Below are 230,686 nucleotides of genomic sequence, written 5' to 3'. Positions count from 1 at the left end.
AGCGTTGTATCAAAAATTTCGACTTTTTCGGAATTCATAATGAAGTTTTTACTTAATTTTGATCCAAAACTAAAAAGATGAAACGTTTATTCAGTTTCGGTTTTTATAAAAAATACAATACTCAAAAGATTGTATTTTAATTTCAATTATTTGATTATCATTATTTTAAATTTTAAAAATTTACAATGGCAGAATTGCATAAAGATTTTTTATTCGTACTCATTAAATCTCTGACAACTTCAGAAAAAAGGCAATTCACCTTGTATGTAAACCGTCTCGGAATTAACGCGGATGCCAAATTTCTTCTTCTTTTTTCAGAACTGGATAAGATGAAGGAATACGATGAGCATATCATCATCAACAAAAAAATTTCGACTAAACAGCAGTTATCGAACCTGAAAGCGCATCTTTACAAGCAGATTCTGGTGAGTTTACGAATGAACCCGAGTCATCAGAATTACAGAATTCAACTGCGCGAACAGCTTGATTTTGCGAATATTCTGTATCAGAAAGGTTTGTATAAACAGGCTTTAAAAATTTTAGATAAAGCAAAACAGACCGCTTTAGAATTGGATGAAAAAAGTATTGCTTCGGAAATTATCGATCTAGAAAAAGTAATTGAATCCCAGTTCATTACCCGGAGTATTGAAGGTAGAGCCCATGAACTGATCAGACAATCCACGGAAATCAGCAAACAGAATCATTATGCGACGGAATTATCCAATCTTTCGCTGAAACTGTACAGTGAAATGCTGACAAAAGGTTATGTAAAAAACGATGAAGACCGTGCCGAAATCATGCAGATATTCAATGCGCAGATTCAGAAAATTAATTTCAAAAAGCTGAATTTCACGGAGAAATTGTGGTATTTTAAAGCGCACGTCTGGAAAAATCAATTGCTTCAGGAATATAAATATACGTTGAAATATGCCTTTCAATGGGTGGATTTATTTCACAAAAATCCTGAAATGATCGTGAGTCATCCCGTTTGGTACATTAAAGGAAATACCTACCTGCTGAAAATCTTATTCCTTTACGGAAATATTGATATTCTTGAGGAAAGTTTCAAGAATTTCAATGAGGTTGTTCATTCTTCAAGTTTTGCTCAAAATGAAAACCTGCAATCGCTTATTTTTCTGACGCATTACAATACTTTAATGAACATTCACTTTGTGAAAGGTGAATTCTTTTCCGGCTCGAAGTTGATTCCTGAAATTGAGCTGAAAATGGAAAAGCTCCGTGATAAAATTGATGAGCATCATTTCATGATTCTTTATTTAAAAATGGCAGCGATGTTTTTTGGAAGCAAAAAATTTGAGGAATCCATCCATTATTCATTAAAAGTGATCGAATCGAAGGGAAATGTTCAGGAAGATTTACTGTTCCACACCCGAATTTTGATTCTGATGGCAAAACATGAATCCGGAAACGATGAAGATTATGATGAATTTATAAAAGCAACTTTAAAATTCACCAAAAAGATGAAAAAGCCAGATGAATTCCATTTTGAAAGCATTCATTTTTTCAAAAACCTGAATAATATAACACCGGACAAACAATTGGAATCTTTCAAAAAATTTGATGAAAAATTAACTCTTTTTTCTGAAAATGAATACTACAGAAGGTCTTTGCTGTACATAGATATTCACGGTTGGGTACAGTCTAAAGTGAGAAATGTGGATGTTATTGAGATTATTAAAGAAAAAGTACGGTACAAAAGAAAGCATCAGTCTTAATTTAACCTATTCAGAATTAGACCGTTGGTTAAACGCTAATTATTTATAACGGTATTCTGAGATTTTTCGTATTAAATCTCGTCTCAAAAATGCGTGAAAGTAGTATTTTAAATAAAAAATCCGTATTTTTGCATCTTAAAATTTCTTAGTAAACAATGATAAAAATTACACTTCCAGACAATAGTGTCAGAGAATTCGAGGCGGGAGTTACTCCGCTAGATGTGGCAAAATCTATAAGCGAGGGATTGGCTAGAAATACCATTTCCGCAGTTGTAAACGACAAACAAGTAGAGACGACCACACCTATAACCACGGATGCTACGGTACAATTGCTAACTTGGAATGATGATCTTGGAAAGAAGGCTTTCTGGCATTCTTCTGCCCACCTTTTGGCGCAGGCAATCCTTGAATTTTATCCTAATGCTAAGTTAACCATTGGTCCTGCCATCGAAAAAGGATTTTATTATGATGTAGATTTCGGGGACGAAAGTTTATCTGATAAAGATTTCGAAAAGATCGAAAAGAAGGTTTTAGAAAATGCTAAAAAAGGGTCTACATTCTCTTTATATCCGGTTTCTAAAGAAGAAGCTTTAAAAGTGTATGCAGACAATCCTTATAAAGTGGAACTGATTTCTAATCTTAATGATGGGGAAATCACTTTCGTAACGCATGATAACTTTACAGATCTTTGTCGTGGAGGACACATTCCGAACACAAGTATTGTAAAGGCAATGAAGATTTTAAATGCTGCCGGAGCATACTGGAGAGGAAATGAAAAAAATCCTCAGTTAACAAGAGTTTATGGTATTTCTTTCCCAAAACAGAAAGATTTAACAGAATATCTTGAACTTTTAGAAGAGGCTAAAAAAAGAGACCACAGAAAACTGGGTAAAGAACTTGGAATTTTCGCTTTCTCTGAAAAAGTAGGTCAGGGATTGCCTTTATGGTTACCAAAAGGAGCTGCTTTAAGAAAAAAATTAGAGAATTTCCTTTCTGAAGCTCAGAAAAAAGCAGGTTATGAATTTGTAATTTCTCCGCATATCGGTGCGAAGGAATTGTATGTAACTTCCGGTCACTGGGATAAATACGGAGCAGACAGCTTCCAGCCGATTAAAACTCCGAATGAAGGAGAAGAATTCATGCTGAAGCCGATGAACTGTCCGCATCACTGTGAAATTTACAAAACTTCACAATGGAGCTACAGAGATTTGCCTAAAAGATATGCAGAATTCGGTACCGTTTACAGATATGAGCAAAGTGGTGAGCTTCACGGTTTAACGAGAGTTCGCGGGTTTACTCAGGATGATGCGCATTTGTTCTGTACTCCGGATCAGTTGATGGATGAATTTAAAAAAACAATTGATTTGGTTCTTTATGTTTTCGGTTCATTAGGTTTTGCTGATTTTACCGCGCAGATTTCTTTAAGAGATCCTGAAAATAAAGAAAAATACATCGGAACCGACGAAAACTGGGAGAAAGCAGAAAATGCAATCGTAACAGCGGCAACGGAAAAAGGATTGAATACAGTAACTGAATATGGCGAAGCCGCTTTCTACGGTCCTAAACTGGATTTCATGGTGAAAGATGCTTTAGGCAGAAAATGGCAGCTTGGAACGATTCAGGTGGATTATAACTTACCGGAAAGATTTGATCTTTGGTATACAGGAAGCGATGGCGAAAAGCACAGACCGGTAATGATTCACAGAGCGCCGTTTGGTTCTATGGAAAGATTCATTGCTATTCTTATTGAGAATACAGCGGGAGATTTCCCATTGTGGCTGGCTCCTGATCAGTTTATCATTCTTCCGATCAGTGAAAAATACGTAGATTATGCTAAAAAAGTTTCTCAATTACTGGAAAATCACGATATTAGCGGATTAATTGACGACAGAAATGAAAAAACGGGTAAAAAGATCCGCGATGCCGAATTAAAGAAGATTCCATTCATGATTGTAGTGGGAGAAAATGAAGAAAAGGATGGCACAATTTCTGTAAGAAGACGTAGCGAAGGCGATTTAGGAGTAATGAAGATCGAAGATTTCGTTGCTTATTTTAAAGAACAGTCAAAAACAGGATTTGAGTTTAACGCTTAAATCTTAAAAATATCATTCTGAATGATTGAAAATTACTTTTTATTCAGAATGATTGATAAAAATAGAAGTTAACCAATAAAATTATAATACAATAGCACAAAGATTTAACAACAGGGGCCCACAGAGACGTCCGGTACAGGAGGACGCACACTTGATCAACGATAAAATTCGTGTGAGAGAGCTTCGTTTGGTGGGCGATAACGTAGAGCCGGGAGTTTATCCTACTGATAAGGCAAGACAGATTGCTCAGGAGCAGGAATTGGATCTTGTAGTAATCTCCGATAAGGCTGAACCGTTTATTGCAAGGATTCTGGACTATAAAAAGTTCTTATACGAGCAAAAGAAAAAGCAGAAGGAATTAAAAGCTAAGCAGGTAAAAGTAGTTGTGAAAGAAATCCGTTTCGGACCTCAGACAGATGAGCACGATTACGAATTCAAAAAGAAACATGCTGAGAAATTCCTTGAAGAAGGTTCAAAATTAAAGACTTACGTATTTTTTAAAGGACGTTCGATTATCTTTAAAGACCAAGGAGAAATCTTACTTTTAAAACTTGCTCAGGAATTGGAGCACGTTGGAAAAGTAGACCAGCTTCCTAAGCTTGAAGGAAAAAGAATGATTATGATGATGAGTCCTAAAAAACCAGCTAAATAATCTACAGCCGGATCTACGGATCTGAAACTAAAATATACAGCCTCAAATTATTTTTGAGGCTTTTTTTATGTATTATGATTATTAAATCCCAGATTAATTACAATTCAGGATTTTATATTAATTATTAAATATTTTTTAATTTTTAACATAGATCAAGATTATCCATTTAATTTACGACTACATTTGCTTTAGAAAAATAAGACAATAATAAGCTTATTTAAAAATTAAAATTGAATAACAAATTAAACAACAAAGCAATGAGTACATTAAAATTAAAAGACGGAACAGAAATTTTTTATAAAGATCAGGGAGAAGGACCGGTATTGATGTTTCACCACGGATGGCCATTATCTTCTGATGACTGGGATGCGCAGGTTATTTTCTTCTTGCAGAGAGGTTACAGAGTAATTGCCCACGACAGAAGAGGTCACGGACGTTCCAGCCAGAATATTTATAATCATACGATTGAACAATATGCTTCTGATGCCGCAGAATTGGTAGAATTTCTGGATCTGAAAGATGTTATCCATATCGGACATTCTACCGGTGGCGGTGAAGTGATCCGTTATGTAAACAAATATGCCAACGGAAGAGCAAAAAAAGCAGTATTGATAAGCGCAGTTCCTCCGGTAATGGTAAAAAGTGAAAACAATCTGGATGGCGTTCCTATGGAGGTTTTTGACAACATCAGAGATCAGACTTTAAATAACAGAAATCAGTTTTTTATGGATTTAACGATTCCTTTCTATGGCTACAACAGAGAAGGTGCCGTAGTGAAGCAAGGTGTACAGACCAATTGGTGGAGACAGGGAATGATGGGAGGAATTGTGGCTCATTATGACGGAATCAAAGCTTTTTCTGAGACAGATTTTACAGAAGACCTGAAAGCTGTTGATATTCCGGTACTGTTGCTGCATGGTGAAGACGACCAGATTGTGCCTATTGAAAATTCCGCTATAAAATCTGCTAAATTATTGAAAAACGGTAAGTTGATTACTTATCCGGGATTCCCTCACGGAATGCCTACTACTGAACATCAGACGATTAATAAGGATCTTCTGGAATTTATTGAGGCTTAATTTTTTCGACATACATATAAGTAAAAGCAGCAATCAGAGTATTTTGGTTGCTGTTTTTTATTTCAAGCGGATTTGCCGGAACTTTTCAGTAATTTATTAAAAAATATTTACAAATTTTGTCATCGTGAAAAGGATTTCGACGATACGTTGGATAGGTTATTTAGATGCTTTCAGCATGAAAAATAGTATGGACATTCGTTTACTATTTATATTGGGAACTGCCACTCTAGCCCTGATTGGAACGACATCCTTTTTGGTTGCGGGCGGAGTGAAGCGGAGTCCGCAACCAAAAAGATACAGTGAAAAGCAGAAAACAGCTTCAAAAAAATTTACATCACAAAAACGGTAATACCTAAAGCTTCATCCACTTCCCTATTCTATTCAAAAAATCTTTTTCAAATCTCGAAATTTTTCCGTAATTTTGCAGACTATTATTCCGGGCAATCGGAAATAGCCAAAACAGATATTGATAACAAAACAATAAAAAGCAAAACAATGCCAAAATTAAAAACGAAATCAGGTGCTAAGAAACGTTTTGCTCTTACCGGATCTGGTAAGATCAAAAGAAAGAACGCTTACAAAAGCCACATCTTAACGAAGAAAGAAACGAAGCAGAAGAGAAATCTTACTACGACTTCTTACGTTGCTGCTGTGGACGAGAAAAGCGTATTGCGTCAATTAGCAATTAAGTAGTTTTTATAAATCTATAGTCGGTTTATAAGAATTCAAACAAATTCAACATTTTAACCCTGAAATGGAGCCACTAAGAGTAATGAAACAATTACCGCACATTTCAAAAAAACAATTTAAATTATGCCAAGATCAGTAAATTCGGTAGCTTCAAGAGCTAGAAGAAAGAAAATTTTTAAGCACGCTAAAGGTTATTTCGGAAGAAGAAAGAACGTTTGGACAGTAGCTAAAAACGCGGTAGAAAAAGCAATGCAATATGCTTACCGTGGTAGAAAAGAGAAGAAAAGAAATTTCAGAGCACTTTGGATTACTCGTATCAACGCGGGAACCAGAGAGCACGGAATGTCTTACTCTCAATTTATGGGAGCTCTTAAAAAGAACAACATTGAGCTTAACAGAAAAGTTTTAGCAGATTTAGCAATGAATCACCCTGAAGCTTTCAAAGCAGTTGTAGATCAAGTAAAATAATGTAAAATTTTTGTTATCAATATAAGTCCCAGGTTTTTTGCTTGGGATTTTTTTATTATTTACATTTGCGTAATATTATTAAATTTATAAAATTTTCCTTTAAAGTGAAAAAAATAACTACTCTACTGCTGTTTTCATTAGGAACATATGCATTTCAGGCTCAAAGTTTTATTCAGGCTTATCAGAACAGAGCCAATTTGGTTACCCAGACCAATATAACTACATTACTTCAGGAATTTGGGAATCTTGGCGTAAAAACAACGGGTTCTGTAGCCAATACCAATGCATTAAACTGGCTTAAAGCAAAATATCAGTCTTACGGTTATACAGCAAGTCAGATGGTAGAAGATCCTTTCACATTTGGCTCTACAAGTTCTAAAAATTTAATCATTACCAAGACAGGAACCGTTTATCCGAATACGTACGTTATTATCTGCGGACATTACGACACCATTACAGGTCCCGGAGTAAGCGATAACGGAAGCGGAACTTCTATTATTCTGGAAGCGGCAAGAATTTTAAAAGATGTTCCGACAGAATATTCTATTAAATTCATTCACTTTTCCGGCGAAGAACAGGGATTACAGGGAAGTGCACATTATGTAAACAGTGTGGTTTTCCAGAACAGTGTCCGTCAGTTAAACATCAAACTGGTCTTTAATTTAGATCAGGTAGGTGGAAAAATAGGCAATTCTAATGTTGCCATCAACTGCGAAAGTGACCAAAGCGGGCAAACAGGAAACAATGCTGCCTCTCTTTCCGTTACGCAGCAGCTTGCAGCGTGTACAACGCTGTATTCACCATTACAGACGGTAATGTCGAACGCCTACTCTTCCGATTATATGCCTTTTGAAGCGAAAGGAGACATTATTACAGGCTTTTACGAAACGGTAAGAAGTTATAATGAACATACCGTAAACGATACTTTTGCCAATGTAGACCCCACTTATGTTTTCAACGTAGGAAAGGCGGCTGTAGGAGCTTTACAGCATTTTGCAACAGCCTCTACAAGTTTACTGGCTACGGACGAAAAAACGGTAAATCATTTAGAATCTGTAAAAGTCTATCCCAACCCGACAAAAGACTTTTTAAATATTGAACTTCCTAAAGACGTTAAAAACTTCAGTCTAGAAATTTCGGATATGAACGGAAGACTTGTTTTAAATAAGGAAAACGAAACTAAGGTAAATGTTTCTGGATTAACAAACGGAACGTATATCGCAACGATTAAAACAAAAGACCAAAAAGCGGTAAGAAAAATAATTATCGGTAAATAATTTTTATTTTTCTGTAAAATTAAAATCCTGAACTTTTGTTTAGGATTTTTTTATTATTACATTTGTATACCAATCAAATTACAAAAATTAATAACAAAATGAAAAAGACATCCACATTTCTGCTTTTTTCTTTATCTGCTTTAAGCTTCAATGCACAATCTTTTATTCAGGCTTATCAGGACAGAGCTAATATGGTAACACAAACCAATATTACAACAAACTTACAGAGTTTTGCCAATTTAGGGATTAAAACCACCGGCTCAACAGCGAATAATAATACTTTCAACTGGCTTAAGAATAAATATCTGGCTTTCGGATATTCTTCAAACCAGATTTCGGAAGATGCCTTCACTTACAACGGCAAAAGTTCAAAAAATTTAATCATCACTAAAACAGGAACCGTTTATCCTAACAAATACGTTATCATTTGCGGACATTTCGACACCATAAACGGTCCCGGAGTAAACGATAACGGCAGCGGAACATCCATCATTCTGGAAGCGGCAAGAATTTTAAAAGACGTTCCTACAGAATATTCGATTAAATTCATCCATTTTTCTGGTGAAGAACAGGGACTTATTGGAAGTTCACATTACGTAAATAACGTTGTTTATCAAAATAATATTAAGAAAGTAGACATTAAATTAGTCTTCAATCTGGATCAGGTTGGCGGAAAAATGGGCAATAATAACAATACAATCTATTGTGATGAAGATCAGGGAGGTCTCTCCAGCAATAATGCAGCTTCAGCAAACGTTACACAGCAATTGCGAAACTGTACCGCTTTATATTCTCCTCTTCTAACGGCGGTAGATCCGGCTGAAGCTACAGATTATATTCCTTTTGAAAGAAAAGGCGAAATTATTACAGGCTTTTTTGAAAGAATAAGAAGTAATTATCCTCATACTTCAAACGATACATTTGCTAATACAGATCCAGTTTATATTTATAATATAGCAAAAGCTTCTTTAGGAGCTTTACAGCACTTTGCGGTTGCAGCAAATTCTTTACAGAAAAAAGAAGCATTACTTTCCGGAAATTCTATAGAATCTATAAAGATCTATCCCAATCCTGCGAAAGATTATTTAAATGTTGAACTTCCGGAAGATGTTAAAGATTTCAGTCTTGAAATTTCAGATATCAATGGCAGGCTTGTTTTAAATAAGGAAAATGAAACGAAAGTAAATGTTTCAGAATTACCAAACGGAACGTATATCGCAACAATTAAAACAAAAGACCAAAAAGCGGTAAGAAAAATAATTATCGGAAAATAATCAATGATCAAGCAAAATCCTGAGTTTCTTTCTCAGGATTTTTTATTTCTATATTTGTAAAATAATAAACTAATTACCAATATGAATTTCAAAAAATTAACAGCCATTTTTCTTTTCTCGGTAACAGCCGGAGTATTTCAGGCACAAAGCTTTATTCAGACTTATCAGGACAGAGTTAACTTATTAAAAAAAGAGGACATCATATCCCATTTAAAGGAATTTGAAAAACTGGGTGTTAAAACCACAGGTTCTATAGAAAATGAAAATGCCCTGAACTGGATCAAAAATAAATATTTATCTTTCGGATATTCCGAAAACCAAATGGAAGAAGATCCTTTTTCTATTGGAAAATTAAAATCTAAAAACCTGATCATTACTAAGAAAGGAACTTTATATCCGGATAAATATATCATTATTTGCGGACATTTCGACAGCATTAACGGTCCCGGAGTCAACGATAACGGAAGCGGAACATCCATCATTCTGGAAGCCGCAAAAATCCTGAAAGATATTCCCACTGAATATTCCATAAAATTCATTCATTTTTCAGGTGAGGAACAGGGATTGTACGGAAGCAGACATTATGTAAATGAGGTCGTTTATCAGAACAAAACCAGGCAGATTGATATAAAAATGGTCTTCAATCTGGATCAGGTCGGTGGTAAAAAAGGAATGTTCAACGATACCGTATTTTGTGATGAAGATCAGGGAGGAAGCTCAAAAAATAATGAAGCTTCTAAACAGATTACCAAAGAACTGATGACCTGCACAACTTTATATTCTCCATTACAGGCAAAAATCGATCCCGCAGAAGATACCGACTACATCTCTTTTGAGAAGAAGGGTGAAGTAATCACCGGATTTTTCGAATATCTGAGAAGCGATCTTCCTCATACTGCGGATGATACTTTTGCCAATACTGATGTACAATATGTTTTTAATATCGGTAAAGCGGCAATCGGCGCATTGCAGCATTTTGCTGTCGCATCGAAAAAATAGAGATAATCGAAATAATTATTAAAAAAAGCCAGCCGAAAATCCGACTGGCTTCTAATTTATCCGGCTCTTGTACCGCCTTTTGCAGCATCAGAATTGGGAGGTTTTACTTCTTTTACTTTTCCCTTTTCAGGGTTAATTTTTCCTTTACTTTCCGGTTCGGTTTTGGATTGCTGATTTTCTTTGTTGTCTTCTTTCATGGGATAATTTTTTAATGAATTGTATTTAAAACACATAAGTGACAAAAATAAGCTGAAATTTCATTTAAAACAGTTTAAAAAATCTTCGATTTTATTCTTCTGATAGTTTTGAATATTCTAATTCTTGCAACATAATGGTCTTTTGCCTCTTTTGCGGTTGATTCTTAATGAGTTTAGAGATAAAAATACAACTTTATCGGTTTCTGGAAAGCAAAATTTCTTCAATATCTTTCAGTGTAAAATTCTTGGCTTTCAGTAAAATCAAAAGGTGATACAGCAGGTCTGCCGCTTCATTTTTAAACAGATTATCATTATTGTCTTTGGCTTCGATCACTACTTCTACGGCTTCCTCTCCCACTTTCTGAGCCATTTTGTTGATGCCTCTCTGAAATAATGAATACGTATAGGAACCTTCGGTTTTTTCATCAATTCTTTGGCTTATTTTTTCTTCCAGTTCATACAGAAAACCTTTAGAATCTTTATCGCCAAAACAACTGAAACTTCCGGTGTGGCAGACAACATTTGTAGGAATTGCCTTAATTAAAATTGTATCCTGATCGCAGTCTATCGCAATATTTTTAACCTTTAAAAAATTTCCGGACTCCTCTCCTTTTGTCCAGAGACGGTTCTTGGAACGGCTGAAAAAAGTTACAATTCCTTCTTTTTTGGTTTTTTCAAAAGCTTCTTCGTTCATGTAGCCCAACATTAAAACCTGTAACGTTCTGTCATCCTGAATAATCACCGGAACCAAGCCTTCACTTTTATTAAAATCGATATTCATCGTACTGCAATTTTTTTAATTTTCAAATTATTTTTAAGATCCTGAATCTGCACTTCTCTAAAATGGAAAATACTTGCCGCCAAAGCTCCTGTTGCTTTTGTCTGATTAAAAACGGCTTCAAAATCTTCCATTTTTCCGGCGCCTCCGGAAGCAATGACGGGAATATTTACACTTTCGGAAATTAACTTTGTTATTCTGAGATCAAACCCGTTTTTTGTACCGTCGCCATCCATTGAAGTAAGAAGAATTTCTCCCGCTCCCAGTTCTTCTGCTTTCTTTGCCCAGTCCAAAGTCTTCAGATCCGTTATTTCCCTTCCTCCTTTCACATGAACCCAGTCAGATCCGTTTACTAATTTCGTATCAATAGCAACCACAATACACTGACTACCAAATTCTTTTGATAAATCCGAAATTAGTGCCGGATTTTTAACCGCCGAAGAATTGATACTGATCTTGTCTGCTCCTGCTTCCAAGAGTCTTCTTACATCTTCCACCGTAGAAATTCCGCCGCCGACTGTAAATGGAATACTCAGTTCTGCTGCGATTTTCTGTACCAGTCCGGCAAAAGTTTTCCGTTCTTCTATCGTTGCGGTTATATCCAGAAAAACCAATTCGTCTGCGCCTTCTTTTTCATATCTTTTGGCAAGTTCTACAGGATCTCCCGCATTTCTTAATCCTTCAAAATTAATTCCTTTTACTGTAGTTCCGTCTTTGATATCCAGACACGGAATGATTCTTTTTTTAAGCATTTTCAATAAAATTTTGGAGTTGCTGCAAACTGATTCTTCCCTCATAAATTGCCTTTCCGATAATCGTTCCGGAACAGCCGATCTTTTTCATCTGTTCAACGTCTTCTATACACGAAATTCCGCCGCTTGCAATTAACTGAACTGCTGTTTTTTCTACAATTTCTCTGTACAGTTCGTCCGAAGCGCCCTGAAGCATTCCGTCTTTGGAAATATCCGTACAGATCGCATTTTTAATTCCTTTATTTTTATATTTGAGAATAAAATCGATCACATCCAATTGGCTTTCTTCCAGCCAGCCCGAAGTTTTTATCTTACGGTTTTCGCAATCGGCTCCGAGAATAATTTTATCCGGACCGTATTTTTCAATCAGATCAAAACAGAAATCGGGATCCTGAACCGCAATACTTCCAATCGTAATCTGCTTTGCTCCCGAATTAAAGGCAATTTCAATGTCTTCTAGAGTTTTCAGTCCGCCCCCGAAATCAATTTCCAGAGAAGTTTCTTTCGCAATGGTTTCCAAAACCTTTTGGTTAACAATATGCTTAGATTTTGCACCGTCAAGATCCACCAGATGAAGATATTGTATGCCAAAACTTTCAAATTCTTTGGCGACTTCAAGAGGATTTTCATTGTATATTTTTTTGGTATCGTAATCTCCTTTCGACAAACGAACGCATTTTCCGTCGATGATGTCTATAGCGGGAATAATTTTCATATTCAGTTTTTATTGTTTTAAAAAATTTTCCAGTAAACGGCTTCCTACATCTCCTGATTTTTCGGGGTGAAACTGCATCGCGTAAAAATTATCCTTTTGCAGAGATGCACTGAATGGCAGAATGTAATCGCAGACCGATGTCGTATTTTCCGATAATTCGCAGTAGAAACTGTGAACGAAATACACATCGCTGTTTTCTTCAATCCCTGAAAATATTTCTGATTTAAAATCTGAAATCGTATTCCATCCCATGTGCGGAACAATATTCTTTGCAGGAAACTTTTTAACATCGATGTCAAAAATTCCCATCCCGACTGTGTTTCCCTCTTCATTGTTTTTACACATGAGCTGCATTCCCAGACAAACGCCTAAAACCGGCTGCTTTAAAGTCGGAATTAACTGATCCAAACCTTTTTCCTTTAACAATTTCATGGTAGAAGACGCTTCACCCACTCCCGGAAAAATTACTTTGTCGGCTTTTCTTATCAGGTCAAAATCATCGGTTACCACAGATTCTACATTTAATCTGTTCAATGAATTCTGCACGGAACTGACATTTCCGCCGTTGTATTTGATGATGGCAATCATTATAAACGTCCTTTGGTTGATGGTAAATTAAAATTCTTATCCGTCTGTTTTACTGCCATTTTTAACGCTTTGGCAAATGCTTTAAACACAGATTCGATCTTGTGGTGTTCGTTATCACCTTCCACTTTAATGTTGAGATTACACTTTGAAGAATCGGTGAAGGATTTAAAAAAGTGATAAAACATTTCAGTCGGAACATCACCAATTTTTTCACGCTGAAAATCCGCTTCCCACATTAACCACGGTCTTCCTCCAAAATCAATAGCGACCTGTGCTAAACAATCATCCATCGGAAGCAGGAAACCATAACGCTCAATTCCTTTTTTCTTTCCCAAAGCTTTTAAAACAGCTTCTCCGAGAACAATTCCTGTGTCTTCAATGGTGTGATGCTCATCGACCTGCAAATCTCCTTTCACATTAATTTTCAAATCTAAATTTCCGTGTTTGGAAATCTGTTCGAGCATATGATCAAAAAATTGTAATCCGGTTGAAATTTCAGAGGCTCCGCTTCCATCAAGATTAACCTCAATTTCAATTTCTGTTTCATTGGTTTTTCTGGATACTTTTGCTTTTCTCGGAATATTCGTTAAAAACTGTGCGATTTCGCTCCAGCTTTCCGTCGTTAAATCGGCTTCATCATTCTGAACTTTATTGATCAATATAGATTTTGCTCCTAAATTTTTTGCCAACTGAATATCTGTAAGCCGGTCTCCAATCACAAATGAATTTTCCAGATCGTAGTCTCCGTAAATATATTTTCCCAACATTCCGGTTCCCGGTTTTCTTGTCGGCAGGTTTTCACTTTCAAAACTTCTGTCAATCAGAATATCACTGAAAACAATTCCTTCATTTTCAAAGGCTTTGAGCATTTTTTCCTGTGGTTTGATGAAATCTTCATAAGGAAAACCTTCGGTTCCCAAACCATCCTGATTGGTTACCATAACGAGTTCAAAATCAAGCTCTCTGGCAATTCGGGAAAGATTCTGGAAAACTCCGGGATAAAATTCCAGCTTTTCAAGAGAATCAACCTGAAAATCAATGGGCGGTTCTAAGATTAAGGTTCCGTCACGATCTATAAATAATACTTTTTTCATTTTACTTTTCTTTTACTTTTTCTAAACCTCACAGGTTTTTAAAAATCTGTAAGGTTTCAGATTTAATTAAATACTTTTTAAGACGTTAATCAGCTTATTGTTTTCTTCTCTATTACCCACATTAATTCTAATGCAATCCGGAATCTGCGGACTTCTTTTGCTCGTCAGAATTTCATTTTCCAGCAATTTCCAGTACACCTTATCTAAGTTTTCAAACTGAATCAGGAAGAAATTGGCGTTGCTTGGAAATACTTTTTTGATGCAATTTATTGTCTCTAATTCATTTCTCAACCAAGAAATTTCATTTAAAGTATTTTCTATATTTGAATTTATAATCTCTTTATTACTAATAAGTTCTGATATTTTATTTAAACTTAAAGAATTAACATTGTACGGAGATTTAACCGTATTGATCAGTTGAATAATCTCTTCTGAAGCATATGCAATTCCGACTCTTGCTCCCGCCATTCCCCAAGCTTTTGAGAAGGTTTGAAGAACGATAAGATTGGGAAACTTTTCCAACAGCTCAACACACGATTTCTTTCCTGAAAATTCAATATACGCTTCATCAACCACAACAATTCCCTCAAAATTCTGAATATAAAATTCAATGTCTTCAATAGAATTTCCGGTAGGATTATTGGGCGAACATAAAAAGAAAACTTTTGGTTTTTCTTCGTTTGAGATTTTTAAAAACTCTTCTTTATCGATTCCAAAATTTTCATTCAGATTCAGTTTAACCACTTTATTTTCATTCACCGAAGCATAAAATCCGTACATCGCAAAAGAAGGATTCATCATCAGAACAGCATCTTTTTTAGGTTCACAAAAAACTTTCACGATAAGGTCAATCAGTTCATCGCTTCCGTTTCCGACAGCAATCTGCTTAGCCGAAACATCTTTCAAAACTGCCAATTTTTGTTTCAATTCTTTTTGAGTAGAATCCGGATAACGGTTCAGTTCTCCGAACGCGCTTTCATTCGCATCCAGAAAAACAGGATTTTCAAATGTATTATTGTCCCTGAAACTCACATAAGGCTGCAGTTCAAGAATATTTTTTCTTACTAAATCTTTGATATTAAATTCTTTCATTCTGTTCTTTTAATCTGATACTTACTGCATTTTTGTGAGCGAAAAGTCCTTCCGCTTCAGCCATTATTTCAATGGTTTTTCCTAATTTTTTCAATCCCTGTTCCGACAGATTCTGAAAAGTAATTTTCTTTACAAAACTGTCAAGAGAAACCCCGCTGTAATTTTTCGCAAAACCGTTGGTAGGAAGGGTGTGATTGGTTCCGCTCGCGTAATCTCCTGCACTCTCGCATGAATAATTTCCTAAGAACACAGAACCGGCATTCTGAATTTTCGGAATATAATTTTCAAAATCATTAACGGCTAAAATCAAGTGTTCCGGAGCGTACAAATTGCTGAATTCCAAAGCTTCATCTATTGAATTCAGTAAAATAAAATGACTGTTTTTCAAAGATTCTGCTGCCATTTCATTTCTTGAAAGTGCTTCAAGCTGTTTTTGGGTTTCCAGAAGGGTTTCATTAAGAATTTTCTCGTCTGTGGACAGGAAAATCACCTGACTGTCGCTTCCGTGTTCTGCCTGAGAAAGCAAATCTGCTGCACAGAATTCAGGAACCGCCTTTTCATCGGCAATCACAAGAACTTCACTCGGTCCGGCAGGCATATCGATGGCAATATTGTAGTTTTGTGCGTATTCTTTAGCGGCAACAACATACTGATTTCCCGGCCCGAAAATTTTGTAGACATTCGGAATACTTTCTGTCCCAAAAGTCATTGCTGCAATTGCCTGAGCGCCTCCTGTCTTGAAAATCTGCGTTACTCCGCACAATTTTGCCGTATATAAAATGGCAGGATTTACATTGCCGTTTTTATCGGGCGGCGTACAGAGAATAATCTCTTTACAACCCGCTAACTGAGCCGGAATAGCAAGCATTAAAACCGTAGAAAACAACGGCGCTGTTCCTCCCGGAATATAAATTCCTACTTTTTCAATGGCTCGGTTTTCTCTCCAGCAAACCACTCCTTTTGTTGTTTCTATTTTTTCGATCGTAGGAATTTGTGAAGCGTGAAATCTGGTAATATTCGATTTTGCTTCCTGAATGGCTGTTTTCAGTTCTTCACTGATCAGATTTTCAGCGGCTTCAACTTCTTCTTCAGAAATTTTAATGTTGTTTATTTCTGCGGAATCAAATTTTCTAGCAAAATCAATCAACGCCTGATCTCCGTTGTTCTTCACTTCATCGAAAATTCCGGCAACGATTTCTGTTAATCTTTCTCTTTTTATAACGGGTCTTTTTGTTAATTCAGACCATTGTTCCCTTTCAGGATATCTTTCTATTTGCATATTAAATCACCATTTTATCGATTGGAATTATTAAAATATCCTGCGCTCCTTTGTCTTTCAGTTCATCAATCACTTCCCAGAAACGCGCTTCGTCTATCACGGAATGGATGCTGCTCCACCCTTCTTCCGCCAACGGAATTACCGTAGGACTTTTCAGCACAGGAAGCGCTTTTGAAACTTCTGCGATCTTGTCGTTCGGAACATTCATGAGAATATATTTTGAATTTTTTGCTTTAAGAACGGCTTTAATTCTGAAGAGAAATTTTTCAAGAATTTTGGTTTTTTCTTCATCCAGTCTGAATGTTTTTGCCAGAACGGCTTCAGAAGTAAGAATCGTAACGGTTTCTCTTAATCCGTTTTTGAAGAGGGTACTTCCTGAGCTTACAATATCGCAGATTCCGTCGGCAAGACCAATGTTCGGTGCGATTTCTACAGAACCTGAAATGATGTGAATGTCTGCTGAAATATTGTTTTTATCCAAAAAGTTTTTCAGGGTATTCGGATAAGAAGTAGCTATTTTTTTTCCCTGAAAATAGGTGATCTCATCGGTTTCAATTTCTTTCGGAACTGCCAGAGAAACCCTGCATTTTGAAAATCCTAAAGGCTGAACGATTTCAATTTTTTTCTGTTTTTCTACCAGAAGATTTTCTCCTACAATGGCAATATCTACCACTCCGTCTTCCAGATACTGAGGAATATCCGAATTTCTGAGATACATGATTTCCATCGGAAAATTTTCTACGGAAACTTTTAGCTGATCTTTTCCGTTGTTAACGAAAATACCGCAGTCTTTTAAAAGCTGAAGAGATTCTTCGTAAAGACGACCGCTTTTCTGTATGGCTATTTTTAATTTACTCATTTTACTTTTTGTTGTGTCTGAGTAAAAAAAGGAGGGTTTGGAAATAAATTGCCCGGGATGAATTTAGAAACAAAAAACCGCCTGTTTACTCAGACGGTTTTAATTATTTTGATTTTTAACATAAGTACATATCAATCAATTCCGTCTTAGCAGAGATGATGATGATAATGATGTACTGTTAAAAAATTCGGTTTCATTGTTGAAAATTGTGGTACAAATGTAGGACTTATTTTTAAACTGCCAAAAAATTTACGAAATAATTTTTCGGTAAAGATTCATCAGGTTATTGGCAATCGGTTCGTCGTTGAACTGCTGAACGAAGTGAAAACCTTTATCAGCACGGCGTTTACGTTCGGATTCGTTGTCCCATAAAAATTTAATTTTAGACTGAATATCGAGATGATTTTCCGGATCTACATAGACGGAATCGGGACCGCCCGCTTCGGGAAGACAGCTTGTATTGCTTGTAATAACTACTGTTTTTGAAAATAATGCTTCGATGACAGGAATTCCGAAGCCTTCGAAAAAGCTTGGATAAACGAAGATATCGGCAAGTTTGTAGATTGCAGCGAGTTCATCCATGGAAACTCCTTCGAGAAACTGCACGCTGATTTTATGCTGCTGAACAAACTGTTCCACTTTCCTGAAGTATTTTGTTTTTTTGCCGACAACCACGAGTGGAATATTCGTGTCTTTCAACGCTTTTACCACATTGAGAAGATTTTTACGTTCTTCGATGGTTCCGACATTGAGAATGAATTTTTCCGGAAGACTGTATTTTTCTTTGGTTTTCTGAATGAATTCTTCGGATTGCTGTTCTTTAAACGCTTTATGGCATCCCTGATAAATGACTTCGATCTTCGATTCGGGAACTTTTAAAAACTGGATAATATCGCGCTTGGTCTGTTCTGAAATGGCAATGATTTTATCGGCAGAATTTGCGGCTTTCCTGAATTTCCAGAAGTGAATTTTACGGTCGAAAAAGGAATAATATTGCGGATATCTTTCAAAAATAAGGTCGTGAATGGTGACAATTTTTTTGATGGGTTTTTGATCCCATTTCAAAGGCAATTCGCCGGATAATCCATGAAAAATATCGGCGTTCTGTTTTTGGGCATCCTTCCCCATTTTAAACTGTCGGGACATTTTTCCTTTGGAAGTTTCCACAAAATGAACGTTGGAGTTTTCTAAAATATCAGATCCTCTTTCCGATTTGTTTTTGTTGAGCAGAATGTATTCGTTTTCAGGGAAATACTGTGCTAAAATTCTAACAAGATCGCGGGAATAATTCCCTAAACCGGAAGTGTTGTGAAAAAATCTTTTGGCATCAAATGCTATCTTCATGGCTGTATTTGTTTTTGAAATTCCTGAAATGTTCCGAATGAATAATTTTTACTTTTTAACCACGAAACAAATTCATCAAATCTTTCTATCATATCATTTCCGGAATTTTTTACGGTAAAACCGGGTAATTTAAAAGCTTCGTCTTTTATTTCGGCGAATTCCCACGGATGAAAGTAGATGTTGAGATATTTGTCTTTTTTCAAAACGTCTGAAGCCAGTTTTTTGTAGAAAAACAATGGAAAATTGTGAAAACTCAGCCAAAATAATGGGATTCTGAAGTTGGGTGAAACGGAAGCCGGAATCTGCACCACATTTCCTTCGTTAAAATAAGTTCTTGATATTTTTAAATTATTATATCTTCCGGGAAGATAGGTCGGATTGATGGACGAATTGTAAGAATATCCCGCGTTTTCAACAGCATTTTTGCTTACAGGCATCATTCTGGGCATTCGAAGTCCTGTAACCTGCGTTGAAAACAGTTCTTCGAGCCGTTCTTTGGATTCTTTAAGGTGTTTTTCTTCAAAATCTGAATGAAACCATGTGTGAGAAGCCAATTCGTGACCTTCATTTAACAGTCTTCTGATGAGTTCTTTGCTGTTTTCTGCAAAAACTACGGTTGAAAAGAACGTTGCTTTTGCATGGTGTTTTTTGAGAATATCTAAAATTCTTTCGACGCCTTTCTGAGAAATTGAGATTTGCTGTTCAAAGGAAATTTCGCCTTTGTATTCGAATGGCATATCAAATTCCTCGATGTCAAAACTTAATAAAACCATTTAAAAATTTTTATTTTTGATGATATAATTAGGTCTTTCTTTTACCTGTTTGAAAATTTTGCCTAAATAAATTCCCATAATTCCTAAAATAATCAGTTGCAGACCGCCAAAAAATACGATGGTCATAATTAATGAAGCCCATCCTGAAATTTCGGTTTTTGCCACGAAGGAATAAATGACATACAAACCGTATCCGACAATTGAAAATGCGGAAAAAAGGAATCCTAAATAGGCTGCAATATACAGTGGTTTTACACTGAATGCCGTAATCCCTGTAAATGCAAAAGTGATCATTTTCTTGAGGTTATAGCTGCTTTCACCTGAAAGTCTTTCATTGGCTGTAAATTCGATTCCGGTCTGTTTAAAGCCCATCCAGCTTGTTAAACCCCGTAAAAAGAGGTCATCCTCGTTGAACGTTCTCATCACTTCGACTGCATTCGCATCCATCAGTCTGAAATCTGATCCGCCTCCTTTTGTTAAATTAACATCGGACAAACTCGACAGGATTTTATAAAAAAAGTCGGATGTTTTTCTTTTAAAGTAGGAAATCTGCTTCGGATAGGTTCGAATCGTAAAAACAATGTCGTAGCCTTCTTCCCATTTCCGGATCATTTCAGGAATCATTTCAGGGGGATGCTGAAGATCGCCGTCCATGGAAATGACCGCATTTCCGAAAGCATTATCCATTCCTGCTTTTACGGCGGGTTGATGTCCGAAATTACGTGAAAATTCAATGAATTTTACTTCGTCATATTTTGCGGAAAGTTCTTCGAGCTTCTGCTGGGTTTTGTCGCGGCTTCCGTCGTTCACGAAAATAATTTCAAAGCCGTAATCATCCAGTCCATCAAAAACTTCTTTAATTTTCTGATGAACCAAAGCCACGTTTCCTTCTTCGTTATGCGCAGGAATTACAATTGAAATTTTTTTCATAATCAGTTCAGGCTGTAGTCTTTTTCGAAGTCTTTTGTTACCAGTTCATAAATGATCCTGAACCAGACAACGATGCAAGGTAAAGCTTTTAGGGAATATTTAACAATATAATTCTGTTTTATAAATTTTGGAAATAAGTCTGATGGTGAAAAACAGGTGAGAATAATTACAAAAATCAACATAGCATAAACAATCGGTGTTCTTTTTTTCTGAAGGAAAAACCAGATCATCACTCCCGCTACTGCAATAATGTATGTTGGAGATTCTGATCCTGAACTGAACAATACTAAAAAAAGTAAGGTTGAAGCCAGAATCATCAATTGATATGCGTAATGTTTGTACTGTTTAATTCTTACATACGGCAAAAAGAACAAAGGCGCTCCGAAAGCCATAAAAGTAAGGTTGGAAATTGAAGCATCCTGCAAAATTCTTCTTACAAATCCCATTAAAGAAATGTCCTGGTAAGAATCCAGACTTTGATTGAGTCCGTTTTTTTCAGCCAGAGAGTGAAACCAGTCTGTATAGCTCTGTACAACGAACTGCGGGCTGGAAATTGCCATCGGTAATACAAAAAATAAAGCCGCAACTGCAATTCCGGACAGAATAAATTTGAGCTTGTTTTTGATGAAGAAAAACTGCGAAAGTCCCAAAATTCCGTACAGTTTTACAAATACTCCCACTAAAATGGCTGTAGCAGACTGTACTTCTTTTTTTTCATAAATAAAAATGGCAGACAGCATAAGCAATCCTACCAAAGCAATATTGAACTGAAGACTTACGGCTGCTGTAATATATTCCTGAAGACAAAGCAGTGCAAAAAGTGCTTTTTTAGCATCAGAAAACGGAAGTTTGTAAATGGCAAACAGGAAAATGGCTGCGTTGGCAACGTTCCATAATGAAATTCCAAGCCAATCGGGAATCAAAGCAAAAGGAGCAATCAGAATACTGAAAAATATTCCATAATGATTGGCATCTAAGTATCTTTCGGGATACTGCAAGTAGAGATTTTTCTGCTCGAAGGTATTCACGAAAACATTTTTGAAGATCAGATAATTGTTAATCGCCTGTGGTCCTCTGAAATATTTGGATAACGCCGTTGCAACAGCTATAATAAGATAAACCCCAAATATGTATTTAGGGTTTAGCAATATTTTAAGAATTTTTTCTTTCAAGATGTGAGGTTTTAGTTTAAAATATTCATCTTAAACAGCAACATTATTCTCTCTCAACGCATCATTTAAAGACGTTTTTTTGTCTGTAGATTCCTTTCTTTTTCCGATAATCAATGCACATGGAACCTGATATTCTCCTGCAGGAAAGGTTTTGGTATAACTTCCCGGAATAACTACTGATCTCGCAGGAACTCTTCCTTTGATCTCAACCGGAGTTTCACCCGTTACATCAATAATTTTTGTAGATGCCGTTAAAACCACATTAGCTCCCAAAACAGCTTCTTTTTCAACATGCACTCCTTCTACAACGATGCATCTTGATCCTACGAAACAATCGTCCTCGATAATTACCGGAGCAGCCTGAAGCGGTTCTAAAACACCACCGATACCAACACCACCACTCAGGTGAACGTTTTTACCAATCTGCGCGCAGCTTCCAACTGTTGCCCAAGTATCCACCATAGTTCCGGAATCTACATAAGCACCGATGTTTACATAAGATGGCATCATAATAACTCCCGGCGCAATATAAGCTCCTTCTCTTGCGATTGCATGCGGAACAACTCTCACTCCTTTTTCAGCGTAGTTTCTCTTCAAAGGCATTTTATCATGAAATTCGAACGGACCGACTTCAATCGTTTCCATTTTCTGAATCGGGAAGTACATTACTACTGCTTTTTTCACCCACTCGTTCACCTGCCATCCGTTTTCTGTAGGTTCTGCTGTACGAAGCTCTCCTTTATCAACCAAAGAAATCACCTCTCTAACCGCCTTCTGGCTGTCTTCATTCTGCAATAGTTCTCTGTTTTCCCAGATATTTTCAATAGTTTGTTGTAACGACATGTTTATTATTTAATTTAAATTGAAAAATTATACGCTGCCAAAGATACAAAAAAGATCAGCAAAACCTTTTGAAAGTATTTTGTTTAGAACGAAACTTGTTTAAACTTTTTTACCGCAAAAGAAGCAAAAAATTTAAACACTTTAGTTTCTTAAGTTTAGTTTAATAGTTAAATAGAAAAAAAGTGCACCTAAGTTTTAAAAAAATCAAAGATTTTTTCTGTTTGCAGACTATTGAAATATTTTAAATAAATCCAATAAAGTCTTTTGTATCCTTTAAGGTTAAATTTAAAATTAGTTTAAACAACTTCATGATTTTAATATTCCGGATGCTTTAAACAATGTTTTAATTTAATTGTATAAGCCACATACGATTTAAGTAAATCAAAATCGGCTAAAGCAGAAATTTATGATATGTTTTGGCTAAAGCCAATTGTATTCTTAATTATTTAAAATGGGCTAAAGCCCATTTCTGTTGATATATCAGATAATATGAAACGCTTATCTTTAGAACATTGTCGCATTACAGATATCAATCCAACGGATTGATGGTTGGTTTTTTTATTACTATTTCTACACAGATTCTGTTCCTAAAGGAGCAAAACTCTTTTACTTTAAAAATCTTATGTTTTTAAGTTATACAATGCCTTTTTGTTTATTAAGGCAACACAAAAACAATTGTAATATTTTGATTATCAGAAGGTATTGAAATATTCTTTGTTTAACAAAACATAAACTACAGAACTCTCTGCGCATGAAGATAGGCTTTGTTCCAGTAGGTTTCATTTAAGGAAGAAATAATAACGCCTTTTGATGTGGAAGCGTGAATAAATTTAACTTCGCCGTCACTTCCGATATCATGAACGATCCCGACGTGCGAAACTTTGCTTCCTCCTGCTGTTGCGAAAAACAGGAGATCTCCCGGTTTTACATCTTTGATGTTAATCTGAGATCCTGCTTCTGCCTGATCTGCGGATCTTCTCGGAAGTTTGAAATCATTTTCCTCGAATACTTTTACGGTAAATCCGGAGCAATCGAAACCTGAAGAAGTATTTCCGCCGAATTTATAAGGCGCACCCAAATATTTTTCTGCGTCTTTCAGGAGCTCGTTGATGGATTTTGAAATTTTCCCGTCAAATCTGGAATCAAGTTTTCTGAGGTTTTCAGATTTGGCAACGGTTTTGGTAACCGGAGTTTTTTTTACAACGTTTTTTGAACTTCCGCAGGAAATGATAAATACGGAAAACAGTGATACAATAAATATGTTTTTAACAAACTTTTTTTTGCCTAAAAATCTATTCATCATATTTCCCTGAATTTTTACAATCTATACAAATATAATAAAATTATGCTTTCGCAGAGCTTAAGTAAGAAATACCACAAAAATTTTAAGACTGTTCATTTGAATGATATTATTTTTTTAAACTCAAAGAATGCGAAGTTTTCTTTTTAAAATTGTATGTTGATTTTTTAGACATTAGATGTTAAACTTTATTACTACAAAAGATTTAAACACTTTAGTTTTTTAAGTCTAATTGAAAAAAAAGAGCACATAAGTTAAAAAATTAAATATTTTTTCTATTTGCAGACTTTTGAAATAGTTTAAATAAATCCAATAAAGTCTTCATCATATACCCGCTGCTTAAAAACTTAAAAAAAAGCCATCCCGGAAGGATAGCTTTATTATATTGTATGTAAAAATCTTTTTATTTTGAAGTTTTAGCACCTTTCCAGGTTCCGGCTCTTGTAGGCGTAGGAACTGCATTAGACCATGTTCCCGTAGCTTTTTTGTCTTCTCTTGTGAAAGTTCCTCTGAATTCGCCATCTTCAGGAAAACCGATCGTTGCAACAAGATCTCCGGATTCGCTAAGATGTCCTGAAATATAATAGTTTTCTGTTGTTTGATCAGAATGTAATGTTCCGGTTACTTTTCCGTCGGTAGCTACCACTACATTCCAGTCGCCTTTTTCGGTTCCTTCGTACGTTCCCGCCCAGGTTCCGATGAAATCATAAATTGTATCTTCATCTTTGCCACAACCAACGAATAAGAAAGCTGTTAATAAAAGTAAAAATATTTTCTTCATAGTTTACAAGTAGTTAAACAATTTTTGTGGAGGATATGGGACTCGAACCCACCACCTTTAGACTGCCAGTCTAACGCTCTAGCCAGATGAGCTAATCCCCCTCTCGTTTTCTTCAAAATTCCGAAGCCGTACAAAAGTAAGTATTTAAACCACATATACAAACATTTTATTACATTTTCTTTAAAAACTGATGGAAATATCTGTAAATATTTTAGCAGAAATGATTTTTTTAAGACCAAATAAAAAACGCATACAGAAATAAATCCGTATGCGCTTTTCTTTTTACTTTTATTGTCAGAATTTATTTCCAACCGCCGCCGAGAGCCTGATAAAGCTCTATTCCGGCTTTCATTTTACTGTACTGTGCATTGGCAATATTCAATTCTGCATTTAAAGAATTGACACTGGCATTCAGTACCTCAAGATAATTTGCCATTCCGTAGTTTACTAATTCCTGAGAATAGTTTACGGAATTTTTATAATTCACCAGTTCTTTCTGTTTTAAATCGATGTACTGATCCTGAACGGAATACACTCTTATAGCATCAGAAACTTCTTTTCCTGCGGTAAGAATGGCTTTCCGGAAATTCAGATAAGCGGTTTCCTGATTGGCAAGACTTACTTCGTAATTGGTTCTGATGGCTCTTTTGTTCAGCAACGGCTGCGCAAGACCTGCAACAACGTTCGCAAATAAAGAATTGACGCTGAAAAGATGATCGATATCCACCGACTGAACGCCTCCGCTTCCTGTTAATTTTAAAGTCGGATAAAACTGTGCTTTTGCAGAATTTGTAAGTTCAAAAGCATTCATCAGATTATATTCTGCTCTTTTTACATCCGGTCTGTTGGATAACAGTTGTACAGGATATCCTAATTTAAGATCAATCGGAACATTCTGATTTTCCAAAGATGAACGTTCAATGGTATGAGATGGCTCTCCCATCAGAAGACTCATGGTGTTCTCCAGCAACTGAATCTGTGTATCAATATCAATCAACAAAGATTTTGCGTTGTACACCAAAGCTTCACTCTGCTGAACTGCAACTTCCGTTAAAGTTCCCGCCGTCTTTAAAGCTTTTGTCGTCTCTAAATTCTGCTCACGTACTTTAATGGTTTCTGTGATGATTCTTTTCTGAGCATCGTAGGTAAGCAACTGATAATATGATGAAGCCACAGAAGCAATAAGGTCTGTTTTTACAGCTTTGTGAGCTTCAACAGTCCCTAAATATGTTGCTAACTGCGCTTTTTCCTGTGCTCTGAGTTTTCCCCAAATATCGGCTTCCCAGCCAAGACTTGCCGTAATATCGAACTGATTTACATATCGTCTTTCTCCGATAATCTGCCCAAACTGGGTATTGATAGACTGGGTCTGGAATGTATAATTCGGTCCTATTGATAAGGTTGGCTCATACGCTGCCTTGCTTTGTTTTAAATAAGATTCTGCTGAAGAAATACTCTGTAAAGCAATTCTGATGTCCAGATTATTTTCCAAAGCCTTTGTAATATGTCCCTGAAGAACAGGATCTGTGAAGATTTCTTTCCAGGAAACATTCGCGATATTGGTGCTGTCTGTAGGAAGCATATCTGTACGGTAGAGTTTTTCGTCTACCACATTATCCGGTCTCTGGTATTCTTTCCTCGCCATACACGATGATACGGCGGCAAGAACGGCGACTGAAAATGTTATTCCTTTTATGATGTTTAAAATACTCTTCATTATTTGAAGTTTAAGGTTTAAAGATCAGGGTTTTTCAGTTTTAGTTATTATTTAAACTTTACATCAAAAACCCCGAACTCACTTAATTTTATTCTGCTAAATTGATTTCTTTTGGTTTGATAGGTTTTACTCTCTCCTGTAAATATTCAAAAATGACATATAAAACAGGGATCACGAAAAGTCCTAAAATAGTTCCTATCAACAAACCGATTGCTGCTCCTGTTGCGATGGATCTGTTTCCTACCGCCCCGATTCCGCTTGCCAAAACCAATGGCAATAAACCGAAGATGAAGGCAAATGAAGTCATCAGAATCGGTCTTAATCTCGCTTTAGCCGCATTAATTGCCGACATAACGATGGTTTCACCGTGATGTCTTCTCTGAACGGCAAATTCCACAATCAAAATCGCATTCTTTGCTAATAAACCGACCAACATAATCAGGGCGATCTGGAAATAAATGTTATTTTCCAAGCCCATGATTTTCTGCCCGAAATAAGCTCCCATCACTCCAAGAGGAAGAGAAATCACTACAATTAAAGGAAGAATATAACTTTCATACTGTGCAGAAAGGATGAAATAAACGAAGATCAAACTCAATCCGAAGATCAAAACTGTCTGAGATCCGGAATTTAACTCCTCCCTTGAAAGCCCTGTAAATTCTACATCATAATTCTGGTTCAGGGTTTCTTTCGCTACCTGCTGTACTGCTGAAATGGCATCTCCGGAACTGAATCCTGCGGAGTTGGCTCCTGTAATTTTCACCGAAGTAAAGAGGTTATAACGGCTCACCGACTGTGGTCCGTAAGCTTTGGTAAGCGTTACAAACTGTGAGATCGGCGACATGGCTCCGGAACCTGTTTTTACATAAAGTTCGTTCAGGTTTTCAATATTCTGTCTGTTTTCAGGAAGTGCCTGAACCATTACCCTGAACTGTTTTCCGTATTTTGTAAAATCGGCAGTATAAACTCCTCCGATGTATCCCTGCATCGTTGCTAAAATATCGCTTACAGAAACTCCCAACTGCTTAGCCAAAGGAACATTGATCTTCATTTCATACTGAGGATATTTTGTATTGAATGAAGTCTGGGCAAAATCGATTTCCGGTCTTTCGATCAGTTTCCCGATAAATTCATTGGTTTTTGTATCTAAATCTGCATATTCTCCTCCTGATTTGTCTAAAAGTACCATTTCAAAACCGGCACTGCTACCAAAACCGGGTACACTCGGCGGCTGGAAGAAAACCACTTTTGCATCCGGAACTTTTCCTGAAATTCCGAATAGTCTTTTTGTAATGTCTTCAGAAGTCTGCCCGTCTTTTTTACGTTCTTCAAAAGGTTTTAATTTAATGAAAGCCAAACCGTTGTTGCTTCCGTTTCCGGATAAGAATCCTCTACCTGTGGAAATTGTAACGTTTTGTACTCCCGGAACTTTTAAAGCATTTGCCTGAAGCGTCTTCAATGCATTGTAGGTTCTTTCCATAGACGCTCCCGGAGGAAGCTGAACATCGGTAAAGATAATTCCGCGGTCTTCCGTAGGTACGAAACCTTTTTTCATGGTAGAACTCGCCCAGTATAAAATTCCGCCTGTTACAGCAAAAATAATCAGCGTAACCCATTTGTGTCTCAGTAAGAAGATGAATCCTCTTCCGTAACGTTCTGTTGTTGTTTTAAAAGCAATATTGAATTTATAGAAAAACTTCTGAATGAAATTTAAATTCTTATATTCTTTATGGTGCGCATCGTGAGGTTTTAAGAATAATGAACATAAAACCGGACTCAACGTTAATGCATTGATTGCAGAAATAATGATCGCTACAATAAGAGTGATCCCGAACTGCTGATAAAAAACTCCGGTAGGACCTGTAATGAATGTTACCGGAATAAATACAGATGCCATTACCAAAGTAATTGAAATAATAGCTCCTGTAATTTCGTCCATTGCTTCCACGGTTGCTTTTTTGGCATCAGAAATCCCATGTTCCATCTTCGCGTGAACGGCTTCGACGACGACAATCGCATCATCCACAACAATACCGATGGCAAGAACCAAAGCGAACAACGTTAACAGGTTTAATGAATATCCGAATAAATTCAGGAAGAAAAAGGCTCCCACAATAGAAACCGGAACCGCAATTGCCGGAATTAAGGTAGATCTGAAATCCTGCAGGAAAATGTACACTACAATGAAAACCAAAATAAACGCTTCAATTAAGGTATGCACTACCTTTTCAATAGAAGCATCAAGGAATTCGTTAGTATCAAAGTTGAAAGTATATTTAATTCCCTGCGGAAAACTTCCTTCTGCTGATTTCAGGTAAGACTTGATATTTTTAATAATTTCCTGCGCATTGGAACCCGGTGTCTGGAAAATCCCCATACTGATGGAAGGGTTATTTCCGTTTTCCCCGATTCCCGTGTAAGACTGTCCTGCAAGTTCTACTTTGGCAACATCTTTTAACATTAAATTCTGTCCGTCCGGTAAAGATTTAATGATGATATTATCGTATTGTTCTTTATCGTTAAATTTACCTACATATTTAATGATATATTCGAAAGAGCTTCCGCTGTTTTGTCCGATAGAACCTGCGGCAGCTTCTCTACTCTGCTCATTGATGGCATTGGTAACATCGGTAGGAGTTAATCCGTAAGCTGCCATTTTAGCAGGATCCAGCCAGATTCTCATCGAGTAGTTTTTACCTCCGAAAACATTGGCATCTCCTACTCCGTTAATCCTTTTTAAATTCGGAATAACATTGATGTTCAAAAAGTTCTGAAGATATACATCATCCAGATCTTTATTTTCAGAATAGAAAGACATATACATCAAAGCACTTGTCTGCTGTTTCTGCGTAACTACTCCGGAACGCGTTACTTCACTTGGCAGCAACGGCGTTGCTCTTGCGACACGGTTTTGTACGTTTACCGCCGCAATGTCCGGATCAATTCCCTGCTTAAAAAATACCTGAATCTGTGCAGAACCGTCATTTCCGGCAGATGAAGTAATATAATCCATTCCTTCCACCCCGTTAATCTGTTCTTCCAGAGGAACAACCACACTTTTCATTACGGTTTCTGCATTCGCTCCGGTGTAGTTTGCCGAGACACTTACCGTCGGCGGCGCAATATCGGGATACTGCGTTACGGGTAACGAGATCAGTCCTAAAACACCGAGAATCACAATTAAAATTGAGATTACGGTAGATAAAACCGGTCTGTTGATAAAATTTTTAATCATTAGAATTTCGGTTTTATAGATTGAACAAGACTATCCATTTTCACAGGTTTCTTTATCACGGCAGTTCCCGGTTTTAAACCTCCGATTCCTGCTGCAATTACGGTTTCCCCTTTGTTAACTCCGGATTTAATCAATGCCATATTGTCGATTCTGTCGATCACATTAATCACCACATTTTTCGCAGTGTCTTTATCCACTTTATATACGTAAACAATTCCCTGTTGTTCGTAAGTTGCACTTTCCGGAACTACCAGAACATTGTCGTAACGTTGAGGGAATCTGATTGTTCCGCTGTTTCCGTTGCTTAAAAGTTTCTGCGCATTGGTAAACGCAACTCTGAACTGGATGGTTCCAGTTGTGGGATCGATCTGTCCAGTAATGGCTTCAATTCTTCCTTTTTCAGGATAAAGGCTTCCGTTGGCAAGCTGTAATTCCACCATCGGAAGATTTTTTATTTTTTCAGGCATGGATGCACCTGGAGATTTTTCAAGGAAATCAAAATATTCTTTTTCGTTCATTGAAAAATAGGCGTAAATCTGAGAAGTATCTGAAATGGTGGTTAAAGGAGTCTGGTCTGAAGGACCTACCAAACTTCCCACTTTTAAAGGAAGCTTTCCGATAACTCCGGAAATAGGCGCACGAATAACAGAATATTCGATATTGGCTTCTACTCCTTTATAATTGGCAACTGCCTGACTTTTTGCAGCCTGTGCCTGTTTTAGCTGCGCCTGAGCCTGTGCTAAATTTGCTTGTGCGGTCTGTAATTGCACATTGCTGATGATATTTTTCTGAACCAACGGTTTAAGTTTGTTCACTTCAACATTTGCCGCCGCAACAGCAGCCTGAGCTGCCGCAATATTGGATTCTGCAGCACTGATTCCTGCTTTTGAAGCCGCTGCATTTTCGTTCAGAATATTGGTTTCCAGGCGGAAAAGCGGCTGTCCTTTGGTTACGTATTGTCCTTCATCTACCAAAACCTGTGTGATATATCCCTGAATTTTAGCACGGACATCATTATTAACCTTCCCTTGAATGGTAGCCGGAAAAGTCTGATAGCCCACTATATTTTTCGCCTCCACCTTTACAACAGGATACGGTTTCGGACCGTCCTGCTTCGGAGCTTCTTTTTTGCAGGCTGTTAAAGAAAGAGCTGCAATAGAAAGTATAACTAGCTTATTATTCATTTTTATAGTTTATTAAGAGATTCCTGAATATTTTTAATGTTCCTGTTTAAAAGAGCTTTATAAGCTTCCATCTTTTCATTGTAATCGTCATGATTTTTTTTAAAATTGTCTAAATCATCCAGTAGTTGTAATTCGTCTTGCATTTTTTGAACTATTTTTTCAAATCTTATCTTCTTATAACCATCATTGATGAAAAAATACCGTTTCCTCTCGTCCATTTTGTTGTGATCTACGATGAGCTCTGCGTTCAGCAGTAAAGAAATACTTGTGGAGACCGAACTTTTGCTCGCGGAAAGCACTTCCACAAACTCATCAAAAGTAATGCCCACTTTATCATAATCGAATAAAAGGTACGCGTAAATCTTTGAAGCTAAAGGAGGAAGGCTGAAAATGGTTCCGTAGAACTTTACGGCATTCTGAAAAATTTTTTCATCAATTTCTATACTCTTATGCATTGTATATAAATTTGAAACAAAAATAGAAATTAGTTCAGAACTAAACGAACAAACCTGATAGAGTTTATAAATATCAGGTTTTTTAAAATTTCAATGAAAACGGATTTAACTTTTTGGCTAAAAAATAATCTTCTCAAAGGCTTTTCTTACACCTCCTGCGAGAAATACTTCACCGCAGTAGCTGTAACCTTTGCTTTCTAAGATCTTCAGCATCGGAATATTATCATAGTTGGTATCAACCTTAATGCTCTGAATTCCATGAGATCTGGTGAATTCTTCAATATGGTCGAAAAGAATTTTTACCATTCCCTGTCCTGCAAATTTTTCATCAACAGCAACTCTGTGTACCACGACGAATTCTCCGTTACTTAGCCAGGCTCCTTCAATGGTGCTGTATGCGGGTTCATTATTCAGGATTAAAGCAACGTAAACAGAAATTTCCCCATCTACCGTCATTACATATCCGAAACCTTTTGCAATATCGCTTTCCACGGTTCCCAAATTCGGGTAACCTTCCTGCCATTGCGTACTTCCGTCCTTTCTTCTTCTTTCAATTGCCTGCTGCAGAATATTCCAGATTATATCTCTGTCTTCAATTTCTGCTTTTCTCAGCTTAATTTCCTGTGCCACGTTTATTCTATTGATTTTAAGTTTGTTTATTAAGAATCAGTTTTATTATTTCTGTATTTTATTTTTAGAAATATCATCACAATCAGCATAATTAACATTAAAACGTTTGTAATCCAAAGAGGTTTTGCATCCTTCATCATTCCGTAAACAGCCCAAAGCAAAGCGTTTAAAGTAAGAAATGATAAAGTGACCATTGAAAGGTCTTTTCCGGATTTTGTCTTCCATAATTTTATGACCTGTGGTAAAAATGAGATGGATGAAATTAATGCTCCGGAGTAACCAATTATCTGCTCTATCATATTAGTATTTTTTGAATTATAACTTAAATATAATAAAAATAAAACAAAGATTAAACGTTAAACCACACTTGTTTTGTTAAAATACGACAATTATTTATGCTAATTACTTCATGCAAATGTATGATTATCAGATAAATAAAAAACCGAAAACTAATGATATTAATTTTCGGTTCGAAGTAGTAAAATTTAAAATTATGAAATTGTTTTTGTTAATTTTCACTTTGCTGAAGATATGCATCGATAATTTCGAATGCTTTTTTTTCATCTTCAAGTTTCACCATTACTTTCAGCGATGTCGCCGTGGGCGTGGTTGTAAAAGTAAGGTAATTGTTTTCTACTGAATTTTTAATCTGCGCATCATCCAGTTTAGACTTTATCAATTGGATTTCTGCAGGTTTGTCACTTTCAAAAACTGATACTCTTGTACTTCTTTCCATATTCTATCTCGTTTGAGTATCTAAATATATAACGTTTTTTTGAAAATCACAAATTTCAGCTTTTAAATTTTATGAATATTATTTTCAATTTTATCCAAAGCGATCTGAATTTCTTCTTTGGTAACGTTCAGATGCGGTCTGAAGCGAAGTGACTGATCTCCACATGAAAGGATGATCATTCCGTCGTTCCAAAGCTCGTCTCTTAATGCATTTCTCTGCTCAGAAGTCGGAAGATCGATGGCGCACATCAGTCCTCTTCCTCTTGCATTGGATAGTTTTTCAGGATATTTTTCTGCAAGACCGATTAATCCGTTCAGCAAATATTCTCCTACCACTCTCGCATTTTCCACAAGATTTTCCTTTTCAATAACTTCCATTACCAACTGGAAACGAAGCATATCGATAAAGTTACCTCCGAAAGTGGAATTAATTCTTGAGCTTTCTCTGAAAACATTGTTCGGAACTTCATCAAATTTTTCTTTATTGGCTAAAACTCCGCAAACCTGCGCTTTTTTACCGAAAGAAATGATATCCGGTTTTGCTGTAAAATGTTCAAATGCCCACATTTTTCCCGTAATTCCGATACCAGTCTGAACTTCATCAAAAATTAAAAGAATATCATGCTGATCGCAGATTTTTCTCAGTCCCAATAAAAATTCGTCTCTGAAATGGTTGTCTCCGCCTTCAGCCTGAATTGGCTCGATAATGATACACGCCACTTTATCCGGATTCATTAAAATCGCTTCTTCGATATTTAATAAAGCCAGTCTTTCATTTTTAATGGTCTCTTCCAAATTCTCTTCCGTGATCGGGAAAGTAAGTTTAGGATTTAGGATTCTTGGCCAGTCGAACATCGGGAAATACTGATATTTTCTTGGATCTGAAGTGTTGGTTAAACTTAACGTATACCCGCTTCTTCCGTGGAATGCCTGTTTGAAATGGATACAGATTCCCGCTTCCAGATTAAGACCTTTTTCAAAATTTTTACGCGTTTTCCAGTCGAAACACGCTTTCAGGGCATTTTCTACTCCTAAAGTTCCGCCTTCAATAAAGAAAGCATACTGCAGTTCTTCAGGAATTACCACTCTTTCAAAAACTTCTAAGAAATGCGCATATTCTTCAGAATATACATCTGCCAAAGTGGGTTTGTTGACTGCCATTTTTCCCAGCCACGCCGATTTCTCAACGATATAGGGATGATTGTAACCGATGGATGCCGAAGCAAACATGGAAAACATATCTAAATATTCTCTGTCTGTAAGTTTATCGTACAGCCATGAACCGTGGGATTTTTCAATATCCATCACGAAATCGAAACCATCTGCCAAAACGTGTCTTCCAACGGTTTCTTTTACTTTATTTGCTTTTATTTCAATTGTCTGTTCCATTTTTAAATAAAAATCTTAGGGGTGATTAAAATTTAATAATAATTTGAGACTTAAAAATCTGTTTCCAAATTTTTAAACTCATGATGTTAGTTTTTAAAGGTCAAACTTAATTCCCTGTGCTAAAGGTAAGTTTGTGGTATAATTGATGGTGTTGGTCTGTCTTCTCATGTAGTACTTCCAAACATCCGATCCGGATTCTCTTCCGCCTCCGGTTTCTTTTTCTCCACCGAAAGCTCCGCCGATTTCCGCACCTGAAGTTCCGATGTTTACATTGGCAATTCCACAGTCTGAACCTGCATGAGAAAGGAATAATTCTGCTTCTCTTAAATTCTGCGTCATGATTGCAGACGACAATCCCTGAGGAACATCATTCTGAATGGCAATTGCTTCTTCTAAAGTTTTGTATTTGATTAAATATAAGATAGGTGCGAAAGTTTCGTGCTGAACGATTTCGTAAGAATTCTTTACTTCAGCGATACATGGTTTTACGTAACAACCGGATTCATATCCTTTTCCTTTCAGAACTTCACCTTCCACGATGAATTTTGCGCCTTCTTTTTTGCCTTTTTTAATGGCTTCCTGATACATATTTACCGCATCGGTATCGATAAGCGGTCCCACATGATTCGTTTCATCCAGAGGATTTCCGATTTTCAGTTGTCCGTACGCTTTTACCAGTCTGTTCTTTACTTCATCATAAACACTTTCGTGGATAATCAGTCTTCTTGTGGAAGTACATCTCTGTCCTGCTGTTCCTACAGCTCCGAAAACTGCTCCGATAATCGACATATCAATATCTGCATCTTTAGAAATGATGATGGCATTATTTCCACCTAATTCAAGGATCGATTTCCCGAATCTCTGCGCAACATTTGCTGAAACCATTCTTCCGACTCTTGTAGAACCGGTGAAAGAAACTAGAGCAACTCTCTTGTCATCCACTAATTTCTGCCCGATTTCATGATCTGCAACCAATACGCTGGAAATACCTTCGGAAAGGTTATTTTCCTTTAACACTTCGTTCATGATGTTTTGGCAGGCAATGGCGCAAAGCGGTGTTTTTTCTGACGGTTTCCAGATCGTAACGTTACCGCAGATCCATGCTAAAGCTGTGTTCCAAGCCCAAACCGCTACCGGAAAGTTGAACGCGGTGATGATCCCCACGATTCCCAGCGGATGATACTGCTCATACATTCTGTGTCCCGGTCTTTCCGAGTGCATTGTGTACCCGTGAAGCTGTCTTGAAACCCCTACTGCAAAATCGCAGATATCGATCATTTCCTGAACTTCTCCAAGACCTTCCTGCAGGGATTTTCCCATTTCATAGGAAACCAGTTTCCCCAAATCGTCTTTGTACTGTCTTAATTTCTGACCTAACTGTCTTACAATTTCCCCTCTTTTAGGAGCCGGAATCAGTCTGAACTCTTTAAAAGCTTTTTCAGCCGTCTCAATTACCTTGTCATAATCAGATTCTCCGGAAGTCTTCACTTTAGCGATCAGATTACCGTCTACGGGAGAGTAACTTTCTATGGTTTTCCCCGCTGCAAAGTATTTTCCGCCTACTGAAGTTCCTTTATTTTCATCCTTAATTCCTAGATTTTTGAGTGTTTTTTCGATTCCAAAATCCTTTACTTTTTTAGACATAAAAATTTTACTTTTCGTTTCCTCTAAAGATAGAAATATTATGCGAAACGCAAAATTTTAATTTTTTAACATGTTTTTTATTTGGACTAATTATAAACATAGTTATCTTTGTATAGGAATCATTTTATTTCAGGAATGGAAAATAATAAGATTAATAACGAACCTGCCACAGAGGAAAAAAAATCCTCCAGATGGAAAAGCCTTGTAAAAAAATTCGGGATCGGCGGAATTATATTTTTTACCGTAAAAGGAATTATTACTTCTACGCTGATCTATTTTCTGGGGAAAAATTTCTGGACGGTGATCTCCGATTATGTTACGGGAATATTTGATTAATTGATTGATATATAGATACAAAAAGCTGAGAAATTTCTCAGCTTTTGTTTTTGATTCAAGGTCATTCGGAATGACGATATTTTATTCTTTCTTTTTCCTTCCTGAATTAATCAGGCTCTGATGCAGCAAATACTCAATCTGTCCGTTTACACTCCGGAATTCGTCATTTGCCCATTTTTCCAGAAGCTTAAATGTAAACTCATCAATCCTTAAGACAAAAGATTTTTTGCCTTTATTTTCGGAAGGATTCTGAGCTTTTTCTGATTTCATTTTTTCTATTTTTCTTTTGCTTAATTTGTATTTAACGCAAAGTGCACAAAGATTTTTCTGAACTACTTTATGTTTTTATGTTCGCCAAGGCGTTTCACTCAGCAAAGATGTAAGGTTATATAGCCATTCAGAACGGAGCACAGTAGAGTGAAAATCTTTTAAATATAAATTTTCAATTTCGCTCAAATTGACGTTTCTAATGCTATTCTTCTAAATACACAGCTTAGATTCCTACGGAATGACAAATATTGCGAAAATTTTAATTATCAATTATACAAAGTTCCGGCATTTAAAATGGGTTGTGCCGCTTTTTCACCGCAAAGAACAACCATTAAATTGCTTACCATTGCGGCTTTTCTTTCGTCATCCAGTTCTACAATATTTTCTTCCGAAAGCTTTTTTAAGGCTAAATCTACCATTCCTACAGCTCCTTCCACAATCTTTGTTCTTGCCGCTACAATTGCCGTTGCCTGCTGTCTCTGCAGCATTGCTCCTGCGATTTCCGATGCGTAAGCCAAATGTGAAATTCTTGCTTCCTGAATGGTAATTCCTGCTTTTGAAAGTCTTTCGGTAAGTTCCTGTTCCAGAATAGCGTTGATCTTTTCTCCGCCTTCTCTTAAAGTAATCGGTGCATGATCATCTTCTAAATTATCGTAAGGAAAACTCATCGCCAAATGACGTACCGCGGCTTCACTCTGCATTTTCACAAAATCTGAATACCGTTCAACGTCAAAAGCCGCTTTGTAGGTATCTCCCACTTTCCAGACAATCACCACTGCAATTTCTATAGGATTTCCCATTTTGTCATTCACTTTAAGAGTCTGTCCCTGTAAATTTTCAGAACGGAGACTGATTTTCTGTGAGGAATATAAAGGGTTGATAAAAAACAAACCGTTGTCTTTTACAGTTCCGACATATTTTCCGAAAAAGTTCAGCACCCTTGAATGATTCGGCTGAATAATCATTAACCCTTTCATGAAAAAGCAAAACAGAATAAATGATAACAATGATAAAACGACAAGCGTAACACTGTTATCGACACCGATTGCAAATAAATAAACGGAAACGGCAAATAATCCGAGACAAATGACCAAAGTAAGGTATCCCGACATTGGTTTTAAGATTTTTTCCATGATATTGATTTTTTAATTTGATATTATTTTGATATCATAAAGGTATGACTTTTTTTATATGAAAAATCTTTTATTTTAAAATTTATTTTGACTTGTCGGTTCAATTCTAAGCAAAAAAAATCCCTGAAAAATTAATTTCAGGGATTGTATGTATGATATTTTATTGATTATCCGTTATTAGTAATACTGCTTTTTAACGCAAAGGATCGCCAAGATTCTTTTTATATACTAACTGTTTTTAAGTTCACAAAGGCGTTTCACTCAGCAAAGAACTCAAAGGTTTTTTAGTTATGCCAAATTACGGATAATCATTATCTTAAATTTATTTTTTATTTAAAATTCTGAACTTGTAATAAGATGCGGCTGATAAAAGTGCCATTGTTGCAAGTCCGATGTAAACCCAAGCCGGAACCGGAACCGGATCTCCCGCTGCGTAAGAGTGAAGTCCGCTCAGGTAATAATTTACTCCGAAATACGTCATGACCATTGAACAGAATGCAAACATCGTCGCTACGTGGAATGCCCATCTGCTTCTTAATCCCGGAACCAGTCTCATGTGAAGAACAAATGCATATACCATAATGGAAATGAATGCCCATGTTTCTTTCGGATCCCAGCTCCAGTATCTTCCCCAGGATTCGTTTGCCCAGATTCCTCCTAAGAAGTTTCCTACGGTTAATGCAAACAAACCTATGGTTAAAGACATTTCCGAAACGATTACCAGTTCTTTTAACGTTGTATCGTGATGTAATTTATACGTTTCTTTATTAGAAATGATATAAAATACCAGACTGATTACTGCAATGATCATCGACAGTGCAAAAAACCCATAACTTGACGTAATAATCGCAACGTGAACAATCAGCCAATACGATTTCAATACAGGAACCAACGGCGTAATCTGCGGATCAAGAGCAGAACCTCCATGCGCAAATCCCATCATAATAACAGCTACCATAAATCCGGCTGCCGGAATTAATGCGTTGGAATTTCTGTAGAGTAATAAACCTGCTGTAATTCCTACCCAAGAAATGAAAATAATGGCTTCATACCCATTACTCCACGGAGCGTGACCGGAAATATACCATCTTGCCACCAAACCAAGGAAATGGAAAAGATATCCTACAATACCTAAAACAATGATAACTTTAATTGCTTTATTTAAAACTCTTTTAGGCTTAAATAATTCAACAAAACCTAAGATTAATAGCAATCCTCCGATTAATGTGTAGAAGATCAACAATTTGAAGTTGATGTTTACTTTATTCATGAACACCTCAAGATCAACTTTAGATTTCGCAGGAACGACAGCTTTCCCCCATTTTTGCTGATAGTCTGAAAGCTTCGCCAGTTGCGCATCTGCTTTTGCCCAGTTCCCTGATTGCTGAGCCTGCAAAACTTCCGCAAAATAAGGTCCCATAACCTGCTGAGATTCCATATCCGGCTCCATTTTCTGATCCAGCCAGGAATGCCATGTGTGATTCGCGTCGTTCTTTACCGGAACAATTCTCATGAACTGACCGCTGAAAAATTCATTGAAGATCTGAACTCTTTCGTTTACCGCAATCACTTCTTTATCATAATTGGTCTGTTCAGCCGGTTTTTTACGGAACGCAGTGTTGTAATCGCTTTCAAGGATATATCTTAAATTTCCGTTCGCATCCGCAGGAAAAAGGTTCATTAAAGAAGTGTATCCGTCTTCGTCTGCTTTGGTTTTATTTTTCAGTTCGTCTCCTCCTTTTGTTCCTACTTTAATCATCGGAACCATCGTCCAACTTGGCGTATCAATATTCACTGATAAAAACCACTGGTTTGCTGTTAAAGATTTTCCGTCTGTTCCTTTAAACTCGTCTTTTTTATAAAGCTTTCTTAAAACATCCAAAGCTTCGGTATTAATCGGAACGATTCTTCCTTCAAAATTCTGCACCAAAAGATATCCGAATTTATCAGCATGTTCTGCGCTGATTTTATTTCTGGCAATAATTTCATCGGCAGAAACCACTTTCATTTTTGTAAACGGCTGCGCTCCCTGTGGTTTTAGAGTTTCTGAACTCTGAGCGTGACTGTGATTATCACCTTCTACATGGATGTGTTCCCTGCTTCCGTCGGTTGTGCCGTGTGTCTCAATTTTCTGGGCATTTAAGCCGAAACTCAACAATAATAAAATTACTGCTGCTGCTTTCTTTTTGTTAACGTCTTTCAGCATTTTGTTTAATTTCCAGAAGTGGGTTCCTTTCCAGAAGAACATAAAGAACATTCCCCCGAATAAGAATGTATACCCGATATAGGAAATCAAAGTTCCCCAATAATCGTGGTTTACGGAAAGAACCGTTCCCATTCTGTCCGGATCGAAGCTCGACTGGAAAAAACGGTATCCTTTATGGTTCAGAACGTGGTTCATATAGATTTTAAAAGGAGTCTGTTTTCCTTCATCAATAATTTTAATGTGGCTTTCGTACGCACTCGGAGAAGAACTTCCCGGATAAGTTTCCATGATGAAATCATCCAGTTTAAGCGAGAAAGGCGTATTGTAAATTTTAGGCCCGAAACCGATCATAATGTTCAGTCCGTCCATTGTTACCTGTTTGTAAGCATTCGGATTTCCTTTTTCTACCGAAAGATCTACCAGTTGCTTTGTTTTAGGTCCCTGAAGTTCTACCTTCAACATATCCGGAACATTCTGATCTTTCTTTCTGTCGCCTTCAATCGCCATCAGTTTTCCTTTTTTAAGACCTTCCGGAACTACTAATTTTAATTCGTTGATAGAATATAAACTTCTTAAAGCCAAAGGCTGGAATTCATCTTTCACCGTTGTTCCCGTTGCCTGAGTTGCCATCGTCATATAACTTGCATCCACAGGAGTTTTGATGAACAGTTTTCCGCCTTCGTTTTTAAATTCAACCGCTCCTTCAATAGCTCTGTTGAACGTTACCAAAGTTCCGTTGATTGATTTTGTTTCGCCCGGCTTGATGAAAATATTCTGTCTTCCGGTTTGTCCTGTGGAAACCAAATGAAGATATTCTGCCCCATTCGGATCAGCCAGAAGACTGTCTTTTTTTCGCTGAACATATTCTTTGGCAACTACTTTCACCTGCTTTCCGTGGAAATCGTAGGTTGCTTCCAGATCCTTGTGCAAAGGAGACATTAAATAAGGAATATCTTTATAGTTAAGAACATCTCCTTTTTCTTCAATCTGTACTTTCAGGAAGTTTTTATCCGTTACGATTTCATTGGATGTTTCCCCTTCACGAATGTGCATAGTCCCTTCGAAACTGATGTACCTTGTGATTGCACCACCGATGAAGATGAGTATAAAAGCAAGGTGAAACACCAGAACCGGCCATTTTTCTCTCTTCCAAAGTCTGTATCTTCCGATGTTTCCGATGAAGTTGAGAATGAGCAGGAACATGATAAGTTCGAACCATTTTGCTTCGTAAATTAACGCTTTTGCTGTAGGAGTACCGTAGTCGTTTTCCAAGAACGTTGCATAAGCCATCGCAAATGCATACACCAGTAACAATACAGCCATTGTCCTGGTCGAGATAAGAATATCTTGCAGCTTCTTCATGATTTATATACTTGACATGCAAAAATAAGGATGATAAACCACAAAGACTCCAAAAAAAACTGTCATTTATCAGTTGAGACTGCTTTTAATCTTATTTTTATTGATTCTTAATAAGCAAATTTCCTTTGTGGAAAATTTAAAACGAAAAAACCATCAGAATTGAATTCATAAAAGCTATAAAACTGATTGACAAGCTCTATCTTTTCCAAATTTTTAATTTTTATTTGATTCAAATTTTCTAAACAGCAAAAAATGATCGAATATTTTTTCCCAGTTCATTTTATTTTAAATATTTTTAATCATTAAAACCAAATCAATCTAAATTTCTTTTAAAATAAGGGAAAAATTAGTTACTTTTTTAAGCTTATGAGCAATCGTTTAATGTAGGAAAAACATTAAATTTGCCAATTGACATTATGAATAAAAACACACAAAACAAACCGACTGAATCGCCTGATAAGGGCAAATTTTTATCTAAGCCAAGAGTATTCTTCGGGCTTACTTTCATTCTTTTTTCTGTAGTGCTTACTTTTTCGTTCGTTTCTTACCTGATGAACTGGAAGGCAGATCAGAGTCAGGCAGGAACGATGCTCGATAAAAGTATAAAATCTTCCAATCTTTTCGGAAAACTGGGCGACTGGCTCGGAAATATTTTTATTTTCGAAAGTATCGGAGTGGCTTCATTCATCATTGCCTTTTTATTTCTGGTTTTCGGAACCGTTATCCTGAAAAAGAAAATGTTCAAACCTTGGAAAACGGTAGGTCATTCCCTGTTTTTCATTTGCTGGCTTCCGATTCTGTTTGGAGCGATTACTAAAGGACAGGGTGTTTTAAGCGGAGTTTACGGATATCAGATCATGGAGTCTCTGAATACGATTATTGGTTCTTATGGTCTCTGGCTGGTTTTAATTGCAAGCATTGCTTTGTATTTTATTTTAGAGTTTAATCTTCGTCCGAGTTCTATCAAGTCTAAATTAAATGACATCAACGAAAATACCATCGGAAAAGTAAGATCGATGATGCCGAGTTCTGATGAAAATTTTGAAGCGGATGAAGAACTGATTGAGGAAATTGAAACAGCAGAAAAGGAAGAAGAACAACCTAAAATAAAAGTAACGGAAGTTGCAGAAAAACCAGCTCCCAAAATGGCGGAGCCTGAACCTGTAAAAGTTCCGAAAGGTTTTCCGGAAGTTCCGGTATCCAGCAATTTGGATCCGATTGTAACACCGAATAAAACTTCTTTTGATGATGAGCCTAAAAATGATTTTTCAAATTCCATCAATTTAAATCTTGACTCCAGACCTAAAGTTCCGACTTCAAGTCCGGAACAGGCTTTTGATATGACGCCTTCTATTCCTGTAAGCACAGTTACTGCGGCTGCACCTCAGGAAAATATTAAATTTAATGTAGAAGTGGCTCCGGTTATCGATATTCTTGATGATTCCGAAAGACAGTCTCAGGAATTGGTAGATAAACATGGATTGTACGATCATAAACTGGATCTTGCCAAATTCCAGATGCCGCCTGTTGAATTGCTGAAAGATTACGGAAACGAAGAAATTTCGATCAACAAAGACGAACTGGAAGAAAACAAAAATAAAATTGTCGGATTACTGAAAAACTTTAACGTAGGAATTGCCGAAATTAAAGCAACGATAGGACCGACTGTAACCTTGTATGAAATTGTACCGGAAGCGGGAATTCGTGTAGCAGCGATCAAGAAATTACAGGATGATATCGCCCTGAATCTTTCCGCTTTGGGAATCCGTATTATTGCACCGATGCCAGGAAAAGGAACCATCGGAATTGAAGTTCCGAGAAAAAATCCAACGATGGTTTCTATGCGTTCAGTGATTGCTTCGCAAAAATTCCAGAATACGGATATGGATCTTCCCGTGGTTTTCGGTAAAACCATTTCGAATGAAATTTTCATGGCAGATTTATCCAAAATGCCTCATTTACTGATGGCAGGAGCAACAGGACAGGGTAAATCGGTCGGGATTAATGCAATTCTTACTTCACTATTATACAAAAAGCATCCGAGCGAACTGAAATTTGTAATGGTAGATCCTAAAAAAGTGGAACTTTCATTATATTCAAAAATCGAAAGACATTATCTTGCCAAACTTCCGGATGCAGAAGAAGCGATCATTACCGATACGAATAAAGTAATCAACACTCTGAATTCTCTCTGTATTGAAATGGATACGAGATATGATCTGCTTAAAAATGCATTTTGTAAAAATTTAAAGGAATACAATAAAAAATTTGCGGAAAGAAAATTAAATCCTGAAAACGGTCACCGTTACTTACCGTACATTGTTTTGGTGGTGGACGAATTTGCAGATTTAATTATGACTGCCGGAAAAGAAGTTGAATTACCGATTGCCAGATTGGCTCAGTTGGCAAGAGCGGTGGGAATTCACTTAATTGTTGCCACGCAAAGACCTTCGGTAAATGTAATTACGGGTATGATTAAGGCGAATTTCCCTGCAAGAGCGGCTTTCAGAGTAATTTCCAGTGTAGATTCCAGAACGATTCTGGATTCTCCGGGAGCAGATCAGTTAATTGGTAAAGGAGACATGCTTTATTTTAACGGAAATGAAATTTTAAGACTTCAGTGTGCTTTTGTAGATACTCCGGAAGTGGAAAGACTTGCAGAATTTATCGGGGAACAAAAAGGATACGCTTCCGCATTTATCCTTCCGGAATATGTTTCTGAAGATTCTACCAGTACAGTAGGAGCTTTTGATCCGAATGAAAAAGATGCTTTGTTCGAAGATGCAGCGAGAATTATTGTTTCTACTCAGCAAGGTTCTACTTCCATGCTTCAGAGACAACTGAAACTGGGATATAACAGAGCCGGAAGAATTATGGATCAACTGGAAGCCAGCGGAATTGTTGGCGGATTTAACGGGGCAAAAGCAAGAGAGGTTCTCATCAGTGATCTTCATTCTCTGGAACAGTTTTTGGAAGATCTGCGCAGTTAAAGAGAAATCTCAGTTTAACTTTTAACATTAAAGAAAGTCTAAAGATTAAAGAATTTAATAAAAATGAAAAATATTATTTCAAAAGTTATAGTAAGCAGTTTGGTAGTTGGAGCGGTCGGATTTACAAATGCACAGAAGATTGATGCAAAGGCAAAAAAAATTCTTGATGATATTACAGCTAATTATAACTCTAAGAAAAATTCGTATTTCAAATTTTCTTTCGGAAGCGGAACCAACGGAAAGGTTGATAAAACGGAACCCGGAATTTATTATGCTGCAGGAGATAAATACAAACTGAAGATCATGGAAACGGAGCAGATCTTCGATGGAAGCAAAATCTACAACATCAACACAGAAGATATGGAGGTTACAGTAGCTAAACCTAACGGAAGCAGCTCCATGTTCTCCCCTATCAATTACCTTTCTACCTACAGAAAAGATTACAATGTAACGTACGGAGGAAAGAAAAATGTAGATGGCGTAAATGCGGACTTCATTAAATTAACTCCGGTAAAATCCAACGGGATTAAATATGTTTATCTTTTTGTAGATTCTGCGAAAAAACAGATGGTAAAACTGGAGCAGCACGGAAATAATAAAGACCTTGCCGTAATTGCGATTAAAGAATATAAGGAAAACCAGACTTTGGATCCGGGAATGTTTACATTCGATAAAAACAAATACAAAAATTACCTGATCACAGAACTTTAAAAATAATCAGCAGATAAGCGGATACGCGGATTTGCTTTTAATTAAACTTGTCTAAACTTTTTTAACGCAAAAGATGCAAAAGATTGTAACACTTTAGTTATTAAGTTTAATACTTAAATGTAAAAAGAGCACATAAGTTAAAAAAATCAAAGATTTTTCTCTTTGCAGACTTTTGAAATACTTTAAATAAACTCAACAAAGTCTTTTGTCTCTTTTGCGGTTACATTTAAAATTAGTTTAAAGAAACTTATTATAAAAATTTCATAAAATATAAGAGCTGCAAAGAAAACTTTGTGGCTTTTTGTTTAATTTTGGCGAATGTTAAAAATACTAGACCGATATATTATAAAAACCTTCTTCGGACCGTTTTTCTTTATATTCAGCGTATTGTTTTTCATCTTTATTGTGAACATTATCTGGATTCAGTTAGGTCAGTTTATGGGAAAAGGACTGAGCTACTGGCAAATCATGAAACTTCTTTTTTACCTCGGGGTAAGTGTAATCAGTATGGTTTTACCACTCACGATTCTTCTTGCGAGCATTATGTCTTTCGGGGAATTCGGGGAACGGTATGAACTTGCCGCCATGAAAGCGGCGGGAATTTCGCTCACCAGAGTGATGATGCCGCTTTTGGGAGTAACCGTTGTACTTTCCATTATGCTTTATTTTTTCTCCAACAATATCATTCCGGATTTTCAGAGGAAGGCAAAAAATATGCTTTTTAATATTGCGCAGACCAAACCTGCCCTGAATTTTACACCGGGACAGTTTATCGATCAGATTCCGGGAAACATGGTGAAGTTCGATAAAATTTATGGTAAAAATGATGAAAATATAGAAGGTGTTTTTGTTCATAAGAAAGCAAGTTCCTATGAAAATCAGCAGACTGTAATTGCTCAGAAAGGTGTTTTTGCTCCGGCAGAAAATACAAATTATTTAAAGCTAAAATTGTTCAACGGATTTGTTTATGAAGATAATTTTGCCGGGAAAGGAGAAAACATCCGTTTGAAACAGCCCGATCAGGTGATTAAATTTGATACGTTAACGCTTCACTTCGACGTAAGTGAGATCATTAACAAAGCCATTGAAGAAGAAAAAATTACGGACGATTACCGTTTTCAGACCTTTAATGAACTGAATACAACGATTGATAAAACGAAAAAAGACAATCAGAAATTCTTCACCAATGTAAGCAGCGATGTTTTGGGACAGACCAATTCTGTGGTAAGTTATATGGACACCAAACAGAACAGCGCAAAGGCAAAACCGAAGCAGATTATTAAGCTCGATACGGTGAAAGGGGATAAAAAACTGGAGATCATCAATAATGCTTATAACCGTCTTGATAACCTGAAAAGTACGCTTGAAGGAAAAAATAACGAGATTGATCCCGGCGTAAAATATTACAGCAAAGTGGTGATTTATCAGCAAAGAATCGTGACGTATTCTTTCACCTGCATCATTTTCTTTCTGATCGGTGCGAGTTTGGGTTCCATTATCCGAAAAGGAGGAATGGGACTTCCTGTGGTAATTGCGATTGTTATTTTCATTATTTTCTACGTGATTAATGTAGGCTTTGAAAACATGGCGTGGTCCGGAAAGATCAATCCTTATCTTGCAGCATGGGTTCCGAATCTGGTATTGTTTCCTTTCGGAGTATGGATGACATACAAAGCTCTTACGGATTCTCAACTGTTTGATGCCGAGAAATACAAAGCGGCTTTCAAGCCTATTATCAAACTTTTTGTAAAGAATGAAGAACACAAAAGGTATCAATAATAAGCTGTACCTTACACAATATAAAAGATCCGGAATTTTCTCCGGATTTTTTTGTGGTATGTTAAAAAATGAATTTAAATTTCATTTTAGCTGTAAAAAATTATCTTTGTCAAAAATTATAACAGTTTTATATGAGAAAATTATTATTGATTGGTTTATTCAGTATTGTTTCTTTCAATGCGTATGCGCAGGAAGACAATACGGAATACGAAATGAGAATCGGGGAAAAGCCGGGATACATTATTGATAAAAGCGGGAAAAAGATAGAAGGTATTGTAAGACTTGCCGGAGATGACATGAATCCGTGGACGAATCAGAAAAAAGTGAAATTCATTGCGACTTCGGACGTTGACAATTCAAAGAAAAAGCAAAAATTCAAAACGTATGATGTAGATGATCTTAAAGGTTATATGGCGATCGATAACAATACGGAAAGAGTTTTTGAAACCATAAAATACACCAATACCAAAGAAGCGTACAACACCCAGAACGGAGGTTTAAGCGGTGGTTTAAAAGCTTTCAACAACCTTACAAAAAGCAATCAGTTTGCAGAAGTTGTGGCAGACGGAAAAATTAAAGTATACAAAGTGTATGGTTTCCCGACTACTTTCTCAGCAGGCGGACAAATTGCAGTTGCCGATGAAGAAAACAAAAGAATGAGAGAAAATCCGGCTTATGTTTATTCCAAAAAAGGAGGAAAACCTGAAGAACTTAATGTTGCAAAAGCAAAGATCATTACAGCAGACTGCCCAGTTGTAAAAGCTAAAGTAACAAAAGGAGAATACGGTTCTTTAAAAAATGATACCAAAAAGAGATCGGGTTTAGGAAAATTCATCCGAAATGAAATCGATAATGCAATGGCAGATAATCTTTCGATCGTGAATGAAGTGATCTACGATTATAACGAAAATTGTAAATAATCAATTTAAAATATTTTTTACGGCAGTTTCAGTTTGGAGCTGCTTTTTTATTTTAGTTTTTTATTAATGGAAATATTCTTGTCAAAGTACAAAAAAGCAAGATTTTTATTAATCTCAAATCTTTAAGACACAAGAAAATCAAAGATTTTCAATAAGGATGATGCTTAATTTTATTTTAGATACAATCTTTGTGCTTTTGCGATGGTTAAAGCTATTAAGTTTAAATAAGTTTTGCGCATATTTTTTGCAGTACGATGTATCAAAATCATTTTTATGAAAATACTTCTTTTCAGTTTAGGTTTTCTTGCTGTGGTTTCCTGTAAAAAAGAAAATGCAGAAACCATTCAAAATAATTCAATGACTGATAATATAACCATGAATACAGTTTCGAAAAAATCGAATGATACCATTACCTCCATTGAAGATATTAAAAAAGAATATGCAACTGTAAACAATCTTTTGTCTGCAAAACAACTGGACTCAACAAAATTCACGTATAACTGCAACGAAAAAGAAGGTGAAGTTGTTTTGTATTATGAGAATAAAGATCTCAGAATGATCAAAGATTCTTATGCAGAACACAGTCATTTTTCTTCATTCACAAAATATTATGTAAAGAACAACAGCGTATTTTTCATTTTTAAAGAAGAAACGGTATGGAATTTTGATGAAGGCGGAACGCCCGAAAAACCCGAAACAAAAGATGATATCAATGAAAAAAGAATCTATGTTTTAAATGATAAAGCCATTCAGTGCCTCGAAAAAAATTATACGATTCGCTCAAAAGGGAATAACCGGAATCCTGATTCAATTCCGAATAAAGAAACAAAATGTGATATTGCTGAGCTGATGAAAAACTATCATTCAATCCTTAAAAATAAAGACAGAAAAGGAGAAATCAATTGCCTTTAAACTGTACCCAAAACAAAAGCGGCTTCAAAATGAAACCGCTTTTTATATTTTCAGGAGCCGAAAATTATACTTTCATAATTTCAGCTTCTTTTACTTTAAGATGCTCGTCGCAAGCTTTTACATATTTGTCGGTAAGCGTCTGAATATCTGCTTCAATACCTTTAATGATGTCTTCAGAAACTCCTTCCAGTCTTTTAAGCTCTTTCAGACCGTTTTGTCTTGCGTTTCTTACAACTACTTTCGTGTCTTCTGTTTCAGACTTAGCCTGTTTTGCCAGTTCACGTCTTCTTTCTTCCGTTAAAGGCGGTACATTAAGGATAATGTTGATCCCGTTATTAGAAGGGGCAAAACCTAAATTGGAATTGATGATCGCTTTTTCAATATCATTAATCGCTTTTGAGTCCCAAGGTTGAATAGAAATCGTCATTGCATCGGGAATAGAAACATTGGCAACCTGATTAATTGGAGTTAATGCTCCGTAATATTCCACCATCACATCCTGAACCATTGTTGTAGACGCACGTCCCGCTCTGATTCTCTGAAATGCATGATCCAGGTGCTTAATAGCTGCTTCCATGTCCTGCTGTACAGACTCTACTATAAGATCTAATTCTTCCATTACTATAATAAAATTTGATAAGTTACACATATATTAATGATAAGTAATAAGTAATTGGTAATGAGTAATTTTGAATATTTTATTTAAAAACTAATTCCTAAAATCTCTTACCTGGTACCTAATTACAAATCTACTAAAGTACCCACATTTTCGCCATCAACAATTTTTTCCAGATTTCCATCTTTGTTCATATCAAAAACAATAATCGGCAGTTTGTTTTCGTGGCTTAAAGTAAATGCCGTCATATCCATTACCTTTAGATTCTTCGCATAAACTTCGTCGAAAGATAGTGAATTATATTTTACTGCATCTGCATTTTTTTCAGGATCGCTGTCGTAGATTCCGTCTACTCTTGTTCCTTTCAGAATAACATCTGCCCCGATTTCGATGGCTCTTAACGTTGCAGCAGTATCTGTTGTGAAGTATGGATTTCCTGTTCCGGCTCCGAAAATCACTACTCTGCCCTTTTCAAGATGTCTTACTGCTCTTCTTTTGATGAATGGTTCCGCTACTTTATCCATTTCGATGGCAGACTGCAGTCTTGTTTTAATTCCCGCATCTTCCAGAGCACCCTGCAAAGCCATCCCGTTGATTACCGTTGCAAGCATTCCCATATAATCTCCCTGTACTCTGTCCATTCCTTTTGCAGCTCCTGCTACACCGCGGAAAATATTTCCTCCTCCGATTACGATGGCAACTTCACAGCCTTTTACTACCACTTTCTTAATTTCTGCAGCATATTCCTGTAGCCTTTCATTATCAATACCATATTGTCTGTTTCCCATTAAGGCTTCACCACTCAGTTTCAGAAGGATTCTTTTATATTTCATTTTATGTAAATAACTTTTTTTCGTTAGATATATCTGTCTAAAATTTGACTTTGCAAATATAATCATTAATAAGGTTGATTTTTCATTATACATTATAAATTTTAAAAGTGATGTTTTATGGGATCAACAAAGCATTTTTCCAGATAAATAATGCCCCTGTATTTTATAATTTGAGTGAAAACATGGCTGTTTAATTAAATTACAAAACATGAAGATTCAAAATACTAATCTTACGCTAAAAGATTAAGCTCAATAAAAATGGTATAGAACTTAAAATAAAACCACGATTTTCACAAAACTTAAATATTTAAATATAAATAATGTGAGAAATATTTTGAAAAGTACGAAAAAGGATTATTTTTGCATTACTAATAAACTGAGTTGAAGAAAATTGTCATTTTTTCATTATTTCTGTCAGGAATTGTTTCTTATGCACAAACAGGAACAAACGTTTATCCATTCTTAAATATCCCTGTTTCAGCGAGACAGGCAGCTTTGGGAGGAGATGCAATTTCTGTGAGAGATCGTGATGTTTCCTTTGCTATTGCAAACCCCTCATTACTGAATAAAGATTCCGATAATCAGCTTTCTGTAAACGCAACTGCTTATCTTGCAGATTCCAAATACGGAACGATTGCCTATGCAAAAGACTTTGATAACGGTCACATGGCGACCATCAATGCAAGATACATGAGCTACGGAGATATTCCGCGAACAGACGACAGCGGTTTCGAAAACGGAACTTTCAAAGCTTCGGATGTTGCCATTGGAGCAGGATATGCCTATCAGTTTGAAGAAGACTGGACGATTGGAGGAGGATTGAATTTCATTACTTCGAAAATTGATACCTATACTTCTTCCGCCATTTCAGGAAACGCAGGAATTACGTACCACAACAAAAAAAATAAGGAAACAGCATCTGTTGTTTTCAGAAATTTCGGATATCAGTTCAATTCTTTCAACGGAACAAGGGAAAACCTTCCGTTTCGTGTAGATTTGGGATATACAAGAATTTTAAAAGTAATTCCTTTGGCGGTTACCATTACAGCGCACGATTTACAGGAATTTAATATCTCTTCCCAATACAATGTAAACGGACAGGAAGTAAATACAGGCAGAAAAATCGCCGATCATTTTTCGATAGGCGCAGAACTGTTTCCGGAAAAAGGCTTCAACATCAGATTGGGATACAATGTAAAAAGAGGAAATGAATTAGCCGTTGCAGATCAGAGAAATTTCTCAGGACTTTCGGCAGGATTCGGGATTAAAATCTCCAGATTCCGTGTAGATTACGCACATGTAAGATATCATAATTCTTCGAATGTCAATCAGATAGGAGTTTCTATTGACCTTACAAGCCATGCAGGATACTAATCGTTAATCATTTTTCAAAACGAAATAAATATCAGAAACCTCAAGAAAATCTCTTGAGGTTTCTTGATTTTTAAGAAAAAATCTTGAAATTTGCAGTATGAAAAAACCTGTAATAGCTATCGACGGGTACTCGTCTACCGGAAAAAGTTCAATTTCTAAAGTCATTGCTGCAAAGCTGGGACTTATTCATCTGGATACAGGTGCGCTTTACAGAGGAGTAACATGGTTTGCTCTTCAGAACTGTTTAAATGACAGCGGAACCATTGATCTTGAGAAATTATTTTCTTCGTTTGATCAGATCGGGCTTGAATTTAAAAATCTTGATGGAGAACTGGTTCTTTTCCTGAATCATATTGATATTTCCAAAGCAATACGTACGAATGAAGTATCGGAAAATGTAAGTCTTGTTGCCAAACAAAAAGAAGTAAGAGATTTTCTGCTTCAGTCTCAGCGCAATTTGGCAGAAAAAGGCGGCATTATTATGGACGGACGTGACATCGGGACAGTAGTTCTGCCAAATGCGGAATATAAATTTTTTCTTACCGCAAGTATCGACGAAAGAACCAGAAGACGTTATCAGGAACTGATTTCTTTAGGAATTGAAGCAGATGAAAAGCAGGTAAAAGAAAACCTTATAGAACGCGACAGAATAGACAGCGAACGCGAAATCGCCCCGTTAAAGCAGGCTGAAGATGCCATTGTTATTGATAATACCAATATTTCTAAGAAAGAAACTATTGATGAGATTTTATCTCACATCCAAAAGATTTAACATTTTTTAATAGATGTCTTTCTCCTTTGGTATGTTAATTGTACATTTCATCATAAGTAAAAAGCTAATATTATTAACTATTAAAAAAAACGAAAATGTCTAAAAAAAACAATACAGCGGGTATTTTGGCAGGACTTCTTGCAGGTGCTGCAGCGGGTGTTATCTTAGGAATGCTTTATGCTCCTGAAGAAGGTAAAGAAACAAGAAAGAAAATTAAAACAAAAGCGAACGATCTTAAAGATCAGGCTAAAAATAAATACGGAGAAGTTTCTGAAAAAGTAAAAGACCAATATGGTAACATCTCTTCTACTTTTAAAGAAACAGCAAACAGTGTTGCAAACACCGTAAAAGACGGATATGATAAATATAAAGATCAGATCGTTTCTAAAACTGCAGACGTAGTAAAAAATGTAGAATCTGAACTGAATGATCTAAAATAATAATATAGTTTATTTTTTTAGGTAAATTATGAGAAGGAACTTTATAAACGAAAGTTCCTTTTTTTGTAACTTTAAAGAAAAACAATGATTGAAACTATTAAAGAATACGCTTCGAAAAGGATCGATCTCCTGAAAATTGAAGCTACCGAAAAATCCTCTCTTTCGGCAGGAATGATCACCTATTTCGTGGTTTTGCTGGTCGCTTTTGGTTTTTTCATCATTCTGTTCAACTTCGGAATTGCCTTTCTTATCGGTAAAGCATTGGGCGACCAGTCTTACGGATTCCTTATTGTAGCTGCATTCTATCTTTTAACCATGATTCTTATCGTGCTGTTTAAAAAGAAAATCGTAAATTATGTGGCAGATCAGGTAATTAAATTTTTAAATCATTAAACTATGAGCAGAAAATATGAAAGCTTAGAGGAACTGAGAAGAAAGAAAAAGCTGCTGAAGCAGGAAATAGACGGTCTGGAAGATCTCCTTACCTTCAAAAATACCAAGGAAAGCCTTAGTGCTTTTACCAATGGCTTAACAGACCAGTACCTTCAGGAAAAAGTAGATGAAGACGGTGATGAAAAAGTAGTTCTGCGAAAAGATGTTATTGCAAAACAGATCACCTCTGAAATTAAAGGAGCCCTGATCAATAAAAATACCGCCATGGGAATCGCGAATTCCGCGTTTAAAGGAGATGCGGCAGATATTATGATAAACCTTGCGGTAACAACATTTGTAGGAAATTATGCCAGAAAAAACTTTAAAAGTTCAAACTGGAAGAATAAATTAATTGGCGCTGCGATGATCTATCTCGCTCCTGTCGCCTTAAGATATGTAAGAAAGAAACTTGAAACGTATCAGAAAAACAAAAGTGTTTCGAGTATGGAACAGCTTATCTAAAGTTTGAGGGTTTTAGAGTTGGAGTGTTCAAGAGTTAATCTCATCACGCTCCCATTCTAAAACCCTTTAATATTTGATTAAATCTCAAGATCTATCTATTGATCTTTTTCACACAAACCCTCCGACTCTCTTACTCACTTCCTCCAAACAACTGTCCTAAAATAATCCCTGCTGCCATTGAAACATTAAGACTTTCTGTAGACTGCGATTTTCCGAATCTAGGAATCATCACACTTTTATGAAGCAGTTTTTCCGTTTCCGGACGCATCCCATTGCCTTCATTTCCTAAAATTAAATTCATTTTTTCAGGTCTTTCGAAAGAATAAATATTTTCACCATCCATATCGGTTCCGATGTTGATATTTTCTGTTTCGGATAAATATTCAGTCAGGTTTGTATAAACGATATTTACCCTCGTAAAAGATCCCATACTTGCCATAATAACTTTAGGATTATAGAAATCTACGGTATCTTCACTGCAGATAATCTGCTCGATACCGAACCAGTCTGCAAGACGGATCATCGTTCCCAGATTTCCGGGATCCTGAATTCCATCCAAAACCAACTGAAGATTTTTATCCTCTTTTTTTTCTTCAGGATGAAGATAACAGACCGCCACAGAATCTTTTGGATTTTGCAGAAAACTGATTTTTTTCAACTCATTTTCAGAGATATGAGTTACCGGAGCTTCTATACGGTCTAATTTTTGAGGATCCGTAGAAAATATTTCTTTAATTTTAAATCTGGAATCAGGAAGTTCACGAATGATTTTATTACCTTCAACCAAAAACAAATTGTATTTTTGCCTGAACTTCTTTTTATCTAAAGACTGTAAAATTTTTATTGTATGAGCTGTAAGCATTATAAGAATTCTCCTCAAAAGTATTATAAAATTATATCATTTGCAACATTTGTAGGTCTCCTTTATGCTTGTAGTACCACTAAAAAAGTTCCGGACGGCGAATATTTGCTGGTAAAAAACAATTTTCAGTTTGAAGATAAGAAAGAACCCTTCGATGGCGAACTGAAAGATTACGTACAGCAAAAGCCCAATAAAAGACAGCTTCTTTTCATGCCTTTAAGCCTTTGGCTTTACAATGCTGCCAATCCCAAATACGACACGCTTCTTAACGAGTACATGACGTATCCTAATGAACTGAGAAATCAAAAACTGAGAGATTCTCTTTTCATTAAATACAATATGAAAAACAGTGTGGGTAAAAGTCTGTTTTTCGACAGGTTATACCACAACTGGGGTTCCGCACCAGTGATTCTCGACCAGACAAAAACTTCAAAAAGTGCTGAATCTATCCAAAAAAGAATGACGTATCGCGGCTATTGGGATGCAGAGGTGAAATTTAAGCATGAACTTGATTCCGCTGCAAAAAAAGCTGCCGTTAATTATTTTATTACGCACAATCAGCCTACTTATATTAAGGATTATTATTATAATATATCAGATCCAAATATCAAAAGCCTTTATAAGCAGAAAATCCGTGAAACTCTTATAAAGAAAGGACAAATTCTGGATCAGACCGTTTTGGAGAAAGAAGTTGGAAGGATTAATGATCTCATGCGGGAATATGGGTATTACCGTTTTAACAGCCTTGGCGATGAGGTTGGTTTTGTGGCAGATTCTCTTAAAAGCACAAAACAGGTTCCGCTGGTTCTGGAAATCCGCAAAGATTCTCTTGATAGTCCTTATAAACAGGCAACCATCGGAAATATTGATGTTGCCATCGTAGACGAGGCAAAAGATTTTCCGAATAATACCAGAAAAGACAGCTTAAGAGGTATCCGTTTTCATAAAACAGACAACAGCTACGATTCCCGTGCGATCTGGAGAGCCATCATCGTAGGAAACAAACAGGTTTACGATCAGAAAAAGCTCGATCTTACCAAAAGAAATATTCTGGCAATGAATAATTTCAGCATTCTGAAAGCCAGAGATTCTTTAAGAAGAGGCGGCGGTACAAGCCCGAATGACAGCATTGTAGATGTAACATACGTGTTAAAACCGCTTCCGAAATACGACCTGAAAGTGGGAACAGATTTAAACTATTCCGAAGTCCTGAATTTCGGGGTTTCTCCTTCCATCGATCTTACCACGAGAAATATTTTTGGAGGGGCGGAAAACCTTACAACCAGTCTTTCCGGAACTTTCGGGCGAATCGTAAATCCTAAAAATATCGATAACAGGATCTGGGCTTACGAAATCTCGGCGCAGGCTTCATTGAATTTTCCCAGATTGCTTTTGCCTTTCGATTACTACAAATTAATTCCGAAAAGATACAGCCCAACCTCCTCTATTACTCTGGGTGTTTCAGATCAGAGTAACATCGGTTTGGGAAGACTTAACTTTAATACCGGTCTGAATTATCTGGCAACGGTAAATGATAAAGTAACGCACAGACTTACCTTATTTAATACGCAACTGAGTTTAACGAAGAACAAAGATGCGTATTATGATTATTTCGTTAACGATAATGCTATCCGTGAAGAGTTTTTCGCAGATTATTTCGCTTACAACTCATCGGTATATCAGGAATTTAAAGCCGGATTACTGACGATTGATCAGGTTTCGCAGCGCATTATTGAAGACACGACCTATCTTCAGGGATTAGATCAGCAGGGAGTTGACCGGTTTGTAGCTTTTGTGGGAACTTTGGTAAATAAAGACCGGCAGACTCAGGATGTTTTGATTTCTTCTTTCATCTATAATTTTATTTATAACGAAATAGGAAAAAAAGATTATCCAAATGCTTTTTATTTTAACGGAAAAATAGAATTAGCGGGAAATATCTTCAGTATTTTTAATCAGAAAAGAAATGACGGAGGTGTTGTTACCAGTCCGGAAAGAACCATTTTCAATATTCCTTATGCGCAGTTTGTGAAATTTGATCTTGATTTTAGAAAATATTTTAAATTCGGAAACAATACTTTAGCGCTTCGTCAGTTTATCGGAGTCGGAATTCCGTACGGAAACTCTTCCAATATGCCTGTCATCCGTTCTTATTTCAACGGTGGTCCGAATGATATCAGAGCATGGGTTCCTTTCGGAGGATTGGGTCCTGCCGATTCTCAGGTGGATGAAAGAGTTCGAACGTATATGACTGATAATTTAAAACTGACTACGAATATCGAATTCAGAATGCCTTTTAATGATATGTATGAAGGCGCTCTTTTTACGGACATCGGTAACATCTGGAGTCTTAAAAACTACAACAACGGATATGGAGATGAGTTTAAATTTAACAAATTCATCAGACAGGTTGGTGTAGGAAGCGGTTTCGGATTAAGGGTAAATATTGCCTACATTAAACTGAGACTGGATTTAGCCTATAAAATGTACGAACCCAACAGACCCGAAGGTGAAAGATGGAGACTGAAATACATTCAGCCGTTTAAACCTACTCTGAATATTGCATTCGGATATCCTTTCTAAAAATTTACAGGTGGTATTTCTCATAAATGCCACCTTTTCTTTTAATCCGGCGAGATTCCCAAAGCGAAATACACCACCGCGACCGTTCTTGCAAGGATCTCTCTAAACTGATTTCTGTAATAACTTTCAGGTTTTGTAACATCCTGCGCATCAAAACCAAGCGCATTCATACTGTTGTTTCTGGCAAATAATAAAGCGCGAAGATTATGAAATCCCTGAGAAACAATAATTACGTTGTCTTTTCTATACACATCTTTACATCGGAGAATACTTTGATAGGTATTAAAACCTTTCGGATCTTCCATAATAATTTCCTCCGGAACACCTTCCTGATAGATAAGATAGTTTTTCATGGCAGCAGGCTCATCATATCCTTTACTCTTTTCACCGCTTACAAGAATTTTCCGGATTTTACCGTGATGATAAAGCAAAGCTGCCGCATCCATTCTTTTTGTAAAATAAGGATTGGACACGCCGGATCTCATTTTGGGTGAAGTTCCCAAAACCAAAGCTACTTCTCTTGGAGGAATTTTTGAAATTTTGGTATAGGTTCTTCCGTCTGTAAGCGCAAAAACCCACGCATTGGCGAGACATATCAACAGAATTCCCATTTCTATTGATATGAATATCAGGTTAAATATGTTTTTTATTATTCTCAACTAAGATCAAAGTTAAGCTTTATTTTTTTGCTTTTAGCAATCGACATACAAGCTAAAATATGTCCTCTCTCCTCTTCATTTTCCGTTAAATATTCATTTTCAAGCAATTCCACTTCTCCTTCTTCCAAAATACATTCACAGCTTCCGCAAATTCCCGATTTACAGGAATACGGAACCTGAAATTTCTGTATAAGAAGCTGCTGCAAAATCCTTTCCTCGTTGGTTGGAAGCATAGTATTATATTCCTTTCCAAGCATTTTAAAAGAAAGTTCCACATTTTCTAATAACGGAAATTCTTTTTCTACAGGATAAATATCGTCATTAAATTCTTCAAAAAGCTCAAAATGAATATTTTTTTTCGGAATTCCGTGATGATAGCAAGCATTGGCGAGAGTTTTAATCATCTCTCCTTTTCCGCAGATCAGCACTTCATCTACGGCATCCCAAATGGTAGATTCTTCATCCGTATCATCCAGATGAAGGATCTGGTTGATGATGAGACTTAATTTTTTATCATCCAGTCTCCCATGAAAAAAACTATTTGCGGTATTCTCCTGAGAAAAAAAATAAAAAATCTGCAATCTGTCGCCGCAGGTTTTTGCTAAACGATCAAGCTCGTCCCTGAACACTAATTCTTCCGAATTCTTATTTCCAAAAAATAAAAATAATCTTGTTCTCGGTTCGTTATGCAGAATATTTTTAAAATGACTTAAAATCGGGGTAATTCCTATTCCTGCCGCAAATCCTACAATGGTTCTGAATTCGCTGGGTTTTGAAATTAAAGTAAATCTTCCGCTCGGTTCGCTTACCAATAACTCATCACCTTCATGATAATTTTTAAATAACTGTGAAGAGGCTCCGTCAGGAGAATTAACCTTGATCCCCAACGATATTTTATCCTCATAAGGAGCAGAAGTCATCGAATAATCATTGATGATTTCTTTACCGTGAGAATGAAATTGTATGCTGACAAACTGACCGGCATCAAACCTGAAATTTTCTTTCAGATTCTCCGGAATCTCGAATTCCAGAGAAAAAGTATTTTTGGTCAGTTCTTCCTTTTTCGCTATTTTTAACCAATGAAACTGTGTAAGTTTCCCTTTATAGATTTGTTGTTCCATAACTTCAACTCAAAAATAGATAAAAAATAATTTATGAAGAAGATAATTTTATCCACGCTTGTAGTTTTTTCATTGGCAAGCTGTAAAAAGGAAAATCAACAAAGTGAAGAAACTTCCACGGTTACGGATTCTGTTGCAGTTTCTGAACCAAAAGTCTCTCAATCTGCTTTAAAGACATTTACAAATGAGCAGGCAACTGAATTTTTAGGCAAAAAAAATGACACGCTGTATGTTACGAATTTTTTTGCGACATGGTGCGGTCCATGTGTAAAGGAAATTCCTCACTTTAAAAGTAAGATTGAAGAGCTTAAAGGCAAACCTGTAAAAATCACTTTTATTAGTCTGGATAGTAAAGAAGAGTGGAATACAAAAGTTCCGCAGTTTGTACAAGAACAGGGAATTGAAAAAAACACAATTCTTTTGGACGGTGCTTCGCTTGACGGTAATTTTTTTACTTCTAATTTTAAAGAGTGGACAGGAAATGCAATTCCATTTACATTCATGAGAAAAGGGGATAAAACTGATGAAACTTTAGGGATGATCAGTGAAGAGCAGCTTAACCAAAAAATCAATTCTTTATTAAAATAAACTTCAGACTTTATGTCAGACAAGTTTAAAATCCTGTGTTTGGTGCTATTGATTGCCATTGTATTGGCAGCAGTTATTAATCTGAATACAGGATTTTTAAGTTTACATTTTCAGGACTTTTGGGGAGAATCTTCCAACAGCCAGATTGCGGAAATACGCGTGAACCGTGTTTTGGTAATGCTTTTGGCAGGAATTTCGATCCCCACTTCTGGTTTTCTGATGCAGGAATATTTTCAGAATCCTCTTGCCGGACCGGATATCTTAGGAATTACTTCCATTGCCAGTTTATCTGTCGCATTTTACATCTTTTTTTCGCACGATCTTCTCATCCCGGAATTTCTTCAGAACAGTTTTTTAAGCTTTGCAGCCATCGGCGGAAGTCTTTTACTGATGGTGATTCTTCTTTCCATTTCCAAAAAATTTCAGGATAAATCGTACCTCATTATTTTTGGGTTTCTGGTTTCGGCTTTTGCAGGAGCTATTGTTTCTCTGTTGCAGTTTTATGGAGAAGATCAGAGTCTTAAAAACTATATTTTATGGTCTTTCGGAGCGAATAATATGGTTTCAAGAAATCAGATTTATGTTTTATCTGTTTTAATAATAATCGGACTATTTGTTTGCTTTAAAACCATAAAACCATTGATTGGAAATTCATTGGGAACTTCATATGCACAAAGTCTGGGAGTTAATCTCAATCAGCTTAAACTGTTTATTATTGCTGCCTCTTCCCTTCTTTCCGCTTCTGTCACCGCTTTTTTAGGTCCTATCTTATTTATCGGAATCATTGTTCCACATTTCAGCAGACTGATTTATAATCCGGCAAAGCTTTGGCAGCAATGGATTTTAAACATGATGCTGGGAATGTTGATGATGCTTTTTTTCTCCATCATCGCAGAAAAAACACAGATTCCTATAAATGTAATAAGCTCCGTTTTCGGAATTCCTGTAATTTTGATGATGCTTTTGAAACAGAATAAAATTTAATATTGTTGGTTTTTCGCAAAGTCGCAAATAACAATGCATTATAATTTTTATCTATATTGAATCTAAACTAACTTTGTAGAGATGCTTTGACTCCATCGAATCTAAAAGTTTCAGCATAACAGATCTATAAATAAAATATGAATATAAGAATAACACAAAAACAACTAATAATTGCGAACATAATCTTGTTTGCATTAAGTTATTTATTCTTAGAGTATTCGAAAATGTTTAGAATGAGTAGGGAAAAGCATTGGATATATTCATCCGGACACAGTTGGTGGATAACAATCGCAGTACCATTAACATTTTTTGGATCGTTAATCTTAGGAGTTTATAGCTTGTGGAAAACTAAAGAGCATAAATTTTTATATTTCATTTCCAGTTTAATTCCTCTTATCTTATTAATAATTTTTGTTTCTCTTTAAAAAAAATGCACCTACAAATCAAACAAGCAAACATTGGCTATCACAAAACCTTAATTTCAAATGCAGCAGCTCATCTGAAATTAGGCGAAGTCTGCCTTTTGATTGGAAATAATGGTGTCGGGAAAACTACTCTTATTAAATCTATTTTGCATCAGATCCCTATTTTAAGCGGTGAAATTTTCATCAATAACAGGAATGTAAGAAATCTTTCCGTCAAGGAGATTGCAGAACAGATTGCCATTGTTTTCTCCAGTTCGGTAATTCCTCAGAATTATACGGTGGAAGATCTAATTTCGTTGGGGAAATACATTTATTATCCTTTTTATTTTGAGCTGAAAAAAGAAGACAGAGAAGAAGTTGCGCATATTATTGAAGAACTTGATCTTGGGCAGTACAAAAACACTCTGCTTAAAAAGCTGTCGGACGGAAATCTTCAGAAAGCATTTATCGGAAGAGCCATCACACAGAACGCTCCTATCATTATTCTGGATGAACCCACGACTCATCTGGATGAAAAAAATAAAATTATCATTCTCAAAACACTCCGGAAATTAGCAAAAGAACAGAACAAATTAATTCTTTTTTCATCTCACGACTGGCGTCTTGCCAAGGAATTTGCAGACAAAATCTGGTATGTAAAAGATGGTAATCTATTCTCGGGAATCGTAGAAGATGTCCTGCTTCAGCATGATGAACTGATCAATCCTTCATTGTTTCAGATCAATGAAAAATTTGTGGCACCTAAAATCATCGCTTCGGACGCTTACAAAGAAATGCTGTATTCTTTGCTGCAAAAAAACTTTCAAAAAGATCTTTCTTCTCTGAAATTTGAGTTTCAGGACAATTTTTGGGACATCAATGACGGTTTACAAAATTTCAAATGCGAATCTTTTGAAGAAATCGTTAATTTAGTGAAAACCATTCATTAATACCGCGTTTTCCTTATATAAACAATATACTATGCATGCATAGTATTATGCTTATCATATAATTTAACTTTCTGATTTTCATTTATTTAACAAAATTTAACGTAAATAAATATTATGCATGCATAATATTTACTAAATTTGGATTATAACCATTCGGATAAAATGATGGATAACAATAAAGAAAAAATAGAAAACGTAGATCTTATTTTAAAACAGACATGGTTAGCTGTTTCTAAAATGTACACCGAATTAGCTCAGGAGCACGATTCGACGGCGGTTCAGGCGCTTACTCTTCTAAAAATTGATCCAAAAGAAGGTACAAGAAGTACAAATCTGGGTCCGAAAATGGCAATTGAACCTACTTCCCTTACAAGAATTATTAAACTTCTGGAAGATAACGGATATATCTATAAGGAAAAAACAACAACCGATAAAAGAGAAGTCATCATAAAGCTTACAGATAAAGGTCTGAACTCCAGAAATCTTTCCAAGGAAGTTGTGGTAAATTTCAACAAAAGAGTGATGGAAAAAATCTCTCCTGAAAAGCTTGATACCTTCAAGGAAGTGATGAGCGAAATCATGAAAATTGCAACGGACTTAAATAACAAAAAATAAAATATCACGATGTCATTCTGACGAAGAAAGAATCTATTCATATCATTTAGAATGACCAAACAAAAGAATTAATACAATTACAAATAATAAATCAAATGAAAAGAAGAATCAAACACGTTACAGTTCTTGGTTCAGGAATTATGGGAAGCGGTATTGCAGCGCACTTTGCCAATATTGGTGTAGAAGTTTCGCTGCTGGATATTGTTCCTTTTGAACTTTCTGAAGCAGAACAGAAAAAAGGTTTGACCAAAGAAGACAAAGTGGTAAGAAACAGAATCGCTTCGGAAAACTTTGAAAAACTCAAAAAAGCAAGTCCGGCACTGCTCTATTCTCCAAAATTTGCAGACAGAATAAAAGTTGGAAACTTTGATGATGATTTACCAAAAATAAAAAATACAGACTGGATTATTGAGGTTGTGGTTGAAAGACTGGACATCAAAAAATCCGTTTACGAAAAAATCGAGCAGTTCAGAAAACCGGGAACACTGATTTCTTCCAATACTTCCGGAATTCCGATTCACCTTTTAACAGAAGGAAGAAGCGAAGATTTTAAACATTATTTTGCAGGAACACACTTCTTTAATCCTGTAAGATATCTTCCTCTTTTAGAGATCATTCCGACAAACGATACCGCTCCTGAAGTTATCGACTTCTACATGAATTACGGGGCAAAATTTTTAGGAAAAACAACGGTTTTAGCAAAAGATACTCCAGCATTTATCGCCAACAGAATCGGCGTTTTCTCTATGATGGATTTGCTTCACAATGTTCAGAAATTAGGGTTAACCGTTTCTGAAGTTGATAAATTAACAGGTCCGGTAATTGGGCGTCCAAAATCTGCCACATTCAGAACAGCGGATGTTGTAGGTCTTGATACATTGGTAATGGTGGCAAACGGTGTTCGCCAAAGCGGTGCTGAAGCCAATGACTTCAACAATGTTTTTGCTCTTCCGGATTACATCCAGAAAATGGTTGATAACAAATGGTTAGGATCCAAAACAGATGGAGGTTTCTATAAAAAAGTGAAAAATGCAGAAGGAAAATCTGAAATTCACGGATTAAATCTGGATACTTTAGAATACGAACTTCAGGGAAAATCTTCTTTTGCAACTTTAGAATTAACTAAAAATATCGACAAACCGATTGACAGATTTAAAGTGTTAATTGGCGGAAAAGATAAAGCGGGAGAATTGTACAGAAAATCTTTGGGTGCATTATTCGCTTACGTTTCTCACAAAGTTCCTGAGATTTCCGATGAGGTTTACAAAATCGACGATGCGATGAGAGCCGGTTTCGGCTGGGAAAACGGTCCGTTTGAAATCTGGGATGCTGTAGGCGTTCAAAAAGGTATCGAACTGGCAAAAGAAGCAGGTTATGAAGTTTCGGACTGGGTGAAAAATGTTGAGACTTTCTATAAAGTGAATGAAGAAGGACAAAGTATTTATGTGGACAAAAACTCAGGATCATACAATACCATTCCGGGACAGGATTCTTTTATTATTCTGGATAATATCAGAAAAAATAAAACGCTTTGGAGCAACTCCGGTTCTGCCATCGAAGATTTAGGCGACGGAATTATCAACTTTGAAATCCGTTCCAAAATGAATTCTTTAGGAGGGGAAGTTCTGGATGGCTTAAACAGAGCAATTGATTTAGCTGAAAAAGAATACGACGGATTGGTTGTTGGAAATCAGGGTACGAATTTCTCTGTCGGAGCGAATTTAGCGATGATTTTAATGATGGCTATCGAACAGGACTGGGATGATCTGAATATGGCAATTGCGTATTTCCAGAAATCAATGATGAGAGTTCGTTACTCCTCTATTCCTGTGGTGGTTGCTCCTCACGGAATGACACTTGGTGGAGGTTGCGAAATGACAATGCACGCCGACAGAGTGGTTGCCGCAGCAGAAACGTATATCGGATTGGTAGAAACCGGAGTGGGAGTAATTCCAGGCGGTGGAGGAACCAAGGAACTAACTTTAAGAACATCAAGAGAATTCCACAGCGATGACGTTAAAAACAACAGACTTCGTGAGGCTTTCATGAATATTGCGATGGGTAAAGTGGCAACTTCCGCTTATGAAGCCTACGATATGGGAATTTTGGAACATGGTAAAGATATTGTTTCCGTAGATAAGAGAACCCAAATCAAAACTGCGAAAATGCTGGCTAAAAGTTTAGCAGAACATGGTTATACACAGCCTATCGAACAGAAAGTAAAAGTTTTAGGTAAAGATGCTTTAGGAATGTTCTACGTAGGAACAGACCAGATGTTAACCGGAAATTATATTTCTGAGCACGATAAGAAAATTGCAGATAAGTTAGCCAACGTAATGGTAGGTGGAAATCTTTCTGAACCAACGGTTGTAACGGAGCAGTATCTATTGAATCTCGAAAGAGAAACGTTTTTACAGCTTTGCGGTGAAAGAAAAACACTGGAGAGAATTCAGTATATGTTACAGAATGGTAAACCGTTGAGAAATTAATAGGGAGCTCCGTAGGAGCGAACTGATAATAGCAGAATAATTTTAGAAAGACATTGAGCCTCGTAGAGGCGGCCTGTTAGTTTTATGGCAAACACATATACACAAATTTATATTCAAATTGTTTTTGCGGTTAAAGGAAGACAAAATCTGATTCCAAAAGAAAACAGAGAAGAATTACATAAATTTATTACAGGTATTGTTTCCAACAGAAATCAAAAATTATTCGCAGTTTTTGCAATGCCGGATCATGTACACATTCTTGTAAGTATAAGTCCTACGATTACAATTTCAGATTTGGTAAGAGATATTAAAGCAGGTTCATCAAAATTGATTAATGAGAAAGGATGGATGAATGGAAAATTTAACTGGCAGGAAGGATATGGAGCTTTTTCCTACTCTAAAAGCAGTATAGATTCAGTTGTGAAATATATTTTAAACCAAGAAGAACATCATAAAAAGAAAACATTCAAAGAAGAATATCTGGATTTTATGGAAAAATTTGAAATTAAATATGATCCTGAATATTTATTTGAATGGATTGAAATTTAACAGGTCGCTCCTACGGAGCTCCGCAAAGCAAAAACAACAACTATTAACAGTTTACCTCTATGAGGCAAAAAATTCTCAAAAAAATTTAATTAAATAAAACATATGAAAACAGCATATATAGTAAAAGGGTTCAGAACTGCCGTTGGTAAAGCACCAAAAGGAAGTTTAAGATTCACAAGACCCGATGTAATGGCGGCAACCGTAATTGAAAAATTAATGGCTGAACTTCCGCAATTAGACAAAAACAGAATCGATGACCTTATCGTAGGAAATGCGATGCCGGAAGCTGAACAGGGCTTAAATGTGGCACGTCTGATTTCTTTAATGGGGCTTAACACTGACAAAGTTCCCGGAGTTACCGTAAACAGATACTGTGCATCAGGAAGTGAGGCGATTGCGATTGCTTCTGCAAAAATTCAGGCAGGAATGGCAGACTGCATTATTGCAGGAGGTACAGAATCCATGTCTTACATTCCGATGGGTGGTTACAAACCGGTTCCTGAAACTCAGATTGCCAAAACAAACCCTGATTATTATTGGGGAATGGGTTACACGGCGGAAGAAGTTGCCAAACAATATAAAATTACAAGAGAAGAACAGGATCAGTTTGCATTTGAATCTCACATGAAAGCTTTAAAAGCAAATCAGGAAGGAAAATTTAAAAATCAGATTGTTCCGATTCCTGTTGAATATAATTTCTTAGACGAAAACCAGAAAATACAGACTAAAAAGTTTGATTTTTCAGTAGATGAAGGTCCGAGAGCAGATACATCACTTGAAGGTCTTGCGAAATTAAGACCTGTATTTGCCAACGGAGGAAGTGTAACTGCCGGAAACTCATCCCAGATGAGTGATGGAGCAGCTTTCGTAATGGTCATGAGCGAAGAAATGGTAAAAGAATTGGGACTTGAACCTGAAGCAAGATTGGTTGCTTATGCCGCAGCAGGATTGGAACCAAGAATCATGGGAATGGGACCAATTTATGCAATCCCGAAAGCTTTAAAACAGGCAGGTCTGGAATTAAAAGATATTGAGCTTATCGAACTGAACGAAGCATTTGCCTCTCAATCAGTAGCAATCAAAAAGGAATTAGGCTTAAATCCGGACACTTTAAATGTAAACGGAGGTGCGATTGCTTTAGGTCACCCTCTTGGATGTACCGGAACAAAATTAACTGTTCAGCTTCTTGACGAAATGAGAAAACGCGGAAATAAATATGGTTTGGTTTCAATGTGCGTTGGAACAGGACAGGGAGCAGCTTCAATCTTTGAATTATTATAACTAAAAAAAAAAAAAATCAAATATTAAATGGGAAATATAGTAAAAGGAGGAGAATTCTTAATTAAAGAAATTCCTGCAAACGAAATTTTCAGTCTTGAAGAACTGAATGAAGAACAAAAAATGCTTCGCGATTCTGCGAAAGAATTTATAGACCGAGAAGTAGTTCCGCAAAAAGAACGTTTCGAGAAAAAAGATTATGCATTTACGGAAGAGGTGATGCGTAAGCTTGGAGAAATGGGATTATTGGGAATTGCCGTTCCTGAAAATTACGGAGGTCTTGGAATGGGATTCGTAACAACCATGCTTGCCTGCGATTACATTTCCGGAGTTACAGGTTCATTGGCAACAGCTTACGGAGCACATACCGGAATCGGTACCCTTCCCATCGTTCTTTATGGAACAGAAGCTCAGAAACAAAAATATCTTCCGGACTTAGCAGCGGGAACAAAATTCGGTGCTTATTGTTTGACTGAACCGGATGCAGGTTCTGATGCCAATTCAGGGAAAACAAGAGCAAAATTGTCTGAAGACGGAAAACATTACATCATCAACGGACAGAAAATGTGGATTTCCAATGCAGGATTCGCCGATACTTTTACTTTGTTTGCCAAAATTGATGATGATAAAAACATCACAGGTTTCGTGATCAACCGTTCAGAACTGGAAAATCCTGAAAGCCTTACTTTTGGTGAAGAAGAACACAAATTGGGTATTCGTGCCTCTTCTACGCGTCAGGTTTTCTTTAATGACATGAAAATTCCTGTTGAAAACCTATTAGGAGAAAGAAACAACGGATTTAAAATCGCTTTAAACGCGCTGAATGTTGGCCGTATCAAATTAGCGGCGGCTTGTCTGGATGCGCAGAGAAGAATTTTAAACCACTCTATTCAATATTCTAACGAGAGAAAACAATTCGGAGTTTCTATTTCGACTTTCGGAGCGATCAGAAAGAAACTGGCTGAAATGGCAACCGGAGTTTTCGTAAGTGAAGCAGGATCTTACAGAGCAGCAAAAAATATTGAAGACAAAATCGAAGAACTTGTTGCAGGAGGATTGGATCATCAGGCTGCAGAACTGAAAGGAGTTGAAGAATTCGCTGTAGAATGTTCAATTCTTAAAGTTTTCGTTTCAGATTTATCTCAGCATTCCGCAGATGAAGGAATTCAGGTTTATGGAGGAATGGGATTCTCTGAAGATACTCCGATGGAAGCGGCGTGGAGAGATTCAAGAATCTCAAGAATTTATGAAGGAACCAATGAAATCAACAGATTATTAGCAGTTGGAATGCTTATCAAGAAAGCGATGAAAGGAGAATTGGATTTATTATCTCCGGCAATGGCAATCAGCAAAGAACTGATGGGAATTCCTTCATTCGAAGTTCCGGATTATTCAGCTTTCATGAGCGAAGAAAAAGCAATTATTGCGAATCTTAAAAAAGTATTCTTAATGGTTTCCGGAGCTGCGCTTCAGAAATATATGATGGATATTGAAAAACAACAGCATTTACTGTTAAACGCTTCAGAAATTCTTAACCAGATTTATATGGCAGAATCTGCAGTTTTAAGAGTTGAAAAACATTTCTCTCCTGATTCTGTGGAAGCAGCAATGGCTCAGTTAAACCTATACAAAGCAGTTGAAAAAATCATCGTTGCAGCAAAAGAAGGAATTGTTTCTTTTGCAGAAGGTGACGAGCAGAGAATGATGCTTTCCGGATTAAGAAGATTCACGAAGTATACCAATCATCCTAATGTAGTTGCACTAACAGAAAAAGTGGCAGCTCATTTTATTGAGAAAGGACACTATTAAAAATAGTTTGAATATAATAGAAAATCCCGAAATTACTTTCGGGATTTTTTTATTAAAATTGTTTTTGTCCAATTTCGTTTATTTCGTTATAGTTTCCTTTAGGATCATCTCCATATTGATTTCTACCTTGTGTTCCTTCAGTCGCATACAACACTAAAAGCCATATTCCCCCGATAATTGGAATTAAGGAAATAAACAGGAACCACCCGCTTTTATCCACATCATGCAGTCTCCTTACAGAAACAGCCAACCCCGGAAGAAAAGTTACCAGTGCATACAATAAATAAAGGTATCCATAAGGAATTTCAGGTGTAAATTTCAACCCAAGAATATTATCTAATACCGCAGCAATAACTGCAAAAATCAGATTAAATAAAAGATACATCCAATATTCAGTTCTTCTTGCTCTTCCGTTAAAATCAGCGTACTGTTTTAATACTTTTAAGTACCATTTCATAGTTATAATTTTTTTTGTTGTTTTCAAAAGTAATGATTTTTCAATTAAAATTTTTCAGATGTAATAAAAAAGAAAATTCAATTGTCTTTGAAATATTACATTTAACCTTTTTTTAAATTCAATTATTTTTTATACTTTTAACGTAAATACAAAAAATGAGAATAACATTATTAGCCATTCTGCTGTTTTCAGCTTCACTTTCAGCACAGCAAAAAATCAGAAAACCACTAATGCCGAGAACAGATTCTGTAAAGGTTTACAAAATGGATTCTAAGACAATTCAGCCGCCACAGAAATCGGATCAAAGAAACTTGTATAAAATGCCTTCTGCAAAACCGAAAGAAGGGACAGCGTATTCTGGTCTTAAAAACAACAAAACAGATCATCACGATTATAAAATGCTGAATTCTATTTCTCCCGAAACACCCAAAAAAGAGGAGAAAGAAAAGCAGCTTCCTGCAACAGACAAATAAACAAATTTTAAAAAATTATTATACACATGGGAAAATTTATTATTTCTACAAGAAAAAACGGTGAATTTCAATTTAATTTAAAAGCGGCAAACGGACAGGTAATTCTTTCCAGTGAAGGTTACAGTTCTAAAGCCGGATGCCAGAATGGTATTGAGTCGGTAAGAAAAAACGCTCAGGACGATTCTAAATTTGAAAGACTTACCGCAAAAGACGATCGTTTTTATTTTAATCTGAAAGCTACCAACGGGCAGGTTATCGGAAGCAGCCAGATGTATGAATCTGACAACGGCATGGAAAAAGGCATTGAATCTGTAAAAAACAATGCGCCAAACGCCTCCGTGGAAGAAGAACTCGATTAAAAAGATATCCTAAAATAATTTTTGTAAAATGTCTCATAGTTTTGAGGCATTTTTTATTTTTGTAATCTACTTTACAAAAAATGACGAAAGAAGAAATGCTCCACAGAGCAATCAAGATAGCCGATAAGGCACATAAAGGACAAACCGACAAATATCACGCTCCATACATCGCCCACGTTATGCGGGTAATGGAATATGGCAAAACACTGGATGAAAAAATAGTTGGCGTTTTACACGACGTGGTTGAAGATCATCCTCAGGAATTCAGCTTAGATTATTTAAGAGATCAGGGATTTCCGGAGTATATTATTTTTGCGATAAGCTGCCTCACAAAATTTGATCCTGATGAAGATTATGATGATTTCGTAAGAAGAACCGAACGTTCTCCTCTTGCGGTTGCCGTAAAATTAAACGATCTGCGCGATAATATGGATCTGCGAAGGGTAAACAGGGAACTTACTCCAAAAGACATTAAGAGATTTAATAAATACCTGAAAGCCTATCATTATCTGATAGAAAAATATTAGAAAAACATAAAAAACACACAATGACTAATAACCTTCCTCCTATTTCATCAACTTACCGTTCTAAGTTGATTTCTGCTGTTATTTCGGTATCTTTATTCTTTGTTGTATACCTTATCCTGATTATTATCTCTCTGCTGATGATTTTTCTGCTGGGTTATGGAGCGATAAGGCTTGTCGCATTATATGCAAATTATTTTACAGTCATTATTGCTTTGGGGCTTATAAGTATAGGATTCATTGTTTCTTATTTCCTCATTAAATTTATTTTCAAAAAAAATACGTACACCACAAGACACTTAATAGAAATCGACAGAAAGAGTCAGCCTGAACTTTTTGGCATCATTGATGAAATTATCCGTGAGACCAAAGTAAGCACACCCGGAAAAGTTTTTTTGTCGCCGGAAGTTAACGCAAGTGTAAGTTACAGTTCTCCGTTCTGGAGTATGTTTTTACCCGTTAAAAAAAATCTTACCATCGGCATCGGACTGGTAAATTCTTTAACGGTTGGTGAGCTTAAAACCGTTCTTGCGCATGAATTCGGACATTTCTCGCAGCGAAGCATGAAAATTGGAGGATACGTGAATCAGGCTGAAAAAATTATTTTTGATACGGTTTATAACAATAAAGATTTTGAAAATTCTATTAAGCACGGTTCAGGACATTGGGCATTTCAGATCACAGGAGTTATTTCGGTAGGATTTATAAACGTCTTTCAGTATATTTTAAAAATGTTTTCAGATTTTCTGTTTAAAAACAATGCTTCTTTACGAAGAGAAATGGAATTTCATGCCGATGCAGTGGCGACTTACGTTACCAATCCCAAAGAACAGGCTTCTTCATTATTAAGACTGGAACTAAGCAATGCTGCGTTCAACAATGCATTTATGTTTTATGCAGACAGTGACAACCAATATTTGCCTGAAAATTTATTTGAAAACCAGACTTTGCTGATGAAGGTTTTCAGCGAAAGAAATAATCATCTTTTTGAACACGGTCTTCCGAAAGTTGATCTTGAAGATATAACCCGATATAATAAAACAAACGTAAAAATTGAAGATCAGTGGTCATATCATCCTGAAACGGATAAACGAATTGAAATGATCCGGAAAAATGAAACAAAAAATATTGCGGAAAACAATAATCTGGCAAAAAATATCATTCGCGGATATTCAGAAGTATGTAAAATTTTAACGAGTAAATATCTGACTTTATACAATATCAAAAATACGGGTAAGATAATTGATGATAATGATCTATTTCTTCAGCTTTACAATGAAAAATACCCTTACAGACTGATAAGTTCGGGGTTCAACGGATATTACGAAAGTCATAATCCCGTTCTGGAAAATATTGATGAGCTTATAAATGATACTGAAGGTACAGAAAAGCAGGATTTTTTCAGTGATAAAAAAGTTACTCTGGTTTATGAAAAAGCAGGAGCAGAAAGCGATCTCTATACATTGGATTATCTGGTTGCCAATCCGAAAGCTATTAAAATCTTTACCTACAAAGGAAGATTATACAAATCAAAAGAAGCCGGACTTTTAATTCCGAAAATTAAAGAAGAGCTTGAAATCCTTAAAAAGCAGCTACTCGAAAATGACATTTTTGTTTTCAGATACTTTTACAGTCTCGCCGATGATCACGAAAAAGGAATTTTAGCCGATAAATACAGAAAATTTGCTTTACTGGATACAGAATCTGATGTCTTTCAGAATTCTATCAATAATTTCACCCCTCATCTGGAATTTATGATGGTAACTTTGCCATTGGAAGAAATTCGTAAGCACAGAGCTGTTTTACTAAAGAATGAAAAACCGTTTAAAGATATCCTGAAACATTTTACGGAAGAATCTGCATACAAAGACTTTTTAACGATTGAAAATAAACAGCTTATGAAAGATTTCATCAGTTCTGAATATATTTATTTCAATCATGACAAATATATTCAGAAGGAAGTGGATGTTTTATTTTCTTTGATTAATGAATATCAGATCACAATCAATAAAATCTATACCGATTTTAAAGAAGAACTTATTGAATATCAGAAAAGATTAGAGAAAGCTTATTAATCCGCACCAGGATATTCAAATGTTTTAACAGGATGTTTGGTTCCGTCGATATTAATGTTTAAAGCAACATACAGGAAATGAAAATTCTGGTTTGAGGAAGCATTGAATTCTCTCTGCCAAAGATATCCTGCAACAACTCCCACACTATTATCGATCTGATAACCACCGCCAACGTACACTCTGTTTCTTGCAAAAGTCGGTTTCATAGGACTTACAAAGAAAACCTCATCGTATGCATTGGCAAACACAGTTCCTTTCTTTACTTCTTTTGCATTAAGTGGAACACTTACATTCAGACGGTAACGGTAACGCATTCTTTCAGAATTTTTGTCAGACTGAGGTTCGTAAAACCATGATTTTTCTGCACGGATTCTGTTTTCAAACTTTACAATTCCTTTTTTAAAATCGATTACGTCCTGTAACCATACCCGGAACTCTTCTTTGTTGATAGAGCGATCTTTATAAGTCGCATATCTTCCCAACCCGATAAAAGGTTTATGATTTTTGGTAAGATTATACCCCAATCCTCCTTTAATTTCGTAGTAATCGGGGTATGTATATTCTTCAATTCCTCGTGACTGTCCTTCCAGATAAAGGAAAAATTTAGGATGAAATTTATAAGTGATGGTGAGTGCGTTGAAGCTGGAAATATGTTCCTGTGCTTTAAAAAATGTAACGCCTAAAAGTAAACCCAAACTCACAAATAGTTTCATCTAAAAAATTTTTGCAAATGTAAATGAATTAACAATTTCGTAATATTAACTTTAATTCATCATTAATTAACATTTACTTAATATTAATATTATAGGAAAAGCCAATATGGAACCATCTTTGCGGCATCTGTACACCAAAAGTTTCTGTATATGAAGTATTTGTTAAATTATTGATCAAAACGTACACTGAAAAATCTTTTTTGGTAAAACTTAATTTTTCATCCAGAAGATTATAGCTTCCGTTATTCAGTCTTTCGTTGTAACGGTAAACGACTTCATTAGTAAAGTTTTTCAGGAACTTTGTTTCCAGTTTTGCAATGAACTGATGTTTTAAATTATCCAGTACATATCTTGCTACGAAATTACCCGCCTGATTCAGTTTATTATCCAGATAAGTATAGCCGACCGTATATTTCAGCCATTCGTTCAGCCTGTGATTCACCTCAGCTTCAATTCCTTTTATGGTGGTATCTCCAATGTTCTGCGCATACCAGACTGCATCATTCGGTTTAATTTTTGTCCAGTCGATCGCATCCCCCGAATCACGAAGGAATCCGCTCACTTTCGCCAGAATATTTTTCGTCTGATATTGGTATCCTACTTCTGCATAAACCGCACTTTCAGGTTTAAGATTAGGGTTTCCAACCTCGGTATTGCTTACATAATACAGATCTGTGAAGGTAGGAACCCTGTGAACTTTTGCAATATTTCCGTAGATTTTATTGTTTTGATTAAAGGTAAATCCTACATCTAAACCGGGATAAAAGAAATTTCCTTCCTTAGAGTAATTTGCCCAGGAAATTCCGGGAGTGATATTTAACTTTTTATCCAGTAAAGAAAAATGATGTTCAAAGAAAACCTGTGAAACAAAACGGTTTCTTTCTCCTAAATTATTGCTTACCAGAAATTCTTTCCTTAGTTCTACTCCTAAACCTGTTGTTCCCAATCCCCATTCGTAAGTAGAATTTACTTCTCCTCCTACATTGTTCCCGATGTGCATGTTTCGGTAAATTTCAGGCTTTTGTCTGTTGAAAAGATACATATCCTGCCCTCTTCTCCAGTAGACATTTGAACTGAGCTTCATCTTGCCAAATCTTTGCTGATGTGCCAAACTTACAATTGAAGCCTGCGTCTCTTCATACTGTTCCGTAGCTGCTTTTGATGCATAAAAACCGTTTGCCCCGAATTTTTTCTCTGAAAAACCAGCCTGAAGTCTGATATCACCTTCTTTTATATTCAGTTTACTCTGATAAAATACACTTCTGATCTCATAATCTGTATTGTACATATATCCTTCTGAACTTGCAGAATTAGCCTGTAAAGAATTGGAAAATTTTTCATTTCCAAGCTGTGCGTTCAGACCAAAACCATACGTTTCGTAATCTCCGCCTTCTGCACTTATTTTTACTCTTTTTCCGGGATTCGTTTTGGTGATCACATTAATCACTCCAGCATAGGCGTTCTGCCCGAATCGTCTTGCTGCAGGACCTTTGATTACTTCAATTCTTTCAACATCATCAAGATCTACTGGAAGATTCATGGAGTTATGCCCGGTTTGAGAATCATTCATTCTGATTCCGTTAAGAAGAAGCAGAACCTGCTCAAAAGAGCTTCCGCGAAAACCGATATCACTCTGTACTCCATTGGCTCCTCTCCTTCTGATATCCATTCCCGGAACCTGCTGAAGAATTTCATCGATGCTTTTTGCAGGAGAATTGATGATTTCTTCTCTTGTAATGATGGTAATATTCTGGTTTGCCGTTTTGTAAGGGGTTGAAATAAGTTTTCCCTGAACCTCAATTGTTTCAATATCGGTAGATTTTTCCTGTGCGTGCGTAAAGCAGAAAGTTCCTACAAGAAAAACAGGAAGTATTCTTTTAATCATAATCAGTTTTTATTCTCAGTTAGTTTCGTGAGCGCAAAAGTACTGGAGATCATGAAGAAAGACAAATGATAGTTGTCATAAAAAAAGATGCGACTGAAAAATCGCATCTTGGGAAGTAATTTCGTTATCTTTTTCTCATTAAATGTGTAATAAGATCTCTGAACAGCTTTCTCATTTCTATATTACATATTTATTGGTACAATTTTAACAAATTTTAAAATAAAAAACAATACTTTGAACTTAAAAATACTTAAAAAATTCACCAGACTGTTAAATACTTATTACGGTGGTTATTAGCTTAGGTAAGTATATACAATTCTACACTATGTGACTTTATTATTTCTTTTTAAAGATTCCTTTTATACTCTTATCAAAGTCTGTACATTCTGAAATATATTTCGCTTTGATAACTTTTACACCATATACTGATATTATTTTCTCTGTATCAAACTTTAAGTCCGGATGATTTTCTTTTATATCTGCTATATCAAAATAGATACTTCCTTTATCTGTTATATTTTTATATCAGCTTTTAATCCGCCAAAAATTCGTAATTTTGTTAGTCTTAATTTTACTATGGCTCATACAACAGATATAGATATTAAAAAACAGATTTTCGTTAAGAATGCACATCTTAATAATCTGAAACACATAGATGTTCTTATCCCGAAAAACAAACTCATTGTTATTACAGGAGTTTCCGGAAGCGGAAAATCTTCATTAGCGTTTGATACCATTTACGCGGAAGGACAGCGAAGATATGTAGAGAGTTTAAGCTCTTACGCACGTCAGTTTTTAGGAAAATTAGAAAAACCTAAAGTTGACGATATCAAAGGTTTGGCACCTTCTATTGCCATTCAGCAGAAAGTAATTTCTTCAAATCCCAGATCTACGGTAGGAACTTCTACGGAGATCTACGATTACATGAAGCTTCTTTTCGCAAGAACCGGAAAAACATTTTCTCCGGTTTCAGGCGAAGAGGTAAAAAAAGATTCGGTTTCCGATGTCGTAGATTTTATTAAATCTTCAAAAAAAGAAACTTCCTTTTTATTAACAGCTCCTTATGATTACGATGCTGCAAATTTTGGAGAAAATTTAAATGTTCTGAAATTGGCAGGTTTTACAAGGCTCGAAATTAATGGAAACGTTGCAGGAATTGAAGATCTCGAAAGTTTTGGTTTTACTCCCGAAAAAGGAATGGAAATCAATCTGGTTATCGACCGTTTTACTTACGAGGAAGATGAAAGTTTTCTTCAGCGTCTTGCCGATTCTATCCAGATGGCTTTCTATGAAGGTCGCGGATATTGTTTATTAAAAAATGTTGATACCGGAAAAGTAAAAGAGTTTTCAAACAAATTTGAACTGGACGGAATCGAGTTTTTAGAACCGAATGTTCATTTTTTCAGCTTTAATAATCCTTACGGAGCGTGTCCTACTTGTGAAGGATACGGAAAAGTGATCGGAATTGATGAAGATCTTGTAATTCCCAACAAAACATTGTCCGTTTTCGAAGATGCGGTTGCTTCATGGAAAGGAGAAAGCATGAGCGAATGGAAAAAAGATTTCATTAAAAAAGCAAAAGACTTCCCGATTCATAAGCCTTATCATCAGTTAACCAAAGAACAGAAAAAATATCTTTGGAAAGGAGACGGAAAAAGCACGTTCCCATCGATTGACAATTTCTTCAAAATGCTTGAGGAAAACCTCTATAAAATTCAGTACCGTGTTATGCTTTCACGTTATCGAGGAAAGACTCTTTGCCCTACTTGCGAAGGTTTGCGACTTCGTGAAGAGACGAGCTGGGTAAAAATCGACGGACACAATATCCAATCGATGATCGAGCTTCCTCTGGATGAGCTTTTTCCTTTAATTAAAAGCTTAAAATTATCCGAACACGATCAGGAAGTTGCCAAAAGACTTTTATATGAAATCACCACCCGACTGGAGTTCTTGTTAAAAGTTGGTTTAGGCTATTTAACCTTAAACAGAACATCCAACACGCTTTCTGGCGGAGAAAGTCAGAGAATAAATCTAGCAACAAGTCTGGGAAGTTCTTTGGTGGGTTCTATTTATATTCTGGATGAACCTTCCATCGGACTTCACTCAAGAGATACGGAAAATTTAATTGAAGTTTTAAAAAATCTTCGTGACCTTGGCAATACGGTAATCGTTGTGGAACATGATGAAGATGTAATGAAAGCCGCCGATTATATTATTGATATCGGTCCGGAAGCTGGTTATCTTGGTGGAGAATTGGTTTTCGCAGGAGATTACAAAGAGCTGAAAGATGCAGATACATTAACTTCAAAATATCTTACCGGAAGACTGGAAATTGAAGTTCCCAAAAAGCGGAGAAAAGGTAAAGAATGGATTCACATAAAAGGAGCAAGACAAAATAATCTTAAGAATATTGATGTTAATGTTCCTCTGGAAAATCTTGTTGTAATTTCGGGGGTTTCCGGAAGCGGAAAATCAACTTTAATGAAGGAAATTCTTACCAATGATATCCAGATTCAGCTTGGAATGGGCGGTAAAAAAGGAGATTATGATGCTGTGGATTTTCCGAAAAAACTGATCCAGCATATTGAACTGATCGACCAGAATCCTATCGGAAAGTCTTCAAGATCCAACCCTGTAACGTATCTTAAAGCCTATGACGACATCAGAGATCTTTTCGCCAAGCAGAAAGTGGCAAAAATGATGGGCTATAAACCGAAACATTTTTCCTTCAACGTAGATGGCGGAAGATGTGATGAATGTAAAGGAGAAGGTATAATCAACGTTTCCATGCAGTTTATGGCAGATATTGAGCTTGAATGTGAAGTTTGTAAAGGAACCCGCTTCAAAAGCGAAATTCTGGAAGTAAAGTACGACGAAAAAAACATTTCAGATATTCTTCACATGACCGTGGATGAAGCTTTGGAATTTTTCAAAGATAATAAGGAAGAAAAGATCGCAACCAAATTAAAACCTTTACAGGATGTAGGTTTAGGATATTTGCAGTTAGGACAGAGCTCTTCTACCCTTTCCGGTGGTGAAGCACAGCGTGTAAAACTGGCATCCTTCCTTGTAAAAGGGGTCACAACAGATAAGACTTTATTTATTTTTGATGAACCTTCAACGGGACTTCATTTCCATGATATTCAGAAATTGCTAAAGTCTTTACAGGCTTTGATTGATCTGGGGCATTCTGTAATCGTGATTGAACATCAACCCGATATCATTAAATCTGCAGATTACATCATCGACATCGGTCCTGAAGCCGGAAAACACGGCGGTGAGGTTGTCTTCACCGGAACTCCCGAAGAACTGACAAAAAATAAGAAATCTCATACAGCACGATATATTAAAGAAAAGCTGGAGAACTAAATAAAAACAGAGAGTACAATTGCTCTCTGTTTTATATATTAAAATTGAGTCTGTTTAAACTTTTTATTTAACCACAAAAATCACAAAAGATGACTAAACTTTTATTTAAAGTTGATCATTATCAATGAAAAAGTTCACAATAGTTTTTAAAAATCTTTGATTTTTATTCTTTTGAGCGCTTTGAATAGTATTGAAATTCGCTTTAACATTGTCTTTTGTGCCTTTTGTGGTTAATTCTGAAATTAGTTTAAACAACTTTAATTATTTAAAATAAAATATCAGAAAGCTCTATGGAGTTTTATCTGTGTAAACAACATATAATGATGACGTTTGGCGTTCCGTAGGAACGCTATCTTTAGCTTATTTATCGTAATATAGATATAACTTCTACGGATTTCTTGTTTCTGCAAAGATTCTGCTTTTAAAGGAGCAAAAATTCTTACTTTAAAACAACTTCACACATATAACTTTACCATGAAATATAATTCCTTTTTTTTATTTTTAACTGCTTTGATAATGCTGAGCTGTTCAACGAAAAAAAATACAAATCCGAACAGCATTTATCCTGTAAAATTAGATACTCTGACTATGTTTGATAAATCAAGAAACCGGAAAATTCCGGTCGCTTATTTCAGTCCCCAAACATCAGAAAAAATTTCAAAACAACAGATTGTCATTTTCAGTCATGGATATGGTGCCAATACAGGCGGAGACTATTTAAAATATTCTTACTTAACGAAAAATATGGCTTCTAAAGGTTATTTTGTGGTGAGTATTCAGCATGAACTTCCTACAGATCAGCTCATTCCTTCAGAAGGAAAACCTCAAATCGTAAGAATGCCTTTCTGGAAACGTGGTACAGAAAATATTTTATTTGTTTTGAATGAATTAAAAAAAACGAAAACTGAGCTTGATTATAAACATCTTACTTTAATCGGACATTCAAACGGCGGAGATATGACGGCTCTTTTCGCCAATAAGTATCCTAATTTTGTATATAAAATCATCACAATGGATAATCGCAGAATGTATCTGCAAAAAACTTCAATTCCAAAAATCTATACTTTACGCTCAAATGACTATCCCGCCGATGAAGGAGTTTTGCCGACAATGGAAGAGCAAAAAAAATTCCATATCACTGTTCAGCCAACAAGTATTAATCATGGAAAAATGGATGATAAAGCAAATGATCAGGAAAAAGCATCTTTAAATCTTTTTATCGAACAATTTTTGCGTGAAAAATAACCTTGAGATTTATTAACACAAAGATAACACACAGTTGTAAATTTTAACATTAAGTCTATTGTTTGGCATAAAATTTATTCCTACATTTACTATGAAATACAACTGAAGTGGAAACATATTTTGCTTTTTTCAACTCTGAAATCGCAATTAAATTTATAAAAATTTAAGCACAGCATTGTCGGCTGTGCTTTTTTATTGTTGTCTAATTAAAAAAATGAGATGTATTTATCTAGTGGATCTGCTCCTAAAGAGCAGATTCTTTTATTTGTAATCTGGTCTTCATAAACACCATAAAAATAAAAAACCGGAAATTCATTGAATTTCCGGTTGTTAAAAAAAACTTGCTAAATATTAATGAAATTAATTACGATTTCAGGGTCCAGATCGAACCGTTTTTGGTGGTAAGCTTTTCAAGCGTTCCTTTGTCGGAAAGCTCATTTAATAATCTTTCGCTTTCTTTTCTCGGGGTTCCCGATAATTCTGAAAACTCTTTTGCGGTAAGCGAATTATACTTTGCAAAAAGACTTTCCCAGTTTTTGGAATATTCAGATTTCTTGGTGTCAGAATTTACTCTCAGAACAGCAGTTTCGTAGAATGCATACGGTTTTGAGCCGTAAACAATCTCTCTTTTTCCGGCATCATTGGTAAAAAACATCGTAGGAAATCCACGAACTCCCATTTCTCTTGCCAGTTTCAGATCTTCCTGGAAAAGATCTTTTCCTCTTCCTTCAAAGTCTTTTTTCAACTGATCTGTATTTAATCCTACTTTTTGGGCTGCTGTTGCAATATGTTCCCATTTTGCGATATTCTTCTTCTTCAAAAACACCATTTCACGAAGTTCTCTCATGAAATCCAGCGCTTTTTCTCTGTCCTGCATCTGTGCTGCTTTAAAGGCAATAGAAGGCGGATAAGAAGAATCCAGCGGATCCTGTAACCAGATATCTCCGTCAATCGGCATATCGTAGTACAAGCTTACTTCATCCCAATGATGTGCTACGTCCGAAGGTTTGCTTATTCCTCCGCTGTTATAGCTCCAGTCCGGAAGAAGACCTCCCATTCTGTATTCTATATCTACATTATCTCCGTATTCCAGTTTTAGTTTTCTGAGTTGAGGTTCAATTCCCCAGCAAGAAGAACAGATAGGGTCTGTAAAATAAATAACTTTTACAGATTTTTCGTCAGTTTTTACATCAATATTCCCAACATCAAATTTCTCTCCGGGAACTTCACAAACTCCTGTTGCCGGATCGCATAATAGCGGATTTGCAGATCTGTTTTCCATTTTTTTACTTTTATCACTTTGTCCGTTACAACTGCTTAAAGCCGCCGTGAGGAACACAAATGTTAGTATTTTATTATTTATCATTTTTTGTGATGATAAAGGTTTCACACTTTTTAATGTTACCACAAATCTAATATTTAATCATCATACTTTTGTAATTGATTTCCTTTTAGAAACTGGTTTCCTCGAGGAAACTACCTTACTGTTTTTTTATTACCTTTACAGGAATATAATTTATTTTAAAATCATGAAAAAAGAAGCTAACCTGAATATCACTCCTATCTGTAAAAACCGTATGAACGCTATTAAGGATTCAATGGAAATTTTATCGGGAAAATGGAAGTTTCATATTCTGGGAACTTTAATGCAGAGTGAAAAAATGCGTTTTATGGATCTTTTAAGGGAAATTGACGGAATTGCTGCCAAAATGCTTTCAAAAGAGCTTCAGGATATGGAAATCAATCATCTCATCAAACGTACTGTTTTAGACACAAAACCTGTAACTGTGGAATATGAAATCACAGAATACGGAAAAACCATTGAGCCGATTATTGATGAGATTGCCAAATGGGGAATTGAGTACCGAAAGTCTCTTTATCAAAAAACCGACAAATAGATTTTGCCGGTTGAAAAAACAAAAATTGATATGGATATGATTGATATGTGTTTTAGTACTTAACTTTTTAATTGAAACAAATTTATATTTATTTAGACTTAATAAAAATAATATTTGAATGACATTTGTCACTTTAAAGAAATTTGCAATCAAAAAAGTCTAAAAGGTATTTAGTCGTTAGAAATTAAATGATTTTAACTCCGGGAAAGCTGATCTAATTTTTTAAGCAAGGTCGGAATTCTGAAATTTCCGTGCATCTGTTCTACCTTTTGTTTGATTTCATCTACATCAGTTCCTTTTGCAGTAAGAAACAAAGGCGTTTTACTTTCTCCGCGATAAATAATTCTTCTTCCGGAATCCGGACTGTTAAAACCGTTTTTTGCAATTCCGACTACCGGAAATTTTTGGTTTAAAGCTTCGTAAAGATGCCCTCCAAGTCCTATTTTTCCTTCTTCATCCAGAGTTACATAGCCATCAATAATGATAACATCGCCTTGCTGAAGTTGAATTTTATTTAAAAGACTGAGAATACAGGGTAATTCTCTTTTGTAAAAAGCTCCGCTTTCGTAATCGGAAGTAATCGTTGTTTTTTCTGTGAAAATTTCTGTTTCCTGTTCAGAATTCCAATCCTGAAAGGCTAAACAGACTGTATGGGCATAATCGTCGTAATAATAGGTATCGAAAGCGTAGATCATTCTTCGTTTGTGGTTGATTAATTGCTTTTAAATGAAAGTAATGTAATTTTTCTCTTAGTTACAATTGATTAAAAAAATTCTCCGAAATGCCACAGAATTCCGCAAGGATCATAAACAAAACATTCTTTTCCCCAATCCATCGTTCTCACAGGCAAAATTCTTACTTTCTCATATTTTTCAGTAAGATGTAAACTGATAAGTTCCTGATAAAATTCGTCTGTATTTTCAACTTCCACAAAAAGCATGGTGTTATCAATCCAGTCTTTTACATAGGCATCCTGAAGATAAAAAGCAGTCTCATTCCATTTAAACAGAGACATTTTAGCATTCAGAATCACTTCTTCAAAACCGAGATCACAGTAAAAATTTCTGCTGGTTTCAAAGTTGTCAGAGCCTATAAAAGGACGCATTGATTTTATGTTCTGTTTCATATTATTTATTTGTCCAATCGTTATAGCCCATTTCAAATTTTATTTCATTCTTTCCGTGAACTCCGTTTTCTGTCCATCCGGATTTTCTGTAGAATATCTCCGCTCTTGTACTTGGAGAAGTGCTCAGCCAGATTTTCTCATTCGTCTGATTAAAATACCAGTTCAGCATTGTATCGTGAAGTTTTCTTCCGATTCCTCTGTTTTCAAATTCAGGATGAACAAAAAGCGCCCAAATGCTCTTTTCTTTCATATCTACAATGCCAAATCCCAAAATTCTGTCATTATCTTCACAAACCCAGCCTTTCCCCCTGTTAAAGAGAAAATCCTCACAATCCTGATCTGTCACAAGATTGGGATCAGATAACATGTTTTCTTTAACTGAATTTCTTACGATTTGAATCTGTGGAATATCTTTCAGCTCAGCTTCACGGATTTTCATGTAAATTTTAATTTAAATAAAAAGGCAAACTGCTGATCTGCTAATTTGCCTTTTGTTCTGTATTTCTTGATTCAATTATTTCTTATCAACAACGATTCTGTCTGGTCTGTTGGCGATTTCCCAAGCGGTTGTGAAAACTAACTGAGTTCTTTTTGCCAGCAGATTATAATCTATTTTCTCTACATCATCCGTTGGTTTGTGGTAATCTTCGTGGATTCCGTCAAAGAAAAATGCTACCGGAACATTATTTTTAGCAAAATTATAGTGATCTGACCTGTAATACAGTCTTTCCGTATCATTCGGATCGTCATATTTATAATTTAACTCAAGATTATTGGTCTTTTTATTCGCAGCTTCGTTGATAACCTTTAACTGAGAACTTAACATTTCAGAACCAATAACGTAAACATACTGTTTTCCTCTGTTTTCAGGATCATCACGACCGATCATATCGATATTCAAATCAACCACGGTATTTGCTAAAGGAAAAACCGGATTATCCGTGTAAAATTCAGAACCAAATAAACCATGCTCCTCTCCCGTTACGTGAAGAAATAAAATGGATCTTTTCGGACCGTTTCCTGCTTTTTTAGCTGCCTGAAAAGCTTTTGCAATCTCCATTACCGCAACCGTTCCGCTTCCGTCGTCGTCTGCTCCGTTGTAAACCACTCCGTTTCTTGTTCCCACGTGATCGTAATGACCGGAGATCACCACAATTTCTTCTGGTTTTTCAGATCCTTCGATAAAGGCTAAAATATTTTCGGAATCAGGAAGATTTCCGCCACCTCTTTTCTTCATAAAATCTGCCGGAACCTTTTGATAGTAAGATCCTAAAGCTTTGGGATAAGAAATTCCCAAGCCTTTATAGTAATTCACCATGTATTCTCCTGCTCTTTTCTGTCCCGGACTTCCCGTATCTCTTCCCTCCATTTCATCGGAAGCAATAACGTATAAGTTTTTCTTTAGATCTTCTGCTTTAATTTCTTTATAGGCAGATAGAAAAGCTTTATCACCTTTGGATGAAGATGAAGTCTGGACTGCTCCTGCATCGGCTGCATTTTTTGCCGTTCCGCAGCTTACCAGTACAGCAAGTGAAAATAGTGGAATGAATAATTTTCTCATTATGGAATAATTTGCCTAAAAATAACAAAAAATATTTAATCTTTTACGGATTGCTATTTTTCTTATATTTGAAATAAATGCAAAAAGTATGGAGAATATCTACGGATTCAATCATTACTCTTTTTTTACCGAAATGTCTGAACTGGCTGTTAAAAACAACAGCTTTGATCTTTCTTTGGGCTTACCGGATTTTGATATTGATTACCGTCTGAGAGAATACCTTAAAGAAGCTGCTGACCTCAATATTCATCATTATGAACCACTTGCAGGAAATCCTCTGTTGATAGAAAATATAATCCGTTTTAATTTCAACAGAAAAAACAGCATAAGATTGCAACAAAATGAAGTAACAATCGTTCCCTGTGCAACCTTTGCTTTATATACTTCCCTTAAATCTATTCTGAATCAGGGAGATGAAGTTATTGTCATTCAGCCATCCTATTATACGTATGGCCCATCCATTTTCCTGAATGGAGGAACTCCTGTTTATTATGATCTTGACAATGATTTTTCGATAAATTGGGAAAAACTGCAAAATTGTATTTCTGAAAAAACAAAAGCCATTATTGTAAATTCTCCACAAAATCCAACCGGAAAAATATGGTCTGAAAGCGACTGGAATCAATTATACAGCATCATTAAAGATCGGGAAATTTATCTGATTTCGGAAGAAATTTATGATACCTATTGTTTTGACGGAAAGGAACATTACAGTTCGTTTCTTCATCCTGAACTGAAAAAAAGAACTTTCTGTATTTTTTCTTTTGGAAAAATGTTTCATTCTACCGGATGGAAAGTCGGCTATCTTTTAGCACCTGAAGAATTAACGGCAAAATTCCGCTGTCATCAGCAATACATTTCTTATAGCGCAAATGCGCCGTGTCAGTACGCAATAGCCAAATATCTGGAAGTTTTTGATGCTTCGGAAAATCATATTGTAATGCAAAAAAAGCGTGATCTTTTTAATGAACTGATTCAAGAAACACGTTTCATTGTAGAACAAAAAGCAGAAGGTGCCGTTTTTCAAATCGTGAATTTCAGAACCGTTTCGAAAACAATGACGGATGTAGAATTCTCAAAATGGCTGACTATCGAAAAGAAAGTATCATGTCTGCCTCTATCCGCTTTTTACAATTCCAGACAGAATTCAGATTATATCCGTTTCAGTTTTGCTAAAAATGATGATCTGATTACTAATGCGCTTGAATATTTGAAAAAGAATCTTTAAAATTACTGTCAGTGTAAAGATTTTCATTTTTTTATTTTTAGATTTCTCTTCTGTCGAAATGACAGCAGGAAATATTTATTTTGTTGATTGAGCAGATTTCTTGGCAGGAAAATTTAAATGATATTTAAAACAAAAGCACCGCATGATGCAGTGCTTTCAATATTCAAAGTTGATTTTTACAGAGACAAAACTCTTACATCAATTCTTCTGTTTTTTGCCATACATTCGTCCGTATCGTTGGCTGCGCAAACAGGATGCTGAGAACCGTATCCTTCTGCTTCCACTCTGTCTCCGGAAATTCCCAGTTCCAGCAGTTTCAGTTTTGCGGTCTGAGCTCTCAAATTGGAAAGTTTCTGATTGCTTTCTTCATTTCCTGAATTATCGGTATAGCCTCCCAATTTGATCTTTAAAGTTGGATAAGCATTCATAATTTCAACTAAATTTAATAACTGGACTTCAGAACCCGCTTTTAAATCACTGGAACCTGTCTCAAAGTAAAGATTTTCTATCGTAAACCATTTATTCGGATCCAAAACTCCCTGATCTTTATTTTTAACCGAATTGTACATCTGATACAACTGGCTTCCTTCTCCGATTTTTATTTTCTTTCCGCCTTTTAGTTCTATCTCCTGAATATTTCCTGTGTCATACACAAAATCTCCGCTTTCATTAACATAGCCTTTTATTTCCTGCGGAACAACGGCTGTTGATCCTGTCTGATTAGTTAATGAAACTGCTGAAACGCCTGTTAAAGCTTCAATTTTAGCTTTTCTGTTGGCATCTATTTTATCTTTATGTAAAACAGCGAGAGTGGGAGCAATCACCAGAGAAACAATCGACATCAGTTTAATCAAAATGTTCATCGAAGGTCCTGAAGTATCTTTGAACGGATCTCCCACCGTATCTCCCGTTACGGAAGCTTTATGGGGTTCAGAACCTTTGTAATAAGTCTTTCCGTTGATATCGACTCCTTTTTCGAAAGATTTTTTAGCATTGTCCCAAGCTCCGCCTGCATTATTCTGGAACATTCCCATTAAAACACCGCTTACTGTAGCTCCGGCAAGAAAACCTCCCAAAACTTCAGGCCCGAAAATAAACCCGATGAGCAAAGGGGAAACGATGGCAATAGCTCCCGGAAGCATCATTTTTCTGATGGAGGCATCGGTTGATATGGCTACACATTTTTCGTATTCCGGCTGCGCTTTTCCTTCCAGAATTCCGGGAATTTCGCGAAACTGTCTTCTAACTTCTTCTACCATTGCCATTGCAGCCTGTCCAACCGCAGTGATTGCCAGAGATGAAAAGATAAAAGGTATCATTCCGCCGACAAATAATCCGGCAAGAACATCTGCTCTGTAAATATCAATTCCGTCGATTCCTGCAATCCCAACAAAAGCCGCGAATAAAGCTAAAGCCGTTAAAGCAGCAGAAGCAATCGCAAAACCTTTTCCTGTGGCTGCCGTTGTATTGCCTACTGCATCCAGAATATCTGTTTTTTCACGTACTTCTTTTGGAAGTTCGCTCATTTCGGCAATTCCTCCTGCGTTGTCTGCAATCGGCCCGAAGGCGTCAATAGCGAGTTGCATTGCTGTTGTCGCCATCATTCCGGCCGCTGCGATGGCAACGCCGTACAATCCGGCGCAAAGATATGAACCATAAATTCCTCCTGCCAAAACAATAATCGGAAGCAGTGTAGATTCCATTCCTACAGAAAGTCCGCCAATGATGTTGGTTGCATGGCCTGTTGAAGACTGTCTTACGATACTCGAAACCGGTCTTTTACCCATTGCGGTATAATATTCTGTGATGATGCTCATTAAAGTACCGACAACCAATCCTACCATAATCGCCCCAAAAACACCCATTTTAGAGAATTCATGTCCTCGGAGAACCATCTTATATAATTTACCAAAAAATAAGAAGCTATTGCCGTAATTACAATGCTTCCCCAGTTTCCAAGGTTTAAAGCATTCTGTACGCTTGAAGTGGAAGAGTCTTCATTATCATTAATTCTTACAAACAGGGTTCCTATTATTGAAAAAATGATTCCTGTTCCGGCAATCAGCATGGGAAGAAGTATAGGAGCAAACCCTCCGAAAGAATCTTCAGAAATAGTTTCTCTTCCTAAAACCATGGTTGCTAAAACCGTTGCTACGTAAGAACCGAATAAATCGGCTCCCATTCCTGCAACGTCACCTACGTTATCTCCTACGTTATCTGCGATGGTTGCAGGATTTCGTGGGTCATCTTCAGGAATTCCGGCTTCTACTTTGCCTACTAAATCGGCGCCCACATCTGCTGCTTTTGTATAAATTCCGCCTCCTACTCTTGCAAAAAGCGCGATAGATTCAGCTCCCAGAGAAAATCCTGTAAGAATCTCAATCGTCCTTTCCATTTCGTGGGAATCCACGGTTGCGTCGGGTGCAAAAATCTGTTTGATGATTAAAAATAAAGCTCCCAATCCTAAAACAGCCAAACCCGCAACGCCCATTCCCATTACGGAACCTCCTGTAAAAGAAACTCTTAATGCTTTAGAAAGGGATGTTTTGGCAGCCTGTGCGGTTCTTACGTTGGCTTTTGTAGCGATTTTCATCCCAATAAAACCTGCCGATGCGGAAAATATAGCTCCGACTACAAAGGCAATCCCGATACTCCAGTGAGAGTTGGCATTGCTCATCCCCATCACCGCTAAAAGAATAGCTACCACAACTACGAAATAGGTTAAAATCTTGTACTCGGCTTTTAGGAAAGCCATTGCACCGTCAGCAATATGTCCGCTGATAATTTTCATTTTTTCATTTCCGGCATCCTGCTTACTCACCCAGTTACTCTGAAAAAAAGTATACAGTAAAGCAACAACACCAAAAATTGGTACTAACACAAATAGATCCATAGTTTAATATTTTTTTGGTAATAGATATTAAATATAACGAATAATTTCTATGGATTATGTTAAAATCTTTATAAGTATTTCAAAATTAGCAGTTAAACGATTAAACGGATTGAATTTATTATGCTTGAAGCAACTGATGTAAAATATATACTGATTAGAGAAATCAAAAGAACAATGTTGCAAAAATTTTTGGTGGAATGAAAATCTCTGAGGTTTTGGTTATCAATCTATTAAGAATGGTAATTACTAGCCCTGATTGAAACGACATCCTTTTTTGTTGCGGGCGGAGAGAAGCGGAGCCCGTAACAAAAAAGATACAGTGGAAAGCAGGAAACAGCTCCTAAAAAAATTAAAAATTGACAATATCTCGTTTTTTATGTTTTCGAAAGGTGTGATTTCGGAATTCTTATTACAATACAGAATTCTTAAAAAGAAAAAGGATAAACGAAAACCGTCTATCCTTAATTTATCTGAAATAAAGAGAATTTATCCTCCGTATTTGTTTGAATAATCTTCCTGAGAAGCTTTGATTACTTTCTTAGCATGTTCTGCTCCGTAAACTTCCTGAATTCTGCATTTTGCAGGCTCATCCGGTAAGTTCTTGTAAGTAAGGAAGTAGTGCATTAATCGTTTCACTTCTGCTTCCGGCAATTCTGAAATATCTCTGAAATGTCCGAATGCGTGATCTCCGATCATTACTGCTACGATTTTATCGTCTGCTTCTCCTCCGTCGATCATTTTGAAACCTCCGATTGGAATAGCTTCCATTAACAAACCTCCTGCGTGAATGTTGTGAGAGCTTAAAACGCAGATGTCTAGCGGATCGTGATCTCCCATCGTAACGTCTGTAGCGCCTCTTTCAATTGCTAAATTCATTACTGCGCTGTCGCAATAGGTTCTTGGAACAAAACCGTATAATGCCGGAATAATATTTGAGAATTTCTGAGGTCGGTCTACCTTTAAAAATCCTGTTTCTTTATCTACTTCGTATTTAATAGTGTCTGAAGGAACGATCTCCACGAAAACATTTACAACATTTGGCGCATCTTCTCCTGCAGAAATTCCGTGCCATGGATGTGCTTTAAAATTTGGAATCATTATTTAAAATTTATTTTTTTAGTTAAGCTATTATTAAAATTTCTTTTCTTAAATCTTCAATGGTCATAGAAATATAATCTTCTCCTTCCATATAGTTCATCAGAAAAATAGTTTTGAACTCATCAAGGTTTGCGTTTCCGTTGATTCCTTCATAGGTTCTGTGAAGAAGCTCTATAACTGCGTTTTTGGAATCGACAATGTTTTTCCATGAATTTCTGGTGATGTACAATTGCTGTGAAGCGTTGTAATCGAATTCTTCATTGATCGCTTTTTCAGTCAGAAAAATGAATTCATGGGCTGCAAGACCTTTATCAAATCTCTGGATAAGATTGGAAGGTTTTAATCTTTCCATAAAAAGCGTCATTCTTTCGTAAGACTGGGTTTTATTTTCGGAATTAGACTTTACATAAAGTAATCTGATTTCCTGTTCTTTAAGTTTGATATAAGTAAATACAAACTGTCTCAGCAAAACCAGAAAAGGTATTGCAATAATTAATGCAAAAGCATAGGGTAAATATCCTGAAAAACTTGTCATAATTTGAGGTAGCAAAATTAGTAATATTTTCTCAATCTATACATGAAAAATCCGCAATAAAAAATCCAATGTCTAATCTAAAAGAACTTTTTCAGAATTTTATTTTCGAGAGTAGGATATTCCTGAAGTTCTGCGCCAAAACTTTTAAAAAAAACCTCTATTCCCCGGATATTGCTTCCCATAAAATTAAATTTCTTTTCATGAATATAAAGACTCAGAATTTTATCAATAAGAAAGGAAGGACCGTTTTCATCTTTATACTCTTCATCGTTAATAAGTCCCAACAAAGAAAGTTGATCTTTTTCGTCAATTAATACCGCAATATTAATGAGTTTTTCATCCAGATAGGCTCCTGAAAGCTTCAGAGAATTATTGGTGTAAAGAAAATTTAAGTATTTTCTGTATTTTTCTACATCTCCATCTTTAGAAAGCCCTTTAAAGTTTTTCTGCATGAAAGAAAAGCTTTCTTCGCTGAAATCAATTTCTTTATAAATAAGATGTTGAGCGCATTTTGCAGTAGATTTTCTTCCTTTGAAATATTTTTTTCTTCTCAGAAGTATATAATCTGAAATCTGGATTGTGTAATTTTTCTTTTTGTCCAAATCCTGAGAAAAAGAATTATAATGATTGAAAGAGTATGAAAATATGTTATATCTTTTTTTCAGAAAATTCAGGAACTGATCATTAATTTTAAAATCATCTTTAGATGAAAAAACACCCAGTTGTTGACAAAAAAGCGGCATAACCACTAAATTTAAAGCAAATTTTCTTTTTAAAGGAACCGGCATTACCGCTTCATAATCATTATAAACCAAAATATGCCAGTTTCCCGAAAGTTGATCTAAAACTTCTTTTCTAGAGTACCAGTTTTTTTGTTCAGAATTTTCGATACAGTTATTGTACTTCTCAAAATCTATTTCATTATATTTCAATCTTCTAATCATAATAATCCGTCGTCTGAGAAACTAAAGTATGAATTCTGTGTCACAATAATATGATCCAGGAGCTGAATTCCTAGCATTTTTCCTGCTTCCTTTATTTTTTGAGTGATTTCTATATCTTCTCTGCTTGGCTTCAGATTTCCCGAAGGATGATTGTGCGCAATGATAATCCCTGTTGAAAAATGGTCTAATGCCGTTTTAAACAAGATGCGTATATCCACAATCGATTGATTAATTCCTCCTTGCGTAAGCTGGGCAAGATGAATGACTCTGTTGCTCTGATTCAGAAAAATTGCCCAAAATGCCTCTGTCCGGAGATCCGACAAATGATTTCTGAAAATCTGATACGCTCCGTCGCTTCCTGAAATTACAGGTTTCTCAGGAATTTCCTGACTTGCTCTTCTTCTCCCGATCTCCAAAGCCGTAATAATGGAAATAGCTTTTACCTCTCCCACTCCTTTAAACTTCATTAAATCTTTTAAAGACAACAGGCTTAACTGATGCCAGTTGTTATTAACAGATGCTAAAATTTTTCTTGCCAGTTCAATTGCCGTTTCGTCCCTGCTTCCGCTTCCCATGATGATGGCAAGCAGTTCAGAATCAGAAAGCGAACTTTTACCTTTCCGTAAAAATTTTTCTCTCGGTCTGTCGTCTTCGGCAAGGAGTTTAATGCGCATTTTTTTAGTTTAAAATAAAATTAGTAAAAAGCATATAAAATAATCGTTTCCTTTGAACCGTCAATAAATTTTGAAGTTTCGTTGAATGCACTTTTAGAAAGCATAGGACATCCAAAACTTAAACAAGCAGGATTTGCAGATTCTTTGTCTGGAATACAATAATAAGAATGCAGTACAATTGCTCTGGCTCTTGCATTGCTGTTCGTTTCATCCAGACCATCCAGTCGATAGGCTTTTCCGAATTTTCCGGAATAACTTTCCCGGATTTCGTATTTTCCTAAAGAAGACTGGTGAGAACCATCAACATTGCTGAATTTCAACGCGGAGGAATTTTTCACAACAGATCCGTCACCATGAGCAACAATTGCTTTCTGCAGGATTTTATTGTTCTTCAGATCGTAAACAAAGTAACGGTATTTCCCTGAATGAATTTTAAAATTGATAAAAACAGCAAGGTTCTGATTGTAATTTTTTCCTTTAATAAAATTCTTTACTTCCAAAATTTTAGATTTAGGCAAATCTTCAACAGTATTTGAAGCCTGAGAATCAAATTTGGTGCACGAAATAAAGAAAAGAAATAAAAAAATAAAGGGTTTCATCATTTGCGGAAGTTTTATTCGATAATCATTCCGTCTTTCATTACCAGTTTCCGGTCTGTAATTTCTGCTAAATTCGGGTTATGCGTAACGATTACAAAAGTCTGGTTGTATTTATCTCTCAAATCAAAAAACAATCTGTGAAGATCATCTGCATTTTTCGAATCTAAATTTCCCGTTGGTTCATCAGCAAAAATAATTTTCGGTGAGTTGATTAAAGCTCTTGCCACCGCTACTCTTTGCGCTTCACCACCTGAAAGCTGATTGGGCTTATGATGCAGTCGCTGTTCAATTTTTAAGTCTTCAAACAGAGCATATGCTTTTTCTATAGCTTCTTTTTCGTTGGCACCTGCGATTTTTGTCGGCAACAGAACATTTTCTAAAGCTGTAAATTCCGGCAATAACTGATGGAACTGAAATACAAAACCGATATTCTGATTTCTGAATTTAGAAAGCTGCTTATCATTCATATTGATAAAAGATTCTCCGGCAATTTCAATTTCCGTATCAAACTTATTGGAAGTCGTTGGCTGATCCAGTGTTCCCAGAATCTGCAAAAGTGTAGACTTTCCAGCTCCGGATTCTCCCACAATTGAAACCACCTCTCCTGTTTTGATATGAATATCAACACCTTTCAGTACTTCTAAATTCCCATAAAATTTATGGATATTCCTTGCTTTAATCATGATTCAAAAATAGTGAATTGATTTAAATCTGAAAAGCAATAAAAATATAATTTACATGGATTATATTTTTTGCAAACGATATTTTTTCTCAATTTTATTGGCAAGCCAGCTCACGTAAAACAACTGAAAACTATGATAAATCATCACAGGAAGCAGAAAAAGTACTTTCTGATCTTCCGGAATTCCTAAAACCATTATGAAAAGACTTCCGTGAACCAGAGATTTTTTGGATCCGCAGAAAGTAGCTGTAATCATATCTTCTCTTTTAAAATGAAGCTTTCCGGAAATTAATTTTAAAATTCCGTATACCGAGAAAAATAAAGTGATAACGCTGACTGCAATAATAAGGAATATCGAAAAAGGAACTGAGGCAAATACATTCTGTGAAAACGCTTCGGAGAAACTTTCATAAACGATGAGTAAAATGATCATTTTATCAAATTCTGCAATAATTTTCGCATACTTTGTCACCCAGTTTTTCAATAACGGGTTTAAAATTAATCCTAAAATAATCGGCAGTAAAACTTTAAGTAAAAGCTGCTGGATAATTTCTGCATTATTAATATTTTCCTGATCGGGCTGTACAAAAAAACTCATCAGTAAAGGAGTCATTACAATTCCGATAATTCCTGAAATGGAGGCATTGAAAATAGCTGAAGTTACGTTTCCTTTCGCGATAGAAACCATAACGACTGAAGAAGAAACGGTGGAAGGCAGACTTGCCAGAAAAAATATGGAAAGCCAGGTAACGAAAAATTCAGTATCTTTTACAAAACCATAAAATAAAAATACAAGCAGCGGAAAAATAATAAATGTTCCGGCTTGAACCAAAAGATGAAGTTTCCAGTTGGAAATATCTTTGATGATTTCTTTGATATTCAGCTTTAGTCCATACAGAAGGAAGATCGCTGCAATTCCCCAGTCTATAAATGCTGATAGATTAAAATACTGATTGTATTCGCTTCTGAAAGGAATCAGTTTACCTGCTGCAACCATTACGATCAGCAATAAAAGAAAAATATTTTGTTTGTCTAATTTTATTCTGCTCAATTTCATTTTTTAAAAGTAGCAAGGATCATTCTAAAATCTTTGTGACCATATTAAAATCGCCTTAAAATTATCTTAAAAGCAAAAAGGTCTACCGAATTTCTTCCGGTAAACCTTTTTAAAATTGTATATCTAAACAGAAAATTACAGTAACAATGTTAAAGGACTTTCCAGATATGTTTTTAAAGTCTGTAAGAACTGTGCTCCTGTAGCACCGTCTACTACTCTGTGATCACAAGCTAATGAAAGCTTCATGATATTTCCAACCACGATTTGTCCGTTTTTCACAACAGGTTTCTCAATGATGGCTCCTACTGAAAGGATTGCCGAGTTTGGCTGATTGATGATACTTGTAAATGTTTCGATTCCGAACATTCCCAAGTTTGAGATAGAGAAGGTAGAACCTTCCATTTCATTAGCTTTAAGACCTTTGTTTTTCGCTCTTGAAGCCATATCTTTTACCGCAGCAGAAATCTGCGTGTAATTCATCTGGTCTGTATTCTTAAGAACAGGAACTACCAATCCGTCCGGAATTGCAACTGCTACCCCAATGTTGATGTTTCCTCTGTGAATGATCTTATCTCCCGCCCAGCTTGAATTTACCTGTGGATGTTTTCTTAAAGCAACAGCAGTCGCCTTAATAATCATATCATTGAAAGAAATTTTAGTATCCGGTAAAGAATTGATTTCTTTTCTTGCCTCGATCGCCTTATCCATGTTGATTTCCACCATCAGATAATAGTGAGGCGCAGAGAACTTACTTTCAGAAAGACGTTTTGCAATTACGTTTCTTACCTGTGAGTTCGGAGTTTCCGTATCTTCACCCTGTACGAAGCTTAATGCAACCTGAGCCGCCGCAGGACTTGCAGATGGAGCTGAAGCCGCTGTTTTAGCCGCAGAAGGCTGATAATTTTCAATATCTTTTTTAACGATTCTTCCGTTTTCTCCGGAACCCTGAATACTGTTGATGTCTACGCCTTTATCCTGAGCCATTTTTTTCGCTAACGGAGAAATGGCAACCCTGTCTGTAGATGAATGATCTGCAGCCGGTGCCCCTTTTTCTTCTGCTTTAGCCTCAGTTTTTTGTTCAGCAGGTTTTTCTGATGATGAAGCAGCCGCTTTTGGAGCGCCAACTCCTGAAACATCTGTTCCTTCAGGTCCTATAATTGCCAAAACCGAATCTACCGGAGCAGCTCCTCCTTCTTCAACACCTTGTTTCAACAACACTCCGTTGAATTCGGATTCGAAATCCTGAACAGCTTTATCTGTTTCGATTTCAGCAAGAAGATCACCTTCTTTTACGGTATCTCCAACGTTTTTGTGCCATTTTGCTACCTTACCTTCCGTCATTGTATCCGAAAGTCTTGGCATGGTAATTACCTCCACCCCTGCAGGAACTTCCGCAGAAGTCTGTTCCACACTGGAAGAAGTGTTTTCGGTTTTAGATTCTTCTTCTGTTTTTTTCTCTTCAGAACCACCTTGAGCCGGAGCTGCTGCACCGCCAGTAAGTCCTGAAATATCTTCTCCTTCATTACCGATAATTGCAAGAACAGAATCTACCGCTGCTGCATTACCTTCTTCTACTCCTACATATAAAAGAGTTCCTTCCATTTCAGATTCAAAATCCTGAACCGCCTTATCTGTTTCAATTTCAGCTAAGATATCGCCTTCCTTTACTTTATCACCTACTTTTTTATGCCATTTTGCCACTTTTCCTTCCGTCATTGTATCGGAAAGACGTGGCATTGTAATAACTTCTGCCATAATTTTTTATAATTTGAAAATTTGGGATTTTATGAATTTGAAAATTAAAAAAGATATGATAATAAATCATTTTCAAATTTTCAAACTTTCAAACCGATTTATTATCTTTTAGTTTTCTAATTTATCTAAGAACGGATAGTCTTCCTGAGCATATACATACTCATAGATCTTCTCTGCATCCGGATAAGGAGAATTTTCCATGAATTCGATACACTCTTCCACAAAATCTCTCGATTTGTTATCCATCGCTTCCAGTTCTTCTTCTGTTGCCCAATTGTTAGCCAAAATTCTTTGTTTGATCAGCTCGATAGGGTCATCATTTTTATGAAGAGCCACTTCATCTTTAGATCTGTATGGTTCTGCATCAGACATAGAGTGTCCTCTGTAACGGTAAGTTCTTGCTTCAATAAAAGTAGGTCCGTCTCCTCTTCTTGCTCTTTCAATTGCTTCATAAGCTGCTTCAGCGACTTTTTCAGGATCCATTGCATCTACTGCAAGACAAGGCATTTCGTATCCTAAACCTAATTTATAGATATCTTCGTGGTTGGCTGTTCTTTTAACAGAAGTTCCCATTGCATACTGGTTGTTCTCTACAACAAAAATTACCGGAAGCTTCCAGTTCATCGCCATGTTAAACGTTTCATGTAATGAACCCTGTCTAGCCGCTCCATCTCCGAAGAAACAGATATTCACCGCTTTTCTGTCGAAGTATTTGTCTGCAAAAGCAATACCTGCTCCCAAAGGAATCTGACCCCCTACAATACCGTGACCACCGTAAAATCTGTGCTCTTTGCTGAAAATGTGCATAGATCCGCCCATTCCTCCGGAAGTACCTGTAGCTTTACCACAAAGTTCCGCCATGATTCTTTTAGGATCCACTCCCATCGCCATTGGATGGATATGGCATCTGTAAGCAGTGATCATACTATCTTTAGTTAAATCCATTGCATGCGTAAAACCTGCAGGGATTGCTTCCTGACCGTTATACAAATGTAAAAAACCTCTGATTTTTTGTTTTAGATAAAGAGAACGGCATTTGTCTTCAAACCTTCTCCACATTGTCATATCTTCATACCACTTCAGGTATACCTCTTTAGAAAATTCTTTCATGTGTTGAGCTCTTGCTTATTTATTATGAAATAGTTGAGCAAAATTATAAAAAAAACTTCATTTTTATTGTATACCTACCTATTGTTTTTTTGGTTATAGTATTATATTTACATCATTAAACCTTTATATGGAAGAAAAACAGCCTTCATTATTGCATAAAATATCAAGAATTATATCCGATTTTTTCAATCCTTTGCTTTCTCTGTTTATATTTTTCGTTTACATGAGTTTTCTAAAATACTCTCTGAAAGAAGCCATTACCTCATTTCTTCCTATATTAGTAATAGTAATTGCTCCTGTCATCATCTGGCTGGTTTGGAATGTAAAAACAGGAAGATATACCAACATGGATGTATCCAACAGAGTACAGCGAAAAACGTTATATATTTTTATTGCAGCCGCAGTTATCTCCTATATTGGCTTTAATTATTTAAAAAACGGACAGATCGATTGGGTAATGCTCTTTATTCTGATATTGCTTTTAGCATTGCAGATCAGCAATTATTTCATTAAAAGTTCGATGCACATTGCATTTAATATATTTGTAGCTGCTTTATTTTTTGCGCTGAATACCACAATGGGAATCATCTGGTTAGGCATTGCGATACTCGTAGGAATTACAAGAATTATTCTAAAACGACATACCCCAAAAGAAGTGTTCATGGGAGCCGGAATTGCTTTTATAGTATCTTTTCTTTACCTTTATTGCCATATTCAGTTTCAACATTAAGAATTTATATGAAAATCAATCATCTTACATCTGCGGAAGAAAATTTAATGAAGCTGTTCTGGAAGCTGGAATCATTTTATTTAAAGGATATTATGGAACAGCACCCTGAACCCAAACCCCACCAGAATACCGTTTCCACTTACCTTAAAATACTGGTTGAAAAAGGATACCTTTCTACAGAAAAGGAAGGAAGGATCTTTAAATACTCCGTGATCGTACCTTTGGAAGATTACCGTAAATTTTTATTAAAAGAACTTTCACAACATTTTTTTGACAATTCGGGCAAGGAAATTTTAAATCTTCTGCTTCAGGAAAAATTAATTTCTCAGGAAGATCTGAAGGAACTTAATCCTGCAATAGAGATAAAACCTCTAAAAGTAAAAGAAGAATTTGAGTATGCCAATGAAATTCTGAATCCTAAAAAGGAGAAAAAGAAAAACAAGGATAAGGAAAAAGACAAAGACAGGAAAAAGAAAAAAAAGAAGGAAAAAGAATAATTCCTTTAAAAAACTTCATAAAAAAAGCGGTTCCAAAAGAACCGCTTATATTTTTTACCAACGTTTTCCACCGCCGTTTCCGCCGCGATCTCCTCCACCGTAGCCACCGCCACCGCTTCTGTTACCGCCACCGTAGCCACCGCCACCTCTGTTGTTACCTCCGTAACCGCCACCTCTGTTACCTCCACCATTGCTGTTGAAAGTTCTTCTTGGCTTTTCTTCTCTTGGTTTAGCTTCCGAAACGTTAAGTTCTTTTCCGTTGAATTCTTTCTGGTTAAGAGCTTCAATAGCCTGTTGTCCTTCTGCGTCCTCCATTTCGACAAATCCGAAACCTCTAGAACGACCAGTTTCTTTATCTGTAATGATTTTTACAGAAGAAACTTCTCCAAATTCTGAAAATAAATCCTGCAACTCATAATCTTTAGTTGCGTAGTTGATGTTTGAAACAAAAATGTTCATCTTGATTAATAAAATTAAAATAAGTTAAAAATGATTTGGTTTATAAAAGAAAAACAACATAAAGAATGAACAAATATTGATTCCAGATATAATACAGGTGCAAGATACGATTATTAATTTCATATCAAAGCTTTTTTTGAAATTATTTCAATAAATTTTTCAATCAAAATATTATTTCGTTAAAAAGTATTAATTCATCATGAAATATTTATGAATAATCATTAAAAAGAGTGACATCTACAAAATAACGGAACACCGTGACCTTCTACTTTGGGTAAATTTGAATCCAAAACATGAATCTCAAAAGTAAAAACCATACGCTCCAAAAGAAATAATTGAGAATATAAATATTTCTTTTCGGATTACTGAATCTAAATCTTTTGACGAAGCCGGTTATAAAAGCTAAATTTGTGCAGTAAAATTTCAGATATGAACTATCACACAAGAAAATGGGTAAAACCGGAAGACCTTAACCCCAATCAGTCTCTTTTCGGAGGAAGACTGTTGCTGTGGATCGATGAAGAAGCTGCGTTGTATGCAGTTATTCAGCTTGAAAACAAAAAAGTAGTCACCAAATTTATCTCAGAAATCAATTTCGTAAGCTCCGCAAAACAGGGCGATATCATTGAAATCGGGATCGAAGTTTCGGCGTTCGGCTCAACTTCTCTTACTTTAAGATGTGAAGTGCGAAACAAAATGACCCATCAAACCATCATCACCGTCGACAGAATCGTTATGGTAAATCTCGACGAAAACGGAAATCCTGCTCCTCACGGAAAAACGAAAGTGGAATTTGTGAAAGACAGATTGAACAACCAAAGCTCCTTATGAAAATTTTCATAAAAAATATGGTCTGCGGCAGATGCATTTCTGCTGTGGAAGCTATATTTGCTGAAGCAGGCATTCCCTTAACATCAATCACTCTCGGAGAAGCGGAAACACAGCAGGATATTTCCGGCGATGATCTGGAGAAACTTGAAGAACTTCTTCTGAAAACAGGTTTTGAAAGAATTAAAGATTCTGCCCATCAGTTAATTGAGAAAATTAAAAATTTAATTATTGTAAAAATCAGCGAACTGGATATCGCTGAAAGTTTTCTTTTGTCTGAATTTTTAACCTCCAGACTCCATAAAGAGTACAGTTCTCTTTCAAAAACCTTCTCTCAGAACGAAAACATCACGCTTGAACAGTTTTTCATTCTTCAAAAAATTGAAAAAGTAAAAGAATTTCTTTTATATAATGAATTTACTTTAACAGAGATCGCAGGAAAACTTGGCTATAAGAGTGTTCAGCATTTATCTTCCCAGTTCCGAAACAGCACCGGCTTCACTCCTACTGAATTTAAAAAACTGAAAATTCACAACAGAAAACCGCTGGATCAGATTTAAGTTGGAGGGTTTGAGAATTGGAGAGTTTTTTTGGGTTTAAAATCGAGCAGATCTATCAGGTTAAGCAGATGTTTGTGTAAATTTCTCTTGTATTTAAATTAAAAAAGAAACTGCGTAATCAATCTGCCAAATCTACAAGAGAAATTAAAAAAAACACTCTTACCCTAAAACACAAAACCCCTCCCACTCATAAGACAGAATTCTGTAAACATTATCCTTAAAATTATAACAGGCTTCCGATTGCTTTTTGGAAATTTGTACAATAAATCAGAAGGATCATGGAAAAGCAATATAAAATTCTCGGAATGACCTGTTCCGGATGTCAGAAAAAAATTTCTGACAAGTTGAACAGTTTAGAAAATATAAAAGCTGATATTAATCTCGAAAATAATACGGCAACCATTACTTTCGATAAAGATTTAGAAATCAATACTTTAAATAAAGCACTCGAAGAAATCGGCAACTACAAACTGGAAGATCCGGACAATCCTGAAAAAACCTTCATTAAACCACAGGACAGAGTTTCTCCGTCTTCGGTTTACTATTGCCCAATGGAATGCGAAGGAGAAAAAGTTTATTTTCAGCAGGGAAAAAGATGTCCAGTCTGCAATATGTATCTGGTTCCCATTGAGGAAAAACACGCTAAAGATCCGAATTTTAAACCTGCTTATTCCCAAACAAATCTACCTGAAAATTTCAAAGACAATATCGGAAAATACTACTGTCCGATGTTCTGCGAAAGCGATAAAATTTATCCTGAAAAGAGAGACTGCCCTGTCTGTAATATGCATCTGGAAGAAATTACAGAAGATTTAGTTAAAAATTCCACTTCAAATTCGCATCAACATTCTCACGATCATACCCATCATCAAGAAGCACCGAAAGTAACCGATGCAATGGCCGGAAAATACTATTGTCCGATGTATTGTGAAGGCGATAAAGTCTACGACAGCAATGTCGGATGTCCCGTTTGCGGAATGGATCTCGTAAAATATCCTGAGAAAAAAGTGGCAAAATACACCTGTTCGATGCATCCTGAAATCATTCGTGACGAACCGGGAGACTGCCCGATCTGCGGAATGGACCTCGTAAGAATGCCCGACAAAAACGAGGAAGAAGATGAAACCTACAACATCTTAAAAAAGAAATTCATCATTTCACTGGCTTTTACCGTTCCCGTTTTCATTCTTTCGATGGGCGGAATGTTTTTTGATTTTCCTTTTTCTCATCAAATTCAGGGAATTATTGAATTGATTTTAACGCTTCCTGTTGTCTTGTATTCAGGATGGTTTTTAATGAAAAGAGGATTTGTTTCTTTCAAAACAGGGAACTTAAATATGTTCAGCCTGATTATTCTGGGAGTTGCAGCCGCATTTATTTTCAGTATTGTCGCCCTAATTTTCCCTGATATTATTCCGCATGAAATTCGTGGCAGACATCATGAAATCCCTTTATATTTCGAAGCGGTCTGTGTTATTTTAACGCTGGTTATTTTGGGACAGCTAATGGAAGCTGCGGCGCACAAAAAAACAGGAAATGCCATCCGTGAACTGATGAATTTATCTCCCGATGAAGCCAATCTTATCGTTAACGGAGAAGAGAAAAAAGTACTGCTTTCACAGGTTAAAATCGGCGATTTATTAAAAGTAAAACCGGGGGAGAAAATTCCGGTAGACGGAAAAATAACAGAAGGAAATTCCGTAGTCGATGAAAGTACGATTACAGGAGAGCCAATTCCCGTTGAGAAAAACGTTAATGATAAAGTTTCTTCTGGAACCATCAACGGAAATCAGGTTTTCATCATGAAAGCGGAAAAAGTCGGCGACGAAACCCTGCTTTCCCAAATTATCAGGATGGTAAATGAAGCAAGCCGAAGCAAAGCCCCGATTCAGAAACTTACAGATAAAGTTTCTAGAATATTTGTTCCTGCTGTCATTTTAATAGCCGTTTTAACCTTTATTCTGTGGCAGATTTTCGGTCCGGAAGGTCAGAAAACGCTGTTTGCCTTCGTTAATGCGGTGGCAGTTTTAATTGTGGCCTGTCCTTGCGCATTAGGTTTAGCAACACCAATGTCTCTAATGGTGGGAATCGGAAAAGGTGCAAAAAACGGAATTCTGATTAAAAATGCAGAAGCTCTTGAACAGATGAATAAGGTAAATGTGCTGATTACCGATAAAACAGGAACTTTAACCGAAGGGAAACCATCCTTAGAACATATTGAAACGGTTGATAAAGACGAAAAATTCATTTTAAAATTAGCCTATTCATTAAATCAGAATTCGGAACATCCGCTTTCAAATGCAGTGATTAAAAAGGCAAAAGCTGAAAGTATAACTCCTGAAAAAGTAGAAAAATTTGAAAATATTTCCGGAAAAGGAATCAAAGGAAACATCAACGGAAAAACAATTTTCCTTGGAAACGAAGATCTTTTAACTTCACATCAGATTTTTCTTCCTCAAAATATAAAACAAAAGGCAGAAGAAATCCAGGCGAAAGCACATACCATTTCTTATGTCGCTCAGGAAAACGAAGTTTTAGGATTTATCAGTTTTACCGATAAAATTAAAGAAAGTTCTAAAAAAGCAGTTCAGCAGTTATTGAGTGAGGGAATTGACATTATCATGATGACCGGAGATAACGAAAATACTGCAAAAGCCGTTGCAGAGGAATTGGGAATCAGACATTTTAAAGCAAACTGTCTTCCTGAAGATAAATTAAACGAAGTAAAAAAACTTCAAAAACAAGGGAAAATTGTCGCGATGACCGGCGACGGAATCAACGACTCTCCCGCTTTAGCTCAGGCAAATATCGGAATTGCGATGGGAACAGGAACCGATGTTGCCATCGAAAGTGCAGAAATTACTTTGCTGAAAGGTGATATTTTAGGCGTTGCAAAAGCCAGACTGTTAAGTGAAAAATTACTGAAAAATATTAAAGAAAATCTGTTTTTTGCTTTTATATACAATATTTTTGGAGTTCCCGTTGCGGCAGGATTATTGTATCCGTTTTTTGGAATCCTGTTATCTCCGATGATTGCAGCAGCGGCGATGAGTTTTAGTTCTCTTTCCGTTATTCTGAACTCTCTGCGACTGAATTCGGTGGATCTGGACATTGAGTAAATTTTTCTCGCAGATTTGGAGACTAAAATCACTGATTATCAACAAAAAAGTTCACAATAGCTTTTAAAAATCTTTGATTTTTATTGTTTTGAGAACTTTAAAAATTCTGATAATCGCTGTATGAATGTCTTTTGCAACTTTTGCGGTTAAATCTGAATTTGCTTAAACAGGTTTCATTAATAAACGTAAATGATTACAGCACAATCATCTACTAAATCTGCGAGAGTAAAAAAAGTAACAATATGAAAAAAGAAGATCTATACATTGGCTGTTCGGGATTCTACAATAATGACTGGAAAGGATCATTGTATCCTGAAGACGCGAAAAGTAAAGATTTTCTAATCCTTTATTCAAAGGAGTTTAACTGTGTGGAAATTAATTCTACTTTTTACAGAAGACCTACTGCAAAAACGTTATTGAAATGGTATGACGAAACGCCCAGTGATTTTAAGTTTTTTATTAAAATTCCGAAAACCATTTCCCATGAAAAGCGACTGAAAGACTGTATAGAAGAAATTGCGGAATTCTGTCATCATATTGAATCTCATTTGAAGGAAAAACTTTCCGGATTTCTGTATCAGTTTCCTCCATCTTTTAAAAATACTCAGGAAGATATTGATTTAATCCTTAATAATCTTGATTTTAGTTATCTGAATTTCATTGAATTCCGTCACGAATCGTGGTGGAATGAAGAGGTATTTAAAATTTTGGAAGAAAATAAGGTCATTTTTTCCGGTGTCAGTTTTCCCGGAAATCTACCGGAAGATGTCATTATCAACGATTCTGAAGTTTTATATTATCGGCTTCACGGAAAACCTGTGCTTTACAAATCTGAATACAGCAATGAATTCCTTGAAAATTTAGCCAAAAAGATTAAAAATTTACAACATAAATCATTTATCTTTTTCAATAATACGTGGGGAAATGCTGCCATTAAAAATTCGCTGTATTTAAAGAGAATTCTCGAGTAAAAATATTTTATTAAAATAAGCTTAAAAAGTCAAAATTAAGTAAAATTTGGCGTAATTTTTGTTAAGAATAATTTGGGAAAATTAACAATTTTTAACAAAAAAATTCCATTAAATTTTATGACAAAAACTTTTGCGGAAAAGTCTAGAAACAAGACTTTTCTTGGGATGCTTGCATTGGTGAGTGCAACTTCAATCTTATTCAACAACTGTAATCAAAAAAAAGACAAGAAAGAATCTGAAAAACTGATTCCGAAAGACCATCCCGTCGCAAAAATTGTCCCCAAACTTGATGATGAAAATGTTCCCACAGATAAAAGAGTAATTTATCTGACCTTCGATGACGGCCCGAATCGCGGAACCGAAAACCTCCTGAAAATTTTACACAAAAGAAACATTTGCGCCACCGCATTTCTTGTAGGCAAACACGCTTACGGAAGCAAAAAGCAGCAGGAAGATCTGGAACTGTTAAGAAAAGATCATTTAATAGAACTTGCGAATCACAGTTTCACGCACGCGCACAACAAATACACCGATTTTTACAAAAATCCGGCGGGTGTTGTTGAAGATTTTAATGCCGCAAAAGACAGCCTGAAACTGTATGATAAAATTGCGAGAACACCCGGAAGAAATATCTGGAGACTGAATAACATTACCGTAACCGATCTTAAAAGTTCTACCGAAGCTGCGAATAAGCTAAAACAGGCAGGTTATAAAGTAATCGGTTGGGATCTTGAGTGGAAACCGACCAATAAAATGGCATTAAAGGGAAAACATGAAGAAATGCTGAAAAAAGTGGACAGTATTTTCTTTAATGATCTTGAAAAAACTTCAAGACATCTGGTTTTTCTTACGCATGATCAGTATTTAACCGATGCAGATTCCATAAATGAACTCGATCTTTTTATTGAAAAGCTCCAGAAAAGCAATCGTTTTGTCTTCAGAAAAATCTCAGAATATCCGAAGGTTAATGAGGTTTTGAATTAAATTTAATCATCCTTGTCCGATAAACATTGAAACACAATTATAAGGTCGCTCCTCCGGAGCTTCCATTCTAAGAATAACTATTTTCTATGAACAGGTTGCTCCTAATGGAGCTGCATTTAATCCCATCGGGATTTACTGTTAATAGAAAAAAAGACGCCATCAAAAAAAGCTCCAGAGGAGCGAACTGTCGATTTGTGCAATAAACATTGAGCTCATAAATTTGTTTATATGTTTTATCGGACAATATTGAAATTTAATATATTGTATGTCTGTCATTCTGATCGAAACGAAGTGGAGTGAAGAATCTTTAACAATAAAATTTAGATTCTTCCTTCGTCAGAATGACAGACATTCTATGTTAGACTCAACAAAAATCTCAAGTCTAAAAATTTCAATATTCATTAGCTTTTCCTCTTTAAAATTCAGAAATTTGCAGGTATGAGTATTCAGGAAAATTACAATCATATTAAAAGTCAGCTTCCTTCTGATGTACAGTTGGTTGCTGTTTCAAAAACACATCCTGTTTCTGCTATTCAGGAAGTTTATGATCTTGGACAGAGAGTTTTTGGTGAAAATAAAGTGCAGGAAGTCGCAGAAAAGTACCCTCTCCTTCCCAAAGATATTCAGTGGCATCTGATCGGGCATCTTCAGACGAATAAAGTAAAATATATCGCTGAATTTGTGGATACGATCCAAAGTGTTGATTCTGAAAAGCTGATCCGTGAGATCAACAAAGAAGCAGCAAAGCACAACCGAACCATCAAAGTGTTGCTTCAGGTGAAAATTGCCGAAGAAGAAAGCAAATTCGGATTGGATATTAATGAAGCCAAAGATTTGTTTGAACAGTATCTCAGCGGAGAATTTCAGAATATCGAAATTACAGGTTTGATGGGAATGGCAACTTTCACGGACGATAGAGATCAGGTAAAGAAGGAATTTTTAAACCTGAAAAATCTTTTTGATGAATTAAATCAATTAAAAAAGCTCGAAACATTATCAATGGGAATGAGTGACGATTTTCCGATTGCCATTGAATGTGGTGCCAATTCCGTAAGAGTGGGATCTGCGATTTTCGGGAGAAGAGATTATTCCAACTAAACGATTAGGTATAGTTTTTGCTAATAATTCAATCAAAAAAATCTAAATTTGCAACTATGCAAAAAATCCTTATTGTAGAAGACGAAAAAGCAATCTCAGGAGTACTCCACAGTATTCTTTCTGACGAACTAACCGACTATGAATTTGTAATCGCCGAAGACGGACTTGAAGGCTATAAACAGGTAGAAAAAGAAGATTTCGCACTGGTGATTTCCGATATCAAAATGCCTAAACTTTCAGGAACTGAACTTTTAAAGCAAAGTTTAGCGCTGAAGCCGGAATCTACCTTCATCATGATTTCAGGACACGCAGACATCGATTCTGCGGTTTCATGCCTTAGAGACGGTGCTTACGATTTCATTTCCAAGCCAATCGACATCAACAGACTGATTACGAGCGTAAAAAATGCTTTAGCCAAAGAAACACTGAAGAAAGAAAATAAAAATCTTCAGACAGAAAATAAAACGCTGAAGAAAAAGGTAAATAAAAAATACCAGATGATCGGGGAATCGGCAGGCTTGAAGAAAATTCAGGATATGATCGAAAAAGTTGCTGTTTCTGATGCAAGGGTTTTAATTACAGGACCAAACGGAGCCGGAAAAGAGCTGGTTGCACATGCCATTCATAATCAAAGTGACAGAGCAAGAGGTCCGATGGTAGAAGTTAACTGTGCGGCGATTCCTTCTGAACTGATTGAATCTGAATTATTTGGTCACGTAAAAGGATCTTTTACAGGAGCTATTAAGGATAAGCAGGGGAAATTTGAGCAGGCAAACGGTGGAACAATATTCCTTGACGAGATCGGCGATATGAGCTTAATTGCTCAGGCAAAAGTGTTGAGAGCATTACAGGAAAGCAAAGTTTCGCCTGTAGGAAGCGATAAGGAGATTAAGGTGGATGTAAGAGTTCTTGCAGCAACCAACAAAAATATGCAGAAGGAAATCGAGGCAGGAAGATTTAGGGAAGATCTTTACCACAGACTTTCTGTGATTGAAATCTACGTTCCGCCATTGGATGAAAGAAAAGAAGACATCAGATTACTGGTTGAGCATTTCTCCGGAATGATTGCTGATGAACACGGTACGGCTGTAAAAAAATTCGATGATAAGGCGATTGATGCTTTAAAAGCGCTTTCATGGACAGGAAATATCAGAGAATTGAGAAACGTTGTGGAAAGATTGATTATTTTAGGAGGAAACACGGTTTCTGCCGAAGACGTTGCAAGTTTTGTAAGGAAATAATGTAATTATTACTTTAAATAAATTATGAAAATTGCAGTATCATTTGTTACTGCAATTTTTTTTGAATAAAACTATATGAATTGTAAACAATTATGAACTTTTTAAATAAAAACTATACGAAAGAATGCCTCACGCTGGCTCTTCCTGTGATGTTGACGCAGGTTGGGCAGGTTTCGGTGAATCTTTTTGATAATATTATTGTTGGAAATCTTCTGGGAGCTGATGCACTGGCTTCAGTTTCATTGGGAAATGCTGTGTTTTTCTCGATGTTTGTATTGGCTTTGGGATTTTCTTTTGCCATTCCGCCTTTGGTTTCGGAGGCGCATTCGAAACATGACCATAAGACGATTAATTCTGTTTTCAGTCATGGCTTTATCATCAATATGACGGTGGGAATTTTGCTGATCGCAATTTTACTTCTGGGAATGCCGCTGCTTTACAAATCCGGACAGCCGGAGAAGATCATTCCAGATACGGTTGATTTTTTAACGATTATGGCAATCAGCATTGTTCCGTTTATGGCTTTTCAGACACTGAGAGAAGTTTCGGAAGGGCTTTCTTACACGATTGGAGTTACTAAAGCGACTATTATTGCCAATGTCATTAATATTGTTTTAAATTATGTTTTCATTAAAGGACTTTGGATTTTTCCTGAAATGGGGGTAAAAGGTTCTGCCCTTGCAAGTTTAATCGCCAGAATTTTTATGGTGGTTTTTCTGTATTTTGTGCTTTCGAATGAGAAAAAAACGAAACAGTACATCAAAGATTTTTCATTAAAAATTGAAGTTTTTTCAAAGAAAATGTTTGAAAAGATGATCAGACTCGGTTTTCCGACGGCTTTACAGATGTTCTTTGAAGTGACTGCTTTTGCGGGAGCCGCTTTTATCTGCGGTCTGATTTCGGCGCACGATATTGCTTCTCACCAGATTGCCTTAAGTATGGCTTCCTTTACTTTTAATTTATGCATCGGTTTCAGTGTGGCTTCAACGGTGATGATCGGGAGAAAACTGGGAGAACAGAATTTTGTTGAATTAAGAAAGGTAGGAATCAACAATCTGAAAATTGCGTTTATTTTTATGTGCATCTGCGGAATTGTCTTCATTTTGGGACGAAATATTCTTCCGACATTTTTCACCAAAAAAGAAGAGATTGAAGTCATTGCTTTAGCTTCCAAATTAATGATAATTGCTGCGTTGTTCCAGCTTTCAGACGGAATTCAGGTAACAGCTTTAGGAATGCTGAGAGGGTTGCAGGATGTAAAAATTCCTTCTATTTACACGTTTATTGCGTATTGGGTTATCACAATTCCTTTAGGATATTTCCTTTGTGTAACCATGGAAATGGGAGCTTTCGGCATGTGGATCGCTTTAGGATTGGGATTAACGGTTTCCGCTGTAATGCTGGTCAAACGGTTTTTGAATATGTCTGCAAAAAGAATTAAGCAGAATCTGTAATAGGAAAGCGGTCTTTTGGGATCGCTTTTTTATATTTGTTAAATCAAAACATAATATGGAACAAAAACTTAAGGCTATTTTTGAATTCTTAAAAGAAAATAGACAATACAATAAAGATTTTCAAAAAAAATATTACTCATCACTTATTAAGCCTTTCAAAACTAAAGAGGAAAAGTTAATTTCCATTCTTTATAATATAGCATCAACTCAAAGTAGACCGAAAATTGATGAACTGTCAGATTTTTTTAAATCAATTCACTCACATTCAAATATTTTAGCATCTTTCAACAATTTTACTGAGAAAATAAATCCTAATAGTCCAAAAAATTATAAATCTTTATTTGATGGAATGAAAAAACAAAAAGGATGGGGAGATAAAACGGCTGCTTTATTTACAAAAGTAATATTCCATTTACACAATAAAGAGTATGCTAAGAAATTTTCGATTTGGGACGATACTCCGCCATTTTTAGATGATGACAAATTCTTTTTGCCTGTGGATTTTGTAATAATTTCAATCTTTAATAAAATGCAAGAAGGTAAATGGAATTTTAAAAGTATTAATACATTATTGGAAAAACACTACACAGGAAAAGAAATCGAAGTCTGGGATGATCTTTGGTTCTGGGGATTTATAACACAACATGGATCAGGAATTAACCGCGAATTTGGATGGAATGAGAATAAATATTGGATGATGAAAGAAAGTAATAAAAGCGAAAATATTATTACTGAAATAAAGAGCAAAGCAAAAATATTTCTGGAATTAATTTAAATAACTTTAGAGATTGCTTCGTTGCTTCGCTCCTCGCAATGACAAGCTACCCTACCCTTTTTCCTAAAATCACCAAAGTTCTTTCAACGCCGTCCAAAACGGCAACATTCGGAAAAACACCCCAGTCTTCAAAACCAAAGTGTCGGAATAATTTCAGGCTGGGTTCATTATGTAAAAAGATGAATCCCAATAGTGTTTTTACTTCAAATTTTGGTGCGTTATCAATGCAGTATTGCAGTACTTTTTTTCCGTAGCCTTTTCCGCGCGAGCTTTCGTCCATGTAAATGCTGAGTTCCACCGTTCCGTTGTATGCCGGTCTTCCGTAAAATGATGAAAAACTAACCCAGCCTAAGACTTCGTTCTGTTCATTTTCAATAATCCAGAGTGGTCTTTTTTCAGGATTGTGGTCATGAAACCATTCGATTCTGCTTTCTACAGAGATATTTTCCGTATCGGCAGTTACCATTCTCGAAGGAATGGTTGAGTTGTAAATTTCTACAATTTTGGGTAAATCTTTCAGTTCAGCATTCCTGAATTTCAGTTCTTCCATTGATTTCAACATATTTCTGCAAAGATAAAAGAAGTGTTTAAATCCTTTAAATTTATTCTTCAGAATTATTCTCCTGAAGCTCTTCCAACGCTCGGTTCAGGCTTTCCACAGTAGTTCCGAGATAGGTTGCCATATCTTCTTTTGAAATTTCCATTTCTCTGGATTTCACTTCCAACAATTGAGAAAGTGTATGTTCTGTTTTGTGAAGCTGCTGATAAGAGGCGCGGCTTGAAGTATTGAAAATGCGCTCTGCAAAAACATCCAACAATAAATTATTGAGGGTAAGATCTTTTTTGATCAATGCCTGGAAATAGGGAATCGACATCGAATAAACGGTAACTTCCGTAATCGCTTCAATACTGCAGATGCAGGGAACATTTTTAATGACTTCGATTTCACCGATGATCTCTCCTTTTCCCATAAATTCCACAATATATTCTTTTCCGTTTTCTTCCACAAAATAGCATTTGGTAATGCCGCTTTTAACGAGCATGATCTTTGTGGAAATCTGATTTTGAACTAATATTTTATTGCCTTTTTCAAAAGATTCTAAAACAATATTCCCTTTATGTTCTTCACTGCTGTACAGTCCTTCAAGGTAGTCTAAAAATGTCTGATTGGTTCGTAACATATCTTTTCGGAATCAATGTCCCGTGTTTTTTTATTTTTTACTGAATTTTGCGGACTGAAAATTACAAAAACTAAAGTAAACAGAATATGAATAATGTAAGTAATCAAATTGTTTTTGATGTTCCGGTAAAGTCTGCTTAGATCTAATTGTCTGTAATTTTTAGCATTATTTTTCTTAACATATTCTTCTCCGATTGATTTTAACTGAATATCTGTTTAATAGACTTTGAAATTAAATCTGCATTATCAGCGAGAAATAAATTTAATACAAAATGGGAACAGTTTTTTAAAACAAATTTTACATGATTTTCTGAAAATTCATCAGTTCTAAATTATCTTTCCAACCACCAGATTCCATCATGGAAATGACAATCATCTTTTTAAACTCTTCAAATTGTGTCGTTTCACCTTTCACCACTGCGTTTTTCCACGGACTTTTGTGTTCCGGAATAAAATACTGCACCGTAAATACTTCATAAGATCCTGATTTAAAACCTATAATTTCAACATAGTGTTTATCCTCTTCATCATTATTGAATAAAAGCAAGTGTATATGTGATGTCAAACCATAAATGAAGGTGTCTTTGAAAACATCATTCATAAAATCCAAAATTTTAAGCATCGGAATTCCTGCATTTCCAAATGTATCACTTGGTTTGGGTAGAAATTCTCTATAAAAATCCTGAAGCGACTGTTGATTTTGTTCTGAACGTCTTACAATTGGCATTTGAATTTTTTGACAAAGAAAATAAAAACCCGTCCAAAATTGAACGAGTTTTTATGTAAATTATTATTTTTTCAAACATTTCTCCAAGAACTGATCCTGTTCCCAAAGCAAATGAAGAATATTTTCTTTCGCTGCATATCCGTGAGCTTCTTTTGGCAGGAGAACCATTTTTACTGGTGCGCCAAGATTTTTAAGCGCCTGAAAATATCTTTCCGTCTGCAAAGTGAATGTTCCCGGATTGTTATCTGCATCTCCATGAACCAATAACAGCGGCGTTTTCATCTTATCTGCATTCATGAAAGGTGACATCGTGTTATAAATTTCCGGAACATCCCAGTAATTTCTCTGTTCGCTCTGAAAACCAAAAGGCGTCAGAGTTCTGTTGTAAGCCCCGCTTCTAGCAATTCCGCAAGCATAATCTTTAGAATGGGTCAAAAGGTTTGCCGTCATAAAAGCGCCGTAAGAATGTCCTCCAACTGCTACTTTCGTTCTGTCGATATAGCCTAATTGATCTACCGCATCGATCGCAGCTCTTCCGTTCGCTACCAATTGAGGAATAAATGTATCATTCGGTTCTGTTTTTCCTTCTCCGATGATCGGGAATGCAGCATCATCCAAAACAGCATATCCTTTCGTTGTCCAATACACGAAAGAACCGTAGTAAGGGAAAGTGAAATCGTTTGGATTCTGCGTATTCTGTCCTGCCGTATTTTTATCTTTATATTCTGTAGGATAAGCCCAGATCAGCAACGGTAATTTTTCTGTTTTTGCCTTTCTGTCGTAATTGGCAGGAAGATAAAGTGTTCCGGTAAGTGTAACGCCGTCATTTCTTTTATACGTAATTACTTCTTTGTAGACATCTTTAATGCTTTCAAAAGGATTCGCGAAATTGGTTACCGCTTCTGTCTTACTGGATTTAATGCTCTTTTTGAAATAGTTCGGATATTGACTGGAAGATTGCTGAATCGTAAGAACTTCTCCTTTGGCAGGATTTAAAATATCAATAATTTCTTCCTTTGCATTTTTAAGATTGGAAGTATACAGTCTTTTCTTTTTCATGGTTTTCACATCCATCTCATCGATGAAAGGATGCTGTCCTTCTTTTGTAAATCCGGCTCCGATGAGGTAAGACTTTCCTCCTTTCATGTCGACAACGTACCTTCCGTACTGGTTTTTTGTGGTGTTGAAATTTCCGGGATCGCTGTACACATCCTGATAATTTCTGTCGTCAATCACTTTAGATTCTCCGTTATTTAAATCAACTAAGAAAGATTTTGTATTTCTTGTATCGTACCAACCTTCGGAAACAATGGCGTAATGATCATTCGTCCAGCTTACATCAGAATATCTCTGCTTTGTTTTAAAGAAAGATTTCGGAGCATTGCTGAAAGGAGCTTCCCAAGTGAAAATTTCATCCCTGAATTCTGCATTTTTATACTGATCTCCTCCGTCCAGAGCTTCTGCATATACCAAAGTTGCAGGCATATCGCTTCTCCATCCCATATCTCTTTTTCCGGTTCTTACGGAAGAGAATCCTTTTGGCATGATTTCGTTCAGAGGTGTTTCGTTTACAACTTTCACCACATTTCCGTTCATGTCATACACCGTAGTGGTCATCGGAAATCTGCTTAGTGGAACAATGTAAGAAAACGGTTTTTTAATGGTTGTCGCCATCAGATAATTTCCGTCCGGCGAAAAGCTTAATCCGGAATACATATTCTGATCTTTTACTTTCTTTAAAGTTCCGTTCAGATCAACATTATAAATTTCTGAAGCGGTTAAAACCTCAAAATTCTTTTCATCCTGCGGATTTTTCAGAAGATCCTGATACGTTCTGTTCTGCGAAACTTTTCCATCTGCCGTAGAAACAATGGGACCTGTCGGAAGATCTTTGCTGGAATCTATTAGAGCAGGTCTGTTTTGCGGAAGGGTTTTGATCAATAAATTCTGAGAGTCTTTGTACCAGATGTAAGGACTTCCCAAATTTGCATTTAAATTGTCTGAAGTTATTTTCTTTGCGGTAGCGGTTTCAAGGTCTACAATCCAAAGCTCCACACCTTTATTGGTGGTATTGGTAAACGCCAGTTTTTTTTCGTCCGGAGAAAATGAAGTATTGGTGATTTTTGGATTGGAAGGTAAATTTTTAACCTGAACTTCCATTTTATCGTTCATTTTTCTCACTTTCAGGTTATTCGCATACGTTGCCGAACTTGAAATATTGGTTACCGGATTTATTCTTAATCCTCCCAATTTCATTTCCTGCTGACTTAAATCTTCCAGTGTTTTGTAAGTCGGACGGTAGGTAAAAACAATCCAGTCTTTTTTACTGTTCATCAAAACACTTGGCGGTCTTTCATAATCAGCAAGTTTCAGGATTTCCGGAGACGGCTTTTGGTAGGTAATATTTTCCTGCGCTTCATAGAAATTGAGGAATGCAAGAAGGCATATCGTCAGTTTTATCTTCATAATAATTTCAATTTCCACGAAATTAATGAAAATTAGAGAATATGCAAGGATATATTAAAACACCTCTACGTGATTTAACAAAATAATATTATCTTTAGTATTCATCAAATTCAGAATTATTATGAAAAATTTAAATAAATCCTTTATTAATTATACCGCTTTTTAACGCAGAGAATCGCTAAGATTATTTTAAATACCAACTGTTTTTAAGTTCGCAAAGGCGTTTCACTCAGCAAAAAACTCAAAGAATTTCAGTTATGTTAAATAACGGAAAATCATAAAAAAATTAGAATGAAATGAACTTTGTAAAATGATCGTCGGAGATACAAACCCTGCATGAAAATCGATGAAACGAGTGAACTTCCGAAATGGAGCTGCATTCCGTCCAATCTTCCCTGCAACCCTTAGAAAAACAAAAAAGAGCGGTTGAAAACAACTGCTCTTTTTAATTTATATTGTAAAAATCATTACCAATCATTGGCTCTTTTTCTTTTCTCAATCATGTAATCGACTGAAAATTTTCCAGCTCCGAAAACCATCAGTAAAAGATAGACGGAAAGATAAATAAGGCTCATTTCCCGCTTTTCAAAAGGATCTGCTCCATGAACTACGAAACCCGCAATAATCATGGTAAACATCAGAAATCCTAATGAAATTCTTGAAAACAATCCTAAAATAAGGAGAATTGAACAGGCAAATTCTGCGAAAACCGTTAAGCCTAAAGTGATCTGCGATCCTAATCCTAAAAAATCAAAAAAGTCTGACTTCCCTTCTAAAAGCATCTGAAGCTTCGGAAAACCGTGAGAGAGCATGGCAAAACCAATGAAAACCCGCACGATAAGCAATGCAACATCTTTTAAAACAGAATCTGAATTTGTTGTGTTCGAATAGTTCATTAAAAGCAATTTACATTTAAAGATAGTGAAAATTCTTCTAATAGAACGGTTTTTAGATGGTTTTTAGTCTATCTGTATCCAAAATTTTTCAAATCTCTGTCGTTTTTTCTCCAGTCTTTTTTTACTTTAACAAAAAGGTTCAGGTGAATTTTTTTATTGAAGAATTTTTCAAGATCCAGTCTGGATTCTGTTCCTACTTTTTTAATTGCTTCTCCTTTATGTCCGATGATAATTCCTTTCTGGGTATCTCTTTCCACATAAATAATAGAATCGATGAAGATAATTCCTTCCTTTTCCTTGAACTGCTCCGTAACCACTTCCACAGAATACGGAATTTCTTTTTCGTAATTCAAAAGGATTTTCTCGCGGATTGCCTCATTTACAAAGAATCTTTCGGGCTTGTCCGTATACTGATCTTTATCGTAATAAGGCGGATTTTCCGGCAGTAAAGATTTAAGCTTTGGTAAAATAATCTCTGTATTAAAAGCATTTAATGCAGAAATAGGCAGAATTTCCGCTTTCGGGATTCTTTCATGCCATGTTTCTACCAGTTTTTCCAGACCTTCCTGGTTGGTCTGGTCTACTTTATTCAGCAAAAGCAAAACAGGCACAGGAATTTTATTCAGCTTATCAATCAGAAATTCCGAAGGTTCAGCTTTGTCGGTAACATCCACAATAAAAAGGAAAACATCGGCATCCTGCAAAGAATCCTTTACAAAATCCATCATTTTTTCCTGTAAACCGTATTTCGGATCCAGAACTCCGGGAGTATCTGAAAATACGATCTGTAAGTCTTCTTCATTATAAATTCCGAAAATTCTGTGGCGTGTTGTCTGAGCCTTTTGGGTTACAATCGCCAGTTTCTCCCCCATCAGTTGATTCAACAAGGTAGATTTTCCGGCATTGGGCTTTCCGACTATATTTACAAATCCTGCTTTGTGCATAAAAATTATATTAGGATTTGCAAAGTTACTAAACTTAATCGGTCTTTGGAATTAATTGGAAACTTTTACCGACAAAAAAGACTTTTCCGGTCTGAAAAAGTCTTTAATTTTTTATTAGAATTTTGATTCTTTAAATTCTTGAAATTCGGAATAACTATAATCCGGACACGCCCCTGATTTTGAAGTAATGAAAGCTCCTAAAGCAATTCCTTCCTTAATAATTTCTTCAGGCTCCTGATTCTGAATTCTTTTGGAAATAAAACCGGCAAGAAAAGAATCGCCGCTTCCCACTGTATCTGCAATGGTGATGGAAACGGCAGGAAAACTGTAATTTTGATCTCCCACAAAATAACCCGCGCCTTTGCTTCCTTTGGTTAAAATAATTTCATTAACTTTAAATTCTTTCTGAATGAATACAACACTTTCTTCTTCACTTGTATATTCTTCACCCATAAATTCAAGGATCTGCTTCATTTCCGCTTTGTTCATCTTTACAATATCGGCTTTATTCAACAATATTTTAATGAATTCAAAATCGATGAAAGGCGGTCTGAAATTCACATCAAAAATTTTCAGCTTTGCCAATTCAAGCAGTTGAAGCAAAGTTTCTCTGGTCTTTGCATTTCTGGCAGAAAGACTTCCGAAGACAAAAGCTTCTGCATTGGCAACCAAATTTTGGTGTTCAGGAAGGAAATCTATAAAATCCCATGCTACATTTTCAACGATTTCGTAGCTCGCTTCATTGTGTTCATCAATTTTAGCGATCACCGTACTCGTAGGATGAACTTCATCTACCTGAATAAAATCTGTGGTAATCTCCCAACTTTTAATTTTATCGGTTAATTTTTCTCCCAGTTCATCCTTGCCAATTCTGCTCAGCATTTTTACATCAATGCCCATTTTATGAACATTATATGCCACATTAAAAGGTGCGCCTCCTGCTCTTGAACCTTCCGGGAAAATATCCCACAAAACTTCACCAAAACATACAATATAAGGTCTTTTTTCTGTCGTCATTACCTCTTCTGTCATTATCATTTTATTATTTTACAGAACTTCTTTCCATAAATTTAGCATGGAAAGTTACTCTTTTTCCGTTTGTTGTATAATTGTTTATTTGATTATCCAAAAGTTTTACCGATTCTCTTGCCATATCATACAATGGCTGCTGTACAAATGAAACTTCCGTCGGGAAAAGATAATAGGCTTCTGTTTCGTCGAACGCCACCAATGAAACCTGTTCGGGAACACTGATACTATGATCGATTAAATATCTGAGTCCTGCAATTCCCAGTTTATTACTTGAAAAATAGATGGCTGTTTTTTTGGAAAGATCCAGATTTTCCTGCATTTTCTGATGCACTTCTTCCGTAATATTATGAATTCCGATTAAGATTCTTTTCGCCGAAATATCAGATTTTGCAATTCTTCGGTCAAAACCGTCCTGTCTGTCCAGCAAATGAGGAAGTTCTGTATTGTAACCTACATAAATAATTTCGTCAAAGTCTTTTTTCACCAGATGATCGCAGATCTGTTCTGAAATTTCTGAATTATTGATCATTACTCCCGGTAAACTTACATTTTTAAGATAACGGTCGATGGTTACAATCGGATATTCTTCCTGAATGAGTTTATTGATGGCTTCATCCGAATCCACAACCGGGGCGATAATCATTCCGTCGACCTGCTGTTCTGAGAAAAGCTCTGTCAGTTTTTTAAATTTTTCAGGATTTTCATCGCAGCTTCCGATCAGAAGTGTGTACCCCAACTTCATCGCTTCATCTTCAATATTTCTTGCAATGTTGGAGTAAAAGTCGTTTGAAATATCTGCAACAATCAACCCGATTAGCTTGGTCTTATTCATTTTCAGACTTTTGGCAATTTTATTCGGGGTATAATTAATGCTTTTTGCCACATCCAGAATCCTTGTTTTTGTGGCTTCACTAATTCTGCTTCCTTCTTTTTTGTTGAGAACATAGGAAACAGTAGCCACAGAAACTTCTGCAATTCTTGCTATGTCTTTAATAGAAGCTCTTTTCATAATTTTCTGACTTTGATGCAAAAATATTTCATAAAAAATATAAAAAACAATAGAAGTTTTTTTTGGTCGTTTTGAAAATAATTGTAGATTGGCAGTTTTTCGAAACCGAAATAAAATAAAATTCAAAACATTAAAAATCAATCAGTTAAAATTAATTTCAAATTTAAATTATTGGTATATTAATTCAATATCAATCATCGTTTACTTCCTGACTGTTATTCTGGTTAAACGTTTGATCTTCTAAATTTACTTAATTTTTAATTTAATTCAAAACACAGGAGAATAATTTTCTTGTTTTCTGTTGTTAAAACCAATATTTTAGACAAATTATCCAAGACTTAATTATGGAAATTGACGAAATTCTCGACCGCATTTATTTACTTCCCGAAATCTCAAAAATAAAACTGAAACAATACATTACAGAAGTTTCTTATCCCAAAAATTTCTGTCTGATGGAAGCTGAAAAAGTAATTCCTCATATCTATTTTTTAAAAAAAGGAATTGTACGCGCATACGCATCCACAGAAGACAGAGACATTACGTTCTGGTTCGGAAGTGAAGGCGAACCTGTGGTTTCCATGAAAAGTTATGTGGAAAATAATCCCGGATACGAAAATATTGAACTGCTGGAAAACTGCGAATTCTACAAACTGGAAACAGAACACCTTAAAAAATTATTCAACGAGGATATTCATATAGCCAATTGGGGAAGAAAGTTTGCGGAAAGAGAATTGGTAAAAACCGAAGAACTGATTATTTCTAGACAATATAAAACGGCTCTTGAAAGATATAAAGATCTTGTAAAAAATAAACCTGACCTGATCAGAAGGGTTCAGCTTGGGTATATTGCTTCTTATTTAGGGATTTCGCAGGTAAGCCTGAGCAGAATAAGAGCGGAGATTAAGCTGTAGCGTTTGAGAGTTTGAGGGTTGGAGAGAGTGGATAGATGAGATCTAATCTTTACAGTAGATTTTTTAACAATTGTAAAATTTTATTCTTTCCAAATTACGGAACTTTGCATTTGAAAATTACAGAAAAATGAATTGGATCATCTTGATTATTGCAGGACTATTTGAAGTTGCCTTTGCTTCATGTTTGGGAAAAGTAAAAGAAACAAGCGGAACAACAATGTACTTTTGGTTTGCAGGTTTTCTGATCTCTTTAACGGTAAGTATGCTTTTACTGATTAAAGCCACCCAAACCTTACCTATCGGAACCGCTTATGCCGTCTGGACAGGAATTGGAGCGGTAGGAACTGTTTTAATGGGAATTTTCTTTTTTAACGATCCGGTAAGCTTCTGGAGAATTTTCTTTATTGTGACTTTAATAGGATCTGTGGTTGGACTGAAAGCTGTTTCTGCACATTAAAAAAAATTAAAGATAAATTTATAATCTTGTTAAATGCTTTATAGCAAAGCAGTTTTCAGAACTTGAAAGCGGTTTTTTTATTACAGAAAGTTTATAATTTTAATTATCTTTGAGAAAATTTCAACCATGAAAAAAACTTTACTATTGTTATTTACAAGCAGTCTTATCTTTGCACAGAATAGTTCCCAACTATTCAATACAAACTGGTATATTTCACAAATGATTATAGGAGGACAAACAACCGTTACTCCTACGATGGATCAGTCTCTTCAGCCTTCTACATTTTCGAATTCATCGGGAAGCAACGTTTTTACTTCCAAATATTTTAATGTTTCCGGAATACCGCTTACCTTTTCTACGATAGATGATTCCTTTATTAAAAACAGTTCTGCAGGATGTACGTTGGCAGATTACTGGGGAAATAATTTGACGGCTGTACAAGGATATGATCAAAAGAACTGTGATTTTTACGTTAATCCGGCAATTGGTCAGGTTTATAATTATCAGGTTATTCCCAATGGTTCAGGAAAGACTTTAATTATAACAAATCCTTCTAATGGTAATAAAATCTATTACAACAGTTCCATTTTATCTACAAAAGAGAATACCCTCAAAGCCACCATTTCTTTTGAAAATCCTGTAAAAGATAATTTAATTGTAATAAATCTGGAAAATGATCTTCCTGTAAAGGTTTTCAATATGCTTGGACAAATGATGTATGAAGGTAAGACATCTGACAAAAAAGTAAAAATTGACACTCAAAATTTTGAAAAAGGACAATATATTTTAATGATTGAAAGACAAAAACCTTTGAAGTTTATTAAAGAATAAATTGTTTGTTATCATTAATACATCAAAAACGTCTTCATTGCGAAGACGTTTTTGATTTTTTATACACCAAAGGCAGAATTTCATTTTCTCTAAGCCCGTATTTTTTTATTTCCTCCTGGGTGAACTGTTTAGAATAGAAATTAATATCCGTTTCAAACCCTGCTTTTTTCAGTCGGTCGAAATAATCCATTCCGTACCAGCGAACGTGATCGTACTGCCCGAAATGTTTCTGACGTTCTTTCGGATCTTTTATCGTAAAATCTTCGTACGTTTTTTCCAGAGAATTTTTCATCGGAACCTGCAGAATTCCCCAACCTCCCGGTCTCAAAACACGGTACAGTTCGCTCATCGCTTTGGCATCATCTTCAATATGTTCCAGAACGTGGTTGCAAAAAATAATATCGAAACTTTCATTCTCAAAAGGCAGATCGAGAATGTCTGCTTTTACGTCTACAATCGGCGAAAAAAGATCGGCAGAAATGTAGTTTAAGTTTTTCATTCTCTTAAACTTTCTCAGAAATTCCTGCTCGGGAGCAATATGTAAAACTTTATAATTTTTAATGAAAAAATCGGTTTCATTTTGCAGATACAACCACATCTGACGGTGTCTTTCCAGACTTAAAGTTCCCGGCGACAAAGCGTTTTCGCGCTGACTTCCGTATCCGTAAGGAAGAAATTTACGGTAAGATCTTCCGTCAATCGGGTCAAAAAACGTATCGCCTTTAAAAAACTGATAGATAAGCGGTCGTGCCCAAATGCTCATTTTAATAAGCATCGGACGCGGAATTTTATTCAGTAAAAGTTTAGTTACTTTTTTCATTAAAAATCCAATTGGAACGCTTTTTCTTCATCGCTTACAATTCCCAAAGCTTCATAAATGTACTGGAATGTTGAAAGCAGCACCGGTTTTCCGTTGATTACCGCAACATCGTGCTCGAAGTGCGCAGAAGGCTGATTGTCTAAAGTTGTCACCGTCCATCCATCATTATGGAATTTCACTTTTTCAGTTCCCAGATTAATCATGGGTTCGATTGCAATTGTTAATCCGTCTTTAATCACTTTTCCGCTTCCCTGTCTTCCGTAATTCGGAACCTGCGGATCTTCGTGCATCTGTCTTCCGACACCATGACCTACCAATTCTCTTACAACACCATACCCTTCTTTTTCGCAGTGCGCCTGAATAGCGTGGGAAATATCCCCGATTCTCTTTCCTCTTACACATTGCTCAATTCCTTTATAAAGAGATTCTTTGGCTATTTTTAATAATTTTTTGGTTTCCTGCTTTACTTCTCCGATTTCGAAAGTATAGGCATGATCGCCTACGAAACCGTTCAGAATAGCACCACAGTCTACAGAAAGTACATCTCCTTCTTTAATTTCTTCTTTGCTTGGAAAACCATGCACAACCTGATCGTTCGGAGAAATACACAAAGAGTACGGAAATCCTCCATATCCTAAAAATGCAGGTTCTGCACCGTGATCCTTGATGAAATCGTGTGCTAATTTATCCAGATATAAAGTGGTAATCCCAGGTTTGATTTCTTTCGCCAACATTCCTAATGTTCTGGAAACCAAACGGGCACTTTCTTTCATAAGACGTAATTCGTCTATTGTTTTTAATTGAATCATTTTTTATATAGATGTTAGATATTAGATGCCAGAAATTAGATTTACAACTTAATGAATAAATTTTCTCATTCTAAACATCTTACTTTTCTGATAAATAATTAAAAGTGATCTCAGACTAATTTCTAACACCTGCCTTCTAATTTCTAAATTCTACCAGAATAATCCTTTTTTCTTTTCTTTTTTTAGTTTTGAATAGGCTAAAACCTCTTTTCCTTCCACACGGAATTCTATTCTTTCCTGAATAATATTGTAAATTTCGCCCCATCCCGGAAAACCTCCCAGATTTCTGTCATCAATAAACCAATCTGCATCCAGCTTTCTGGATTGTGTTTCCGGATCGAAAACTTCTCCTTCAAAACTTGAATTGACTGCATAAAATTCAATCCCGTTTTTTCTGCAGAATTCTACTGCTTCATCTAATGTTTTTCCGTGTCTGTATGTCCACAGAATCAATCTGAACCCCTCTGCCTGAAGTCTTCTAAGTGTCTCGAAAGCAAAAACCTTTGCCTTGCCGATTCCAGGGTACGCATCGTCTACAATGGTTCCGTCGAAATCAACAGCAATTTTCTTATTATTCATCATTATATTTAAGATTTAGAAATGCAAAGATACAAAATAAAAAGAGTGCTAAAAACACTTAGCACTCCTACTTTATAATTTATCCAATTATAGAACTAACTTTTCACCCAACTGAACTGAAACTGAAGATCCGGCGTTGAAATTCTGTCCGTGATTTTCTGAAGTCTTGCAGGAAGTTTCATTAAATATTCCTGTGCTTTTTCAGCTTTTTCATTAAGACCTTTTACGTGTTCGATTTTCCATTCGTCCAGAAGGTCTTTAAGGATATTGATGTAATCCTGTCCTGTATAAACCATACATCTTTGCGCAGCGTCTGAGAAATGTCCCCAAAGTTCTCCTGCTTTTTGTCCGGACTGTCTCATCATGTGAGCCGGCATTACGATTTTTTTACGCATCATATCTTCAAAAGCAAGGATCATTTCCGAAGGATCGATCTCAAGGATTTTTTCTACAAAATGTTTGTAAGCTTTCGCGTGTCTTGCTTCATCCGCCGCAATTACTCCGCACATTTTAGCTAATTTTCCGTTTCCGGACTGTTTTGCAAGAGTTCCTACTCTTCGGTGAGAAATGTTGGTCGCAGTTTCCTGAAAACTTGTATAGATGAAGTTTCTGTAAGGATCCATGCTTGTTCCCAGATCGAAACCGTCATTAATAAGATATTGAGTGGTAACCTCAACTTCTCTCATGTTCACTCTTCCGCACAGGTAAAGATATTTGCTTAAAAGATCTCCGTGTCTGTTTTCTTCAGCAGTCCAAGCTCTTACCCAGTTTGCCCAGCCGATTTCCTTCTGCTCCTGATCTACTCCGTCCACTCCCATTAACCAGGATTCGTAAGAAGGCAAAGCTTCTTCCGTGATACAGTCGCCGATAAGCGTTACGAAAAGATCGTAAGGCATTTCGCGCGCGAAAGTCTGTATTTCTTCTAAATCATGTTTAAAATCTTCACTCGACGGATCCGGAAGATAATCGGAAGGCTGCCAGATTTTCTCGATTGGCGTTAAAAATTTATTCAGAAAAGAACCTACCTCCTTTTCCAAAATTCCCATTACTTCTTTCCTTACAAGCTTTTGATACATTTTTAGAATTTAGATTAAACTGCAAATTTATAGTTTTATTTATTATTTAGGACATAATATTTTGTTAATTATTTCTGATATTAGTCATAAAAAAATACCGCTATGTAAATAATAACGGCATTTTATCTTTATTATTTCTGAATTTTAAATAATATTTTAGATTAAAGTTCGTTAGGATTTTTTCTACTGTCCTTTTTTAAGTTTGAAAAGTCTGTCGCATTTAACCATGATTTCATTCTTTAAAACTTTTATCTTTTAGCTGACTAAAATATCGCCAGTCATAATCTCAGGAATTTCCACGCCCATCACTTTTAAGATCGTAGGTGCCACATCGCCCAATTTTCCGGGCTTAAGATTCCATGTCTGATCTTTGTCCATTACGATGAAAGGAACCAGATTGGTGGAATGCTGTGTATTTGGGGTTCCGTCCGGATTAATCATCACATCAGAATTTCCGTGGTCTGCTAAAATGAAAACGGCATAACCGTGTTCGTAAGCTGTAGTTGCCACTTTTTCAATACATTGATCCACCGTTTCAGCCGCTTTTACAGCCGCCTGAAAAACACCTGTATGACCTACCATATCTGTGTTTGCAAAATTCAGACAGATAAAATCCGCGGTTTCATTTTCCAGCTCGGGAACAATCGCGTTGGTAATATCGTATGCTGACATTTCGGGTTTTAAATCGTACGTCGGAACATCTTTCGGACTTGGGCAAAGCAATCTTTTTTCGCCCACAAATTCAGCTTCTCTCCCTCCTGAAAAGAAAAAGGTAACGTGAGGATATTTTTCTGTTTCCGCAATCCTGATCTGCGTCTTATGATTTCTTTCTAAAATCTCGCCCATCGTTTCGTGCAAAACTTCTTCATCGAAAACTACATGAACGTTCTGGAATGTTTTATCATAGTTTGTTAATGTAACATAATAAAGCGGCAGTTTTCTCATGAAAAACTCCGGGAAATCTTTCTGGGATAGCACTTCCGTGATCTCACGACCTCTGTCTGTACGGAAATTGAAGCAGATCACCACATCCTGATCTGTTATTTTAGCAATCGGAACAACATTTCCTGTCTGCGTGGAATCGATCATGATAATCGGCTTGATAAACTCATCCGTCACATGATTATCATAAGATTTCTGAATTGAAGCCAATGCATCCGTAGACTGTTCTCCCACTCCTTCTACCATCGCATCATAAGCGAGTTTTACACGCTCCCATCTTTTATCACGATCCATTGCGTAATATCTTCCGACTACGGTTGCCAGTTTTCCAACTGTTTTTTCCATGTGATCCTGAAGTTCTCCAATGAATCCTTTTCCAGAAAGCGGATCGCAGTCGCGCCCGTCTGTAAAGGCATGAACGAAAACATTTTCATTCAGTCTGAATTCGTGAGCTGCCGTTAAAAGTCCTTTCAAATGGTTAATATGTGAATGTACTCCTCCATTGGAAACCAAACCGATGAAATGTACTTTTTTGTTTTCTCTTTTAGCATAATCAAAAGCATCCTGAATGACTTTCTGTTGACCTAAAGATCCGTTTTCAACCGCCATGTTCAGCTTTACCAGATTCTGGTACACCACTCTTCCCGCACCTAAGTTCATGTGCCCTACTTCGGAATTCCCCATCTGTCCTGCAGGAAGTCCAACTGCTAAACCACTCGCTTCGAGTGTTGTATGCGGAAAATTTTTAAGGCAGTTATCTATAAAAGGAGTGTTTGCTTTATCTATGGCTGAAACGTCCGGATTCATTCCCAATCCCCATCCGTCAAGGATCGCTAATATTGCTTTTTTCGACATTTTGTATAAACTTTTGTCCTACAAATTTATTTATTTTGAAATAAAATCAACAATTGACGGACTTAAATTTTGTTTAAAATATAATAAATACTGAAATCTTACAAAATTTTTTCTCTCGCGGATTTTTTAGATTTTTTTAAACACAAAGGTTTGCCAAGATTATTTTTGACTGCTATTCTTTAATTTCGCAAAGGCGTTTCACATAGCAAACCTCACAAAGAGTTTGCCTAATCTTTAAAATAGAAAACTATAAACTTTCATCATCAAGTTTCACACTTCCAGCTTCTTAATTTTTAAACCAATTGTTTATTTTATATGATATTTTTTTTGATTTTGGCTTATCTAAAATAATATTGCTTCCTTTTTCAAAACCTTTTACATCGGCTTCCTGATCCCAAGTTCCTTTTGTAAATTTCAACTGCGCAGGGAAGTGTAATTTTAAAGTGAGTGTACGTTCGAAATCACTTTTTCTATTCATTTTTACGGATGAAGCGTTCCAGTTTCCTAATTCTTTCTGATTTCCAACAATATAGACCTCATCATTTTTATCGGGAACATTTACCGTAAAAGTAATTTCGGAAGATTCTCCAGAGAATTCACTGAAAAAATCTTCATATTTTAAATTCTTTTCTTTTGCATATTGCTGAATGTAGGAATCCAGAAAACCACTTTCTTTTAAAAACAAAAAAGGATCCTCAATATTTAAAATGTCATGTACAGCTTTATGCTTGTCTGTCTGCTTATTAAAATACGCTTCACAAATTCTGTATCCGATCCAATATCCCAAATCATTAGGTCTGTCATCTTTTTTGGTAGTTCCGTAAAACCAATCGTCGAAATCATTGCTTTTATAGCGTGTCACAAATTCTTTACAGAGTTGATGCAGATGTGCTTCTCCATATTCAAAAGGTATGGTATTCATCTTTTCTCCTGAAACAAACTCTCCTATAAAATCCGCTCCACCTTCCGTAACTGCCTGTTTCAAAAGATTATTTCCTCCTTTATTATTTTGTTGAAAATGAATCATTTCATGAACGATAAGCGCAACAACACCATCCAGATTTTTGAATAATTCTGTTCCAATGGAAATTCCATCTGGTGAAGAGTTTCCTCCTGTTGTCATTCTTCCGTACACAAAATATACAGTCTGGAATTTCGCTTCCGGATACCAATATTTTAAAGCACTGTATGATGATTTTAACTTTTTATCAATTGAATTAATTGCTTTTAATGTATTTCTCGTCTGTAAATATTGTTCTTTATTTTTTTTCACTGTTGCATACAGAGAATCGGCGTTAATGATGCGGTATTTAATAAAGGATTGTACTCCGGGTGAACCTTTGTCTATATATTCTGTAAAAGGATTGGTATTGGAAGTTTCCATTTTATCGAAAGCTTCCCAGAAGTTTTGAGCGTCTTTTGTTTCTATGACAGCTTTCAGAGGATCTTCCGTTAGTTGAGCATTTGCGGTTCCGAAAACAAGTAAAAAAGTTGCAATAAAATGCCTGGCTAATAGTTTCATATTTGGTGTAAATAAAATATTTTTTGTTATTAACGATCAAAAATAAAAAAATGTTGTCAATGATTTTATTTTTTGTTTATAAATCACAAATACATGAATTTTTTAAATATCTTCTAATTATGTTTTTAACACGCAATATTTTGATTTTTATAAAGTTTGGAGCTTTAAAAATATGCTGAAATCGTTTAGTTTGTGATTTATAAATAGAAAAAGTAAATATTTTATTAATTTTGCTGTATGGATTTAAGAGATCAACTGAAAAACCTTTTTCCTGATCATGAAGAGCAGGATTTTGAGATGCCTGAAGAACAGTTCAGACAAAAGGAACCTTTGGTGTGTAAATTTGAGAAAAAAGGCAGAAACGGAAAGCCCGTAACGATTGTTGAAGGCTGGGAAGGAAGCGAAGAAGAACTTAAAAACATTTCAAAAAAGATAAAAACCACACTGGGAATCGGTGGTTCTGAAAAGGATGGAACAATTATCATTCAGGGAGATAACCGTGATAAGATTATGAATATCCTTAAAGAAATGGGCTATAAAACGAAAAGAGTTGGCGGATAGTTTTTAATTTTAAATTCTTCAAACGCTATGACCGCGAAAGTTTTATAATCTTACCTGAAAATATTCTCGTTCGCCATGGCACTTCGTTCAGCAAATGATAGTAGAAGCCTTGCAAATGTTACGTTATAATTTTAAGATTTTTAAAAATAAATCTGTGTTTGCGGCATCATGGTTTTTAACTTTTCGATGGTTGATTTTTCCATCGGATTGCCTGTTAAGATCAGTGTTTTAAGATTCTTCAGTTGAGAAAACTCGGAGGGAAGGTCTTTTAGCTGATTGTTTGCTAAATTCATGCTTACTATATTTTTCAGTCCTTTTACTTTGGGCGAAATTTCTTTGATATGGTTTTGGCTTACGTTTAAAAACTCCAGATTCCCGGATTGAAATAATCCATCGGGAAGTTTTGAAATTGAATTCTGCTGTAACTCTATATATTTTAAGTCTTTAGGGAATTTTAAATCTCCCAAATCGTTAATTTGATTGGAAGCCAGATTTAATGATTTCAGGTTTTTAATCTGATCTAAATCTTTAGCAATAAAACTGATCTGATTTCCCTGCAAATTAATTTCCTCCAGACTCGGAATTCTTAATAAAGCTTCCGGAAAAACATTCAGATTATTGGCATCAAGATGGATCACCTTTAATTTCTGAAGTTTTGCCAAATTCGGGTTTATCTTCGTTAAACTATTTAAATTAATAGAAAAACTTTCCAGTTTCTGAAGTTCTGCGATTTCGTCCGGAATATATTTGATGCTGTTTTCGTTTAAGTTTAAAATGGTAAGTTCTTTCAGCCTGAAAATTGACTCATCCATTTTCTCAAACCTGTTTTCCATTAAATTCAGGAAAAAGATGGATTTTAACTTTTGGATTTCAACCGGAAGATTGAACATGGTTTTTCCTCTGAAACTCATGCTGTAAATGGTTTGTCCGCTTTTTATTGCGTCATCCACATTGGTATACGTCGGATATTTTACAGGATCAATCTGTGCTTTTGCCTGTGAAAGTATTAAAAATGAAATAGAAAAAAAGAGCTTTTTCATACAAATAAAAAACTACCGGCAATATATCATCACCGGCAGTTATGTAAATATTAATAATTTATTTTTTAAGCAATTTTACCGTCTGCTGGAATCCGCCTTCCGCTTCGATGTTTAAAACCAGTACTCTTGAAGATTCAAGCTGTCTTGTAAAATCTAAGTCTAAAACTTTATTCAGTCCTGAATATTTCTGGGTGAAAACAATCTTCCCATCGATACTGTACGCTGTTACCATAATGTTTTTCAACCCTTTCGGAGAATTGATCTTCACCAATCCTGAAGTCGGGTTCGGAGCAACAGTTACTGTATTTTCTGTCTGAGCATCAATTGTTCCTAATGAACCTGTAGTTCCTAAATTGTTTTTAAGAGCAATAACAACGGTTGCCGATTTTCCTCTGTAATCAATGGTATTTCCTGTCGCATCAATATCAGTTGAAATTGTAGAATCTGGATGCTGTACGGAGAAGAATCCGAATTTGTGATCCGGCGTGAAAGTAAGTCCGGTCGGCTCCGATCCTGCAGGCATGGAAGCGAATAGTTTCACTTTCGGATTTGCCTGAGTATGATCCGGAGCGATTACCCAGATGTAGTTTTTACCACCGTCCTGAAGCACCCAAAGATTTCCAAGTTCATCGAACGTAAGGTTGTCGTTTCCGTCTCCCCAAGCTTCGGTTTTTGTTCCCTGCGCTGTGTCGAAAGAATAGTTCGTCGTAAGACCCCCTACGAAAGTTTCCACCTGAGAAGCTGTAGCTCCGTCATCTTTTAATCGGTACACTTTATTAAGACCTTTTGCCGTAAAATAGATTTTCCCGTCAAGCGGACTGATATCCACATCTTCGATTCCGTTGAAAGACGTTCCGCCAAGAGACTGTGCCAAAGCGGTAGTGTTATTCTGGTCTGCTTTTGTTTTATTAGGAACCTGAATCCAAGTTGCGGTTGTTGCAACAGGATCTCCTCCGCTTAATCCCTGATCCAGTTTCAGCACATAAAGATTTCCTGATGAAAGATTGTTCGGAGTATCCATAACATATTTGTAAACCATGTGTGTTCCGCCGTCTTCACCGTAATAAGCGATTGTTCCTGTATTATTAATCACTACATTTTCGTGATTCATGATTCCCATCTGCCAAAGTTTTCCTTTAGATCCGTCTGTATTCTGGGAAATGACCTGAGCGGTTGCCGGATCTATTTCTACCAACCATCCGTAATCTTTCATTCCGTCTGCATTAACGTCGCTTGAAGTAGTCTGCTCTTCCGCAGTTACCACCGTTCCCCACGGAGTAACGCCTCCCGAACAGTTTCTGATGGTCTGAACCAGACTCGGAGCCGAAAAGCTCACTGCTCTTGATCGGGATAACTGCCAAAGTTTCGTGGTTGCATTATAATTAATTTCTGCCATGGTAACTCCTCCCGGATTTGTTTCGTGGTTTACAGAAAGATATCCGTTGGTACTGCTTGCATTTTTCGGAACATACGCTGTGAAATCGTTCTGTCCTCCTACTAAACCTCCACCTTCTGTGTAGTTATCACCCTCTTTTAGGATCAGTTGATATTTATGTTCTGTTGGAATAATTAGTTTATTCGTCTGTGCGGTAGGAACAATGGAAGTAAAACAACTGATGTGATTGGCGTTACAAGGAACCGGAGTTACGGTTGAAGTTGTTTTAAGATAAGCATCAATTCTTAAATCTGAACTCGAAGCGCCTCTGTTGTGCAATTCAATAGAGATTCTGTTGTTTCCGTTAACGAATTTGGATTTTGGAATAGAAAAAACATTGTAAACACTTTCTGCCGCTCCATCGATTGTTGTACTTGAGAGTGTATTGAAATCGATTGTTCCGGAAGGCATATTGTCTCTTACGACTTCTTCTCCATTAAGATAAACTACGATTCCGTCGTCTCTCATTACCCCTAATTCCATAGTGGAAGAAAGATCGTTCAAGTTTACGGTAAAATCTTTTGCAAAATAAGCCGTGATAAGTCCTGTAGCCGTTGTGGTCGTTACAGGATCACCATAACCAAGAGGTCCGTTTCCCTGAGACCATGTGGAAACATTATAAGTTGCTGTTTTCCATTGGGATGCCAAAGCAGTATTGCTATCGTTGTATTTCCATGCGGAATTTTTGTTAAAAATAAAAGTCTGTGCGTTCAGTAAAGAACCCGTGACCATTGCAAGAGCTGCAACTGTTAGTAGTTTTCTTTTCATTTTAAAATTTCGATTTATTAGACAGTGCAAAACTATCAGATTGCTGTGAAGCCCCTGTTAATAGGATTTTAAATAAATATTGAGAAATATTAATTAATGGAAAACCGAATGTTAATTGCATGAATTTTATGTTAAATTAAAAAAAACATTAAAACATATCCGAAAAGAAATAGTCTACAACATATAGCTGTAGACTATCTAAAACTTAATATCGTGAAAATAATTGCTATTTGGTATTTTTCTTTCTGCTTGTAAGATATTTCTTTTTGCAGTAAGAAGAATTTAAATACAATCTTGAATGATCAATTATTTTTTCACTTACATCCTTTGAAGAATATAGGGATGTGATAATTGGTTTCATTTTTTAGTCAATTTTTATACGAAAAGGAGTATAAGGTCTTCCATACCACGTTGCGATCTCCGGTTTATCAAGCTGTTTTTCGACATCTTTTTCATTTAATTCGTTACGTGCAACATTAACCTGATAAAGCTTAGGGAGTTTATTCACGAGACTGATATCAGAAATTTTGTTGTCATAAAGGTTCAGGCGTTCCAGATTTTTTAGATTTTCTAACCCTTCGATACTTTCAATGGCATTTTCCTCAAGATTTAGCATTTTTAAATTGGTAAGCTTATCCAAGTTAAATATCGTGGTAAGTCCACAATTGCTGAGATCCAATTCTTCAAGAGCAGGAAGATCTTCAAAAGCGGCTATACTGTTTAAATCATTGCAGTCGAAGACTAGCACTCTTAATTTTTCTAATCCGCAGATATCTATTTTTTGTTCTTCCGGAATACGCACCTGAAGCTTTTCAACGTTTGGAAATTTTTTAAGTAACGCTATTTCGCTATCTTCTTCAATTTGCAAATCGAGCACCTTAATCTGCTCTAATCTGGGTAATCTATTGATAACTCTTCCCTCTATGGATAGCTTTTGAAGAGAAGGCAGGGCTATTAAATTTTCAACATCAAAATCAGTATCTATTGTAAGTGTTTTTAAAGACCTTAAATCACCAATTCCTTTAAAACTTACGTTATCACGCACGCTGACACTTAATTCCTCGATATTTTTTAACTGCTGCAAATTTAAGGCTACGGCTTCCGTGATTTCCGGAGTCTGTTCAGCAATATAGAGAGAAAGATCTTTGAGAGACTCAATAGATAAGATATCCTGTGCGAGTTCAAAAGAATCTGCCTTAGTATAAAGCTCTTCCAGTGCAGTAAAATGCTTTAACTGGTCTACGTTTAGTACTGTCTCTCTATCTGGTATATAAATTTTTTTTATGTGGTGTTTTAGTGGCAGAAGTTTTTCAATATCTATATAATTTTCACTTTCATTATAATCGGTTGTAAATCTTATTTCTTGCAGGTGGGTAAAATACTTGAAAGCTTCCTGATTTTCTATTTTGGTAGTATCAATATCAATTACTTGAATTTGGTGGGCAATTGATGAATAATTCTCCAGATTGATGGCACATTTATCAAAACCCAACTCATTTAGTCTTGTAAAATGCTTTAAATGAGGTATATTAATCAGATTATGGGAGTTTATTTTCAAACTTTTGATGTATGATGCAATTGAAGACAGAAGTTTTACATCAAAATCAGGTATTATCAAATCTTCATCCGGGTCATAAGATCCTGCTCCGAGAATGATGCATTGTTTTAATTCAAATTGTATTAAGTCATTATCGGGAATGCTGAGATCATTAATTTTTAGATCAGGACTTATATATAACTCTTTCAAATCCGTGAATTGACAGACACTTTTTAAACTCTCTATTTCACAATCGTACAAACTTAAATGACTTAAGCCTTTTGAAATTGAAATAAAGGAATTGAAGTCCTTCAATTTCATGTTATCAAAACTTAAAAAAGTAAAATGCCCGTCAGGTTTTCGCTGGTGCTGAATATCATCTGCCGACTCAATGAAATTTGTATTATCGATATCCAGGCTATATAAATCAGGGAAAAGATTTAATTCGCATATATTGCCAACTGTACAGTCGGTAAATGTGACATATTCCAAATTCTTGGAAATAGGCAGGAAAAATCCGGGATGCGGAATATCCATGTTTTCCAGATTCAAATTTTGAAAATAAAGAAAAGACGGCTCTACTTTTTGATGATCCGGATCAAACATTTTTTCATTGGAAACCGAACAGTTCTTCAGTGTGAGACACCACAGCTTCATTTGGTGTAAATCCTGTAGACTGCCAATCGAACAGTCTATCAATGTCAGGTAGCGAAGTGTTTCAAAAACAGGTTCGAGAGCAGAGAAATTTTCAAAGTGTATGTTTGAAAGATATAATTTGTTCCATCCATCATAATAAGATTTCCCTTCTATTTTCGCTTCTTTTTCCCATTTTTCAAATTTGATATTTAGGGCAGTCTCCAGTGCGCTTATAACAGCATCCGTGTCATTCATATTTTTTTAACTAAAGCTATCTGGCTTTTTATATGTATTAATCTAAGCCATAATTTTGCCAAAAATAATTAAATATCTAATAATATTGCGTAATAAATGTCTGATAAGTTATTATTTTCTACTCACATCCGTTAAAGAATTCAGGAATGCGATGATTTGCTTGATTTCTGTTTGACTTAAATTCAGCTTGTCCGAAGCCAGCGTCTGATTTTTCACCTGTAAGCCAAGACCTTCTCCTCCTCCTTCGTTGTAAAAATCCATAACTTCTTCCAGAGTATTAAAAGCACCGTTGTGAAAATAAGGTTTCGTCAGAGCTGCATTTCTTACCGTTACTGTTTTAAAAGACTTTTCATAGATCCATGAATTTTCCTTTTTCACAGGACTGTTTATTCTTCCCTGATCTGCATCTAATTCCAAAGGTTTCTGGCTGATTGGTTTTGCCGTAATTCCTAAAACTTCAGATTCGTTTTCATTAAAGAACGGCGGAACTAAACCTGAAAAGTTCGGTGCAAAATGGCAGGTTGCACAGTTTGCTTTTCCCATAAAGAGATTAAATCCTTTCTTCGCATCCGATGAAATTTCTTTTTCGTTTCTCATGAACCGATCAAAATCACTTTCGTAAGAATACAATGAAGCTACGTAGGAACTCAAAGCTTTGGAAAAGTTTTCTTTATTGATTTCACCATTCTTAAAAGCAGCTTTAAAGGCTTTTCTGTATTCAGGTTTGGTTTTTAATTTTTTAATGATGCTTTCATAGCTTGTATTGAATTCATCCTTATTATAAATAACGTGTTCTGCCTGTTGTTCAAGGTAAAAAGCCCTCAAATCATAGAAAAATCTTTTGGCAAAAACTGCGTTATACAAAGACGGAGAATTTCTCAGCACAGTTTTTCCCTCTACGTTACTCGGAGACTTTGCTTTTAAATCGGTGAACGCATTTTCCGGCAAATGGCAGGTTGCACAACTCATTTTTCCGTTGTTACTCACATTCTGGTCATAAAAAATTTCTTTTCCTAATTTTCTTAAATCTCCGTTATCTTCGTCTTTTTTTAATAATGTATAAAAATAGGGATCCAGAAAATCGCTGCTGAAAAAGTTTTTATTCCCCACATTCCAACCCGAAAATTCTTTCAGATCATCGCTTCTTGCGTCCCAGCTTCCGAATTCTTCATATAAAGGCTGAATGTATTTCTTATAAAACTCAATCCTGTCGAACGTTTCAAAATCTGTATTTTTTGTGAGATAATTAATTCCGTTCGTTAAAATGGTATCGGCTTTCTGAATATTATAATTTTTAAAGTAAAGATCATCATGAAGATATTTTTGCATCCCTGAAAAAGCATGAACGGTTTCATCGGAAACATTCAGCGAACCCGGAGTATCGAAACCTGTAACGCCTAAACTGTAAATCCTGATCAGCTCGATTCTTAACGGTAATGTTTTATTGTTTCCTTTGCTTAAGCCGTTTTTTACGGTACTTAAATAAAAACTCGCGTAGCTGTTGTATAAAAAATCTGCAATTGTTTTAATGTCATCCTTTTTTTCAAGTGCTTCATCCGAGAATATCATTTCGTCCAAAACCTGTAATCCTTCCGGAGGAAGTGTATAAGCGGAAGTTCCTGCTGCTTCAATATGAAAAAGCGGTGCTGCGTTGAGGTGGGTTTTGGTAAATTCAGGATAATGATACGCAACGTAAAACTCGATTTCCTTGAAAGAATTTCTGGTATTTTTTAATGACTGCTGAAGTTCTTCAAGGGAAATTTTATCTTCCGAAAAACTTTTGGCATCCGATTTTAAGTTTTCAAGTTTATTTTTGAAATCCGATAAACCATTGTTGACGAATGTATTTTCACTTTTTGTTCCTTTATCTGACGGATTGAAAGACATTGCGGAAAGAACAAGCAGAAAAAGGATCGCAGCAAAGGGATAAAATCTCATGAAATTTTTTGCGCAAATCTATTAACAGCGCACAATTCGGACGTTACCACAATTTTAAATTTGAATTAAATAATGTTTACATCTCAGTTCGGGTATTTTTTATTAATTTTAAACCCCGAAATCAAATTCATTACTAAAAAGTCAATTTCCAATATTGACATTCTGAAAATAATGATGAGGATCTTGGGAGAGGATTTTTAAAGATTGACAACAATCAATCACAATTTCAATGTATTAAACTATAAAAACGAATTTATGCTGAATAAACTTGCTGCTTCAGAACTTGTTCTGAACGAAGACGGAAGTGTTTATCACCTGAACCTTTTACCGGAAGATATTGCCGAAAAAATTATTCTTGTGGGCGATCCGGATCGTGTTGCGAAGGTTTCAAAATATTTTGATAAAGTAGAAGTAAAGAAAAATAAAAGAGAATTTTACACGCATACAGGAACGTTAAGAGGCGAAAGAATCACTGTAATGTCTACCGGAATCGGGACTGAGAATATTGACATTGTGATGAACGAGCTTGATGCACTGGTAAATATCGATCTTAAAAATAAAGAATTTAAAACGGAGCATTCTGCTTTACAATTATTCAGAATGGGAACCTGCGGAAGTGTGAATCCAGAGGTTCAGGTAGACAATATGCTGGTTACACAAAATGTTGTGGGCTTGGACGGCTTAATGCATTTTTATCAGGATTATGCGTTTGAAAATGAATTTTCAAGAAATTTCATGGAAAAATTCCCTTATCCGAAAATTAAACCGATGCTTTATTTTGCAGACTGGGCGGAAGAATTGGGAGCATTGTACAAGGATGCAAAATATCACGGAAACACCGCTACTTTCCCTGGTTTTTATGCTCCACAGGGAAGACAACTGCGTTTAAAAGCAGTGGACGATCAGTTTTTAGAAAAGCTGAATGATCTTGGCGTAACCAATTTCGAAATGGAAACTTCTGCGATCTATGCTTTATCCAAACTTTTAGGTCACAAAGCAATTACTGTAAATAACGTGATTGCCAACAGAAGACGTGGAGAATTCTCCGCAGATCATCATGCTTCTGAGAAAAACCTTATTGAGTGGGTATTGGAAAGAATCATCAAATAATTATACATTCAACATTAATAAATCAAAAGGATCTCATAAGCGAGATCCTTTCTTTATAACCATTAAATTAAACTTCCTGAAGATTGATTAATCTGTCCTGAAGTGCCTCATTATACTATTTTATCAATTCTATTAAAATTCATTAATCGTTACATAGAAATGCGCAGAGTATAAACTTTCTGCATTTCCTGAAATATTCGTAAGATTGATGGTAATATTTGAAGTAGAAGTCATTCTCGGATTCGAAATTGAGAAAGTTGCATTACCTGCAAAATCCGAAGCCGGAGTTACTACAATCGTCGCTCTTGTTGAAGTCGGAACCATAGCTGCCGGAATCGCAATATCCATTGTCGTGGATTTTCCTGAAGGAAGATTATTAACGGAAACACCCGGCCAAACCTCAAAACTGATCTGGTTTTTGTTAACGGTTCCTTTGCTTCCAAGCTTATATTGCCCGTTAACGTCTAATCTTGCTGTCGTATTCGGTGTACTTGTTCCTATTCCTACGTTTGCGCTGCTGTTTCCGATTGATATAGCATTATACTGGCTTGTCGTCGTGTTGTAACCGATTGCGGTGGAATTTTGTCCTGTAGCAGAAGCACCGGAACCTATTGCTGTAGAATTCTGTCCGTTTGTTACCGTATTGAATCCAACCGCAGTTTCACTGTTGGAATTTGTTTTCGCATTGTAACCTAATGCTACTGATTGAAATCCTGCCGCGAATGAATTGTTTCCCAATGCGGAAGATTCGTTGGCTGTTGTTTTTGAGTTATATCCGATTGCGGTAGACTGAAATCCGTCCGCTAAAGAATTATTCCCGATTGCTGTGGATTCGTTTTTATTGGTTTTGGCATTATAGCCGATTGCATTTGATTTGAATGCCGCTGCTGTTGCTTTGTTTCCTACTGCCAAACCGTCATTTGCACCTACAGAAGCTTCATTTCCGATCGAAACTCCCTGAAAAGCAGAACTTGAAGTTCCAATTGAAATACCGTTCTGTCCGGCGTTTGCCATTGGTCCTAAACTTACGGAATTATCTACACCCAGTCTTCCCATTTTTACAGAATTCACTTTAAAAATAAGGTCATCGTAGGTATTGGTTCCTAAAGCGAGAGCAGTATTTGCTCCTGCATTGGTTCCGCTGTTCGTTGCGGAATCATTCCAGCCTGAAGTAGTTCCGCCTCCTCCGGGAACAACTGGGGTTACCTGACTTCCTTCTACGGAAAGCATATTCCATTTTGCATTGTTCCAGTAAAAGAATCCAGTTTCTACCAATCCTGCCTGTCCGTTGTTCCAGACTATTAATCCTTCGGCAGGTGAAGGAATGGTAATGTTATCGGTTTCGGAATCCAAAGAGACACTTGGAAAAAGTACTCCTTTATTAGCGGAATTAATTTCAAGCATAGCCGAAGGATTAGGCGATGAGGTACCTATCCCAACCTGAGCTGATGTAAAAGTAAAGCCTGAAAAAAGTAAAGCTGTAATAAGTATTTGAAGTTTTGTCTGTTTTTGCATTTCTAGTTTATTAAATAGCTATCAGTTTGATAATGCAAATATAATAATTTTTAATAAAACCTCATTTTTTTTAATAATTCTACAATTTAACACCAACAAGTGAATAATTTGCAATAAATACACCTATTAATCACTGTTTAATGATCAAAAACATAGAATTTATTCTATACAAAATCGGCTTTAAATTACAGTAAAACAGTGTTTTTATAATTTTATCCTTTTTTTTAAAAATTTATCTATCAATAAAAAATATCACGAAAAAATGAATAAAGCACAATTTATCACTGCTTATTGAAGAAAAACAGAGATAAACATTGATGGTTTCAGGGGTATATAACGTGTTAAAATACAACAATTGTAATAAAATAGAAAATATAAATATTAATTATTTATGAACTTAATAACAAAAAAACAGAGAACACCAAATCATTGAATTATTAAAAATAAAAATTTATGGGAGCATAATAGATAATATGAGAGAAGTTTTTCAAAGTTTCATTTTTACTATTAAAATGATGATTTTAGTAGATATAAATCTGGTGTAATATATACACTGTAAATATTATAGAATAATTCTAAAACCTTTTCCTCCACCAAATAAAAGTTTATGAAAATTTTAACAATAAGAAAAAATTTTAGGAATAGTTCTTGTTTAATCATAATCACACAAACAAAATATCACATTATGAACAATTCAGAATACAACAAAGCAGAAAACGCAGTAGATAACACAAAAAACTCTTTAAAGGATGCGGCAGATAATGCAAAATGGAAGGTAGAGGAGTTGGCAGACAGAGCCAAAGATTATATTAATGAAAAAAGAAATAATGATGAGGAAGCAAAACATGAAGACTGGCTGGACAGAGTAAAAAATAATTTTGCCGATGCATGGGATGATGTTAAAGATAAAGCCAATGATGCATGGGAAAAAACGAAGGATGCAGCAGAAGATGTAAAAGCAGAATGGAATAAGAAAACGAATTAAAATTTCAGTCATATAAATATTTTCAAGAAAAACGGAGTCTTTTTACAGAAGGCTCCGTTTTTTATTATGTACTAAACACAAATATTGTTACATTTGTATAATAATAAACATTAAAAAATTATGTCATACGGTTTACTTAAAGGCAAAAAGGGAATTATTTTTGGAGCCCTTAATGAACAATCGATCGCATGGAAAGTTGCAGAAAGATGTCATGAAGAAGGTGCTGAATTTATTTTGTCTAATGCTCCTATTGCTTTGAGAATGGGAGAACTTAACGGTTTAGCAGAGAAAACAGGATCTGAAGTAATTGGTGCAGATGCTACTTCTATTGAGGATCTTGAAAAACTTTTTGATGCTGCTGTTGCCAAATTCGGTAAAATCGATTTCATCCTTCACTCTATCGGAATGTCCATCAACGTGAGAAAAGGAAAACATTATACAGAAATGAACTACGACTGGTTGGAAAAAGGCTGGGATATCTCTGCGGTTTCTTTCCATAAAGTGATGAGAGTGGCTTGGGAAAAAGACTGCATGAACGAATGGGGAAGTATTTTGGCGCTTACTTATATTGCGGCTCAGAGAACATTCCCGGATTATAATGATATGTCTGACAACAAAGCTTATCTTGAAAGTATCGCAAGAACATTCGGAAATTACTGGGGTGAAAGAAAAGTACGTGTAAATACAGTTTCTCAGTCTCCTACAATGACGACAGCAGGAAGCGGCGTGAAAGGTTTCGGAGGTTTCCTTGGATATGCAGAAGATATGTCTCCACTAGGAAACGCTACAGCTCTTGAATGTGCAGACTACTGTGTAACGTTATTCTCTGATCTTACGAAAAAAGTAACGATGCAGAATCTTTTCCATGATGGAGGTTTCAGCAGTTCGGGGGTTACTCAGAGAGTAATCAGTAAATATGATACGGAATAATTTAAATCATTATTCTTATATAAATTAAGCCGGATTATTGAATTCGGCTTTTTTATGTTTCAATGTAAAGAATTTGTAGATTATAATTGCTGCCAATTAATACATGTTTTTGAATAAAACAATTTCGGCGGAGCCAAAGGCTCCGCCGAAACGTAATAAAAATGTTAATATGAAGTCTATAAAATTACAGTCTGTATAGAGTGTGCAGGAGCCGATAATTTTGCAGCCATTCCTTCAATCCAGAGATTCGTCTCGATGGTATTGTCTGTATCGTTCATGATTACGGTTACCAATTGTCCGTTTACATTCATAAAAGTGGTTGAGGTTAAAGCAGCTCTGTTTGAAGAGGTTCCTATTCTTCTTGCATTGGGCTTTACAAATTTCGAAACGTGTCCTACATAATAATATTCATACGTATAATGAACTTCACCGGTTTTGGTATCTGCAATGATTGGCGCAAAACAGAAATTTCCCACATGGTTTGGCCCGCCTGTTTCGTCCAGAAGAACATTCCAGTCTGTCCATAAAGCCGTACCTTTGTTGAAATCGTTAATCATATTCCTTCCGTATAATTCGCCTAAACTCACTTCATAAATTTTAGATATATCAAACTGCTCTTTGCAGCCTTCGGTAAAAGCTAAAAACTTATCCGGAAAAGCTCTCTGAGTTTCTGTCAGATTATCAAAAAGCTGGGTTTTGTTGTTCCATGTTTCATACCAGTGATAGCCGATTCCTGAAGCATATTTAGAAGTTTCAGGATCGCCGAGTGTGGTGGTTGCTCTCTGGTAAATCAAATCACGGTTATGATCCCAGATCATTACTTTTTTATCTTTGAAACCATTTTTCCAAAGAGTCGGACCTAAATTATTTTTAAGGAACTCCCCTTCTTCTTCCGCCGAATAAATACACGATTCCCAGCTTTGCGTTGCCATCGGTTCGTTCTGAACCGTCAGTCCCCAGACATTGATTCCTCTTTTTTCATATTCTTTAATGAACTTTACGTAATAATCTGCCCATGTCTGATAAAAAGCGTTTTCCAGTCTTCCTCCTTTTAGCATACTTTTGTTTGACTTCATCCAAGACGGTGGACTCCACGGTGAAAAATAAAAGGTAAAATCTTTTCCAATTAATTTTTGTGCTTCTTTGATCATCGGAATTTTATACTTTTCATCATGTGCAACAGTAAAAGATTTCAAAGTATTGTCATTTTCCTGAACGTAGGTATAGGAATCACTAGAAAAATCACAGGAGTTCATATTGGTACGGACAACCGTGTATCCCAAACCGTTTTTTCCGTAGTAGGCTTCAATAATTTCTTTCTGCTTATCTTTCGGAAGTTTATAAAAAGTTTCTGCGGAAGCATCTGTAATAGCGCCTCCAATTCCTATTAATTTCTGATATTTAAAATCCGGATCTACAAAAATACAGGCATCCGTTTCTTTGGGCTGACCAAATTTTTCGAATTTTACCGTGCCTTTGTCAACCATCTTTTCGTTGGCTGCCGAGTTGGTAAGAAAAACTTTTGCCGTTTTTCCTGTATTTTTCTTCCAGTAATTTTGTGCCTTTGCATTGAAAGCCAAACCGACAACCAAGCAACTTACAATTAATCTCTTCATTATTATCTTTTCTTATTTTTTATATTAAACCACCCCGTCTAAATTTTCTTTGAAAATTTATCCACCCCTCCAAAGGAGAGGAATTTGGAGTCCTTTATTTTATTTACTTTGATAAACCCTTACATAATCGATCTCGTATTTCTGAGGAAAAATGGTATCATCAATTCCCTCTTTTCCACCCCAGAAACCTCCGACAGCAAGATTCAGTATGATGAAATATGGCTGATCAAAAGGCCATGCTTCATACGTTTTTTCTTTGTTTTCATAGGTGAAAAATTTCTGATCATCAATATAAACATCAATTTTCTCCGGCGTCCAGTCTGCTTTGTAAATATGAAACTTTTCACTCGCATCTTTCACAATCAAAGTATCCGTTTTTTGAGTTCCGATGATATGGTTATACTTTTTGGTATGAACTGAAGCATGAATATATCCCTGATTAAATCCTACATGTTCCATGATATCCAGTTCTCCGTCATCGGGCCATTTTTTCATGTTTTCGCTCATCATCCAGATGGCAGGCCATGTTCCGCGACCTTTAGGAAGTTTGGCTCGAACCTCAACAGTTCCGTACTGAAAGGAAAATTTACCCCTTGTCAGTAATCTTGCAGAAGTATATTTATTCTTTTCCCAGTTTTCTTTTCTGGCTTCAATGATAAGATTTCCGTTTTCAACTCTTGCATTTTCCGGACGGTTTTTTGTGTAAAACTGAGCTTCATTATTGCCATAACCGTCGCCTCCCACATCGTAATTCCATTTCGTAGAATCGGGTAAGCCTTTGTAATTAAATTCATCACTCCAGATTAAATTTCTGTTGGAATCTGGTTTATTTGAAGCACAATGTATTGTTGAAAAAACCAAAGTTCCTCCGATGATGAAATGAAAAATATGTTGAAGTTTTATTTTCAAAGTTTAATGTTTTAGATTTATATTTTAATGCAAAGATTTAAGTGAGCAAAGATTGCGACCAATCACTGATGAAGCATTATGATAAACGTTAGCTTAATCAAATCAGCTTTGCTGATTCTTCTTTGCCTCCTTAAAATCAATAATTCGTTTTCTTAATCTTTGCGTTAAAAAATTCTAGATTAAGATTTAATTATTATTTAATTTATTCTCAACACTTGTCATTCTGAGGAACGAGGAATCTATTTTAAATGTTGATCATTTAGATTCTTCACTCCGCTTCTGAACTACGTTCGTAGACTTTCTGTCTATGTTCCGAATGACAACAATATGTTTAAAAGTTAATTTAATTATTTCCAAAGTCTGCCATACTGGAAGCATCTCTAAAGTATTATGTAGATTCTTTCAGAATGACAAATGTTTTGTTTAATTAATATTTTTATAAAAAACGTTCATTCTTCTACCGCCAAAAGCGGGTATTATCCCGCTCTTAGTAAGTAAAAAAGTAATATTATTTTGTCCAATTAATTCTTTTTGTCTGAACATTTTTAGAATCGGTTCCAACCATGATGTCGAATTCTCCGCCTTCCCAGTCGTAATTAAGCTGATCGTCATAGAACTTCAGATTTTCGGGAGTTAACGTAAAACTGATGGTTTTTGTTTCTCCTTTTTTAATGAAAACTTTCTGGAAACCTTTCAGTTCCTTTACCGGTCTTACCACTTTTCCGAATAAATCTCTGATGTACAACTGCACCACTTCTTCCCCGTCATAATTTCCTCTGTTGGTAACATTTACGCTAATATTTAAAGTCTGATTTCCTTTAAGATTATTTGAGTTTAAATTCATATCAGAATATTTAAACTGGGTATAACTTAATCCATAACCAAACGGAAATTTCGGATCATTATCCAAATCGATATACGCTGAAACGTAGTTTCTGTCGGTATTGTTTTTTGCCGGTCTTCCAGTGTTGTAATGATTGTAATAAACAGGAATCTGTCCTTCTGTTCTCGGGAAAGTCATCGGAAGTTTTCCGCCCGGATTTACCGCTCCGAAAAGAACATCTGCAATAGAGTTTCCGGCTTCCGTTCCCAGCCACCAAGTATACATGATTGCCGGAATGTTGTCTGCTGCCCAATCAAAGACAAGAGGTCTTCCCGCGTTGATCATCAAAACAATCGGTTTTCCTGTTTTTGCAATTTCTTTCAAAAGATCTTCCTGAACACCTGAAAAATGGATGTTGCTTCTGCTTTTTGCTTCACCGCTCATCGCGTGACCTTCTCCTAAAGTCATGATCACGACATCTGCTTTTTTCGCTGTTTCCACCGCTTCCGCAAACATGGATCTATCCTGATCGTCAACATTTGCTCCTTTTGCATAAAGTAATGTTGAATTTTTATCCAATTGATTTTTAATTCCGTCAAACTGCGTTACAATTCTCTGGTTGTCATCTTTAAAAGCAACCGACCAAAATCCGTGGTTGGCAGAAGTTTCTTTTCCGAAAGGTCCAATTAAAGCAACCGTTTTTACAGATCTGGAAAGAGGCAGAATATTTTTCTCATTTTTAAGCAAAACAATGCTTTTTGATCCAAATTCTCTTCCGAATTTTCTGTTTTCCTGATTGTTGGTCTGTTCCTGCTGTCTTTTTTCACTGCTGAACCGGTAAGGATCGTCAAACAATCCCATCTCGAATTTTTTAACCAAAATTCTTTTTGCGGCATCATCAATCAGCTTCGGATCTACTTTTCCTTCTTTAATTAAATTGGGAAGTTCTGCCATATAAGCACGGCTTTCCATATCCATGTCGCTTCCTGCATTTATTGCTTTTTCCGCCGCTTCTTTATTGTCTTTTGCGTAACCGTGAGGAACCATTTCGCCAATACTTCCCCAGTCTGAAACTACAAAACCTTTATAATTCCATTTCCTTTTTAATAAATCTCTTAAAATATATTTATTAGCTGTTGCCGGAATTCCGTTGATGTCATTAAAAGAGTTCATGAATGTTGCCACTCCGGCTTCAGCCGCTGCTTTAAAAGGAGGAAGATAGGTTTCGTTCAATTGTCTTAAACTCATATCAACAGAATTGTAATCTCTTCCGCCCACTGCTGCTCCATAGGCTGCAAAATGTTTTGCACAAGCCATGATGGCATCAAGATTTCCAAGACCTTTTCCCTGAAAACCACGGATTCTGGCTAGACCGATCTGGGTTCCCAAATAGGTATCTTCCCCAGAACCTTCCATTACTCTTCCCCATCTCGGATCTCTTGCGATGTCGACCATCGGTGCAAACGTCCAGTGAATTCCATAAGCCGAAGCTTCTGTTGCGGCTATTCTTTCGGACTTTTCAATTAGTTTTAAATCCCAGCTCGCTGCCTGACCTAAATTTACAGGAAAGGTTGTTCGGTATCCGTGAATGACATCCTGTCCGAATAATAAAGGAATTCTCAATCTCGATTTTAAAGCTAATTCCTGAAATTTTCTGGTTTCTTCGGCTCCTGCCACATTAAGCATTGAGCCTACTTTTCCCTGTTTTATTTCATTTAGAACACTTGCAGAATTGGAATTTTGCGGACCTGTTGCGTATTCAAATCCTGAATACTGAACAAGCTGTCCTACTTTTTCTTCTAACGTCATTTTCGACAAAAGTTCTGAAACTTTCTGATCAATTGTCTTTTGTGCGAATGTATTGATTCCAAATGCTGTAACTGCTAATAAGAAATAAACTCTCTTCATTTTAATCTAATTTTAATTATCTGTCCTTTTGAACTATTTTTCTTAACCTGAAGTTCAGGATGAATTTATTTAACAAAGAACAAAAAGTTTTCAATCATTACAAATTTTAACAGATATATTTGTCTTAAAAAATATAAGTCGCTGTAGAAATTCCCGGCATACTTACCGAAGCTGTCTTCTGATTATATTTTATGTTGAATGCTTTATCTGTAGAGTTGCTGTTCTGAACAATTAATACTGTTTTTCCTGCCGGAGTTTTAAAAGCTACCGTGGAAAGGTTATCTGACTGTGTAGAAGCAATTCTCTGGGAGTTTGCCGGAACAAATTTTGAAGCATGAGCGATAATATAGTATGCTACATTTTTGTCATAACCTGCGCTTCCGTTTACGGTAATTGCCCCTTTGCATTGGGTACATCCTCCCGGAGTGTGTGGTCCGAATGAAGCATCATTGGCTACATTCCACTCTAAAGCATTTCTGCTCCAGTTTCTCATGGATCCGATAATAACATTTTTCATGTGCCAATCCAAATCTCCTGAAAAAGCACCGGTAGAACTGGTCCACTGTTCTGTAAAATAGACGTTTTTATTCGGGAATAGATTATGTACTGTTCCCAAAGCCGAAATATCTCCTGCATACAAATGGAAAGCCGATCCGTCTACATAAGGATTTGCCGCTGTATCATTTAATACCGCCAAAGGATACGCCGGATTGTCGCAATTGTGATCATAAGCTATGATCTTTGTATTAATATTTGCCGTCTGAAAAGCAGGACCTAAATTACTTTTGATAAAAGTTGCCTGATCTCCTGCTGACATATACATACTCGGATTATTTCCCGGATGTAAAGGTTCGTTTTGCGGGGTAATAGCATCAATTCTGATTCCATGAGCCTGCATTGCCTGAATGTATTTTACAAAATACTGTGCATAAACCCCATAATATTCTGGTTTCAGACTTCCCCCCATTGTGTTTCCGTTGTCTTTCATCCAAACAGGTGGAGACCAAGGTGTTGCTAAAATTTTGATATTCGGATTAATCATCAGAATATCTTTCAGCATCTGGATCAAAGCCTGATCTTTGGTTAAGCTGAATTGAGCCAATGTAGGATCAGTCTGTCCTGTCGGCATATCGTCATACGAAAAAACTTCGCTGTTGAGATCCGAAGCCCCAATGCTGATTCTCAAATAACTTACCCCAATCCCAGAAGCGCTGAACAGATCATTTAACAATTCCTGTTTTTTTGCCGCGCTCAGCTGATTGATTACCTGTACACTTCCTCCAGTAAGCGTGTATCCGAATCCATCTATCGTCTGGAATATTTGCGAGCCGTCTACTTCAATGGTGGTTCCTGCTGCTGAAGTTCCTGAAAAATAAGAGGTTCCCTGCTGTTGTAGTTTCACTGTCTGATCTCCTTTCGTTAACCACACCTGTACCGGATCTCCGGAAGTGTTTGCGTTTCCGTTATTTCCTGAATTATCACCATTATTGGTCAAATCCGAAGAGGTACTGCTGCAGTTTAAAAAAGAAAGAAGCGCTACACCGCAAAGTGCAGCACTTCTAAGTACGAAACTATATGAATATTGTAATTTCATATCAATTTAATTGTGTGAAGATTATTGAGTTCTACGGAATTCAACTTTGTCAATGCTTAAGCTATTAACAGTACCTCCTCCACACTTAATTTCCAAATAAACGGTTCCTGTTGTTGTAGCTGTATAAATTCCGCCATTTTTCGATCCGTTGCATCCGACAGACGAAACTTTTCCTTTGAATTTGCCCGTTCCGCAACCATCCCAGGTATTGATATTTCTGTAAACCGTTCCGCTTACATCCTGTCCCGTTACCGGAGCCGTATTTAGAACATAAACCTCGAACCATGTATTTACCAAAGGTGTATCTGAAGAAGCTACCATATCGATGGAATATTTCTGTCCTGCCACAACATTCACAGCCTGATAAATACCTTGCTGACTGCTTCCACTTGCAACAATTGTAGCTTTACCGTTAGCAAAAACCCATTGAGCCCCTGAAGCGCTGATTTTGTGAACAGACCATTTTGCAACTTCATCGGGAGTATCGAATCTTCCTCCCTGAATCATATTTCCGGAAATCGGATCTGAAGTAGGGACAACAATTGTTTCACTGGCTGTACCTCCGATAACTCCACCCATACCTACCGCCTGATGCTGAACCACATAAGTTCCTGCATCCGGAAGGAAAAGATTCTGTTCGCCTTTTCCATTATTATAACCGTCATCATCTATATTCCAACTTGAATTAATATAATTATTGTAATTTCTTTTCAACAAGTAATGATTCTCCGATGTTTTTGTAACTTTAAAAGAAGCGTCTAAAGTTCCCTGAGAAATACCGTTTCCATCGCCATCTACGCTATCCGGTGTACAGCTTGCCAAGAAAAAAACTGACGAGGCTAATAAAAGGCTTTTATTAATATATTTAGTTATCATGTTGTTAATGTTTAAATTAATATCCAGGGTTTTGTTTCAAAATGGTTCCCGTAAGTTCACCAAGAGGTATCGGCATAATTTCATTTTTCCCTGCAACAAAACCTTTGGAAGCCAATTTTGTAGAAGCTTCTCCCCATCTTACAAGATCAAAAAACCGATGTCCTTCACCTGCAAGTTCTCTTCTTCTTTCGTCTTTAATTGCCTGCATAGAAACAGGAACTGAAGCTAAACCAACTCTTGCTCTTACCGCATCCAACAAAGCTTGCGCTCTTGAACCTGTACCGTTAAGTGCCTCTGCTTCCATTAGATAGGTATCTGCTAATCTTATCACCATATAATTTTGACGATAATTCAGTTCGGTAACACCTAAAGTTGATTTTTTATCAGATGTAGGCATAAATTTATTAAGAAAATATCCTGTATCTTTATAAGCCGGTGCATAATCTGCCTTACCTTGCGCTTTTAACGCATTCATATTTAGAATAGTAGCATTTACACGCGGATCACTCTGCATAAAGTTAAACAGATCTGTTGTAACTGTATTAAATGCCCAACCTGAGACGATATCTGGAGCATTATTAGCAGGATTTGTCTGACTAATTCTGTTATAAGATCTTGGTGCCGTCATTACACAAATAGAATTTCCTTCATCTTTGCCTTGTCCCCAAAAGCCCCAGTCGGATTTTCCCTGGTCACTATGGGATGCTTCAATAATAGATTCTGATGTAAACTCATAAGGATCTGGAGTACCACCAAGTGCTACTCCTGCTTTCCAAAGATCATCATAACTTGCCAACAGTTTATATCCATATTGACTGGTTCCGCCCGGAGTTCCGTTTACATCTGCAAATTGTGCGGCAGCCTGAGCTTTTTTATTTTGATATAAATACACTTTACCTAAAAGAGCTTTTGCCGCGCCTTGCGTTAATCTACCTTTTTGCTCTCCACTTACCGTCATAGGAAGATTTGGCAAAGCTTCAGTCAGATCTTTTTCTATTTGAGCATAAACTTGTGCAGGTGCAACTTGCGGAACATTATAAAAATCGTCTGTTGCGTCAAAAGGTTTTAAAATAAGGGGAATGTTTCCGAAAACCCTCAACAAATCAAAGTAATACATTGCCCGAAGAGTTTTTGCTTCCGAAATGAAGCGTTGTTTCAAAGTTTCATCCATTGATGCATTGGGAGCATTTAAAATAAGGGCATTAGCTCTTGCAATACCTTGGTAATAATCTCTCCAGTAACTTGCAGGCATTGTAGTTGGATTAATCTGAAAACTTGATGCTCCCTGAATACCAGCTCCGTCTGTAGCACTACCACCTCCTGCATAGAAATCATCTGAAGCTGCATTGAAAAAAGTGACCATATTTTCAAACCCGCCTGCATATTTTCTCATTACATCGTACGTCCCAACAAGACCAAAAAAACATTCCTGCTCATTTCTGAAAAAGTTATCTCCGGCGAATGCACCTTTGTATTCTTTTTCTTCTAAAGTGTCGTTGTTACAGGCTACATTAAGAGTAGATACACTCACTAAAAATGAAGCTGCTATTGATATTTTTAAAAATTTATTTTTCATTGTACTAAAAATTAGAAAGTTATATTAGCTCCCAATATGAAAGTTCTTGCCTGCGGATAAAATGCTCTGTCTATTCCAAAAGAATCTCCTGCCGCAATTTCCGGATCGTACCCGGTATATTTTGTAAAAGTAACTAGGTTTTCAGCAGTTACATAAAATCTTAACTTGTTAACTCCAAAGTTTTGGGTAACATTCTGAGGCAGCGTGTAGCCTAACTGAATTAATTTAATTCTGAAATAATCTCCTTTTTGCAGATACCAGTCAGATAGTCTTGAGTAGTTTTTATTTGCATCTGCTCGTGTTAGTCTTGGATTTTCATTTGTAGAACCTTCTCCCGTCCATCTATCTAAGATTTTGGTTTGATAATTAGCATCTAACATATCCAATCTTCTTAAACCCTGAAAGATTTTGTTTCCTCCCGCACCCTGTCCGAATACCATAAAATCCCAGTTTTTATAGCTTACATTTAAAGTAGCTCCATAATTATATTTAGGAATTGAACTTCCCAAATTCACTTTGTCCAAATCATTGATTACCCCATCGCCGTTAGAATCTGCCCAAATAAAATCTCCGGGTTTTGCCTCTGTTTGAAGCAATTGTCCTTTAGAATTTACATACGCATCAATCTGCGCCTGATTTTGGAAAACACCCAAAGTTTTAAAGCCGTAGAAAGAATTATAGGCATCACCTACTACAATTCTTTGGATCGATCCCATAGATTGGAAACCTGCTCCATCCAAAAATTTTGTTCCCTGTTCTAGCGATAAAACTTCGTTTTTATTGTAAGCGAAATTAGTATTTACAGAAACCGTGAAATCGTTCCAGTTTTTCTTGTAGCCTAATTCTACTTCAACCCCCTTATTGCTCATGTCTCCAATATTGGCAACGTAAGATCCTGTAACTCCTACATATCCCGGAATTTGAACCGGTCTAAGAATATCTGACGTTTTCTTGTTATAAACATCAACTGTTAAAGTAAAGTTTTTGAAAAGTCGTAAATCTGCTGCAATATTTGTTTGTGTGGTCGTTTCCCATTTCAAATCTTTATTTTCAAGACCATTTTGCAAATACCCAATCAATACGCCTCCTGATCCACTGGTATAGTTTGCTCCAGGAATATAAAGTTTTGAAAATTTGTAAACTTCAATACCATCATTCCCTAAAGTTCCGTAGCCTCCACGGAATTTTAAACTATTTACCACATTATTTTCCGGCCAGAAGTTTTCTTTATCCACATTCCATCCTAAAGAGAATGAAGGGAATACACCCCAATGATGATTTGCTCCAAATAACGAAGAACCATCATATCTTAATGTACCAGTAAATAAGTATTTATTTTTAAAATCATAAATTAATCTTCCAAAATAAGAAGCTTTGTTCCATTCCTGATTATCCCATGCTGAAGAAGTTTGGTTTGCCAAAGGAACTTCAAAGTTGAAGGAAGCTTCTTCATAACTGCTGATCGGAAGCCCCTTATGAGTAACGGTTTGTCCATTTCCAATATTATAGTCATAATATCCTGTTCCCAAAAGTACATTCAGGCTATGATCTCCAAATTTATTCTGGTAATTCAATGTATTTTCAAAACTCCATTCAAATTTCTTTTGAGTCGTACGGCTTAAGCTGTTTAGAACTAAATTGCTGTATGTTGCACTTAAATAGAAAAGTGGAGTGAAATTCTGGCTTCCCCAATATGCTTTTTTACCGTTTAATGAAGATTTAAATGTAAAATGATTTAAAAATTTCACTTCTGCAAATACATTAGCAATAAAATCGTCTGACCAGTTATTGTTTCCTAATTGTGTATACCTGAAAGCTCTTGGGTTAGACATTTCCTGGTTTACATAAGGCGAAATTCCGTATGGATTTCCATTTTCATCTCTTACGATATATTGATTGGTGTATAAGGCAGGATTTACCTGTGACCAATCTGTTACCACAACAGGAGTGATGGGGTCCAAATTCACTGCAGAACTCAGAGGACCTCCAAACTCACCGTTAGCATTAATCCCTTGGTTTTTTTGGTTGGTATAAGCAAAAGTTTGCCCCAAAGTAAGCCAGTCTGTTACTTTATGAGTTGAATTTAAACGTCCTGTTAATCTTTTGTAATAAGAAATATCGCTCATTACGATACCTGTCTGATCATAATATCCAAATGACGCAAAGTAAGTAGATTTTTCGTTTCCACCCTGTATACTTACCTCATGGTTCTGTCTTGCTCCGGTTCCGAAAATTTCATTCTGCCAATCGGTTCCTTTTCCGAATGATGCAGGATTTTGAAATCTTACAGCTTGTCCGTCATTGGCAAAACCCTCATTGATAACAATAGCATATTGTGTAGCATCAAGAAGATCAAGCTTTCTCGCAGCATTGCTCACCCCATAAAAACCATTGTAAGATAAGGTAAGTTTTCCTTTTTTTCCCTTTTTAGTAGTCACCAAAATAACTCCTCTTGCAGCAGAAACTCCATAAATAGCAGAAGAAGCACCATCTTTCAATACTTCAATACTTTCAATATCGCTTTGACTTAACCATCCGATTCCGTCTACCACAATTCCGTCAACAACCCAAAGAGGATCATTGTTAGAGGAATAACTGGTAACCCCTCTTACACGAATTGTTGCACTGGATCCCGGTTGACCGGAGTTAGAAATTACGTTAACACCTGCGGCTCTACCCTGAAGAACCTGCTCCGGTTTTCCGGCAGGGATCGCTTCGATGTCACTTGCTTTAATACTCGAGATGGCTCCCGTCACATTACTCTTTTTCTGAGTACCGTAACCAATCATGACTACTTCCTCAATTTTCTGTTCTTTTGGAAGGGTGTCGGTCTTTGTGTTTTGGGCAGTGAAATTAGCAGTGAAATACAGCACCGCAACCATGCCTAAACTTCTAGATATTCTTACATTCATATACAGTTAGTTTTTTAATTCTCAAATTGAGACAATAAAAATATATTTTTTTTTAATTATTTAACATTTTATTAATAACTATTTTAATATTTCCTGTATTTTTGGGCATTTGAAGGCATAAATTTTTCTTCGAAAACCATAAATATTTCCAAAAAACAGATAAAATCAATCCCCAAAATGACGACCAAGCACTCCAAAATTTCACTTCCGCTCAAGCTTACATTTCTAATTTTCTCCATGGTGCTAAACTGCATGGGCATTGTAATTCTTCAACTTTCTGAGGCAAAAATCACTTATGATAAGCTCGGTTTTTTAGAGTCTTTTAAGGATCTTCCCATTGCTTTTATTTCACTTTTTGCCGTTAATTTCATCAGCAAAACCGGAACAAAAAAATCCCTGATTTTAGCTTTAACAATTGTTGGGATATGTTCCCTTATTTTACCTTTCGTAGAAGTATTCTGGTTCTATAAAGTATGGTTTGCCATCATCGGAGCGTGTTTTGCGATCGGGAAAATCTGCGTTTTCGGAATTATCAGAAACAATATTTCGGATGAAAAATCTTTAGCCAAAACCATGAATAGTGTAGAAGCCTCCTTCATGATCGGAATCTTCGTGGTTAATATCGGGTTTGGGTGGGTCATTTCCAGTCAGTTTTCAGAATTCTGGAAATTCGGATTTTTATCCATTTCTGTATTATCGGCAATAACAATCTTTTTATTTTCAAAACTACCAGTTTCAGAACCTGAAAACATGAAGAATGAAAATATTTTTAAGGAAGTTGCAGGAATTGCCAATCCTTTATTAATCATATTTTTAGCAGTTGTTTTTTCTATTGTTTTTGTAGAGCAAAGCTTTAATTCATGGCTGCCGTCTTTTTACAAGAATCATTTAAAGGTAAATTCTTTTTTTGCGCTTCAGGCATCTTCGTTTTTAGCCCTGTTTTCTTATATTGGAAGAACAGTTACGGCTAATGTTATCCAGAGATTTTCTTTGCCGAAATATTATATTCTGTGCTTATCATCCATTGTTATAGTGCTTTTAATCATTATCGGAATACAATTTTCAGGAATGGACGATTCTAAGATCCTGCTGTTTCTCTTCCCAGTTATCGGATTGTTTTTATCTCCGCTTTATCCGGTCATCAACTCTAAGATGATTGCCACAATCGATAAGTCGAAATCCAATGTTTTCACCTCGCTGATTGTTATTTTTTCATCATTGGGAAGCTCTGTAAGTTCGATCATCATGTCGGTTTTATTCGGAAATCAGCTTCTGAATTACTATTCTGTGTATATTTTATCTGCTGTAATTCTGTTGTTTACAATTAGTTTAATTTATTTTAGATTTGCAGATAAAAAAATTTAGAAAATAATTTTATTTTTATCCCATGAAAATCAAGAACGAAAAGAGTAAGGAAACCCTTCAGGAACTTATTGATACAAAAGACTTTGTAGCACACGTGTCTGTAGACTGTACTATATTTGGTTTTCATAACAACATCCTGAAAGTTTTACTCTTAAAATACCATGACCTCGATTTGTGGTCTCTTCCCGGAGGTTTTGTTTTTAATGACGAAGATCTTCGCGAAGCAGCGGAACGTGTTCTTTATGAAAGGACACATCTCCAGAATATTTTCCTGAAACAGTTTCATACTTTTGGAAGAATCGACAGGACGGAAAACAATGTTCACCAGATTTTGCTGAAAAACAAAGGTGTTGAAGTTCCTAAAGATCACTGGATCTTCCAGCGTTTTATTACAGTAGGATACTGCAGCCTGATTGATTTTTCGATGGCAAATACCTTTCCGGATGCTTTTAATGAAAGCTGCGAATGGTTTGAGGTAGACAAACTGCCCAAAATGGCATTTGACCACGACAGAATTATCGAAACCGGACTGGAATATCTCAGAATGAACATCAATACCGAAGTAGCGGCAAGTAATCTTCTTCCTGAAAAATTCACCATGAAAGATCTGCAATGTCTGTATGAAACAATTTTGGGTGAAAAATTCAGAAGGAATAATTTTCAGCGTAAAATTTTAAGTCTTAATATTTTAGACCGCCTCGAAAAACTGTACGACGGTTCTGCCAATAAAGCTCCGTATTTGTACAAGTTTAAAACCAGAATCTACAATCCGACAAACCAGTACCCTATTTCAAACGAAGCGGAAAATTAATTTTTGATGTTTTGTATTTAAAATTCAGTTTAAATATCTAAAAATCAACAGATAAAAGTCATTTAAAAAAAATTTCTCTGAAATAGTGAAAAGTCTTATTTTTAGGAAAATTAAAATATAATGTCATATTATTCCCTTACGAGCATTCCCGATTATTATGGGATCGATGCTTTACTTACTGAAGAACATAAACTTATCCGACAGTCTGTAAGAGACTGGGTGGAAAGTTTTGTAATGCCACAGATTGATCATGCTGCCCAAAACCACACCGACATCCCGAATTTAATGAAAGAATTGGGACAAATCGGGGCTTTAGGACCTTATATTCCGGTTGAATACGGCGGTTCCGGACTGGATCAGATTTCTTACGGTCTGATTATGCAGGAGCTTGAAAGAGGTGATTCTGCAGTACGTTCTGCTGCCTCTGTGCAAAGTTCTCTAGTGATGTTCCCTATTAATGAATTCGGTTCGGAAGAACAGAAAAGAAAATATTTACCCAAATTAGCTGCCGGAGAAATGATCGGTTCTTTCGGTTTAACGGAGCCAAACCACGGTTCTGATCCGGGTTCTATGGAAACCCATTTTAAAGACATGGGAGATCATTATCTTCTGAATGGGGCTAAAATGTGGATCACCAACTCTCCTCTTTGCGATATTGCCGTAGTCTGGGCAAAAAATGAAGAAGGAAAAGTTCAGGGATTGATTGTTGAAAGAGGAATGGAAGGTTTTACAACGCCTGAAACTCACAATAAATGGAGCTTAAGAGCTTCAAAAACAGGAGAACTGGTTTTTAATGATGTAAAAGTTCCGAAAGAAAATCTTCTTCCGGGAGTTACAGGACTAAAAGGACCTTTATCTTGTTTAAATTCAGCAAGATATGGTATTTCATGGGGGGTTATCGGAGCGGCTATTGATTGCTACTGCACTGCTGTTCAGTATTCTAAAGAAAGAAAGCAGTTTGGAAAACCAATCGGATCTTACCAGTTGCAACAGAAGAAATTAGCTGAATTCTTAACGGAAATCACTAAAGCTCAGTTACTTTGTCTTCAGTTAGGAAATCTTAAGAATGATCATAAAGCAACTCCTGCCCAGATTTCCATGGCAAAAAGAAACAACGTTAAAATGGCGATTGATATTGCAAGAGAATCCCGTCAGATTCTTGGAGGAATGGGAATTATGGGTGAATTCCCGATGATGCGCCACGCCGCAAACCTAGAATCTGTGATTACTTATGAAGGAACGCACGACGTTCATTTATTGATTACAGGTCTTGATATTACAGGAATTAACGCCTTCTAAGAGAGAAAATTTTGTAATAAAATAATACAGAGTCTGACCAGTTTTTGGTCAGACTTTTTCTTTTAAAAAAAAATTGATATTCGCTGAATAATTATTGATCTAATAAAATTATTGATGTTTTATTTTAAAATTTTAATTTAAACATCAATAAAAATTGACAATATGAAAAAATCAATTACTCTTTTTCTGGGACTTACTGCTTCCTTTTATTTTGCACAACAAGCCGGAGATGTTTTCAGTGTTGAACCAAAACTTGATCTTACTCCGCAAGCGGTGGCGGGTTTTATCTCAAACAATCTTGGCGAACAGAATTCTCCTGATTTTATAAATTATCTCAACAGTTTTAATGTAGGATTAAAGGCCTATAAAATAACATATTATACAAAAAACGAGAAAAATAATCTCGTAAAGGCAACCGGACTTCTGATGTATCCAAAAGCGAACTACAAGCTTTCTACGGTAGTTTCGGATCACGGAACCACGGACAGCCGCCAAAATGTACCTTCCAATCTTAAAGGAGTTCTGTATGCAGGATTTGTAGTGGAGCTTTCCTATGTCCTGAACGGCTATATTTTAATGGCTCCCGATTATGTAGGGATGGGAAGCGGAGACGGAGTTCATCCCTATGTACACTATCCTACCGAAGCTTCTGCGACCATTGATTTTGTGACGGCAGCTAATAAAGTTCTTGCCCTGCAAAATGTAAAACGCTACGACGAGTATTTTTTAGCAGGTTATTCGCAAGGCGCTCATGCAGCAATGTCCACATTAAAGAAATTGAGCATTTCGAATCCCAACAACCTGAACTTCAAATATGCTTATATGGGAGACGGACCGTATGATTTTTCGGGCGTTACTTTACAGAAAGGGGTTCTGGAAAAAGATGTTTACCCTTTTACTTCTTTTATCGCCAATGTTGTTAATACCTGTAATAAAACAGGTTACCAAATGTACAACAGCAGTATTTCGGAAGTAATCTCCTCAGAATATCTGGATCGCTACAATTATCATGTTGTTCAGGATAACGGAGGTCTTCTTTGGGGTCCTTTGGTGTGGAGAACACTTTTTACAAATAATTTTGTAAATGATGTTACGAATAATCAGAATAACAAATTGAGACAATGCCTGAAATCAAATGACGTATACGACTGGTATAACAAAACACCCATGACTTTAGGACATTCTACGGTTGATCTCGCCATTCATCCAGATAATACTTCTAAAACCATTGAGGTTCAGAGAGGTTATTATTCCTGGTGGGATCTGAATAAATACAAACTGGAGGCATTTTATTGGGGACCTTTAGGACATATCGGAGGAATTGTGCCTTTTGTTCTGGCATCCAATGCCAAATTTAATACTTTAAGAAGCGGCGGACTTTTTAACGAATGGGCAATGCTGACTTCAAAACAGTCTCAAAATAGTCAATCAGGGATCAGTTCTATTTATAAATCACAGCTAAAACCTGATCTTCAGAATATGGAACTTCTTGAAATCACAGATTTCAATAAAGAAAAGGCTGAACGAAAAGCTGTGAGCAACAACAATTTAGCCTCCTTACAAGATGGAGTATATTTATTAAAAGTCTCTGAAAATAATTCGGAAAAACTCATTCCGTACATTAAAAACAGTCCGGAAACGGTAGAAGAAAAGGATATTGTAAAATCTGAGATCAATAATATTCTGAGTTTAAAAATCAATCAGGAAGAAATTTTGGCTGTCAATATTTTTGATGACAATAAAAATCTTATCAAGTCGGTTTCTCAGGAACAATATATGAAAGACGGAGGAATAAACCTCAATACAATTGATTATCAGAATCTTACTTTAGAAATTACCACCCGTTTCTATAATTTACAGTTTAAAAAACAAATCAGTGAACTGAAAACGGAAGATACAGTTTCGGTTATTGCTCAGAATAATCAGATTATTGTAAGAGCTAAAAACGGTATTAAACATATCAGTATTTACAGTATTTCAGGAGATTTGATCCAGAATCAGGAAGTAAACAGTTCTCAATTCGAGTCAAATACCATCAAAATGGGAGTTTATGTGGTTCAGGTAATTCAGAATGATGGAAAAATCTTCAATAAAAAAGTGAAATTATAGTAATTTTCTTCATACAATCCTTCAAAGAGTGCATCCGTTTCAGATGCACTCTTTTTATACAGAATAAGGTTTTATGTTTTCAATAAATGCAAGATCCGGATTCAGAATTTCTTCAATCAGGCTTTTAATGGATTTCATGGCGTCATCAATATCTCCTTTTTCAAATTGAAGAGAAACAACGCCTTTTTTAGCTTCCGCAAAACTCCAGATTCCCGTCTCAATCGGAAGTCCCCAAAACTCGGGAAGATTCTGCACGACATACTGATAAATACACAACTGCAAAGCTTGTTTTCGGTCGCTGTTATGGAAATATTCGTGTACATTGGATTCGTCGATTTTTACGATAAGATTTTTAATTTTTGCCGTTTTATAATCAATAATTCTCAACGTTCCGTTAAGCCGGTCGATCCTGTCGATGAAGCCGAAAAAAGAAACTTTGTCTTTTTCATCAAGATAAAAATCTACATTTTCGAAACGTTTTTCGATGTCTAAAATTTCCAGTACGTTTCCGCTTTTTACCAGTTCCAAATCATGATTTAAAATATTTTCAATTACTTTTTTAGCAATGGCTTTATGAATGAAATTCATTCCTTTTTCATAAAATTCCGGCTGATGTTTCAGCTTTTCAATAGCCACTTCTATGTATTGATCTATTGCTTTAACTGATTCTTTTAAATCGTTTTCTTTTAACACTTTACCTTTTAATACTTCATAAATTTCTTGAAGGGTATAATGCACCAGATTTCCGTAATTTTTTACAGACAGTTCTTCTTCAATTTCATCACTTTCAGAAGTATTTAAAATCTTGGAAAGGTAAAAATCAATCGGATTGTACAGATAACTTGTAAGGTGAGAAGCCGAAACTTTTTCCTTCCATTTTTCCAACCGCTGAAGAACAATTTCGGTTTTTGAAATTTCGATAGGCTGCGTAATAATCGGCTCGGAAGAATTTTCAATGATGAGATGTTCGATATTGTGAGAACTTTCCATTTCGATCTGGGTGATGAAACGGCTTTTTTCTCCTGTATTCACTCCGGAACTTAAGGCATTAAACAATAAATGTACATTTTTAGAATCCTGAATCAATCTGTAAAAATGATAGGCATAAATACTGTCGTTTTCCAAAAAAGTATGAAGATCAAAAAATCTTCTGATATCAAAAGGAATATACGTATTCTGTGAATTTCCGAGCGGTAATTTCCCTTCGTTTACAGAAAGCATAATCACGTTTTCGAAATTCAGGAGACGGGTTTCCAGAAGTCCCATAATCTGCAAACCTCTCAAAGGCTCCCCCTGAAAATCAATACTTTCTGAATTAATATGCTGATTAATCAGAATTTCCAGTGTTTCCATTTTAATTTCAAACTGATAAGGAGACAACTGATTTTTGATAATTCTGAAAGCATTTTCGAAATGGGAAACGTTTTCATACTGAATATCATCAATTTCCAGCCATTTGATCTGCTTACAGAATTCAATTAAAGAATCTAAATAAACAGTTGTAGAGTCTGCTTTTTTCAGTAAATTATAGTACGAAAGTTCATGTAACAATTCGTGAAAAAGCTTTTTGGAAATGTAAACGATATTTCGTTCTTCGATTTTTGCTTTAAAATTATTGATCACCAATTCATCTTCAGCAGATTTCGGCAATTCTTCCAGAATCGGGAAAATATCGCGGTAATAGTACGACGATTTGTTTTTCTCGAGTTGTTTCTGAAGATAAAAAAGCTGTTTTACGGCATTCGAAAAAGAAAGATTTTTCAGAGGAAAACCCATTGTTATATTCAGATTGGGAACGCCGTGCATTACATCCAGACTTGCAGGAAGCAGATTTTCATCCAGCAAAACCACCGCAGTGTCGGAATAGGTTTTATTTTCTATTTCTTTGAAGATTTCCGGTAAAATTTTCGTCTGGGTAATGTTTCCTGAAACTTCGTAAACTTTTATGTTCTTAGGCTGATTAAAGTCGTCTTCAATCCATTGAAAAAGACGGTGATCATCAAATTCTTTCCACGTTTTATGGTTTCTTAAAAACTTTCCTGCTTCCTGTCTTTCATCATCAAAATAATAATGATCTGCCTGAAAAAAGCACTGTCCTTTGTCCCATTGCAGAAGACTTCTTACAAGCTTTTCTTCCGCCGGAGTAAAGGCGTTGAAGCCACAGAACACAAATTTTTCTTCGGTATTTTTGGCAAACTCATCAATCTTTGCTTTTGCCGCTTCGTTGATCATTCCGGAAGTTGCCCAGTTTTTCTCCTTCAGTTTTTTCTTGAGAACGGGAAGAAAGACATTCATGTTTTTCCAGAAATTAAGGAATTTTTTTCGCGGTCCTTCATCGTCTTCTCCCAAATCCTGCGCCCATTCTTTAATCCGCTCTTCATCAAACATATACTGTAAAACGGCTTCATCACTTTCGGAGAATTTCAGGATATCGTCCCAGTCTTTCTGTAACGTAGGAAACCATTTCAGAAATTCTGCAAAATCGTCATTGGGAATCAGATTCAGACTTTTATAGACATCAAAAGCGAAAAGCCAGAGTGCAATTCCCTGAATCTGCTGTTTGTCGGCAATTTTATCAATCAGTTCCTCAATCGTAAAAAAATTCGGGAGAAATCCGGAGTAATTATTTTCCTCAAGAATACGTCTGATGAAAACAATGGGACGTTTTCCGGGCAGAACGATGTTAAATTCAGATAAATCGGAATTTTGGCTTAATAATTCACTGATGATTTTATTGAGGAATTTCAAGAGGTTTTATAGTTTTTGTAATTTTCCAGTTGTTCCGCAATAATACGGTTGTATTCCGCCTGCTTTTCCTCTACCATTCCGTTCCTTGTTTCGCCGTCATAAGTTTTCTGAAAATCCTGATATTCTTTAAGGATCGTATTGTAAATGGTTTTAAAATACTTATCGAAATCGGCTCCGTTTTTAATCTTTTCCGCCACTTCTTTTCTCAGTTTGCGGGCAAAAACTTCGGCAACATCAAAATGTTTCTGCTCATGAAGCAGCACATAATCATTGATTCTTTTAACGTCTTTCCACGATTGGTTTTCGTTAAAAATTGTCTGAATCGTAATTTTTACCGGAGCTTTCGGATTGGAAGATTTTACGTAAGAATACGTCCAGCCACAGTTGGTATATGCCACGACATTCTCTCCACGCTGGTTATTGACTTTGCTTTTAAAATTGCTCCAATTCAATTTTTTTCCCTCTTCCCACTTTATTTTCTGACCGAATAGAATATTGGAAATCAGAAAACAAGCTAAAAAAACTCCTTTCATTTATTTTTATTGAACTACTATTGTTTTGGTGATCCAGTTGTTACCGCCATTCCAGAATTTAAAAGTATACGTACCAATCTGTTGCGGACTGAAATTGATCTGATTAGCGGAAGTATACGCTTTTTCCGTACACGGTCCGTTCGTAATATATTTGTATGCCGTAACAGTTCTGGTTAAGTTATCATTATGTACATAATCATATCCATAAAAACCCTGACAATGAGATGGATAAGTAGAATAAGTCTTAATACTCTGAACCGAAAAAACATCCATCGTATCATTAACAATCCTCACACTGTCAATTTTAATTTTATCAACAGATTCTATGGTGTTATAGTCATCATCATTGTTACAAGATGTAAAAAATAATCCTAAAACTAATGCAGAAAACCCAAAATGGAGAAACTTTTTCATAGTTACAAAATTTAGATTATTATTAAAAAATCATCAAAATTTATTCCTTAATACTGTAAAATTAAGAATTAAAATTACCTTTAGAAAGATACACTACTTTTTTGGTATCATAAAATTCTTCGTCAAAATAACTTTTCAGGCTGAAAATTTCACATTTCAGTCCGGCAAGTTCTTCAGCAAGATCCCCTCCTTTCAGATACAGAACGCCATTATGCTTTGTATTAAATTGCTCTTTCTCGAATTTACCTTTCAGCCATCTTAAAAATTCCGGCATCTGTGTTACGGCACGGCTTACTACAAAATGGAATTTTTCCTTTAATTTTTCCGCTCTTCCGTGGATTGCGGTTACATTTTTTAATCCGGCTCCTTCTGCAACAGCATTTACCACCGTTATTTTCTTTCCGATAGAATCAATCAGGGTAAAATGCGTTTCGGGAAACAAAATTGCAAGAGGAATTCCGGGAAAACCACCGCCTGTTCCAATATCCAAAACTTTTGTTCCGGGAGCAAATTCCATCACTTTTGCAATTCCCAAAGAATGTAAAATATGCTTTTCGTACAGAGATTCCATATCTTTTCTTGAGATCACATTGATTTTTTCGTTCCATTCGTGGTATAAAACTTCCAGTTTATTGAACTGATCGATCTGATTTTCTGTAAGATCCGGAAAGTATTTTAGTAGTAACGTTGTAGACATGTAAATTATTATAAAAAGCAAAAATAAGTTTTTTATCAGCTTTATTCAAATTATCAAAACCAAGATTTACCTTTCAGAAATTTCTTTACTCCTCTTTTTCGATATAATTGTTGATTCTTTTCAGTAATTTAGAAATTTTCTCATCCGGTTTTCCGGGATTGATGGATGACTGATTGATTCTTATTTCTACACAGATTCTGTTCATGAAGGAGCAAAACTATTTTTACTTTAAACAATTAACTGAATAAGTAATAAAACGCCAACGCAGACAAAAAAAGCTTACTCCGGCTGTATTTTAATTTCTGAAGAAATACTTTTTATTATATTTGTTAAAATAGAAATAATTACATGGAGAAACTTTCAGATAGAGTACAAAGACTTGGTTACTCACAAACTTTTGTTATGTCGAATAAGGCTAGAGAAATGAAAGCCAGCGGAATAGATGTTATAAGCCTTACTTTAGGGGAACCCGATTTCGATGTTCCGGACAATATCAAACAGGCTGCTTTTGATGCCATTAACCAAAATTACAGTCACTACTCTCCTGTTCCCGGATTTTTAGAACTTCGTGAAGCGATTGCTCACAAATTAAAACGAGATAATAGTTTAGAATATAAACCAACGCAGATCTGCGTTTCCAACGGTGCAAAACAGGCAATTTTAAATGTTCTGGCTGCTCTTCTTAACGATGGAGATGAAGTAATTCTTCCGAATCCTTACTGGGTAAGCTATGATGAAATGGTAAAAATGATGGGCGGAGTTTCTGTGATGCTTCCGACTTCATATGTAACGGATTTTAAAATCACTGCGGAACAGCTTGAAGAAGCCATTACGGATAAGACGAAGGCTATCCTGTTCAGCTCACCGTGCAACCCTTCTGGCGGATATTACACGTATGATGAACTGAAATCTCTGGCAAAAGTGATTGCCAAATATCCTCATGTAACGGTAATTTCAGACGAAATCTACGAATTCATCAACTACGAAACGAAAACAACGTCGATTGCTCAGTTTCCTGAAGTTTACGAACAGACTGCCGTTATTAACGGGATGTCTAAAGCGTTTGCGATGACAGGATGGAGAATCGGATATTCTGCGTGTCCGGAATGGCTGGCTAAAGCGTGTGAAAAAATTCAGGGACAAATGACGAGCGGAGCGAACACAATGGCTCAGAGAGCGTCTATCACCGCTTTAAAGACCGATCCTTCGGAGTATAAATATATGATTGATGCTTTCAAAAAAAGAAGGGATCTTGTTTATGATTTAATTAAAGAAATCCCAGGTTTTAAAGTAGTTTTGCCTAAAGCTGCGTTTTATTTCTTCCCTGATGTATCGCATTACATCGGAAAAACGCTAGACGGAACAGAAATTAAAGATTCTGATGATTTTGCGATGTTCCTTCTTGAAAATGCTCATGTAGGATGCGTTGGCGGAGTTTCTTTCGGAAGTCCTGAATGCATCAGATTTTCTTATGCGGCTTCGGAGGAAGATTTAAAAGAAGCTATGAGAAGAATTAAAGATTTACTGGATAAATTTAACTAAGAGTGATTTAAATATTTTTTTAAATAATAATCAAACATATTCCAACATCAATTAACATGAATTTTTTAAAGAGAATCACCATTGTAACCAGTATTGCAGCAATAAGTTACTGCGGATACGCTTACGGACAGGATTTCCAGTGGAAAGAAGCACAGTCGAATGGCTACAGCTATAAATATGTAACCAACGACCCTACCTCAGCAAGATATTACACGCTGAAGAACGGATTAACCGTTATTCTGAGCCCAACGAAGAAAGATCCAAGAATCCAGACTTATATTGCAACGAAAGCGGGAAGCAAAACCGATCCGGCAGATCATACCGGTTTGGCGCATTATCTGGAACATATGCTTTTTAAAGGGACTGATCAATTCGGATCTAAAGACTGGGCAAAAGAAAAGCCGCTTCTTGACCAGATTGATGCTCTTTACGAAAAGTACAATTCTACAACTGACGAAGCAAAGAGAAAGGAAATTTATAAAGAAATCGATAAAGTTTCGGGAGAAGCAGCAAAATATGCTATTGCGAACGAATACGACAAAATGATGTCGGGAATGGGCGCGGACGGAACCAACGCTTTTACTTCATACGAACAGACAGTTTACACAGAAGATATTCCTGCGAATGTAACGGATAAATTTTTAGCATTACAGGCAGAACGTTTCAGACAGCCGATTTTAAGACTTTTCCATACAGAATTGGAAGCAGTTTATGAAGAAAAAAACAGAGGTCTGGATAATGACGGAAGAAAGGTTCTGGAATCTATGTTTGCCGCGATGTTCCCGAATAACAATTACGGAAAGCAAACGACTATCGGAACGATTGAACACCTGAAAAATCCTTCACTAAAAGCGATCAGAGAATACTATAACAATTATTACGTTCCGAATAATATGGGGATCATCATGTCGGGAGATTTTAATCCGGATGAAATGATTGCCAAGATCGACAAAGCTTTTTCTTACATGAAAAACAAACCGGTTCCGGCATACAATCCGGGACAGGAAAGTCCGATTATGGCTCCGATTACCCGGGAAGTTTACGGACCGAATCCTGAAAATATTATGATCGGATTCCGTTTTCCGGGTGCTACTACAAAGGATGCAAGAATGCTGAATTTCATCGGAAGTATGCTTACGAACGGACAAGCAGGATTAATTGACCTTGATTTGGTTAAAAAGCAGAAATTACTGGGTGCTTATGCGTTTCCGTATGTTCTGAAAGATTATTCGGCGCTTTTGTTACAGGGAAATCCTACGGAAGGACAGTCTTTGGATGATGTGAAGAATTTATTGCTTCAGGAAATCGATAAGCTAAGAAAGGGAGAATTTTCTGATGATCTGATCCAGTCGATCGTGAATAATGAGAAGAAAAATGTGATCCAGAAGTATGAAAAATATACCTCAAGAGCAGAATCTCTGATGGATGAATTCACTTCCGAAGTAGACCATAAAACCCAACTTCAGTATATTGAAGAAATTTCAAAGCTTACTAAAAAAGATATTATGGATTTCGCATCTAAATATCTTAAAGATAATAATTATGTTGCGGTTTACAAAAGAAAAGGAGAAGACAAAAACATCGTAAAAGTAGACAAACCTACGATTACTCCGGTTTCCGTAAACAGAGAAGACCAGTCGCCGTTCCTGAAAAAGATCGACGAAATGCCGGAAGCTCCGATTTCTCCGGTATGGCTGAATTTTGAAAAAGATATTGCCAAAAGCAAAGTAAAATCTGTGGATGTACTTTCTGTAAAAAATACGGATAATGATCTTTTCAGATTATATTATTATTTCGATGCCGGAAAATGGAATAACAAAATTCTTCCTTTAGCAGCAGAATATCTGCAATATTTAGGAACAAAAAATAAATCTTCGGAAGACATCAGTAAAGAATTTTACAAACTGGCTTCAAGTTTCAATGTAAGCGCAGGAAATGAAGAAACCTACGTTACACTGGAAGGTCTGAATGAAAATTTCGATAAGACAGCGGCTCTGTTTGAAGATTTAATTAAAAACTGTGTAGCAGATCAGAAAGCTTTGGATTCTTATAAAGTGAGGCTGAAAAAATCAAGAGCCAATGCGAAACAGAATAAAGGTTCCATCATGAGCGGATTGAGAAGCTATGCACAATACGGCCCTCAAAATCCATTTAATAATGTGTTAAGCGATGCCGAACTGGATGCCTTAAAAGCAGAAGATTTAGTGAATGTATTGCATGATTTATTCAACTTCAAGCATAAAATTCTTCATTACGGTCCGAAATCAGCCAACGAAGTTGCTTCTTCTTTAACGCTGATCCATAAAGTTCCGGCTTCGCTGAAAGATATGCCGAAGTCTAAAACATTTACCCAGATTCCTACGGATAAGAATAAAGTATTGTTTGCCCATTACGATATGGTTCAGGCAGAAATTTTCTGGGTAAGAAACAGCGATCCTTACAATGTAAGCATTACTCCGACTGTAAATTTATTCAATAATTATTTCGGCGGCGGAATGGGTTCTGTAGTTTTCCAGACGATCAGGGAGTCTAAAGCTTTGGCTTATTCTACCTATTCTTACTTCTCGCTTCCGGGCAAAAAAGAGGATAAAGATATGATCATGGCTTATGTAGGAACTCAGGCAGATAAATTCAATGAATCTACCACAGCGATGAATGAGCTTCTGACAACGCTTCCGAAATCTGATCAGTTATTTGAAACCGCAAAAAGCGGATTGAAGAAAACGATTGCCTCCGAAAGAATTACGCAGGACGGAATTATCTTTACGTATCTGAGAGCCCAAAAGCTCGGAAATAATACGGATATCCGAAAGAATACTTACGAACAGGCTCCAAAACTGACGTTTGCAGACATCAACAGTTTCCACGACAAGGAAATGAAAGGTAAAAGCTACACCTACTGTCTCGTTGCTTCGCAGGATAAAGTAAGTGAAGCCGATATGCAGAAACTCGGTGAAGTGAAGAAACTGAATTTGACTGAGATTTTTGGTTATTAATAATGAAAAAGCCCTGAAATTCAGGGCTTTTTTATTGATAATCAATCTTGTGATTAAGTTCTATAGGATTATTATTTTCTCTTATTATTCTTTTCATCTTATCTGATTGAATTTTCATATCTGGAACAACTGCATTTCCTTTACCATCATCAACTCTTAAAGGAAGCCCCATAGATTTCATGCGAGCCAAAGGATCAGAGTAGTAATTTTCAGATAGTTTTTTGAATTGCTCCCATGTTAGTTCAGACCCTTTATTTCTGTAATAAACTTTCTCATTTCCATCTTTTATTTCAGTCAAACTAAAAATATAATCGTTCTTCTCATCTGAAATTTTAACAATCAATCCCGGCAAACCTTTAAAAATATAAGGCCCATCTTGAATAGGAATTTCAGTAGTAAACCATGCCGTCCAGTTTCTACCACCATAGTTTACTTTTGCTTTTTGAACATCAAAAGTTCCAATTTTATTTTTTTCGGGTAAAATCTCCCAATCAAGCTTTTCATTTATCTTTATAGAAAATATCTCAGAATAGATTGTTTGAATACTTTTTTGAATTTCATTTTCAGATAATTTTTTAACAATATAAAATTGATCTTCAAACCTCATTTTCCTTCCAAAACCCAAAAGATTCAATGCTTTAAGAGAATCAGTTTTCCTATCCTGATCAATTCTAAAAACAGATAATTTACCTTCATTAACATCTAAAAAAGTTTTTTCTAAAATAGTGCTGTCTTTTAATGGGTTGGGTCTATATTCAAAATCATATTTAAATAACTTATTCTGACCATGGAAATTATTAAAAAGTATAATAAAAAGTAACAGGCTTTTAAAAATTGTATCTTTTTTCATAAAGTAAATATAATAATCTTATAAAACTGAGGCATAAAATTTATGCCCCAATTCTACTTTAACCTCCAAATGGCATACATCTGTTTACCAACTGTCCATTGCATTGAAAGAAACCACAGACAAGACCATATTGACTACACCCATCATCTGTTCCACCTCCTGTTGGCGTACACGTGTCTGCACAATTACCTCCTCCCGTTCCTCCAGGATAGAGTTTCGCTCCACTTACAGACTTCAATTCATTTCTCGAAAGTTTTTTTAAATTTTTCATAATTTGATAGTTTAAAAATTAAAAATTATTTTTGTTACACTACAATTTTTCCGGATCAATTGTCTGATACGAATATGAAAAATTCTTTATACCTTTACCAACTAAGAAATTAATTATTTCAATTAGAAAACTAATTAAATTGAAACATGAATATTGGAACGAAGATTAAAAATTTAAGAGAAGAAAAACATCTTTCACAAACTGAACTGGCTTTTGAATTAGGTATTTCGCAGGGAACTTTACACAACATCGAAAGCGGAAATTCTAAAAAAATAGATTTCCTTTTGATGGATAAAGTTTGTCAGCTTTTTGATAAGGAATTTGAATATTTTTTAGATGCTGGAATGACTAATAATGTAAATGAAAATCATGGACAAGTTGGTCAGATTGGAACAGTAAACAATTTCCCAGAAAACTTTCTCGAAGAATTCAAAAAACTGGTTGAAAAAAATCAAGCCAATGAAAAAATAATTGAAGAACTGAAAGATAAACTCAATAATTCCAATTAAAAAAAATATAATAAAAGACTTGAAAAACTCAGGTCTTTTTTCATTCATAATCAATTTTATGATTCAGTTCAATAGGATTATTGTTCTCTCTGATTTGTTTTTTAAGCTGTTTTGTCATCTTATTAAGATCGGTCGGAAGAAGATTTCCTTTTTCATCTCCGGACTGTATTTTTATGTTTCTGGCTTTCAGTTCTGCAAAAGGATCTGCATAATAATCGGATTGAATTTTCTGAAAATCTCCCAACTTATCGTCGTTCCTTTCTTTGAGAAAAACAGATTATCCTTTTCCAGTTTTTTAATCTTTATTAAATTAAAACTATAGTTTTCCTGATCGTCCGAAATGTTGACAATAATTCCGGGAAGCCCATTAAAAATATACGGACCTTCAGGAATAGGAATACTTTGCGTGAACCATGCGATCCAGCTTCTTCCGCCGTACTCTACCGTTGCTTTCCGGCATTCAAAATCCTCTATTTTCTTTTTGTCGGATAAGATTTTCCAGTTCAGATTTTCATCTATATTTATGAAATATTTGTCATTAAAAAAGCTCATGAAAATAACCTTTTGGATATTGGCTGTTTCAAGATTTTTCACAACATAAATCTGAGAATTAAAAACCGGGCTTCTGCCTAAACCAAGTCCCGTTCTTTGTATCATGGAGTCGGAAACCCTTTCGCGCTCGCAACGAAAAGCAGATTCCTTTTCAAAAACATCCAAGTAATAAGTTTCGGTAGTAAGGTCGGGTTTATTGGGATTAGGCTTAAATTTAAGATCATAAACAAAAGTCATTTTTTGAGACAGCATCATTGCTGAAAGTATACATCCCAGAATGAGAAATACTTTTTTCATGAATAATTGTAAAATCATGGTTATCTAAATTTTACAGCTAAAATAAGATTTAATAAAATTTATCTGTCATAAAATAGGATTAAATGATGAAAACATCATATTCAAAGGCTTTTTTCTTTCTATCACATCAAAAATAATTATAGATTTTATTTATCAAAATCAAATTGTTCGATAGACGAAATATTTCTATATTTGCACCTGAAAATTTAAAATAAAAAATAGGAAAATTATGTCTTTAGTAGGAAAAAAATTCCCGAATGTAACGGTAGATGCAATGTCTGAAATGGGTGATGATCTTAGAATCAACATCTTCCAGGAAGCTACAGAAAACCAACAGAAAGTTCTTTTATTCTGGTACCCGAAAGATTTCACTTTTGTTTGCCCGACTGAGCTTCACGCTTTTCAGGAAGCTTTACCTGAATTTGAAAAAAGAAACACTAAAGTAATCGGTGCTTCTTGCGATACCAACGAAGTACACTTCGCATGGTTAAATGTTTCAAAAGAAAACGGTGGTATTGAAGGCGTTACTTACCCACTTTTAGCAGATACTCACAGACAGTTGGCTAACATTTTAGGAATTGTAGATCAGGATTTCGAATACAATGACGAAGGTGAAGAAGTTTTCACAGGTTCTAACGTTACGTACAGAGCAACTTACCTTATCGACGAGACCGGGAAAATTTTCCACGAGTCTGTAAACGATATGCCTCTTGGCAGAAACGTAAAAGAATATTTAAGATTAATCGACGCATACACGCACGTACAGAAGCACGGTGAAGTTTGCCCTGCAAACTGGGAAGAAGGAAAAGAAGCGATGAAAGCAGACAGAACTTCTACGGCAGAGTATTTAGCGAAAAACTAAGATAATGTGCTAATTTGAAAATGAGATAATTTGAAAATTGATCACATTGATTATTTAAGAATTATCTCATTTTCTATTTTTCAGCATTTTCAAATTAATAAATTTTCAAATTAAAATTATGTATACAGAATTAACAGAAGATACGCTTCAGAATATTGTAAGCGAAAATGAAAAGGTTGTAGTACAATACGGTGCAACATGGTGCGGAAACTGCAGAATCATGAAGCCGAAATTCAAAAAACTGGCATCGGAAAACGAAAATATTCCTTTTCTTTATGTAGATGCAGAAAAATTACCGGAAAGCAGAAAATTAGCAACAGTGGATAATCTTCCGACTTTTGCAATCTTCAGAAATGGTGAGTTGGTGAATCAGGTGCAATCTAATCAGGCAGAAAGTTTAATTAATTTATTCAACGAATTGTAATCATGAAGTTACCGATCATCAGACAGTTTTATCAGAACCAGACTCCTGAAAATCTTGAAAAAACTTTAGAAGTTTTAGAAAGCTTTACAGAATTCCGAGGAACTACCGAAGAAGATATGAACGTTGCAGGAGAATTAATTACGAATATCTGCGGAGCTCTGGAAGTTCACGCCAACGTACAAAACGGAATGAGCGAGAAAGATGCTTTAAATTCTTTTGCTCAGAAGGTTTTAGGATCGATTGACAGATAGTTTTTTTAAACACTAATTTCACAAATGTGTTTTCACGAATAAGCACGAATTCTTTTAAAAACTGTGTCATTAGTGCTCAAATTAGTGCCGTTTGTGTTTTAGTTCAAACACGAATTTCACAAATATTCTTCCACTAATATTTTTAAAAATTGTGGCATTTGCGATAAAATTAGTGCCGTTTGTGTTTTAGTTCAAACACGAATTTCACAAATGTGTTTTCACGAATAAGCACGAATTCTTTTAAAAACTGTGTCATTTGTGACGAAATTAGTGCCATTTGTGTTTTCATTTAAACACGAAATTCACAAATATTCTTTCACGAATATTTTTAAAAATTGTGGCATTTGCGATAAAATTAGTGCCGTTTGTGTTTTAGTTCAAACACGAATTTCACAAATGTGTTTTCACGAATAAGCACAAATATTTTTAAAAACAGTGTCATTAGTGCTCAAATTAGTGCCGTTTGTGTTTAGATCAAACCAAAAATAAAATCCCGATGAAAAGACATCAGGATTTTTTGGGTTTATAAAATTTCTATTATTGAATTAGCTTCTTCTACTCATTAAAATTCTCAAAATATACCAGAACAAAAGCATAATAGAAGCAAAAAGCTGTAAAGAAGCTCCAACATACTGATCTGTTGTGTAAGAATCTTTCAGTTTGCTTGTCTGATACAAAGTCGTTGCAGAAGCCAGAATTACCATTCCTACCGAAAACCAAAGTCCAAGATCGAAGCCGAAAATCATTCCGCCAACGATTAATCCCAGAGAAATAAATCCTCCGATTACAATAATATTTCTAAGGAAAGAAAAATCTCTTTTCGAAGTAAACGCTACAAAAGAAATCCCTGCAAACATCGCGATGGTTAACATTGCTGCCTGATAAATGATTGATCCGCCAACATTCGCTACTGCAATGTAGATCATCGGCATAAAAATTAACGCTTCAAGCAAAATATAAAATCCCAATCCCATATACTGGACTGATCTGCTTTGCGAAAGAGACCATTTATTCGCCAATACAGAAGCCAGCCAAAATACTCCGATAATTAATAACCAGACATATCTTCCACCAAACATTAACCCAATAACTTCAGGCGGAACGGTTTTTAACAATACGGTTTCCACTCCAATAAAAGCAAGAATCGCCAAAGCAACGTGCAAATACGTTTTTTTATAAAATTCTGCCTTTTCAACTTCTTTGGCATGTGCCACTAAAACATCTGTCATCATAGTTTTTATTTTTTAATTAATTATTTCATCATCTTATACGGTTTAATTCCCATAATCTTTCCGTCTGTTTCAAAAACTGCCGTAATTACCTCTTTGGGTTCAGCGGCTTTATCATCAGAATATTTATACTGAATCATTGGCAGGCTGCTTCCGTCGATCAAAGGCTTGTAACCGGCTTTGATAATCTGAAAAGTTTTGTCAGTCTTAATATCTGCGGCAAGCTTCTGGTAAACAACATCTGTTACCATCTTTTTAGCTTTTTCAGATAAAAGTTCATCCATGGCTTTTCGGTCAGAAATCTTCAGGGCTGCGATAAATTTCAGAAATTTTCCGTTGTAGAGTTCAATCTCCTCTTTGGTAAGACTTAAAGAGGGTTTTACATCGGTGGCTACATTTGTGTTCGTGTTCTTTTTTGTTTCCGGTTTCACATTTTTTGTCTTTTGTGAAAGAAAAAACGGCGCCGACAGAACGGAAAGAACTAAAAGTATTTTTTTCATTATGCTTAAACTGTTTCAATAAACAATAAACGGAATACGCGATTCTGTATTGCTTATCACTTATAAATTACCTGCTGTAATCCGGCATTACTCCTAAGATTTTACCGTCATTTTCAAAAACCACAGTAACCAGATCTCTGGGAGGAGAAAGCGTATCGTCTTTATATTTATACTGAATCGTTGGATAAGTTTCGTTATCCAGCAGTTTCTGGTAGCCGGATTTATACACTTCAAATGTACGTTCGAAGCTTATTCCGCCCGATAATTTCTGAATGACATTGTCTGAAACAATACTTTTCACTTTATCTGAAATCAGAGTATTGACGGCTTCTTTATCCGATCTTTTTAATGCATCAACAAATTTCAGAAAATACGGATGATAAAAGTCGATTTTATCTTTACTCAATTCCGAAGTAAGCTCTATTTTCTTGCTTTCAACAACTTTAATTTTGCTTTCCTGCGAAAAACCCGCCTGAAAAGCCAAAGCCGCAACAATCAGAAGTATTTTTTTCATAATAAAATGATTTGCTGACAGCAAGATACAAAGAATTATATTACGGATAAAAATTTCATCGTATCTACATTATCCGCATACGTATTCAACCCCGGATTTTGGGCTTCTCCTAATTTAGTGGAATCCAAACCAAGCTCATCTTTCGCCACCACACACTGAATGTTTTCTTCGTTTTCCGCGATAAAACTTTTCACTTCATCCAGAGAAGAATATCTGCTGAAATTGATCACGGAAAGCGGACTAAACAACTTCTCATCCTCCTTCAGCATCACAAAATTATTATCCCAGAATTTATCCTGATTTAAAAGATAAACCGCCCTGTTGTAATCATAATTATTGGCATATTTATTATGATTGATGATCTCCTGAAAATCCAGAAAACTTTCAAATAATCTGTCGATAACAAAATCCTGAGGAATAAAAAGCCGGGTTACATTTCTGCATCCCAAACCGAAATAACGGAAAATATCTTCCGCCAGAAGTTTAAGCTCCTCTTCCGTTTCATCCCCTTTTAAAACAGCAATGGAAGTTCTGTTTTTTCTGATGATATTCAGGTGGTTTTTAAAGTAATACTCAAGATATCTTGCCGTATTGTTGCTTCCTGTTGCAATTACCGCATCAAAATTCTCCAGTCTTTCTACAAATTCAAACGACACATTTCCTTCCGAAAATTCATTCCACTTTTTTAATAAAAACGGAATCATGTATTTATCTTTTGAAGAAAGTTTGATCACCGGAATATGATTGCTCAGCACCACAGAAATTACATCGTGAAAACCTACCAAAGGAATATTTCCTGCAAGAATAAGCCCTACTCTTTTCGTAGTTTTTGAAATCTTATATTCTTTCAGCCAGTCGGCAATATTTTCTTCCGTCAGAAGATCCGTCCACTGTTTCAAAGCAAACTTCTGGTTTTCAATGGTAAACCACGGATTTTCAATTTCAGATCGTTTTAACAACAATTCAAAGTCAGAATCGTTATCATTATAATCCTCCTGATTTTTGTTTAAAAAGTCTTTTATATATTGGCTTAGTCTCGTAAGTCCTAAAACTTGATTTTCGGTATTCATAATTGCTTTAAAATTGGGGAATATTTTGTAATTTTGTGCAAATTTAAAAAAAATTAGCGATGGCTATTAAAATAACTGATGAATGCATTAACTGCGGAGCCTGTGAACCGGAATGTCCAAACAATGCAATTTATGAAGGAGCAGTAGACTGGAAAGCTTCAGAAGGTACAGAACTAAAAGGTACCGTAACATTACCATCAGGTCTTACAGTGGATGCAGATGCGCCGCAGGAACCTGTAAGTGATGATGTTTATTTCATTGTAACAGATAAATGTACGGAATGTAAAGGATTCCATGAGGAGCCACAGTGTGCAGCCGTTTGTCCGGTAGACTGCTGTGTTCCGGATGAAGATCATGTAGAATCTGAAGAAGCACTGCTTAATAAGAAAGCATTCTTACACGGAGAATAAAAAACTGCCGTCTCATCAATCATGAGGCGGTTTTTTATATACAAAAACTCAGAATAATTCAATAAGAAACTATAAATGAAGCTGTAAGAAGAAATTTTTACAGGAAATCCCAAAAAATAATAATATGAGCAAAAAGCACAACTTTAGCGCAGGACCATGTATTTTACCACAGGAAGTTTTCGAAAAATCTGCACAGGCGGTTTTAGATTTCAACGGAATCGGACTTTCCCTGCTTGAAATTTCGCACAGAAGCAAAGATTTCGTAGCGGTAATGGATGAAGCACGCGCTATCGTAAAAAGACTGATGAATTTAGGAGATGATTACGAAGTTCTATATTTAGGAGGCGGTGCAAGCCTGCAGTTTGCCATGGTTCCTTACAACCTGATGAAAGTAGGCGGAAAAGCAGCTTATCTGGATACCGGAACATGGGCTGCAGGAGCTATTAAAGAAGCTAAAAAAGTAGGAACCGTAGACGTTGTAGGTTCTTCAAAAGAAGAAAATTATTCTTTTATTCCGAAAGATTACACCGTAGGTTCAGAATATGATTATTTCCACTGCACTTCCAATAACACCATCTACGGAACTCAGATGAAATCTTTCCCTGAAGCAGATACTTTAATGGTTTGCGACATGAGTTCTGATATTTTCTCAAGACAATTAGATTTTTCAAAATTTGATTTAATCTACGCGGGAGCTCAGAAAAATATGGGACCTGCAGGAGTAACTTTGGTGGTCATTAAAAAAGAAATTTTAGGAAAAACAGGAAGAGAAAATATGTTCTCTATTCTGGATTATGCTCAGCATATTTCTAAAGAATCCATGTACAACACACCGCCGGTTTTCCCTGTTTATGCTTCTCTGTTAACGTTACAGCATCTGGAAAACAATGGTGGAATTGCCGCCGCAGAAGCCAGAAACGAAGCAAAAGCAAAACTGCTATACGATGAGATCGACAGCAATCCTCTATTTGAAACATTCTGCGTAAAAGAAGACCGTTCTTTAATGAATGTATCTTTCAAAATTACAGACGAAAGCAAAAAAGAAGAATTTGATGCGGCATGGAAAGCTGCGGGAATCAGCGGACTGAACGGACACAGAAGTCTGGGAGGTTACAGAGCAAGTTTGTACAATGCTTTACCGATTGAAAGCGTACAGGTTTTAGTAGATGTTATGAAATCCACAAAATAATTTAAATAACTAAAATTCAAACACTTAACAAATATTTAATGTTATTTTAAATTTTCTTAATTTGCGAGACTGTTTAAATTTTGAACCATTAAATATTTAAGTCAAAATAAAACCATGAAAGTTTTAGCCAACGACGGAATTTCGAAAGCAGGAGAACAGGCACTTAAAGATGCCGGAATAGAAGTTCTGGACAACAGAGTTGCACAGGATCACGTCATTAATTTCATCAACGAGAATAACGTAGATGTTCTTTTGGTAAGAAGCGCTACCAAAGTAAGACAGGATCTCATTGATGCCTGTCCTAATCTTAAAATTATCGGAAGAGGCGGAATCGGAATGGATAATATCGACGTTGAATACGCTATTGATAAAGGAATCTACATCATCAATACGCCGACTGCATCCTCAAAATCGGTTGCAGAATTGGTGTTTGCACATTTCTTTTCACTGGCAAGGTTTCTTCATGAATCCAACAGGTTAATGCCTTTGGAAGGAGAAACCCACTTCAACGCCATGAAAAAATCCTTCTCGAAAGCATACGAACTTTCAGGAAAAACATTGGGGGTTATCGGCTTTGGAAGTATCGGACAGGAAGTTGTAAAAATGGGAATCTCTCTGGGTATGAAAGTGAAAGTTCTTACCAGAAAGCCTAAAACCAAAGTCCTTTCACTGGAATTTTTCGACGGACAGTCTGTTAATTTCGAAATTACTTCCACCAACGATATGGATGAATTCTTAAAAGATACAGACTTCATCAGTCTCAATACGCCGAAAACAAACGAATATATCATAGACACGCCACAATTTGAAAAAATGAAAGACGGAGTCTACATTGTAAATACTGCAAGAGGAGGTGTGATGAATGAAGTTTCCCTGATAGACTTCATCGAATCCGGAAAAGTTGCCGGAGCCGCACTGGATGTTTTTGAAAAAGAACCCACTCCGGAAGTGCTTTTGCTAATGAATCCTTCGCTTTCCCTTTCTCCGCACGTAGGCGGAAATACTGTGGATGCACAGGAAAAAATCGGACTCGAGCTTGCAGAACAGATTATTAAGATTAAAGAAACTATAAACTAAAATATGCCTATTTTTAAACCTTTTCGTGGAATAAGACCTCATAAAGACTATGAGAGCACCTTCCCTACTCATCCTCTGGACAATTTTACGCAGGAAGAGATCGCGGAAAAAGCTCAGGTGGAAGACACTTACATCAACATGATAAAGCCTTATGTCGTAAGTAAATCCAAAGATATCGACAGGAATTTAAGGAAGATCCGGTCGACTTTTGAAGAATTGATGGAAGAGAAAAAACTCGTTCAGGACAATTCTGCGTACTATCTTTATGAACAGATTTATCCCAACAAACAGGTTTTCAGAGGGCTTCTCGGTTTAGCGAGCATCGAAGATTTCTGGAACGGAAAAATCAAGAGACACGAAAGTACCATTCCCCAGAAAAAAGAAAAACTGGCTCATTATCTTGAAAAAGTGAATCTTCAGGCAGAACCTGTACTTCTTACCTATCCTGCAAATTCGAAGATCGAACTGTTGATGAACCATGAGGAGAAAAACGTTCCGATCTTCAATCATGTGGATACCAGAGGAATCCGACATAAAATCTGGAGAATCGATAACCGTTTAAAATTGCAGCAGTTTAAGGAAGTGATCGATCAGATCGATTCTTTTTACATTGCAGACGGACACCACAGAATTGGTTCCACTGCGCTGAACGCCAAACATCAGAAAGAAAAAAACAAAAGACATAACGGGACGGAACATTACAATTTCGTGTACAGCTTTATCGTTTCCAACCAGTCGATTAAAATCCACGATTACAACAGAATCTTAACCGATCTTAACGGTCTTTCGAACGAAGAATTTTTAAAGGAACTGGAAAAATATTTCCTGATCCACGAAAAAGGAGAAACGGCATATTTTCCTTCCCAGAAATTCCACATTTCGATGTATATGGACGGTAAATTTTACTCCCTTCACGTAAAGCACGACCTTCGTTCTCAGGAAATGTCTCTGGATAATCTGGATCATCATCTTTTAGACAAATACATCTTTAAAGATATTTTAAAAATTGAAGATCCGGACAGCTCGGAGAAAATTTCTTACGTAAAAGGAACTTCCAATATTGAGGGGATCAATCATCTTAAAGAAAAAGTAGACAACGGAGAAGGAAAAGCGGGATTCGGAATCTACCCTGTAAGTTTTAATGATATGATTAAAATTTCAGACCTGAAACTCAGCATGCCTCCGAAATGTACATTCATTGAGCCTAAATTGGTTACTGCGTTATTAATGTACGATATGAAACCTTAATCAGTTAACTTTATTCAATATAATTCTTTCGATTAACGCTAAGATTGCAAAGAGGTATTTAAAATTTTGAAATATATTCCGTTCGCAAAGGCACTTCGTTCAGCAAATGACGCCTTTGCTGAGTTACACGCCCTTGCGAACGGATAATCAAAGGTATACCTAAAAAATCCTCGTGTCCATTGCGTTAAAAATAATTAACTGCCGGTTTCTTAATCCGAATTTAGATTATATTACTATTTTTTCCCTACTTTTATCTGCGGAAAAGAAAAGGTAAATAAAAAATGAAAAAAATATTCATTATCATTCCACTCTTTTTGGGTGGATTTTTATTTTCTCAAAAAAAACCTCTTAAAAAGCCGGTTAAGAAAACTGCTGTCGGCGAAAAATTCAATTACCACGATGAATTTAAAAAGATTTCCGATGAGATCATGACCAACGGAACCGCATACGAAAATCTGGGGCAGCTTACCAAAGGCATCGGTCCGCGTTTCAGCGCAACGCCGGGTTACATGAAAGCGGTAGACTGGGCAGAAAAGAAGCTTAAAGAAATCGGGATCGATATGATCTGGAGAATGGAAGCCAAAGCTCCGGTCTGGATCAGAGGAAAAGAATCTCTGCAGATAAAAACCGCCAATGGAGACTGGAAGAACATCAGAATGCTTTCTTTCGGAAATTCTGAAGGAACGGGCGGAAAAGATCTTACCGGTGAAATTGTACTCATCAATTCTACCTCAGAGCTTAACGCCATGTCGGTGGGACAACTGAAAGATAAAATCGTTTTCGTGAATCTTCCGATGGATCCGAAGATCATCAATACCAGCGATTCTTATTTAATCACTGCAAAATCCAAACTTATTTCCGCTTCCGTTATTGCTAAAACCGGAGCGAAAGCATTAATTATAAGATCATTAACCACGGCTTCAGACGATACACCACACGCAAAAATGGTGTATTACGAACCGGATGATAAAATAAGAATTCCCGCTTTATCCATCGGAGTAAAATCTGCTGATGAACTGGAAAGATTATTAAAAAACCAGAAAGTTACCGCTAAACTGAATATGACTGCCCAATCCAAAGGCGACACCACCAATCCGAATATCATTGCTGAAATTCAGGGTAAAAAAGATTCTAAGGTAATTGTTTTGGGTGCGCAGCTCGACTCATGGGATTTCGGAGAAGGAGCAATTGATGACGGAACCGGAGTCGCACAGTGTATTGAAGTTTTAAGAACATTCAAAGCTTTAGGTCTTGAAAATAACCATACGATACGCGTTGTTTTCTACGCAAACAGTGAAAATGGCGGACAGGGACGCGAAATGTATGCAGCGTACGTGAAGAAGAAAGATGAAAAGCACATCTTTGCACTGGGAACCGATGCAGGAGGCTATTCTCCGAGAGGATTTTCTCTGGATATGTCTCCGCAGAGAAGGAAACAGATCTTCGAATGGAAAAATTATTTCCTTCCTTACGGCGTTTACGATTTTGATCAGACAGAAGCCATTCAGGATATTTCTCCTTTAAAGAAAATGGATATTCCTTTGGCTGAGCTTGTGGTAGACACGCAAAGATATTTCGATTATCATCATTCCGAACAGGATACTTTTGATAAGGTGAACAAAAGAGAGCTTCTTCTCGGTGCGGTGGCGATGACGCAAATGATTTTTATGATTGATAAAAACTGGTAAATGAAAAAGATATTAGGAACAACTTTAACACTTCTGGGCTTGACGGTTTTTGGTCAGGCAAAAGAAGACTCCATACAGTTTGCAAAAATTTCTACGGAAATATTAAACAAAGGAAAAGCATACAACGAGCTGAGAGAATTAACCAAAAATATCGGTCATCGTCTCAGCGGTTCAGCATCCTACGAAAAAGCCGTAACATGGGCAGAACAAAAGCTTCGTGATGCAGGAGCCGATAAAGTCTGGCTTCAGGAAGTAATGGTTCCGGTGTGGGTTCGCGGAAAAGAATCTTTACAGATCAAAACCTCCGGCGGAAAATGGAAAAGCTTAAAAATGCTTTCTCTGGGAAATTCTGAAGGAACAGGAGGAAAAGATGTTTCAGGAGAAATTATTATGGTAAGATCCATGGAAGAATACGATAAACTTTCGCCGGAACAGGTAAAAGATAAGATCGTGTTCTTCAATTATCCTTTCAGCCAGACGTATATAGAAACTTTCAGAGGATACGGTGATGCTGCAAAATACAGATCTACTGCCGCATCATTAACAGCTAAAAAAGGTGGGAAATTTGCGATCATCCGATCTCTTTCCTCTGCCTTTGATGATGTTCCGCATACAGGTTCCATGCGCTATCAGGATGATAAAAAAATTCCTGCCGTTGCGGTTGGAAGCACGACAGCAGATGAACTGGCAGAACTTTTAAAATCACAGAAAATTACCGCTAAGCTCAACTCCAACTGCGGCATGAAGGGCGAAAAGCTCTCCCACTCCGTGATCGGAGAAATTACCGGAAAGAAAGATAAAAGCGTAATTGTTGTCGGCGGACATCTGGATTCGTGGGACGTGGGTGAAGGCGCTCATGACGACGGTTCGGGAATCGTGCAGAGCATTGAAGTTCTGAGGACTTTTAAAAATTTAGGCATCCAAAATAATCACACCATCCGTGTCGTTTGTTTTGCCAATGAAGAAAACGGCGTAAAAGGTGGCGTTATGTACGGTAAAACGGTGAAAGAAAACAACGAAAAGCATCTTTTTGCCATAGAAACGGATGCCGGAGGATTTACCCCAAGAGGAATTTCCCTTGATATGGATAACGAAAAAAGAAAGCAGATCCAGAGTTGGGCACACCTGTTTTTACCTTACGGAGTTTATGATTTTAAAAATACGTATTCCGGAACAGATCTTTATCCGCTTCACGATTTAGGAATTCCGACCGCGGAACTGGTTCCCGATTCTCAGCGGTATTTCGACATCCACCACACGGAAGAAGATACTTTTGAAAAGGTAAACCGAAGGGAACTTCTGCTTGGTGCGAGTACTCTGACGCAGATTATCTACATGATTGATAAGAACTGGTAAAATATCATACACAACCGCTCTTTTAAGGGCGGTTTTTTTGTTTAAAATTCTGATGAAGAGACTCTTCGACAGGCTCAGAGTGACAACGCGAATGCTAACTCTGTTATTTAAACAATGAAAGATTGTTTTTAGTAAAACCTTTAACGATACATTGTCATCCTGAAAGAATTTCAACAATACATTAAAAACTTTGTTTAGATGCTTTCAGCATGACATACTGTAAATAAATCAACCTTCAATTGTTTTGAAAATTATTTTATTTTTTGTTTCTCGCAGATTGTGCAGATTACGCAGATTTTTTTCAATTTAAAATTGTTTATACTTTCTCAATGTATTCACAGTTTTTTTGTCATCCTGAAAGGATCTAAACAATGATTAAAATAACAGAGATCAATAAATAAAACATTCAGAAACGAGCTCTTCGACAGGCTCAGAGTGACACCGCGAATACTAACTATGTTATCTTAGCAATGAGTAATTGTTAAAGGCTATTTTAACATATAAAATGATTAACAATCCTATGTCATTCTGACGAAGGAAGAATCTGAAAATATACGATCTTACTAAATGATGACAGAGACTCTTCGACAGGCTCAGAGTGACACTGCGAATACTAACTGTAATATCTTAACAATGAAGAATTGTTTTTAGTAAAACCTTTAACGTTACATTATCATCCTGAAAGGATCTCAACGATCAATTGAAAATTTTGTTTTAATGCTATCAGCATGACATACATAAAAAAATCAATCTATATATGTACAGAATAATAACTGTTCTCTGTTTTGTACAGGCATTATAAGAATTTTTATATTTTTGATGAAACTCTTTGAAAGAGAGCATGGCAACAAAAAATAAAACAGCACAGGAGAATAAAAAAAGCTGCCGGAAAGTTTACAGAAAAAACATAAAATTCAGGATTGCATTATCGGAAACTTCCGAAAGTCTCATCCTCTTCGGGTTCTCTCCGTCGGAATTTCCGACGACCCGAAACTGTTTTGGTTTGCGCCGCCGGAGATCTCCGAAAGCTTACTTTGATAGTGGTTTGCCCTGCCGGAATTTCCGACGATAAGAACCTCTTACAGTTTGCCGTCGGAAATTTCTGAAGATAGAGAAAAAAAATATCCGCAGACTCAGTAAGACCCTGATCCTCTGTGGCAGATATAATAATAAAATATAACGCACATGAAAAAACTAATTTCGATGGATGCCACAAAACTGCATCATGCCGAATTCGGGCAGCTTATCATCCGTTTCTATGAAGATTTTGCAGCTTCTGCCCTGAATGCAGAAACAGACCCGGATTTTAAAAGAATGTACGATGCCATACAGGCACAGATTCCCACGTATAACAGCGCACTCGATCAGATACGTGCCAGTGAAGAATCTAAAAAAATCGCTGAACTGGACGATATTCGTGATGCCGACATGCAGGCGCTGAGAGATGCCATAAAACCGTACAGAAACGCTAAAACAGAAACCGAAAAGAATGCCTATGCTTTCGTAAAAATTCTTCTGGATCAGTATAAAAATGTGCAGGACGATTCTTACGAAGAAGAAACCATCCGCCTGAATACAATGCTGGAAAAGCTGCTTTCTTCAGAATACAGCGCAGCGGTTTCAGCTTTGGGGCTGGTAAAATTCATCAATCATCTGGCAGAATCCAATACGGATTTTAATGATCTTTTTTCGCACCGTTCTTTTAAGACTTCCCAGAAACAGACCTATGATGTCAAGATGCTGAGACAGACGCTGACCACAGATTACAAACAGATGTGCAATTACATCGCAACGTTAGCCGATGTGAAGCAGGATATTTTTTATCAGAATGTTCTGGCGATCATTAATAACGGCAGGAATTATTTTGCCAATATTGTTCTGGCAAGAAGACAGGGAAAAAAGAATTATGATCCTAAAACAGATTAATCTTAAAACCGCTCTTTTAAGGGCGGTTTTTTTGTTTAAAATTCTGATGAAGAGACTCTTCGACAGGCTCATAGTGACACCGTGAATACTTATTACGATATTTAAACAATGAAAATTGTTTCGTTATTTTCTTTGGTAACATCATTAACACAATTATGTCATTCTGATTGAAATTTTGCGAAGCATGATGGAAAGAAGAATCTTTTTGAATGATCTCACGCGGATTTTGCAGATTGCGCAGATTTTTTCAATTTAAAATTGTTTGTGCTCTCCTATACATTTACAGCTTTTTTGTCACCCTGAAAGGATCTAAACAATGATTTAAAATAACAGAGATCAATAAATAAAACATTCAGAAACGAGCTCTTCGACAATCTAAGAGTGACATCGCGAATACTAACTTTGTTATTTAAACAATGAAAGATTGTTTTTAGTAAAACCTTTAACGCTACATTGTCATCCTGAAAGGATCTCAACGATACATTGAAAACTTTATTCAGATGCTTTCAGCATGACATACTGTAAATAAATCATCGCCAATTGTTCTAAAAGTTATTTTATTTTTTGGTTTCTCGCAGATTTAGCAGATGATGCGGATTTTTTCTACTAAATCATCTGCTAAATTTGCACAATCTGCGGGAGATAATAATCCAAATCCTTCAGAAAAAGAGACTCTTCGGCAGGCTCAGAGTGACACCGCAAATACTAAATGCAATATTTTAAAACAATGAATAATTGTTAATCCTTTTCATCCATTGAAGCACTTTAAAATAAATTTATAAGGTATCTCAACTCTCAAAAAATTATCCTACTTTTAGCCCTTAAAATAATAAACATGAAGAAACTCATTTTTGCATTCTGCATGATCCTTGTATGCAGCAGCCAGATCGTAATGGCACAATCTAAAGCCAAAACAAAAGTACAGACTACGAATAGTTCCAAAGAATCCATCTTAAAAGCAATGTATAAAGACATTTCTGAAAGCATGGTAAAAGAAGGAACCCCTAAAGAAAAGGCTGAAAAATTTGCAGACTGTCTTACTAAAGATCTTGGAGCAAAATTAACCACTGACGAGCTTAAAATGCTGGACAAGCTGAATGCGATGAAAGACAAAAAAGAAAAGGAAGAACTTGCGAAAAAAGCAGAAAAAATGGGGATCAGAAAGAAAATGGAAACCGTGGGTGTTAACTGTGGATCAATCCTGAAATAGTGGCAAATCCCAGCAATCCGTAATATTCTTATTCACAAAAAAAAACAGACGGTACATTCATTTGTACCGTCTGTTTTTATATTTCTTTAAGCTGATTTCTACACAAACTCATTCGTGTCGGCTTTATATTTTTTGTTGAACAATCCTGCCTGTTCCAGCTTTTTCAGATGTACTTTCAGTCCGTTGATTCTTGTCGGATAGTGGGTGTTTCCTATCGTACACAGATTCTGGAATGCTTTTTCGTGACTGTCGGTATCCAGCGCATAGCTGATCCTGTCATACGTTCCTCTTCCCTGATGCAGGATATCGCAGATCATAAAACACACTTTTGCAGGATAACCGTTCAGATTCAGCCTTTTGCTGTACTTTTTCATGTTTTCTTTATACAGACTGATGGAATGTTCCACCTGTACTCTTCTGTGTTTCGGGTCGTTGGAAGCCCAATGGATAAATCTTGCCGAGCAGATAAGTTCCTGCTGTTCCACTTCATTGGTGGTAGGATTCAGATATTCCATCAGCTTTTGAGAACTGCTGTCGTTTTCAAGCTGAGAAGTGGCTCCTGCATCATTTTTATAGAAAATACGGTCATTAATCAGGCGAAGTCTCGGGAAGTATTCCAAAGCATTTGGTAAGGTAAGGAGTTTTCTGAAAAATCTTACAAAATCTCCATTCGGAACGTGTGCTGCAAACTGCATAAAACCGAACGTAAAGTAGGCTCTGTCATAGGTATTCAGGCAGAGAAAAGAGCCCTGACTTTCTACTTTTGCGGTAGCCTCGATAAAGTATGCCCAAAAACCGAATTCCGTCACATAATCGGCGGCATTGTACACGAGATTATTAGAAACCGAAACATTGTAAAGTCCGAATCTCTGTTCATATTTCGTCTTGTAAGCCACGAAAAATTCCGGATCTGTAAGACCGGTTACTTTTGCATAATACGCGGTTTTTCCTGTGGAAGTAACTGCGGAACGGATTTTAAAATCGTAAGCCATAGTTAAAAGTTTTAAATTTAGTGTACTGCTAAGGTAAGATTTCCCTTTTATTTACGGAATAGCTATTTCGGGTGATTTATTTACAGTATGTCATGCTGAAAGCATCTAAACAAAGTTTTTAATGTATCGTTGAGATCCTTTCAGGATGACAATGTAGCGTTAAAGGTTTTACTAAAAACAATCTTTCATTGTTAAGATATTACAATTAGTATTCGCGGTGTCACTCTGATCCTGCCGAAGAGTCTCTATCATCATTGAGTACAACTGTGTATTTTCAGATTCTTCCTTCGTCAGAATGACATAGGATTGTTAATCATTTTATACGTTAAAATCGCCTTTATCAATTATTCATTGTTAAGATATTACAGTTAGTATTCGCGGTGTCACTCTGAGCCTGTCGAAGAGTCTCTTTTTCTGAATGCTTTATTATTGATCTTTGTTCTTTTAAGTCATTGTTTAGATCCTTTCAGGATGACAAGCTGCATGATTGTTATCTCTCGCAGATTTAGCAAATTTAGCAGATCATTAAGTCGAAAAAATCTGCGTAATCTGCGTAATCTGCATAATCTGCGAGAAACAAAAAATAAAATAATTTTCAGAACAATTGGAGGGTGATTTATTTATGGTATGGCATGCTGAAGGCATCTAAACAAAGTTTTTAATGTATCGTTGAGATCCTTTCAGGATGACAAAAATGCTGCAAAGACATTGAAAGAGTACAAACAATTTTACATTGAAAAAAAATCTGCAAAATCTGCGGGAGATGATTCAAAAAGATTCTTCTTTCCATAATGCTTCGCAAAATTTCAATCAGAATGACAAGCGACCGTTAAAGATTTTGGCAGACAAAAGAATCAATAACAATTATTCATTGTTTTGTCTTTCATTTAGTATTCGCGGTGTCACTCTGAGCCTGCCGAAGAGCCTTTATAAAAAATCAGACAATGCCTTTCTGGAATTCTTCTTCAGAATGAAAAGAAAACCATTCATTACTATTCTAAATCACCATTAATTTCACTGATTAGAGCTTCCATTTCACCTCTGAAATCATCCTCAAAAACCAATGGTCTGTTGTCTGACTGAATCATATTTTTTATTTTTTCGCAGGTATCTATGAGTTTTCCGATTAAAGAATTCTCTTCGGGTGATGAGATTTTTCCCATTTTCAAAATATTGGAGAAATAATACTGTACTCCGTCGAGAACAATACGACGTTCTTTAGGATATCTCGTCTGGCAAAACGTACTTTCAAACAATTGTTGCAGTATTTTATAGGAATCCGGTGACAGCTTTCTTTGATATTCTAAAATTCTTTCTTCTTCGTTACCTTCCGAAAGGCGGATCGCACATTCTGCAATTTTATAAACGATGCGGTAGTTTTCTATTCCTTTTTTCCTTTCTACAAACAGAATTCTTTCGGTATCGAAAGAGGGAATTTCCAGAAAATACAGTTCTGCGTACACGTCTCTCATGAATGTATTCATGATTTTCACAAAACTGCCGAGACTTCTATGGCTCGAACTGCTTCCACAAGGTTCAAGATGATTTCTTTCTAACATGGTTTTTTAGATACTACTATCAAAAATGGAGTGAGTAAATATATGAGTTTTCTCTTTCGCTAATTTATATGAAAATAAGTTCTTTTAATATTTAGAATCCTCTTTTCATTTCTTTCTTTGTATCTTTTTTATATAATTAATATTACATTCTAAAATCAATCCTGCGTCTGTAACTTGTCTGTATAATTCGTTCATTTTCATAATGAAAATTAATGATCTAAATTGCGACAAATCATTAACTTTTTTAACATTATCAACTAAAATCCATGTATTTATTTTTGTTATCAATAATTCTTCGTCATCACTTATAATTTTGAATTCATTATGTTTAAGTAACTGTAATGTATTTAGTGCTTGATCTATTACATAATTCAACTTTTGAAGAGTTCCCTTTTTTACAAAAAATAAAGTTCCATCCTTATACAAGTCCATTTTTTCAACTTTGTATTTTTTGGCTAATTGTACAAACTCTGTATGAATATTTAAATAACCGTCAACAACTCTTTTTTCATTAAATTCAGTTTCGGTTTCATTTTTCTCAATGTCAAAAATTGAATCATATCTTAAAGGAATTTTTCTGACCTTATCATTTAGCAAATCAATATATGACTGATTAAACTTATGCCATTTTCCATCAATTAATGTTTCTCTATCATCAGTTACAAATTGTAAAATAGCCTTCAACGGTTTAGAAAAACTACGCCCTTCTTCTCTAAGAAACTTTACTTGAATATTATTAATTTCTTTAAGAATATTGACTTGATTATCCTCAATAAAATCCCTTAAATAATCTATTGATAATTCATTAAATAAATCACTTTCGATTTCTGTTCCTTTAATATTAAACTTAAAATGGGAATCATTTGTAAAAATAAAATCAATTCCAGATAGATCAAACTCATCATTACTAACATCAGAATTATAGTCTCGAATAGCTATTGCTATCAATTCATCTAAACGATCTATTTCAATTGAGTCTTTAATTAAGTCAGCTTTTGGAAAATTGATTATTTTCTTTTCTTTCAATACTTTTTCAATTCTTTGTATTAATTTAGGAATTTCATTAATTTGAAGATCTATATTTAATTGAACTGAGTGTCCAAAACTTGCTATGTTACCCCATAAATCAGAAGAAATTGTTTTAGCTTTTATGAAATGTAGTGATTCTCCGCTATCGTAATCTAAAATTGTATTATTTGAAAAAGATGTAATTGATTTATTTTTTTGAGATTTATAAAATTTGGAATTTTTAAGTTTCATGTTTTCAATATCAATTATTCTTTCTGCTAAATTTATCCCAAATTCCAAATCACAAAATTCCTTTAAATAAAAATGTGTTTTTCCGAGACTAATTACATAGCAATAAGAATCATTATGTATAATTAAACATCCAAAAAATATTTTGTTTTGAGGAATATCTCTATTAATAAAAAAATCAAAATAATACTCTGTCCACCAAATATCAACTAATTCAGGATTAGTAGAAAGGTAAAAATCCAATTTGGTTTCTCCGATATTTTTTGAATCAATATTTTTTAATCCTGCAAAATGTAATTTTTTAATTAAAGATCTTTCATTAACTTTCAGGACTTTATAAATGTTAAACTTTGGCATATTTATAAATTTTTATTAATTTAAAAATATAAATATAACATTCCAAAACCTTACGGAAAACCGTATTTTCCCTGAATTTTCAACAAAAAAACCACCCTTTCGGATGGTTTTCAATAAATAAATTCAAAATTTTAAATTTTATCCAAAATCTTCTTTGGCAGCACTTTTACCAACTGAGGTTTGTATTCATTTTCCAGGATCACAAACTTCCAGTATTTTTTATCTTTGGAAACCGCACAGGCTTTCATATTGGCGTTGATGACGTAAGAATTTTCCTTCGCAGCATACTGTACATTGTTTTTGCCGTATTTCTGAATCAGCATCGCATGGATTTTCTTCTTCATGTCTTCATTCAGGGAACCGACATTGCATTTCAGCTTGAGAAAATAATTGACGATGGAGAAATATTCTTTGTCAATCTGTTCCGGCTTTGCAATATTCCCAAACTTAAAATCCTGAACTTCAATCTTCATAAACGGATTGTTGTAGGTAATGTTCAGGATCTGCGCCATCTGATCTTTCGGAATCACCGTGAAAAATTTCGGATAGATACAGTTCACCGACTGATCGATTTTCTTTGTTTTAATCGTATTCACAAAATACGACAACGATTGTTTAATGGCTGCATCTTCCGGATTTGCCTTCGTCTGAGCAAAAGACATCAATGACAGGAACATGAACAGAAACAGGAATGATTTGGTTTTCATAATTTTAAATAGAAAGTTGTTACGATTTTTAAAGAAGACGATTGTTTCTTTTTTTCTTAAATCTGTCGCAGAAGTCCGACGAATCGTTACAAACAAACGGTAACGAAAAAAGCCATCCTTTCGGACGGCTTTCAGAATATTGTAAGATTCAGATTATTTTACTTTTACAAGCTCAACATCGAAGATCAACCATGCGTTTGGCGGAATTACTCCTCCTGCTCCTCTTTCTCCGTAACCCATTGCCGGCGGAATCAGTAAAGTAGCGGTTTCACCTTCTTTTAACAAAAGGATTCCTTCGTCCCAACCTTTAATTACTCTTCCCATCCCGATAGGAATTTCAATCGGCTCATTTCTTTTGAAAGAAGAATCGAATTCCGATCCGTCTACCAGTTTTCCTGCATAGTGTACAGAAACGTTATCCCCTGCTTTCGGAGCTTTTCCTTCTGTTGTTTTCGTGATTTTGTAGTAAAGACCGGATTCTGTTTTCTGCATTCCTGCTTTCAGATCTTCAACCATTTTTTCCTGATTGGCTTTGAATTCAGCTTCTTTTTTAGCTTTTTCAGCCTCTTCTTTTGCTAAAAACGCTTTGTTGTTTTCTGCAATTTTAGCTTTTCCTTCTGTAAAGGTTTTTGCTGCATCGTAGTTTTTGTACTCGTCTCCTTTGCTGAAAACGGAAACTTTTTCCAAAACGATGTCAGTTTTAGGCTTATCCTGCGCTCCTTTTTCTACATTTGCAATCGCATCGATTACATCCTCTCCTTTTACCACTTTCCCGAAAATCGTGTGTCTTCCGTCTAACCAAGGCGTCGCAACTTCTGTGATAAAGAACTGGGAACCGTTGGTATTCGGACCCGAATTCGCCATAGAAAGCACTCCTTTTCCGGTATGCTTAAGATCGTTTCTTTCGTCCTCGAATTTATATCCCGGATCTCCCATTCCAGTTCCCTGAGGATCTCCCCCCTGAATCATGAAATCTTTAATCACTCTGTGGAAAATCGTTCCATCATAATAAGGAACGCCTTTCGCTTTCGCTTTGTTATCGATTTTTCCTTCTGCAAGACCAATAAAATTAGCCACAGTTACCGGTGCTTTTTTATCCTCGAATTTTACGATCAAATTACCTTTTGTCGTCTGAAGATTCGCATAAAGTCCGTCATTAAGACCTTCGTAAGTTTCTTTGTCTACGTTCATTTTTTTATAAATTGGTGTACAACTCATCAGCGAAACACTTGCCGCCGCCAGAATTATATTCTTGTTAAACAATTTCATGGATTATAATGCTTTTAATTTTATGATTAGTGGGATGTCATTATCTATTTTCTTCTCATCTCCGTACGTTCCATACGCCAGTGCAGACGGAACCAGAAGCGTAACTTCCTCACCGTCGTGTATAAAACGCAAAGCATCTTCTACCGCCTTCAGTTCATCAAAATGACCGAATTTGGCATCTCTTCTTACGATCGGCTGATCGTAGATTTTCGTCTGATCGAAGTCGTACAGGTCGTAAGAATAAGAAATCAGCGTATTGTCCTGCCTTCTCTGCCTTTGGTCAAAACCTTCCGTATTCGTCCAGTAATTAAGCTGTGTAGGATAAAATTTTACCGGCTGACTGCCGATCCATTCCTGAATATGGTATCTTTCCTGTGCATTCAGGTTTTTCATCCTGTTTTTGGAAACATCCAGATCGTTCTTGCTGAGAACGCCGCCAACGGGAGGATGAGTCTGCGTATTTTTGCTGCAACTCATTAAACCCAGTATCGATATGAAGAGTATTTTTTTCATAAACTTTTGCGAAAATACACATTTCGGGAATCAATTACAAAACTTCAGGAACTTATTGAATTAAAAACTGTGACAATTTCCCTGTCTTCCTGAGAGTGAAACAGTCGAAGGATTATGATGTAAATTTCCACTGCTTTTGAAAGGAATTGTATTTTTTTGGAGCTTTATCGCGCTTTCCGCACTCGCTATTTTTTTAGTTTACGGCGCGGCTTCGCCGCGCCGTAAACTAAAAAAATGAGCTCAGACAATTGCTCCAATCCCGGCTAGGATTGCAGACGTTCCTTACAATAGCTAAACAAGTACAGCTTGTTATTTTATTAAAAACTTTAACGAGTCATGTCATTCTGAATGAAATTTTGCAAAGCATTATGGAATGAAGAATCTTTTGAATTATCTCCCGCAGATTGTGCAGATTACGCAGATTTTTTCAATTTAAAATTGTTTATCCTTTCTCAAATCCATTGACAACGTTTTTGTCATCCTGAAAGGATCTAAGCAAAGTATAATATATGAATTTTAAAAACAGCGATAAATAAGACATTCGGAATAAAAACTCTGTGGAGTTTTATCTGGGTAGAAATCATATTTAGGCTTACATTCGGCGTTCCGTAGGAACGCTATCTTTAGAAAATTTATTGAGAATTATAGATATCAATCCTATGGATTGATTGATAAACTTATTCTTATTTCTACACAGATTCTGCTCCTAAAGGAGCAACCATCTTCACTTCAAACTACTTAACTGATAAAAATTTAAAACAAAAAGCCGGAAAAAATTCCCGGCTTTACAATATCTAACGTTTAAAAAAATTAAACTGTTTCCAATACGTGGTCTACTAAAACTCTCCATCCGAAAGGATCGTCTGAAAGGTTTGTCTGAAGATTCACAAGGTCATTTTTCAAAGCAACCGCGAAGCTTTCTTCGTCTGATAATCTTGGCAATTCAAGCTTTTCTCCTTTGTAACCTAAAGCCTGGAAAACCGTAGTAACCACCGCTGTTCCTACTCCCCAAACTTCTTTCAAAGTTCCGTTTTTCTGAGCTTCTACAACTTCCAGAACTTTAATCGGTTCTATTTTTACTTCAATTCCTCTTTTCTTCGCCAACTGAATAAAGCTGTCTCTGGTAACTCCGTCAAGGATTTTTTCGGAAGTCGGAGGTGTATAAATCGTATCATTGATTCTTACGAAAACGTTCATCGTTCCGCTTTCTTCGAAATATTCGTGAGTCGCGTCATCAGTCCAGATAATCTGCTCATATCCTTCTTCAATTGCCAACTGAGTCGGGTAGAAAGAAGCCGCATAGTTTCCGGCAGCTTTCGCAGAACCTACTCCACCGCTTGCCGCTCTTGAATAGTGGTCTGAAATTTTTACAGAAACAGGTTCTGTATAATACATCTTTGCAGGAGTTGCAACGATCGCGAACATATATTTATTGGCAACTCTCGCCTTCAATGCTTCTTCAGTAGCGAAAATCAATGGTCTGATGTACAAAGACATACCTTCTCCGGAAGGAATCCATTCTCTGTCGATATCCACCAATGCTTTTAGTCCGTCCAAAAACATTTCTTCCGTTATTTCCGGCATGGCAAGACGTTTTGCCGACTTATTGATACGTTCAAAATTCTTTTCGGGCCTGAAAAGGAAAACCTGTCCGTCTTTGTCTTTATAGGCTTTCATGCCTTCAAAACAAGCCTGTCCGTAATTTACACCCATCATTGCCGGTGTAAATGCCAAAGGACCATAAGGAACCAATTTTACATCACCCCATTTTCCGTTTTCGTACTCACAGATGATCATATGATCGATAAAAGTATTTCCGAATGAAAAATTGTTTGGGTCGAATGTAGAAATTCTTGAGTTTTCAGTTTTTTGAATTATCATTTCTAAAATTTTTTATGAGGTTCTACAAATTTAACATAATTTTCTAAATATAAAAATTTTAGAGTAAATTTGTAAAAAAATAGCTTGAAAAGAGAAATTAAGACCACAAACGACGGCAGCAAAACATTGTTTATCAATGATTTAAATGAAAACTATCATTCACACCATGGTGCATTACAGGAAGCCGAACACGTGTTTATCAAAAACGGATTAAATCTGATAAATGATTACGAAATTAATATTTTAGAACTCGGTTTTGGAACAGGTTTGAATGTTTTGGTAACAATTAATGAATATTTAAAAACTGACAAAAATCATATCATCAACTATTTTACCCTTGAGAAATACCCCATAAATGAATCGGAAATTAACGATTTAGCCTATTTTGAGCTTTTCGATAACCCCGAATTCAGAAATATTTATCAAAAAATTCATCTGGCAGAATGGGAAAAATCAGAAGAAATCATTAGTGGTTTCAACTTAAAAAAGATAGAATGTGATTTTTTTGATCTGAAGAATATCGATTTACCAGCAATAAATCTGGTATATTTCGATTGTTTCGGTGCAAGAGTACAGCCCGATCTCTGGGAAAAGCCCCTTTTTGAAATGGTTTCGGATAAAATGGCTGTTAACGGATTATTAACAACCTACTCTTCGAAAGGAAGCGTGAGAAGAATTCTTCAGGAACTGAATTTTAACGTTGAAAAAAAGCAGGGACCTCCGGGAAAAAGAGAGATGATTAACGCGGTGAAGTTGTAAGGAAGGGAGAAAGAAGATGGAAGCTTGAGGCTGGAAGATGGAGGTTTTATTACTTGATGTTTTATAGTCTTTAAAGTTTTGAATGTATACCTTATTATATATTGAAGTTTTTTTAATTCATCCTAAAAGTTTGTCATTTCGGAGAAATCTAAATATCTCATTCGACAAAAGACTGGAAAAATTTGCTTCCTGATGCATTTGAGTATGTAAATCTAAGGTTAAAAAAAATTAAAATAAGCCGTAAACTTCCAGCTCCTGTCTTCCGGCATCCGACAAATTTCCTTAAATTAGCTATACAAATTATTATATATGATAGATAAGATCAACATTAGAGTTTACGCCTGTGCAGTAAAGGATAAAAAAGTTCTTACTTTATTTGAAGAATACGCAGGTGAACCTTTAATGAAATTTCCGGGTGGCGGACTGGAGTTTGGAGAAGGATTAATAGATTGTCTGCATCGTGAATTCGATGAAGAGCTGAATGTAAAAATAGAAGTTGTGGAACATTTTTATACGCAGGAAGATTTTCTGGTTTCGCGTTTCAGAGAAAATGAACAGCTTCTTACCATATATTATATTGTAAACATTATTGACGAAGGCGATTTCCTGATTCTTGATCCCTGCATTGAAAAAACAGAATGGATCGAGATCGACAGACCGGATAATCCGTTTCCATTACCTATCGACAAGATTGTTTTTGATAAATTAAAAGAAAAATTCCTGTAAGATCGTTACAGGAATTTTTTATGATTGCTATTATTTGTAGACTTTAAAGCTGCTCGCTCCGGAATAAGGCTGAAGATAACCTGAATTCCAATTAGATTGAAGCAAGGATTCCAGATATTCGTCGGTTCTGTTTTTGTGCGGATCGTAAGGATCTTTAAGATCAATATCTGCCATTTTTCCTTTTACATTCCACCAGAATGCGCTCCATCCTCCTCTTAGTTCTTTAATGATTTCATAGACGTTCTTTCCAGTTGCTCTGTTCATCAGTTTGGCAAAAACCTGTCCTTCTGTTGTCGTAAGATCTCTGAGCTGTTTTTCATACTGGTCGGCTAAAATGTTCTGTCGATCTCTTATGTATTTTCGTTTTGCCTTACTGTCCATATTCGTCATTTCTCCCTGAATATCTCTGTATTGCTGTAAAGCAGTTAAAAATAACGGATATACTCTGTAAAGCTTTTTATTTAAGAAATAATAATAGTTCCGATCCAGCTGATTATTGAATTTCGGCTTATTCAGCAAAACCAGCTCATCCATTACCACCACAGTTTCCCCGTTGATTTCATAGATTCTTGCTTTCTGCCTTTCATCATAGAAATATTTATTGCCGAATTCGTCTGTTTTCAAAAGTTCTGCAGGGTACTGACTTAAAGGTTTCGCAATGACGGAATCCCTCTGAGCCGAAATACTGACTCCAAAAAAGAAGAGAAAAAGACAAATAATCTTACTAAAATTCATTATTTTTACGCGTATTAGAACAAAAATTGAACGCAAAAATCATTCCTTTTTATGAAATTTGAAAAGAAATCTTTAAAATTTTTAGAAAAATATTTAAACACTTCATCTCCGACTGGTTACGAACACGAGGGACAGAAGATCTGGATGGATTATATTAAGCCTAATGTAGACAAAATTGAAGTGGATCATTACGGAACCTGCTACGGAATCATTAATCCTGAAGCAGAATTTAAAGTAGTGATTGAAGCACATGCAGATGAAATTTCTTGGTATGTAAATTATATTACAGACGACGGATTGATCTACGTGATCCGAAACGGAGGTTCTGATCAGACAATCGCTCCGTCCAAAGTGGTTCATATCCATGGTGAAAACGGAATTGTAAAAGGCGTTTTCGGATGGCCTGCAATCCACACCAGAGCCAACCAGAACGAACCGACTCCGAAAATTGAAAATATCTTCATCGATTGCGGTGCAACTTCTAAAAAAGAAGTGGAAGAAATGGGAATTTATGTAGGCTGCATGATTACCTACCCCGATGAATTCTTCGAAATGAATGACCGCTATTTCGTTTGCCGAGCTTTAGACAACAGAATCGGTGGTTTTATAATCGCTGAAGTGGCAAGACTTTTAAAGGAAAATAAAAAAACAATTCCGTTCGGATTGTACATTACCAATTCTGTTCAGGAAGAAGTAGGTTTGTATGGAGCAGATATGATTGCAGACACCATTAAACCCAACATTGCCATCGTTACAGACGTTACGCACGATACTACCACTCCGATGATCGAAAAGAAAAAAGAAGGTGACCAGAAATGCGGAGACGGACCGGTGGTTTTCTTCGCACCAAGTATTCATCACACCATCAGAGAATTGATTATCGACACCGCAAAAACGAAGAAAATTCCTTTCCAGAGAGCAGCAGCGAGCCGCGCTACGGGAACAGACACCGACGCTTTCGCGCATTCTAACGGCGGCGTACCGAGTGCATTAATTTCTTTACCTTTGCGTTATATGCATACCACAGTGGAAATGGTTTCCAAAGAAGACGTAGGAAATGTAATCCAACTGATCTACGAAACGATTCTGAGAATTCAGCCGGAAATGAAACTGAAGTATCATTAACAGAAGTAAAAAGAGACAAGTTAAAAGTAAAAAGTAAAAATGAAAACGAAGCTTATTGCTCCATCCCTTTTATCCGCAGACTTCGGGAATCTGCAAAGAGACATCGAAATGCTGAACAATTCTCAGGCAGACTGGTTTCACGTAGACGTAATGGACGGAAGATTTGTTCCGAATATTTCGTTCGGATTTCCGGTAATGAAAACCGTTCAGCAGCACGCTAAAAAATTTGTAGATGTGCATCTGATGATTGTAGAGCCTGAAAAATATGTGGAAGAATTCATCAATCACGGAGCAGATCTTATATCGGTGCATTACGAAGCGTGTACTCACCTTCACAGAACGATTCATCATATTCAGAGTCTGGGTGCAAAAGCCGGTGTTGTTTTAAATCCTTCCACTCCGGTTCTGATGCTGGAAGATATTATTGCAGACGTAGATCTTGTTTTGCTGATGAGTGTAAATCCGGGATTCGGAGGACAGAAATTCATCGAAAATACCTACAAGAAGATTGCGGAAACGAAAGACTTAATTTTAAGCAACAATTCTACCGCTTTAATTGAAATCGACGGTGGTGTAAATATCGACAACGCTTCTAAACTTTTCGAAGCAGGAGCCGATGTTCTGGTTGCAGGAAATGCAGTTTTCTCAGCAGAAAATCCGGAAAGAACGATCGAATTACTGAAAATTTAATTTCATTTAAATACAAACAAAAAGGCAACTCCGTTGAGTTGCCTTTCTTCTTAATGAAAATCTGAGCCTTTAATGGTTATTAGTTTTGAAGAGTTTAATGCTTAAATTTTCCTTCTCTAATGCTGATGTAAAGATGGCAATAAATGAGGACAAAAACATCCGTAAAAACACGGAATTTTAATCTCGGTATTTCTACTTAACCCCGAAGAACAGAAAGGTTTTAATCATCCAATAATAAATACAGCAGCTTTTTAAAGTTCTTTTAAGTATTTTTAGATCACAAAAAGAAAAAAATGAAAGGGAAATTAATCGGCATATTATCTTTAGGTCTGGTTTTATCTTCAGGAAAATATTTTGCACAAAATCAGCCTCAGGAAAATCAAAAAATGGAATGGTTTCAGGATGCCAAACTCGGAATATTTATTCATTGGGGAATTTATTCTGTAAACGGAATTCCGGAATCATGGGCTTTCTTCAATAATTACATCAGTCATGAAAATTACATGAAACAGCTCAACGGTTTTTCAGCTTCAAAATATAATCCTGATGAATGGGTAAAACTGATTAAAAATTCCGGAGCAAAATACGCCGTGATTACCACAAAACATCATGATGGTGTTGCGCTTTGGGATTCAAAAGCTGAAAAATCGACTACCATCCCTAAACATTCCTTAGCCAAAAGAAATGTGCTTTCTCCGTTGATCTCTGCATTAAAAAATTCAGGCCTGAAAACCGGACTTTACTATTCCCTTCCCGACTGGAGCCATCCTTATTACGACATCAATACCCGGACAAAAAAACGTTACAAAATTAAAAATGATCCGAAACGCTGGGAAAATTTTGTTACCTATTATCAGAATCAATTAAATGAACTTTCTTCACAATTGAAACCTGATCTTCTGTGGTTCGACGGAGATTGGGAACACTCATCAGAAGAATGGCGCGCTCCGGAAACACTGGAAAATCTGAAAAAATTCAATCCGAACATTATCGTTAATTCAAGACTGAAAAATCATGGAGACTACGAAACTCCGGAACAGGGAATTCCTGTGGTAAAACCTCAAAGCAATTACTGGGAACTTTGCTACACCATGAATGATTCCTGGGGATTTCAGCCCTTCGATAACCACTACAAAACTCCGAATATGATCGTAAGAACTTTGGCGGATGTGATTAATATGGGCGGAAATCTACTGTTGGATATCGCTCCGAAAGAAGACGGAACCATTCCGGAACAGCAGGTTGAAATTTTAAAGAACTTAGAAAGATGGACAACAAAAAATTCCGAAGCCATTTATGGAACAACACGAGGTCTGCCATTCGACAATTATAAAGGAAAATCTGCATTTTCAAAAGACCGGAAAAAATTATTCCTCTATCTTGAAGAAGCCAAAGACTTTGTAAAAATATATGGTTTAATGACCAACATTATTTCTGCCAGAATTCTTGGAGACGATAAAGCGAAGATTAATATTAAAAGTAACGGTAATGGAGATTTCACTTTCAATTTTTCCCATGTAAAATTTGATCAGGACGTAACCGTTGTTGAAATATCAATTGACGAACCTATGATCAGAGTACAAAATGATAAGCCCAATTTATCTCTTCCTGAATCTTTAGAAAATAAAAACACAAAAACGGCAGTCTATGAAATTGCAGAACAGCTTCATTCGGGAAACAACATCTTCAAAAATTCAGGTTTAACAGAGGACGGAATGGAAATGAAACTTCCCCAAACCGATAAAACCAATCCCGAAATTCTAAACTGGATCAGCAAACACGCAGAAGCACTCTATGAAACCGAAAAAGGACTTCCAGAAGGTTATTTTTCAGGAAACTCTGTACTTTCCAAAGACAGACAGACCCTTTATCTTTTTGTGGAAGGAGTTCCGACCGGACCAATTGCTTTAAAAGGTATTAAAAACGAAATTGCCCGAATCCGTATCGTGGGTGAAGGAACTTTATTAGGCCATGAAATATACAATAAGCTTTACTGGAGTGAGGTTCCGGGAATTATTTATATTGATGTACCCAAAGAAAAACTGGATAAAAACCTAACAGTTATTGCGGTTCTGCTAGATAAACCGCTCGAATTATACCGTGAAAAAGTTGGCGCAATTGAAAGCAATCTGTAAAAAATAAAATCCGAAGAAAGCTTCTCCGGATTTTTTATTTTGAAATGATTTTTCTTAGAAAATTTCTCTTCCTGAAAAATGGAATTTTGCTTCGATAAGAGCGTTTTCGTCAGAGTCAGAACCGTGAACAGCGTTTTCTCCGATGCTTCTTGCAAACATTTTTCTGATTGTTCCTTCTGCAGCTTCAGCAGGATTAGTAGAACCGATTAAAGTTCTGAAATCTTCTACCGCATTGTCTTTCTCAAGAACAGCAGCAACGATAGGTCCGGAGCTCATGAAATCTACCAATTCTCCGTAGAATGGTCTTTCAGCGTGAACTTCATAGAATTTTTTTGCATCAGCAACAGTAAGTTGAGTCAATTTCATTGCTTTGATTTTGAAACCACCTTCTGCGATCTTTCCTAATATAGCACCGATATGTCCGTCCGCAACTGCATCAGGCTTAATCATAGTGAATGTAATGTTAGACATAAATGTATATTTTTTTAATGGCGCAAAAATACAAAAAATTCTTTTGATTTTAATTTTAAAATATTTTTAACATAAAAATAACATTTGTTAAGGTTTTATGAACGAAACTTTGGCACAGTAATTGTTTATTTTATTATGATTCTCATGTTTAATTTGAGTTTTCATGGTTATTAGTTTTTACCCAGCTTCGGCTGGGTTTTTTATTGCCCTTAATTCTCCAAAAACTACGCCTAACTTCAAGATTTTTAAATAATTAAACCCATGTTTAAGTTTTTACAGGCTGAATATTAAGGTTTATTCATCTTAAATCCAGATTTAATATTGAATTAAAATGACAAGAAACTTTTTACCAAAGCAAGAATTTTTGGCACAAAAAATTATTCATCAAAACCATATAATGATGAAGAAATGATCGTAAAAGGTTAAAACTATTTTTGGGAAGCTTCTTCCGCCTCTTCCATTAATTTAATGTAGGTAGAATATCTTGAATGCTGAATTTCTCCGGTTTCCAGACCATCAATTACCGCGCATTTCGGCTCGTTAATATGAAGACAGTTGTGGTATTTGCATTCTTCTCTTTTTTTGAAAATTTCAGGAAAATAATGCTGAACTTCTTCTTTTTCGATGTCGATCATGGCAAATTCACGCACTCCGGGAGTATCGATTACGTTTCCGCCAAAATCCCAGAAATGCATCTGTGCAAAAGTTGTGGTGTGTTTACCTTTTAAATGCGTATCGGAAATTTCAGAAGTTTTCAGGTTAAGTCCCGGCTGCAAAGCATTCACCAAAGTAGACTTTCCACAACCTGAATGTCCGAAGAAAACAGATGTTTTATCTTTCAGCAATTCCTGAAGCTGTTCCAGATTTAATTTTGAATAGGAAGAAATTTCCAGAGCATCGTAGCCGATTTCATTATATAGAAACTCAATATCTTTTACGATCTCAATTTCTTCTTCATGAAGAACATCAATTTTATTGAATAAAATTAAGGGAGTAATATTGTATGCTTCGCAACACGCGAGAAAACGGTCTAGAAATCCAAGGGAAGTTTCAGGATGCTTTAAGGTGAAAATAAAACAGGCAAGATCGATATTTGAAGCGATGATGTGTGCTTCTTTTGAAAGGTTTACAGATTTTCGGATGAGATAATTCCTGCGGGGCTCGATCTTTGTAATCCACGCAATATCATCCTGTTCCAGTTGAAATTCTACAAAATCTCCAACAGCAAGCGGATTGGTAAGTCTTGTTTTAATCAATTTAAATTTTCCGCGAATTCTTGCTTCGAAGATTTTCCCGGTTTCCATTTCCAAAACCTGATACCAGCTTCCTGTAGATTTAATGATTTTTCCTTTCATACTGTAAGATGCTACAAATATAGGAAATTTAGTTTGAGTGTTTTTAAAGTTTTAGAGCCGGAGAGCTTTTATAAAAGTCATCTAATTACTTTTTCACTCTCCAACTCTAATACTCTCCCACTCTAAAACTCTCTGACTCTAAAACCAGATTATCTGTTAATCATAATGCTGTTCTGAACCTCGATAGACTCTTCGTGGATCGCTTTGAATACTTTTTCTATGAATTCTTTCGTCATTCCGGTCTCAACAGCTTTTTGAGTTGCGTATTCTGTAATTTCTTTCCAACGTTCCGGCTGGAAGATGGCAATATCATTTTCTTTTTTAAGCTTTCCAATTTTCTCAGAAATTTTCATTCTTTGCGCAAGCATTTCAATCAGTTGAAAATCAATATCAGAAATTAACGTTCTGTGTCTTCCCATTTCTCCTTCAAATCCTGCCAATCCTGAATTTCTCACCTTTAAGTTCCCGATTAATTCTGCCAGAACTTCCGGTGTAATCTGTTGTGCAGCATCACTCCAGGCTTCATCCGGATTGCTGTGTGTTTCTATAATGGCACCTTGGTAACCTACGTTTAAAGCTTCCTGCGTAATGTCTGCCAAACCAGTTCTGTTTCCGCAGATGTGTGAAGGGTCGATCAGCATCGGGATATTTGGGAACTGGCTTTTAAAATCCAAAGCAATTTGCCAGTTTGGATTGTTTCTGTATTTTGTTTTCTGGTACGTAGAAAATCCTCTGTGAATAACTCCCAAGTTGGTAATTCCCTGACCTAAAAGTCTTTCCAAAGCTCCGATCCACAAAGCAAGATCCGGATTTACAGGATTTTTCACCAACACGGTTTTGTCTGTTCCTCTCAATGCCTGTGCAATTTCCTGAACGGTAAAAGGATTTACCGTAGAACGCGCCCCGATCCAAAGAATGTCTACATCTGCTTCCAAAGCTGCAAAAACGTGGTGTGCATTGGCAACTTCTGTCGCTGTTTTAAAACCGTATTCTTCCTTCACTTTTTTCAGCCAGTTCAGACCGATTACTCCTACTCCTTCAAATCCGTTCGGTTTTGTACGCGGCTTCCAGATTCCTGCACGGAAAACCGGAACATTGGCATTGGTTTCCCTGATTCTTTTTGCAATTTCCAGCATTTGTGCTTCACTTTCTGCACTGCATGGTCCCGCAATCATCATGGGCTGCTGGAATTCATTAATCCATTCGTTTTTTAAGTCTTTTAAATTCATATTTTTAATTTTACTATTATCGTTATTGTTCATATTCAAACACAAAAAAGCATTATAAAATTACTTTATAATTCTTTCTAAAAAATGCCGTTAAAATTTTTTAAAGGAATCAGGAAATAAGAAGAAATCTATAATTCCTGTAGATTTTTTTGAAAGAAATTTATACTAGCAGTACCAATAATAAAATCGATAATACGTTTTGAAATTTCTAAAATACGGAAAAGAAAAGCCAAATTGTCCGCTAAAGAATTCAGCAGGAGCAAATACAGATTGATATGACTTTATTAATTTTTCCAAAATAAACTATCTATTTCTAGATTTTCTGTTTACATTTTAACTGAAAAAGCTGCGTTTTGTTTTTCAATTATCTGACAAATATATAAATTTTATTTAAAAAAGAGTTTCATGTACCCTATTTTTTTTAAATAAAAATTGTGAAACTTTTTCTTAAAGATTTTTCTGCAGGAAAAAATTATTAAGGAACAAGAATTATGTTAAATCGAATTTCATCAGATCATCAAGATCTTTCAGCAAAGGATTTAATTTAACAAACTTTTCAAACTTCTTTCTTGGAGTCATTACTTCTACTTTCAGATTTTCGGCATCTCTTTTATATGCAACCTGAATGGAATGATTGTGAACTTTCGTTTTAAAATGATTAAAAAATTCACGGCTTACTTTATCAAACTCAGCTTTTGCAGAATCGGAAGGAAACAAAACGGTAATTTCATTTTCTCCGGATTTTATCATTTTGAAAGATTTAATGGCATTGAAAATAATGGCATCTTTTCTCTGAAGCTGCTTGAGCAGTAAATTCCACTCTGCCTGAAGATCTGTTTCGGTAAAGTGATTTTGGGGAAGCTGTTCTGTTTTGGCTACAACTTTTTCTTCTACAACAGTTGTTTCTTCTTTGTTTAAAAAAGAACTGATGCTGAAACCTGAAGAAATTCCGGGTCTCGATAAAGGTTTTGAGGTTTTTTTGATCTCCGCAACAACGGGAAGTTCCGGACTTTCAGAAGGTTGCTCCTGTTTAGGTTTCTGTTCCTGAGTTTCCGTAGGTTTTACGGGGATTTTTACTTCCTGCTTATCACTGAGAAACGGAGCCAGAATTATAAACTTTTTTTTTTAGCAACGTCTGAATTAGCCGTCAAAGAAGCCAATTGCATTAAAGCAATTTCTACCGTAAGTCTTGGATTTTTGGAATTTTTATAATTGATGTCTGCATGATTGCAAATCTCAATAGCATCAATGAGCTGTTGCGGATTCCATTTCTGAGCCTGTTCTACAAACTTTGTCTTAGTCTGCTCTCCTACTTCTATCAGATCAATGGTTGAAGTATTCTGTGCCATCATAAGGTCTCTGAAATGACTTCCCAATCCTGCGATGAAAATATGAGGATCAAATCCTTTTTTTACAATTTCGTTAAATGCGGAAAGAACTTCGGGAATTTTATTTTCTTTGGCTAAATCTACAATTTTTAAGTACTGGTCGTAATCCAGAATATTTAAAACTTCTGCGGCTTTTGCGAGTGTAATATTCTTTTGGGAAAATGTAGAAAGCCTGTCGAAGATGGAAAGTGCATCTCTTAAAGCTCCGTCTGCTTTCTGGGCAATAAGATACAATGCATCATCTTCGTATTGAATATTCTCTTTCTGAGCGATATTCCTAAGATGTCCCTGAATGTCTTCAATTACGATTCTTTTGAAATCATAGATCTGACAGCGGGATAAAATGGTAGGAATAATTTTATGCTTTTCGGTAGTCGCTAAGATAAAAATAGCATGAGCAGGCGGTTCCTCAAGTGTTTTAAGGAAAGCATTGAAGGCTGCAGAAGAGAGCATATGAACCTCGTCGATAATATACACTTTATATTTACCAACCTGAGGCGCAAAACGTACCTGATCGATCAATTCTCTGATATCATCTACAGAGTTGTTCGATGCGGCATCCAGCTCATAAATATTGTAGGCAAAACCGTCTTCCGAAACTGATCCGTCCTTTTCATTGATCTTTCTCGCCAGAATTCTGGCACAGGTAGTTTTCCCTACTCCTCTCGGACCACAGAACAGCAGTGCCTGAGCCAATTGATTTTCTTCAATAGCGTGTTCTAAAGTATCCGTAATATGAGACTGCCCAACAACAGTATCAAACTGCTGCGGGCGATATTTTCGTGCAGATACGATAAAATTTTCCATTGGTCAAAAATAAGAAATATTGTTGTAACTTAAAAATGAAATTCTTTTAAATTACTTTTAAAATAACTCTGTTCTGACAATAGTAAACTTTTCTCATATTATCTTTCTTCGTAAGCAAAATCGATGATTTCGGTAATCGCCTTTTCTATTTCTTTTCTTCCTTCATCACTTTTCAGGTCTATTCCGCAGAATATACTTGCATTGTGAGCTGTGTAAAGGTTAAGATAATAAGCCCCGGAAACCAGAAGTGCTGCAATGGCACGATACCTTGTAGATTTATCCTTAAAATGCGGATCTACAATATTCGTGAAAAGCATTTCTCCCATTTCTTCTCTCTCATCGGCTACTTTTTTCAGAATCGGTTTGCTTTCTGATAATCCCCAAAGAATAATCTTCTGAAGTTCTTTGTTTTTCTTGATGTGCTCAAACTGATTAAGAATGGCAACTTTAGAAAGCTCTTTACCTCCGTCTGAAAAATCCACATGGATATTATCCTGGTTCATTTTGCTCCAGTAATCCTGAGATCTGATGTATTCGTCGATAAGCTTTTCGGTGCTTCCGAAATATTCGTAAATTAATTTTTTATCAAAGCCTGCCACTGCTGCTATTTTACTCACTTTCAATCCTGAGTACCCTTTGGTTCTAAGGATTTTTCCAACAGCAGCAAGCAATTTTTGTTTTGTTTTTTCTTTGTCCCGTATAGGGCCCTGTACAACTTTTCTTGGCATTTGTTATTTATTTTTTTGCAATATGCAACTTTTTATTGATATCCTCAAAGGCATTGAGGGTTTTATCAAGATGTTCTTTATCATGTGTTGCGGTAACACTCATCCTGATTCGGGCATCTTTCCTGGCTACAGCCGGATAAATAATGGGGTTTGTATATACTCCGTGTTCGAGGAGCATTCTTCCTACATCGCCCGTTATATGCGGATCTCCGATCTTTACGGGAACAACTGCGGAACAAGTTGTCCCGGTATCCAGCCCCAGATCATTCAGTCCTTTTTTAAAGTAATTGATGTTTTCCCAGAGTTTTTCTCTCCATTGTGGTTCTTCATCTATCAGTTCAATGGCTTTTATAATTCCTGTAGCCGTGGAAGGAGGCGTTGTTGCTGAAAATATCTGCTGTCTGGACTGGAATCTTATAAAATTGGTAAGGCTTTTATTGGCGATTACATATCCTCCAAGGTTACCGAATGTTTTACTGAAAGTTCCCGTAATAATATCTATTTTATCCAGCAATCCTGTATCTTCAATTGTACCTCTTCCTGTTTTCCCTAAAATACCTACTCCGTGAACATCATCAACCATGAGATAGGCGTTATATTTTTTTACTAATTTATAAATTTCTTCAATAGGAGCGGTATCTCCATCCTGAGAATAGACACCGTCTATTACTACAAGCTTTGTACGAAACTGCTTTTCCGATGTTTTCAAAATCTGTTCCAAAGCCTCCAGATTGTTGTGCGGAAATGTTTTTCTGTTGGTAAGAATACATCCTTCATATACACTTGCATGTACTGCCATATCTACAATTGCGATGTCTTCTTTCTGCAACAGGATCTGCAATGTCGCACTGTTTGTTGTGTATCCTGTTGTAAAAATCACAGCTTCATCCTGAGAACGCCCAAAAAAGGAAGCAATTTTAGCTTCTAAATCGTTGTGGTAAGAATAATATCCTCCAATAAGTGGTGTTGCCGCCGTTCCGGTTCCGTATTTTTCTACTCCTTCAATTGCTGCCTGCTTTACTTTCGGGTGTTGTGTAAACCCTAAATAATCACTTGTAACAAAGCTTACAAATTCTCTGGTTACGTTGTGAGTTCCCACATTCATTACAGAACTGCAACCTGTATTATTCTGCAATCTGTAGTGATGACGTCCGTTTGATTTCATGTATTCCAGAAAGTCATAATAAATGTCTGCACGCTCCATCATATCGAAGCCGGGAATATTTTCGAAATCCTTAAAAGTTGCTGTTGAAAAGTTAATGTCCATCCTTAATTTTTGTTAGCTGTTTAATGTTAAAACAAATATAGTATTATTTTAAAAATATATAAATTTATTTTCTATTAAAATTTATTATGCATAAAATATTTGTATTAAATAATCTTAAAAAACCTTTATATCTTTAAAATAATTTAAATATTAACAAAAAAAGAATAAAACAAAAATTTCCTCAATAGCTTAAAAATTAAGCAATTAATAGGATATGTGTTTGGTAATGATTTGGTAGAGAAAATTTACAACTTTTGCTGCAAAATATCATTGAAAATCAGAAATAAAAAAGGCTGAAATCTATTTTTTTGGGAACTTCAGAATCAGCCTTTCTTAACATTTGTCCTTTTAGAATGTACCGTCCACATTTTTTAAAGCCAAATCACTTAATTCAGTCTTTAAAAAGTCCCGCTAAGAGAAAAATTTCAACATTTCAATTAAAATCACCCTTAATGGAATTATAGCAAATATAAATATTTTTTTTAACATAATTTAAGATTTTTAAATATTATTTTAAGAAAAATAATTTAAACATACCACAATAATATCAATCATAAATAATAAACTCAACAAAATATCACACATATTCAGTGTTTTGTTACAAATTTTCAATACATTTAACAAAATGATAAAAATTGGTTGGATATTTGAAGTGTAAAAATAACAGCTACTCTTATCGTTCAATCACTCACTTAAAGTAATTATTATGATCATTCAATATTCTTTTCTTACAGACTATATCATCCGTATGATGAGAAAGTCGTTTACCATACCCGTCAATTGATCTGCAATTATCATCAGGTGTTCTGAAACTATTTTCAATTAAAAAAACTTCCACTATCATGATTTTTGAAGAAAACCATTCTGTATTGCAGGATAGCCACAATCTTTCCTATGTAAAAAATGTGATCAATTTTCACGGAGATAAATCTTTTATTCTTAATTCTTTGCAGAAGATTAAAAACAATACGATTTGCAAAATAAAAAGAAAAACCATTAATAAGCTGATTAAAGAATACACGCATCATCTTAATCAATATATTGAGAATGACGATATTAATTCAAAACCGGAGAATTATGAGCTTTCGCCTGTGTACGCAAGACAGTCGTATGAAAAAGTGTTAAAAGAGGATGAATACCTGCAGAAAGTTTTAACTTTTTTAATGAATCAGTGAGAGTCTCTCTTCTTCCAGATCAATTTTCACAAGATGTCTTCGGATCAGGTCTTCATCAAAATGCTGCTTTTTGTCATAGTTTTGTTCAATTAGCCATGCTCTTTGCGCATTGAGAATATCCAGATAAGCGTCTTTGATTTCGGAGGATAGTTTAATATCGGGCTCTTTTTCCACTTTTCCTCTCCATTTTTCATGAATCTGCTGCAAAAACATACTTTTTTTCAGTAATTCGCTGTGATTTTTTCTGAGATGCTCTAAAGTCATTTTTGCCATTTCCCGACGGATAAGCTCTTCCGCTTCATCTTCAGGCAAATGATCGTTGTAGGAAGGGATTTCCATCTTTTTGATAAGGTAAGGAAGTGTAAGTCCCTGAACTAAAAGTGTCGTTAAAATCACAATAAACGTGATGAATAAAATTAAATTCCGCTGAGGAAAATCCGGACCATCGGGATAGAGTTTTACGGGAATTGAAAGTGCTGCTGCCAAAGACACTACCCCCCTCATTCCGGTCCAGCCCAACAGAATCGGAGCTTTAAATCCTGGACTTCTGTTGTCTGCAACCGTGATGAAGTTTCGGGCAATTAGAGTAACCACTACCGCTCCGTAAGCCGACAGAATTCTTACCACGATTAAAACAGCCGTTACAAGCAAACCATATCCTACCGCAGCGTAAATACTTACTTCTCCCAAACCTGAAGTAATTTCCGGAAGATCCAGACCAATGAGGATAAAAACCAGACCGTTGAGTACGAAAGACAGACTTTCCCAAACATTCAGTCCACGCAAACGTGATGAAGTACTGAGAAAATTATGGCGGTTATTGGAAAGCAGCAATCCTCCGCTTACCACAGCCAAAACTCCTGAACTGTGCGCTTCTTCTGCCGCAATATACATTAAATAGGGTGCTACAATGGTAAGAATGGTATCCATATTGGCATCTGTGGGAAGCATTTTATGTCCTTTCATGAACAGCCAGCCAATGATTAATCCGATTCCTATTCCACCAATCAGCATCCATGAAAAGCTGAAAACCGCATCCTGCCAAATGAACTGTCCGGTTGCAACAGCAATCATCGCAAAACGGAAAATGATTAAGGAAGACGCATCATTCAGAAGACTTTCTCCTTCCAGAATAGAAGACAGCCTTTTCTGAACCTTTACAAATTTAAGAATCGCTCCCGCACTTACCGCATCGGGCGGCGAGACAATTCCTCCTAAAAGAAATCCTAAAGCAAGAGAAAATCCGGGAATAAAATGATTGGCTACAAAAGCAACCGTCGTTGCGGTAAGAAATACAACAACAAAGGCAAAACTTCCTATAATCCGCCTCCATTTCCAGAGTTCTTTCCAGGAAATTGCCCATGCTGCTTCATACAGCAAAGGCGGAAGAAAGATAATGAAGATAAGTTCGGGATCTATTCTGATGACCGGAACGTTGGGAATAAAACTGATTAACAATCCTGCTACAACCAACAAAACAGGATAGGCAACCCTTATTTTGTTGGCGATCATGATGATAAAGACAATGGCAAGAATCAGTGAGAGATAAAAAGGAAAGTTTTCGATCATTTTTAATTTTTTCTGAATTAAAGATACGTATTAAAGTGAAAAACTGCCGTAAAAATTTAACCGGAAAATATTGAGTTAATTTAAAAATTCAATAGAAAATCAATTAAAAAAAGACATTTTAAGGATTTAAAAAATTTCATCAAATTAGCAGATGAAAATAACTCCATAATTTTTTGCTTGATTTTTTAAGCACATCATGAATATTTCAGAAAAAGCAGACAGGAAAAGCAGACGGTTTTACTACATCAAACTGTGTATATTTTTATCGGGACTTTCGGTATTTGCACAGCTTTATCTTTTTCAGCCGTTATTACCAATGGTTGCGGAACATTTCCATACGACGGTTGGAGACAGCTCTCTGTTGGTTTCTTCTTCAACGATCGGAATGGCTTTGGGGCTTTTCTTTTTTGCATTCCGCGCAGACAGTTTTTCGCGAAAGAAACTGATGGTTTTTTCTCTGATTGCTTCGGCAGTTTTAACGATCATTTCCGCATGGATTCCGAGTTTGATGCTTCTTATTATTATTGGAATGGTAAAAGGTTTTGTCATTTCCGGTGTTTCTTCGGTGGCTCTGGCTTATCTTACGGAGGAAGTTGAAATCTCTGTGGTGGCTTTGGCAATCAGTATGTACCTCAGCGGAAACACCATCGGCGGCATGAGCGGAAGGATTTTGGCAACTCTTCTCGCAGGAGAATTGGGATGGAGAAATGCTGTTTTAATGATCGGGATTCAAAGTCTGATTTTGGGACTGGTGTTTTGGAGGCTTTTTCCGGATTCAAAATTTTTCAAACCTCAGAAAACAGATTATCACCTAAAAATGAAGCAGATGAAAAGACTGATCCGTGATTCTTATATGTTGCGTTTGTATTTCATTGCCGCTTTATTAATGGGAACTTTTGTAAGCGTCTATAATTATATGACGTTCCGTTTAGAATCTGAACCATTTTCTTTAAACCATGTTTTTATTGCTTTTATTTTCCTGATGTATACTTTCGGAGTTTTGGGAACCATGATAACCAGCAGATTATCTGCAAGATTTGAAAAAAAATACATCCTGAAGGGTTCGATTTTCTTTTTATTAGCGGGACTTGTTCTTCTTCTTTCTGAAAACATTTATATCGTTGTTTTCGGACTGGGATTGTTTACTTTATGCTTTTTTGCTGCCCATACCATGGCAAGCCAGATGACGGCACTGCATGCTAAAGAAGGAAAATCTTCAGCAACTTCTATTTATTGGCTTTTCTATTATTTCGGATCCAGTTTTTTAGGAAGCGGAACCGGATATCTGCTCCACTCTACCTCATGGAACGTCTTTATTGGTGTATTAATCTCAGTCATTATGATTGCATTTCTGCTAACGATCGAAAATAAATCTCTGAAAACTGAATAATTAAATTTTTAAACTTAACATAATATACCACACAAATACCACAAATTTAACTTTCCTAAATATTGTTTAAAATTTTCAATTTAAATTAAATAAATGAATATCAATTATTTACAATAAAAATAAAAATCATTCTTAACAATAGCTTAATTATTATTCCAAACATAAGGCATAGTATTTGCAAAACTTCTTACACAAGGCATTCACTAACCTTAGAATAATAACATAAACACCCACAAAATATTATGAACGTTGCAGATTTAAAAATTAAAAATCTAGTGGAATATAAAAATCAGATCTATACGATTACTGAAATATTCCAGAATGATGAAAAAGATTATTTTGTACAGATTGAAAATGATTTTCACAGTTTTTCTGTTCCGGCAAAATCAATCAAACCCATTCAGATTACTGAAGAATGGCTGGAAAAATTCGGATTTTCAAGAACTTACAGCTCTGAGCAGCGTATTCGTTACGAAAGACCGGAAACCTTCATTAAATATGATTTTGATCTGAGTTCCAAAAAAATTGTAGAAGGTCTGAAAATCTACGGAAATTCTATCAAATGTAAGTACATCCATGAATTTCAGAATATTTTCTCTTGTCTTTTCGGCAAAGAACCCACTTCCATAAGTTATGGACTGATGCACACCGAATCTTAATAATATATACTTTCATTAAAAAACCACAACTTTCGGGTTGTGGTTTTGTCTTTTTATTCCTCTTCCAGTACTTCTTCCAAAATTACAGGATCTGCTTCTTCCTGATATTGCTCCCACTCTTTTTCGAGCTGCTTATTGGTTTTCATTTCCTCTTCAAGCTTCAGTGTTTCGCGATATTGTTTTGCTTCTGCGGTAAGAGTCCATTTGCAGATAATTCCGGTATCTTCCAGATAATTTTTAATATCGTTAATTCCGAGTCTGAAAAATTCTTTCCGCGGATTGATTTTATTAAGCTGGTTCTTTAAAAACTTTTTGTGAAGCTGTCTTTCCAAAGCCGGAGCATCATCGGAATAAATCATGGCGTGAACATCAAATTCAAACGGAACACTTGCGTCTCCAAGCTCACGAACACGATCCAGCGGTTCCAGACGTCTTGTCATTCCGATTTTGTAAACATCTTCCCCAAATGATCCAACATTTGAAATAATATAAACATTTCCTGAGCGCGTTTGCTGCGCCATAGAAATTGCTCTTTGATTTTTTTCTTCCGCAACCAGTAATTTCCCCTGAAGTTCTTCGAGTTTCCGCTGGAACATCATTCTTTGCTCTTCATTGGCTTTTGCAACCTGAGATTCTGCTTTTTCAATCAGTCTTTTCAACGTTAATTCTTCTTTTTCAGCATCTTTTATGGCTTTTTCATACTCTCTTCTTGCTTTTTCTTCCTCCCTCATCTGTTCCCTGATCTGTCTTTGCTCTTCCTGTTCCTGCCATTTCAGTTCCTGAGCAATAACCGCCCATTTCAGTTCTTCAAGACGGGCTTCATGATATTCTACCGAAATTCTGGCTTTTCTGAAGGCTTCTCCATTGAAATTAACCAACTGAAAAGCATCATCTATTTTCTGTTTCAGAATTCCGTAATTGTCTTTTTTTACCGAATTTAAAATCGTTTCCACTTTTCCATTATAAGCATCAATAACAAAATCTATGGCAATATTTCTTCTGAATTCATCCATATATTCGCAGATTCCGGCTTGTCGGCTTGTGATCATTAATTTGTTATTCTGTCGAAGCTTTTTAAGATTTTCTCCGGCTTCTTTGTGGCTGAATTCTTCAGCAAGATCATCCAGCAAAGTGTAAGAAGGTACAATATATTCGTTTCCGTAGCCTTTTATTACATTTTTCATTGCTTTTATTCTCTCGGCAATTTCATTGGCTTCCCGTAAACTTCTGTAAGCATCTCCTCCAATGGCAAGTGCTTTATCTTCAGCAGTATCGATAATTCTTTTGGATTCTCTTACTGCATTTTCATACAATAATTCAACTTCTCTGGTTCTTTTTTCAACAAGTTCCTTCGTCATTCTTCTCGATTCTTTCGCCTGAAGCTGCGCGTTATCCAGCTCACCCTGTGCTCTTTCCTTTAATTTTAAACTGTCTCTTTCTGCCCTTTTAAGGAGATACTCGCATTCTACCTGAACATTAATGATGTCCTGATATTTGCTTAAAGCATCGTTTTGATTCTTTAATTGAATATTCTTTTCATCTACCAAACGTTTCTCGATCTGCAGATTAGAAAAATCGGCTCTTAATCTCTGGATTTTGTCCTGTAAAGATTTTTTGTCCGAATTCAGATTTGAAATCTCGGTTCTGAGCTGATTAATTTCCCTGTTAAGATTTGCAATCTGAGCTTCTTTCTCAGAAACCTGTTTTTTATTTTTACCTGATTTACTGAATGCAACAATCAGCAGAACCGATAAAATAATAATGATTAAAATTTCCATATAATTAAAGTCTTTTTTTAATGATGAGATGAGGCAATAATACAATTTTAGAACATCTGCTGATTATGGTTTTCCATAAGTTCATAAAAAAATTTGGCTTCAAATCTTCGATTTGAAGCCAAAACACACCTTCTAAAAAAATATTATGCCTCTGCATATTCCCATATTCCGGAAACAGAAAGTATTTCCAGTCCCGGTTGTTTTTCGCCATAACTGAAAATTACGATGTATTTTGCAGCGCAGGATTCGCAGTCTGTCCCGAAGTACAACGTCGGTAAATCATTAAATGTAAATTCTCCGACATGAAGCATATTCTTTTGTGTCTCTTTTATCATTGAATTCTTAAGTAAATCATTGATAGATAGAATTTTATTTTCATGATAGAGTTGAAAAACCGGAAACCCTGATTCGTAAGGAGTAATTTTCAACAGATTTTCATGACTGCATTTATAACAGATGAATTTCAGTTTCGCAGACGGACTGATTTCATTATTGATAAACGAATCTTTAGGAATATCTGCCTTATTTACAATCTGTATTTTCTTTGTTATTGCGTACATTTTCAGTTAAATTTATTGAATCACCATTCCAACCGCTGAAGGATAATTTCCGCTCGGACTTCTTTTTATCGTTACTTTAATGTAACCTTCCTGCGCAAGTTTATTCCATGTTTTTGTGTAGCCGGTTGAAGGATCCAGAGGAATTTTCCACATCGTCTGTTTTCCTTTCCCAACCTGCCCGAACCACGGAATAATGTCTGCCGATTGTCCCTTGAAAGGTAGCAAATTATTCAAAACTTCTATTTCATAATAAAAATCATAGGCATTTTCAGGTTTGTTAAGAGCGCGTTGAGCAAAAGTGTAAACGTAGCCATTGATGATCGGACTGGTGAAATTTCCTCCCAGAGTGGGTGCTCCGGTTCCGCTGTACGTTCCTATTGCCCCGCTGTAGCGGTCGTATTTTTGTCCGGCGGTGAAATCTGTATTATCCACAATATTGTAACCTCCGTTTGCAGGCGGCCAACCTCCGTTCAGGTTATTCACTTTAAAAACAGATTCCAGCTCGCTCCATTTCCCTTGTTTGTATAAATCGTAAATCTGATTTCTTAAGGTCTGATTTACTGTATTCGAAGGATCATAAGTTGCAGCGAGTTCATCGGCGTTTTTATAAAATACCGTGGTTACTTCACTGGGTGCATTTTCATCTTCTATAGTGGAAGAAGTACATGCTACGGAAAACAGTAAAACCGACAGAAACGAAATGTAATTGAGTAGTTTTTTCATATATTTCAATAGTTATTAATTTTAAATTTGAATATCCGTTAAACAACCTATTACTATGCACTGATATGAAAATCAATTATTTATAACAGGCACTTCGACAAGCTCAGTGTGACACCTCTAATACTAAACGATTGATTTCTAGCGATGTCAAGCTGAGCCTGTCGAAGCTTTAGGTTAATAAACGGACAATCAATATTTTAAAAATGTTAAAGCAAAAAACAGCCTCACAGATCGTTATGAGGCTGCCATTACTAATTTAATTTCATATCCCAACCTCTTAAATCCTTTTTTTCCAAAACACAGCATCGCTCCAGCGTTGTTCTTTCTGATAAAAAAATGTCTTCGTTGTGAGATAATTATGATAAATTTTATTAATGTTTTCCTGATAGTTAACAAAAGTATTTTCGTGTCCTGAATCTGCATCAATAATCGCTTTTGCAGCGTGACAGGCAGAACTTATGGCAAAACCGATCCCCATGGATGAAATAGGATCAAATGATGCGGCTGCATCTCCCACCGCCAGAAAATTTTTGCTTGAACGGATGTCTGCAATCTGAGAAAATGCATTTTTTACCCAGGGTTTTCCTTCGGAAGCCGCTTTTGATATTTTATGCTGAATGTGTTTTGTTTTTGATAATAACCTGCTCCAGTTTTCGGTATTTTCAAGCTTTTTTTCTTTAATAATCTGTGCATCGGAAAAAAAAGTAAGCGTCATCTTATGATTCGGCAGAGAAGCACAGTACCACCACCCGTCTTCAATAGATTCTATCATGATGGTCTGCTCAATAGTCTGATATTCATCAAAATAAAAAAATCTTCCGATCGCAGCAAGTTCGTCATACCGTTTTGACTGAACTCCTATTTTCCGGCAGACACTTCCCATTCTTCCGGTTGCATCGATCAGATAATCTGCTTTTATCGTGAAGTTTCCTTTGGTTTCGTGTTTTACATCTACCGTCCATTGATTGTTTTCATCCTGATCAAAAGACAGGCATTTCGTTCTCGGAAAAATAATTCCGCCTTTTTCTGATACATTTTCCAGAAGAAGATAATCAAATTCTTCCCGGTTAAGCTGAAAACTCTCGGTTTCCGTATTGAAAATAGAATCGCGAACCATCAGTCTTTCGCTTCCCCAAGCTGCAGTACTGCTGTATCCCCTGATAAAATTATTCTGATCTAAAGCTGTTTTTTCAATTCCCATATAGTGAAGAAGATCAAAAATACTTGAGTTCACCTGTTCACCTATTTTTACAGATTCCAGACTGGTTTCTTCTACGATAACTACTTTCAGGTCAGAATATTTAAGCAGACTTAAAGCGGCGGAAGTCCCTGCTGGACCTCCACCGACAATTAATACATTAGTTTCTAACAAGTTTTGCATTTTATCTTCTGTTTCGCGTTCCGGAACGAGGTAACGGCATACGGTCTGCTGCAACAGCAATTTCTTTAAATCCTACCTCTTCCAGATGTTCCATCATCATTCTTCCTTTTTCACTTCTTTCGGTAACCACCTGTGTTTTCTTTTCGATGTAGAAAACCGGAATTGTGGTTTCATCATCTTCCTCATTTCCACTGATCTGGCTTACAGGAACATTGTCATATGTAAATATTTCGTTATTTCTTTCAGTTTCCACAAAGAATGGGAAACCTGCGCTGTGAGAATTTTTATCTCTGATAAATCCTAGTGCGTACCAGTACTGAACCATCTGCGTAAAACTGTTGATTCCACGCGCGTAGTTCATCTGCTGTCCTGCCGGAACATTGGTAGCCGACTGACCTTCAGCGGTAAATTCGCCTACTAAAACATCCCATGGGCTTTGAGGCGGCCACCAGTAAGAATAATATGTTGGAGGAAGCGGTGCAGGTGGAGAACCCGCCTTGTTTACAGACGGATCTGTAAAGTTAATTAACTGAATGGTACACTGGAAGAAATCTGCCTGCCATGGACAAGCCATTCTTTTGGTAAGATCTCCCGGTTCACAACCTCCGCCTTCACATTCATCGCGAGACGGCGTTAAACCTTGTGCTTCATATTGCTGTTCGTTTCCGTACTGTAAAATTCTATAAGGATTTGCATAAATAATAGGATTCTGTAAATTCCAGGTTACTTCAATTCCCGGACACATCGGAAGTCCTACACAATTTCCTACACTTGCTGCATCCATGGCATTTACAGGATATTGTTCGTAATTCGGATCGCTTACAAAATTTCCGTCTGCCCATTGCTGCATCAGGAAAAGCTGTGTTTCATCCAGTGCCATGAATTTCATGATATTAATATTGCTCACCGAGTTGCTGCCTGAATTTAAAGGCATCATCGGGAAAATATCGGTTCCGTTTTCTTTCAAAAGCTGTTCCTGTGGTAAATTAGGAGGAACCGGCGGCTGAGCATCATTTTGTCTGAAATATGAAAAATAATTCTGTCTGTTTTGGCGGTTTGCCTCAGAATTGTCTGTAAAATCAAAAATATTGCTGGTAAAAGCCATCATCGACTGTACATTCGCAACCCATTGATATTTGCTGATTCTGTTGATAATTGGTAAAATATCTCTCTGGAAATTTGCCTGAAAGCTTGGATTATAATTTCCGTTGCTGTACATCTCAGGAACCAGATTGAAATTTCTTACCCCGACATCGAACATCGTGTCGCTTAAATTTGAAATATTCACAATTTCCGGTGCGAAATCCGGCGATCCGATCACAACCCATGCCGTGAGAGAAACCGAAGGCGTTCCGTCGTTAAAGTTTACCGTACAGTAAACAGGTCCGTCCGAGATATCGTCGTGCCATGTACTGGAACCTCCATAACTTGTCAAAGGTAAATTTCCGCCCGCATGACCAAAGCCTCCCAAAACAACCAGTCTTCCCGAATTATCCGTGAGAAGATCTCCCAACGTAACCACCGGAACTCCGTATAAAACTTTCTGTGGAGGATATTGCGCAGGATAGCCCGAAGGAACATTATCTTTATCAAATCCTATCGAACTTTGTTTGCCGGAAATGGTTCTTGGTCCCGGATCTACGATTAAAGTTTGCCTGTCATTCTGCGGTACATCGGGATTTCTGAAAGGAATTTTCTGATTTTCGTAGCTGTTTTCCTGACCGTACAAAAGATTCCCCTGAAGCTCGCTGTACTGATACCACGCTGCTTTTTTGTTCGCCAAATGCACCGTCCATTCGATAGAAGCTACATTCGGAGTGTCTAATGTGATTTCTTCTCCTGTGTCTGAAAGGATTTTAAAAGGCTGTCCCTGTCTTTTGATAAGACCTGCAGCATCTTTAAAGGAGGTAATCGGTCCTAAGGAATTCCCATTGTTATCGGCATCAAACGGCAGACCACCGATGGTGTCCGGAGACAGGCAGATTTCAGTTGTGCTATTCCCTAATCGGGCAACACCTACTGATGGGTGAATTGATAGATTCATGGTTTAATTATTTAGTTTTCCCTACTCTTTTATTGGCTTTTCGGTTCCGCCTTTTATAAATGGTTGTTTAGTTTGTTTTATAAATATCACTCGCAAAAAGCAGCAATTATTTCGATGATAAATTTAAAATATTTTTCTCATATATTGGTGAAATTATTATAAATAAATTGAAAACTTTAAATTAACAATAATCATAAACAGTTTAATATTATTAATTAAACGTTTAATAAGTAAAAAACCTTCGGATATAAAATCTGAAGGTTTAAATTATTATAAATGAAAGTTTTAATCGATATTTAAATAATCTTTAATTACTTTAAGAACTCCAAAATGATCATTAGAACCGGCTTCAAAACTTGCCGCTTTTTTTACCAGAGGATGCGCATTCTGCATCGCATAAGAATGTTTTGAATTTTCAAGCATCTGAATATCATTCATATAATCTCCAAAAGCCATAGTCTGCTGTGGAGTAATATCCAAAGCTTTCTGCAGTTTTTCCAGTGCCATTCCTTTATTGATATTCTTGTTCATGATATCCAGCCAATACTGACCGGAAACCACTACCTCCAAATCATATTTTTCAAAATCTTTTAATACAGGATAAACGTTTAATTCCGAACCACCGGAATGATATACCGCAACTTTAAAAATACTGTCATCAATTTCCTGCGTAAGATCTTCTCTCCGCTCGTTATCTGTATAAAACTGGGAAACATAATCAATAAAATCCTGATTCTCGGTTTCAAAATATGCTTTTTTCTTCCCCGACAAAACTGCCGTTGCTCCGGGAATTGTTCTGATTGCTGCGATAATTTCCGTGATATATTTTGGATCAAGCTGATCTGCAAAAAGCTCTTCATTTTTGTAAATAACGTACCCTCCGTTTTCAGCGATGAACGCCATTTCACTTTCTATCTCACCAAAATATTTGGTAATCCCGAACATCTGCCTTCCGCTTGCAGGAACAAATAAAATATTTCTCTTTTTCAGTTCTTCATATATTTTCGGAAATTCCGGACTTACCTCATGGGAAGAATTCAGGAACGTTCCGTCCATATCTGTCACAATCATTTTAATATCATTCATAAAAATATTTTACTGTAATTCTAATTTATAATACAAAGATATTGCTATTGTTTTAAATTACAGGTTCTCAATTTTACGAAATGGTTAACAGAAAATCATATTGATAAATTTAGATTGATAAAATCGTTTATTTTAAAATAATCATCAAAACAAAACATTTACTTTTGAAAGATTCTAAATAAAAAACATTTATTCTAATCAATGTGAAAAATATATAACTTTATAGACGAAAATTAGATAACCCAATTTACCTGATAAATAAAATTATCTAAGCATAAAAACTAAAACTTTAACCATAATTCAACGAGATGATTATCAACAAAATCCTCAACGTCGACGATTACTATTACGACGTGTTCATGGCGATTTCAGAATCCCTCACCGGATTTTCCGTGAACGAGCTCCAATCTACAGGTTTAGCCGAGATTTATTACAAGTACATTCTCAACCAGATTGAAACCGCCACTTTTATTGAATTTCTGAATATTTCTAAAAATGTTCTGGAAAATTCGGCAAGTCAGGATCAACTGAAAATTGCGATCACCGCAGAAATTATTGCCAATCCCGCAACTCAGGAAATTGCCCAAAGTGTAATTACGCTTTGGTATATGGGAACCTGGGAAGGCGCTTACGTAAACGACAGATCTTACAAAGAAGGTCTCGTATGGACGGTAATGCATGCGCATCCGCCGGGAGCAAAACAGCCGGGCTTTAAATCTTGGGAAACAAAACCTGTAAACAGCAACTCATGAATCAGACAGAAAAACCTCAGCAAAAAAAAGATGTAATCATCGTAGGAACAGGAATCGCCGGTTCTTTGATTGCCAAACTTTTAACAGATCACGTTTTTGATACCGATGCAAAAAAAATGATCCACCGTTCTGAAACAGACGACTCTAAAACGTATAAAGAACTATCAATTTTAATGTATGAAGCAGGATTGGAAGCCGGAATAGAACTCGATTCTGCCACTTCAATGGTTACTTACAACGATTACATCCGTAAGTTTTACATAGAAGAAGCCAAAGTTCCGAATTCACCGTATCCGAATCTGAAACAGGCTCCCTCTCCGAATGTTCTGGATATAGAGCCGATTGTTCCGCCGTTTCCGGATAAAAAAGGTTATCTGGTACAGTTCGGTCCGATGCCTTTTGCAAGTGATGCCATTCGTGTAGGGGGCGGAACCACACTTCACTGGCTCGGAACTACCCCAAGAATGCTTCCGAACGATTTCCGACTGAAGGAACAATATGGCAGAGCCATGGACTGGCCGATTGATTATGAGACGTTAAAGCCTTATTATGAAATGGCGGAATTTGAGATCGGTGTTTCCGGAAACGTTGCAGCGCAGGAATATCCTATTAAGGAAAGCATGGAAGAATATTACGGTAAAAATTATGTTTTTCCGATGGAAGAAATTCCGCAGAGTTATATGGATCATCAGATTATTAACGGATTGGCAGGAACTTCGGTTCAGCTCAACTTTGAAGAATATCCGATAATGCTTGTTCCGTCTCCGCAGGGAAGAAATTCTACCCCGAATATTGCTTACGGAACATCCAAAATAGTGAAAGCTGAAGCATCAGAATCGGGATATACTTTAACTTTAAAGAATATTGAAAACGAAGAATACAAAGCTTTAGGAGCAGTATGGAATCCTTATATGGGAGAACGCTGTGAAGGAAATGCATCCTGCGTTCCGATCTGTCCCGTTCAGGCAAAATACAACGCTCTGAAAACGCTGAAAAAAGCTTTATATAAAGTAAATAAAAACCAGAATTTTCAGAGAAATCATAATATTCAGGTTCAGGCACAAAGCGTGGTGTACAAACTGAGTGTTGATGTAGCAGAACAGGAAAAAATCTCTAAAGTTCACATCCGAAGATATATTTCAAGAGAGAAAACAGAGTTTGTAGAAGAGGTTATCGATACGAACGAAACAATCGTTATTCTTGCTGCCAATGCTTTTGAAAACCCGAAAATTCTTTTAAATTCAAAATACACTGTTTTCGAAAAAGGGCAAAATGTTGAAAAAACGGTTGCCAACAGAAGCGATCAGGTGGGAAGAAACCTGATGGATCATATGGTAATGCTTACTTGGGGATTATTTCCGGATCCTGTTTATTCTTACAGAGGTCCCGGTTCCACCACCAATATTTCATCTTTCCGAGACGGAAATTTCAGAAGCGAATTTTCTGCTTGGATCTCACCTCTTGACAACTGGGGATGGAGCTGGCCGGCTTTTTCTCCGGGATCAGACCTTTCAGAGTTTTTAAATGACGGTCTTTTTGGAGAAGAACTGAAAGATGCATTAACACACAGACTTTCCAGACAGGTGCTTTTCCATTTTGAGATAGAGCAGCTTCCGAATCCTGATAACAGAGTAACTATTAACGACCAGTATCTGGATGTATTGGGAATTCCGCGTCCTGTTATCAATTACGGGCTTACAGAATACGAAATGAGAGCAATGGAGCAGGCAAAATTAGCTTCAGACCAAATGTTTGCAAGACTGGGTATTGAAGATTTCACCAAATACAATGCGACAGACAATAATACTTTTGTATACAATAATGTAAGATATTCTTATAACGGAGCCGGACATATTGTAGGAACCCACAGAATGGGCGACAATCCGGACGATTCTGTAACGAACAACTATTGCAAATCGTGGGATCATCCGAATCTATACATTGTAGGAGCCGGAAATATGACGACTTTGGGAACTTCCAACCCTACTCTTACTTTATCCGCATTTACCATCCGTTCTGTAGAATCTATTCTGAAAGATCTGGAAAATATATTAAAATAGAAAACATGAGACAAAGACTAATCAATAAAACAGAACCTCAGGAAAACAGCAGTCTTCTAAGAAGTTCTTCAGAAAAAAATACCATCTTAGACGAAGCCATTTCTTTACAGTCGTTATTATTTGACAACACAAACAGTAAAGAAAACTGGATTGAAGGAATAAAATACCACAGTAAAAACGTAACCAATCTTTTGCTTAACAACCAGATTGATGCGTTTAACGAATATCTTAGATCACAATTTGGCGGTGAAGTTCCGGAAATTAATCCGAACGCAGATTTCTCCGGAGAAAAGGCGTTTCAGGTAAAAAAAGGATTAGAGAATCTGGATTACCGCCCGATTTTACAGGATTTGCTTCAGACTGCGATTTTAATCGAGCATTCCACAATTCCTCCATATTTAACGGCTTTATATTCTATTAAAGACGGAACGAATATTCTTCCTTCACAGATCATCCGAAGTGTAGCGGTAGAAGAAATGCTTCACATGATTATGGTTTGTAACGTGATGAATGCAGTGAGCATTCAGCCTTCGGTAAACAGACCGCAGAATTATCCTAATTACCCGATGAAACTGCCATTGAATGTGGATTTCTACGTAGGTCTGGAAACGTTCTCATCCAATAGTATTGCCACATTTATTGCCATCGAAAGCCCGAGTAATCCTTTGGTAAAAGCACCGAAATACGATTATGACGCACAACCGGAAGCCATGCTTTCAAGAGGCGCCGTTCAGGAAAATAATTTATGGACCTTGGAAAACATGAAGGATTTCATCATGAAAAATGTTCATACGATTGGAGAATATTATGATGTGGTGTTCTTTTACATTGTTGTATTCCAGATTATTGCCTATTATAAAGCAAACGGAAAACTACCGCAGACTTTTGAAGAATTAAATAAAGGCGGAATTTTTACCGGAGATTCCGCGAAACAGATCCGTCCGGAACAATACTACGGAAGCGGGGGAAAACTGTATCCTGTTGATGCATTAGAAGGTGTTATTCTTGTTTTTCAGGAAATTAAGGGACAAGGAGAAGGCGCGGATGATTCTATTTTCGATGTAGATCCTTCACAGTTTGAGGAAGGTGCGGAACTAGCTCATTATTTCAGATTTAAGGAAATTTTCCATGAACATTTTTATTTAGGGGGAGATTACAGACCGTTCACCGACGAAAACGGAATGATGCCTGTAACCACTCCACCGGTTGGGAAACCGCTTCCTGTTGACTGGAACGCAGCGTATCCGATGAAACCGAACCCTAAAATGTCAGATTACCAGTCGAATCCGCAGTTATTTGAACAGGGAAAGCAATTTAATATTACGTATAAAAAGTTATTGGATGCAATTCAGGCTGCCGTAGAAGGACATTCTGAAGAACTGGCAAAATCCATCATGTATATGTATGCATTGAAAGAACAGGCAATCGGATTGATGAGCCAGCCATTGACTTCCCAATACAACGCAGGACCAACTTTTGAGTATCCTTCTAACTAAAAAATAAAACTAAAGCCCGTTTTTTTTAATTAATGGGCTTTACAATAAAACTTTAACAACTAATTTACCATGAGCAATCAATTACCTCCAATTCCGAAAGGATTCGGACTTCCCTTCTATTACGCGACACTTTTTAATTTCGAAATTGCCTTTCTTGTTGACCGCGAAAAAGTTTTAAAATACCTTGAAAATACAGGACTTACCGCTTCGAATTTTGACGGAAAAGCTATCGTGAGTTTTAATTTTCAGAACTATACAGGACAGTTTCCCAACGGAGCAAGCACAACTCAGGAAATAGAATTGAATATTGTCTGTTATCCTGAATCTCAAAAAGATACCGTTGCTTTTGTTACCGCAGAAGAATATCTTAGAGGGGAAGAACAAACGAAATTAATGGGACATAAACGCGTTCATGTTCCCTGCGATGCAGATATGGCGATACAGGCCGGAATAGAACTGTTCAGAGAGCCGAAATTCAAAACAACTTTTACCATCAATATTCCTTCCCTTAACGTTCCGGGACAAAATACATGGACAGTAACCTGCAACGATCCTGAAAACAGCGAAGAAACTATTTTCACCTGTAAAGCAGATGTCGCAGATCTTATTCCTGAAATGTCAGCTTTTTCGCCCATCACAGAATACGGACAGAATGAAGGAAAACTGATTGGCTGCCGTTGGAATATTCTACAGCCTACCAATTTATATTTCTTAAATGCCGAAGAAAGCAGCAAACGTGTAAGCATGGAATACGGAAACTCCGAACATCCGATGAAAAAAGATATGGAAATTCTTATTGGAGATACTCCGGCTTTTGCAGTAAGAACAAGCATGTCGGCTCCGGCAGCCATTCAGACAAGAGCATATTATATTTAATTAAACTAAAACTTAACCATAAACCCATCATTATGAATTTAGAAAGTAAAGTAAGAGGCTTAACTTTGGGAGCACAGGTTCTTCCGTTACACAAAGTCGCATCATCAGATTTGGGAGCTCTGGCTCCTCTTGTCGGTGTCTGGGAAAATGTACAGATTCCGGGAAGTGAGGCTTCTTCGGGCTGGAACACGATTTCCGTACCAGGACAGAACACAGGCTTTGTTTTTGAGGTCATTCCTTATACAGAAACACTAACTTTTAATCCTGTTGTCGTACAGGCAGGAAACAGAGGCCCTGTTGTAAAAGGACAGCAGGTCGAGCAGCTAATTTTCGGATTATTGTACGAACAGCAGATCGTAAGCGCGTGCGAAACAAGCTTTTGTAACGACAGAGGTTTTCCTAAAGGTTCAACCATACACGTAGAAACAGGTTTGTTTCTTAATATAGGACAGCCGAACGGAGGTTACACTATTGCAAGAATGTCGACGATTCCTCACGGAAACTCTTTATTGGCTCTTGGAAGTTCTTTTGATGCAGAAAATCCGGGAACAAGCTTTTTCGATCCCGCTTCATCCATTCCTACGATGCTGAACGGAGGACCAATTACTCAACTTGGATATTCGGATCCCATCATTGGAAATCCTCAATTTGCGGAATTTAACCAGGTAAATCCAAACGCTTTTCTTCAGTCTACTCTGGAAAGTTTAGTAGGTTCTAAAGGAGGAGTAACCAACATGACAGTGATTGAGATGTCTACAAACACTCCTGATGCGAATGGCGGAATTTTAAATATTCCTTTTATCCAGACGAATGTAAATGCGACCAAAATGGATGCAACTTTCTGGATTGAAGATATTACGGACAGTGACGGAAACGCAGATCAGATTCTTCAGTATTCGCAGACCATCAATCTTGTATTTCCGGCTACCGGTTCTGCACAGCCGATTAACTGGCCTCACGTAACGGTTAATACGATGAGAAAAAGACAGGAAACAGAGATGCAGTTCAGAAGCATGGACGAAAATGAGGCTTTTGATCCTACCGCAGGTCTTACCCCAAGTGAAATTTAAATTTTGTGATTTCATAAGAAAACCTTCGGAGAAATCCGGAGGTTTTATTTTTACACTGAAACAGCTTAAGAATTAAATGGTTAATCCATGGGTGTTTTTCACCTGAGCCATCACAAAAGTACTGTGCGTGCTTCCGATGGACGGAACGGCTCCGAGAATATTAAAAACAAAATTCTGGTATTGCTTCATATCTTTCACGTATACTTTAAGCAGAAAGTCAAAATCCCCGGAAATACTGTAACATTCTGCCACTTCTTCGATTTCCATAATTTCTCTTTCAAATTCTACCGCGAGATAACTGTCGTTGCTTTTTAGTTTTAACTGGCAATATACAGTGAATCCCAAATTAAGTTTTTCAGCATCCAAAACGGCGGCATATTTCTTTACATACCCTTCCTGTTCCAGTCGCTTTACCCGTTCAAAAACAGGAGAAGGAGAAAGGTTAACTTCTTTTGCCAGTTCTTTTACGGTTAGTTTTGCATCACTTTGGAGTAATCTGAGTAACTGTAAATCTTTACTATCAAGATGTTCCATAGAATATTATTCTTTTAGAGGTTATTATTTCTCCAAATATAAAGAATTATATTCTACATAATGACAATTTTAAAGTTTATTTTACTTAATTATATGACATTGATTATTGTTTTATTCTTAATCTCTATTTTTACTAAAACTAAAACACCAAGAATGAAGATGCTGTTACAAAATATAATTATAAAGACATACAAGTAAAAGGGAATATTTTATAGCAAGATCACTCTAATTATGGGGTGGTCTTGTTTTGTAACCCTTACTTTTTACAGTTTAAATCAATAAATATACATTTATCTGATAATATTAAAAAAAATATTTCAATTAAAAATACACATTTTTAGTTTAAATAATCTTAGGGACTACAGTTGCACAGGTTGTGCAACTGTTTTTTTTGCTCTTTTAATAAATTTCAGGTCTGGTATAGCCCTCCACTTCGGTTTACGAAGATTATCAAAACCATTACCATACTTAAAAAAGACTAAAAATAAACTATTAAAAAGAATATTATTCTATGAATAATTAATTTTCATTAACATTAAAGAAATTTTCACTTTTTATAAATAAAGCTAAAGATTAATTTACTTATTTATCTTAAAAATATCAAAAACATATCCATTATACATACATTTATGCGAAAATTATAATTTTATTTTCTATTGATTTTTAATCAGACATTAAAATCATCTTCGGAAACTGTACACAAAAATGAAATAAGGTTATCTCTGTAATGATTATTCACAGATTATATAAACTTTTAACGCATGAAACAAAGCTATTCTTTTTTGTTATTTACTATTTTATCTTCTTTCTCTAATCTTCTCTTTTCACAGACTTATCAACTTACAGGAAATCCGGTTAATACTACTGGATGGACAATGGTAGCTCCGACTTCTGTAAATACAGATTTCATCCAGTTAACTCCCGACACCAATAACCAATCTGGCTCTATTAGATTAAATCAGCCCATTAATCTGAAATATTGCGACAAATGGAGAATAGAATTTGATTTCAGAATGGATTCTAACCAGACCGCAAATGGAGACGGTATCGCTTTCTGGTATCTCGCTAATCCCCCGGTTGCCAGTGTATTAGGTTCCGGTCTTGGTGTCTCTCAGAATGCCGTGGGATTTGTGGTAGGATTTGATACCTATAATAATACCACCACTGCCGTAATGAGCAAAGTTCACGTTGGCTACGGACAGATTGTTAACACAACAGACACCAACAATGTTGAATTTTTCAATGTTCCGGGAAGTTCTTTTCATTCTCCGGATATGAATACTACACTTCCGTTTCAGGGATCTGCTTATAAACACGTAGAAGTAACCGCACAGGTAGATCCGGCAGCTCCGGCAAACTGGATTGTGAAAATTACCATCAACGGAAACCTCATCTGTAACCAGTCTTTTGCTCCTTCCGGAACTGCTGCGGCAATGACGGTTGGATATTTTGGTTTTTCTGCTTCTACAGGCGGAAACAGATCCAGACATTCCATTAAAAACGTAAAGGTTTATGTAGACAAAATTCCTTTATTACAGGGAGCCATTACAAAAAATATATGTCCGGATGTTACTGGAATGGCAACCGTGGATTTAACTTCTTTAAATTCTCAGCTTACTACAAACCCGAATAATTATACCTTCGCCTATTATACCGGAGGTTCTCCTATCACCAATCCTACCAATTTTCAATACAGTGCAGATACCAATGTATCGGTGGTAATTAAAGATCCTTCACAGGTTCTTTGCGATAACAACGATGCTACGATTGCTTTAAAAGTTGCTCCTACCGTTACCACCAACGATGCATCTTTAAGAACCTGTTTTCTGGAAAACAATCCGGCAACAGGGTTATTCAATTTAACAACTGCTTCAGTCATCAACACATCTGGTGTTATTAAAAATTACTATCCGTCTTTAACCGACGCTGAAAATCAGACCAATGAAATTTCAGATCCTGTAAATTATATTGCGCCAAACGGAGTTGTATTCATCAGAGTAAGCAATTCTTTCGGCTGTTATGACATCGCAAAGGTGACTCTTGAAGTCATTCCGCCTGTATTTTCCAATGTTCTGGAAGATAAAATTATTTGCATGGAAGATAAAACAAACTTGGATGCAGGTCCCGGATTCACAGGCTATTTATGGAGTACAGGAGCAACCACCCAATCCATCAGTAATGTGGGCGTGGGAACATATTGGGTAAAACTTAAAACAGGACAGTGCGTGGCATTGCAGGAAGTAAAAGTATATGCATCGGAACAGCCCGTGATTTCCAGTATTGATATTAAAAATAATGAAGTTACGGTTCATGCAATCGGCGGTACGGTTCCTTATCAGTATTCATTAGACGGAATCAAATGGCAGGATTCTAACGAGTTTAAAAATATACCGAGAGGCGACATTAAAATTTTTGTAAAAGATGCTTATGACTGCGATCCTATTACTGTAAATATATTGGTTCCTAATCTCATCAACGTAATAACTCCCAACGGAGATGGTGTGAATGATTTTATTGATTATTCTGCACTCGCCGGAAAACAAAATCTTGTTTTTAATATTTTCGACAGATACGGTGCGCAGATTCATAAAGCCGACAAATCCAATAAATACAAATGGGACGGAACCGCAAACGGAAGAAAAATATCTACCGGAAACTACTGGTACTCCGTATCATGGAATGAAAATGACAAGAAAAATACTCCTGTAAAATATTCAGGATGGATTCTTGTAAAAAACCGTGACTAAATAATTTAAAACAAACATTACCTTATAATTTTTTTAGCATGAATTTAAAATTACTTTCAAGAGCAATGTATGCGGGTGCTGTCTTGGCAGCTTCTAATGCAGCAGCTCAAAATTTCCAGCCAATGCTTATTTCATCGGGGCTTAATTCCGATGTTATTGCAAACGGAGTCGGATCTTCCGCAGTAACTACCTCAACCGATGTAGACGGCGTTTCATTCGCTTTTGTATCAAGAGATTTTCAGCTTACCTCTTCCAGCACTCCGCTTACTTACGGTTTACCGAATGACGGCATCGTAAACAGTGTAGTTTCCACAACTCCGGGATTATCTTATAAATTAGCCAGTTACAGTGCAAACAACTCCTTGAAGCTGGCTAACCAGAACGATTCCGGAACAATAACTTTTTCAACGCCGATAGCAGCATTTAAATTATATATGCTTACAACCAGCGGAAGCGGTGCTTCTACCGTTACGGTAACCGTTAATTTTACAGATAATACTTCACAAACCTTTACAGGAATTGCCGTTTCAGACTGGTATAACGGAACCGGATTCGCAATACAGGGATTCGGAAGAATCAACAGAACAAACGACACTCTGGAATCAGGAAGCGGAACCAATCCGAGACTGTATCAGACATTGCTGACGTTAGATGCTGCCAATCAGACAAAGCCCATCCAAAGCATTACAATTACCAAAACATCAACCGCACAGGGTTATACCAATATCTTTGCCTTTTCAGCAGATGCTTATTCCACTTGTGCGCCTCCTACATTGAATGCGGTAGGAACTCTTACAGCAAATTCCGCAGCAGTTTCATGGACACCTGCAACGGGAACGACGGCAACCACGTATGATATTTATTACAGCACAACCAATATACCTCCGGCTGCGGCAGCAACGCCTAATCTTCCGGGAGTTTCGGGAACCTCAACTACAATTCCGGGTTTAAATCCTAATACCACCTATTATTATTGGGTAAGAGCAAACTGCAGCGGTGCAACAAGCCAGAGCGCGTGGTCTTTTTCAGGCACATTCAAAACATTATGCGGAGCCATGACTTCTATGTTTGAGGATTTTGAATCTTATGCCACAGGAAATATAGTACCGGATTGCTGGGCAAGAATTATTGACACCAACGGAACACAGACCATTACAACAACAACGCCGGCTTCGGGCGTAAGAAACATTTACCAGTACAGCTCAACAACTCAAAATCCAACAACTGTTGTTCTTCCTCAGTTCAGCAATATTAATGCAGGAACACACTGGTTAAGATTAAAAGCAAGAGTAAGCACTGCGACAGGAACGCTAAATGTAGGATATGTAACTGATCCTGCAAACAGTTCAACATTTGTATTGTTACAGGCTTTAAGCATCAGCAACACTACTTACAGTTCAACAAGCGAATATTCAGTAATTGTTCCTTCTTCAGTTCCTTCCAACGCGAGACTGGCAATCAGAAATACAGCAGACGGAAAATCTTATTATTACGATGATGTCTACTGGGAACCTCTTCCGTCATGTTTTGCTCCTTCTGCATTAACTTCGTCTAATGTTTTGGCAAACAGCGCAGGAATTTCATGGACGGCTCCTGCTTCTGCTCCGGCGGGCGGATATGAATATTATTACTCTACAAACAGCACTGCACCAACGGCAGCAACTACTGCATCTGGAACCAGTACAGCTACTTCAACAACCATCAACGGGCTTGCTCCGGCTACAACTTACAACATCTGGATAAGATCTGCATGCAGCAGCTCAAATAAAAGCACCTGGTGGGGACCTATCTCAGTCACAACAGCATGTGCCACATTATCTGCGCCATTTACCCAGACTTTTGACAATGCAGCCGTACCGAATTGCTGGACGAATACTAATCCGGGAAGTACCACAGCGAATCTTTTATGGAAATTTTCAGGAAGTGCCGATTATGGAGCCAATCTTGCCAATAACGGAAGAGCAGCAGGAACTTACGCATGGGTAGACGCAAGTTCTCCTTACAGCGGAACGGGAGCCAATACAGTACAACTGGTTACTCCTTCTATAAATTTAGCAGGATTAACGTCTCCATATATTTCATTTGAATGGTTTAAAAATCATTCTACTTCTACAAGTACTACTGTGAGTCCTTCAACCTATGATAACAACAAACTTACAGTAGAAGTCAACAGCGGAAGCGGATGGGTTTTTCTGTGGAGCGACACTTCTAATTCCAACCAATGGAGACCTGTAGGAATTCCTTTGCCTTCATCTTACATCGGGACAACCATTCAGGTGAGATTTACGGTAGATAAAAATGTAAATGGCAACGGTTATTTTTATGACGATGTATTGCTGGACAATGTTGAGGTAAAACAGAACCCAGTTTTGGCTACAGGCGAAGTTTCAGCGGCTAAAAATGCAGTTAAAGTATATCCGAATCCTTTCAAAGATACCGTAAGCATTTCAGATATTGAAAAAGTAAAATCCGTGAGCATCAGCGATGTTTCGGGAAGAATGATTAAAACTGTTGAAAATCCTTCAAGAGAAATTAATGTAAGCACATTAAAATCAGGATTATATCTGTTGATTATCCAACTAAAAGACGGTTCTCAGTATACCGTAAAAGCAATAAAAAATTAATTATTAATGTTTACATTCGCAGAGGTATGTAAAAATGCATCTGCTTCCAAAAACCTTCGGAATTTCCGGAGGTTTTATTTTGGTAATTCAGGCAGGTCTATTTTTTTCGTTTTAGAGGATAAAGTTCTTAAAAATGCTTCCAACTGAGAAATTTCTTCATCCGACAACTCAAGCATTCTCACCATACCCGATTTTTGAGAATGCAAAGTAATTCCTTCATATATAGTAGATCTTTTCTGGGAATATTCAGGATTTCCCTTGCTGTAAAATTCAATCACTTCTTTTAAACTTGTCATATAACCATTGTGCAAATAAGGTGCAGTTTTGGAAACCTCTCTTAAACCCGGAACCCTGAATTTCCCTGCATCATCCGCAACTTTTGTCACTGCATACCTTCCAAGATCCTCTCCTTTTTCGCCCAGTAAAGAAGTTCCAACATTTTCAAACCTGTTATTCGAAAAATATCCCGAATTGTGGCAGTTGATACACTGCGCTTTTGTTCTGAAAAGATGAAGCCCCATCAATTCATCATTGGTATATACTTCCGATTTTCCGTCGATAAACGCATCAAACTTACTTGGAGAACTTTTTACCGTTCTTTCAAACGTGGCAATGGCTTTGGAAATGCGGTCTTTGGTAACAGTTTTATCGCCAAAAGCTTTTTCAAATAAAATCTCATAGCCTTTTATTTTTGCAATTTTTCCTGCCGCAATATCAATATGCTCACTCATTTCTCTCTGATCCTGAATCGGCATCTGCGACTGTTCTTCCAGAGATGTTGCTCTTCCGTCCCAGAATAAAGATTTTGCAAAAGCAGCATTCAGAATGGTCATTGCGTTTCGGGTTCCGAGCTGTCGGTCGTGCCCGAAAGAAACCGTTCTGCTGTCTCCCCATCCCAATTCCGGATCGTGACAGGAAGCACACGCAATCTGATTTGATTTTGAAAGTCTGGGATCGAAAAAAAGCGTTTTTCCCAAGAGTTCTTTTTCGGAAGAATAGGGATTATCTTTTGGAAATTCCACGTCCGGTAAATGTCCGATTTCCACAAAAGTCGGGGCAGATTCGGGATCAAGAACAGGTTTTGGCCATTGCGAAGAATCGCCTGAAGAATACAGT

The 230,686-nt window shown here is 36.2% G+C and carries 204 protein-coding genes, 1 tRNA gene and 1 pseudogene (2 of these 206 only partly in view); 91 read left to right on the top strand and 115 right to left on the bottom strand.

Translation table 11 applies throughout. The features are described 5' to 3' along the window. Nucleotides 1-38: the 5' portion of a 2-isopropylmalate synthase gene (locus B0E34_RS13165; RefSeq protein ID WP_087710112.1), read on the bottom strand. The gene continues 1,126 nt to the left of window position 1, outside the view; the window shows 38 of its 1,164 coding nt (coding positions 1-38); the start codon lies at nt 36-38; its stop codon lies beyond the left edge, outside the window. Nucleotides 39-185: 147 nt separating this feature from the next. Here B0E34_RS13165 and B0E34_RS13160 point away from each other — a divergent pair, with 147 nt between their 5' ends. The 9 genes from B0E34_RS13160 to B0E34_RS13120 all read left to right on the top strand — a co-directional run bounded on the left by B0E34_RS13160 (nt 186) and on the right by B0E34_RS13120 (nt 10,268). Continuing rightward, nucleotides 186-1,736 (top strand): hypothetical protein, encoded by a 1,551-nt coding sequence (locus B0E34_RS13160; protein WP_087710110.1) that lies wholly within the window; start codon nt 186-188, stop codon nt 1,734-1,736. A gap of 155 nt (nt 1,737-1,891) precedes the next feature. Then, nucleotides 1,892-3,829 carry a threonine--tRNA ligase gene (gene thrS, locus B0E34_RS13155; protein ID WP_087710108.1) on the top strand — a complete coding sequence of 646 codons (1,938 nt, stop codon included), beginning with the start codon at nt 1,892-1,894 and terminating at the stop codon, nt 3,827-3,829. A 151-nt stretch (nt 3,830-3,980) separates the two neighbouring features. Beyond that, nucleotides 3,981-4,481: a translation initiation factor IF-3 gene (gene infC / locus B0E34_RS13150; RefSeq protein ID WP_175608770.1), complete on the top strand. Its 501-nt coding sequence runs from the start codon at nt 3,981-3,983 to the stop codon at nt 4,479-4,481. Nucleotides 4,482-4,738: 257 nt separating this feature from the next. Continuing rightward, nucleotides 4,739-5,560: an alpha/beta fold hydrolase gene (locus tag B0E34_RS13145; RefSeq protein WP_087710106.1), complete on the top strand. Its 822-nt coding sequence runs from the start codon at nt 4,739-4,741 to the stop codon at nt 5,558-5,560. A gap of 495 nt (nt 5,561-6,055) precedes the next feature. Next, nucleotides 6,056-6,253, top strand: a complete 198-nt coding sequence (rpmI, locus tag B0E34_RS13140; protein ID WP_076390550.1) for a 50S ribosomal protein L35 — start codon at nt 6,056-6,058, stop codon at nt 6,251-6,253. Between the two features lie 120 nt (nt 6,254-6,373). Beyond that, nucleotides 6,374-6,718, top strand: a complete 345-nt coding sequence (gene rplT, locus B0E34_RS13135; RefSeq protein ID WP_029293267.1) for a 50S ribosomal protein L20 — start codon at nt 6,374-6,376, stop codon at nt 6,716-6,718. A 104-nt stretch (nt 6,719-6,822) separates the two neighbouring features. Beyond that, nucleotides 6,823-7,995, top strand: coding sequence for a M28 family peptidase (locus B0E34_RS13130; RefSeq protein WP_087710104.1), 1,173 nt, complete (start codon nt 6,823-6,825; stop codon nt 7,993-7,995). Between the two features lie 98 nt (nt 7,996-8,093). After that, on the top strand, nt 8,094-9,269 hold the full coding sequence (locus B0E34_RS13125; RefSeq protein WP_087710102.1) for a M28 family peptidase: 1,176 nt from the start codon (nt 8,094-8,096) through the stop codon (nt 9,267-9,269). An 81-nt stretch (nt 9,270-9,350) separates the two neighbouring features. Further along, complete coding sequence (locus tag B0E34_RS13120; RefSeq protein WP_087710100.1) at nt 9,351-10,268, top strand: M28 family metallopeptidase; 918 nt, start codon at nt 9,351-9,353, stop codon at nt 10,266-10,268. 56 nt (nt 10,269-10,324) lie between these two features. On the opposite strand, the gene B0E34_RS21345 is transcribed toward B0E34_RS13120, so the two are convergent. From B0E34_RS21345 to amaB, 26 genes are all read right to left on the bottom strand, one after another. After that, nucleotides 10,325-10,465 (bottom strand): hypothetical protein, encoded by a 141-nt coding sequence (locus B0E34_RS21345; protein ID WP_165762986.1) that lies wholly within the window; start codon nt 10,463-10,465, stop codon nt 10,325-10,327. Between the two features lie 193 nt (nt 10,466-10,658). Next, a complete protein-coding gene (gene hisIE, locus B0E34_RS13115; protein ID WP_087710098.1) occupies nt 10,659-11,246 on the bottom strand; it encodes a bifunctional phosphoribosyl-AMP cyclohydrolase/phosphoribosyl-ATP diphosphatase HisIE in 588 nt (195 codons plus the stop codon). Continuing rightward, complete coding sequence (gene hisF / locus B0E34_RS13110) at nt 11,243-11,995, bottom strand: imidazole glycerol phosphate synthase subunit HisF (protein ID WP_087710096.1); 753 nt, start codon at nt 11,993-11,995, stop codon at nt 11,243-11,245. Before hisF ends, hisIE begins: the two co-directional genes overlap by 4 nt. Continuing rightward, nucleotides 11,988-12,710 carry a 1-(5-phosphoribosyl)-5-[(5-phosphoribosylamino)methylideneamino]imidazole-4-carboxamide isomerase gene (gene hisA, locus B0E34_RS13105; RefSeq protein ID WP_087710094.1) on the bottom strand — a complete coding sequence of 241 codons (723 nt, stop codon included), beginning with the start codon at nt 12,708-12,710 and terminating at the stop codon, nt 11,988-11,990. Before hisA ends, hisF begins: the two co-directional genes overlap by 8 nt. Nucleotides 12,711-12,719: 9 nt before the next feature. Further along, nucleotides 12,720-13,298, bottom strand: coding sequence for an imidazole glycerol phosphate synthase subunit HisH (gene hisH / locus B0E34_RS13100; RefSeq protein WP_087710092.1), 579 nt, complete (start codon nt 13,296-13,298; stop codon nt 12,720-12,722). Beyond that, nucleotides 13,298-14,392: a bifunctional histidinol-phosphatase/imidazoleglycerol-phosphate dehydratase HisB gene (gene hisB, locus B0E34_RS13095; RefSeq protein ID WP_087710090.1), complete on the bottom strand. Its 1,095-nt coding sequence runs from the start codon at nt 14,390-14,392 to the stop codon at nt 13,298-13,300. The genes hisH and hisB overlap by 1 nt, the downstream gene beginning before the upstream one ends. A gap of 66 nt (nt 14,393-14,458) precedes the next feature. Continuing rightward, the gene (gene hisC, locus B0E34_RS13090) at nt 14,459-15,484 is read right to left on the bottom strand and encodes a histidinol-phosphate transaminase (protein ID WP_087710088.1); all 1,026 of its coding nucleotides are present in this window, start codon (nt 15,482-15,484) and stop codon (nt 14,459-14,461) included. Further along, entirely contained in the window at nt 15,471-16,763 is a 1,293-nt protein-coding gene (hisD, locus tag B0E34_RS13085) for a histidinol dehydrogenase (protein ID WP_087710086.1), read from the bottom strand. Before hisD ends, hisC begins: the two co-directional genes overlap by 14 nt. A 1-nt stretch (nt 16,764) precedes the next feature. Next, on the bottom strand, nt 16,765-17,622 hold the full coding sequence (gene hisG / locus B0E34_RS13080) for an ATP phosphoribosyltransferase (protein ID WP_087710084.1): 858 nt from the start codon (nt 17,620-17,622) through the stop codon (nt 16,765-16,767). Nucleotides 17,623-17,871: 249 nt separating this feature from the next. Next, nucleotides 17,872-18,966 carry a glycosyltransferase family 4 protein gene (locus B0E34_RS13075; protein ID WP_087710082.1) on the bottom strand — a complete coding sequence of 365 codons (1,095 nt, stop codon included), beginning with the start codon at nt 18,964-18,966 and terminating at the stop codon, nt 17,872-17,874. Continuing rightward, a complete protein-coding gene (locus B0E34_RS13070) occupies nt 18,963-19,739 on the bottom strand; it encodes a polysaccharide deacetylase family protein (protein ID WP_087710080.1) in 777 nt (258 codons plus the stop codon). Before B0E34_RS13070 ends, B0E34_RS13075 begins: the two co-directional genes overlap by 4 nt. Beyond that, nucleotides 19,740-20,669, bottom strand: a complete 930-nt coding sequence (locus B0E34_RS13065; protein WP_087710078.1) for a glycosyltransferase family 2 protein — start codon at nt 20,667-20,669, stop codon at nt 19,740-19,742. It lies immediately after the preceding gene. A gap of 2 nt (nt 20,670-20,671) precedes the next feature. After that, complete coding sequence (locus B0E34_RS13060; RefSeq protein WP_087710076.1) at nt 20,672-21,841, bottom strand: glycosyltransferase family 87 protein; 1,170 nt, start codon at nt 21,839-21,841, stop codon at nt 20,672-20,674. A 30-nt stretch (nt 21,842-21,871) separates the two neighbouring features. Next, entirely contained in the window at nt 21,872-22,684 is an 813-nt protein-coding gene (locus B0E34_RS13055) for a 2,3,4,5-tetrahydropyridine-2,6-dicarboxylate N-succinyltransferase (RefSeq protein WP_087710074.1), read from the bottom strand. Between the two features lie 733 nt (nt 22,685-23,417). Further along, nucleotides 23,418-23,984: a C40 family peptidase gene (locus B0E34_RS13050; protein ID WP_087710560.1), complete on the bottom strand. Its 567-nt coding sequence runs from the start codon at nt 23,982-23,984 to the stop codon at nt 23,418-23,420. Between the two features lie 403 nt (nt 23,985-24,387). Then, nucleotides 24,388-24,765 carry a hypothetical protein gene (locus tag B0E34_RS13045; RefSeq protein ID WP_076390280.1) on the bottom strand — a complete coding sequence of 126 codons (378 nt, stop codon included), beginning with the start codon at nt 24,763-24,765 and terminating at the stop codon, nt 24,388-24,390. Nucleotides 24,766-24,792: 27 nt separating this feature from the next. Then, a tRNA-Ala gene (locus B0E34_RS13040) sits at nt 24,793-24,866 on the bottom strand. Nucleotides 24,867-25,066: 200 nt separating this feature from the next. Then, nucleotides 25,067-26,482, bottom strand: a complete 1,416-nt coding sequence (locus B0E34_RS13035; protein WP_076390281.1) for a TolC family protein — start codon at nt 26,480-26,482, stop codon at nt 25,067-25,069. Nucleotides 26,483-26,570: 88 nt separating this feature from the next. Next, complete coding sequence (locus B0E34_RS13030) at nt 26,571-29,717, bottom strand: efflux RND transporter permease subunit (RefSeq protein WP_087710072.1); 3,147 nt, start codon at nt 29,715-29,717, stop codon at nt 26,571-26,573. Then, a complete protein-coding gene (locus B0E34_RS13025) occupies nt 29,717-30,901 on the bottom strand; it encodes an efflux RND transporter periplasmic adaptor subunit (protein ID WP_087710070.1) in 1,185 nt (394 codons plus the stop codon). Before B0E34_RS13025 ends, B0E34_RS13030 begins: the two co-directional genes overlap by 1 nt. A 2-nt stretch (nt 30,902-30,903) precedes the next feature. After that, nucleotides 30,904-31,356: a transcriptional regulator gene (locus tag B0E34_RS13020; protein ID WP_087710068.1), complete on the bottom strand. Its 453-nt coding sequence runs from the start codon at nt 31,354-31,356 to the stop codon at nt 30,904-30,906. A gap of 117 nt (nt 31,357-31,473) precedes the next feature. Beyond that, on the bottom strand, nt 31,474-31,986 hold the full coding sequence (locus tag B0E34_RS13015) for a GNAT family N-acetyltransferase (RefSeq protein ID WP_087710067.1): 513 nt from the start codon (nt 31,984-31,986) through the stop codon (nt 31,474-31,476). Nucleotides 31,987-32,015: 29 nt separating this feature from the next. Then, the gene (locus tag B0E34_RS13010) at nt 32,016-32,285 is read right to left on the bottom strand and encodes a SemiSWEET family sugar transporter (RefSeq protein ID WP_087710065.1); all 270 of its coding nucleotides are present in this window, start codon (nt 32,283-32,285) and stop codon (nt 32,016-32,018) included. A gap of 209 nt (nt 32,286-32,494) precedes the next feature. Continuing rightward, on the bottom strand, nt 32,495-32,722 hold the full coding sequence (locus B0E34_RS13005; RefSeq protein ID WP_076390287.1) for a DUF2007 domain-containing protein: 228 nt from the start codon (nt 32,720-32,722) through the stop codon (nt 32,495-32,497). Nucleotides 32,723-32,784: 62 nt separating this feature from the next. Continuing rightward, nucleotides 32,785-34,110 (bottom strand): L-lysine 6-transaminase, encoded by a 1,326-nt coding sequence (gene lat / locus B0E34_RS13000; protein WP_087710063.1) that lies wholly within the window; start codon nt 34,108-34,110, stop codon nt 32,785-32,787. A gap of 93 nt (nt 34,111-34,203) precedes the next feature. Next, nucleotides 34,204-35,754, bottom strand: a complete 1,551-nt coding sequence (gene amaB, locus B0E34_RS12995; RefSeq protein ID WP_087710061.1) for an L-piperidine-6-carboxylate dehydrogenase — start codon at nt 35,752-35,754, stop codon at nt 34,204-34,206. A gap of 135 nt (nt 35,755-35,889) precedes the next feature. On the opposite strand from amaB, the gene B0E34_RS12990 reads away from it, so the two are divergent. Continuing rightward, nucleotides 35,890-36,090, top strand: a complete 201-nt coding sequence (locus tag B0E34_RS12990) for a hypothetical protein (protein ID WP_087710059.1) — start codon at nt 35,890-35,892, stop codon at nt 36,088-36,090. 81 nt (nt 36,091-36,171) lie between these two features. Here B0E34_RS12990 and B0E34_RS12985 read toward each other — a convergent pair whose 3' ends face one another. The 3 genes from B0E34_RS12985 to B0E34_RS12975 form a co-directional block, all read right to left on the bottom strand. Further along, nucleotides 36,172-36,360 (bottom strand): type II toxin-antitoxin system antitoxin, encoded by a 189-nt coding sequence (locus B0E34_RS12985; RefSeq protein ID WP_087710057.1) that lies wholly within the window; start codon nt 36,358-36,360, stop codon nt 36,172-36,174. Nucleotides 36,361-36,626: 266 nt separating this feature from the next. Continuing rightward, nucleotides 36,627-37,493, bottom strand: a complete 867-nt coding sequence (locus B0E34_RS12980; protein WP_076390292.1) for an SPFH domain-containing protein — start codon at nt 37,491-37,493, stop codon at nt 36,627-36,629. Nucleotides 37,494-37,815: 322 nt separating this feature from the next. After that, on the bottom strand, nt 37,816-41,061 hold the full coding sequence (locus tag B0E34_RS12975; protein ID WP_087710055.1) for a cytochrome c biogenesis protein: 3,246 nt from the start codon (nt 41,059-41,061) through the stop codon (nt 37,816-37,818). A gap of 416 nt (nt 41,062-41,477) precedes the next feature. On the opposite strand from B0E34_RS12975, the gene B0E34_RS12970 reads away from it, so the two are divergent. The 5 genes from B0E34_RS12970 to B0E34_RS12950 all read left to right on the top strand — a co-directional run bounded on the left by B0E34_RS12970 (nt 41,478) and on the right by B0E34_RS12950 (nt 48,373). Continuing rightward, on the top strand, nt 41,478-44,051 hold the full coding sequence (locus B0E34_RS12970; protein ID WP_087710053.1) for an FtsK/SpoIIIE family DNA translocase: 2,574 nt from the start codon (nt 41,478-41,480) through the stop codon (nt 44,049-44,051). Nucleotides 44,052-44,114: 63 nt separating this feature from the next. Continuing rightward, on the top strand, nt 44,115-44,762 hold the full coding sequence (gene lolA1, locus B0E34_RS12965) for an outer membrane lipoprotein periplasmic chaperone LolA1 (RefSeq protein WP_087710051.1): 648 nt from the start codon (nt 44,115-44,117) through the stop codon (nt 44,760-44,762). Nucleotides 44,763-45,080: 318 nt separating this feature from the next. After that, nucleotides 45,081-46,541 (top strand): LptF/LptG family permease, encoded by a 1,461-nt coding sequence (locus B0E34_RS12960; protein ID WP_087710049.1) that lies wholly within the window; start codon nt 45,081-45,083, stop codon nt 46,539-46,541. 131 nt (nt 46,542-46,672) lie between these two features. After that, the gene (locus B0E34_RS12955) at nt 46,673-47,461 is read left to right on the top strand and encodes a hypothetical protein (protein ID WP_087710047.1); all 789 of its coding nucleotides are present in this window, start codon (nt 46,673-46,675) and stop codon (nt 47,459-47,461) included. A gap of 273 nt (nt 47,462-47,734) precedes the next feature. Then, nucleotides 47,735-48,373, top strand: coding sequence for a hypothetical protein (locus B0E34_RS12950; RefSeq protein ID WP_087710045.1), 639 nt, complete (start codon nt 47,735-47,737; stop codon nt 48,371-48,373). A gap of 64 nt (nt 48,374-48,437) precedes the next feature. Here the strand turns inward: B0E34_RS12950 and frr are convergent, their stop codons facing one another. Then, entirely contained in the window at nt 48,438-48,992 is a 555-nt protein-coding gene (gene frr, locus B0E34_RS12945; RefSeq protein ID WP_087710043.1) for a ribosome recycling factor, read from the bottom strand. A gap of 122 nt (nt 48,993-49,114) precedes the next feature. Beyond that, complete coding sequence (gene pyrH, locus B0E34_RS12940) at nt 49,115-49,822, bottom strand: UMP kinase (RefSeq protein ID WP_087710041.1); 708 nt, start codon at nt 49,820-49,822, stop codon at nt 49,115-49,117. A gap of 381 nt (nt 49,823-50,203) precedes the next feature. Here pyrH and porQ point away from each other — a divergent pair, with 381 nt between their 5' ends. The 5 genes from porQ to B0E34_RS12915 all read left to right on the top strand — a co-directional run bounded on the left by porQ (nt 50,204) and on the right by B0E34_RS12915 (nt 53,302). After that, nucleotides 50,204-51,196, top strand: a complete 993-nt coding sequence (porQ, locus tag B0E34_RS12935) for a type IX secretion system protein PorQ (RefSeq protein ID WP_076390300.1) — start codon at nt 50,204-50,206, stop codon at nt 51,194-51,196. A 97-nt stretch (nt 51,197-51,293) separates the two neighbouring features. Continuing rightward, complete coding sequence (gene cmk / locus B0E34_RS12930; RefSeq protein ID WP_087710039.1) at nt 51,294-51,968, top strand: (d)CMP kinase; 675 nt, start codon at nt 51,294-51,296, stop codon at nt 51,966-51,968. A gap of 95 nt (nt 51,969-52,063) precedes the next feature. Next, nucleotides 52,064-52,408, top strand: coding sequence for a YtxH domain-containing protein (locus tag B0E34_RS12925; RefSeq protein ID WP_076390302.1), 345 nt, complete (start codon nt 52,064-52,066; stop codon nt 52,406-52,408). 84 nt (nt 52,409-52,492) lie between these two features. Then, nucleotides 52,493-52,801: a phage holin family protein gene (locus B0E34_RS12920; protein WP_076390303.1), complete on the top strand. Its 309-nt coding sequence runs from the start codon at nt 52,493-52,495 to the stop codon at nt 52,799-52,801. Between the two features lie 3 nt (nt 52,802-52,804). Further along, nucleotides 52,805-53,302, top strand: coding sequence for a phosphoribosyl-ATP pyrophosphatase (locus B0E34_RS12915; RefSeq protein WP_087710037.1), 498 nt, complete (start codon nt 52,805-52,807; stop codon nt 53,300-53,302). A gap of 130 nt (nt 53,303-53,432) precedes the next feature. Here the strand turns inward: B0E34_RS12915 and B0E34_RS12910 are convergent, their stop codons facing one another. Continuing rightward, a complete protein-coding gene (locus tag B0E34_RS12910) occupies nt 53,433-54,164 on the bottom strand; it encodes a TrmH family RNA methyltransferase (protein ID WP_087710035.1) in 732 nt (243 codons plus the stop codon). On the opposite strand from B0E34_RS12910, the gene tamL reads away from it, so the two are divergent. Next, a complete protein-coding gene (tamL, locus tag B0E34_RS12905; protein WP_087710033.1) occupies nt 54,150-56,747 on the top strand; it encodes a translocation and assembly module lipoprotein TamL in 2,598 nt (865 codons plus the stop codon). The two genes, B0E34_RS12910 and tamL, sit on opposite strands and share 15 nt — an antisense overlap. A gap of 41 nt (nt 56,748-56,788) precedes the next feature. Here the strand turns inward: tamL and B0E34_RS12900 are convergent, their stop codons facing one another. Further along, nucleotides 56,789-57,406 carry a SanA/YdcF family protein gene (locus B0E34_RS12900; RefSeq protein WP_084196340.1) on the bottom strand — a complete coding sequence of 206 codons (618 nt, stop codon included), beginning with the start codon at nt 57,404-57,406 and terminating at the stop codon, nt 56,789-56,791. After that, the gene (locus B0E34_RS12895) at nt 57,403-58,527 is read right to left on the bottom strand and encodes a ferredoxin--NADP reductase (RefSeq protein ID WP_087710031.1); all 1,125 of its coding nucleotides are present in this window, start codon (nt 58,525-58,527) and stop codon (nt 57,403-57,405) included. The genes B0E34_RS12900 and B0E34_RS12895 overlap by 4 nt, the downstream gene beginning before the upstream one ends. 33 nt (nt 58,528-58,560) lie before the next feature. Here B0E34_RS12895 and B0E34_RS12890 point away from each other — a divergent pair, with 33 nt between their 5' ends. From B0E34_RS12890 to B0E34_RS12855, 8 genes are all read left to right on the top strand, one after another. Beyond that, entirely contained in the window at nt 58,561-59,115 is a 555-nt protein-coding gene (locus B0E34_RS12890) for a TlpA family protein disulfide reductase (RefSeq protein WP_087710029.1), read from the top strand. A 12-nt stretch (nt 59,116-59,127) separates the two neighbouring features. Beyond that, on the top strand, nt 59,128-60,099 hold the full coding sequence (locus B0E34_RS12885; protein ID WP_087710027.1) for an iron chelate uptake ABC transporter family permease subunit: 972 nt from the start codon (nt 59,128-59,130) through the stop codon (nt 60,097-60,099). 430 nt (nt 60,100-60,529) lie between these two features. Continuing rightward, nucleotides 60,530-61,453, top strand: a complete 924-nt coding sequence (locus tag B0E34_RS12880) for an ABC transporter ATP-binding protein (RefSeq protein WP_087710025.1) — start codon at nt 60,530-60,532, stop codon at nt 61,451-61,453. Between the two features lie 165 nt (nt 61,454-61,618). Further along, on the top strand, nt 61,619-62,068 hold the full coding sequence (locus tag B0E34_RS12875; protein WP_076390553.1) for a MarR family winged helix-turn-helix transcriptional regulator: 450 nt from the start codon (nt 61,619-61,621) through the stop codon (nt 62,066-62,068). Between the two features lie 95 nt (nt 62,069-62,163). Next, nucleotides 62,164-64,557 carry a 3-hydroxyacyl-CoA dehydrogenase/enoyl-CoA hydratase family protein gene (locus B0E34_RS12870; protein ID WP_087710023.1) on the top strand — a complete coding sequence of 798 codons (2,394 nt, stop codon included), beginning with the start codon at nt 62,164-62,166 and terminating at the stop codon, nt 64,555-64,557. A gap of 84 nt (nt 64,558-64,641) precedes the next feature. After that, entirely contained in the window at nt 64,642-65,106 is a 465-nt protein-coding gene (gene tnpA, locus B0E34_RS12865; protein WP_087710021.1) for an IS200/IS605 family transposase, read from the top strand. Nucleotides 65,107-65,208: 102 nt separating this feature from the next. Further along, nucleotides 65,209-66,387: an acetyl-CoA C-acyltransferase gene (locus B0E34_RS12860; protein WP_087710019.1), complete on the top strand. Its 1,179-nt coding sequence runs from the start codon at nt 65,209-65,211 to the stop codon at nt 66,385-66,387. 27 nt (nt 66,388-66,414) lie between these two features. Continuing rightward, on the top strand, nt 66,415-68,193 hold the full coding sequence (locus tag B0E34_RS12855) for an acyl-CoA dehydrogenase FadE (RefSeq protein WP_087710017.1): 1,779 nt from the start codon (nt 66,415-66,417) through the stop codon (nt 68,191-68,193). A gap of 52 nt (nt 68,194-68,245) precedes the next feature. Here B0E34_RS12855 and B0E34_RS12850 read toward each other — a convergent pair whose 3' ends face one another. Next, nucleotides 68,246-68,650, bottom strand: coding sequence for a DUF805 domain-containing protein (locus tag B0E34_RS12850; protein WP_087710015.1), 405 nt, complete (start codon nt 68,648-68,650; stop codon nt 68,246-68,248). Between the two features lie 155 nt (nt 68,651-68,805). Here B0E34_RS12850 and B0E34_RS12845 point away from each other — a divergent pair, with 155 nt between their 5' ends. The 4 genes from B0E34_RS12845 to B0E34_RS12830 all read left to right on the top strand — a co-directional run bounded on the left by B0E34_RS12845 (nt 68,806) and on the right by B0E34_RS12830 (nt 72,081). Continuing rightward, on the top strand, nt 68,806-69,123 hold the full coding sequence (locus tag B0E34_RS12845; RefSeq protein ID WP_087710014.1) for a hypothetical protein: 318 nt from the start codon (nt 68,806-68,808) through the stop codon (nt 69,121-69,123). 26 nt (nt 69,124-69,149) lie between these two features. Further along, the gene (locus B0E34_RS12840) at nt 69,150-69,482 is read left to right on the top strand and encodes a YegP family protein (RefSeq protein ID WP_087710012.1); all 333 of its coding nucleotides are present in this window, start codon (nt 69,150-69,152) and stop codon (nt 69,480-69,482) included. A gap of 80 nt (nt 69,483-69,562) precedes the next feature. After that, the gene (locus B0E34_RS12835; protein ID WP_087710010.1) at nt 69,563-70,009 is read left to right on the top strand and encodes a phosphohydrolase; all 447 of its coding nucleotides are present in this window, start codon (nt 69,563-69,565) and stop codon (nt 70,007-70,009) included. 20 nt (nt 70,010-70,029) lie between these two features. Beyond that, nucleotides 70,030-72,081 (top strand): M48 family metallopeptidase, encoded by a 2,052-nt coding sequence (locus B0E34_RS12830; protein WP_087710008.1) that lies wholly within the window; start codon nt 70,030-70,032, stop codon nt 72,079-72,081. Here the strand turns inward: B0E34_RS12830 and B0E34_RS12825 are convergent. Together B0E34_RS12825 and B0E34_RS12820 are read right to left on the bottom strand one after the other, a co-directional pair. Next, entirely contained in the window at nt 72,078-72,794 is a 717-nt protein-coding gene (locus tag B0E34_RS12825) for a DUF2490 domain-containing protein (protein ID WP_076390320.1), read from the bottom strand. The two genes, B0E34_RS12830 and B0E34_RS12825, sit on opposite strands and share 4 nt — an antisense overlap. Before the next feature lie 73 nt (nt 72,795-72,867). Continuing rightward, nucleotides 72,868-74,679, bottom strand: a complete 1,812-nt coding sequence (locus B0E34_RS12820) for a TonB-dependent receptor plug domain-containing protein (protein ID WP_087710006.1) — start codon at nt 74,677-74,679, stop codon at nt 72,868-72,870. Between the two features lie 576 nt (nt 74,680-75,255). Between B0E34_RS12820 and uvrA the strand changes: the two genes are divergently transcribed. Together uvrA and B0E34_RS12810 are read left to right on the top strand one after the other, a co-directional pair. Further along, nucleotides 75,256-78,048 carry an excinuclease ABC subunit UvrA gene (gene uvrA / locus B0E34_RS12815; protein WP_087710004.1) on the top strand — a complete coding sequence of 931 codons (2,793 nt, stop codon included), beginning with the start codon at nt 75,256-75,258 and terminating at the stop codon, nt 78,046-78,048. A 588-nt stretch (nt 78,049-78,636) separates the two neighbouring features. Further along, entirely contained in the window at nt 78,637-79,293 is a 657-nt protein-coding gene (locus B0E34_RS12810) for an alpha/beta hydrolase (protein WP_228423074.1), read from the top strand. A gap of 364 nt (nt 79,294-79,657) precedes the next feature. Here the strand turns inward: B0E34_RS12810 and B0E34_RS12805 are convergent, their stop codons facing one another. Next, complete coding sequence (locus B0E34_RS12805) at nt 79,658-80,575, bottom strand: ClpXP adapter SpxH family protein (RefSeq protein ID WP_087710000.1); 918 nt, start codon at nt 80,573-80,575, stop codon at nt 79,658-79,660. A 247-nt stretch (nt 80,576-80,822) separates the two neighbouring features. Here B0E34_RS12805 and B0E34_RS12800 point away from each other — a divergent pair, with 247 nt between their 5' ends. Beyond that, the gene (locus B0E34_RS12800; protein WP_076390327.1) at nt 80,823-81,191 is read left to right on the top strand and encodes a winged helix-turn-helix transcriptional regulator; all 369 of its coding nucleotides are present in this window, start codon (nt 80,823-80,825) and stop codon (nt 81,189-81,191) included. 194 nt (nt 81,192-81,385) lie between these two features. Here B0E34_RS12800 and B0E34_RS12795 read toward each other — a convergent pair whose 3' ends face one another. The 4 genes from B0E34_RS12795 to B0E34_RS12780 form a co-directional block, all read right to left on the bottom strand. Further along, the gene (locus tag B0E34_RS12795; protein WP_087709998.1) at nt 81,386-81,886 is read right to left on the bottom strand and encodes an endonuclease V; all 501 of its coding nucleotides are present in this window, start codon (nt 81,884-81,886) and stop codon (nt 81,386-81,388) included. 68 nt (nt 81,887-81,954) lie between these two features. Further along, complete coding sequence (locus tag B0E34_RS12790) at nt 81,955-82,317, bottom strand: VOC family protein (RefSeq protein WP_087709996.1); 363 nt, start codon at nt 82,315-82,317, stop codon at nt 81,955-81,957. Between the two features lies 1 nt (nt 82,318). Continuing rightward, complete coding sequence (locus B0E34_RS12785) at nt 82,319-82,756, bottom strand: GNAT family N-acetyltransferase (RefSeq protein ID WP_087709994.1); 438 nt, start codon at nt 82,754-82,756, stop codon at nt 82,319-82,321. A 75-nt stretch (nt 82,757-82,831) separates the two neighbouring features. Further along, a complete protein-coding gene (locus B0E34_RS12780; protein ID WP_087709992.1) occupies nt 82,832-83,878 on the bottom strand; it encodes a M28 family metallopeptidase in 1,047 nt (348 codons plus the stop codon). An 88-nt stretch (nt 83,879-83,966) separates the two neighbouring features. On the opposite strand from B0E34_RS12780, the gene B0E34_RS12775 reads away from it, so the two are divergent. Then, nucleotides 83,967-85,106 carry an aminotransferase class I/II-fold pyridoxal phosphate-dependent enzyme gene (locus B0E34_RS12775; RefSeq protein WP_087709990.1) on the top strand — a complete coding sequence of 380 codons (1,140 nt, stop codon included), beginning with the start codon at nt 83,967-83,969 and terminating at the stop codon, nt 85,104-85,106. Nucleotides 85,107-85,282: 176 nt separating this feature from the next. Here the strand turns inward: B0E34_RS12775 and B0E34_RS12770 are convergent. The 10 genes and pseudogenes from B0E34_RS12770 to pdhA form a co-directional block, all read right to left on the bottom strand. Beyond that, nucleotides 85,283-87,999: pseudogene (locus tag B0E34_RS12770) on the bottom strand (sodium-translocating pyrophosphatase). Between the two features lie 486 nt (nt 88,000-88,485). Then, on the bottom strand, nt 88,486-89,097 hold the full coding sequence (locus tag B0E34_RS12760) for an inorganic pyrophosphatase (RefSeq protein WP_087709986.1): 612 nt from the start codon (nt 89,095-89,097) through the stop codon (nt 88,486-88,488). 22 nt (nt 89,098-89,119) lie between these two features. Further along, nucleotides 89,120-89,632: a DUF7935 family protein gene (locus B0E34_RS12755; RefSeq protein ID WP_087709984.1), complete on the bottom strand. Its 513-nt coding sequence runs from the start codon at nt 89,630-89,632 to the stop codon at nt 89,120-89,122. A gap of 77 nt (nt 89,633-89,709) precedes the next feature. Further along, a complete protein-coding gene (locus B0E34_RS12750; RefSeq protein ID WP_087709982.1) occupies nt 89,710-90,576 on the bottom strand; it encodes a hypothetical protein in 867 nt (288 codons plus the stop codon). Next, the gene (gene radC, locus B0E34_RS12745) at nt 90,573-91,250 is read right to left on the bottom strand and encodes a RadC family protein (protein ID WP_087709980.1); all 678 of its coding nucleotides are present in this window, start codon (nt 91,248-91,250) and stop codon (nt 90,573-90,575) included. Before radC ends, B0E34_RS12750 begins: the two co-directional genes overlap by 4 nt. 20 nt (nt 91,251-91,270) lie before the next feature. Beyond that, entirely contained in the window at nt 91,271-91,852 is a 582-nt protein-coding gene (locus B0E34_RS12740; RefSeq protein ID WP_087709978.1) for a murein L,D-transpeptidase catalytic domain-containing protein, read from the bottom strand. Nucleotides 91,853-91,863: 11 nt separating this feature from the next. Continuing rightward, complete coding sequence (locus B0E34_RS12735) at nt 91,864-92,532, bottom strand: ABC transporter ATP-binding protein (RefSeq protein ID WP_087709976.1); 669 nt, start codon at nt 92,530-92,532, stop codon at nt 91,864-91,866. Between the two features lie 60 nt (nt 92,533-92,592). Then, complete coding sequence (locus B0E34_RS12730; RefSeq protein WP_228423073.1) at nt 92,593-93,582, bottom strand: bile acid:sodium symporter; 990 nt, start codon at nt 93,580-93,582, stop codon at nt 92,593-92,595. A gap of 141 nt (nt 93,583-93,723) precedes the next feature. Continuing rightward, a complete protein-coding gene (locus B0E34_RS12725; RefSeq protein WP_087709972.1) occupies nt 93,724-95,343 on the bottom strand; it encodes a dihydrolipoyl dehydrogenase family protein in 1,620 nt (539 codons plus the stop codon). A gap of 108 nt (nt 95,344-95,451) precedes the next feature. Continuing rightward, the gene (gene pdhA, locus B0E34_RS12720; RefSeq protein WP_087709970.1) at nt 95,452-96,453 is read right to left on the bottom strand and encodes a pyruvate dehydrogenase (acetyl-transferring) E1 component subunit alpha; all 1,002 of its coding nucleotides are present in this window, start codon (nt 96,451-96,453) and stop codon (nt 95,452-95,454) included. Between the two features lie 127 nt (nt 96,454-96,580). On the opposite strand from pdhA, the gene B0E34_RS12715 reads away from it, so the two are divergent. After that, nucleotides 96,581-97,183 carry a phosphatase PAP2 family protein gene (locus B0E34_RS12715; protein WP_087709968.1) on the top strand — a complete coding sequence of 201 codons (603 nt, stop codon included), beginning with the start codon at nt 96,581-96,583 and terminating at the stop codon, nt 97,181-97,183. A gap of 8 nt (nt 97,184-97,191) precedes the next feature. Next, complete coding sequence (locus B0E34_RS12710) at nt 97,192-97,680, top strand: BlaI/MecI/CopY family transcriptional regulator (protein WP_087709966.1); 489 nt, start codon at nt 97,192-97,194, stop codon at nt 97,678-97,680. A 54-nt stretch (nt 97,681-97,734) separates the two neighbouring features. On the opposite strand, the gene rbp is transcribed toward B0E34_RS12710, so the two are convergent. Further along, nucleotides 97,735-98,139, bottom strand: coding sequence for an RNA-binding regulator (rbp, locus tag B0E34_RS12705; RefSeq protein WP_087709965.1), 405 nt, complete (start codon nt 98,137-98,139; stop codon nt 97,735-97,737). Between the two features lie 429 nt (nt 98,140-98,568). Between rbp and B0E34_RS12700 the strand changes: the two genes are divergently transcribed. The 9 genes from B0E34_RS12700 (at nt 98,569) to B0E34_RS12660 (ending at nt 109,169) form a co-directional block, all read left to right on the top strand. After that, entirely contained in the window at nt 98,569-98,970 is a 402-nt protein-coding gene (locus B0E34_RS12700; RefSeq protein WP_087709963.1) for an acyl-CoA thioesterase, read from the top strand. Continuing rightward, nucleotides 98,967-99,527, top strand: coding sequence for a helix-turn-helix domain-containing protein (locus tag B0E34_RS12695; protein WP_087709961.1), 561 nt, complete (start codon nt 98,967-98,969; stop codon nt 99,525-99,527). Before B0E34_RS12700 ends, B0E34_RS12695 begins: the two co-directional genes overlap by 4 nt. 278 nt (nt 99,528-99,805) lie before the next feature. Beyond that, a complete protein-coding gene (locus B0E34_RS12690; RefSeq protein ID WP_087709959.1) occupies nt 99,806-102,646 on the top strand; it encodes a heavy metal translocating P-type ATPase in 2,841 nt (946 codons plus the stop codon). Nucleotides 102,647-102,888: 242 nt separating this feature from the next. Further along, nucleotides 102,889-103,617: a DUF72 domain-containing protein gene (locus B0E34_RS12685; RefSeq protein ID WP_087709957.1), complete on the top strand. Its 729-nt coding sequence runs from the start codon at nt 102,889-102,891 to the stop codon at nt 103,615-103,617. Nucleotides 103,618-103,734: 117 nt separating this feature from the next. Further along, nucleotides 103,735-104,601 carry a polysaccharide deacetylase family protein gene (locus B0E34_RS12680; RefSeq protein ID WP_087710558.1) on the top strand — a complete coding sequence of 289 codons (867 nt, stop codon included), beginning with the start codon at nt 103,735-103,737 and terminating at the stop codon, nt 104,599-104,601. Nucleotides 104,602-105,039: 438 nt separating this feature from the next. Continuing rightward, nucleotides 105,040-105,699, top strand: a complete 660-nt coding sequence (locus B0E34_RS12675; RefSeq protein WP_087709955.1) for a YggS family pyridoxal phosphate-dependent enzyme — start codon at nt 105,040-105,042, stop codon at nt 105,697-105,699. Between the two features lie 56 nt (nt 105,700-105,755). Beyond that, nucleotides 105,756-106,940, top strand: coding sequence for a sigma-54-dependent transcriptional regulator (locus B0E34_RS12670; RefSeq protein ID WP_087709953.1), 1,185 nt, complete (start codon nt 105,756-105,758; stop codon nt 106,938-106,940). A gap of 92 nt (nt 106,941-107,032) precedes the next feature. After that, the gene (locus B0E34_RS12665; RefSeq protein ID WP_087709951.1) at nt 107,033-108,394 is read left to right on the top strand and encodes an MATE family efflux transporter; all 1,362 of its coding nucleotides are present in this window, start codon (nt 107,033-107,035) and stop codon (nt 108,392-108,394) included. Nucleotides 108,395-108,449: 55 nt separating this feature from the next. Beyond that, complete coding sequence (locus B0E34_RS12660) at nt 108,450-109,169, top strand: hypothetical protein (RefSeq protein WP_087709949.1); 720 nt, start codon at nt 108,450-108,452, stop codon at nt 109,167-109,169. A 46-nt stretch (nt 109,170-109,215) separates the two neighbouring features. Here the strand turns inward: B0E34_RS12660 and B0E34_RS12655 are convergent, their stop codons facing one another. From B0E34_RS12655 to B0E34_RS12620, 8 genes are all read right to left on the bottom strand, one after another. Then, nucleotides 109,216-109,719 carry a GNAT family N-acetyltransferase gene (locus B0E34_RS12655; protein ID WP_084196352.1) on the bottom strand — a complete coding sequence of 168 codons (504 nt, stop codon included), beginning with the start codon at nt 109,717-109,719 and terminating at the stop codon, nt 109,216-109,218. 52 nt (nt 109,720-109,771) lie between these two features. Beyond that, on the bottom strand, nt 109,772-110,350 hold the full coding sequence (locus B0E34_RS12650; protein WP_087709947.1) for a Crp/Fnr family transcriptional regulator: 579 nt from the start codon (nt 110,348-110,350) through the stop codon (nt 109,772-109,774). 297 nt (nt 110,351-110,647) lie between these two features. Further along, nucleotides 110,648-111,076 carry a hypothetical protein gene (locus tag B0E34_RS12645; protein ID WP_087709946.1) on the bottom strand — a complete coding sequence of 143 codons (429 nt, stop codon included), beginning with the start codon at nt 111,074-111,076 and terminating at the stop codon, nt 110,648-110,650. A 63-nt stretch (nt 111,077-111,139) separates the two neighbouring features. Next, entirely contained in the window at nt 111,140-113,542 is a 2,403-nt protein-coding gene (locus B0E34_RS12640; RefSeq protein ID WP_087709944.1) for an alpha/beta hydrolase family protein, read from the bottom strand. A 467-nt stretch (nt 113,543-114,009) separates the two neighbouring features. After that, on the bottom strand, nt 114,010-114,438 hold the full coding sequence (locus tag B0E34_RS12635; RefSeq protein WP_087709942.1) for a DoxX family protein: 429 nt from the start codon (nt 114,436-114,438) through the stop codon (nt 114,010-114,012). Between the two features lie 68 nt (nt 114,439-114,506). Further along, a complete protein-coding gene (gene era / locus B0E34_RS12630) occupies nt 114,507-115,382 on the bottom strand; it encodes a GTPase Era (RefSeq protein ID WP_087709940.1) in 876 nt (291 codons plus the stop codon). Between the two features lie 114 nt (nt 115,383-115,496). Continuing rightward, nucleotides 115,497-116,420, bottom strand: a complete 924-nt coding sequence (locus tag B0E34_RS12625) for a carbohydrate kinase family protein (RefSeq protein WP_228423072.1) — start codon at nt 116,418-116,420, stop codon at nt 115,497-115,499. Nucleotides 116,421-116,424: 4 nt separating this feature from the next. Further along, nucleotides 116,425-117,423 (bottom strand): LacI family DNA-binding transcriptional regulator, encoded by a 999-nt coding sequence (locus B0E34_RS12620; RefSeq protein ID WP_087709938.1) that lies wholly within the window; start codon nt 117,421-117,423, stop codon nt 116,425-116,427. A 344-nt stretch (nt 117,424-117,767) separates the two neighbouring features. Between B0E34_RS12620 and B0E34_RS12615 the strand changes: the two genes are divergently transcribed. From B0E34_RS12615 to B0E34_RS12605, 3 genes are all read left to right on the top strand, one after another. Beyond that, entirely contained in the window at nt 117,768-118,334 is a 567-nt protein-coding gene (locus B0E34_RS12615) for a Crp/Fnr family transcriptional regulator (RefSeq protein ID WP_087709937.1), read from the top strand. Nucleotides 118,335-118,461: 127 nt separating this feature from the next. Beyond that, a complete protein-coding gene (locus B0E34_RS12610) occupies nt 118,462-118,791 on the top strand; it encodes a DMT family transporter (protein WP_087709935.1) in 330 nt (109 codons plus the stop codon). Nucleotides 118,792-118,917: 126 nt separating this feature from the next. Then, nucleotides 118,918-119,622 carry a T9SS type A sorting domain-containing protein gene (locus B0E34_RS12605; protein ID WP_087709933.1) on the top strand — a complete coding sequence of 235 codons (705 nt, stop codon included), beginning with the start codon at nt 118,918-118,920 and terminating at the stop codon, nt 119,620-119,622. Between the two features lie 34 nt (nt 119,623-119,656). Here B0E34_RS12605 and B0E34_RS12600 read toward each other — a convergent pair whose 3' ends face one another. The 6 genes from B0E34_RS12600 to B0E34_RS12575 all read right to left on the bottom strand — a co-directional run bounded on the left by B0E34_RS12600 (nt 119,657) and on the right by B0E34_RS12575 (nt 126,225). Next, entirely contained in the window at nt 119,657-120,442 is a 786-nt protein-coding gene (locus B0E34_RS12600; protein WP_087709931.1) for a class I SAM-dependent methyltransferase, read from the bottom strand. Continuing rightward, the gene (gene map, locus B0E34_RS12595; RefSeq protein ID WP_087709929.1) at nt 120,442-121,251 is read right to left on the bottom strand and encodes a type I methionyl aminopeptidase; all 810 of its coding nucleotides are present in this window, start codon (nt 121,249-121,251) and stop codon (nt 120,442-120,444) included. Before map ends, B0E34_RS12600 begins: the two co-directional genes overlap by 1 nt. A gap of 150 nt (nt 121,252-121,401) precedes the next feature. Next, nucleotides 121,402-121,833, bottom strand: coding sequence for a BT0820 family HAD-type phosphatase (locus B0E34_RS12590; protein WP_076390366.1), 432 nt, complete (start codon nt 121,831-121,833; stop codon nt 121,402-121,404). A 92-nt stretch (nt 121,834-121,925) separates the two neighbouring features. Beyond that, nucleotides 121,926-122,906, bottom strand: a complete 981-nt coding sequence (locus tag B0E34_RS12585; protein WP_076390367.1) for an acyl-ACP desaturase — start codon at nt 122,904-122,906, stop codon at nt 121,926-121,928. 255 nt (nt 122,907-123,161) lie between these two features. Then, nucleotides 123,162-124,703: a 2,3-bisphosphoglycerate-independent phosphoglycerate mutase gene (gene gpmI, locus B0E34_RS12580; RefSeq protein WP_087709927.1), complete on the bottom strand. Its 1,542-nt coding sequence runs from the start codon at nt 124,701-124,703 to the stop codon at nt 123,162-123,164. Nucleotides 124,704-124,989: 286 nt separating this feature from the next. After that, nucleotides 124,990-126,225, bottom strand: a complete 1,236-nt coding sequence (locus B0E34_RS12575) for a DUF2268 domain-containing putative Zn-dependent protease (protein WP_228423071.1) — start codon at nt 126,223-126,225, stop codon at nt 124,990-124,992. Between the two features lie 237 nt (nt 126,226-126,462). Between B0E34_RS12575 and B0E34_RS12570 the strand changes: the two genes are divergently transcribed. Next, nucleotides 126,463-126,786 (top strand): translation initiation factor, encoded by a 324-nt coding sequence (locus B0E34_RS12570; RefSeq protein WP_076390370.1) that lies wholly within the window; start codon nt 126,463-126,465, stop codon nt 126,784-126,786. Nucleotides 126,787-126,926: 140 nt separating this feature from the next. On the opposite strand, the gene B0E34_RS12565 is transcribed toward B0E34_RS12570, so the two are convergent. From B0E34_RS12565 to B0E34_RS12550, 4 genes are all read right to left on the bottom strand, one after another. Beyond that, on the bottom strand, nt 126,927-127,826 hold the full coding sequence (locus tag B0E34_RS12565) for a leucine-rich repeat domain-containing protein (RefSeq protein WP_087709925.1): 900 nt from the start codon (nt 127,824-127,826) through the stop codon (nt 126,927-126,929). 58 nt (nt 127,827-127,884) lie between these two features. After that, nucleotides 127,885-130,029, bottom strand: coding sequence for a PhoX family protein (locus tag B0E34_RS12560; RefSeq protein WP_087709923.1), 2,145 nt, complete (start codon nt 130,027-130,029; stop codon nt 127,885-127,887). Nucleotides 130,030-130,393: 364 nt separating this feature from the next. Next, nucleotides 130,394-132,457 carry a leucine-rich repeat domain-containing protein gene (locus B0E34_RS12555; RefSeq protein ID WP_087709921.1) on the bottom strand — a complete coding sequence of 688 codons (2,064 nt, stop codon included), beginning with the start codon at nt 132,455-132,457 and terminating at the stop codon, nt 130,394-130,396. Nucleotides 132,458-132,568: 111 nt separating this feature from the next. After that, nucleotides 132,569-134,395 (bottom strand): cytochrome-c peroxidase, encoded by a 1,827-nt coding sequence (locus B0E34_RS12550; RefSeq protein WP_087709919.1) that lies wholly within the window; start codon nt 134,393-134,395, stop codon nt 132,569-132,571. Nucleotides 134,396-134,650: 255 nt separating this feature from the next. Between B0E34_RS12550 and B0E34_RS12545 the strand changes: the two genes are divergently transcribed. Continuing rightward, nucleotides 134,651-135,505 carry a nucleoside phosphorylase gene (locus B0E34_RS12545; protein ID WP_087710554.1) on the top strand — a complete coding sequence of 285 codons (855 nt, stop codon included), beginning with the start codon at nt 134,651-134,653 and terminating at the stop codon, nt 135,503-135,505. Between the two features lie 132 nt (nt 135,506-135,637). On the opposite strand, the gene B0E34_RS12540 is transcribed toward B0E34_RS12545, so the two are convergent. After that, nucleotides 135,638-137,020, bottom strand: coding sequence for a phage tail-like protein (locus B0E34_RS12540; RefSeq protein ID WP_087709917.1), 1,383 nt, complete (start codon nt 137,018-137,020; stop codon nt 135,638-135,640). Between the two features lie 685 nt (nt 137,021-137,705). Between B0E34_RS12540 and B0E34_RS12535 the strand changes: the two genes are divergently transcribed. Further along, nucleotides 137,706-138,005 (top strand): DUF883 domain-containing protein, encoded by a 300-nt coding sequence (locus B0E34_RS12535; RefSeq protein WP_087709915.1) that lies wholly within the window; start codon nt 137,706-137,708, stop codon nt 138,003-138,005. Between the two features lie 120 nt (nt 138,006-138,125). Then, complete coding sequence (locus B0E34_RS12530; RefSeq protein ID WP_047375319.1) at nt 138,126-138,935, top strand: enoyl-ACP reductase FabI; 810 nt, start codon at nt 138,126-138,128, stop codon at nt 138,933-138,935. A gap of 176 nt (nt 138,936-139,111) precedes the next feature. Here B0E34_RS12530 and B0E34_RS12525 read toward each other — a convergent pair whose 3' ends face one another. From B0E34_RS12525 to B0E34_RS12495, 7 genes are all read right to left on the bottom strand, one after another. Then, nucleotides 139,112-140,551, bottom strand: coding sequence for a glycoside hydrolase family 30 protein (locus tag B0E34_RS12525; protein ID WP_087709913.1), 1,440 nt, complete (start codon nt 140,549-140,551; stop codon nt 139,112-139,114). 99 nt (nt 140,552-140,650) lie between these two features. Beyond that, nucleotides 140,651-141,460 (bottom strand): glycoside hydrolase family 16 protein, encoded by an 810-nt coding sequence (locus B0E34_RS12520; RefSeq protein WP_087709911.1) that lies wholly within the window; start codon nt 141,458-141,460, stop codon nt 140,651-140,653. Nucleotides 141,461-141,968: 508 nt separating this feature from the next. Beyond that, complete coding sequence (bglX, locus tag B0E34_RS12515) at nt 141,969-144,191, bottom strand: beta-glucosidase BglX (RefSeq protein ID WP_087709909.1); 2,223 nt, start codon at nt 144,189-144,191, stop codon at nt 141,969-141,971. A 124-nt stretch (nt 144,192-144,315) separates the two neighbouring features. Further along, nucleotides 144,316-145,785 (bottom strand): glycoside hydrolase family 30 protein, encoded by a 1,470-nt coding sequence (locus B0E34_RS12510; RefSeq protein WP_087709907.1) that lies wholly within the window; start codon nt 145,783-145,785, stop codon nt 144,316-144,318. A 21-nt stretch (nt 145,786-145,806) separates the two neighbouring features. After that, entirely contained in the window at nt 145,807-146,661 is an 855-nt protein-coding gene (locus B0E34_RS12505; protein WP_087709906.1) for a hypothetical protein, read from the bottom strand. A 16-nt stretch (nt 146,662-146,677) separates the two neighbouring features. After that, nucleotides 146,678-148,237, bottom strand: a complete 1,560-nt coding sequence (locus tag B0E34_RS12500) for a RagB/SusD family nutrient uptake outer membrane protein (protein WP_087709904.1) — start codon at nt 148,235-148,237, stop codon at nt 146,678-146,680. An 11-nt stretch (nt 148,238-148,248) separates the two neighbouring features. Continuing rightward, nucleotides 148,249-151,149: a SusC/RagA family TonB-linked outer membrane protein gene (locus B0E34_RS12495; RefSeq protein ID WP_087709902.1), complete on the bottom strand. Its 2,901-nt coding sequence runs from the start codon at nt 151,147-151,149 to the stop codon at nt 148,249-148,251. Nucleotides 151,150-151,326: 177 nt separating this feature from the next. Between B0E34_RS12495 and B0E34_RS12490 the strand changes: the two genes are divergently transcribed. The 4 genes from B0E34_RS12490 (at nt 151,327) to B0E34_RS12475 (ending at nt 156,733) form a co-directional block, all read left to right on the top strand. Then, nucleotides 151,327-152,514 (top strand): MFS transporter, encoded by a 1,188-nt coding sequence (locus B0E34_RS12490; protein WP_228423070.1) that lies wholly within the window; start codon nt 151,327-151,329, stop codon nt 152,512-152,514. Nucleotides 152,515-152,536: 22 nt separating this feature from the next. Then, nucleotides 152,537-153,325, top strand: a complete 789-nt coding sequence (locus tag B0E34_RS12485) for an NUDIX hydrolase (RefSeq protein ID WP_076390384.1) — start codon at nt 152,537-152,539, stop codon at nt 153,323-153,325. A gap of 120 nt (nt 153,326-153,445) precedes the next feature. Further along, the gene (locus B0E34_RS12480; RefSeq protein ID WP_087709898.1) at nt 153,446-154,624 is read left to right on the top strand and encodes an acyl-CoA dehydrogenase family protein; all 1,179 of its coding nucleotides are present in this window, start codon (nt 153,446-153,448) and stop codon (nt 154,622-154,624) included. A gap of 162 nt (nt 154,625-154,786) precedes the next feature. Continuing rightward, on the top strand, nt 154,787-156,733 hold the full coding sequence (locus B0E34_RS12475; protein ID WP_087709896.1) for a T9SS type A sorting domain-containing protein: 1,947 nt from the start codon (nt 154,787-154,789) through the stop codon (nt 156,731-156,733). A 54-nt stretch (nt 156,734-156,787) separates the two neighbouring features. Here B0E34_RS12475 and B0E34_RS12470 read toward each other — a convergent pair whose 3' ends face one another. From B0E34_RS12470 to rsmG, 4 genes are all read right to left on the bottom strand, one after another. Then, nucleotides 156,788-159,481, bottom strand: a complete 2,694-nt coding sequence (locus tag B0E34_RS12470) for a PD-(D/E)XK nuclease family protein (protein WP_087709895.1) — start codon at nt 159,479-159,481, stop codon at nt 156,788-156,790. Continuing rightward, nucleotides 159,478-160,014 (bottom strand): DUF922 domain-containing protein, encoded by a 537-nt coding sequence (locus tag B0E34_RS12465; RefSeq protein ID WP_087709893.1) that lies wholly within the window; start codon nt 160,012-160,014, stop codon nt 159,478-159,480. Before B0E34_RS12465 ends, B0E34_RS12470 begins: the two co-directional genes overlap by 4 nt. Before the next feature lie 6 nt (nt 160,015-160,020). Beyond that, the gene (locus B0E34_RS12460) at nt 160,021-160,428 is read right to left on the bottom strand and encodes a hypothetical protein (RefSeq protein ID WP_087709891.1); all 408 of its coding nucleotides are present in this window, start codon (nt 160,426-160,428) and stop codon (nt 160,021-160,023) included. 61 nt (nt 160,429-160,489) lie between these two features. Then, nucleotides 160,490-161,125, bottom strand: coding sequence for a 16S rRNA (guanine(527)-N(7))-methyltransferase RsmG (gene rsmG, locus B0E34_RS12455; RefSeq protein ID WP_087709889.1), 636 nt, complete (start codon nt 161,123-161,125; stop codon nt 160,490-160,492). A 348-nt stretch (nt 161,126-161,473) separates the two neighbouring features. Between rsmG and B0E34_RS12450 the strand changes: the two genes are divergently transcribed. Then, on the top strand, nt 161,474-162,667 hold the full coding sequence (locus B0E34_RS12450; RefSeq protein ID WP_087709888.1) for a pyridoxal phosphate-dependent aminotransferase: 1,194 nt from the start codon (nt 161,474-161,476) through the stop codon (nt 162,665-162,667). Nucleotides 162,668-162,723: 56 nt separating this feature from the next. Continuing rightward, on the top strand, nt 162,724-165,663 hold the full coding sequence (locus B0E34_RS12445; RefSeq protein WP_087709886.1) for a M16 family metallopeptidase: 2,940 nt from the start codon (nt 162,724-162,726) through the stop codon (nt 165,661-165,663). A gap of 31 nt (nt 165,664-165,694) precedes the next feature. On the opposite strand, the gene B0E34_RS12440 is transcribed toward B0E34_RS12445, so the two are convergent. Both B0E34_RS12440 and B0E34_RS12435 read right to left on the bottom strand, forming a co-directional pair. After that, a complete protein-coding gene (locus B0E34_RS12440) occupies nt 165,695-166,513 on the bottom strand; it encodes a GLPGLI family protein (protein ID WP_087709884.1) in 819 nt (272 codons plus the stop codon). Between the two features lie 58 nt (nt 166,514-166,571). After that, a complete protein-coding gene (locus B0E34_RS12435; protein ID WP_087709882.1) occupies nt 166,572-166,784 on the bottom strand; it encodes a bacteriocin-like protein in 213 nt (70 codons plus the stop codon). Between the two features lie 146 nt (nt 166,785-166,930). On the opposite strand from B0E34_RS12435, the gene B0E34_RS12430 reads away from it, so the two are divergent. After that, nucleotides 166,931-167,293 (top strand): helix-turn-helix domain-containing protein, encoded by a 363-nt coding sequence (locus B0E34_RS12430; RefSeq protein ID WP_087709880.1) that lies wholly within the window; start codon nt 166,931-166,933, stop codon nt 167,291-167,293. Nucleotides 167,294-167,479: 186 nt separating this feature from the next. Here B0E34_RS12430 and B0E34_RS12420 read toward each other — a convergent pair whose 3' ends face one another. Continuing rightward, nucleotides 167,480-168,142, bottom strand: coding sequence for a GLPGLI family protein (locus tag B0E34_RS12420; protein ID WP_165762985.1), 663 nt, complete (start codon nt 168,140-168,142; stop codon nt 167,480-167,482). Nucleotides 168,143-168,371: 229 nt separating this feature from the next. On the opposite strand from B0E34_RS12420, the gene B0E34_RS12415 reads away from it, so the two are divergent. The 3 genes from B0E34_RS12415 to B0E34_RS12405 all read left to right on the top strand — a co-directional run bounded on the left by B0E34_RS12415 (nt 168,372) and on the right by B0E34_RS12405 (nt 169,679). Beyond that, nucleotides 168,372-169,004: a peroxiredoxin gene (locus B0E34_RS12415; protein ID WP_087709874.1), complete on the top strand. Its 633-nt coding sequence runs from the start codon at nt 168,372-168,374 to the stop codon at nt 169,002-169,004. Between the two features lie 118 nt (nt 169,005-169,122). Next, complete coding sequence (locus tag B0E34_RS12410) at nt 169,123-169,428, top strand: thioredoxin family protein (protein ID WP_087709873.1); 306 nt, start codon at nt 169,123-169,125, stop codon at nt 169,426-169,428. A gap of 2 nt (nt 169,429-169,430) precedes the next feature. Further along, the gene (locus B0E34_RS12405; protein WP_087709871.1) at nt 169,431-169,679 is read left to right on the top strand and encodes a DUF6952 family protein; all 249 of its coding nucleotides are present in this window, start codon (nt 169,431-169,433) and stop codon (nt 169,677-169,679) included. A 545-nt stretch (nt 169,680-170,224) separates the two neighbouring features. Here the strand turns inward: B0E34_RS12405 and B0E34_RS12400 are convergent. The 4 genes from B0E34_RS12400 to B0E34_RS12385 all read right to left on the bottom strand — a co-directional run bounded on the left by B0E34_RS12400 (nt 170,225) and on the right by B0E34_RS12385 (nt 172,992). Further along, nucleotides 170,225-170,911, bottom strand: coding sequence for a Bax inhibitor-1/YccA family protein (locus B0E34_RS12400; protein WP_087709869.1), 687 nt, complete (start codon nt 170,909-170,911; stop codon nt 170,225-170,227). Nucleotides 170,912-170,931: 20 nt separating this feature from the next. Next, on the bottom strand, nt 170,932-171,408 hold the full coding sequence (locus tag B0E34_RS12395; protein ID WP_087709867.1) for a peptidylprolyl isomerase: 477 nt from the start codon (nt 171,406-171,408) through the stop codon (nt 170,932-170,934). A gap of 67 nt (nt 171,409-171,475) precedes the next feature. Then, nucleotides 171,476-171,922 carry a hypothetical protein gene (locus B0E34_RS12390; protein WP_076390404.1) on the bottom strand — a complete coding sequence of 149 codons (447 nt, stop codon included), beginning with the start codon at nt 171,920-171,922 and terminating at the stop codon, nt 171,476-171,478. A gap of 35 nt (nt 171,923-171,957) precedes the next feature. After that, a complete protein-coding gene (locus B0E34_RS12385) occupies nt 171,958-172,992 on the bottom strand; it encodes an acyl-CoA reductase (RefSeq protein ID WP_087709865.1) in 1,035 nt (344 codons plus the stop codon). Between the two features lie 59 nt (nt 172,993-173,051). Here B0E34_RS12385 and B0E34_RS12380 point away from each other — a divergent pair, with 59 nt between their 5' ends. The 9 genes from B0E34_RS12380 (at nt 173,052) to B0E34_RS12345 (ending at nt 183,096) form a co-directional block, all read left to right on the top strand. Next, nucleotides 173,052-173,402, top strand: a complete 351-nt coding sequence (locus B0E34_RS12380) for a 4Fe-4S binding protein (RefSeq protein WP_034682968.1) — start codon at nt 173,052-173,054, stop codon at nt 173,400-173,402. 124 nt (nt 173,403-173,526) lie between these two features. Further along, on the top strand, nt 173,527-174,591 hold the full coding sequence (serC, locus tag B0E34_RS12375; protein WP_087709863.1) for a 3-phosphoserine/phosphohydroxythreonine transaminase: 1,065 nt from the start codon (nt 173,527-173,529) through the stop codon (nt 174,589-174,591). A gap of 114 nt (nt 174,592-174,705) precedes the next feature. Beyond that, nucleotides 174,706-175,668, top strand: coding sequence for a D-2-hydroxyacid dehydrogenase (locus B0E34_RS12370; protein ID WP_087709861.1), 963 nt, complete (start codon nt 174,706-174,708; stop codon nt 175,666-175,668). Between the two features lie 3 nt (nt 175,669-175,671). Next, on the top strand, nt 175,672-176,916 hold the full coding sequence (locus tag B0E34_RS12365) for a DUF1015 domain-containing protein (RefSeq protein WP_087709859.1): 1,245 nt from the start codon (nt 175,672-175,674) through the stop codon (nt 176,914-176,916). 281 nt (nt 176,917-177,197) lie between these two features. Next, nucleotides 177,198-178,604 carry a M20/M25/M40 family metallo-hydrolase gene (locus tag B0E34_RS12360; protein ID WP_087709857.1) on the top strand — a complete coding sequence of 469 codons (1,407 nt, stop codon included), beginning with the start codon at nt 177,198-177,200 and terminating at the stop codon, nt 178,602-178,604. Further along, nucleotides 178,605-179,960: a M28 family peptidase gene (locus tag B0E34_RS12355; protein ID WP_087709855.1), complete on the top strand. Its 1,356-nt coding sequence runs from the start codon at nt 178,605-178,607 to the stop codon at nt 179,958-179,960. Nucleotides 179,961-180,801: 841 nt separating this feature from the next. After that, nucleotides 180,802-181,032 (top strand): hypothetical protein, encoded by a 231-nt coding sequence (locus tag B0E34_RS21120; protein ID WP_123956623.1) that lies wholly within the window; start codon nt 180,802-180,804, stop codon nt 181,030-181,032. A gap of 113 nt (nt 181,033-181,145) precedes the next feature. Then, on the top strand, nt 181,146-181,886 hold the full coding sequence (locus B0E34_RS12350; protein ID WP_087709853.1) for a DUF6261 family protein: 741 nt from the start codon (nt 181,146-181,148) through the stop codon (nt 181,884-181,886). Between the two features lie 835 nt (nt 181,887-182,721). Continuing rightward, a complete protein-coding gene (locus B0E34_RS12345; protein ID WP_123956621.1) occupies nt 182,722-183,096 on the top strand; it encodes a hypothetical protein in 375 nt (124 codons plus the stop codon). 98 nt (nt 183,097-183,194) lie between these two features. Here B0E34_RS12345 and B0E34_RS12340 read toward each other — a convergent pair whose 3' ends face one another. Beyond that, on the bottom strand, nt 183,195-184,088 hold the full coding sequence (locus B0E34_RS12340) for a hypothetical protein (RefSeq protein WP_087709849.1): 894 nt from the start codon (nt 184,086-184,088) through the stop codon (nt 183,195-183,197). A gap of 763 nt (nt 184,089-184,851) precedes the next feature. Here B0E34_RS12340 and B0E34_RS21340 point away from each other — a divergent pair. Beyond that, nucleotides 184,852-185,100, top strand: a complete 249-nt coding sequence (locus B0E34_RS21340; RefSeq protein ID WP_087709846.1) for a hypothetical protein — start codon at nt 184,852-184,854, stop codon at nt 185,098-185,100. On the opposite strand, the gene B0E34_RS12330 is transcribed toward B0E34_RS21340, so the two are convergent. The 6 genes from B0E34_RS12330 to B0E34_RS12305 all read right to left on the bottom strand — a co-directional run bounded on the left by B0E34_RS12330 (nt 185,081) and on the right by B0E34_RS12305 (nt 191,631). After that, nucleotides 185,081-185,647 (bottom strand): hypothetical protein, encoded by a 567-nt coding sequence (locus tag B0E34_RS12330; RefSeq protein ID WP_087709844.1) that lies wholly within the window; start codon nt 185,645-185,647, stop codon nt 185,081-185,083. The two genes, B0E34_RS21340 and B0E34_RS12330, sit on opposite strands and share 20 nt — an antisense overlap. Nucleotides 185,648-185,752: 105 nt before the next feature. Further along, the gene (locus tag B0E34_RS12325) at nt 185,753-187,261 is read right to left on the bottom strand and encodes a TIGR04141 family sporadically distributed protein (protein WP_087709842.1); all 1,509 of its coding nucleotides are present in this window, start codon (nt 187,259-187,261) and stop codon (nt 185,753-185,755) included. A 131-nt stretch (nt 187,262-187,392) separates the two neighbouring features. Further along, entirely contained in the window at nt 187,393-187,968 is a 576-nt protein-coding gene (locus tag B0E34_RS12320; RefSeq protein ID WP_087709840.1) for a hypothetical protein, read from the bottom strand. Nucleotides 187,969-188,121: 153 nt separating this feature from the next. Next, the gene (locus B0E34_RS12315; RefSeq protein WP_228423085.1) at nt 188,122-189,159 is read right to left on the bottom strand and encodes a peptidylprolyl isomerase; all 1,038 of its coding nucleotides are present in this window, start codon (nt 189,157-189,159) and stop codon (nt 188,122-188,124) included. Nucleotides 189,160-189,240: 81 nt separating this feature from the next. Continuing rightward, nucleotides 189,241-189,750 (bottom strand): FKBP-type peptidyl-prolyl cis-trans isomerase, encoded by a 510-nt coding sequence (locus B0E34_RS12310; protein WP_087709839.1) that lies wholly within the window; start codon nt 189,748-189,750, stop codon nt 189,241-189,243. An 810-nt stretch (nt 189,751-190,560) separates the two neighbouring features. Beyond that, a complete protein-coding gene (locus B0E34_RS12305) occupies nt 190,561-191,631 on the bottom strand; it encodes a branched-chain amino acid aminotransferase (protein WP_087709837.1) in 1,071 nt (356 codons plus the stop codon). Nucleotides 191,632-191,715: 84 nt separating this feature from the next. On the opposite strand from B0E34_RS12305, the gene mnmC2 reads away from it, so the two are divergent. Next, entirely contained in the window at nt 191,716-192,390 is a 675-nt protein-coding gene (gene mnmC2 / locus B0E34_RS12300; RefSeq protein WP_087709836.1) for a tRNA (5-methylaminomethyl-2-thiouridine)(34)-methyltransferase MnmC2, read from the top strand. A gap of 309 nt (nt 192,391-192,699) precedes the next feature. After that, nucleotides 192,700-193,116 carry an NUDIX domain-containing protein gene (locus tag B0E34_RS12295; RefSeq protein ID WP_087709834.1) on the top strand — a complete coding sequence of 139 codons (417 nt, stop codon included), beginning with the start codon at nt 192,700-192,702 and terminating at the stop codon, nt 193,114-193,116. Between the two features lie 30 nt (nt 193,117-193,146). Here the strand turns inward: B0E34_RS12295 and B0E34_RS12290 are convergent, their stop codons facing one another. Further along, nucleotides 193,147-193,851 (bottom strand): DUF4294 domain-containing protein, encoded by a 705-nt coding sequence (locus B0E34_RS12290; protein WP_087709832.1) that lies wholly within the window; start codon nt 193,849-193,851, stop codon nt 193,147-193,149. Between the two features lie 51 nt (nt 193,852-193,902). Here B0E34_RS12290 and chrP point away from each other — a divergent pair, with 51 nt between their 5' ends. The 3 genes from chrP (at nt 193,903) to B0E34_RS12275 (ending at nt 197,801) form a co-directional block, all read left to right on the top strand. After that, a complete protein-coding gene (gene chrP / locus B0E34_RS12285) occupies nt 193,903-194,976 on the top strand; it encodes a chryseobasin maturation metalloprotease ChrP (RefSeq protein ID WP_087709830.1) in 1,074 nt (357 codons plus the stop codon). Nucleotides 194,977-195,015: 39 nt separating this feature from the next. Beyond that, nucleotides 195,016-195,666: a ribulose-phosphate 3-epimerase gene (gene rpe, locus B0E34_RS12280; protein ID WP_087709829.1), complete on the top strand. Its 651-nt coding sequence runs from the start codon at nt 195,016-195,018 to the stop codon at nt 195,664-195,666. Nucleotides 195,667-195,959: 293 nt separating this feature from the next. Then, nucleotides 195,960-197,801 (top strand): alpha-L-fucosidase, encoded by a 1,842-nt coding sequence (locus B0E34_RS12275; RefSeq protein WP_087709827.1) that lies wholly within the window; start codon nt 195,960-195,962, stop codon nt 197,799-197,801. A 54-nt stretch (nt 197,802-197,855) separates the two neighbouring features. Here B0E34_RS12275 and B0E34_RS12270 read toward each other — a convergent pair whose 3' ends face one another. The 4 genes from B0E34_RS12270 to B0E34_RS12255 form a co-directional block, all read right to left on the bottom strand. After that, entirely contained in the window at nt 197,856-198,272 is a 417-nt protein-coding gene (locus B0E34_RS12270) for a nucleoside-diphosphate kinase (RefSeq protein WP_076390425.1), read from the bottom strand. 428 nt (nt 198,273-198,700) lie between these two features. Continuing rightward, a complete protein-coding gene (gene rsgA / locus B0E34_RS12265) occupies nt 198,701-199,627 on the bottom strand; it encodes a ribosome small subunit-dependent GTPase A (protein ID WP_087709826.1) in 927 nt (308 codons plus the stop codon). A 149-nt stretch (nt 199,628-199,776) separates the two neighbouring features. Next, nucleotides 199,777-200,856 carry a chorismate mutase gene (locus tag B0E34_RS12260; RefSeq protein WP_076390562.1) on the bottom strand — a complete coding sequence of 360 codons (1,080 nt, stop codon included), beginning with the start codon at nt 200,854-200,856 and terminating at the stop codon, nt 199,777-199,779. A gap of 489 nt (nt 200,857-201,345) precedes the next feature. Next, entirely contained in the window at nt 201,346-201,633 is a 288-nt protein-coding gene (locus B0E34_RS12255) for a DUF8439 domain-containing protein (protein ID WP_503327696.1), read from the bottom strand. A gap of 94 nt (nt 201,634-201,727) precedes the next feature. Here B0E34_RS12255 and B0E34_RS21335 point away from each other — a divergent pair, with 94 nt between their 5' ends. Next, nucleotides 201,728-201,904, top strand: coding sequence for a hypothetical protein (locus B0E34_RS21335; RefSeq protein ID WP_165762984.1), 177 nt, complete (start codon nt 201,728-201,730; stop codon nt 201,902-201,904). Nucleotides 201,905-201,965: 61 nt separating this feature from the next. On the opposite strand, the gene dnaX is transcribed toward B0E34_RS21335, so the two are convergent. From dnaX to B0E34_RS12240, 3 genes are all read right to left on the bottom strand, one after another. Beyond that, nucleotides 201,966-203,051, bottom strand: a complete 1,086-nt coding sequence (gene dnaX / locus B0E34_RS12250; RefSeq protein ID WP_087709822.1) for a DNA polymerase III subunit gamma/tau — start codon at nt 203,049-203,051, stop codon at nt 201,966-201,968. Nucleotides 203,052-203,149: 98 nt separating this feature from the next. Then, nucleotides 203,150-203,779, bottom strand: coding sequence for a TetR/AcrR family transcriptional regulator (locus B0E34_RS12245; protein ID WP_087709820.1), 630 nt, complete (start codon nt 203,777-203,779; stop codon nt 203,150-203,152). A 7-nt stretch (nt 203,780-203,786) separates the two neighbouring features. Further along, on the bottom strand, nt 203,787-205,046 hold the full coding sequence (locus tag B0E34_RS12240) for an aminotransferase class I/II-fold pyridoxal phosphate-dependent enzyme (RefSeq protein ID WP_087709819.1): 1,260 nt from the start codon (nt 205,044-205,046) through the stop codon (nt 203,787-203,789). 842 nt (nt 205,047-205,888) lie between these two features. Between B0E34_RS12240 and B0E34_RS12235 the strand changes: the two genes are divergently transcribed. After that, nucleotides 205,889-206,221: a hypothetical protein gene (locus B0E34_RS12235; protein ID WP_087709817.1), complete on the top strand. Its 333-nt coding sequence runs from the start codon at nt 205,889-205,891 to the stop codon at nt 206,219-206,221. On the opposite strand, the gene B0E34_RS12230 is transcribed toward B0E34_RS12235, so the two are convergent. Further along, a complete protein-coding gene (locus B0E34_RS12230) occupies nt 206,207-207,790 on the bottom strand; it encodes a Na+/H+ antiporter (RefSeq protein ID WP_087709815.1) in 1,584 nt (527 codons plus the stop codon). The genes B0E34_RS12235 and B0E34_RS12230 overlap by 15 nt on opposite strands. A gap of 196 nt (nt 207,791-207,986) precedes the next feature. On the opposite strand from B0E34_RS12230, the gene B0E34_RS12225 reads away from it, so the two are divergent. Both B0E34_RS12225 and B0E34_RS12220 read left to right on the top strand, forming a co-directional pair. Beyond that, complete coding sequence (locus tag B0E34_RS12225) at nt 207,987-209,180, top strand: MFS transporter (RefSeq protein ID WP_087709813.1); 1,194 nt, start codon at nt 207,987-207,989, stop codon at nt 209,178-209,180. A gap of 242 nt (nt 209,181-209,422) precedes the next feature. Further along, the gene (locus B0E34_RS12220; RefSeq protein ID WP_087709812.1) at nt 209,423-209,839 is read left to right on the top strand and encodes a hypothetical protein; all 417 of its coding nucleotides are present in this window, start codon (nt 209,423-209,425) and stop codon (nt 209,837-209,839) included. A 53-nt stretch (nt 209,840-209,892) separates the two neighbouring features. On the opposite strand, the gene B0E34_RS12215 is transcribed toward B0E34_RS12220, so the two are convergent. From B0E34_RS12215 to B0E34_RS12190, 6 genes are all read right to left on the bottom strand, one after another. After that, nucleotides 209,893-211,617: an SNIPE associated domain-containing protein gene (locus B0E34_RS12215; RefSeq protein WP_087709810.1), complete on the bottom strand. Its 1,725-nt coding sequence runs from the start codon at nt 211,615-211,617 to the stop codon at nt 209,893-209,895. Nucleotides 211,618-211,760: 143 nt separating this feature from the next. Next, entirely contained in the window at nt 211,761-212,177 is a 417-nt protein-coding gene (locus B0E34_RS12210) for a hypothetical protein (RefSeq protein WP_087709808.1), read from the bottom strand. 12 nt (nt 212,178-212,189) lie between these two features. Next, nucleotides 212,190-212,900, bottom strand: a complete 711-nt coding sequence (locus tag B0E34_RS12205; RefSeq protein WP_087709806.1) for a glycohydrolase toxin TNT-related protein — start codon at nt 212,898-212,900, stop codon at nt 212,190-212,192. Between the two features lie 277 nt (nt 212,901-213,177). Then, on the bottom strand, nt 213,178-214,281 hold the full coding sequence (gene lodB / locus B0E34_RS12200; protein ID WP_087709805.1) for a lysine-epsilon-oxidase maturase LodB: 1,104 nt from the start codon (nt 214,279-214,281) through the stop codon (nt 213,178-213,180). A 1-nt stretch (nt 214,282) separates the two neighbouring features. After that, nucleotides 214,283-216,325, bottom strand: coding sequence for a CTQ-dependent lysine 6-oxidase LodA (lodA, locus tag B0E34_RS12195; protein WP_087709803.1), 2,043 nt, complete (start codon nt 216,323-216,325; stop codon nt 214,283-214,285). A 285-nt stretch (nt 216,326-216,610) separates the two neighbouring features. Continuing rightward, nucleotides 216,611-217,411: a Cof-type HAD-IIB family hydrolase gene (locus B0E34_RS12190; RefSeq protein WP_087709801.1), complete on the bottom strand. Its 801-nt coding sequence runs from the start codon at nt 217,409-217,411 to the stop codon at nt 216,611-216,613. Nucleotides 217,412-217,719: 308 nt separating this feature from the next. On the opposite strand from B0E34_RS12190, the gene B0E34_RS12185 reads away from it, so the two are divergent. From B0E34_RS12185 to B0E34_RS12165, 5 genes are all read left to right on the top strand, one after another. Continuing rightward, complete coding sequence (locus B0E34_RS12185; RefSeq protein ID WP_087709799.1) at nt 217,720-218,163, top strand: hypothetical protein; 444 nt, start codon at nt 217,720-217,722, stop codon at nt 218,161-218,163. Next, nucleotides 218,160-220,223, top strand: a complete 2,064-nt coding sequence (locus B0E34_RS12180; protein ID WP_087709797.1) for a GMC oxidoreductase — start codon at nt 218,160-218,162, stop codon at nt 220,221-220,223. The genes B0E34_RS12185 and B0E34_RS12180 overlap by 4 nt, the downstream gene beginning before the upstream one ends. Before the next feature lie 5 nt (nt 220,224-220,228). After that, nucleotides 220,229-221,719: a ferritin-like domain-containing protein gene (locus B0E34_RS12175; protein WP_087709795.1), complete on the top strand. Its 1,491-nt coding sequence runs from the start codon at nt 220,229-220,231 to the stop codon at nt 221,717-221,719. Between the two features lie 69 nt (nt 221,720-221,788). Then, nucleotides 221,789-222,595 (top strand): hypothetical protein, encoded by an 807-nt coding sequence (locus B0E34_RS12170; protein WP_087709794.1) that lies wholly within the window; start codon nt 221,789-221,791, stop codon nt 222,593-222,595. 32 nt (nt 222,596-222,627) lie between these two features. Beyond that, complete coding sequence (locus tag B0E34_RS12165; protein ID WP_087709792.1) at nt 222,628-223,665, top strand: heme-binding protein; 1,038 nt, start codon at nt 222,628-222,630, stop codon at nt 223,663-223,665. A gap of 72 nt (nt 223,666-223,737) precedes the next feature. Here the strand turns inward: B0E34_RS12165 and B0E34_RS12160 are convergent, their stop codons facing one another. Further along, entirely contained in the window at nt 223,738-224,199 is a 462-nt protein-coding gene (locus tag B0E34_RS12160) for an Lrp/AsnC family transcriptional regulator (protein WP_087709790.1), read from the bottom strand. A 761-nt stretch (nt 224,200-224,960) separates the two neighbouring features. Here B0E34_RS12160 and B0E34_RS12155 point away from each other — a divergent pair. Together B0E34_RS12155 and B0E34_RS12150 are read left to right on the top strand one after the other, a co-directional pair. Then, complete coding sequence (locus B0E34_RS12155) at nt 224,961-226,946, top strand: T9SS type B sorting domain-containing protein (RefSeq protein WP_087709788.1); 1,986 nt, start codon at nt 224,961-224,963, stop codon at nt 226,944-226,946. A gap of 38 nt (nt 226,947-226,984) precedes the next feature. Further along, nucleotides 226,985-229,570: a T9SS type A sorting domain-containing protein gene (locus B0E34_RS12150; RefSeq protein ID WP_087709786.1), complete on the top strand. Its 2,586-nt coding sequence runs from the start codon at nt 226,985-226,987 to the stop codon at nt 229,568-229,570. A 74-nt stretch (nt 229,571-229,644) separates the two neighbouring features. Here the strand turns inward: B0E34_RS12150 and B0E34_RS12145 are convergent, their stop codons facing one another. Then, nucleotides 229,645-230,686: the 3' portion of a cytochrome-c peroxidase gene (locus tag B0E34_RS12145; RefSeq protein ID WP_228423069.1), read on the bottom strand. 125 nt of this gene lie beyond the right edge of the window; the window shows 1,042 of its 1,167 coding nt (coding positions 126-1,167); its start codon lies off the right edge, out of view; it ends in the stop codon at nt 229,645-229,647.

Origin of the sequence: Chryseobacterium mucoviscidosis, assembly GCF_002177115.1 — a bacterium.
Classification (GTDB): domain Bacteria; phylum Bacteroidota; class Bacteroidia; order Flavobacteriales; family Weeksellaceae; genus Chryseobacterium; species Chryseobacterium mucoviscidosis.
This window is presented reverse-complemented; position numbering and strand designations above follow the sequence as displayed.

Excerpts from the sequence above, each read along its gene's own strand:
- B0E34_RS12690 (WP_087709959.1), top strand. The coding sequence starts at position 99,806 with ATGGAAAAGCAATATAAAATTCTCGGAATGACCTGTTCCGGATGTCAG.
- B0E34_RS12625 (WP_228423072.1), bottom strand. The coding sequence starts at position 116,420 with ATGATAATGACAGAAGAGGTAATGACGACAGAAAAAAGACCTTATATT.
- rplT (WP_029293267.1), top strand. The coding sequence starts at position 6,374 with ATGCCAAGATCAGTAAATTCGGTAGCTTCAAGAGCTAGAAGAAAGAAA.
- B0E34_RS12180 (WP_087709797.1), top strand. The coding sequence starts at position 218,160 with ATGAATCAGACAGAAAAACCTCAGCAAAAAAAAGATGTAATCATCGTA.
- B0E34_RS12150 (WP_087709786.1), top strand. The coding sequence starts at position 226,985 with ATGAATTTAAAATTACTTTCAAGAGCAATGTATGCGGGTGCTGTCTTG.
- uvrA (WP_087710004.1), top strand. The coding sequence starts at position 75,256 with ATGGCTCATACAACAGATATAGATATTAAAAAACAGATTTTCGTTAAG.
- B0E34_RS12395 (WP_087709867.1), bottom strand. The coding sequence starts at position 171,408 with ATGAAAAAAATACTTTTAGTTCTTTCCGTTCTGTCGGCGCCGTTTTTT.
- B0E34_RS12910 (WP_087710035.1), bottom strand. The coding sequence starts at position 54,164 with ATGCTTACAGCTCATACAATAAAAATTTTACAGTCTTTAGATAAAAAG.
- B0E34_RS12565 (WP_087709925.1), bottom strand. The coding sequence starts at position 127,826 with ATGAAAAAGCTCTTTTTTTCTATTTCATTTTTAATACTTTCACAGGCA.
- bglX (WP_087709909.1), bottom strand. The coding sequence starts at position 144,191 with ATGAAGAGAGTTTATTTCTTATTAGCAGTTACAGCATTTGGAATCAAT.
- serC (WP_087709863.1), top strand. The coding sequence starts at position 173,527 with ATGAGCAAAAAGCACAACTTTAGCGCAGGACCATGTATTTTACCACAG.
- B0E34_RS13050 (WP_087710560.1), bottom strand. The coding sequence starts at position 23,984 with ATGAATAGATTTTTAGGCAAAAAAAAGTTTGTTAAAAACATATTTATT.
- B0E34_RS12350 (WP_087709853.1), top strand. The coding sequence starts at position 181,146 with ATGAAAAAACTAATTTCGATGGATGCCACAAAACTGCATCATGCCGAA.
- B0E34_RS12460 (WP_087709891.1), bottom strand. The coding sequence starts at position 160,428 with ATGAAAAAGTTTCTCCATTTTGGGTTTTCTGCATTAGTTTTAGGATTA.
- B0E34_RS12215 (WP_087709810.1), bottom strand. The coding sequence starts at position 211,617 with ATGGAAATTTTAATCATTATTATTTTATCGGTTCTGCTGATTGTTGCA.
- B0E34_RS12685 (WP_087709957.1), top strand. The coding sequence starts at position 102,889 with ATGAAAAAAGAAGATCTATACATTGGCTGTTCGGGATTCTACAATAAT.
- gpmI (WP_087709927.1), bottom strand. The coding sequence starts at position 124,703 with ATGTCGAAAAAAGCAATATTAGCGATCCTTGACGGATGGGGATTGGGA.
- B0E34_RS12505 (WP_087709906.1), bottom strand. The coding sequence starts at position 146,661 with ATGATAACTAAATATATTAATAAAAGCCTTTTATTAGCCTCGTCAGTT.
- B0E34_RS12805 (WP_087710000.1), bottom strand. The coding sequence starts at position 80,575 with ATGGAAAACAGATCTGCAAATCCGCTATTATGCGATCCGGCAACAGGA.
- B0E34_RS12830 (WP_087710008.1), top strand. The coding sequence starts at position 70,030 with ATGACTAATAACCTTCCTCCTATTTCATCAACTTACCGTTCTAAGTTG.
- B0E34_RS12540 (WP_087709917.1), bottom strand. The coding sequence starts at position 137,020 with ATGCAAAAACAGACAAAACTTCAAATACTTATTACAGCTTTACTTTTT.
- B0E34_RS13005 (WP_076390287.1), bottom strand. The coding sequence starts at position 32,722 with ATGGAAAGAAGTACAAGAGTATCAGTTTTTGAAAGTGACAAACCTGCA.
- B0E34_RS12615 (WP_087709937.1), top strand. The coding sequence starts at position 117,768 with ATGGAAATTGACGAAATTCTCGACCGCATTTATTTACTTCCCGAAATC.
- hisIE (WP_087710098.1), bottom strand. The coding sequence starts at position 11,246 with ATGAATATCGATTTTAATAAAAGTGAAGGCTTGGTTCCGGTGATTATT.
- B0E34_RS12270 (WP_076390425.1), bottom strand. The coding sequence starts at position 198,272 with ATGTCTAACATTACATTCACTATGATTAAGCCTGATGCAGTTGCGGAC.
- B0E34_RS12850 (WP_087710015.1), bottom strand. The coding sequence starts at position 68,650 with ATGAAATGGTACTTAAAAGTATTAAAACAGTACGCTGATTTTAACGGA.
- lolA1 (WP_087710051.1), top strand. The coding sequence starts at position 44,115 with ATGAAAAATATTATTTCAAAAGTTATAGTAAGCAGTTTGGTAGTTGGA.
- B0E34_RS13065 (WP_087710078.1), bottom strand. The coding sequence starts at position 20,669 with ATGAAAAAAATTTCAATTGTAATTCCTGCGCATAACGAAGAAGGAAAC.
- B0E34_RS12370 (WP_087709861.1), top strand. The coding sequence starts at position 174,706 with ATGAAAGTTTTAGCCAACGACGGAATTTCGAAAGCAGGAGAACAGGCA.
- B0E34_RS12235 (WP_087709817.1), top strand. The coding sequence starts at position 205,889 with ATGATTTTTGAAGAAAACCATTCTGTATTGCAGGATAGCCACAATCTT.
- B0E34_RS12825 (WP_076390320.1), bottom strand. The coding sequence starts at position 72,794 with ATGAAACTATTTGTGAGTTTGGGTTTACTTTTAGGCGTTACATTTTTT.
- B0E34_RS12855 (WP_087710017.1), top strand. The coding sequence starts at position 66,415 with ATGGGAAATATAGTAAAAGGAGGAGAATTCTTAATTAAAGAAATTCCT.
- B0E34_RS13055 (WP_087710074.1), bottom strand. The coding sequence starts at position 22,684 with ATGTCGTTACAACAAACTATTGAAAATATCTGGGAAAACAGAGAACTA.
- B0E34_RS12160 (WP_087709790.1), bottom strand. The coding sequence starts at position 224,199 with ATGGAACATCTTGATAGTAAAGATTTACAGTTACTCAGATTACTCCAA.
- B0E34_RS13035 (WP_076390281.1), bottom strand. The coding sequence starts at position 26,482 with ATGAAGAGTATTTTAAACATCATAAAAGGAATAACATTTTCAGTCGCC.
- radC (WP_087709980.1), bottom strand. The coding sequence starts at position 91,250 with ATGCGCATTAAACTCCTTGCCGAAGACGACAGACCGAGAGAAAAATTT.
- B0E34_RS12980 (WP_076390292.1), bottom strand. The coding sequence starts at position 37,493 with ATGGAAAAAATCTTAAAACCAATGTCGGGATACCTTACTTTGGTCATT.
- B0E34_RS12985 (WP_087710057.1), bottom strand. The coding sequence starts at position 36,360 with ATGAAATCAGAAAAAGCTCAGAATCCTTCCGAAAATAAAGGCAAAAAA.
- B0E34_RS12310 (WP_087709839.1), bottom strand. The coding sequence starts at position 189,750 with ATGAAAAAAATACTCTTCATATCGATACTGGGTTTAATGAGTTGCAGC.
- B0E34_RS12660 (WP_087709949.1), top strand. The coding sequence starts at position 108,450 with ATGGAACAAAAACTTAAGGCTATTTTTGAATTCTTAAAAGAAAATAGA.
- B0E34_RS12775 (WP_087709990.1), top strand. The coding sequence starts at position 83,967 with ATGGAGAATATCTACGGATTCAATCATTACTCTTTTTTTACCGAAATG.
- B0E34_RS12465 (WP_087709893.1), bottom strand. The coding sequence starts at position 160,014 with ATGAAAGGAGTTTTTTTAGCTTGTTTTCTGATTTCCAATATTCTATTC.
- B0E34_RS12750 (WP_087709982.1), bottom strand. The coding sequence starts at position 90,576 with ATGATTAGAAGATTGAAATATAATGAAATAGATTTTGAGAAGTACAAT.
- B0E34_RS12970 (WP_087710053.1), top strand. The coding sequence starts at position 41,478 with ATGAATAAAAACACACAAAACAAACCGACTGAATCGCCTGATAAGGGC.
- B0E34_RS12755 (WP_087709984.1), bottom strand. The coding sequence starts at position 89,632 with ATGACAAGTTTTTCAGGATATTTACCCTATGCTTTTGCATTAATTATT.
- B0E34_RS12810 (WP_228423074.1), top strand. The coding sequence starts at position 78,637 with ATGTTTGATAAATCAAGAAACCGGAAAATTCCGGTCGCTTATTTCAGT.
- B0E34_RS12450 (WP_087709888.1), top strand. The coding sequence starts at position 161,474 with ATGGAGAAACTTTCAGATAGAGTACAAAGACTTGGTTACTCACAAACT.
- B0E34_RS12645 (WP_087709946.1), bottom strand. The coding sequence starts at position 111,076 with ATGCCAATTGTAAGACGTTCAGAACAAAATCAACAGTCGCTTCAGGAT.
- B0E34_RS13010 (WP_087710065.1), bottom strand. The coding sequence starts at position 32,285 with ATGATAGAGCAGATAATTGGTTACTCCGGAGCATTAATTTCATCCATC.
- tnpA (WP_087710021.1), top strand. The coding sequence starts at position 64,642 with ATGGCAAACACATATACACAAATTTATATTCAAATTGTTTTTGCGGTT.
- B0E34_RS12560 (WP_087709923.1), bottom strand. The coding sequence starts at position 130,029 with ATGAAAAGAAAACTACTAACAGTTGCAGCTCTTGCAATGGTCACGGGT.
- hisF (WP_087710096.1), bottom strand. The coding sequence starts at position 11,995 with ATGCTTAAAAAAAGAATCATTCCGTGTCTGGATATCAAAGACGGAACT.
- B0E34_RS12205 (WP_087709806.1), bottom strand. The coding sequence starts at position 212,900 with ATGAAAAAACTACTCAATTACATTTCGTTTCTGTCGGTTTTACTGTTT.
- B0E34_RS12920 (WP_076390303.1), top strand. The coding sequence starts at position 52,493 with ATGATTGAAACTATTAAAGAATACGCTTCGAAAAGGATCGATCTCCTG.
- B0E34_RS12895 (WP_087710031.1), bottom strand. The coding sequence starts at position 58,527 with ATGGAACAACAAATCTATAAAGGGAAACTTACACAGTTTCATTGGTTA.
- B0E34_RS12760 (WP_087709986.1), bottom strand. The coding sequence starts at position 89,097 with ATGATTCCAAATTTTAAAGCACATCCATGGCACGGAATTTCTGCAGGA.
- era (WP_087709940.1), bottom strand. The coding sequence starts at position 115,382 with ATGCACAAAGCAGGATTTGTAAATATAGTCGGAAAGCCCAATGCCGGA.
- B0E34_RS12490 (WP_228423070.1), top strand. The coding sequence starts at position 151,327 with ATGACGACCAAGCACTCCAAAATTTCACTTCCGCTCAAGCTTACATTT.
- rbp (WP_087709965.1), bottom strand. The coding sequence starts at position 98,139 with ATGAACATTTTTGTTTCAAACATCAACTACGCAACTAAAGATTATGAG.
- B0E34_RS12530 (WP_047375319.1), top strand. The coding sequence starts at position 138,126 with ATGTCATACGGTTTACTTAAAGGCAAAAAGGGAATTATTTTTGGAGCC.
- chrP (WP_087709830.1), top strand. The coding sequence starts at position 193,903 with ATGAAATTTGAAAAGAAATCTTTAAAATTTTTAGAAAAATATTTAAAC.
- B0E34_RS12635 (WP_087709942.1), bottom strand. The coding sequence starts at position 114,438 with ATGAACTATTCGAACACAACAAATTCAGATTCTGTTTTAAAAGATGTT.
- B0E34_RS12800 (WP_076390327.1), top strand. The coding sequence starts at position 80,823 with ATGAAAAAAGAAGCTAACCTGAATATCACTCCTATCTGTAAAAACCGT.
- hisH (WP_087710092.1), bottom strand. The coding sequence starts at position 13,298 with ATGATTGCCATCATCAAATACAACGGCGGAAATGTCAGTTCCGTGCAG.
- B0E34_RS13020 (WP_087710068.1), bottom strand. The coding sequence starts at position 31,356 with ATGCATAAGAGTATAGAAATTGATGAAAAAATTTTTCAGAATGCCGTA.
- B0E34_RS12990 (WP_087710059.1), top strand. The coding sequence starts at position 35,890 with ATGGAAAATAATAAGATTAATAACGAACCTGCCACAGAGGAAAAAAAA.
- hisC (WP_087710088.1), bottom strand. The coding sequence starts at position 15,484 with ATGAAAGAATTTAATATCAAAGATTTAGTAAGAAAAAATATTCTTGAA.
- B0E34_RS12480 (WP_087709898.1), top strand. The coding sequence starts at position 153,446 with ATGTCATATTATTCCCTTACGAGCATTCCCGATTATTATGGGATCGAT.
- B0E34_RS12680 (WP_087710558.1), top strand. The coding sequence starts at position 103,735 with ATGACAAAAACTTTTGCGGAAAAGTCTAGAAACAAGACTTTTCTTGGG.
- B0E34_RS12475 (WP_087709896.1), top strand. The coding sequence starts at position 154,787 with ATGAAAAAATCAATTACTCTTTTTCTGGGACTTACTGCTTCCTTTTAT.
- lodB (WP_087709805.1), bottom strand. The coding sequence starts at position 214,281 with ATGCAAAACTTGTTAGAAACTAATGTATTAATTGTCGGTGGAGGTCCA.
- hisG (WP_087710084.1), bottom strand. The coding sequence starts at position 17,622 with ATGAGTAAATTAAAAATAGCCATACAGAAAAGCGGTCGTCTTTACGAA.
- B0E34_RS12345 (WP_123956621.1), top strand. The coding sequence starts at position 182,722 with ATGAAGAAACTCATTTTTGCATTCTGCATGATCCTTGTATGCAGCAGC.
- B0E34_RS12175 (WP_087709795.1), top strand. The coding sequence starts at position 220,229 with ATGAGACAAAGACTAATCAATAAAACAGAACCTCAGGAAAACAGCAGT.
- B0E34_RS12485 (WP_076390384.1), top strand. The coding sequence starts at position 152,537 with ATGAAAATCAAGAACGAAAAGAGTAAGGAAACCCTTCAGGAACTTATT.
- B0E34_RS12785 (WP_087709994.1), bottom strand. The coding sequence starts at position 82,756 with ATGAAAATCCGTGAAGCTGAGCTGAAAGATATTCCACAGATTCAAATC.
- B0E34_RS12435 (WP_087709882.1), bottom strand. The coding sequence starts at position 166,784 with ATGAAAAATTTAAAAAAACTTTCGAGAAATGAATTGAAGTCTGTAAGT.
- B0E34_RS12500 (WP_087709904.1), bottom strand. The coding sequence starts at position 148,237 with ATGAAAAATAAATTTTTAAAAATATCAATAGCAGCTTCATTTTTAGTG.
- B0E34_RS12305 (WP_087709837.1), bottom strand. The coding sequence starts at position 191,631 with ATGATAATTCAAAAAACTGAAAACTCAAGAATTTCTACATTCGACCCA.
- B0E34_RS12440 (WP_087709884.1), bottom strand. The coding sequence starts at position 166,513 with ATGAAAAAAGATACAATTTTTAAAAGCCTGTTACTTTTTATTATACTT.
- B0E34_RS12620 (WP_087709938.1), bottom strand. The coding sequence starts at position 117,423 with ATGAAAAGAGCTTCTATTAAAGACATAGCAAGAATTGCAGAAGTTTCT.
- B0E34_RS12975 (WP_087710055.1), bottom strand. The coding sequence starts at position 41,061 with ATGAAGAAGCTGCAAGATATTCTTATCTCGACCAGGACAATGGCTGTA.
- B0E34_RS12355 (WP_087709855.1), top strand. The coding sequence starts at position 178,605 with ATGAAAAAGATATTAGGAACAACTTTAACACTTCTGGGCTTGACGGTT.
- rsgA (WP_087709826.1), bottom strand. The coding sequence starts at position 199,627 with ATGAAAGGAAAAATCATTAAATCTACAGGAAGCTGGTATCAGGTTTTG.
- B0E34_RS13160 (WP_087710110.1), top strand. The coding sequence starts at position 186 with ATGGCAGAATTGCATAAAGATTTTTTATTCGTACTCATTAAATCTCTG.
- B0E34_RS12420 (WP_165762985.1), bottom strand. The coding sequence starts at position 168,142 with ATGAAAAAAGTATTTCTCATTCTGGGATGTATACTTTCAGCAATGATG.
- B0E34_RS12550 (WP_087709919.1), bottom strand. The coding sequence starts at position 134,395 with ATGAGATTTTATCCCTTTGCTGCGATCCTTTTTCTGCTTGTTCTTTCC.
- B0E34_RS12955 (WP_087710047.1), top strand. The coding sequence starts at position 46,673 with ATGAGAAAATTATTATTGATTGGTTTATTCAGTATTGTTTCTTTCAAT.
- B0E34_RS21120 (WP_123956623.1), top strand. The coding sequence starts at position 180,802 with ATGGCAACAAAAAATAAAACAGCACAGGAGAATAAAAAAAGCTGCCGG.
- B0E34_RS12790 (WP_087709996.1), bottom strand. The coding sequence starts at position 82,317 with ATGAAACAGAACATAAAATCAATGCGTCCTTTTATAGGCTCTGACAAC.
- B0E34_RS12290 (WP_087709832.1), bottom strand. The coding sequence starts at position 193,851 with ATGAATTTTAGTAAGATTATTTGTCTTTTTCTCTTCTTTTTTGGAGTC.
- pyrH (WP_087710041.1), bottom strand. The coding sequence starts at position 49,822 with ATGAAATATAAAAGAATCCTTCTGAAACTGAGTGGTGAAGCCTTAATG.
- B0E34_RS13045 (WP_076390280.1), bottom strand. The coding sequence starts at position 24,765 with ATGAAGAAAATATTTTTACTTTTATTAACAGCTTTCTTATTCGTTGGT.
- B0E34_RS12360 (WP_087709857.1), top strand. The coding sequence starts at position 177,198 with ATGAAAAAAATATTCATTATCATTCCACTCTTTTTGGGTGGATTTTTA.
- B0E34_RS12715 (WP_087709968.1), top strand. The coding sequence starts at position 96,581 with ATGGAAGAAAAACAGCCTTCATTATTGCATAAAATATCAAGAATTATA.
- B0E34_RS12185 (WP_087709799.1), top strand. The coding sequence starts at position 217,720 with ATGATTATCAACAAAATCCTCAACGTCGACGATTACTATTACGACGTG.
- B0E34_RS12525 (WP_087709913.1), bottom strand. The coding sequence starts at position 140,551 with ATGAAGAGATTAATTGTAAGTTGCTTGGTTGTCGGTTTGGCTTTCAAT.
- B0E34_RS12220 (WP_087709812.1), top strand. The coding sequence starts at position 209,423 with ATGAACGTTGCAGATTTAAAAATTAAAAATCTAGTGGAATATAAAAAT.
- B0E34_RS12795 (WP_087709998.1), bottom strand. The coding sequence starts at position 81,886 with ATGATCTACGCTTTCGATACCTATTATTACGACGATTATGCCCATACA.
- B0E34_RS12405 (WP_087709871.1), top strand. The coding sequence starts at position 169,431 with ATGAAGTTACCGATCATCAGACAGTTTTATCAGAACCAGACTCCTGAA.
- B0E34_RS12535 (WP_087709915.1), top strand. The coding sequence starts at position 137,706 with ATGAACAATTCAGAATACAACAAAGCAGAAAACGCAGTAGATAACACA.
- B0E34_RS12190 (WP_087709801.1), bottom strand. The coding sequence starts at position 217,411 with ATGAATGATATTAAAATGATTGTGACAGATATGGACGGAACGTTCCTG.
- B0E34_RS12670 (WP_087709953.1), top strand. The coding sequence starts at position 105,756 with ATGCAAAAAATCCTTATTGTAGAAGACGAAAAAGCAATCTCAGGAGTA.
- B0E34_RS13120 (WP_087710100.1), top strand. The coding sequence starts at position 9,351 with ATGAATTTCAAAAAATTAACAGCCATTTTTCTTTTCTCGGTAACAGCC.
- B0E34_RS21340 (WP_087709846.1), top strand. The coding sequence starts at position 184,852 with ATGATTCAAAAAGATTCTTCTTTCCATAATGCTTCGCAAAATTTCAAT.
- B0E34_RS12655 (WP_084196352.1), bottom strand. The coding sequence starts at position 109,719 with ATGGAAGAACTGAAATTCAGGAATGCTGAACTGAAAGATTTACCCAAA.
- B0E34_RS12570 (WP_076390370.1), top strand. The coding sequence starts at position 126,463 with ATGGATTTAAGAGATCAACTGAAAAACCTTTTTCCTGATCATGAAGAG.
- B0E34_RS12495 (WP_087709902.1), bottom strand. The coding sequence starts at position 151,149 with ATGAATGTAAGAATATCTAGAAGTTTAGGCATGGTTGCGGTGCTGTAT.
- tamL (WP_087710033.1), top strand. The coding sequence starts at position 54,150 with ATGAGCTGTAAGCATTATAAGAATTCTCCTCAAAAGTATTATAAAATT.
- B0E34_RS12710 (WP_087709966.1), top strand. The coding sequence starts at position 97,192 with ATGAAAATCAATCATCTTACATCTGCGGAAGAAAATTTAATGAAGCTG.
- B0E34_RS12390 (WP_076390404.1), bottom strand. The coding sequence starts at position 171,922 with ATGAAAAAAATACTTCTGATTGTTGCGGCTTTGGCTTTTCAGGCGGGT.
- B0E34_RS12640 (WP_087709944.1), bottom strand. The coding sequence starts at position 113,542 with ATGAAGATAAAACTGACGATATGCCTTCTTGCATTCCTCAATTTCTAT.
- B0E34_RS13125 (WP_087710102.1), top strand. The coding sequence starts at position 8,094 with ATGAAAAAGACATCCACATTTCTGCTTTTTTCTTTATCTGCTTTAAGC.
- B0E34_RS12665 (WP_087709951.1), top strand. The coding sequence starts at position 107,033 with ATGAACTTTTTAAATAAAAACTATACGAAAGAATGCCTCACGCTGGCT.
- B0E34_RS12555 (WP_087709921.1), bottom strand. The coding sequence starts at position 132,457 with ATGAATGACACGGATGCTGTTATAAGCGCACTGGAGACTGCCCTAAAT.
- B0E34_RS12675 (WP_087709955.1), top strand. The coding sequence starts at position 105,040 with ATGAGTATTCAGGAAAATTACAATCATATTAAAAGTCAGCTTCCTTCT.
- B0E34_RS12225 (WP_087709813.1), top strand. The coding sequence starts at position 207,987 with ATGAATATTTCAGAAAAAGCAGACAGGAAAAGCAGACGGTTTTACTAC.
- map (WP_087709929.1), bottom strand. The coding sequence starts at position 121,251 with ATGATTCAATTAAAAACAATAGACGAATTACGTCTTATGAAAGAAAGT.
- B0E34_RS12880 (WP_087710025.1), top strand. The coding sequence starts at position 60,530 with ATGCACCTACAAATCAAACAAGCAAACATTGGCTATCACAAAACCTTA.
- B0E34_RS12320 (WP_087709840.1), bottom strand. The coding sequence starts at position 187,968 with ATGAAAACCAAATCATTCCTGTTTCTGTTCATGTTCCTGTCATTGATG.
- frr (WP_087710043.1), bottom strand. The coding sequence starts at position 48,992 with ATGGAAGAATTAGATCTTATAGTAGAGTCTGTACAGCAGGACATGGAA.
- B0E34_RS12740 (WP_087709978.1), bottom strand. The coding sequence starts at position 91,852 with ATGATGAAACCCTTTATTTTTTTATTTCTTTTCTTTATTTCGTGCACC.
- B0E34_RS12950 (WP_087710045.1), top strand. The coding sequence starts at position 47,735 with ATGAAAATACTTCTTTTCAGTTTAGGTTTTCTTGCTGTGGTTTCCTGT.
- B0E34_RS13025 (WP_087710070.1), bottom strand. The coding sequence starts at position 30,901 with ATGAATAATAAGCTAGTTATACTTTCTATTGCAGCTCTTTCTTTAACA.
- B0E34_RS12410 (WP_087709873.1), top strand. The coding sequence starts at position 169,123 with ATGTATACAGAATTAACAGAAGATACGCTTCAGAATATTGTAAGCGAA.
- B0E34_RS12650 (WP_087709947.1), bottom strand. The coding sequence starts at position 110,350 with ATGTTACGAACCAATCAGACATTTTTAGACTACCTTGAAGGACTGTAC.
- B0E34_RS13145 (WP_087710106.1), top strand. The coding sequence starts at position 4,739 with ATGAGTACATTAAAATTAAAAGACGGAACAGAAATTTTTTATAAAGAT.
- B0E34_RS12260 (WP_076390562.1), bottom strand. The coding sequence starts at position 200,856 with ATGAATTTAAAAGACTTAAAAAACGAATGGATTAATGAATTCCAGCAG.
- B0E34_RS12590 (WP_076390366.1), bottom strand. The coding sequence starts at position 121,833 with ATGATGAATAATAAGAAAATTGCTGTTGATTTCGACGGAACCATTGTA.
- B0E34_RS12700 (WP_087709963.1), top strand. The coding sequence starts at position 98,569 with ATGAACTATCACACAAGAAAATGGGTAAAACCGGAAGACCTTAACCCC.
- B0E34_RS12400 (WP_087709869.1), bottom strand. The coding sequence starts at position 170,911 with ATGATGACAGATGTTTTAGTGGCACATGCCAAAGAAGTTGAAAAGGCA.
- B0E34_RS12510 (WP_087709907.1), bottom strand. The coding sequence starts at position 145,785 with ATGAAATTACAATATTCATATAGTTTCGTACTTAGAAGTGCTGCACTT.
- B0E34_RS12365 (WP_087709859.1), top strand. The coding sequence starts at position 175,672 with ATGCCTATTTTTAAACCTTTTCGTGGAATAAGACCTCATAAAGACTAT.
- B0E34_RS12170 (WP_087709794.1), top strand. The coding sequence starts at position 221,789 with ATGAGCAATCAATTACCTCCAATTCCGAAAGGATTCGGACTTCCCTTC.
- B0E34_RS12545 (WP_087710554.1), top strand. The coding sequence starts at position 134,651 with ATGCTGAATAAACTTGCTGCTTCAGAACTTGTTCTGAACGAAGACGGA.
- B0E34_RS12860 (WP_087710019.1), top strand. The coding sequence starts at position 65,209 with ATGAAAACAGCATATATAGTAAAAGGGTTCAGAACTGCCGTTGGTAAA.
- B0E34_RS12605 (WP_087709933.1), top strand. The coding sequence starts at position 118,918 with ATGAAAAAAACTTTACTATTGTTATTTACAAGCAGTCTTATCTTTGCA.
- B0E34_RS12245 (WP_087709820.1), bottom strand. The coding sequence starts at position 203,779 with ATGCCAAGAAAAGTTGTACAGGGCCCTATACGGGACAAAGAAAAAACA.
- B0E34_RS12575 (WP_228423071.1), bottom strand. The coding sequence starts at position 126,225 with ATGAAACTATTAGCCAGGCATTTTATTGCAACTTTTTTACTTGTTTTC.
- B0E34_RS12610 (WP_087709935.1), top strand. The coding sequence starts at position 118,462 with ATGAATTGGATCATCTTGATTATTGCAGGACTATTTGAAGTTGCCTTT.
- B0E34_RS12875 (WP_076390553.1), top strand. The coding sequence starts at position 61,619 with ATGGATAACAATAAAGAAAAAATAGAAAACGTAGATCTTATTTTAAAA.
- B0E34_RS12870 (WP_087710023.1), top strand. The coding sequence starts at position 62,164 with ATGAAAAGAAGAATCAAACACGTTACAGTTCTTGGTTCAGGAATTATG.
- B0E34_RS12835 (WP_087710010.1), top strand. The coding sequence starts at position 69,563 with ATGACGAAAGAAGAAATGCTCCACAGAGCAATCAAGATAGCCGATAAG.
- B0E34_RS12415 (WP_087709874.1), top strand. The coding sequence starts at position 168,372 with ATGTCTTTAGTAGGAAAAAAATTCCCGAATGTAACGGTAGATGCAATG.
- B0E34_RS12430 (WP_087709880.1), top strand. The coding sequence starts at position 166,931 with ATGAATATTGGAACGAAGATTAAAAATTTAAGAGAAGAAAAACATCTT.
- B0E34_RS12585 (WP_076390367.1), bottom strand. The coding sequence starts at position 122,906 with ATGTATCAAAAGCTTGTAAGGAAAGAAGTAATGGGAATTTTGGAAAAG.
- B0E34_RS12890 (WP_087710029.1), top strand. The coding sequence starts at position 58,561 with ATGAAGAAGATAATTTTATCCACGCTTGTAGTTTTTTCATTGGCAAGC.
- B0E34_RS12340 (WP_087709849.1), bottom strand. The coding sequence starts at position 184,088 with ATGGCTTACGATTTTAAAATCCGTTCCGCAGTTACTTCCACAGGAAAA.
- B0E34_RS12840 (WP_087710012.1), top strand. The coding sequence starts at position 69,150 with ATGGGAAAATTTATTATTTCTACAAGAAAAAACGGTGAATTTCAATTT.
- B0E34_RS12820 (WP_087710006.1), bottom strand. The coding sequence starts at position 74,679 with ATGATTAAAAGAATACTTCCTGTTTTTCTTGTAGGAACTTTCTGCTTT.
- B0E34_RS12315 (WP_228423085.1), bottom strand. The coding sequence starts at position 189,159 with ATGAACGTAGACAAAGAAACTTACGAAGGTCTTAATGACGGACTTTAT.
- hisB (WP_087710090.1), bottom strand. The coding sequence starts at position 14,392 with ATGAAAAAAGTATTATTTATAGATCGTGACGGAACCTTAATCTTAGAA.
- rsmG (WP_087709889.1), bottom strand. The coding sequence starts at position 161,125 with ATGTCTACAACGTTACTACTAAAATACTTTCCGGATCTTACAGAAAAT.
- pdhA (WP_087709970.1), bottom strand. The coding sequence starts at position 96,453 with ATGAAAGAATTTTCTAAAGAGGTATACCTGAAGTGGTATGAAGATATG.
- cmk (WP_087710039.1), top strand. The coding sequence starts at position 51,294 with ATGAAAAAACCTGTAATAGCTATCGACGGGTACTCGTCTACCGGAAAA.
- B0E34_RS13030 (WP_087710072.1), bottom strand. The coding sequence starts at position 29,717 with ATGATTAAAAATTTTATCAACAGACCGGTTTTATCTACCGTAATCTCA.
- thrS (WP_087710108.1), top strand. The coding sequence starts at position 1,892 with ATGATAAAAATTACACTTCCAGACAATAGTGTCAGAGAATTCGAGGCG.
- B0E34_RS21345 (WP_165762986.1), bottom strand. The coding sequence starts at position 10,465 with ATGAAAGAAGACAACAAAGAAAATCAGCAATCCAAAACCGAACCGGAA.
- B0E34_RS13075 (WP_087710082.1), bottom strand. The coding sequence starts at position 18,966 with ATGAAGATAGCATTTGATGCCAAAAGATTTTTTCACAACACTTCCGGT.
- B0E34_RS12380 (WP_034682968.1), top strand. The coding sequence starts at position 173,052 with ATGGCTATTAAAATAACTGATGAATGCATTAACTGCGGAGCCTGTGAA.
- hisA (WP_087710094.1), bottom strand. The coding sequence starts at position 12,710 with ATGAAAATTATTCCCGCTATAGACATCATCGACGGAAAATGCGTTCGT.
- B0E34_RS12330 (WP_087709844.1), bottom strand. The coding sequence starts at position 185,647 with ATGTTAGAAAGAAATCATCTTGAACCTTGTGGAAGCAGTTCGAGCCAT.
- B0E34_RS12230 (WP_087709815.1), bottom strand. The coding sequence starts at position 207,790 with ATGATCGAAAACTTTCCTTTTTATCTCTCACTGATTCTTGCCATTGTC.
- dnaX (WP_087709822.1), bottom strand. The coding sequence starts at position 203,051 with ATGGAAAATTTTATCGTATCTGCACGAAAATATCGCCCGCAGCAGTTT.
- B0E34_RS12885 (WP_087710027.1), top strand. The coding sequence starts at position 59,128 with ATGTCAGACAAGTTTAAAATCCTGTGTTTGGTGCTATTGATTGCCATT.
- rpe (WP_087709829.1), top strand. The coding sequence starts at position 195,016 with ATGAAAACGAAGCTTATTGCTCCATCCCTTTTATCCGCAGACTTCGGG.
- B0E34_RS12155 (WP_087709788.1), top strand. The coding sequence starts at position 224,961 with ATGAAACAAAGCTATTCTTTTTTGTTATTTACTATTTTATCTTCTTTC.
- B0E34_RS12445 (WP_087709886.1), top strand. The coding sequence starts at position 162,724 with ATGAATTTTTTAAAGAGAATCACCATTGTAACCAGTATTGCAGCAATA.
- B0E34_RS12845 (WP_087710014.1), top strand. The coding sequence starts at position 68,806 with ATGAGAATAACATTATTAGCCATTCTGCTGTTTTCAGCTTCACTTTCA.
- B0E34_RS12240 (WP_087709819.1), bottom strand. The coding sequence starts at position 205,046 with ATGGACATTAACTTTTCAACAGCAACTTTTAAGGATTTCGAAAATATT.
- B0E34_RS12295 (WP_087709834.1), top strand. The coding sequence starts at position 192,700 with ATGATAGATAAGATCAACATTAGAGTTTACGCCTGTGCAGTAAAGGAT.
- B0E34_RS12385 (WP_087709865.1), bottom strand. The coding sequence starts at position 172,992 with ATGAATACCGAAAATCAAGTTTTAGGACTTACGAGACTAAGCCAATAT.
- rpmI (WP_076390550.1), top strand. The coding sequence starts at position 6,056 with ATGCCAAAATTAAAAACGAAATCAGGTGCTAAGAAACGTTTTGCTCTT.
- B0E34_RS12725 (WP_087709972.1), bottom strand. The coding sequence starts at position 95,343 with ATGGCAGAAGTTATTACAATGCCACGTCTTTCCGATACAATGACGGAA.
- B0E34_RS12165 (WP_087709792.1), top strand. The coding sequence starts at position 222,628 with ATGAATTTAGAAAGTAAAGTAAGAGGCTTAACTTTGGGAGCACAGGTT.
- hisD (WP_087710086.1), bottom strand. The coding sequence starts at position 16,763 with ATGCAAATAGAAAGATATCCTGAAAGGGAACAATGGTCTGAATTAACA.
- lat (WP_087710063.1), bottom strand. The coding sequence starts at position 34,110 with ATGGAACAGACAATTGAAATAAAAGCAAATAAAGTAAAAGAAACCGTT.
- B0E34_RS12735 (WP_087709976.1), bottom strand. The coding sequence starts at position 92,532 with ATGATTAAAGCAAGGAATATCCATAAATTTTATGGGAATTTAGAAGTA.
- B0E34_RS12695 (WP_087709961.1), top strand. The coding sequence starts at position 98,967 with ATGAAAATTTTCATAAAAAATATGGTCTGCGGCAGATGCATTTCTGCT.
- B0E34_RS12210 (WP_087709808.1), bottom strand. The coding sequence starts at position 212,177 with ATGTACGCAATAACAAAGAAAATACAGATTGTAAATAAGGCAGATATT.
- B0E34_RS12925 (WP_076390302.1), top strand. The coding sequence starts at position 52,064 with ATGTCTAAAAAAAACAATACAGCGGGTATTTTGGCAGGACTTCTTGCA.
- B0E34_RS12325 (WP_087709842.1), bottom strand. The coding sequence starts at position 187,261 with ATGCCAAAGTTTAACATTTATAAAGTCCTGAAAGTTAATGAAAGATCT.
- B0E34_RS12600 (WP_087709931.1), bottom strand. The coding sequence starts at position 120,442 with ATGAAAAAAGTAACTAAACTTTTACTGAATAAAATTCCGCGTCCGATG.
- B0E34_RS12915 (WP_087710037.1), top strand. The coding sequence starts at position 52,805 with ATGAGCAGAAAATATGAAAGCTTAGAGGAACTGAGAAGAAAGAAAAAG.
- B0E34_RS12960 (WP_087710049.1), top strand. The coding sequence starts at position 45,081 with ATGTTAAAAATACTAGACCGATATATTATAAAAACCTTCTTCGGACCG.
- lodA (WP_087709803.1), bottom strand. The coding sequence starts at position 216,325 with ATGAATCTATCAATTCACCCATCAGTAGGTGTTGCCCGATTAGGGAAT.
- B0E34_RS12275 (WP_087709827.1), top strand. The coding sequence starts at position 195,960 with ATGAAAGGGAAATTAATCGGCATATTATCTTTAGGTCTGGTTTTATCT.
- amaB (WP_087710061.1), bottom strand. The coding sequence starts at position 35,754 with ATGTCTAAAAAAGTAAAGGATTTTGGAATCGAAAAAACACTCAAAAAT.
- B0E34_RS12780 (WP_087709992.1), bottom strand. The coding sequence starts at position 83,878 with ATGAGAAAATTATTCATTCCACTATTTTCACTTGCTGTACTGGTAAGC.
- B0E34_RS13070 (WP_087710080.1), bottom strand. The coding sequence starts at position 19,739 with ATGGTTTTATTAAGTTTTGACATCGAGGAATTTGATATGCCATTCGAA.